Consider the following 224320-nt stretch of genomic DNA (forward strand, 5'->3'; position numbering starts at 1 on the left):
TCGATGACGTGCTCTCGGTCGGCCAGAAGATCCTCGTGAAGATCACGAAGATCGACGACCGCGGCAAGCTCTCGCTCGAGCCCGTCCTCGACGACGCTCCGGCTGCCGAGGCTGCCCATGCAGAGGACGCAGCCGCCGAGTAAGGCGACATTCGAACGGAACCCGGGCCTCTTCGCGAAGAGGGGGCCCGGGTTTCCTCGTCCAGGGGTGTGACCAAATCGTTATCCGGTGTTTCCGCGCCGTTCCCTGGATTGGTCGGGGCGTTCGGGGAATTCGCTTACTCTCGAAGTACGCACCGGGGGGTGCAGATCCAGCAGGTACGCAGGTCGGCACGCACCGATCGACGCGGGGGTGAGAGAGTATGCGGTTGTTCAGCGTAGGCGCAGGAGCGTCTGAGGAAGGCGCCAAGCAGGGCGCTGCCGAGCATCCGTCCGCGCCCATCCCGATCGTCGGACCCGGGATAGGGGAGTCCATCCGCGTCGCCCTCGGTGAAACGGGCTTCGAGACGTTCCCTCTGATGCTCGGCGCCGCGGAGTTCGGCTGGAACGTCGATCTCGAGACCAGCCACGGCATTCTCGACCGCTACGTGGAGTTCGGCGGAAACGCCATCCACACCGCTGATGGCTTCTCCGGCGGACGCAGCGAGCACATCATCGGGCAGTGGTTGCGGTCGCGCGGTCAGCGCGAGCGCAGCGTCCTGAGCGTCCGCATCGGCGCCCATGCCGACAACCCCGGCCTCGGTTCGGTCAACCTCGTCCGTGCCGTCGAGGGATCGCTGACCAGGCTCGGGGTCGACCGCATCGATGTGCTCTATCTCGATGCCACCCTCGACGCGACGACCAACCTCGAAGACACCTTGGCGACCGTCGAGTGGATGACGGATGCCGGCAAGATCGGTTCGGTCGGTGCATTCGGCTTCGCCCCGGAGCGACTCGTGGAAGCACGCATCCTGGCCGCGGCCGGTTACCCGCGCATCCAGGTGATCGACACTCCGTACAACCTCGTCCGCCGTCAGCCGTTCGAGGGTGATCTTCGCCTCGTGGCCGGTGCGCAGAACCTCGCCGTCACGCCGTCGCACGCGCTCGAGCACGGGTTCCTGTCGGGTCGGCATCGCAGCAAAGCGCTCACCTCGCGCGGTGTGCGCGGTGAGCAGCTGCGTGGTCATCTGAACCGCCGGGGGATCAAGATCCTGCGGGCTCTCGACCAGGTCGCCGAGGAAGTGAGTGCTCCTGTCGCGGCGGTCTCCATCGCCTGGTTGCTCGCTCAGCGCACGATCGCCGCGCCCATCGTCAACGCGTTCGCGAGCGATCACGTCGATGAGCTGATGCAGGGAGCGGGCGTCTCGCTCTCGCGCAGTCAGGTGTCCGATCTCACCCGGGCGGGCAACTGAGCTTCCCGCCACCCGTGACATAGGGTGGAAGAGAGGTCCGGCGGATGCTGGCGATGAAGCGAGCGATTTGTGACGCACTACATATATCTGGTCAGGCACGGTGAACATCAGGATGCCGAGTACGGTCTTGCAGACGGACCCCTCTCGCCGAGGGGACAGCGTCAGGCGGAACTGATCGCGGATCGGCTTTCCGGGCTCCCGCTCGACGCTGTCTGGCATTCCCCGTTGTTGCGCGCGAACGAGACGGCGCGGGCGATCGCGGCCCGTCTGCCGTCGGTGGATCCCGAGCCCACCGCGCTGCTGTTCGACTGCGTCCCGACCGGGATGACGGAGGAGACTCCTTCCGTGTTCGAGCCGTTCTTCGGTTCTGTCACCGAGGCCGAGATCGAGGCGGGGCGGGCGCAGATGTCCGATGCCGTCAACGAGTTCCTGGTGCGCAAGACCGGAGACGTGCACGAGGTGCTGATCACGCACAACTTCGTGATCTCCTGGTTCGTGCGGGAGGTCCTCGCCGCACCGGAGTGGCGATGGATGACCCTGAACCAGTCCCATTGCGGGCTGACGGTGATCGCTCAGAAGCAGGGGCGGCCGTGGACGTTGCTGACTCACAACGACACCGGCCACCTTCCAGTGGAACTGCGCACCGGGATCCCCGACGCGCTGCTGGTCTGAGCGCCCTGACCTGAGGCGCCTCCGTAGCGTCGTGGAATCCGAGGCGTTCGCCCGCGCGCCCCCGACCGTGCTCTGTCGGCCGCGAAATAGACTGGATGCATGACCACGCAGGTAGCACTCGTCGGCGGAACCGGGAAGCTCGGCACGATCATCGGTGCGGTGATCGATGAGCTCGACGGGTTCGAGGTGAGCCGTGTGCTGACCTCCTCCAGCGATCTCGCGGAGATCGACGGTGCGGACCTGGTCGTCGATGCTTCGACGCCGCAGGTGAGCATCGAGGTGGTACGCGCAGCCGTCGAACGCGGCATCAACGTGCTGGTCGCGACCTCGGGCTGGTCAGCGGAGCGGATCGCGCTCGTACGTCCTCTCGTCGAGTCCGCCGGCACCGGTGCCGTCTTCATCCCGAACTTCTCTCTCGGATCGGTCCTCGGGTCTGCACTGGCGGCAGCCGCCGCCCCCTTCTTCGGCTCGGCGGAGATCATCGAAGCGCACCGCGAGACCAAGATCGACTCCCCGAGCGGAACGGCCGTGCGGACCGCGGAACTGATCGCGACCGCGCGTGCGGAGCAGGGCCCCGTCAGCGCACCGCATGCGGACCAGCGTGCCAGGGGGCAGCAGGTCGGCAGCGTGCCCATCCACTCGCTGCGGCGCCCCGGGGTCATCGCGAAGCAGGAAGTCATCCTCTCCGGCCCGGGCGAGTCGCTCACCTTCACACACGACACAGTGGACTCGGCGCTCGCCTATGGCCCAGGAATTCGGCTCGCCGTGCCCTTCGCGCTGAATGCCGACGGCGTGTTCGTGGGTCTCGAGCACATGATCGACATCGGCATCCGATCGTGATGTCGCGTATCGGCGTCGCGCTGATGGCTGCGGCGCTGCTCGTCTATCTCGCTGTCGCGATCTGGCTCGCGGTGATGTTCATCTCGGTCGGCTCCGGTGTGTCCATCGGCATGGGGGTCACCCTGCTCGTGCTGGCACCGATCGGAGCATGGGCGCTGGTCCGGGAGATGATGTTCGGCTTCGGCGCCGATCGTCTGGGACGTCTTCTCGATGCAGAGGGCGGGATGCCGCCGGTCGAGACGGAACTGACCCCCAGCGGGAGGATCGCCCGCGCGGACGCCGATCCCCTGATCGCCCGGTATGCCGCGGAAGCGGATGCGGCGGGTGACGACTGGCGGGCGCGCTATCGGCTGGGAGTGGTCCAGGACGCGGCGGGCCGCCGGAAAGACGCCAGGGCCAGCATTCGCGAGGCGATCCGGCTCTCGCGTCGCTGACCCTGGTTCCGGAAGGAACTTCGCCCCGTGATCAGGCGAGTGTCGCCTCCAGAGTGATGTCGATCCCGGAGAGCGCCTGAGACACCGGGCAGCCGGTCTTGGCTCCGTTCGCGATCTCCTGGAACGCCTCCGGCGTGAGGTTCGGAACCGTCGCATTGACGTTGAGGTGGCTGCCGGTGATGCCGACGCCCGGCTTGAACGTGACCGACGCCGTGGTGTTGACGCGCTCCGGTGGCGTGCCGTTCTCGGCGAGGGCGTGGGAGAGGGCCATGCTGAAGCACGACGCATGCGCGGCTGCGATGAGTTCCTCGGGCGTCGTGGTGGTGTCGCTGCCCTCGCTGCGCGCCTTCCAATTGATCGGGAAAGTACCGAGATCGGACGATGAGAATGCGACCGTGCCCGATCCCTCCATGAGCGACCCGGTCCAGGTGGTGGTGGCTTCGCTGGTGACAGGCATGATTCCTCCGGTTCTCGCACTGCGGGCGCAGCGTCGGCTGGTCGCCAGCCTACCGAGCGGCGGACGGGCGGGGAACAGCCTCAGGTGGCCGCAGTTCTGCCGATGAGCCCGGCTCGCTGCAGCACGAGGTAGAGCTGGCAGCCCAGGCAGAAGGCGAATGCCGCGTTGAGGAAGGCCGCCACGAAAGCCGCAGCCGTCGCGATCGGCAGAGCCCAGGGAACGCCGAGGAGATGCAGGACCAGACCGATGCCCACGACGAAGAGCCCGACACCCTGCGAGAAGCGCGGAGGGCGAGGATCTTCGAGTTCGGCGGGCGGAGCGAGACGCGGTCCCACCGCCGCACGGAAGAGCGCGCTCCAGGGAGCCGTCCGCGGTGACACCACACCCCAGAGGAACAGCAGGGCGACGACGAAAGCGAGGAGGAAGCCGGGATCGAGAGCGCGCTGTGCGAGGGAAGCGGAGGAGATCGCCCACCCCGTCGGCACGAATGTGGCGTCGGCAAGGGGCTGATACGCGAACCAGCCGAAGGACGCGGCACCCGCCCGCGCGGTGGATAGCCCCGTCAGTGCCAGGAACGTCGTCACCAGCAGCAGTACGGCGGTGATCGCTGCGGCGAATCGGGGGCCTCGGGGGTCGATGCCGGCGGGATTGCTCATGGATGCTCCGATTCTTCGGCTCAGACGGTCGAGAGGGCGTCGGCGAGGGCGTGCCGGTGGGGGACACCGTGGAATCGCGCGCGCACGGCACCCGACCCGTCCACGACGAAGGTGGTCGGTGTCTGGAGCACCTTGTAGCGGGTCGAGAGGTCGGGACGGTGAGTCAGATCCACCTCCACATGACGGAGGTCCTCGTGCTCGGCGGCATATGCGCCGAGCAGCCTCCGCACCTGCGGGCACCGCGCGCACATCTCGGTGCTGAACTGCACCAGGGTCGCCCGGGACCCGAGTTCGGCGGAGGCGGCATCCGCGGGATCGAAGCGAAGCGTGCCGCCGTCGCGTCGTCGACCGTCGCGGCGTCGCAGCACGACGCCGATGAGGGTCGCGAGCACGAGCAGTGCAGCGGCGACGCCGAGGGCCAGGGCGGGAGACATGGGTCGAGGATATGCCGCTCCAGGGTGCCAGGGGCTGATGTTTCCGACGATGACGGCGATGTCCCGGAGCGCGCTCCTCCGCCCGGCAGGGTGAGGGTGGCGGTATCGTGGCTGTCATGAGCGCAGCCGTCCCGACTCCTTATGAAGATCTCCTCCGAGACGTCCTGGAGAGCGGCACGCACAAGTCCGATCGCACCGGCACCGGCACGACGAGCGTCTTCGGGCGACAGATCCGCTTCGACCTGTCAAAGGGGTTCCCGCTCATCACGACCAAGCGCGTGCACTTCAAGTCCATCGCCTATGAGCTCCTCTGGTTCCTGCAGGGGGATTCGAACGTGGGGTGGCTTCGGGAGAACGGCGTCACGATCTGGGATGAGTGGGCGGACGAATCCGGCGACCTCGGCCCTGTCTACGGTGTGCAATGGCGTTCCTGGCCGACGCCAGACGGCGGCAGCATCGACCAGCTCTCCGAGGTGATCGAGCAGATCCGCCGCTCGCCCGACTCGCGGCGGCTGATCGTCTCAGCATGGAACCCCGCCGACATCCCCGACATGGCGCTCGCACCGTGCCACGCGCTGTTCCAGTTCTACGTCGCCGACGGCAAGCTCTCCTGCCAGCTGTACCAGCGCAGCGCGGACATGTTCCTCGGAGTGCCGTTCAACATCGCTTCCTACGCGCTTCTCACACTGATGATCGCTCAGCAGGTGGGGCTCGAGCCGGGCGACTTCGTCTGGACCGGCGGCGACTGCCACGTGTACGACAACCACGTCGAGCAGGTGCGCGAGCAGCTGAGCCGTGAGCCCTACGCATACCCGACGCTGCGTTTCGCGCGGAAACCCGAGTCGATCCTCGACTATCGCTACGAGGATTTCATCGTGGAGGACTACCAGCACCACGCGCCGATCAGGGCGGCGGTAGCGGTATGACCTGGGTGGGGTTGATCTGGGCCGAAGCGCACGGCGGAGTGATCGGCGCGGAGGGCGGCATGCCGTGGCATGTGCCCGAGGACCTGGCTCACTTCAAGGAGGTCACCCTCGGCGCTCCGGTCGTGATGGGGCGCAAGACCTGGGACTCTCTCCCCGGGCGCTTCCGTCCGCTCGCCGGTCGCGAGAACATCGTGGTGACCCGGCAGCAGGACTGGTCCGAAGAGGGTGCGCGTCGCGCGGCGACCGTCGCCGAGGCGGTCCGCGGACTCGACCGGGCATGGATCATCGGGGGTGCGGAGATCTTCCGACAGGTCATCGGCGATGCGGACCGCCTGGAGGTCACCGAGCTCGACCTCGACGTCGCCGGCGACGCGTACGCCCCGGACAAGAAGGGCTGGCGCCTGGTCGACGAGGGGGAGTGGCACACCTCGCGCACCGGCGTCCGGTATCGCTTCCTGGGATACGAGCGCTGATGCCCACCGCACTGATCACCGGAGCGAGCGCGGGGCTCGGCGCCGAGTTCGCGCGTCAGCTCGCGCGACGGCGGGCTGACCTCATCCTGGTGGCGCGGTCGGAGAGCGCCCTCGAGAAGCTGGCGGCGGAACTGCGGAGCGAGTACGGGGTCGCGGTCGAGATCGTGTCCGCCGACCTGGCGGAAGAGGGGGGAGTCGAGAAGGTCGCGGAGAGGCTGCGCGACACCACGGACCCTGTCGACCTTCTGGTGAACAACGCCGGGTTCGGCCTGCCCCTGCAGTTCGCCGACAACGACATCGACGATGAGGTCCGTCACCTGCGGCTGCATGTGGAGGCACCGATGCGGCTCATGCATGCGGCGCTCCAGTCCATGCGCGGTCGGGGCGGGCGCATCGTCAACGTCGCCTCTGTCGCGGGATTCATCTCGCGCTCGACGTACTCCGCATGCAAGGCATGGCTCATCGGCTTCAGCCGCTGGGCCAACGCCGAGTACGGGAGGGACGGGGTCTCCGTCACGGCGCTGTGCCCGGGTTTCACCCACACGTCGTTCCACGAGCGGATGGGGCTGCCGGTCGGTCAGGAGGGCGTTCCCGACATCATGTGGCTGAATGCGCGCGACGTCGTCAGGGTCGGTCTTCGCGATGCGGCCCTCGGCAGGTCGGTGTCGGTGCCGTCGCTGCGATACAAGGCCATCGTCGCTCTGACGCGCGTGCTGCCGAGCTCGCTCACGTCCGGTGTGGTGCGTCGCGGCCGGGTCTGATACCCGACGCTTCCGGGCCGGTCCGCGAGGTTCAGCGGAACCTTCCGAGCCGGATCCCCGCTTTCGCGATGGCGGAGATCGTCTCGCCATCCGTGATGGTGTCCTCCGCGATCATCGTGAGGACGTCCTCGAACGGCACCCAGGAGACGGCGCGGATGCCTTCTTCCGCCTGAGTCTCGGCAGAGACGCCGCGCGAGGTGCCTTCGCCCGTGATCGGTTGGAGGTCGCGGGCGAGGAAGACGTGCTCCGGGGCCTCGGCGATGCCGTTCAGCGCCAGCATGCCGCCGAGAGGTGTCCAGTCGGCCGCTTCGAACCCGGTCTCCTCGCGAAGCTCGCGCTGGGCCGCGACGAGCGGATCCTCCCCGTCGCTGCCACCGGCCGGGACCTCGATGCTCGTGCCGACGGTGTACCTGTCGATCGTGACCAGGCACACGCGCTCGTCTTCGTCCATCGCGACGATGAACACGGCCGGATGCTGCATGGAGACGACACCGTAGATGCCCTCGTCGCCTGAGGGCCCCGCGATCCGGTCCTCTCGCACACGGATCCACGCGTTCTCGTACTTCGTCTCGGTGCTTCGTGTGAGCCAACCCATCCCTCGAGCGTACGGCGGAGCGCCTCGGGTCCGTACGATCGGTGCATGGGCTGGTTCAGGAGAAAGCGCGATGCGCAGGGTGCCGATGAGATGCTTCGGGAGTACAACGCCGCGGAGGCCGCTCGCCTCGCGGACCTCACTTCGGGGATCTCCGCCGATACCGCTGCACCCATGACGGTCGGCGGTGAGGCCGGCGCCGGAGAGGTCGCCGTCGAGGACGTGTTCAGGATCACCGGCCGCGGTCTCGTGGCCACGGGGAAGGTGAGCCGCGGTGTCGTCCGCGTCGGAGACGCGGTCTCGGTCATCCGTGACGGTGCCACGCTGTCGACGACCGAGATCACCGGCATCGAGATGTTCCGCAAGCGCGCGAACGAGGCGAGGGTCGGCGACATGGTCGGGGTGCTCCTGGCGGGCAAGAACGACGTCGCCCGCGGGGACGTCATCCGCGTCTCCGCGTCCGCATGACCGGCGGCCGAACCGATACGCTGGGTCTATGACGCACTCGGGCAACCCCTTCGGACAGGTTCTCGTCGCGCTCGTCACTCCGATGACGGCCGACGGCGAAGTCGACTGGCCCGCCGTCGAGAAGCACATCGATGACGTGATCACCGCGGGAGCGGACGGCATCGTCGTGACGGGAACGACCGGCGAGACCTCGACTCTGACGGACCCCGAGAAGCTCAAGCTCGTCGAGGTCGGCAAGTCGGTCTCCGCGGGTCGGGCGAAGATCATCACGGGTGGCGGGTCGAACGAGACCGCGCACGCGATCGAGCTCTACAAGGCCAGTGAGAAGGCCGGCGCCGACGGCATCATGATCGTCACGCCGTACTACAACAAGCCGACGCAGGCGGGCATCCTCACACACTTCCGTCTGGTGGCCGATGCCACCGATCTCCCGGTGATCCTGTACGACATCCCTGGCCGGACCGGTGTGCCGATCAAGTACGAGACGATCCTGCGTCTGGCGAAGCACCCGAACATCCTCGCCGTGAAGGATGCCAAGGGCGACTTCTCCGAGGTGAGCCGGGTGCTGAACCAGACCGACCTCATGTACTTCTCGGGCGACGACGCGAACGTGCTGCCGCACCTCGCGATCGGGGCGACCGGGTTGATCGGCGTGACGGCGAACGTCGCCGCGGCGCCGTACCGAACGATCATCGACGCGGTGAACGCGGGAGACCTCGCCACGGCCACGGCGGAGCACAAGCGGCTCGAGCCGCTCGTCCGCGCCGTGATGACGCATGTGCCTGGCACCGTCGCGGCCAAGTACATCCTGCACGGGCTCGGTCGCATCTCGAGTCCGCGCGTCCGACTTCCCCTGGTCGGTCCCGAGGAATGGGAGGCGGCACTCATCGAGGATGAGCTCGACCTCGTCCAAGACGTTCCCGGTGCCGACTTCTCGAACTTCCGTCCCGACCGCAATGCGGCCGCGGGCGGTGCCCTGCCGAAGGTGCACGGCACGACGCGCTGAGTCGCGTCGCCATGAACGAACGGACGCGCGGAGTGTCCGACTGAGGAGACAGCATGTCCATTCCCCTGGTAGAACCGACCGCTCTCGACGAAGGGACGCTGCGGGTCATCCCGATCGGCGGGCTCGGAGAGATCGGTCGCAACATGACCATGTTCGAGTACGACGGGAAGATCCTGATCGTCGACTGCGGTGTGCTCTTCCCGGAGGAGCACCAGCCGGGCGTCGACCTGATCCTCCCGGACTTCGAGCCCATCCGCGATCGCCTCGACGACATCGTCGGCGTCGTGCTCACACACGGCCACGAAGATCACATCGGCGCAGTGCCCTACCTCCTGCGCCTGAAGAGCGACATCCCCCTGATCGGCTCCGGGCTCACTCTCGCGCTGGTCGAGGCGAAGCTCAAGGAGCACCGCATCAAGGCCTTCACCCTCACCGTGAAGGAGGGGCAGGAGGAGCGGGTCGGTCCGTTCGACCTGGAGTTCGTCGCGGTCAACCACTCCATCCCCGACGCGCTGGCCGTGGCCATCCGCACTCCCGCCGGCATGGTCCTGGCGACCGGCGACTTCAAGATGGACCAGCTTCCGCTCGACGGCCGGATCACCGACCTGCGTGCGTTCGCCCGCCTCGGGGAAGAGGGCGTGGATCTGTTCCTCGTCGACTCGACCAACGCCGACGTGCCCGGCTTCACCCCGACGGAACGCTCCATCGGCCCCGTGCTCGATCAGGTGATCGCGAAGGCGCCGCGTCGCGTCATCGTCGCCAGCTTCTCCAGCCATGTCCACCGCGTGCAGCAGGTGATCGATGCCGCACACGCCAACGGGCGCCGCGTCGCATTCCTCGGACGCAGCATGGTGCGGAACATGACGATCGCCGAGCAGCTCGGCTACCTGAAGGTGCCGGACGGCGTCCTGATCGACTTCAAGAAGGCACGGGACCTGCCCGACGAGCAGATCGTCTACATGTCGACGGGCTCGCAGGGCGAGCCGATGGCCGTGCTCAGCCGGATGGCGAACATGGACCACGCGATCGAGATCAGCGAGGGCGACACCGTCATCCTCGCGTCCAGCCTCATCCCCGGCAACGAGAACGCGGTGTACCGCGTGATCGACGGCTTGACCAAACTGGGCGCCAACGTCGTGCACAAGGCGAACGCGAAGGTGCATGTCTCCGGGCACGCCGCCGCCGGCGAGCTCATCTACTGCTACAACATCCTGAAGCCGAAGAACGTCCTCCCGGTCCATGGCGAGTACCGCCATCTCATCGCGAACGCCAAGCTGGCGCAGGACACCGGGGTGCCCGAGGACAACACGATCATCGCCTCGAACGGCACCGTGATCGACCTCAAGGGCGGCGTCGCGAAGGTCGCAGGTCAGCTCGACCTCGGGTTCGTGTACGTCGACGGCTCAACCGTCGGCGAGATCACCGATGCCGACCTCAAGGACCGCCGGATCCTCGGCGAGGAAGGCTTCATCTCGGTCATCGTCGTGGTGGACGCCACGACCGGCCGCATCATCTCGGGTCCGGAGATCCATGCGCGCGGCGTCGCCGAGGACGACTCCGTGTTCGACGACGTCACGCCCAAGATCGTCGCCGCGCTCAAAGAGGCGTCCGGCAATGGTGTCCGTGACACCCATGCGCTGTCGCAGGTCGTGCGACGCACGATCGGTCGCTGGGTGAATCAGCGGCTTCGTCGTCGCCCGATGATCGTGCCGCTCGTCATCGAGGCATGACGGCGGTGCGGTCCTCTCGCACTCACGGGTAGTCGTCACGCCGACGTAACACCGTCGGCCTAGGCTCGCGTCATGCACAGGGGCTTCGAGCTTCGCAGGGCGTCGCAGACGGATGCGATGTTCCTCGGCGACATGCTCGTCGAGGCGGCGAACTGGCGAGCCGGGGGAGTGCGCCCGCGACATGAGGTGCTGACCTCGACGGAGCATCGGCGCTACCTCGCGGGGTGGAAGCGCATGTCCGACGAGGGCCTCGTCGCCGTGGGTGACGATGACGTCGCGGTCGGTGCCGCCTGGTATCGGGTGCTTCCGCAGAATGAGCCCGGATTCGGCTTCATCGGCGTCGCCGTCCCCGAGCTGATCATCGGCGTGCATCCGCTCTGGCGTGCTCGGGGTGTGGGTCGGTCCCTGCTGCGCGGCATCGTGCAGCTCGCCGGGTCTCAAGGCCATGCCAGGGTCAGCCTGAGTGTGGAGCGGGACAACTTCGCGCGCAATCTGTATCGCGCGGAAGGGTTCGCCGTGGTGGGCCAGGGGCCCACTCGCGACACGATGGCTCGCGGCACGGGGTAGGGGAGGCTCTCTCCGATCCGTGGAAAGCCGCGTCATTACGGGGCGGTGTCGCCTGTTGGACGTAACGTGAGAGCATGGCCAGGAGTACCACGAAGACAGAGAGCGCGTCGACGAGCGCACCGTCGCGCCCCAAGCGGCAGACGGCTCCCAAGGCCACGCCCGCTCGCAAGGCCCAGCCCGCTCCCAAGAAGTACATCGACGAGGCCGACAAGCCTCCCGTCGCCGTTCGCGCCTGGGTCGGTCTGGCGCACGGAGTCGGGGGACTCTTCCGTGCGTTCGGTCCTGAGACCCTCGAGAAGGACGACCGTCGCGACGGCTTCCCGTTCTTCCTCGTGCTCCTCGCCGTGCTCGGAGCGGTCAACGAGTGGTTCTTCATCGGCAACGAGGTCGCAGCGAACATCAGCGCCTACTCGGTGGGTCTCTTCGTCGGGCGCGTGGCCTTCATCATGCCTGTGCTGCTCCTGCTGCTCGCCGGGTGGCTGTTCCGGCACCCGTCCTCCGTCCACGACAACGGTCGTATCGGTATCGGCTTCGGCATGTTCGTCCTCGCGCTCGCGGGAATCTTCCATGTGGCAGGGCCCCGCCCGCATCCGAACCAGGGGATGCCTGCGCTCAGCGAGTCGGGAGGCCTGCTGGGTTGGCTTGTCGGGCAGCCGCTGACGTATCTCACCGACATCCCGGCGTACATCGTGCTGTCGCTGCTCGCAGCGCTCAGCATCCTGATCCTCACGAAGACGCCGCCGAATCGCATCGGTTCGCGTCTCGGAGACCTCTACGCGTGGATGTTCGACGCGGAGCGCCCGGAGAAGCCGGCGAAGGACGCCGCGGTGATCGACGACGCGGACAAGACGGATGACCCCGACGTGCTGCCGTGGTGGCGCCGGAACAAGACCGGCCGCGAAGAGGATCCCGATGAGGGCACACTCGATTCCGACGACATCACCGCGCTCCTGACGACCTCCGATCCCACGCCTGCGTACGACCAGGCGGTGGTCGTCGAGAATCCGTACGACGCGGCTACCGAGGTGCTGTCCGAGGTCAGGTCGGTCGCCGACTCGCTCGCCGAGCAGCAGACCACGGCCCTGCTCGATGACGCCTCCGAGACGGGAGAGGTGCCGGAACTCCCCGGTCTCGACGGGTTCGGCACCGACGGTCCGGGCGACCGTGGCCCGCAGGCTCCCGTCACGCCGTACATCCTCCCGTCTCCCGGGCTCCTGGTCGAAGGCCCGCCGCCCGTCATGCGCTCCGAGGCGACCGACAAGGTGATCGAGCAGATCACCAGCGTGCTGTCGCAGTTCAAGGTCGACGCCAAGGTCACCGGGTTCTCCCGTGGTCCGACGGTCACGCAGTACGAGGTCGAGGTGGGCCACGGCGTCAAGGTCGAGAAGATCCTGCAGCTGAGCAACAACTTCGCCTACGCGGTGGCCTCGAACGACGTGCGTATCCTCTCGCCGATCCCGGGCAAGAGCGCGATCGGCATCGAGATCCCGAACGCCGACAAGGAGATGGTGGCTCTCGGCGATGTGCTGCGCTCGCCCGCTGCGCAGAAGAGCACGCACCCGATGACGATCGGCGTCGGCAAAGACGTCGGTGGCAACATCGTCATCGCGAACCTCGCGAAGATGCCGCACCTCCTCGTGGCCGGTTCCACCGGTTCGGGTAAGTCGAGCTTCGTGAACTCCATGATCACGAGTCTGCTGATGCGTGCCCGCCCGGCCGACGTGCGCATGGTGCTGATCGACCCGAAGCGCGTGGAGCTGACCAGCTACGCCGGCGTCCCGCACCTGATCACGCCCATCATCACGAACCCGAAGAAGGCGGCGGAAGCGCTGCAGTGGGTCGTGAAGGAGATGGACATGCGGTACGACGATCTCGCGTCGTTCGGCTTCCGGCACATCGACGACTTCAACCGCGCTGTCCGCGCGGGCGAGGTCGAGCTCCCGGTGGGCAGCGAGCGTGTCCTGAAGCCGTACCCGTACCTCCTGGTGGTCGTCGATGAGCTCGCCGACCTCATGATGGTCGCCCCTCGCGACGTCGAGGACTCGATCGTCCGCATCACACAGCTCGCACGTGCCTCCGGCATCCATCTCGTGCTCGCCACCCAGCGCCCGAGCGTCGACGTCGTGACGGGTCTGATCAAGGCCAACGTCCCGTCGCGACTCGCCTTCGCCGTGACGAGCGTCACGGACAGCCGGGTCATCCTCGACAGCCCCGGTGCCGACAAGCTCATCGGTCAAGGTGACGCCCTGTTCTCGCCGATGGGTTCATCGAAGCCGTTCCGTCTGCAGGGAGCGTGGGTCGACGAGAAGGAGATCGACGCGGTCGTCAAGCACGTCACCCGTCAGGCTCGTCCGGATTACCGTCCGGACGTGCAGGAGGCGATGGAGCCGACCAAGAAGAAGGAAGTCGACGAGGACATCGGAGATGACCTGGAGCTGCTGCTCGCAGCCGCCGAGCTCATCGTCTCCTCGCAGTTCGGATCGACGTCGATGCTCCAGCGCAAGCTCCGCGTCGGGTTCGCGAAGGCAGGTCGTCTCATGGATCTCCTCGAGTCGCGCGAGATCGTCGGACCCTCCGAGGGGTCGAAGGCGCGGGACGTGCTGGCGACCGCAGAGCAGCTCCCGCAGGTGATGGCCAAGCTGCGCGGAGAGGACGTCCCGGCACCGCCTTCGGCGCCGGCGTCTGCTGCGCCTGCGGTTCCGCCCGTCCCCCCACTTCCGCAGACGCATGACCCGATCGCGGCGCAGTACGAGGGCCTTCCCGAGGTGGAAGCTGAGGGCGACGAAGATGCCTGGGGATTGACGGGACGCGACTGATGGCGATCCCACGGCAGCTCCCCAACGCCATCACGGTCGCGCGCATCCCGCTGGCCGTCGTCTTCTTCGTCCTGCTCCTGCTGGGTGGTACCTATGGGTTCTCCGACCCGGGTCTTCGCTGGGCTGCCGGAGTCATCTTCATCGTCGGGATCTCGACGGACTGGGTCGACGGGTACCTCGCACGCAGGTACGACATCGTCAGTGATTTCGGCAAGCTCTGGGATCCCATCGCCGACAAGATGCTCACAGGGGCCGGCTTCATCGGGCTCGCGATCCTGGGCGAGGTCAACTGGTGGATCGTCGCGATCATCCTGGTGCGCGAATGGGGTATCACGATCCATCGGCTCATGGTGGCCAGCGAACACGTCGTGGCCGCGGCCTGGATGGGCAAGATCAAGACCGCGTTCCAAGGCGTGGCGCTCGGGTGGGCACTCCTCCCGCTGCACTACGTCATCGGTCTCGACGCCTGGACGTTGATCACGTTCATCCTCATGCTCATCGTCCTGGTCCTCACGGTGGCGAGCGGCATCGACTACGTCGTGGCGCAGGTACGCGGGTCGCGCCGGAAGTCATGAGTCAGGCGGCTGCCGAGGTCCTCGCTGCGCTGGGTCGTCGCGGATGGACGCTCGGTGTGGCCGAATCTCTGACCGGGGGCGCCCTGTGCGCCGATCTCGTCGCGGTCCCCGGGGCCTCCGCCGCGCTGCTCGGAGGCGTCGTGGCATATGCGACGCCGGTCAAGGCATCCGTGCTGGGTGTGGACGAGGATCTGCTGACGAGATGCGGGCCGGTGCATGCGCAGGTCGCCCTGGAGATGGCAGACGGCGTCAGACGCGTCGTCGGCGTCGACGGCGAGGCTGCGGATGTGGGGGTGTCCACGACCGGGATCGCCGGACCGGAGTCTCCGGACGGGCAGCCCGTCGGCACGGTGCACATCGGCGTCGTGACCCCCGCAGCATCGCGGACCACGGCCTTCCTCTTCGTCGGCGACCGCGAATCGATCCGGGCGCAGACCGTGGCCGCGGCACTCCAGGAGATGCTCGTCCTGCTCTCGGAATAGCGGAGCCCTTCGGCTGGTTGTCTCTGATGTGCTCACACGTAAACCACAGAGTGCAGGAGTAGATTCTGTGCACGCCAGGGGTACTAGACTGGCTGTCTCATCGGGGGAGACCTCGAGCGAACACATGGGGAGGAGGTTCCGATGATTCTTGTACGACAGGAAATCGGCGATGTGCTGAGGGACTTCCGCCTGCAGAAGGGGCGTACGCTCCGGCAGGTCGCCAGTAAGGCGTCGGTCGCGCTCGGTTACCTCAGCGAGGTGGAGCGCGGTCAGAAAGAGGCTTCGAGCGAGATTCTCGCCTCCGTCGCAGACGCTCTCGATGTCCCCATCTCGACGATCATGCGCGAGGTCGGCGACCGCATCTCGGTGCTCGAGGGCATCCAGGTCTTCCCGGACGTCGTTCCCGACGATCTCGTGGCGTCGGTCGAGCCCCAGCTCTCGCTGCACTGACCCCCGAACGGGGTGGTGATGCGCCGCAGCGAATTCCTTCGCGCCGTCGAGACCGAGTTCGGACTGAGAGCTTCCTCTCTGGTCAACGACCTCGGCCTCAGTGCCATAGGTGGGCGTACGGCTCTTGAAGCTCTTGCCGACGGTACGCCGCCGCGAGACATCTGGTTGGCGCTGTGCGCGGAGATGGACGTTCCCGAGGACAGGCGCCACGGCGTCGGACGGCAGGAGCCGCGGCGGCGCTGACCGACGATCCTCGTCCGCTGTCTACGGAAGCCGACACACGATTTGCGGCGTGTCGTCGAAGATCCGTTCGAAGCGGGCGTAGTCTTCTGCACAAGTGGTCCAGAGAGTTTGTTCTGCACCGTATGTGAGATCGTCGCACCGATGTCGGTGGTCCCTCCTACGGTGGAAACAAGCCGAAGAGCCATTACGCCTTGTCGGAGAGTTTCTCCCAACCGGAAGAGCCGCGACAGCCTACAGGCGGCATCACGCGCGCAGAAGGAGCACATCATGCCATCACCCGCCGACCGCGAGAAGTCCCTCGAGACCGCCCTCGCTCAGATCGACCGCCAGTTCGGAAAGGGCTCGGTCATGCGGCTGGGCAGCGATGAGCGCGCCCCCGTGGCCGTCATCCCGACCGGCTCCATCGCCCTCGACGTCGCTCTCGGCGTGGGAGGACTGCCGCGTGGCCGAATCGTAGAGATCTACGGACCGGAGTCCTCGGGTAAGACGACTCTCACCCTGCACGCGATCGCCAACGCTCAGCGCGCCGGGGGAATCGCGGCGTTCATCGACGCCGAGCACGCGCTCGACCCCGACTATGCCGCGAAGCTGGGCGTCGACATCGATGCGCTCCTGGTGTCGCAGCCAGACACCGGTGAGCAGGCGCTCGAGATCGCCGACATGCTGGTGCGCTCCGGAGCCATCGACCTCATCGTCATCGACTCCGTTGCGGCGCTCGTGCCTCGTGCCGAGATCGAGGGCGAGATGGGCGACTCGCACGTGGGTCTGCAGGCGCGACTCATGTCGCAGGCCCTTCGTAAGCTCACCGGTGGTCTGAACCAGACCAACACCACCATGATCTTCATCAACCAGCTGCGTGAGAAGATCGGCGTCTTCTTCGGTTCCCCCGAGACCACCGCCGGCGGTAAGGCGTTGAAGTTCTACGCGTCGGTCCGCATGGACATCCGTCGTATCGAGACGCTGAAGGACGGAACCGATGCCGTCGGAAACCGCACCAGGGTCAAGGTCGTGAAGAACAAGATGGCGCCGCCGTTCAAGCAGGCAGAGTTCGACATCCTTTACGGCGTCGGGATCTCTCGTGAAGGCAGCCTGATCGACTTCGGCGTCGAACACGCCATCGTGAAGAAGTCGGGTTCCTGGTACACCTATGACGGTGATCAGCTGGGTCAGGGCAAGGAGAACGCACGCACGTTCCTGCTCAACAACCCCGACATCGCTCTGGCGATCGAGACGCAGATCAAGCAGAAGCTCGGCATCGGCGGGCCGTCCGCTGCCCCGGCGGCCGCCGATGAGCTCGCAGAGCGTCGTCCGGCCTGATGAATGACTCGCGTGGGGGCGATCCGGACCGGATCGCCCCCATCATCCCCCTCTTCGGCGGAACAGCGAAGAGACCAGGGTCGACGCCTTCCACGCCAGCCTCGGAGGGTGGCGACTCAGCGGCACTGCCATCACCGCGAGGCGACGGTGCTGCGGTCTGGCGTACGACCTGGGACTCTCCTCCAGGCGATCCTGCATCCATCGATGTAGCCGCCGATGCGGGAACTCCGAGTGAGCGTCACCCGGCGCGTGGGCGCCGGGATCCCTCCGGCGCCAGGAGCTCACATCCCTCGCCGTCGGCTCCTCGGCTCCGCGCGCTCGACGCGACGGAAGGAGACGGCGCGACTGATCATGACGCGTCACGCGACGAGATCCGTGTCGCGGCCGAGGAGTCGCTCGTGCGAAAGCTGCGAGCCCGGTCGTTGTCGATATCCGAAGCCCGGCAGGTGCTGCGAGGTGCCGGCCTCGACGGCGGCGCGATCAGCGATGTGATCGAAGACTTCGGCCGTCGCGGTTACCTCGACGATGCCGCACTCGCCGGCGTCCTCGTGAGGTCGGGAGTGGAGCGAAAGGGTCAGGGGAGAGTTGCTCTGTCTCGCGCGCTCGCTCAGCGCGGGATTCCGCGTGAGGTCATCGACAGTGCGCTCGAAGAGCTTCCGGACGACGATGACGAACGCGCGCTGGAGTTCGCCCGAACCAAGGCGCGGTCGATGACTCGACTCGACCCCGACGCGGCGCTCCGTCGTCTGGTGGGGCAGCTTTCTCGTCGTGGCTACAACGGAGCGGTCGCCATGAAGGCGGCGAAGGCCGCGCTGCGCGAGGCCTCGTTCGGCGGAGCGACCTCAGGGGTGCGGTTCGTCGATTCCGACTGAACAGTGGGCGCCGCTTCCGCACGGAAACGGCTCGTACAATGGGGTGATCATGACTATCCCGCGCAGCGAACCGACGATCATCGGCGCGTCGTCGGCAGCCGTCGACGTCGACGGACGACAGCGATCGTATGAAGTGCGCACCTTCGGGTGCCAGATGAACGTGCACGACTCCGAGCGGCTCTCGGGCTCGTTGGAGAGCGCAGGTTACGTCCGGGCGGTCGACGGTGCGGAAGCCGATGTGGTGATCATCAACACCTGCGCGGTCCGCGACAACGCCGCAGGCAAGCTCTACGGCACGCTCGGCCACCTCGCGTCGGTCAAGCGGCGCAAAGACGGAATGCAGATCGCCGTCGGCGGTTGCCTCGCACAGATGGACAAGCAGGCCGTGCTCGACAAGGCGCCGTGGGTCGATGTCGTGTTCGGCACCCACAACATGGGTTCCCTTCCGGGGCTGCTCGAGCGCGCCCGCCACAACGGGGACGCCGAACTCGAGATCCTCGAGTCGCTCGAAGTGTTCCCCTCCACCTTGCCCACGAAGCGAGACTCGGCGCACAGCGGCTGGGTGTCGATCTCGGTCGGGTGCAACAACACCTGCACGTTCTGTATCGTGCCCAGCCTGCGCGGCAAGGAGAAGGACCGTCGGCCCGGCGACATCCTGAACGAGATCAGGCTTCTGGTCGAGGACGGCGCGATCGAGGTCACGCTTCTCGGGCAGAACGTGAATTCGTACGGCGTCGAGTTCGGCGATCGACAGGCGTTCGGCAAGCTCCTGCGCGCGGCCGGTGAGATCGAAGGCCTCGAGCGGGTCCGATTCACCAGCCCGCACCCCGCGGCTTTCACGGACGACGTGATCGATGCCATGGCGGAGACTCCGAACGTCATGCCGCAGCTTCACATGCCGTTGCAGTCGGGGAGCGATCGCATCCTCAAGGCGATGCGACGTTCCTACCGCAGTGAGCGCTTCCTCGGGATCCTCGACCGCGTCCGCGCGCGCATCCCGAACGCCGCCATCACCACCGACATCATCGTCGGATTCCCGGGGGAGACCGAGGAGGACTTCGAGGACACCATGCGTGTCGTCGAGCAGGCTCGTTTCTCCAGCGCCTTCACCTTCCAGTACTCGATCCGCGAAGGCACGCCTGCGGCGACCATGGAGGACCAGGTGCCGAAGGAGATCGTCCAGGCGCGCTACAACCGCCTGATCGCCCTCCAGGAGCGCATCTCGCTGGAGGAGAACCAGAAGCAGGTCGGTCGGCAGATCGAGGTGCTCGTCTCCACCGGCGAGGGCAAGAAGGACACCGAGACCCACCGACTCACGGGGCGCGCGGAGGACAACCGACTCGTGCACTTCGAGGTGACGCCGGGGTCGGACCTTCCTCGTCCAGGAGACGTCGTCACCGTGACGGTGACACATGGAGCCCCGTTCCACCTGCTCGCAGACGACCCGACGGGAGCGCCTCTCAAGATCCGTCGCACGCGCGGTGGAGACGCCTGGGACCGTTCGCAGTCGGAGTCGTGCGCGGTTCCTGCTCCCAGCGGCAGCGGCGAGAAGAAGGCTGTGTCTCTCGGGCTTCCGACACTGCGCGTCGGCGTGTGACCGCACCTCGCCTCTGGGCGATCGTCGGCGCGACGGGCACCGGGAAGAGCGACCTCGCGATAGAGCTGGCTGAGGCGCTGCACGCCCGAGGGAACCCGACCGAGATCGTGAACGCCGATGCCATGCAGCTCTACCGCGGCATGGACATCGGCACAGCGAAGGTGTCGGCGGCCGAGAGGCGAGGGATCCCGCATCATCTCTTCGACGTGCTCGATGTCGATGAGGACGCGGCTGTCGCCTGGTATCAGCCCCGCGCGCGTGCCGCCGTCGAGGACATCCACCGCCGCGGGGGTGATGCGATCCTCGTCGGAGGCTCGGGCCTGTACGTGTCGAGCGTCGTCTACGACTTCCGTTTCCCGCCGCGGGATACCGTGCTGCGGGAGCGCCTCGAGCAGGAGTTCGAGATGCTCGGAGCCGCGGTCATGCTCGAGCGGCTGCGCGCGCTGGATCCCGAAGCGGCCGACCGTGTCGATCCGCGCAACCCCCGCCGCGTCATCCGCGCTCTCGAAGTGCTCGAACAGGGGAGCGCGACCCATGGTGCAGCGCTGCCTGATACGCCCGTGCTGTGGCACCCGCGCACAAGACTGATCGGACTGCGGGTCGATCGCCCCGCGCTGGTGGAGCGCCTCGACGCCAGGGTCGAGCGCATGTGGGCCGACGGCCTGCTGAATGAGGTTGCGGAGCTTCGCTCCCGTGGGCTCGAGCGCGGAGGAACAGCGCCACGCGCCATCGGCTATGCGCAGGCGCTGGCCCAGCTCGACGGCCGTCTCACGCAGGACGAGGCCATCGCGCAGACTCAGGCGCTCACGCGTCGATACGCCCGTCGACAGGTGTCGTGGTTCAAGCGGTATCGCGAGCTCGAGTGGTGGGAGGCACCCGCGGAGGCCGCTGAGCTCCTCCCGTCCTGACCTGCGACGTCATGGGCTGAGTCGTCGGCCCCTGGATGTCGGTGGTTCCTGACACTCTCGACGGATGACGACTCACTTCTACACCGCATCCAGCCTCGACGGATTCATCGCCACCGACGAGCATTCTCTGGACTGGTTGCTCACCCAGGACATCGACCAGGACGGACCGATGGCCTACACGGGGTTCGAGAGGAACATCGGCGCCCTGGCGATGGGGGCCTCGACGTATGAATGGGTGATGCGCCACGAAGAGGGGCGCTGGGGATACTCCCAGCCCACGTGGGTGTTCACTCACCGCGAGCTCGATCTGCCCGCGGGTGCAGACGTGCGGCTGACCCAGGCCGACGTCCGGACGGTGCATTCTCAGATGGAGGAGGCCGCCGGAGGAAAGGATCTCTGGGTCGTCGGTGGGGGAGACCTGGCCGGCCAGTTCGCCGATGCCGGACTGCTCGACGAGGTCTGGGTGCAGTACGCCCCCGTGACGCTCGGTTCTGGCGCCCCGCTGCTTCCGCGCAGGCTCGACCTCGAACTGCTGGAGGTGGCACGCAATCGCAACTTCCTCTGCGGGCGCTATCGGGTTGCTCGCGACGGGCGTCCATGACGGGAGCTGCTCCTCACGTTCCCTAGACTGGTGCCATGGTCGCATTCACCAAGGGGCACGGCACGGGCAACGATTTCATCATCATCGCCGACCCGGCCGCCGAGCTCGACCTCACCGTCGAGCAGGTCGCGGTGCTGTGCGATCGTCATTTCGGCATCGGTGCCGACGGGATTCTCCGTGTCGTGAGGTCCTCGGCCATCCCCGAGGGCGCGGCGACCCTGGAAGAGGAGCCGCAGGCGGAGTGGTTCATGGACTACCGCAATGCGGACGGATCGATCGCCGAGATGTGCGGTAACGGTGTCCGCGTGTTCGCCCACTACCTCGTTCGCTCAGGTCTGGCGACGATCGAGCCCGGCTCCACCCTGCCGATCGGAACGAGGGCGGGCGTGCGCGATGTCACGCGCAGCGCTACCGGATACCAGGTCGACCTCGGGCGCTGGAAGCTCTCCGGCGATGACCCGCTGGTGCGTGTCGACGGCCTGTCCGTGACGCGGCCGGGACTCGGTATCGACGTCGGCAACCCGCACGTCGTGGTCGCCCTCGCCTCGGAGGCCGAGCTCGCGTCACTCGAGTTGCACAGGGCGCCTGATCTCGAACCTCCGCTCCCCGAGGGCGCGAACATCGAGTTCGTGGTTCCGGGTGAGCCACTCGTGCGCGACGGCATCGGGCACGTGAGCATGCGGGTGTTCGAGCGCGGTGTGGGGGAGACCCTCAGCTGTGGCACGGGTGTCGCCGCGACGGCACTCGCGGTCAGGCACTGGGCGGGAGCGAACGCTCCGAGCAACTGGCAGGTCGAGGTGCCTGGAGGTACGCTCGGCGTTCGCATGTTCCCCGCAGAAGACGGCGAGCACGTCGCCCTGTCGGGGCCGGCGCAACTCGTCTTCCAGGGTGAGGTCGACCTCGTCTGACGATTCCGTCGCGCCCTCGAGCGGATCGAGTGAGCCTCGGTCTGCTCAGCTGAGAAGGATCGGCTCCGTCGGCGGGTTTCCGTGCTTTCGCACCTTGAGGATGCGGTAGCCCTTGCCGGTGGCTGTACGGAACACGCTGTAGCCGGGGTGGAACGTGGATCCGATCCAGCGCTGGAGGGAATCGGCTCCGAGGTTGCGCTGCACGACCAGCCAGGCGTCGCTGCGCTCATCGAGGCGCGGGATCCACCGTTCGAGAAGCCCGTGGAGTTCGTTCTTGCCGACGCGGATCGGCGGATTGGAGCGGATCGTGCGGAATGACACGTGTTCGGGAACATCGTCGGGCAGCGAAGCGTTGACATTGGTGAGCCCGAGAGCTGCGGCGTTGCGACGCACGAGATCGAGGGCACGCTCATTGACGTCGACGGCCCAGACCGTCGCGTGGGGAGCAGACAGAGCCATCGACAGCGTCACCGGCCCCCAGCCGCTGCCGAGGTCGAGAAGATCGCCGCCCGGGGGAACCGGGGGCATGTTGGCGAGGAGCACTGCAGTGCCGGCGTCGAGACGGTCTGGGCTGAAGACGCCACCGGCGGTGGTGACCTCCAGCTCTCGACCCGCGAGAGTTACACGGATCTTGCGCAGATTCTCGGGGCTTGCCGGGGCCGCAGTGAAGTAGTGATCTGACCCCATACGGTGAGCGTACCGGACACCGCGGGCTAAGGTTAAGGCTCGCAACGAAACCCAGAGACAAGGAACGGATGACGGAGACCACAACCCCCTCCACCGACGATCAGACAGTCGATCGTGTGCTCGCGAACGCGGAGAAGCGCTCAGACGTCCGAGTGTTCGGCGCCGCTCAGGCGCTGCAGGACGAATCGACCGCATCACACGGGAGCGCAGACGGCGCGCAGTGGGATCTGGAGGACCGTCATGCGCTTCGGCGCGTCGGAGGTCTGTCGACGGAGCTCGAGGATGTCACCGAGGTCGAGTACCGGCAGCTGCGCCTCGAGAACGTCGTCCTCGTGGGCGTCTACCCCCAGGGAGCCCAGGAAGACGCGGAGAACTCGCTCCGAGAACTCGCCGCCCTCGCCGAGACGGCCGGCGCCGTCGTGCTCGACGGTGTGCTGCAGCGTCGCCCGCACCCTGATGCCGCTACCTATCTCGGACGGGGCAAGGCTCAGGAGCTCAAGGACATCGTCGCCGCGGTCGGAGCCGACACGGTCATCGCCGACACCGAACTCGCGCCCAGTCAGCGCCGTGCGCTCGAAGACGTCGTGAAGGTCAAGGTGATCGACCGCACGACGGTGATCCTCGACATCTTCAGCCAGCATGCGAAGAGCCGTGAGGGCAAGGCTCAGGTCGAGCTCGCTCAGCTCGAGTACCTGCTCCCACGCCTTCGTGGATGGGGTGACTCGATGAGCCGCCAGGCCGGCGGCCAAGTGGGTGCGGGTGGTGCCGGTATGGGCTCGCGCGGTCCGGGTGAGACGAAGATCGAGCTCGATCGTCGGCGCATCCGCACCAAGATGGCGCTGCTCAGACGACAGATCCGCGACTTCGGTCCCGCCCGCGATGCCAAGCGTGCCGAACGCAAGCGCAACACCATCCCGTCCGTCGCGATCGCCGGATACACGAACGCCGGCAAGTCCAGTCTCCTCAATGCGCTCACGAGTGCCGGCGTCCTGGTCGAGAACGCGCTGTTCGCGACGCTGGACGCCACCGTCCGTCGGACGGAGACCGAAGACGGTCGCGTGTACACGCTGACCGATACGGTCGGGTTCGTCCGCAATCTCCCCCATCAGCTCGTCGAAGCGTTCCGCTCGACTCTGGAGGAGGTCGGCGAGGCCGACGTCGTGCTCCATGTGCTCGACGGGTCGCACCCCGATCCTGCGGGTCAGCTGCAAACGGTGCGTGACGTCCTCGGCGACGTCGGCGTCAGAGACCTGCCGGAGATCGTCGTCTTCAACAAGGCCGACCTGATCACGGAAGACGAACGTCTCGTCCTCCGTGGCCTCCAGCCTCACGCACACTTCGTGTCGTCGAGGTCGGGCGAGGGGATCGCAGAGTTGCGGGCAGCGGTCGAAGCGGCGCTGCCGAAGCCCGCGGTCGAGGTGGAAGCGGTGATTCCCTACGATCGCGGCGACCTCGTCGCATCGATCCACGAGTCGGGCATGCTGCTCTCCGTGGAACACCGCGAGGACGGCACTGCTGTGCATGCGCGCGTTTCGGAGCGCTTGGCTGCGGAGCTCGCGCCCTTCGTCGCGTAGATCTGATCGGTCAGCGGGCGAGGAATCTGGCCTCGACCGTGGCGGAGATCACGATCTCCTCCGGCTCATACTCCATGGCGGGTGCGGAGTCGGCGGCGAACGCCACGGCTCCTCGGGCCTTGAGCATCGGAGCGCCGGGTGCAGGCGGCCCGCTGGAGATGAGACCGACGTCAGCGATCTCCAGCGGGGTGACCTCATCCAGGCCGAGCGCCCCGGCGTAGGCCTCGGCGCGGGTGACAGCCACGCCGACGGCCGATGCGGCGACGTCACGTTCCACCTGCGTGCGCGTCTCCGAGGTCAGGTGCCAGTCCACCCAGCCGACCTCGACGCCGTCCCAGGCGGAGATGTCGGAGACCCAGAGGGAGAGTTCCGAGGCCTCGGCGAACGTGGCTGTGAAGTCGATGCTCGCGTAGTACACGGGATCGAGTCGTGTGCCCTCGCTGCTCCAGGGACGTTCGGCTCGAACGGAGATGCGCTTGCTCGACCAGTCGACCACCGTGCCGGCATCCGATCGGTCGCTGATGCTGCTGCGCACCGGGTCTGCGAACCGCAGTGCACTCTCGACGACGTCGGTTCGTTCGGAGCCGTCGGTGCGAACGCTCACGTTGACGGTGGCGCGCTCGGGCGCGACTCGCGCTTCGTGCTCGCCGCGGACGGTGACGGTGACTTCGCTGCTCATGGGGCGACTCTACGCCAGCCCTCGGCGCACAGGGGAATGGCGGAGCAGCCGAGAACGTTGTAGTCTGTGATGCTCGGGCGGTCGCCGCTCGAGATGGTAATTCCACAGTGTGACAGCGGCTCCTTCGAGAGAAGGACCACGGGGCTGATCGGTTTCGACAGCGCCTGTGAATCCACGAGAAGCGGGCCGAGGATGCAGAGTTATCTCGTAAACGCTCTCTGCAAAAAAATAGTTGCCGAAACCAAGCGCAACGACTTCGCCCTCGCTGCATAAGCGAGCCCGATAGTCCGTCAGGCCGTATGTGATTCCGATACGGATCCTGGCGTCATCTAGGAATCTTGCTGCGTGATGGCGTCTGGACGTCACGTGGGACTCTTCCCAGGCTGGGCTCGTCGACTTAGGTGTCTGTGACAAAGGTCGGAGCCGAGCAGAACGTCTTCACAGACTGCGCCCGGAGAAGGCGTGGAGACTCAGCGTTGGACGGGGGTTCGATTCCCCCCAGCTCCACCAGGTCGCTGTCACAGGAATGAGGCCCGCCTCCCTTTGGAAACAGGGGGAGGCGGGCCTCTTCGCGTCTATATTGAGGTCTGTGGACACCACTGCTTCTACACGCTCGGTCGGCCTTTCCGAAGCTGAGGTCGCTGAGCGGGTCGCTGCGGGGAAGACGAACGCATTCGTCGCGGACACCAGCCGCAGCGCCTGGAGCATCGTGCGCGCGAACGTCTTCACCCTCTTCAACGGCATCGTGTTCGCCTGCTTCTTCGTGCTGTTCCTGGTCGGAAGGTGGCAGGACGCTCTCTTCGGTCTCGCGGCCTTCGCCAACGCGATCATCGGGTGCGTCCAGGAGTTCCGCGCGAAGTCGGCGCTGGATCGTCTCGCCCTGATGAACGCTCCGCGCGCGCTGGTGCTGCGCGACGGCGAGGAGCGGGAGATCGCACCGGGAGAGGTGGTGCTCGACGACGTGCTCGTGTTCAGAGCGGGCGAGCAGGTCCCGGCTGACGCGCGGGTCTTCACCTCACGCGGCCTGCAGATCGACGAGTCGATGCTCACCGGCGAATCGGAGCCGGTGGAGAAGCAGCCCGGCGACGATGCGCTGTCCGGCGCCGTGGTCGTCGCCGGGGAGGGGACGGCCATCGCCACGCGCGTGGGCGCTGACTCGTATGCGAATCACTTCGCGGGAGAGGCCAAGAGATTCTCCCTGGTCTCCAGCGAGCTTCGCACGTCGGTCAACCGGGTCTTGAAATGGGTGAGCTGGATCATCGGCCCTGTCGGCCTGCTCGTCCTGAACGCCCAGATCCTCGTCCTCGGCGGGTACTCGACGGTGTTCTCGACCGGTGCCTGGGTGCAGGCCGTCGTGAACACGATCGCCTCCCTGACGGCGATGATCCCGCTCGGCCTCGTGCTCATGACGAGCATCGCCTTCGCCGTCGGCGCGTCGAGGCTGGCTCGCAGGCAGGTGCTCGTGAACGAGTTGCCGGCGGTGGAGGGCCTTGCGCGCGTGGATGTCGTCTGCCTCGACAAGACGGGCACGCTCACAGTGGGGGAGATCGGCTTCGACGCGGCGCATGTTCTCGGCGATGTCACGCTGGAGCTGACCGACGACGCGGCGGCGGTGCTGGCCTGGTATGCGGCCTCTCCTGATGCGAACGCGACAGCGCGGTCGATGCGAACGGCCTATCCGGTCGCGTCATCGCTCGCGGTCTCGGGGTACATCCCGTTCTCGTCCGTGCGGAAGTGGAGCGCCGTGTCGTTCGACGGCGTCTCCGGCACCTGGGTGATGGGTGCGCCGGAGATGGTGTTCGGCGACGAGGCCACGTCGCCACGGACGGAGCTCGGGCGCACGGTGACCGGCCTCGCGGAGACAGGGCGCCGCACGCTGGTGCTCGGCCATGCGGATTCTGCGCTGTCGTCGGCCGACATCGAGTCCGAGCAGCTCCCCGGCGGACTCCGGCCCGCCATGGTGCTCACGTTCCGTGAACAGGTTCGCCCTGATGCCGCGCAGACCCTCGAGTACTTCGGGCGCCAGCAGGTCGGCATCCGCATCATCTCGGGCGACAATCCCCGCACCGTCGCCGCCATCGCCCGCGAAGTCGGTCTCGACGTGGCCGACGGGTTCGATGCCAGAGAGCTGCCCGAGGACGACGCGGAGCTCGCCGATGTGCTCGACCGGCACACGGTCTTCGGCCGCGTCACGCCGGAACAGAAGAAGCGGATGGTCGTCGCGCTGCAGAGCCACGGACACACAGTGGCGATGACCGGCGACGGTGTCAACGACGCTCTCGCGATCAAAGCCGCCGACATAGGAATCGCGATGAACTCGGGGTCACCGGCCACGAAGGCCGTGGCGAGGCTGGTGTTGCTCGACGGGCAGTTCTCGCACTTGCCGGATGTCGTCGCCGAAGGACGTCAGGTCATCGCGAACATCGAGCGCGTGTCGATGCTGTTCCTGAACAAGACCGTGTACGCGACGCTGCTCGCGATCATCTTCGGAGTGTTCGTCCTCGAGTTCCCGTTCCTCCCGCGCCAGCTCTCCATCACCGACGGCCTCACGATCGGCATTCCCGCATTCTTCCTCGCGCTCATGCCGAACGCTGCCCGCTACCAGCCGGGTTTCCTCCGACGTTCGCTGAGCTTCGCGATCCCCTCGGGGGTCGTCGTCGCGCTGGGACTGACCTGGTACACCTTCGTCGCCCGCGGACTCGGGGCGCACGGGGAGCAGTTGCGCACCGGAGCCACCGTGATCCTCGCCGTCGTCGGCATCTGGGTGCTGGCCGTTCTCTCCCGTCCGCTCAACCGCTTCAAGGTGGCTGTCGTGGGTGCGATGTTCGTCCTGCTCGTCGCAGTCTTCGCGATCCCGCTCGCCCGACAGTTCTTCGTGCTCGTCGATCCCGGCGCGGAGCTCGCGGTCGCGCTCACCGGGATCACGATCACGATGGTGTTGGCGATCGAAGTGGTCCGGTTGCTGCATCGTCGTCTCGTGCTGTCGCCGGCGTCGAACCCCACCCACGGTGCGGCGATGCGTGCACCCACGCCGTCCGATCCCGTTCCTTCCGGCGTCGCAACCGTGATCACGACGGTGGTCGCCGTCCTCGCCTACGGCTCCGGGCTGCTGGCGACGGCCCTCGGCATCCTCGTGTTTTTGGGGCGCTACGACCCGGAGGCGAGCACCTCCGCCTTCTCGCTCACCGGAGCCGCGATAGCGCTGTTCGGCCTGCTCATCCTGGCCGTCGCCGCCGGGGTGCGCCGAGGAAGCGGACTCTCCCGGCTCATGCTCACGATCTTCCTCGGCCTCGCCGTCACGCTCAGCACGGTGGTGCTCGTGTGGGGAGACCGCTGGGACTGGGGCGCCGCACTCACGGCAGTGGTCGCTACCGGAATCATCGTGCTCCTGTGGACGCCGCCCGTCTCGCGGACGTTCGGCCGTGTTCTCGAGAGCTCGATGGGGTCGCCGGGTCGCTGATGCGCCTTCAGCGCGGCCATTCGATGAGGATGAGTCCCTGACGGGTGTCGGCGAGGCGAACCCAGCCGTCCCCGAACAGGTAGGTCATCCCGTAGCCGTCTTCGTCGGTACCCATCGCGTACTGCGCGTCTTCCGTGAAGTAGACGCCGTCAGGGCCGTCTTCTCGCTTCCACCCCTCGGCGAGCAGGGCGGCCTGGGCCGTCGCGGCGTCCGCGTCATCGATCGCCGACCAGCCGTAGAGCTGTCCGTGGTCCGAACCGACGGAGTAGTCGGCCCAGAAGCAGAGCAGTCCTTCGCTCAATTCGACGCCGCCCGCGACGAACTCCTTCGTCTCGGCGGTCCAGCCGGCATCAGCGAGCGCGGCGACGGTGCCATCGGAGATCATCGACTCACACGTGAGTTCTTCCTCGGCGGCCTGCGGCGTCGGTGAGGAGGCCGGGGCGGGAGACTGCGACGAGCGCGTATCGCCGGCGTCGGGCGTCGAGGAGGGTCCCGGCTCGGGGGCCGCGCACGCGGAGAGCGCCGCGACGAGCAGCAGGACGCCCGCGGCGGCGGACATGGTGCGGGGATTCATCGCGAGGCCTCGTCGTTCCGGTCGGGGCTGCAGCAGGCCGATCAGCTCTGCGTCAAGCTCAGGAACTCCTCGTGCAGAGTCCCGTTGGTTGCGAGTGTCGAGCGCGCGCTGATCGTCTCCGCGCCGTCGATCGCCGTCATCCGGCCACCGGCCTCTCGGACGATCGGGACGGCAGCAGCGATGTCGTACTCTTTGACGCCGAACTCGGCGACCATGTCGATGCGGCCCTCCGCAAGGAGCATGTACGAGTACACGTCGCCGTACGCCCTGTCCCTCCAGACCCGTGCGGCGACCGCCAGGAGTGTGTCGAGGCGCCCGGCATCCGACCACTGCGCGATGCTCTGGAAGCTCACGCTCGCGTCGTCGAGGGAGGAGACCGAGGATGTCTGGATCCGACGCGGTCCGTTCTCGCCGTCCGTCCAGGCGCCACCGCCGGTCGAGGCCCACCAGCGTCGACCGAGCGCCGGCATGCTGACCACGCCGACCTGAGGCACGCCGTCCACCGCGAGGGCGATCATCGTTCCCCACAGCGGGACCCCGCGGAGGAAGTTGGCGGTTCCGTCGATCGGGTCGATGATCCACTGACGCTGAGTGCTGCCCTGGGCGCCGAACTCCTCGCCGAAGATGCCGTCCTCGGGTCGCTCTTCCTCGAGGATGCTGCGGATCGCGCGCTCCGTGGCGAGGTCGGCATCCGTCACATGCGAGTTGTCGGCCTTGGTCGAGATCTCGAGATCCGATGCGTCGAAACGCGGGAGGGACTGGGCGTCCGCGGCGTCAGCCAGGCGGAGCGCGAGTTCGAGGTCGTGACGCAGGGCATCGGCGTGGGGAGAGGTGTTCACGGTCTAAGAATAGTCGTCGGTTCAGCGGCGCTCGAGGGTCGAAAGACCATGTCTGGCGCCTCTCATCGCCGCGGCGCGCCCGGGTGCCGACGCCGATTTCACATGGACCCGGTCGGCTGGTAATGTAATTCCTCGGTCGGGGTTATCCCGGGCCACGCACCTCTAGCTCAATCGGCAGAGCAACTGACTCTTAATCAGTGGGTTCTGGGTTCAAGTCCCAGGGGGTGCACGGAACAGCCTCAGTAGATCTCGCCATCTACCGAGGCTTTTCTGCTTCCTGAGCACCTTCCGACGCCTCGTCGAGCACGACTCCGATCGCGTCCTGCTCAGGAGAGTTCGAGAATCGCGTAATAGATCGCGCACCCCGTCGTCTCTCATATGGGGACACCTGCCTCGCGCCTCCGTACTGCCGTTTCACAGCGTCAGCACCGAGCAGCGGGCTTCATCAAGAACTGGGGAAGATCTTGCACGAAAGAAATGGGGGCGCCGTCGCGCGCCGAAAAATGACCGCGATGATCGTGGCGGCCGCTGCGGCGCTCACTGCCGCGATCACTCTCGCCGGCGCCGGGAGCGCTTCGGCAGCGGAGTACGACTATCCCGCGGCCATCGACCCTGCGTCGATCACCGTGACGACCGTCAACGGTGGCGGAGGCGTCTCGCAGTGGGACCAGGTGCGTGTCGATGCCGACTGGGCCGTGCCGGACGGAGCTACGGGTGGCCAGACGTTCGGGTTCACACTCCCGAAGGAGTTCGCCCGCGCGGGGACGTCCTTCTCCGTGCCATCGGCCGAGGACCCGAGCGTGGCGATCGCGCAGTGCAAGGTGAGCACGGATGCGGCTCCCGTCGTGACCTGCACCCTCACCGACTACGTGAACGGCCGAACGGGCGTCACGGGCTCGCTGTGGTTCGTCGCCTCTGCGGATGAGCAGACGACACAGTCGACCGTCGAGTTCACCGTCGACGGCAAGATCACACCGGTCGAGATCCCCGGCGGGGGGATCGGGCCTTCTGCACCGCTGCCCACCGAACCGCAGAAGTGGTCCTGGCAGACGGACGACGGCAGGATCGCATGGGAACTGGCGCTCCCGGGAGCGAGCTTCGCCGGAGCGGAGTCGATCGTGATCGATGACACCCTCGTCGGCGCCGGTGACGGGCTCGCCGAGCACCACAACGAGGACGGCCAGCTCGCCGTGCGCAGCGCCACCATGCAGGATCAGGACTCGCAGACGATCACGAACTGGACGGGGTCCTGGAACGCCGAGGGCACGGCGTTCCACCTCGAGATCCCGGGTCCGATCGACCCCACGCGGATCTACTTCGTCAAGTACTTCACCGTGCCGAGCACCCAGGTGGACGGGGCGACCTTCGCCAACACCGCCGACGTGAACGGGATCAAGCTCGAGGACAAGGAAGTCTGGAACGTCACGGGTGGGGGAACCGGCGACGGCGACGCCACCGGGGCATTCACCGTGACCAAGGCGGTCTCCGGATCCGGCACGTCGGCTGTGCCCGCCGACTCCGTCTACACGGTGCGGTACAGCTACGGCGACCCTGCCGTCGAGCGCACCGTCGCCGTCACCGCGGGCGCCACCTCGCCGCTGATCCAGCTGCCTGCGGGCACGGTGGTCACTATCGTCGAGCTCACCCCGCCCGCCATCGAGGGAATCGACTGGGGGGCACCCGCGTTCTCGGGCGCGGGTGTGCAGGCACGTCCCGACGGAGGAGCGCAGATCACGGTCGGCGCCGGTGCGACGCTCTCGGTGACCCTCACCAACACCGCGACCACGACGCCACCCGTCGTTCCGCCGACGACTCCGCCGACGACACCGCCGACGACACCGCCGACCGTGGTCACGCCGCCGAAGGAGCTGCCGCTGACGAGCGGATCGTCGCTGGCGACGACGGGCGCCGATGTTCCCGGTGGGCTGCTGTGGGCCGGAGGATCGGCACTCCTGCTCGGAATCGCACTCACCCTGCTCGGAGCCGTTCGTGCTCGGAAGCGGGCAGCACACAACTGATCGTCGAGAGAGCCGGGTTGTGGAGCCTACGCTTCGCGACCCGGCTCTCAGGGCGACCCGCAGCGTGTCCGGATGCGGACCCGGCCCCTGCGGGAGGGTGAGGGGCGGAACTCAAGCGACGGAGATCACGCGATAGAGATCACGCGACGGAGATCACACGACGGAGATGACGGTTCCCCGGGTCAGGGCGGTGAGCTGGTCGAAGGTCAAGGGCATGACCGTGTGAGGATGGCCTGCCGCCGCCCACAGCTCGTCGTGGGCCTGCAACGCCTCGTCGATGTATGTGCGAAGCGGTGCCGGGTGACCGACGGGTGCGACGCCGCCGATGACCTGGCCGGTCGCCGAGCGGACCACGGCGGGCGGAGCCATCGTTACCTCCACTGCGCCGATGCTCGTCTTCAGCGCGTCGAGGTCCACCCGGTGCCCACCGCTGGTCATGACCAGCACCGGCACGTCGTCCGCGACGAAGACCAGGCTGTTGGCGATCGCCGCGACCTCGCAGCCGATCGCGGCGGCTGCTTCTGCTGCGGTGCGTGCCGAGTCGGGGAGCACCCGGATCCGGACGTCGATGCCTGCGTCCACGAGGTGCTGGTGCACGCGCCTACTGCGTTCGGGGAGTGCGGGTGTCTCAGTCATCGATCCACGATATCCAAAGCTCGTGGCCTGGCGTCGGAGCGGTCTCCAGTGACCTCTCCGACGCCAGGAGTCCGGTTCAGCCGGCGTCTCCCACGAGGATCGCCGCCGCATCCTCCGTCACCGCGTCTGCGGGCTCGTCGTCGATGTGGGCGAGTACCCGCCGACCCAGGAAGACGGTGAGCGCGGCCAGCAGGACCGAGACAGCGGCGAACAGGTAGGGAACCGTCGCGTTGAACGCGTGCCACAGGAGAGCGGCGAGCGGGGGAGCCATGGCACCACCGAGGAAACGGACGGCTGAGTACGCCGACGATGCGACGGAGCGCGGGAGATCGGTCGCCTCCATCACCGCTTCGGTGAGCACGGTGTTCATCACTCCGAGCAGAAGCCCACCCACCACGATGCAGGTGACCAGTGCTGCGGCGTTCTCAACCACGAGCCCGGCGGCGATCAGATCGACCGCCAACAGCGGCAGGACGACCAGGATGATGCGTGTCCTGGGCATGCGGCGCATGAGCAGAGGCGCGACCCAGACACTGGTGACCGCGAGCGCGACTCCCCAGCCGAAGAAGGTGAAGCCGATGCCCATCGCGCCGAAGCCGAGCGGGAACGGGGAGAAGGCGAGGAGGACGAAGAAGCCGATGTTGTAGAACAGGGCCGTGATGGCGAGCACCGCGAGTGCCGGCCGACGCAGAGCGGCGAACGGCGCGGAGAACTTCACGGGAACGCGCTTCTCCGCGGGGCCACGCAGCAGGATCAGCACGGCCACGAAGGCGATCGCCATCAAGGCGACCACTCCGAAGAACGGTCCGCGCCAGCTCTGCTCGCCGAGGAGGCCGCCGAGGAGCGGGCCGACGGCGATGCCCAGGCCGAGGGCGGCTTCATAGAGCACGATGGCCGCGCTGCTGCCGCCCGATGCGGCACCGACGATCGTGGCGAGGGCCGTCGAGATGAAGAGGGCGTTACCCAGGCCCCACCCGGCACGGAAGCCGATGACGGCGTCGACGCTGCCGCTCAGTGCGCACAGCAGTGCGAACACCACGATCAGCGCGAGTCCGATGAGCAGGGTCGCCTTGGCCCCGATGCGGCTGGAGATCCAGCTGGTCACCAGCATCGCGAGACCGGTCACCAGGAGATAGCTGGTGAAGAGCAGCTCGGTCTCGACGGGAGAAGCCTGGAGCGACTCGGCGATCGCAGGCAGGATCGGGTCGACGAGTCCGATGCCCATGAAGGCGACGACGCACGCGAATGCGACGGCCCAGACCTGGGCCGGCTGTCTCCACACCGAGGGGGTGGCGGGGGTGTTCACCGAGGTTCTCCTGTTCGATCAGTGGTGGTATGCGCGGCGAGGATCTCCGCCGCACGTGTGAGGGCGGCCCACTCCTCGTCGTCCAGAGCGGCGAAGCGCGGGGCAAGGGTGTCGCGGAACTCGGCTCGCCAGGCGGCGAGAGCCGAGGTTCCCTGCGGAGTGATGTCGACGACGGTCGCCCGGGAATCATCCGGGTCGGGGGAGCGGAGGATGAGCCCTTCTCGCTCCAGGCCGCCGAGGAGACGCGTCATTCCGGGTTGCGTCGTCCGGGCGGCGGCAGCCAGTTCACCGACGCGCCGGGAGCCTGCCTGCTCGAGCAGGCTCAGCACCCGCCATTGCGCCGCGGGCGCGTCGTTTCCGGCGTCCTGCGCGGCGATACGGCCGAGCGCGTACCCCGAGAGCACCAGTGAAGGGATGACGTCCGCGCGATTCATACCAGCAAGTATATACCTGATGGTATGAATAAAGGTCACCGTCGTGCGGTGGCGATGCGCGCGGAGAGCTGATGTGCGTGTGCCAGCAGGGTGCGGCCGAGCTCAGCCATCCGGTCGGGGCCGAAGCGGAACTCCACGCCGGTGAGGCTCAACGCCCATTCCGGGCGCCCCGAGCGATCGAACACAGCGGCGCCGAGGCCCCAGCTGCCTTCGACGATCAGGCCGGGGTTCACCGCGTATCCCCGTTCCTTGGTCTCGGCGAGACGCGTGCGAAGGGGTTGCATGCCGTGGGCTCGTCCCCACGAGCTCTCGAGGTCCGGGTGACGGTCGAGATAGGCATCCACATCGTGGTCCGGGAGGAAGGCGAGAATGGCGAGGCCGGCGCTCGCGACGCCCAAGGGGAACCGGACGCCCTCGCTCAGCACGAAGGAACGGATGGGGAACGAGCCTTCCTCGCGGAGGAGGCAGACCGTCTCGTCCGCTCGACGTACGGAGAGGAACGCGCTCTCCTCGGTCTTGACGGCGAGTGAGCGGACCACGTCGCGGGCGAGAGCAGTCACGTCGTACCGAGCGGCCGCGACGGATCCCATCAGGAAGAGCTCAGGACCGGGCATCCACCGGGTGCTCTCGCCGTCCCGGTCGACCAGGCCCTCGGCGCGGAGAGCGCTCAGCAGGCGGTGCGCTGTCGAGCGTGAGAGATCTGCGCCGCGCGCCAGCTCCTGCAGCGAGGCACCTCCCGCGCCAGCGGCCGTCACCAGACGCAGCAGACGCGCGGCTCTGGCGATGGCCTGAGCGCCGGGCACCGCAGCAAGAGGTTCCATGATGTGGACGCTACCTCGAGGTTCTGCCACATCACAAGATCCTGCTTCTCCGGGCAGGCGCTCTGGACGGATGCTGGAGAGAGCACGCGATCGAAGGAGCCGACGTGATCGACAAGCACTGGGAGTCTGCCGAGGCAGCTGTCGCCGACATCGAGGATGGAGCGTCGCTGGCGGTCGGCGGCTTCGGGCTCTCCGGTAACCCGATCGCACTCATCGAGGCACTCCTCGCACAGGGCACCACGGGCCTGAGCGTCGTGAGCAACAACTGCGGGGTCGACGACTGGGGTCTGGGCGTGCTGTTGGGCGCGCGGCGGATCCGCAAGATGACCTCGTCGTATGTGGGCGAGAACAAGGAGTTCGAGCGTCAGTTCCTCAGCGGGGAACTCGAGCTCGAGCTCACACCGCAGGGAACCCTCGCCGAGAAGCTCCGCGCCGGCGGCTCGGGGATCGCCGCCTTCTACACCCAGTCCGGGGTCGGCACACAGGTCGCGGAGGGAGGACTGCCGCGCCGGTACAACGCCGACGGCACGATCGCCGTCGCCTCGCCCCCCAAGGACGTGCGCGCCTTCGAGGTCGACGGGCAACCGCGGGAGTTCGTCCTCGAGGAGGCGATCACCACCGACTTCGCGCTCGTGCACGCCGCCCGCGGAGATCGACACGGCAACCTCGTGTTCAACAAGGCGGCGCGCAACTTCAACCCGCTCGCCGCCATGGCGGGACGGGTCTGCATCGCTCAGGTCGAACAGCTGGTGGAACCGGGGGACCTCGATCCGGATCTCATCCATCTTCCCGGTGTCTTCGTGCACCGCGTCGTCGAGGTCGGCACCGACATCCCCAAGCGCATCGAACGGCGCACCGTCGCCGTGGAAGGAGCCTGACATGGCACTGACCCGCGAGCAGATGGCCGCCCGCGCTGCGGCCGAGCTGCAGGACGGCGCCTACGTGAACCTCGGCATCGGCCTTCCCACGCTGGTGCCCAATCATGTGCCGCCCGGTGTCACCGTGGTGCTGCAGTCGGAGAACGGCATCCTCGGTGTCGGCCCCTATCCGAGGGAGGACGCGGTCGATCCCGACCTGATCAATGCGGGCAAGGAGACGGTGACCGCTCTTCCCGGGGCGGCGTTCTTCGACTCGGCGACCAGTTTCGGCATGATCCGAGGGGGCAAGATCGATGCCGCGATCCTCGGGGCGATGCAGGTCTCGTCGGCGGGAGACCTCGCGAACTGGATGATCCCAGGCAAGATGGTCAAGGGTCCTGGCGGTGCCATGGATCTGGTTCACGGCGCCGGCCGTGTCATCGTGCTCATGGAGCACGTCGCCAAAGACGGTTCCGCGAAGATCGTCGACGAGTGCTCCCTGCCGTTGACGGGCCGGGGTGTCATCGACCGGATCATCACCGACCTCGCCGTGATCGACGTGACATCGGAGGGACTCGTGCTCGTCGAGACCGCGCCCGACGTCACGGTCGCCGACGTCGTCGCCGCGACGGAGCCACCCCTCATCGTCTCTCGCACACTGCACAACGGAAGGACCACGCACCATGACTGAGAAGGACGTCGTCATCGTCGCCGCTGCTCGCACTCCGCAGGGGCGCCTCAAGGGGCAGCTCTCCGCGTTCACGGCGCCTCAGCTCGGATCGCTTGCGATCCGCGGCGCGCTCGAACAGGCCACGATCGACCCCGCCGATGTCGACGCCGTCATCGTCGGTCAGGTGCTGGCGGCCGGGTCGGGACAGAACGCGGCGCGGCAGGCGGCGATCGGTGCGGGCATCGGATGGGACGTTCCGGCGCACTCGGTGAACAAGGTCTGTCTGTCGGGGCTGACGGCGATCATCGACGCCGCGCGCATGATCCGCACGGGCGATGCCGAGGTGGTCGTCGCCGCGGGCATGGAGTCGATGACGCGCGCCCCGCACCTGCTGATGGGTTCCCGTGACGGCTGGACGTACGGAAGCGTCGAGGTGCTGGACCACATGGCGTACGACGGGCTCACCGACGCGTACGACCAGGAGAGCATGGGTGCATCGACGGAACGGCACAACGCGCGTTTCGGACTCACCAGGGAGGCGCAGGACCAGGTCGCGGCTCTCTCCCACCAGCGTGCGACGGCTGCGCAGGAGTCGGGGGTGTTCGACGCGGAGATCGTCCCAGTGGACGTTCCGCAGCGACGGGGTGAGCCCGTGCGCGTGACGAAGGACGAGGGAGTGCGACCCGACACCACCGTGCAGACGCTCTCGGGGCTCAGGGCGGCGTTCGCGGAGGGCGGCTCGATCACCGCCGGCAACTCATCGCCGATCTCCGACGGCGCCTCCGCGGTCGTCCTGACGACCCGCGACGTCGCGACCGCGAAGAGCTGGCCCGTGCTGGCGACCATCGGTGCGAGCGGACAGACGGCAGGACCCGACAACTCGCTCCAGGCGCAGCCGGCGCGTGCGATCGAGCGTGCGTGCGCCAAACAGGGCATCGCACCGTCCGATCTCGATCTCGTCGAGATCAACGAGGCTTTCGGTGCCGTCGTCGCACGTTCCCAGGACGAGCTCGGACTCGACGAGAGCATCGTGAACATCCACGGCGGCGGCATCGCGATCGGCCACCCCATCGGGGCCTCCGGCAACAGGCTGGTCGTTCACCTCGCGCATGAGCTGGCACGCCGGGGGACGGGGACCGCGGCGGTCGGACTCTGCGGTGGTGGCGGCCAGGGAGAGGCGCTCATCCTCACCAGATGACGACGGTCACTGCCGGGGCCCGTTCAGGGACGCGACTCCTTGGCGTGGTCCTGCGTGTCGGCGAGCGCCTTCTGCGAGCGGAACTGCAGTCGCTGAGCCTTCTTCGCCTTCTTGACCGACTGCGGGGAGTCGGCGTCCACCAGTACCCCGCGGCGCTCGCGGTTCATGTCGATCACGGCGCCGATGGCGAGCGCCATCGTGATGCCCCAGCTCACCCAGGACAACACGGCGCGCCAGGTGATGGGCTGCTCGCGGGTGCCGCGCAGCAGGGAGACTCCGGCGGAGATCGCAGCGACAAGTCCGGTGCTGAAGAGGTAGCGCATTCCCCCACGCTACCTTCCCGGCCCCCTGGTCGCATCGAGCCTTGACAAGCCCCGGTGGATCCGGCAGGGGAGGAGCTGAAGGGCGACACTCGGGCGCACCCGCTATCATGGCCTGGTCGCGGCTCGCCCGCGGCCGCACAACCGTGTATCTACCGGCCGTCGGCATTCCGGCGGACAGCGGCGGCACCCGACATCGCGTCTTCGACGCGCGAGAGCCATGACACGCGCAACAGCATCGCAGCAACTCGCCGAGCCGACCCTTCTCCGTCTCGCCGGCCTTCCCTACTTCCTCATCGCCTTCATCGCCCGATTGCCGTTCGCGATGATGGTCGTCGGGGTGCTCACGGTCGTCGTCTCCGCGCGGGGCTCCCTCTCGCTCGGAGGCCTCACCTCGGCGGCCGTGGGGCTCGGCACCGCATGCTTCGGGCCTCTGCTCGGGGCAGCAGCCGACCGCTTCGGGCAGCGAGTCGTGCTGACGGTGCTCGCTGTCGCGAACGCGGCGATGCTTCTCCTTTTTACCGTGGTCGTCTACGGAACGGCGCCGGACGGATTCGTGCTGCTCGCCGCCGTCGGCATCGGGGCGAGCGCCCCGCAGGTCGCTCCGCTCTCACGCTCGCGACTCGTCACGATCATCAGCGAACGGATGGCGGAGTCCCGCCGTGCGAAGACGGTGTCGGGCACGATGGCGTACGAGTCGGCGGCGGACGAGACGGTGTTCGTGTTCGGGCCGTTCCTGGTCGGGATCCTGGCGTCGGCGATCGCACCGTGGGCTCCGCTGGTCGGTGCAGCCGTCCTCACTGTGGTCTTCGTGGGTGCGTTCGCGCTGCACCCCAGCGGCCGACACGTCTCGCAGGATCGCGACGCCGACGGGAAGGCGCCTTCGGCCGTCTCCGAGCTGTTCCGTCCCCAGCTGCTGATCGTGGTGGTCGGCATCCTCGGCGTCGGTATCTTCTTCGGCACGATGCTCACCTCGCTGACGTCGTTCATGGCCGACCGCGGGGCGCCGGAACAGGCCGGCCTCCTCTACGGGGTCATGGGTGTGGGATCCGCGATCCTCGCACTCGGCGTCGCATGGCTTCCCCCGCGATTCTCTATGCGCGCACGGTGGCTCGTGTTCTCCGGGATCCTGCTGGCTGGCACGCTGCTGCTCGGCTTCGTCGACACCCCTGGCACCATGATGCTGGCGCTCGCGATCATGGGCATCGGCATCGGTCCCACCCTCGTCACGCAGTACAGCTTCGGCGCAGCACGCAGTCCGCGGGGACGTTCTGCCACCGTCATGACGATGCTCGGTTCCGGCGTCGTCGTCGGGCAGTCCATCGGAGCGGCCTTCGCCGGCGAGATCGCCGAGAGCGTCGGCACGCCTGCTGCGCTGCTGCTCCCGATGGTCGCGGCGCTGATCGCCTTCATCGCAGGTGTGGCGAACTGGTTCCTCAGCGGTAGAGGGGACGCGAGGCCTGCGTCAACCCCTGACGCGCGATCCGCGGAGATCGACGTTCCTCGATAGCCTGGAGGAAACCCCGGGAGGAGCCCTCGTGGCCGCAGCAGATTTCGTCGTCGTCGCCAACCGCCTGCCCGTCGATCGGGTGGTGGGTCCCGGAGGTGAGGAGACCTGGCGCACGTCTCCCGGTGGTCTCGTCGCCGCGCTCGAGCCGATGATGCGGAGCGTGCACGGGGCCTGGGTGGGCTGGCCCGGTCAGGCCGACGTCGAGCTGGAGCCGTTCGCGGCCGACGGCATCGACCTGATACCGGTGACTCTCAGCGCTCAGGAGGTCGCCGAGTACTACGAAGGTTTCGCGAACGACACCATCTGGCCGCTCTATCACGATGTGATCGCGCCGCCGCAGTACCACCGGGAATGGTGGGAGGCATATGTGACGGTGAACCGCCGCTTCGCCGAGGCCGCTGCCGCCGCGGTCGCGAAGGACGGCACCGTGTGGGTCCACGACTACCAGCTGCAGCTCGTGCCGCAGATGGTGCGGGAACTGCGGCCCGACGTCACCATCGGCTACTTCCACCACATCCCGTTCCCCGCTCACGGTCTGTATGCGCAGCTGCCCTGGCGCGACCAGGTGCTGCGGGGACTCCTCGGCGCCGACGTCATCGGCTTCCAGCGCGCGCAGGATGCCACGTACTTCTTGACCGCCGTGCGCCGCCGCTTGCGGTACGAGGTCAAGGGCTCGCATGTCGCGGTGCCGGACGGCGAGCAGACGAGGACAGCGGTGGCGAGAGCCTTCCCGATCTCCATCGACACCGAGCCTTACCTCGAACTCGCGGCCAGGGAGGACATCCAGGCCAGAGCCGCCGAGATCAGAGCCAGCCTCGGCAACCCCAAGCGCATCCTGCTCGGCGTCGACAGGCTCGACTACACGAAGGGCATCCGGCACCGGATCAAGGCCTATGGCGAACTGCTCGAGGACGGGCGGCTGAACGTCGAGGACGTGACACTGGTGCAGGTCGCGAGCCCCAGCCGCGAGCGGGTCGATGCCTACGTGCATCTGCGGGACGAGATCGAGCTCGCAGTGAGCCGCATCAACGGCGACAACGACACGATGGGGCACTCCGCCATCCGGTACCTGCACCAGGGCTATCCGCGCGAGGAGATGGTCGCGCTCTACCTGGCGGCAGATGTCATGCTCGTGACAGCGCTCCGCGACGGCATGAACCTCGTGGCCAAGGAGTACGTCGCCACCAGGGCCGACAACCGCGGTGTCCTCGTGCTGAGCGAGTTCACGGGGGCGGCGGACGAGCTGCGCCAGGCCGTCCGCGTCAACCCGCACGACATCGAAGGCCTCAAGGACGCGATCATGACCGCCGTGGACATGCCGGCGGGCGAGCAGTCGCGTCGCATGCGCTCGCTCCGGCGCCGAGTGCTCGACAACGATGTGACCGCATGGTCGTCGTCATTCCTCGCCGCGTTGGCGGAGGTACGTGGTCGCTGAGTCCGTGTGCGGCCGCGATACTGGAGGAGTCCCCTTCGATTGGAGAATCTGTGACGCGCCCCTGGACCCCCGGAACCGCCGATGACGACCTGAGCGCCCTGGCAGGGACTGCACGGCTCGTGGTCGCGCTCGACTTCGACGGCACGGCATCGCCGCTGGTCCCGGATCCGATGGCAGCCAGAGCTCTGCCCGAGGTCGCCATCCAGGTCGACCGCCTCGCCGCTCTTCCGGACACCGTCGTCGCCTACGTCTCCGGACGCAGCATGCACGACCTCCGCGTCATCACGGAGCACACCGACGACTCCGCGATCGCCTTGGCCGGATCGCACGGCGCCCAGTACTGGTTCCCGGGGGAAGGCGACGCTGACGCCCCCGGCGAGTCGACGGACGACAGCGCTCGAGAGGAGCTCTGGGCGGCGGCGAAGCCGATCATCGACCGCTACGAAGGCGCCGAGTTCGAGCCCAAGACCTTCGGTATGGGCGTGCATACCCGTCGTGCCGACCGCGAGACCGAGGAACGCGTCTTCGCCGAGATCGATGCCCTCGTCGCGGAACGCTTCCCGCACTGGAGACGGCGTTCCGGCCACAGGGTGCTCGAGTTCTCCTCTCGAACGGAGGGCAAGGATGCCGCGATGGCCGCTCTCCGCGAGAGGTTCGACGCCACCGGGATCCTCTTCGCAGGCGATGATGTGACGGACGAGGATGCGATGCGTGTGCTGCAGCCCGGTGATCTCGGCGTGCGGGTCGGGCCGGGGGAGAGCGCCGCGACCCTTCGTGTGGACTCTCCACAACAGATCGCCGACCTTCTGGAGGCGTTGGCGGACGAACGTGCCTCTCGGCGGCAATAGACTTCCGTCATGTCCTCGCATGATCCCTCCAGCAGCGCGCCCATCGACATCAAGCCCCGCAGCCGCGTCGTCACCGACGGCATCGAGGCCACGACCTCCCGCGGCATGCTCCGTGCCGTCGGCATGGGCGACGCCGACTGGGACAAGCCGCAGATCGGCATCGCGTCCAGCTGGAACGAGATCACTCCCTGCAACCTGAGCCTCGACCGTCTTGCTCAGGGGGCGAAGGAGGGAGTGCACTCGGGCGGCGGCTACCCGCTGCAGTTCGGAACCATCTCCGTCTCGGACGGCATCTCGATGGGCCACGAGGGGATGCACTTCTCGCTCGTCTCCCGCGAGGTCATCGCCGACTCGGTCGAGACCGTGATGATGGCCGAGCGCCTGGACGGCTCCGTCCTGCTCGCCGGCTGCGACAAGTCGATCCCCGGCATGCTCATGGCCAGCGCGCGCCTCGACCTGTCGAGCGTGTTCCTCTACGCCGGATCGATCGCGCCGGGCTGGGTCAAGCTCTCCGACGGCACCGAGAAGGACGTCACGATCATCGACTCGTTCGAGGCGGTCGGCGCCTGCCGTGCCGGCTTGATGAGCGAGGAAGACCTCAAGCGCATCGAGTGCGCCATCGCTCCCGGTGAGGGCGCGTGCGGCGGCATGTACACCGCCAACACCATGGCCTCCGTCGCTGAGGCACTCGGGCTCAGCCTGCCGGGCTCCGCCGCGCCGCCCGCTGCCGACCGCCGTCGCGACTACTTCGCGCACCGGTCGGGCGAGGCCGTCGTCAACCTGCTCCGTCAGGGCATCACGACGCGCGACATCCTCACCAAGGAGGCGTTCGAGAACGCGATCGCCCTCGCGATGGCTCTCGGCGGCTCGACCAACGTCGTCCTCCACCTCCTCGCCATCGCCCGAGAGGCCGAGGTCGAGCTGAGTCTGCACGACTTCAACCGCATCGGCGACAAGGTCCCGCACGTGGCCGACATGAAGCCGTTCGGCAAGTACGTCATGAACGACGTCGACCGCCAGGGCGGCATCCCCGTGATCATGAAGGCCATGCTCGACGAGGGACTCCTGCACGGCGACGCGCTCACTGTCACAGGCAAGACGCTCGCCGAGAACCTCGCGGACCTCGACCCGCAGCCGATCGACGGCGAGGTCATCCACACCTTCGACAACCCGATCCACGCCACGGGCGGGCTCACGATCCTGCACGGCTCGCTCGCCCCGGAGGGTGCCGTCGTCAAGACGGCGGGCTTCGACGCCGCGGTGTTCGAGGGACCGGCTCGCGTGTTCGAGCGCGAGCGTGCGGCCATGGACGCCGTGGCCGAAGGCGAGATCGAACCCGGCACGGTGATCGTGATCCGATACGAGGGGCCCAAGGGCGGACCGGGCATGCGAGAGATGCTCGCGATCACCGCGGCCATCAAGGGCGCGGGACTCGGAAAAGATGTACTACTCTTGACGGACGGACGATTCTCAGGCGGCACAACCGGCCTGTGCATCGGCCACATAGCACCCGAAGCGGTGGACGCAGGTCCTATCGCCTTCGTGCGCGATGGTGATCTGATACGGGTCGATATCGCAGCTCGCTCTCTCGATCTACTCGTCGACGAGGCAGAGCTCGCCTCCCGCCGCTCTGGCTGGGAGCCGCTTCCCCCGCGCTACACCCGAGGCGTTCTTGCCAAGTACTCGCGCCTCGTGCGGTCCGCCGCCGAGGGAGCGACCACCGGCTGACCCGGACGTTCCGACGTCCGGCGTCCTCCACAGATCATCAGAAGGAAAGTCATGACTGCTGATTCCGCTCCGGCCGTGCCGAGGCCGCCCGCCCGTCAACCCGCCGCACCGGAGATCACGGGTGCGGAGGCCGTGGTCCGTTCGCTCGAGCTGCTCGGTGTCACCGACGTGTTCGGGCTTCCGGGCGGGGCTATCCTCCCCGTCTACGACCCGCTGATGGACGCTTCCGAGCTCCGTCACATCCTGGTGCGTCACGAGCAGGGAGCAGGGCACGCGGCCGAGGGGTACGCCTCCGCATCCGGCAAGGTGGGCGTGTGCATCGCGACCTCCGGTCCCGGCGCGACCAACCTCGTGACCGCGATCGCCGACGCCTACATGGATTCGGTGCCGATGCTCGCGATCACCGGTCAGGTGTTCTCGACCCTCATGGGGACGGATGCGTTCCAGGAGGCCGACATCGTGGGCATCACGATGCCGATCACCAAGCACTCCTTCCTCGTGAAGGACGCGGCGGACATCCCCGGCGCGATCGCTGCGGCGTACGAGATCGCCGGCACCGGTCGCCCCGGTCCGGTGCTGGTCGACATCACCAAGGACGCGCAGCAGGCGACTGCGCCCTTCGTCTGGCCGCCCAAGATCGACCTCCCCGGCTATCGGCCTGTGACGAAGGCGCACGGGAAGCAGATCCAGGCCGCAGCGGCCCTCCTCGCCGAAGCCAAGAAGCCGGTGCTGTACGTGGGCGGTGGCGTGATCCGCGGCAAGGCGTCCGCGGAGCTCCTCGAACTCGCCGAGTCCACCGGGGCCCCGGTCGTCACGACGCTGATGGCCCGTGGCGCCTTCCCCGACTCGCACCCGCAGCACCTCGGCATGCCTGGTATGCACGGCACGGTTCCTGCGGTGCTCGCTCTGCAGGAGGCCGATCTGCTCGTCTCGCTGGGTGCGCGGTTCGACGACCGTGTCACGGGCAAGGCGGCGCTGTTCGCACCGAACGCGAAGGTCGTCCACGTCGACATCGACCCGGCGGAGATCTCCAAGATCCGCACGGCTGACGTGCCGATCGTCGGCGATGTGCGCGACGTGCTCACCGACCTCGACGCCGCGTTCCGTGGCGCGACGGCCGACACGAAGCCCGACATCGAGGAGTGGTGGTCGTACCTGGACGGTCTGCGTACCGAGTTCCCGCTCGGATACGCGCCGACCACCGACGGTCTGCTCGCCCCTCAGCACGTGATCCAGCGCATCGGCGAGCTCACCGGGCCGGAGGGCATCTTCGCCTCCGGCGTAGGCCAGCACCAGATGTGGGCGGCGCAGTTCATCAAGTACGAGCGTCCGAACGCCTGGCTGAACTCCGGTGGTGCCGGCACCATGGGCTACTCGGTGCCGGCCGCCATGGGCGCCAAGGTGGCCGAGCCCGAGCGTCCGGTCTGGGCGATCGACGGCGACGGCTGCTTCCAGATGACCAACCAGGAGCTCGCGACCTGCACGATCAACAACATCCCGATCAAGGTCGCGATCATCAACAACTCCTCGCTGGGCATGGTCCGCCAGTGGCAGACGCTGTTCTACGACGGCCGTCATTCGAACACCGATCTCAACACCGGTCACGGAACGATCCGGATCCCCGACTTCGTGAAGCTCGCCGAAGCCTACGGCTGCCTCGCGATCCGCGTGGAGAAGGAGGAAGAGGTCGACGCCGCCATCAAGCTCGCACTCGAGACGAATGATCGGCCCGTGGTGATCGATTTCGTCGTGAGTGCCGATTCCATGGTGTGGCCGATGGTGCCGCAGGGAGTCAGCAACAGCTACGTCCAGTACGCCCGCGAGCACGCGCCCGCATTCGACGAGGAGGACTGATCCATGTCGACCCATGTGCTGAGCCTGCTGGTGGAGAACACCCCCGGCCTTCTGACCCGTGTGGCGGGCCTCTTCGCCCGTCGCGGCTTCAACATCGATTCCCTCGCCGTGGGCGTGACGGAGGTGCCGGGCATCTCCCGCATCACCGTCGTCGTCGACGTCGATGAGCTCCCGCTCGAGCAGGTCACCAAGCAGCTGAACAAGCTGATCAACGTGATCAAGATCGTCGAGCTCGACTTCGCCACGTCGGTGCAGCGCGAGCACATGCTCGTGAAAGTCCGCACCGACAACGCCACCCGGTCGAACGTGATCGAGGTCGTCAACCTCTTCCGCGCTTCCGTGGTCGACTACGCCTCCGACGCGCTCGTGATCGAGGTCACGGGCGACAAGGGCAAGGTCGATGCCATGCTCCGCGCTCTCGAGCCCTTCGGCATCAAGGAGATCGCGCAGTCCGGCCTTCTCGCCATCGGCCGCGGCGGCAAGAGCATCACGGAACGCGTGCTGCGCGGTTGACGCGCCCCCTCTACCCACACGAACCACAATCAAGGAGAAACACAAAGTGAGCACCGAGATCTTCTACGACGCCGATGCAGACCTGTCCCTGATCCAGGGCAAGAAGGTCGCGATCGTCGGCTACGGCTCGCAGGGCCACGCCCATGCGCAGAACCTTCGCGACTCGGGTGTCGAGGTCGCGATCGCCCTCAAGGAGGGCTCGAAGTCGGCGGCCAAGGCCGAGGAAGCCGGCTTCCCCGTCAAGACCGTCGCCGAGGCGACCGAGTGGGCCGATGTCATCATGATCCTCGCGCCGGACCAGCACCAGCGCACGATCTACAGCGAGTCCATCGCGCCGAACCTCACCGCCGGAAAGACCCTCGCCTTCGCGCACGGCTTCAACATCCGCTTCGGCTACATCGATGCTCCCGAGGGCGTCGACGTGATCCTGGTCGCACCGAAGGCTCCGGGCCACACCGTGCGTCGCGAGTTCGTCGCGGGCCGCGGCATCCCCGACATCATCGCCGTCGAGCGCGACGCATCGGGCAAGGCCTGGGACCTGGCGCTCTCGTACGCGAAGGCCATCGGCGGTACTCGGGCCGGCGTCATCAAGACGACCTTCACCGAAGAGACCGAGACCGACCTGTTCGGCGAGCAGGCCGTGCTCTGCGGTGGCGTGAGCCACCTCGTGCAGGCGGGCTTCGAGACTCTCACCGAGGCGGGATACCAGCCGCAGATCGCGTACTTCGAGGTGCTGCACGAGCTCAAGCTCATCGTCGACCTGATGTGGGAGGGCGGCATCGCCAAGCAGCGCTGGTCGATCTCCGACACCGCCGAGTTCGGCGACTACGTCTCGGGCCCGCGCGTCATCGACGAGCGCGTCAAGGAGAGCATGAAGGGCGTGCTGGCCGACATCCAGTCCGGCGCTTTCGCGAAGCGCTTCATCGATGACCAGGACAACGGGGCCGAGGAGTTCCTGGCGCTGCGCGCCAAGGAGGAGCAGCACCCGATCGAGGTCACCGGCAAGGAGCTGCGCTCGCTCTTCGCGTGGAAGCAGCAGGACGAGGACTACATCGACGGCAGCGCCGCGCGCTGATTCGACGGTCGAACGAACGGGCGCCCCTTCGGGGCGCCCGTTCTGCGTTGAGCAGGTGCATCTACGCTCTAGACATCGGATGTCTGTGCCAGGATGAGAGGTATGCGACAGGAATGGTTTGACCGGGCTCGGTTCGGCATGTTCGTCCACTTCGGCCTCTACAGCACCGCCGCAAGGCACGAGTGGGTGCAGAACTACGAGCGGCTCACGGACGAGGACTACCGGCCGTACTTCGACCACTTCGATCCGGATCTCTTCGATGCCGCAGCACTCGCGCGCACGGCGAAGGCGACGGGCATGGGGTACGTCGTGCTCACGACGAAGCACCACGACGGCTTCTGCCTCTGGGATTCGAAGCTGACCGACTTCACCTCGGTCGCGAACACCGGACGTGATCTGGTTCGCGAGTACGTCGACGCGCTGAGGGCGGAAGGGCTGAAGGTCGGTCTCTACCATTCGGTCATCGACTGGCATCACCCCGACTTCACGATCGACTGGAATCACCCGCGCCGCGATGATGAGAACGCCCGTGAACTCAACGTCGGGCGCGACATGGCGGAGTACCGCACCTACCTCCACGGTCAGGTGAGCGAGCTCCTCACCGAGTACGGCGACATCGACTATCTCTTCTTCGACTTCACCTACCCGGAGGAGAAGGACGGGTGGGCGGGCAAGGGGCCAGAGGACTGGGATGCGGCCGGGCTCCTCGCCCTGTGCCGGGAACTGCAGCCGGACATGCTGGTGAACGACCGTCTCGGGATCCCCGCCGACTTCGTCACGCCAGAGCAGTACCAGCCGACCGCGCCGATCGTGCGTGACGGTGTGCCGCTGATCTGGGAGGCCTGCCAGACCCTGAACGGCTCGTGGGGATATCACCGCGACAACACCGATCAGAAGTCGGCCACGCTGCTCGTGCAGATGCTCGTCGACTCGGTCTCGATGGACGGCAACATGCTGCTGAACATCGGCCCGGACGGGCGTGGCGCGGTCGCTGCGCGGGACGCGAGCACGTTGGCGGAGATCGGCGAGTGGATGCGCCTTCACCGGGACGCGGTGGTCGGCGCGGGGCACGCGGCCTTCACGCCACCGCGTGAGGGCGTCTACACCCGCAGAGGAAACCGGCTCTACCTGAGCCTCTTCAACTGGCCCATGGGCTTCGTCCACCTCCCGGAGCTCGCGGGCAAGGTGTCGTACGTCCGACTGCTCAACGACGGATCCTGGCTCCAGACGAGCGTGTCCGACCCCGATCGCGAGGCGGATCTCATGACACCCGCCGGGGAGGCGGAGGGGACTCTGACCGTTCACCTCCCGGTGCGACGACCCGAGGTGCTCGTCCCCGTTGTCGAGCTGACCCTGATCGAGGGCTGATGCGCACCGTGGCGGTGGCTCAGGCGGCCGCCACGGGGATGTCCATGCCCTCGAGCGCGAGTCGGGCCGCGCCGTGCAGGATGGCGTCAGCGCCCGTCGCGGCGGACTCGATGCGCAGTCGCTGGGTGGCGAGCGGGTGGCAGGCCTCGTAGACCCGGCTGCGGACGGCCGCGATGAACGGTTCGGACGCGCTCATGCTGCCGGTGAGGAACACGGCGTGCGGATTGAAGAAGTTGACGACACCGGAGAGTGCCTGGCCCAGGTGGGTGCCGGCCGTGCGGACCAGAGTCGTGGCGAGGGGGTCGGCGTCGCGCGCCAGGCTCAGCACGTCGGTCGTCGTGCGTACGGCGTCGTTCCCGCGCTCGCGCATCTGTCGGACCAGGCTCGCCCCGCTCGCCACGGTTTCCAGGCATCCGGTGTTTCCGCAGGAGCAAGGAATGTCGCCGCTGCCGTCGATGCGCGTGTGGGTGATGTCGCCCGCGGCCGATGTGGCACCGCGGTGCACGTGCCCGTCCACGATGATCCCGCTGCCGATGGCGGTTCCGGCCTTCACGGTGATGCTGTGGCCGGTGTGCCCGAATCGTTCCCTGTGTTCGCCGAGGGCCGCGAGGTTGGCGTCGTTGTCGACTGCCACCGGCACTCCGTAGCGCGCGGACAGGTGGTCGCCGACCCGGAAGCCGGGCCAACCAGGCATGCGCGAGGGTTGGTCGACGGATCCCGTGGAGATGTCGACCGGACCGGGGAGGCTGATCCCGATCGCATGGATCCTGCCCGTCGACAGGAGACGGTCGAACACGACCGCCAGTCGATCCAGGGTGGCCTCCGGTCCCTCGGTCACGTCGACGGCGATGGATTCGCTGTCCAGGAGGGCGCCGCTGAGGGAGTGCCTGCCGATGCGGGCGTGTCCGCCGCCGAGGTCTGCCGACAGGACGAAGCCGTCGGCCGCGATCTGGAGGACGCGTGGGCGCCGCCCTCCGCGTGACGTGCCGTCCCCGGCTTCTCTGAGCACGCCGGCATCCAGCAGGGACTGCACGCGGAGACCGACCGTCGATGCGGCCACGCCGAGCGAGACGGCGAGCTCCGAGCGCGATCGCGCCTCACCGCGGGCGACGAGGTCGAGGATTCGTCGCGTGTGCGGATCGTCGACGGCGGTGTCAGCGGAGTTCGTCATGAGAGCACTTTCCTGTCGGAGCATCGTCAGCGTAGCGGGGGTTCGTCGTGTTTCCCGGGAGTTACGAATTATCAAGCTCCGATAAACATCGGATGTTCGGCTTGCGGCCACTTGCGAAGTATGAAACGGTAACTTCATACGAAATCCTACTAGGTTACTTCGACCCGCGAATTAACCGGTTCCCTTTCCAGGAGGCATTCAATGAAGAAGTTGCGTGTAGGGGCTGTGGTCGCCGTCGCCGGCGTCGCGGTCGCGATGACCGGCTGCGCGAGTGGCAGCGGCACGGGTGGTTCGGCAGACGGCGACACCATCGTGGTGGACATGTGGGCCGGTAGCGAGTCGGACGTCGACGCCCTCGAGGCGCAGGTCGCGTTCGCGCAGGAGCAGAACCCCGACATCAAGATCAAGCTGCAGACGTCGCCGTGGAGCGACTTCTTCACGAAGCTGACCACCAACATGGCGAGCGGCAACATGGCGTGCGTCACCGGCATGAGCGGTGCGCAGCTGGGCGGCTACACCGGCGGCTTCCGCGAGCTGAGCGATGCCGACCTGAAGACGGCGGGAATCGACTGGGCCGACTTCAACCCGAGCGCCGACGGGATCCTCAGCTTCGAGGGCAAGACGTACGGCGTGCCGTTCGATGTCGCGACCATGCTCGTCTACTACAACCAGGACATGCTGACCGCCGCCGGCGCTGCCACCCCTGAGATCGGGTGGACGTTCGACGACTTCGACACGATCGCCGCCGACGCCACCAAGGACGGCAAGTACGGCTTCGGCATGGGCATGGGCGGTTACCAGTGGATGTCGATGCCGATCGCCTACTCGGCCACGCAGCCGGCCTCCGAGGACGGCACGCTGCACATCGATGAGAAGGCCTTCGTCGACGCGTCGACCTGGTATGCCGAGCTCGTGACCGAGAAGAAGGTCGCCGCGCCCGTGGCTTCCGCTTCCGACACCGGGTGGGGAGAGAACCAGTACACCGGCGCGAACGCGGCCATGGCCGTCGATGGCACCTGGAACGCGGTGAGCTACCTCGACAACGAGTCGGGCTTCGCCGCCGGCATGGTCCCGCTGCCCGCCGGAGTCGACGGCAACCCCGGTCCGATCCTCGGCTCCGGCTACGGCATCTCCGCCAACTGCAAGAACCCCGAGGCCGCGCTCAAGGTCATGGGCTCTCTGCTCGGCGAGGATGCGCAGGACTACATCGCGTCGTCCGGCCGCTCCTACCCGGCGCGCACGTCGTCGCAGCCGCTGTACTTCGAGTCCATCGACGAGAAGTACCGCGACCAGGTGAAGTCCGTCTTCGAGGCCGCGTTCGGTGACACCGTCCCGCTCTACATGACGAAGAACTGGCAGAAGCTCGACAGCTACATCCAGCCCAACCTCGTCAGCGTCTACAACGGCCAGATGACGATGGAAGAGCTGCTGTCGAACGCGCAGGCGCAGTTCGGCGAGTGATCGGGCCTCGGCCACCACAGCAGCAATGCAGTAACAGAGGAAGAAACTGAGATGACGATCACGACGAGACGTCGACGATCGCTCGCCAAGGTGGAGGCCGGTCAGGCGCTGGGATTCGCAAGCCCAGCCCTGATCGGGCTCGCCCTGTTCACGATCGTGCCCGTCGGGCTGTCGATCGTGATGAGCGTCTTCGACTGGCCGACCTTCGGCGAGCGGACCTTCAATGGCGTGGACAACTACGTCAAGCTGTTCACCAGCAGCCCCGACTTCTGGCCGGCGCTGCGCAACTCGGCGGTGTACACCCTGCTGTACGTGCCGCTGAGCGTCGCTCTCTCGCTCGTGCTCGCTCTCGGCCTGAACTCCCGGATCCGCGGTCGTGGCGCACTGCGGGTGCTGTTCTTCATCCCCGTCGTGACGCCGATGGTCGCCAATGTGCTGGTCTGGAAGATGATGCTCCAGCCGCAGGGACTCTTCAACGGCCTCTCGCAGACCTGGTTCGGCATCGAGCTGCCCAACTTCCTCGCCGATCCGTCGTGGGCGATGATCATGGTCGTCGTCATGAGCGTGTGGCAGGGACTCGGCTACAACATGCTGATCTTCTCTGCCGCCCTCGAGCAGCTTCCCGAGAGTGTGCTGGAGGCGGCGAGCATCGACGGCGCTCAGGGGCTCCGGCGGGTGTGGAGCATCATCGTGCCGATGATCTCGCCATCGATCTTCTTCGCCACCATCATGACGATGATCACCTCGCTGCAGGTATTCGTGCAGCCGCAGATGCTCACCGGTGGTGGTCCGGGCAATGCGACGAAGCCGCTCGTCATGTACATCTGGGAGCAGGGGTTCACCTTCGGCGATCTCGGCCTCGCCGCCGCAGCCGCGTGGATCCTGTTCGCGATCATCATCGCGATCACCGGGCTCCAGTTCGCCGCACAGAAGAAGTGGGTGCACTATGAGCACTGAGACCCTCGTCCGGCCCGCGGGACGCACCGGCCGTGCCGACCGCGAACGCGAGCGCGCACGTGGTGCGGCGACGACCCCCGGCGCCCGCGCCCGCCTGATCCTCGCGCACGTCGCGATCTACGTGGCTGCGCTGATCTTCATCTCGCCGTTGATCTACGCGTTCTTCTCGGCTCTCAAGCCGAACGCCGAGATGTTCTCGATGCCGCCGACCTTGGTGGGCTCCGAACTGCGGTGGAGCAACTTCGTCGACGTGTTCGCCTACGGACCGTTCCTGACGTACATCATGAACTCCTTCATCGTCGCGATCGGCGGAACACTCGTCGTGCTGATCGTCTCGACCACGGCCGGATACGCCTTCGGGCGCCTGCGGTGGAAGGGTCGGGACGCGGTGTTCGTGCTGTTCCTCGCCACACTGATGGTTCCCGCCGAGGTGCTCGTCATCCCCATGTTCCAGGTCATGCAGTGGTTCAACTGGGTCGACACCTACCAGGCGCTCATCCTGCCCTTCGCGTTCGGCGCCTTCGGGACGTTCCTGATGCGGCAGTTCTTCCGCGGCATCCCCTACGAGCTGGAGGAGGCGGCCCGTGTCGACGGCGCCGGCCCCGTGCGGTCGTTCCTGCAGATCATCCTTCCGCTGTCGAAGTCGGCGGTGGCGGTGCTCGCGGTGTTCACCTTCCTCTCGTTCTGGAACAGCTACCTGTGGCCGTTGATCGTGACCGTCGACTACAACGCGCACGGCACGCTCCCGGTCGGCCTTGCGAGCTTCGCCGGGCTCACCGGAACGCGATGGGACCTGCAGATGGCCGCCGCCATCATCTCGATGGTGCCCACCACGATCCTGGTGATCGTGCTGCAGAAGCACCTCGTCAAGGGCATCGCGATGGCCGGATTGGGTGGTCGCTGAGCATGATCGGTCAGGAACAGGGGACCAGCACGCTCATCGGCGGCGCAGTCGGTACCGGTGCCGCTCTGGTCGGGATCGACATCGGCGGCACCAAGATCGCCGCCCTGCTGGTGGACGGCGACGGTGGGGTCCTCGCCCGGGGCAGCGTCGCCGCTCCGGCCGCGCTCGGCGGTGCCGCGATGGCGGATGCGGCAGCAGCTCTCGCCATGTCGCTGGCAGCGGAGGTGGGAGTCTCCCTGGCCGCAGCCGGAGTGGGGGCGGCAGGAGTCATCGACCACGAGACGGGGACGATCCGTGCGGCGTCGGCGACCTTCGTCGGCTGGACGGGTTTCCCCCTCGGCGATGAGCTGGAGTCACGCCTGGGCGTGCCCGTACGTGTCGAGAACGACGTGAACGCCTTCCTCCTCGGCGAGGCCGCGGCCGACGGGCGCACGGATCGCGACGTGCTCGGTGTCATGCTCGGCACAGGGGTGGGCGGCGCCCTCCTCATCGACGGCGAGCTGCACCACGGACCGCACGGTGCTGCCGGCGAGATCGGACACACTCCCGGGTACAGCGACCTCGTCTGCACCTGCGGCCAGATCGGCCATCTCGAGACGCTGGCATCCGGCACCTCGATCGCCCTGCGCTACCAGGAGAGCGCCGGCGCTTCGGTGCGTGATGCGCGCGAGGTCGCCGATCGTGCCCGTCGGGGGGACGCGGAGGCGGTCGCGGCATTCGACGCCGCGGGTCGGGCGCTCGCCCTCGCCTGCGCGAGCGCGGCCACGATCCTCGACCTGCCCTGCGCGATCGTCGGGGGCGGAGTCACGGCCGCATGGGATCTCCTCGAACCGGCCATCGTGCGAACCCTTGCCAGCGACTCGCCCGTGTCGGGTATCCCGCTGCGAATCATCCCCGCCGTCCTCGGCTCCGACGCGGTCGCTCTCGGCGCGATCGAGACAGCCCGCCGTGCGCTCGTCCCCGCGGGCGCACGCTGAGGGCGACCCCCTCGCACGAACCCCGCACCACAAGGAGTACCTCACGTGACCGCACGTCCTGAAGCCCACGAGATCTGGATGGGCCCGCTTCCGACCGTCTCCGAAGGCGGCATAGCCCTGCCGCGCATCGGCATCGCCGGGATCTCCATCGAATCGAGCACCTTCTCGCCCCACATCTCCGGTGACGAAGCCTTCACGGTTCGTGCCGGCGAGGCGCTGCGGGGGTATTACCCGTTCCTGGACCACGGACGCGAACTCGCCTCGGCCGCGGACTGGGTGCCGCTGACCCACGGACGCTCTCTTCCCGGCGGGGCCGTCGCGCCGGAGACCTATCGACGGATGAAGGATGCGATCATCGCCGGCATCCGGGAGCTGGGCCCCTTCGACGGATTCTTCTTCGACATCCACGGCGCCATGAGCGTGGTCGGCATGGACGACGCCGAGGGCGATCTCGCGCTCGCGGTGCGCGCCGCCCTCGGCCCCGACACGCTGGTCTCCACCTCGATGGACCTGCACGGCAACGTCTCGGAGGTGCTGCGCGACGCGGTCGACCTGCTGACCTGTTACCGCATGGCGCCGCACGAGGACTGGATGAACACCAAGGAGCGTGCGGTGTGGAACCTGCTCGCCCGGCTGAGGGGACCGGACGGCTCCGACCCGTTGCGCCGGCGTCCCTTCTCCGCCTGGGTTCCCGTCCCGGTGCTGCTGCCGGGGGAGAAGACCAGCACACGGCTGGAGCCAGCGCGCAGCATCTACGCCCAGCTGCCCGAGATCGAAGCCCTCCCCGGGGTGGTCGACGCCTCCGTGTGGATCGGCTACGCATGGGCGGACGAGCCGCGGTGCCAGGCCTATGTGGTGGTCACCGGGGACGACGAGCAGCTGATCGCACGGGAAGCCGAGCATGTCGCGCGGATGTTCTGGGACGCGCGCGAGGACTTCGTCTTTGTGGCCGAGACCGGCTCGCTCGACGAAGCTCTCGACAAGGCCCTCGCTCCGGGAGCGCCGCGGCCGTACCTGATCTCGGACTCGGGGGACAACCCGACGGCCGGCGGTGCCGGAGACGTGACCTGGACGCTCGCGCACCTGCTGGAACGCCCCGAGCTCACCGACGCCGGCCGCACCACTCTGGTGGCCTCGATCTTCGACCGCGAAGCCGTCGCACAGGCCGTCGCCGCCGGCGTCGGAGCCACCGTGTCGCTCGACGCCGGAGCCCGGGTGGATTCCGGTCCGCATGGACCCGTCACGATCACCGGGAGCGTGTTCTCCGTCACCGAAGGCGACCCGGATGCGGGCACGCAGGTCGTCATCGCGGTTGGCGGTCTGCACGCGATCATCACCGAGCGCCGCAAGCCGTTCCACCACCTCTCCGACTTCCGGATGCTGGGCCTCGAGCCCACCACCGCGGACATCGTCGTCGTGAAGATCGGCTATCTCGAACCCGAGCTCTACGAACTCGCCGAGGGATGGACTCTCGCGCTGACCCCAGGGGGCGTCGACCAGGACCTGCTGCGGCTGGGCCACCACCGTCTGCAGCCGGGTGTCTACCCGTTCGACGCAGACGGCGATCCAGACCTGACCGCCGTCGTCGTCCGCCGCGGAACCGCAGAGGAGCAGAACGCATGATGAACTTCGAGAAGCGGACAGGACCGGGCTTCGGCGCGGACGCCCCCGTGTACCCGACTCAGGGCGTGCCCGACTGGTATCGGGACGCGAAGCTCGGATTCTTCGTCCATTGGGGGCTGTACTCGGTGCCGGCCTGGGCGGTGCAGCACGGCGACGGCGTGAACATCCCCACCGAGGACGCGTACGCCTGGCATCAGTACGCCGAGTGGTACGGCAACACCGTGCGGATCGCGGGCAGCCCCACCTGGGAACGCCACCAGCAGCTGTTCGGCCCCGGCACGTCGTACGAGGACCTGGCCGATCGGTGGGACGCCTCGGCGTTCGACGCGGATGCCTTCGTGGGCGAGTTGGTCGGTGCCGGGGCGAAGTACATCGTCCCCACGACCAAGCACCACGAGGGTTTCTGTCTCTGGGACACGGCGACCACCGGTTTCAACGCGGTCGCTCGTGGTCCGCGCCGCGACCTGATCTCCGAGTTCCACGACGCCACCCGTCGCGCGGGGGCGAAGTTCGGGGTGTACTACTCCGGGGCGCTCGACTGGCACGTGAGCGACTTCCCGCCGATCGAGTCCGACACCGATCTGTTCCGCTTCCGTCGCAACGATGCGCACTTCGCCCGCTACTCGGCTGCCCAGCTCGAAGAGCTCGTGTCCCGCTTCTCGCCGGACGTGCTGTGGAACGACATCGAGTGGCCTGACGGTGGCAAGGGGTACGACGAATATGCGGTCGCCGCCCTCCTGGAGCGGTACTTCGATGCGGTGCCCGACGGTGTCGTCAACGACCGCTGGGGCGTCCCGTACCACGGCTTCCTCACCCGCGAATACACGGACATCCCCGAGATCATCCCGGATCCGTGGGAGTCGACGCGTGGACTCGGCTACTCCTTCGGCTTCAATCAGGCAGAAGACGAACGCCACTCCCTGTCCGGCGCGGCGCTGATCCGTCTGCTCGTCGATGTCGTGGCGAAGAACGGCAACCTGCTGATCAACGTCGGCCCCGCAGCGGACGGCTCCATCCCCGAGCTCCAACGTCGTGCGATGCGCGAGCTGGGCGCGTGGCTGCAGACGAACGGAGATGCGGTCTACGGCACGCGCCCGTGGATCCGGATGGGGGAGCGCAACGGTGCCCCGCGTCGCTACACGACCACCGGGTCGACCGTGCACGTGCATGCGCTCGACCCGAGCGTCGGGACGCTCGACCTGCCGGACGAGCTCGTGCAGTCCGACCTGCGCTGGACCGACGGCAGTGAGGTCGAGAACGCCGACGGTGATCGTGCGGTCGTGGTGATCCCCGCGCGTCTGCGTGGAGAGGCCGTCGCGGTGCTGTCCGCAGGCTGAGACGGACGGATCGCGACGAGACGAGGGCCCTCCCGACCCGTGTCGGAAGGGCCCTCGGCGTCTTCGCACCGAGTCAGGGGCGGGTGAGCTCCTCGAGCACCTCGATCACGTGACGATACGGACGGCCGGTGGCGCGGGTCATGCCGATCTCGCAGGTGCGGTTCGCCGAGACGAAGGCGTCGAAGCCGCCCTGTGCGCGTTCGGCAGCTGCGATCTCCGCAGACTCCTGTGCCGTCGCGCTGGCGGTGAGCTCCGGGTGCAGCATGCCGCGGTCGCCCGCGAAGGCGCAGCAGCCCCACCCTTCGGGAACGAACACGTCATCCGCGACGGCGGCGGCGATCGCGGTCAACGCTCCCGTCGCTCCGAGCGCCGTCGTGGAGCACGTCGGATGCACGGCGACGGTGGGCAGCTTCGCGGGCACGCTCAGCTTCGGCAGCACTTCGCGCGCCACGAAGGTGGTCGCGTCTTCGATTCGCAGCCCGGCGTATCGAGAGCTCTTCGCGACGGCCTGTGCGAGCATCACGTCCAAGCCCTCGGTGCACGAGGCCGCGTCGCACACCACGGGAAGCGCGCCCGCACGACTGGCCTCCCACAGCGAATCGAGCACCCGGTCCGACATCAGGGCATAGCCGTCGAGATGCCCCTTCGACTTCCAGGGCGTCCCGCAGCAGAGGCCGCCGTTCTCCTCCGGGATCACGACGGGGATACCCGCGCGGTCCAGGAGTGCTCGCAGCGCATTCCGTGACCCCTCGCCGTCTCCCTCCGCGCCGAACATGGTGCCGATGCACGCGCCGAAGAAGACGGCCTGCGCATCGGTCGGCTCCTCCGGACGCGGCGGCTTCGAGCCGCCGTGGGGGAGTCCTCCGTCGTACAGTGGCACGGTGTCGGCACCCAGAACCGCGCGGCCGAGGCGCGTGACCCCACGGACCAGAGGGGCGGGGAGGGCGTCCGCGATGGTGAGTGCGACACCGCCCGCGCGGGTGACCGTACCCCAGTGCTTGGCTGCGGTGCCCCACACGGCGGCCTCGACCGCGTTCGACTGCTCCGCGCGAAGGCGACGCACCAGGTCGCCCGTGTTGATGTCGACCGGGCAGGCCACACCGCACATGCCGTCGACCGCGCAGGTCTGCACCCCGTCGTAGTCGTAGTCCTTCTGCAGGTCGCGCAGCAGCTCGGTGTCGCCCTGTTCCTCGGCCCACGCCATGTCGCGGCGGATCACGATGCGCTGTCGAGGCGTGAGGGTGATGCTCTTGCTGGGACAGGTCGGCTCGCAGTAGCCGCACTCGACGCAGCGGTCGACTTCCTTCTCCACCGTCGGCACCCGTTTGAGGTCGTGCAGGTAGGAGTCGGGGTCATCGGAGAGCACGACGCCCGGGTTCAGGATGCCGTCCGGGTCGAAGAGGCTCTTGATCTCCCACATCATGTCGGTGAGCTGGTCGCCGTACTGCCGGCGGACGAACGGCGCCATGATCCGACCGGTGCCGTGCTCCGCCTTCAGCGACCCCTGCTGCGAGAGCACGAGTTCGACGAGGTCGTCGGTGAAGCGCCGATAGCGCGCGACGCTGTCCGCATCGTCGAACCGCTCGTTGAGGAGGAAGTGGACGTTGCCGTCCTTGGCGTGCCCGAAGATGACCGAGCCCTCGTAGCCGTGCTCGGAGAACAGCTCGATGAGGCGCTCGCAGGTGTGGAGGAGACGCGGCACGGGGACCACGATGTCTTCCAACAGTGCGGTCGTCCCTGACGGTCGGGCGCCCGCGACCGCCGTGTAGAGCCCCTTGCGCACGTGCCACAGTGCAGCACGCTCTGCCGCATCCGTGGTGAGACGCGGGGCGACGGCGAGCGGGAGGGCCTCGAAGTGCGCCTGGGCGGCGGAGCTCGACGAGGCGAGGGCGTCTGCGTCCGGAGCATGGACCTCGACCAGCAGAGCGGCGTGTCCCTGTACTTCGATCTGGGCGATGGCAGCTGGCACGTCGCTCAACCCCTGCGCGACACGCAGCGAGGCGGCGTCCATCAGCTCGATCGTGGCGAGGCCCAGTCGCGTGAGGTCAGGAAGAGCGGTCATCGCGGCTGACAGCGTGTCGAAGACCAGAAGGCCGGTCGCGATCGACGGGCGCACCTCGATCGTGCGGAAGCGGGCTTCCGCCACGAAGGCGAGCGTGCCCTCGGAGCCGATGACGAGGTGCTCCAGGATGCGCACCGGATCGTCGAAGTCGAGCAGCGCGTTGAGCCCGTAGCCCATCGTGTTCTTCATCGAGAACTGCTGGCGGAGGAAGGCGACATGCTCGGGGGATGCCAGCAGGCGCTCCCGCAGCGAGAGCAGTCCCTCGGCGATGGCGGGTTCCGCCGCGCGGAGCACCTCGTTCGCATCCGGGTGGCCGGTATCGAGGATCGTGCCGCTGGGGAGCACGATCGTCATCGACTCGATCGTCCGGTACGAGTTCTCGGTGATACCGCACGCCATGCCGCTGGAGTTGTTGGCGACGACGCCGCCGATCGTGCACGCGATCTCGCTCGCCGGGTCGGGGCCGAGCTTGCGGCGGTACCTCGCGAGCCTGGTGTTGACCTGGCGCACGGTCGCACCCGGACCCACTCGGACCGCGTCGCCGTCATCCTCGACGCGGATGCCACGGAAGCCGCTGCGCGTGTCGACCAGGATGTCTCCGCTGACGCTCTGACCGGACAGGCTGGTCCCGCCCGAGCGGAACGTCATCGTGCGCCCGGCAGCTCTGACCGCTGCGAAGGCACGAGCGACGCCATCCGCATCAGCGGGGGAGAGGACCGCATCGGGGATCAGCAGGTAGTGGGAGGCGTCGTGCGCGCGGGCGAAACGGTCGATCGAGCGTGCGTGCACCTGCGTCGTCGGCCCCAGCAGGGCGGGGTCCAGCGGCTCGGCGAGGGTGGTCTTCACGGTGCTCCTCTGCTCCGTCATGAGATTGTCAGACAAGTGTACCGACTAGGGAGCCCTTCGATAGGCTGACCGGATGAGCACCATCTCGGAAGCGCCACTCGGAGTCGTCGGCGTCGTCGATGCCGTGACAGCGCAGCTGCGCGGTCGCATCCTGAGCGGTGCGATCCGCTCCGGCTCCCCGATCACCGAGGCCGCGGTGTCGCAGAGCTTCGGAGTCGCACGCCCGAGCGCGAAGGCGGCGATCGAGCAGCTCGTCGCCAGCGGCCTGCTCGTGCGCACCGCGCACCGGAGTGCGCGCGTCGTCGACATCGACTCCGTGACCGTGCGTGACGTGTATCGCACCAGGTCGCGCCTGGAGAGTGCGTCGCTGCGCGAACTCGCCGCGGCGAAGAACGTTCCTGCCGCGGCTCTCGCGGCGAACGCGGAGATCATGGCGATGCCCGGGGGACCCGACGCTGCGACCGTCGCTCCCGACCTGCGCTTCCACACGGCCCTCATCGACGCGCTGGAGAGCGAGCGCACCGGCCGCATGTACCGCAGCGTCCTCGACGAGGTGCGGCTGTGCATGGCGCAGGTGCAGGGCCGCCGTCTGCTCGATGCCGCGGACATCGCCGCGCAGCACGCCGACATCCTCGATGCCGTGGCGTCAGGGGACGGGGAGCGGGCGGCCGCCCTCCTCGAGGCCCATCTGTCGTCCGCGGAGGAGCGGCTCGTGGAAGCGCTCGACGCGGACTAGCGTCGATTCGACGTCACGGCGCCGGTGCCTCCTCGACCACGATGGGGGCCTCTGTGGGGTCGGCCCAGACCGGTGCGGGGAGGACCGTGTCGACCTGGCCCGCCTGGATCGCGCGCAGAGCCTCGGTGATCTCCTCGTCGTTCTCCGGCACCGGGAGACCGCAGGCGCGCAACTCGGAGCCGAACTGCAGGGTGAGGCGGATCTTCCCGGCCTCGACGGCCTGAGCGGTCGTGCCGGTGCGGATCTCGCTCCCGGTCTGGATCGCGGGCACCTCGTCGCAGACGTGGTAGACCTTGCCGCCGTCGACCCAGACGACCTCGTCCTTGCCGAGGAGTTGGATCACGGCCGACTGATCGGCTGTGTACTGCTCGACGGACGGCGGGTTGAAGTCGGCGCCGATGAAGACCGCGAGGGCTGCGAGCACGACGCCGACGATCCCGGCTGTGGCCTTCTGGCCCTTGTCCATGTCCTTGTTGAGGAAGATCAGGATGACGAGGGGGAGGAAGGCGACCACCGCGATGATGGCCCCGAGCTGGTTCTGCACGAAGAACCGCGCCTTGTCCGCCCTGCGAGCCGGGTCGAGGCGATTCGCCTTCTTCCACAGCACGGAACCGGTGATGGACAGAGCGGCGATGACGACGAGCAGCACGAGGAGTGCGATGAACGCCCATTGCGGGAAGGTCGCCGTGACACCCTGCTCCTCCAACAGCCCCGTGTCGGGGTCGCGCACCAGAGTGCCGTCCTCGCCGACGAAGACCCGCTGACGCAGGAGCCAGAAGATGCCGACGCCCTCTCCGATGATCGCGACCGCCCAGAGGATGCCGGCGATCCAACGGAACCGCGTGGCCTTCGTCTTGGCTTCCGGAGTCGGGACCCAGCCGGCGGGCGGCTCGGGATTCGAGGTGGTCGATTGAGAGGTGGCGGGTGCAGAGCCTGCGGGTGTCGATCCGCTGCTGGCATCCGTCTTGTCGTTGTCGGCCACGGTGCTCCCCTATCACGTCCGATGCCCGCCGTTCCGGCTCGAGGCAACCCCGATCCTAGTGGACCGCGTGTCCTACGCTGGGGGACATGACTTCCGATTCCGACGACGCCCTCAGTTGGGACGGCGACGAGGCCTCGAACCCCAAGGAGCGCGCCCTTCCGCGAGGCTGGAACGCCGTAGGCCGGGGGAGCGACGAGGTGGGGACGATCGAGGAGGACGGCACCGTCGAAAAGGCGCCAGCCGAGGAACAGGTGCCAGCCGAGGAACAAGTGCCAGCCGAGGAGCAGGCGGGCCTGAGCACGCCGATGCTGCTGCTCGTCGGCATCGTCGGGGGCATCTATCTCCTCTACACGATCGGCTGGATCGTCGGCGGACTGCGGCTCCAGCCCCTTGCGTCTTTCCTGGTCTCCGATGTGATGTTCCTCCCGTGGTTCTTCCTCGCGATCGCCGCCCCGGCCCTCTGGTTCCTCGCGAGCTGGGTGCTCCCACGGGGAAAGGCGGGCTGGATCCGCGTCGCCGTGCTGCTCGCCGGCGTCGTCCTGCTCGTTCCCTGGCCCTTCGTCACCGTGGGGGTGATCGGATCATGATGGCTTCCTCGGCCGGAGCGCCGGCGACCGCGAACTCTCCCCGCTGGCTCGTCGGGCTCGTCACCGGACTGGCCGGACTGTTCTACGCCTACGCCGTCTGGAACGCCGTGGCGCACCTGATCACGATGGCCCAGACAGGGCTGACCGGGGGAGGTTGGGCGACTCTGCTGTTCGGCGTCGTCTTCCCCGCGATCGTGTTCGCCTTCGCATATGCGATCGGACGGCGTCGCACGGTGGGAGAGCTGGCGCTCGTCTTCCTCGCCGGGCTCGGCGTCGTCGCCGTGTTCTGGATGAGTCTGATCGCGCTGAGCCTCACGATGCCGAGCGCCTGAGCCGCCCCGTCGAGACACGTCACACGGCACAGAGCGCTGTCGGCGCTCCGGTAGAGTTGTGGCGATCGCGCCCCCATGGTGTGCGGCGCATCGGCCCCTGCCGCGCTGCCCCGAAGGATCCACTGTGCCGAAGCCTGTCGTGCTCATCGCCGAAGTACTCTCTCCCGCCACGATCGACGCTCTCGGTCCCGACTTCGATGTCCGCGACGTCGACGGCACCGACCGTGAGGCGCTCTTCGCCGCACTCGCCGACGCCGACGCCGTGCTGGTCCGCTCCGCGACGCGCATCGACGAGGAAGCCCTCGGCCACGCGCCGAAGCTCAAGGTCGTCGCCCGCGCCGGCGTGGGCCTGGACAACGTCGACATCAAGGCGGCGACGGCTGCCGGAGTCATGGTCGTCAACGCCCCGACCTCGAACATCGTCTCGGCCGCCGAGCTCACGGTCGGCCACATCCTGAGCCTCGCCCGCCGTATCCCGGCCGCACATGCCTCCCTCTCCGCCGGCGCGTGGAAGCGCAGCTCCTTCACGGGGGCAGAGCTCTTCGAGAAGACGGTAGGCATCGTCGGCCTCGGTCGCATCGGCGCGCTCGTCGCCGCGCGCCTCGCGGCGTTCGACATGCGTGTCGTCGCCTACGACCCCTACGTCACGTCCGCGCGCGCTCAGCAGCTGGGCGTGCAGTTGCTCTCCCTCGACGAACTCGTCGCCGAGTCGGACTTCCTGACCATCCACATGCCCAAGACCCCGGAGACGACGGGCATGATCGGCGCCGAGCAGTTCGCGGCGATGAAGCCGACCGCGTTCGTGGTGAACGTCGCCCGTGGCGGCCTCATCGACGAGGAGGCCCTGCACGCGGCGCTCGTCGCCGGGGAGATCGCGGGTGCCGGTCTCGACGTCTTCACCTCGGAGCCGCCCGCTGAGGGCGGCACAGCTCGTCCGCTGCTTGACCTCCCGAACGTGGTCGTCACGCCCCACCTCGGCGCGAGCACCGAGGAGGCGCAGGAGAAGGCAGGCGTCTCGGTCGCTCGTTCCGTGCGCCTCGCCCTGGGTGGTGACCTCGTCCCGGACGCGGTGAACGTGGCCGGCGGCGTCATCGACCCGTACGTGCGCCCCGGCATCTCGCTCGTCGAGAAGCTCGGCCAGATCTTCGCCGCGCTCGCGACGTCGCCTCTCACCAGCCTCGACGTCGAGGTGCACGGCGAGCTGAACGACTACGACGTGAGCGTGCTCAAGCTCGCCGCGCTCAAGGGCGTGTTCACCAACATCGTCAGTGAGACGGTGTCCTACGTCAATGCCCCGCTTCTCGCCGACCAGCGCGGGATCGCGGTGCGGCTGCTCAAGGACGATGAGAGCGACGAGTACCGCAACGTCATCACTCTCAGCGGTGCACTGTCCGACGGCACGCAGCTCTCGGTGTCCGGCACGCTCACCGGTCCGAAGCAGACGGAGAAGCTCGTCGGCATCAACGACCACCGGCTCGAGCTGCCGATCGAGAAGCACCACGTCGTGATGCTCTACACGGACCGCCCCGGCATCGTCGCCGTGTACGGCCAGAAGTTCGGCGAGGCCGGCATCAACATCGCCGGAATGCAGATCGCCCGTCAGGCGGCGGGCGCCCAGGCGCTCAGCGTGCTGACGCTCGACTCGCCCGTGTCGGACGAGCTGCTCGACGACGTGCGTGGCGCCATCGACGCCGACCTGTTCCGTCAGATCGAGATCACCGAGATCTGATCGGCAGACACGAGAGAGGGCGGGAGCGTGAAGCTCCCGCCCTCTCTGCTGCCTGCGGTGACCCTCAGGCGGTCGCCTTGAGGACCAGGGTGATCAGTTCCGCGAGTTCATCGCTGCGGGGCACGAGTCGCTCGGGGCCGTGCACGTCGAGTGAGTTGTTGAAGTAGAGGCCGTCGCTCACCAGCATCACCAGATCGAGGCTCGCGTTGTCGCGCACGTGGGGGCGGATGGTCTCCGCCCAGCGGCGCCTCGTGTCGCGGAGCATGTCCGCCGCGGGGACCGACCCGCCCTGGGCGAGGCGCGTCGTCGCGATCAGCACGCGGTCGAGTGCGTCATCCTCCATCACGGAGGTGCGCACGTAGTAGGCGACGGGACCTTCCTCCGCGGCGGCCATCCGTTCGAGGTCCATGGTCGTGAGGCGATCGAGCCGTTCCACGAGGCCGGCCTCGAGCTCGTCCTTGGAGCCGAAGTGGTAGAGCAGACCGCCCTTCGACACACCGGCCGCTTTCGCCGTGGCGTCGAGCGTCGCGGCTCGTTCGCCGTCTTCGATGAGGATGGCTTCGAAGGCGTCGAGCACTTTCTCGCGGGCGAGCGGAGGTCGGGGCATCGTGGATCCTCTGCGGAATCGGGGGCGGGACTTCTGTTACTATACCATCTGGACGGTTCACTAACCGTGCGATCAAGATCCTGAGAGGTGTTCCATGACCCGTACTGCGTCGATCCCGACGACAGAGACGGATGCTCCCCGCGTCGGAGCCCGCGGCTGGGCGGCGCTCGTCGTCCTCATGCTGCCGGTGCTGCTGGTGTCGGTGGACAACACGGTGCTGAGCTTCGCGCTCCCCGAGATCTCCATCGCGCTCGCGCCCACAGGGGCCGAGCAGCTGTGGATCATCGACGTGTACCCTCTGGTGCTCGCAGGCCTGCTCGTCACCATGGGTACCTTGGGCGACCGATTCGGGCGTCGGAAGATGCTGCTGATCGGAGCCACCGGTTTCGCGGCTGTCTCCGCCCTCGCGGCCTTCGCGCCCACGGCCGGCCTGCTGATCGCCGCTCGTGCTCTGCTCGGCTTCTTCGGGGCGATGCTCATGCCGTCGACCCTGTCCCTCCTGCGCTCGATCTTCCAGAACCGCGACCAGCGCCGCATGGCGATCGCGGTGTGGGCCTCGGCCTTCTCCGCAGGATCGGCGCTGGGGCCGATCGTGGGCGGATTCCTCCTCGAGCACTTCTCCTGGGGATCCGTCTTCCTGATCGCGGTACCGGTGCTGATCCCTCTGCTCGTGGCTGCGCCGTTGCTGGTGCCGGAGAGCCGTGACCCGCACCCCGGTCGCATCGACCTGATCAGCATCGTCCTGTCGATGGCCACGATGATCCCGGTGGTCTACGCGATCAAGTCGCTGGCCGTGGACGGTCCGAGCCTGAAGGCCGGCGCGTGGGCACTTCTCGGCCTCGCGATGGGTTTCCTGTTCGTGCGGCGACAGCTGCGTGCCAAGACGCCGATGCTCGACATGGCGCTCTTCAAGCGGGGATCGTTCTCCGGGGCGATCCTGGTCAACCTGCTCAGCGTCGTGGCCCTGGTCGGCTTCCTCTACTTCGTGTCGCAGCATCTGCAGCTCGTCCTAGGGCTGTCGCCGATGACCGCGGGTCTCGCACTCGTGCCGGGAATGGTGGCGATGATCGTGGCCGGGCTGTCGGTCGTGCCGATCTCGCGCCGGATCCCGCCGCACATCGTGATCCCCGCCGGGCTCGCGTTCTCCGTCGCCGGGTACCTGATCGTCGCTCTCACGACGCACGAGCACGGCGTCCTGCCGCTGGTGATCGCGTTCGTGGTGCTGGGCATCGGCATCGGCGCGGCCGAGACGATCTCCAACGAACTCATCCTGTCGAGCGCTCCTGCGGCCAAGGCAGGAGCGGCCAGCGCGGTGTCCGAGACGGCGTACGAGCTCGGAGCGGTGCTCGGGACGGCTGTGCTCGGCGGCATCATCACGGCCTTCTACCGCGGAGCGCTCGTTCTTCCGGCGGGACTTCCCGCCGACGTGGCGCATGCCGCGGAGGAGACTCTCGCGGGCGCCTACACCGCTGCGCAGGCGCTGCCGACGCAGCTCGGCGATGCGCTGTGGCAGGCGGCGTCGGACGCGTTCGGCTCCGGCGTCACCGTCACCTCGCTCATCGGCGCCGGCCTCGTGGTCGTCGCCGGAGTGATCGCGGCCGTCACACTGCGCAAGGCACCCGCGCACTGACCAGTACGCTGGGGGGACCGGCTCGCCTGCTCTCGGGCGGGAACGAGCCGGTCCACCCCCGTGCAGTGCGCAAGGAGTCTCATGTCGCGTGTCGTGAAGCTGGCCGTCATCCCGGGTGACGGCATCGGTCCCGAGGTCATCGCCGAGGCGGAGAAGGTGCTCGACGCCGTCACTGCCGACGGCGACGTGACGTTCGACAAGACCCGCTTCTCGCTCGGTGCCGGCCGATTCCTCGAGACCGGCGACACGCTCACGGATGACGACCTCGCCGCGATCTCCGCTCATGATGCGATCCTCCTCGGTGCCGTCGGGGGGACGCCGGGGGACCCGCGGCTGAAGGATGCGAACATCGAGCGCGGACTGCTGCTCAAGCTGCGGTTCACTCTCGACCACTACGTGAACCTCCGCCCCTCGAAGCTCTTCGCCGGGGCACCCGGCCCGCTGTCGGACCCGGGGGAGGTCGACTTCGTCGTCGTCCGCGAGGGTACGGAGGGGCCCTACGTCGGCAACGGCGGAGCGATCCGGAAGGGGACGCCGCAGGAGGTGGCGAACGAGACCTCCGTGAACACGGCCTTCGGTGTCGAGCGGGTCGTCCGCTATGCGTTCGCCCTCGCGGAGCGTCGTCGCAAGAAGCTGACCCTCGTGCACAAGACCAACGTGCTCGTGCACGCGGGCGCCATCTGGCAGCGCGTCGTGAACGAGGTCGCCTCCGAGCACCCCGACGTCGCCGTCGACTATCTGCACGTCGACGCCGCCACCATCTTCCTGGTCACCGATCCCTCGCGCTTCGACGTGATCGTGACCGACAATCTCTTCGGTGACATCCTCACCGACCTCGCCGGCGCCGTCACGGGCGGCATCGGCCTCGCCGCATCGGGGAACATCAATCCCGATGGCGCCTTCCCGTCGATGTTCGAGCCCGTGCACGGCTCGGCGCCGGACATCGCGGGTCAGCAGAAGGCCGACCCGACCGCCGCGATCCTCTCCATCGCGCTGCTGCTCGACCACCTCGGCCTCGCGGCCGAGTCGGCGCGGGTGAGCGCCGCGGTCGAGGCGGACATCGCCGCCCGGAGCGGTGCCCGCACCACCGCGGAGATCGGCTCCGCGATCACTGCCCGTCTCTGAACAGCGGGCGTAGGCTGACAGGGCGCGAGGATGCGCCCGCCCCACGAGGATTGGATGATGACATGACGACGATCGACGCCGAGACGAGCGTGGCTCCCCTGGAGTTCGCCGTGACGAAGAACCTGACCGCGGCCTCGCCGGCACGCGTCGCCGAGGTGCTGGAGAACCCCGGGTTCGGGGTCGTCTTCACGGACCACATGGTCGACATCTGCTGGTCGGCCAAGGGCGGCTGGCACCGTCCGCGCGTGCAGCCCTACGGTCCGATCCCGCTCGACCCCGCCGCCTCCGTGCTGCACTACGCACAGGAGATCTTCGAGGGCATCAAGGCGTATCGGCACGCCGACGGCTCGATCCACACCTTCCGTCCCGACCGCAACGCCGCTCGTCTGCAGGCCAGTGCCCGCCGCCTCGCGCTGCCCGAGCTGCCGACGGAGTACTTCATCCAGTCGCTCCGGGAGCTCATCGCCGTCGACGGCCGGTGGGTGCCGTCCGGCGCCGACCAGAGCCTGTATCTGCGCCCGTTCATGTTCGCCAAGGAGGCCTTCCTCGGCGTGCGGGCGGCGCAGAAGGTCGCCTACTACGTGATCGCGAGCCCCGCCGGCGCCTACTTCACCGGGGGCGTGAAGCCCGTGCGCATCTGGCTCTCCGAGGACTACGCCCGCGCGGGTCGCGGTGGCACCGGCAAGGCGAAGACGGGTGGCAACTACGCTTCCAGCCTGTTGCCGCAGGCCGAGGCCAGTGCGAAGGGCTGCGACCAGGTCGTGTTCCTCAACGAGAACCGCGACGTGGAGGAGCTCGGCGGCATGAACGTCGTGTTCGTCTTCAAGGACGGCCGGGTCGTCACGCCGGAGTCCGACAGCATCCTCGAGGGCATCACGCGCGACTCGCTGCTGCAGCTGGCCGAGGACCGCGGCTACACGGTCGAGAAGCGTCCGATCTCGATCGACGAGTGGCGCGAGGGCGTGGCCTCCGGCGACATCGTCGAGGTGTTCGCCTGTGGCACGGCCGCGGTCGTGACCCCGATCGGCGCGCTCGTGGGCGAGGGCTTCGACGAGCCGCAGCCGCTGGGCGAGCTCGCACTGTCCCTCCGCGAAGAACTCACCGACATCCAGTACGGCCGCCGCGAGGACAAGCACGGCTGGCTCCTTCGCCTCGACGCCTGAGATTCCCGCTGCCGAGACCCACGTCCCCCGCCGACACCCACGCTGTCGTCCGCCCGGGGCCGTGGGTCTCGTCGCGAGCGGTGGGTCTCGGAGGGTGCTGGGACCGGTGAGGCGCTCGATAGGCTGATCTCATGAAGATCGCCCGGTTCAGCCACGACGAAGCCATCATGTACGGGATCATCGACGAGCGTGAGCTCGTGGTGCTCGCTGGTGACCCGATGTTCACGGGGTATGAGACCACCGGTGCCCGCGTGCCACTCGCGGATGCTGCGCTGCTCGCTCCGGTGATCCCGCGGTCCAAGGTCGTCTGCGTCGGCAAGAACTACCACGATCACGCGGCGGAGATGGGGGGAGAGGCGCCCGAGGAGCCGCTGCTCTTCCTCAAGCCGAACACGTCGGTGATCGGGCCCGGAGACACGATCGTGCGTCCGACGCTCTCCGAGCGCACCGAGTACGAGGGTGAGCTCGTGGTGGTGATCGGCAAGATCGCGAAGAACGTGAAGGCCGAGAACGCACTCGACTACGTGCTCGGCTACACGATCGGCAACGACGTCACCGCGCGTGACCTCCAGCGCAAGGACGGTCAGTGGTCGCGGGCCAAGGGCTTCGACACCTTCTGCCCGCTCGGCCCCGTGATCGAGACGGACTTCGATCCGGCCAAGGCCACGATCGAGACACGGGTGAACGGCGAGGTGCGGCAGCAGGCGCCACTCAGCGACATGATCCACTCGGTGCCGGCGATCATCGAGTACGCCTCGGCGGTGTTCACTCTGCTTCCGGGCGACGTCATCATGACGGGGACTCCGGCGGGCGTGGGCACGTTCGAGGCGGGAGACGTCGTCGAGGTCGAGATCTCCGGACTCGGCATCCTCCGCAACACCGTGCGCGACGCCGTTCCCGTGTCATGACCGATGTCGCCCTGACGGCGACGCAGCAGCAGGCGGTTCAGCGGCGTACCGTCCTGGTGCTGTCGCTGGGGCAGGTGCTCGGCGGGATCGCCTTCGGCGCCACCGTCTCGCTCGGCGCCCTCCTCGCGGCGGACATCTCGGGCAACGACGCGCTCTCCGGACTCGCGACCGCTTCCGTCACTCTGGGAGCGGCCGCGTGCGCGATTCCGCTCGCCCGTCTCGCCGCCCGCGTCGGGCGTCGTCGCGCACTCACGCTCGGGAACCTGTTCGCCCTGGTGGGCATCGCGGTCGTCATCCTCGCCGCGTCTCTGCGGATCTTCCCGCTGCTGCTCGTCGGCATCCTGATGATCGGGGCAGGCAACGCGGGAAACCTGCAGTCGCGGTTCGCGGCGACCGATCTCGCCGCTCCCCGGCATCGCGGCAGAGACCTGTCCATCGTCGTCTGGTCGACCACGATCGGCGGGGTCGCCGGTCCGCTGCTTCTCGGGCCGGGGGAGATCGTCGGCCAGGCGGTGGGGATGCCGCCGCAGACGGGCTCGTATCTCTTCTCCTTCGTCGCGCAGTGCGCGGCGCTCGTGCTGTACGTCGTCGCTCTGCGTCCGGATCCGCTGCTCGCGGCACAGCGCCTCGCGAAGGCCTCGGCTTCGACGGACGGGGTGGTGGCCGGGGATCGGCCGCGCGTGGCCCGGTACGCGATCTTCGCGATCGCCGGATCCCACGTGGTCATGGCCTCGGTCATGGCCATGACGCCGGTGCATCTCTCGCACATGGCGCACGGCGCCGGGGGCATGGCAGCGACCCCGGCGGATGTGTCAGCGCTCGTGGGGATCACGATCGCCTTGCACGTGGGTGGCATGTACGCGCTCTCGCCCGTCTTCGGTGTGCTGGCCGACCGTTGGGGCAGGCTCCAGGTGGTGATGCTCGGGCAGGTGCTGCTCGCCGGTGCTCTGGCGTTCGCGGTGTTCACCGGTACGGAGGCGTGGGGCGTGATGGTCGCGCTCATCCTGCTCGGACTGGGATGGAGCGCGGCGACGGTCGCCGGTGCCGCTCTTCTCACGGAGTCGTCCGCACCCGAGCTCCGTACACGGAGGCAGGGCCGCAGCGATTCTCTGATGAGCTTGTCGGCGGCGGCGGGATCGGTGCTGGCGGGTGTGGTGCTGGCGAACTTCCAGTACGCGGGGCTCGGTGTGGCGGCATTCGTCCTGGTCATCGCGATCGTGGCGCTGTCCCCGCTCGCCCGCGCCGGCTCCCGATGAAGGACTGGGCCGGCGTCGGCGAGGCGTATTCCGCTTCCTACGCCGAGCTCTGCGCAGGGACCCTGCCGGCGATGCAGCGCGCACTCGGGGCACCGACCGGACGCAGTCTGCTCGACGTCGGCGCGGGTGACGGCAGGCTCGCTGCAGCCTGGGCCGATGCGGGATGGCGCGTCCAGGCCTGTGAGCCGGAAGCATCCATGCGCGCGGTGTCGCGCCGCGACCGTCCGCAGATCGACACGATCGACGCGGGGCTGCCGGATCTGCCGTTCGCCGATCGCGCCGTCGATGTGGCCGTCGCGAACTTCGTCTTGAACCATGTCGGCTCCCCACGCAGGTCGGCAGCCGAGCTGCGACGCGTGAGCCGTGGCGCCGTGGTCGCGACGATCTGGACGCTCTCGCCCTCGTGGCTCTGGGCGGAGGTCTCGGAACGCGCGGGAGTGGCGTCATCCGCGGGTGCGAAACTGCCTGTCGACGAGGAATTCGAGCGGAGCGCCGCCGGCTTCGCGCAGATGCTGCGGAGCGCGGGGCTTGAGCACGTGACCGCCACCGAGCACGGCTGGACCTGGAACGCGGACCCGAACGTGCTCTGGCGTTCGGTTGAAGGGGGCGTGGCCGGTGCCGGTGCTCTCTACGCCCGGCTCGGACACGATGATCGTCGGCGATTCCGCGCGGCGTTCGAGCTCGTCGTGGACGAGCGCAGCGTGGAAGGCTTCCTGCCGCTGGAGCATCGCGCGGTAGTAGCCGTGAGCATGTCGCCCTGAGCTTGTCGCCCCGAGTTCCCGCGAATGCGTTGCGCGCTGCGCTACGGTCAGAGCCATGTCCTCTCTCGCCGGACGGGTCGCCGCAGGTGCCGTGCTCGCCGCCACCGTCGGTGTTCTCGCGGGGTGCGCACCGAGCATCGGGACCCTTTTGAGGGACAGCCTCACCGACTCCGTGGAAGGTGCGCAGGACGTGCTGTGGGAGTACCGCGACCAGATGGTCGCGGATCCGGAAGCGACCGTCGCCGGACTCGACTTCCTCGCGGATGCGCGCGGCGGGGCCGAGACCGGCAACCGCCTCTACACCCTGCTGGCCGTCGAGGAGTCCGGTGATGACGTGACCCTGACGCTCGCGGTCGAGGGTGGGGCGGAGACCGGCGGAGGGCTGTGGTACCAGCAGTCGACCGCTGCGACGTGCGTCGACTTCGTCTTCCCTGAGGCTGCCGCCGAGATCCGGGCGGAGGGGGCTGCCTGCGGTGACGCCGTTGATGCGGCCAGCTACGACGAGGTCGTCCCGTTCTCAGACCTTCAGGTGCGGGAGACGGTGACGGTGGCGGATTACCCGCCTCCGATCTGCCAGTGTCACAGCGGGGGCGATTGCGACTGCCCCGGAGGCTGAGCCCTCGCACCCGGCCGACGGGCGAATGCGCGGTCCCCCGTAGAATCGAAGGGCTATGGCTACCCCTCACCCCCTCACCACGACCGTCAGTGGTGCCGACGTCCGCGTCCGCTTCTGCCCCTCGCCGACCGGATTGCCGCACGTCGGCATGGTCCGCACGGCTCTCTACAACTGGGCCTACGCCCGTCACAACGGCGGAAAGATGGTGTTCCGCATCGAGGACACCGATGCCGCCCGTGACAGCGAGGAGAGCTTCCGCCAGCTGGTGGACGCGCTCACCTGGCTCAAGATCGATTGGGACGAGGGCGTAGAGGTCGGTGGACCCCACGCTCCATACCGGCAGTCGGAGCGCCACGACATCTATCGCGAGGTGATCGACAAGCTCATCGCCACGGGGGCCCTCTACGAGAGCTACTCCACCGCCGAGGAGATCGACGCGCGCAACGAGGCCGCCGGTCGCGCCAAGCAGCTCGGTTACGACAACTTCGACCGCGACCTCACAGATGAGCAGAAGGCAGCGTTCCGTGCGGAGGGTCGTCAGCCCGCGCTGCGCCTTCGGGTACCGGACGAAGACGTCACGTACGTGGACCTCATCCGCGGCGAGGTGACCTTCCCCGCAGGATCGTTCCCCGACTTCGTGGTCGTGCGCCCGAACGGCGTGCCGCTGTACACGTTCGTGAACCCGGTCGACGACGCGCTCATGGGCATCACCCACGTGCTGCGTGGTGAAGACCTGATGCCGTCCACCGCCCGGCAGCTCTCGCTGTATGCGGCTCTCATCGACGCGGGCGTGACGACGTTCGTTCCGCGGTTCGCGCATATGCCGTTGGTGCTGGGGGAGACCGGCAACAAGAAGCTCTCCAAGCGCGACCCGCAGGCGGATCTGTTCCTGCACCGCGACCGCGGCTTCATCCCCGAGGGACTGCTGAACTACCTCGCCCTGCTCGGCTGGTCGATCGGACATGACCGCGACGTGTTCTCGCTCGACGAGTTCACTGCTGCGTTCGACATCGTCGACGTGAACCCGAACCCGGCGCGCTTCGACCAGAAGAAGGCGGAGTCGATCAACGGTGACCACATCCGGATGCTGGGCGAGAAGGACTTCGCCGAGCGGACGATCCCGTACCTCGCTGCGGCCGGACTCTTCGACGAGCCGACGCACGAACAGCTGGTGACGGCGTTCCGCGTCGCGCCGCTCGTGCAGGAGCGGGTGCAGCTGCTCGGCGAGGTACCGGGCATGGTGGGCTTCCTGTTCACCGATGAGGTCTCGTACGCGGAGGACGCTCTCAAGGGCCTGCCGGCGAACGCCGCCGAGGTGCTTGACGCGTGCGTCGTGGCTCTCGAACCCCTCGACGACTTCACCCCGGAGAAGATCCAGGAAGCCCTCGCCGCGGAGCTCGTCGAGAGGCTCGAGCTCAAGCCGCGTATCGCCTACGGTCCGCCCCGTGTCGCCATCACCGGCCGCCGGGTCTCGCCGCCGCTGTTCGAGTCGATGGAGCTGCTGGGCAAGGAGGAGTCGCTGCGTCGGCTCCGCTCGCTCTCGGCGTTCCTGGCCGGCTGAGTCGCGACGCGCCCGGGCGGCGGTTCCCGGCCCACCGGTTTTGGTGTTCCGCCGCCGCTCGGGTAGGCTTGACTCTCGGTGCGAGGCCCTGGTTTCGCCCTTGGGGTATGGTGTAATTGGCAACACGACGGTTTCTGGTTCCGTTATTCTTGGTTCGAGTCCAGGTACCCCAGCAAGATGAAAACCCCCGCTCAGGCGGGGGTTTCTTCGTTTTCGAGACCAACGCGTCGCGTCGAGGGACGACGAGGGTGCCGACTATTCTGGAAGGTGTGACAGGCACTCGAGTGGAAGCGGCATTCTCCCGCGCCGTCACCGCCTTCAGCACTCCGACTCTCGACCTGCTGCACGGACGCTTCGCACCTTTCGTCGTGGCGTCGCTGTCTCTTCTGTTCACGGCGGACAGGGCATCCATCCCGATCGCCGACGCCCAGGCCGAGCTCGCAGAGATCCTCGATGAGCTCAGAGATGCGGGCGACGATGACGACGACCGCCGGGTCCCTTCGGGGACCGGCCGCGACGTCGCGAGGAACTGGGTCCGCCTGGGCTGGCTGGTGCAGCAGATCGACGACGACGTCGAGGTGTATCGACTCTCCGCGCACGCTGTCGAGGCTCTGGAGATCGCGGGGCGCACCGGCGGCGGGCGCACGCGCGTCTCCAACTCCCGGGTGCGCACGCTTCTCGAGGCAGTGGAGCATCTGGCCGACAGCGCCGAGGCCGATCCCGTTCGTCGACTCGCCCGCCTCCGGGAGGAGCGCGCCGCACTCGACGCCGAGATCGACCGGATCGAGGAGTCGGGCAGGGCCGATCCGCTCGATGACGAAGAACTCTTCGAGGAGGCGGAGAACGTGCTGCATCTAGCGCGCGAGCTCCCCGCTGACTTCACAAGGGTCGCCGAATCCCTCAAGCTCATGCAGCGCGACGTCGTCGCCCATCTGCGCCGTGATGAGCGGCCTACGGGTGAGGTGCTGCGCGAGTACCTGCAGCGTGCGCAGGATGTCATGAACTCGACACCGGAAGGACGCGCCTTCGCCGGCGCTCTGAAGCTGATCGGCGATCCGGAGCGCATCGATGCCCTCACCGACCAACTGCACGGTCTGCTCCGGCAGCCGTTCGCCCGGATGCTCGACAGCACGCAGCGGGCCGAGCTCGACGCGATCGGACGCCGCGTGGAGCTCGGGGTCGAGGAGGTGCTGGCTGCGCAACGTCGAGCCTCGCACGTCATCACCGGTCAGGTGAAGACGCACGATCCGCTGCGGGACCGCCAGATCGACGACCTGCTGCGGGACGTCATCGCCGCGCTGCACGTGTGGGACGGGGCGGGGGCGAGCGACGCACCGGTGCGCAGCCTTCCGCTCGCCGACCTGGGGCACCTCAGGCAGACCGTGAGCAGTATCCGGCCGCCTGCGGTCCCCGCGCCTCTGGCCGACGCCGGGGATGTCGAGTTCGCCGACGTCGACTCCCGCGCGTGGGGCGGTCCGAGGTATGCGGAGCTCGAGCAGTACGTGGCGGGGCTCGGACCCGAGTTCGATCTCGCCGCCGCATTCGCCGAGAGCGATGACGACACCCGGCGCCCAGTTGACCTCGTCGGACTGCTCGAGATCGCCCACCGTATCGGCATGACCGAGAGCGACACGGTCTCGGTGGTCGAAGCTCTGCGCCCCGACGGCTCGACGCGACGCTTCGCGTTCGGTGCCGTCACGGCGCGCAACCCCAAGGAAGACGCACATGCCTGAAGAGAGCCTCGCGCCGGAAGCAGCGGTCGATGACCCGTTCATTGCGCCCGTCCCCATGGAAGACGACATCGAGGAGCATTTCGCGGGCGACCGCGGCACCCTCGATCCGGAGATCCGTCGTCTGCTCGCCCACATCCTGCAGCGGCGCTTCATCGCCGCGGAGCGCAACCGCAAGGAGTGGACGCTGCTGCTCGATCATCAGCAGGTGATCGAGTCGCGTCTGAACGACCTGTATCTCCGACTGGTCGTCGACCACGCTCGCGGGTTCGCCTACAAGCAGCAGCTGCGCTCCGATGAGATCGATATGCCGGTGCTGCTGAAGGACTCCCCGTACACACGCGCGGAGACGCTCGTGCTCGTGCATCTGCGCACCGTCTACCAGCGGGAGTCCGCGGCCGGCGAGTCGTCGGTGCGCATCGACATCGAGGATCTCGAGCAGACAGTGCTGAGCTACTTCACCGATGTCGATGGCGGAACGGCACGGCAGCAGAAGGCGATCAGGAACGCGATGGACAGACTGGATCGCGAGGGGATCGTGCAGGAGGAGACCAGCGGGCGCTATCGGATCACGGCGCTCGTCGAGGTCGTCCTCAGCGCCGAGACCCTGAAGGAACTCCGCGACTGGCTGCGGTCGCAGGAAGCGGTGCAACGATGACGATGGTCGACACGCTCTTTGGGCTCATCCCTGCCGGTTCTCGGGGACAGCAGTGGATCGCGGACGAGCTGCAGCTGATCAACTGGGGTGGATACGACGGCGGCCCGCACCGGGTGCGTTTCTCGCCGAACGCCACACTCCTGTGCGGCGGCTCCGGCTCCGGCAAGTCGACGCTGATGGACGCATACATCGCGCTGATGATGCCTCACACGACGCCGTTCAACGGTGCGTCGAACGGCGGAGTGACCGGCCGGCCGCGCGGCGAGGAGCAGCGGAACATCCTCTCGTACGGGCGAGGGAAGATCGACGAATCCCGCACGGAGGACGGCACCAAGCTGCGAGTCCTCCGCGGCGACGGCGAAGACACGTGGAGTGCCATCGCGACGACCTGGCTCGACCACGACGGGTCGCGGTTCACCGCCGTGCGGGCCTGGTACATCCCGGCGGATGCCCGCGTGCTGGAGGACACGACCCGGGTGCGAGCGACCGTGAACGGGGCGTTCGACCTGGCACAGCTGGAGAAGGCCGCGACGCAGCGGCTCTCCGACGCATCGGTGCGGGCAGCGGGCCTGGAGACGCTTGCGACCGACCGGGAGTTCTCTGCCCGGCTGCAGGCCGTGCTCGGGATCGGGGCGGCCGGGTCCGGGGCGAAGGCGATCAGCCTGCTGGCCAGGATCCAAGCGGGGCAGCAGATCACCACGGTCGACGATCTGTACAAGAAGCTCGTGCTGGAAGAGCCGGAGACGATGGCCACAGCGGATGCCGTCGTGGCGCACTTCGACGAGTTGGAGAGCACGCGCACCCGGATGCTGACCGCGAAGCAGCAGGTCAGCGCACTCGAACCCATCCGAGGGATCAAGGAACGCATCGCGGCTTCAGCCGAACGGGTGCGGATCATCGACGAAGTCGGAGTCTTCACCGATCCGTCGTCCCTGGCCGCTCTCTGGAACGCTCAGCGCCGCCTGGATCTGCTGCGCGAGGTCGAGGTCGAGCTGGGTGACCGCTCACGCGCCCTCAGCCTCGCCGTGCGGGAGAAGCGCGCCCTCGTCGACGCGGCCGATGCCGAACGCGAGGGTCTGCTCGACGTCCTGAGGCAGTCCGGCGGGGACCGCCTCGAGACAGCGCAACGGGAGCTCCGCGTCGCCGAACGTCGTCTGGACGACGTGCGGCGGGAACGTGCGAAGTTCGACGCCATTGCGCGGGAGCTCGGCGCAGAGATCGAGAACGCCTCCCAGTTCGAGGCCTTCGTGGGCGGCAGCCGGGGTTCATCGCCCAGATCGGGGATCCGCGACGCGCGCGCGGCCTTCGCCGACGCCGAGACGGCGCGCCGGACGACCGAGCTCGAGATCTCACGGTTGCGTCAGGAGCGCGAGCGTACCGGTCGGGTGCGCGGCAGCATCCCCTCCCACCTCGACGAGTCACGCGCCATGCTCGCGGAGGCGGCGGGTCTCGACCCTTCGGAGCTTCCCTTCGTCGGTGAGCTCATCGAGGTGCGGACGGAGTTCGAACCGTGGCGCGAGGCCTTCAACCTCGCCCTCGGAGGCTTCGCCAGGACGCTCCTCGTCGACGCGGACAAGCTTTCGTCGTTCCGGGCGGCGATCAACTCCACGCGCACGCCGGAGCGACTGAACTACGAGGGCGTCCCCACCGGACTCCTCGAGGTGCGCAACGCCGATCCGCAGACCCTCCCCGGGAGGCTCGACTACCTGCCGACCCCCTTCACCGGCTGGCTCCAGCAGCGACTGCAGGATCGGTTCGGATATGTGTGCGTCGACTCATCGTCCCAGCTGGACGCCCATCAGAAGGCGCTCACCATCAACGGCCAGGTGTCGCAGGGCAGCAGGGGAGCCCACGGTGGTCAGGGGCGCGCCAACGTTCTCGGCTTCACCAACGACCGTCGGCTTCGCGAGATCGACGACCAGCTGCGGCTGCTGACCGCGCGTCACGACGGCTACGCGTCGACGGCGCAGGATGCCGAAGCCGCTCTCGACCGGATCGAGGCACGATCGACCGCATTCGCGAAGATCGAGGACCTCACGTGGGAGCAGATCGATGTCGATGCGGTCGAGGCCGAACGGGAACGTTGGCTCTCCGTCGAAGCGGAGGTCACGACCGCCAGCCCCGAGATCGCGCAGCTCAAGCGTCAGGCGGAGGATCTGCGGTCTCGCGCGAGCACGCTCCGGGACGAGGAGGCGCGCCTCAGCAACGAACTCGCCCAGACCCAGGAGCACTGGGGACAGGTCACCGACGATGTCGATGCCTGTCAGAGGGTGATCGATTCCGCGGCGGCCTCGGACCTCTCGCTCGGCGAGACACATGCGTCGTTCCTCGACGGCCGGTTCCTGCACGCCGAGAGCGGGGCGAGCCTGACCGCGTCGGAGCGGCTCACGCACTTGGACACCGCGCTCAGGACCGCCGCTCAGCGCCTGCACGAGGACCGTCGTGAGGCCGCGGAGGCCCACGAGCAGCAGCGCGAGAGCATGCGGCGACTGATGACGGGGTTCCTCGAGCGCTGGGACAACCTCACGATCCTCCCGGACCCCGACGAGTCCGTCGGCGAGTTCGAGAGCATCCTGGAGGCGTTGCAGACCAACGGGCTCCACGAGCTGGAGACCGAATGGCGTGACAGTCTGCTCAAGCTCTCGGGGAACGACCTGACGAGCCTCGACTCGACTCTCAGCCGGTCGCTCCGCGAGATCAAGGATCGCATCGACCCGATCAACCGCATCATGGAAGAGCTGCCGTTCTACGACGACGACCATCGTCTGCAGATCACCCCGCGCGAGAATCAGAGCGAGGCACGCAAGCGGTTCCGCCGCGAGCTCCGCGAGGTGCGAGGACTGATCGACGCTGCCGAGACCGATGCGGAGCGCGAGGCCGTGTACCGCAAGATGAGCCGTCTCATCGGGCGGATGCGCCGCACGGCCCCCGACTTCGCCGAGCTCATCGACGTGCGCAACCACGTTCGCGTGAGTGCCGAGCGGGTCACCGCGACGACGCGGGAGCATGTCGCGCTCTACGACCACATCGGCGAGAAGTCCGGAGGGGAGTCGCAGGAGCTCGTCGCGTTCATCGTGGGCGCAGCGCTGCGTTACCAGCTCGGCGATGCGGGTGCTGCCCGGCCGCGCTACGCCCCCGTCTTCATGGACGAGGCTCTGATCAAGGCGGACGCCCACTTCACGAAGCGCGCGATCGGCGCATGGCGTGGACTCGGCTTCCAGCTCGTGATCGGCGCGCCGAACGACAAGTACAGCGCGATCGAGCCGCATGTCGACGTCGAATACGACATCCTCAAGGACACCCGCGGGCGCTCCTGGGCGAAGGCGAAGGTGGGCCTGCCGGACGCGGCGGTGTGAGCGCGGCGGTGCGGAGCAGGACGGTCCGCCCGCCTACTCGCACTCGCCGAGGAAGCCGAGGTAGCACACGGCTTCGTGGGTGACAGCCGCCTCGTAGTCGTTGTTGGACACCTGCCGCGTCGCGATCTCCGGGGTGCGCGTGAGGTGTCCGAAGTCGCCGAGCGAGGCCACCACCGATCCCTCCGAGTCCTCGCCGCGCATGCGGTCGATCTCGGCACGATGCTGCCCGCAGAGCGTAGCCGCGGCGGGGACCAGCTCGACCCCGGCGCAGGCTCCGGCGTACTGGGCCTCCATCGCGTTGATGCAGTCGGTCCAGTTCTGATCGACGGCGCACGGGCTCACACCGTCGTCGGCCACGAGGTAGAGGCCGGTCTCGTACTCCTCGCTGTGGAAGGTCTCGGGCTTCTCCGGCGAATCGACCTTCGTCCAGTGCCGGGCGGTGGTGAGGGCGACGACCACGACGATGAGGGCGATGAGCAGCAGTGCGCCGATCACCGACAGCGTCACCCAGAGCCCGACCCGGCTCTTCTTCTCCGGCCCGACGCCGGGTGTGACATGCGGTGCAGCTGCAGGCGGAGTGCCGCCATAGGCCGGGGGAGCCGCAGCGAAGGCGGGGGCGTGTCCCAAGTCGTGGTCCCCGAGCAGCGGAGTCTGTGCTGTCCGGTTCTGTGCTGTCCGGTTCTGTGCCGTCACGGCCAGCCAGTACTCGTACCAGCTCCGGGTCGCTTGCGGGTCGGCTGCCACCTGCTGCGCCTCCGCATCCGTGAGGGGGAGGCCAAGGCCCGACCGGGAACCGGGGTCCTGCAGCGAGGTGCGGAATTCGTCGAGAGACAGCGCCATGCTCGCGATGATGGCAGAAACCACGCTCGGCGGACAATCCGCTCGCGGATCGCGATGTCCCCGGCATCCGGAAGAATGTCGAGGTGATCGGTATGAGGAGCTTCTGGAACGCCCTGCCAACGGAGGGGCGCTGGCTGCTGTCGACGGTCGCGATCCAGACGCTCGGACGCGGCATGACGCTCCCGTTCACGATCATCTACTTCCACGAGGTCCGGGGGTTCGACCTCGGGGTCTCCGGCGCTCTCATGAGCCTCATCGCGATCACCGGACTCGTGGTGACCGGTCCGGGAGGAACGCTGATCGATCGGTTCGGTGCGCGTCGGGTGCTGATCGTCGGGCTGCTGTCGATGATCGTCGGGTGCGCGCTTCTGGCATTCGCCACGCACCCTGTCGTCGCCGCGATCGCCGTCATGCTGATCGGCGTGAACTTCGGTGTGTCGTGGCCGGGCTTCAACGCGCTGATCGCGTCGGTGGTGGAGGGTGAGGTGCGCCAGCAGTACTTCGGCGTCAACTTCGCTCTCGTCAACCTCGGCATCGGGGTCGGCGGAGTGATCGGCGGCTTCTTCGTCGACGTCAGCGACCCCGCGACGTTCACGACGATCTTCCTGGTCGATGCCGCGAGCAGCCTGATTCCCCTCGCCCTGCTCCTGGGCCCGCTCCGACGGGTGCGGACTCAGCATGAGGCGGAAGACGACGCCCCGCCTGCCGGCGGATATCGCGAGATCCTGCGTCGCCCCGCCGTGCTCTGGCTGACGCTGCTCACGTTCCTCTCGGTGTTCATCGGCTACGGGCAGATGGAGGCGGGCTTCCCTGCCTTCGCCCGACAGGTGTCGGAGGTCTCGACGCAGGTGGTCGGCATCTCGTTCGCCGTCAACACCGCGGTGATCGTGCTGCTGCAGTTCGCCGTCCTCAGACTCATCTCCGGCAGGCGTCGTACGCGGGTGATGCAGGTGATGGCACTCATCTGGGCGCTGTCATGGGTGCTCCTCGGGGCGACCGGATTCCTGCCGGGCACCCTCGCCGCGGCGATCGGCGTGATCGCCTACATGGGTGTCTTCGCCTTCGGCGAGACGATGCTGCAGCCGACGGTTCCTGCGATCTACAACGACCTGGCCTCCGATCGCACGCGCGGTCGTTACAACGCCATCAACTCGGCCGCGTTCCAGGGAGGGGCGATCCTCGGGCCGCTCGTCGCGGGTGTGATGCTCGGAGGAGGACTCGATGCCGGATTCATCGGTGTCATGATCGCGGGCAGTCTTGCCGTCGGGGTGCTGGCGATCGTCCTCGAGCGGGTCGTCTCCGGGACCGCCAACGGCTTCACCGGCATCCATCGAACGGACGAGGCGGACCAGCTCCCGACCCAATAGGCTCCGAGCATGGCTCTGGAGTCCCTCTTCCTCCGACTGGATCGGATCGCCGGTGGGCGGCAGGCCGGCGTCGCCATCAGCGAGACCGACCGCACGCATCCCAAGACGGTGCGTGCGTTCACCTGGATCATCTGGCTCCTCATCGTCGAGCTGATCATCGGCGTCGGGGCCGTGGTCGTCGCGCTGGTGCTCGCGGTCGACGGCGAGTCGGTCTCGTTCGCCGTCTGGATGCGCACGCTCGTGGTGCTCGCGATGACGGCGACGCTGTTCTACTTCGCCTGGCGTGCACAGCGTGGCTGGCGGTGGGCGTATCAGCGCCTTCGTCTGTTCGCGCAGATCTTCCCCGTCATCACGCTCGTCATGGCGGCGATCCCCGGGCTCTACCCGCTCTGGATGGTGTCGGAGCAGATCGTCTTCAGCCTGATCATGATCGGCATCGCCGACTTCCTCACCAGCGACCACATGCGCAGCGCCTTCGCAGCGCCGCGCACGGAAGCCGAGAGCGAATAGCACGCGGGCACGGTACGGCGCCACTCCCTTCCACGGATCCGTGCCACGGGGCATCCTCGAGCGCAGGCAGTCGAGGAAGGGCTCACGATGGCGAAACTCATCCGGGTTGTCCCGGGGCAGGATCCGGGGTTCCGGCGCGTGCGATCGGGATCGGGGTTCCGGTACGTCGATCCGGCAGGGGACACGGCGCCCGAGGCCGATCGCGAGCGGATCAATGACCTCGTCATCCCACCTGCATGGCGGGATGTGTGGATCGCCGCGGATCCGCTCGCTCACATTCAGGCGGTGGGCGTGGACGGCGCCGACCGCAAGCAGTACCTGTACCACCCCCTGTGGCGGGTGAGCCGAGATCGCAAGAAGTTCGTGCGCGCCCTCGATCTGGCCGCCGCGCTGCCACGCGCGAGAGCGCAGGTGACCCGGGCATTGGCCCAGGAAGGGCAGACGAAGGAGCGCGCCCTCGCCATCGCCTTCCGTCTTCTCGACGACGCAGCCCTCCGTATCGGGTCGGAGCGCTATCTGGTGCGACACGGCAGTCGCGGTCTCACGACGCTTCGGCGACGAGACGTGCGCGTCGCGGGGAGCGAGGTCGCGCTGTCGTTCCCCGCCAAGAGCGGCCGCACGGCGTCGATCGAGATCACGGATGAATCCCTGGCCGACGCCCTGACCGACTTCGCCGCGGGCAAGTCGGGCGCTTTCCTGCTCGCGTACCGCCGAGGACGGCGTCGCGTGCGTCTCACGCCCGCAGAGGTCAACGCCTATCTCCGGGAGGTCACGGGGGAGTCCTTCACGGCGAAGGACTTCCGCACGCTGCACGGCACGATCATCGCCGCTGACGCCCTCGCCCGGATCGGCGAGCTCGACAGCCGGAACCACCGGAGTCAGGCCGAGCGCCTCGCGGTGCAGGCGGCGGCGACGGCGCTCGGCAACACGACCGCGGTGGCACGCGCGAGCTACATCGATCCCCGGGTCTTCAGCCAGTACGGACGCGGACGGACGCTCGACCTCTCCGTGACCCCTGAGACCGGCATCAGGAGGCTTCTCGGTGGTCCGGAGATCTCGAGGAAGGTCAGCCGGCGATCCGGAGCCAGACGACGGCGATGAGCATGGGCACGAGGGGTGTGGCCACGGCTGCGATCACGGGCCACCACCGGGTACGCGTGTCGACGTGGCGTGCACGACCGGCGAGCGTGTCGCCGTCACGCCGGTAGGCCCCCGGATCGAGAGGCGTCGCGGCCTCGTCGCGGTACAGCAGGGTTCGTCGCCCGAAGCGATCGTGAAGTGCCGGGATCACGGTGAGGAAGCGCCGCAGTTCCTCCCCATCGGTCAGATCGACGGCGGGGAAGTACACATGCAACGTGCTGTCCACGATCTCCAGGTCGAGGTCGGCGCTCTCGTCGACGAGGATCGCCATGAGGTCGGGGGTGAGCACATAGAGCGCGTCCGTCTCGTATCCCGACGGGACTGACACGTCGAACACGTCACTGAAGTCCCCCTCGAGCCGGATGCGGGCTCGGCCGGTCGGACGCCGAGGGAGCACGCTGAGCGCCCCGCCACCGCGCCGCGACCGGAGCATGATCCTCGGTGCCTCGGACGGCAGCGGGATGCGGACAGCGCGCACGGTGTGCATCGTCGCGCCCTCGCGATCGCCGACCACGAAGGTGCGTTCGACGCTGTCGAAGGGGACGGCGCTGTGTCGGGCGTCCAGGTGGTCCTGCGCGGTGCGGTCGCCGCGATCGACCTGCTCGTCGATGGAGCCGCCCCACGCGTGGTCGCCGATGTCAGCGCGATACCGCCATCCCAAAGCCGCGGCGATCTCGGCGAGGGCGGTGCGGCGTCGACGATGCCGACTGATGGACATCGACGACCACGCGACGAGTGCGGCGCCGAGCAGCATCGTCGCGACCTGGGCGTACACGAGTGTCGTCCCCGATAGCGCGAATCCGACCGGCAGGAGATAGAAGGCCAGGGCTCCGGCGATGACGAACGTGGCGACCGACGACGCGACCAGCGTCAGGCCGCCCCATCCGCGATCGCTCGCGAGTGGGGCGGCCCGACCGGCCGAGAACGGCGCCACGTCAGGGCTTGTACACGATGGCGATGTTCAGCTGTCCGCCTTCGCGCGCCCAGGCGAGCCACCGCGGCTCACCCAACCCGGCGAGCCGCTGGATCGGTACGACATGGATGCCCTGATCGAGGCGGCTGAGCTCGCGGAACTCGGGCTTCTTCGAGATCCAGATGGTGCCGCCGCCGTCCCACGGCTCAAGGCAGGTGTAAACGTATCCGTGTGCACGCAGATTGACGCGGTCGACGAGCGCCTCGGCTTGCTGCTTCAACTCGTCGAGGACCTCGGTCGGGATGGCCCCTTCGAGCGTGAAGGCGGCGACGTCGTAGACGTTTCCTTCGCCGAAGTCCCTCGTGGCGAGCAGCGCCAGCTCGGTGACGCCCTTGTCTGCGGCGCGGGTCCACAGGGCATGCGAGTTCTTGGCGCGCTTGTTCATCAGGAACCCGCCGAAGTTGAGCTTCTGGTACGAGAAGTCGTCGAGCTTGGCCGCGATCTCTGCACGTGTCGTCATGGGGATTCTCTCCTCTTCCGGGAGGTCGGGCGGCCTCTCCGTCGAGAGAGCCTAGGTGTGCTCTGGGCAGGCCCGTCGGAGTCCGAACGAGCCCGAACGCACGGCGCCGAGCGCGCCGACCCCGTGTCCTAGGCTCGACTCATGCCCGTGCCCCGCACCCTCGACGAGCTCTGCCTGGGCCTCGGACGGATGCGTGTGGAGGCGGGCTCGCCGTCGTATGCCGAGATCGCCCGTCGGATCGGCGGGGTGCGTCACGGTGCCGAGCCGCCGAAGGTGACCGTGTACGACTGCTTCCGTCCGGGACGGCGACGCGTCGACCATCGTCTGGTGGGCGATATCGTCCGCGTGCTCGGGGGCGATGACGAGGAGGCTGCGCAGTGGCGGGAGACCGCGCGGCTTCTCAACGGTGCGCGATCGGGGGTGCACGTCGAAGTGGCGCTCGGAATCCGGGATTCCGCGGGCGCGGAGATCGGACGCGAAGACCTGCTGACCGCTCTTCCCGATGCCGACGTGCTGGTGCTCACTGGTCTGCCGGGGGCGGGGAAGACCACTCTCGCCTCGGCGCTGGCCGGCCGTTCGCCGGTGCTCACCGTGCACCTGCGCGAATCCGACACCGAGCGCCCTCCGGCGGATCCGATCGACGTCCTGCGACGGATGCTGGGTGCTCTCGGTGTCCGCTCCCTTCCCTACGAGCTGCCGCGTCTCCGTGAGCAGCTGCGGATCAGCGCGCGTGAGGTGACGGTCGTCATCGAGGACGCGGGGGACCCGGTGCGGTTGGCTGCGCTGCTGGTCCCTGGTGTGCGGTTCATCGTGACGGCACGCGTCGACCTCGGGGGCCTCGAGGAGCGCCTGTCCCCGACGGCTCTGCGCGTGGAGAGGGTCGTCGTCCCGCCGTTGTCGCACGCAGAGGCCCAGCGCCTGCTCGATCACCTCCTCTCCCTCGACGGGGCTTCCTCGACCGTGATCGGGGGGAGCGATGAGCGTGCGGCGGCGTTGCGGCGCATCGTCACCGTGGCGGGTGGCCTGCCGCTCGATCTGGTGATGCTCGCCGGGATCATCCGTGAGCACGAGGGCTGGTCGTTCGCGGACCTGGCATCGCGGTTCGAGCATGAGCCACGCGACGTGCGCATCCGACCTGTCCTGGAGGCGGCGACACGATCCCTGCCGACGGGCGAAGCCGATCTCCTCGCGAACGCCGCACTGCTCGACCGAGAGGTGGAGGAAGGCGTGCTCATCGCAGCCGGGGGCCCCGCCGCCGCACGCGATCTGCACCGTCTGCATGCCCGACACCTCGTGGAGCTGCGCGAGGGTCGGGTGCGGATGCACGACACGGTGTTCTCCTTCGCCGCAGAGCGGTCGCGCTCCCTCCGCCCGTCATCCGTCCGCAGGGACTTCGTCCGTGACTCCGCGTCCGCCGTGCTGGCCCGGATGGAAGAGGATTCCGACTTCGCCGCGCGTGAGGTGGGGACGGTGCTCGCGGTGGCGTCAGCGGCTCGCGAGCACGGCCTCGACTCCGACGTGGAGAGGCTGGCGATCGCATCGCACCCTGCGCTGTCCCGCTGGTCGCTCTGGAGCGAATCGCTGCAGCTGCACGATCTGGCAGCCCGCGGAGACGGCCTCGACCTGGTGCCCGACATCGCTCTCGGCGTGGCGCACTGCGCGGAGAAGCTCGGGCGGCTGGACGAGGCGCTCATCATCCTGCACCGCGTGCGTCGTATCGCTTCGGGCGCAGCTCTCGCTCGCACCTGGAACCAGATCGGCAACGTGCAGCGCTGGATGAGTCATCTCGAGCAGGCACTGGTGTCCTATGAACGGGCGATCGCACACGCGCGCGACGCGGGGGACAGCGTCGTGGAAGGGCGGGCAACCGGCAACCATGCGGACACCCTTCGCATCCTCGCCCGCTACCCGGAGGCGCTGCAGGGCTACGCCGCTGCGCTGAGCATGGCGAAGGCGGAGGGGGACGAGCTGAACGTGGCTGTCGTGCGCGGCAATCGCCCGCTGCTGTTCCTCGCGACCGGACACCTCGATGCTGCGGACGAGGAACTGCAGGAGCTGATGGACGAATCGAACGGTGAACCGCTGCCGTTCGTCCGCCGGACGCGTGCGCTCATCGCGGAAGCACGGGGTGACGACCTGCGGGCCCGTGAACTGTGCGCCGTCGCGATGGGCGCCCTGCAGTCCGCAGGAGAGTTCGCGACGTCGGCCGATCTCGAACTCCTCGGCGCCCGGATCGACGGGCGGAACGGCCAGTCCGACCGCGCGCGGACGACGGCACAGCGGATCCTCCGGGAGGCGGAGCGCGCGGGGTCGCCCTTGATCGCCACCGAGGCTGCGAATTCGCTCGCCGAGATCCTGGTCCTCGCTGCGGCGAGCGACTCCGCGTCCGCGCATCTCCTCGCCGAGGCGGAGCGGCACGCAGAAGAGGCGCGGAGCGTCGCGGAGGCGACCGGAGACCGCGCCGAAGTCGCACGCAGCGACGCGATCCTGTCGCGCATCGCGTTCGCTCGTCACGACGACGACGACGCAGCGGCACGGTCGCACGCGTCCGCACAGGTGTACTCGGCGATCGGACACCGGCTCCGACCGACGTGAGCGTGAGGACGGTCTGTCGGGCATCCGGGTGACAGGATGGATGCATGGACACCGCCAACCTCACCCGCGAGGAGACGGCCGCGCGATCCGCCGCCGTCACCGTGCATCGCATCCGCGTCGAGCTCGACCTGACCGGTGCGCCGGAGCGCGCCCGTACCGGGTTCCCGACGGTGACGACCCTCGAGTTCGATTCGACAGGGGAGAGCACCTGGCTCGACTTCATCGGCGAAGAGGTCCGGAGTGTCTCGGTGAACGGCATCGATCAGGAGGTCGTCTACGACGGCGCGCGCATCTCGCTCTCCGGTCTCGAGTCCGCCAACGTCGTGCGCGTCGCGGCGGTCGCGGCTTACAGCCGATCCGGTGAGGGACTGCACCGGTTCCATGACCCTGTCGACGATGAGACCTATCTCTACACCCAGTACGAGCCGGCGGACGCGCGTCGGGTGATGGCGTGCTTCGAGCAGCCGGACATGAAGGCCGAGTACACGTTCGTCGTGGACGCTCCCACCGGCTGGCAGGTGCTCTCGAATCAGTCGCCTGCGCACACCGACCTGGGTGTCGGCGTGCAACGTGTGGAGTTCGCCCCGACTCTGCCGATCTCGAGCTACATCACAGCGGTCGCTGCCGGTCCGTACTCGCGCGTCGACGGCGAGTGGCGGCGCGATGAGCAGCACATCGCCCTCGGTGTGCTCGTCCGGCGTTCGCTCGCCTCGCACCTCGACGCGGACGAGATCCTCGAGGTCACCCGGCAAGGGCTGGACTTCTTCACGGACGCGTTCGCCTACCCGTACCCGTGGGGCAAGTACGACCAGATCTTCGTGCCGGAGTACAACCTGGGCGCGATGGAGAATCCGGGTCTCGTGACCTTCACGGAGGCGTACCTCTCCCGCGGGGCGGCCACGGATGCACAGCGCGCTGCGCGGGCGAACACGATCCTGCACGAGATGGCGCACATGTGGTTCGGAGACCTGGTCACCATGACCTGGTGGGACGACCTGTGGCTGAAGGAGTCGTTCGCCGATTACATGGGCGCGCACGCGTCGGCGGTGGCGACGCGCTACCAGGACGCCTGGGTGACGTTCGCCGCACGACGGAAGGCCTGGGCCTATCAGCAGGATCAGCTGCCCACGACCCACCCGATCGTCGCGGACATCACCAATCTCGAGGCGGCGAAGCTGAACTTCGACGGGATCACCTACGCCAAGGGTGCAGCCGTTCTGAAGCAGCTCGTGGCGTTCGTCGGCGATGACGCGTTCTTCGAGGGCGCCCGCCGGTACTTCGCCGCCAACGCGTTCGGCAACACGACGCTGGACGACTTCCTGGTGCAGCTGAGCGCGGTCTCGGGCCGCGAGATGAGCGACTGGTCGGCCGCATGGCTGCAGACTTCCGGCGTGTCGACGCTGTCGACGGAGACGGACGAGGAGGGACGCTCCGTCCTGGTGCAGACCGACCCGAGGCCCCACCGGCTCCGCATCGGCATGTACGAACGTGTCGACGGTCGTGTGGTCCGTCGCGAGCAGCAGGAGCTCGACGTGATCGGCGAGCGTACCGCGATCGAGCTGCCCGACGCCGATCTGGTGCTGCTCAACGACGACGACCTCACGTATGTGAAGGCGCGTCTGGACGCACGCTCCCTCCGCACGGTCGAGGAGTCCCTGTCCGCGATCGACGATCCGCTGGCACGTGCCCTCGTGTGGTCCTCGCTGTGGAACGCGACCCGCGACGGCGAGCTCGATGCGCTGCGCTACCTCCGAATCGTGCGCAGCCACGCGGCGGCCGAGTCCAACATCGGGCTGCTGACGGGGGTGCTGCCGAACGCGATCTACACGATCCGTCACTTCGTGCCCGAGGCGCGTCGCGACGAGGAGCAGCGCCGCTGGACCGAAACGGTATGGAGCGCTCTGAAAGCCGCCGATGCCGGCAGCGACGCGCAGCTCTCCTGGGCTCGAGCGTTCGCGACCGCGTCCGCTTTCGACGATCGGCGACACGAAGAAGTGCGCGCGTTGCTGGAGGGGAATGTCCCGGAGGGGCTCGTGATCGACCCCGACCTGCGCTGGCAGCTTCTCACCGCGCTCGTGACCGTGGGGCAGGCTGATGACGAAGACGTGACGGCGGAGCAGGAGCGGGACGACACCGGTGACGGGCGCACGGCTGCGCGGCGCGCTCGGGCCTCTCGGCCCGACGCGGATGTGCGGCGCGACGCATGGGACTCCGCGTGGAACGACCTCTCGCTCAGCAATGATCATCTCGACGCGGTGATCGGCGGCTTCCGTGCAGGGGGACGCCGTGATCTCATCTCCGAGTTCGACGACGAGTACTTCGTGCGGATCGGCCGAGCCTGGTCAGAGCGCAGCATCGAGATCGCACGGCGCCTGGTCATCGGGCTCTTCCCCGCGTCGGAATCGGTGGAGCCGGTGGATGCGTGGCTGGCCGCGAATCCGGCGGCGCCTGCCGCTCTCCGACGGCTCGTGATCGAGCAGCGGGACCATCTCGCGCGCGATCTCCGTGTGCGTGCAGCTTCGGTCAGCTGATCAGTTCGGCGGCCGTCTGCTGACCGAGCGCGCGCAGATCCGCGCGATCGTCGCTCGAGTGGCAGAGGATCGCGGCCATGGCCGCAGCCCAGGCTCGTGCCCTGACCCAGGTCGCGTCGTCGTACCTTCCGGCGGTGGCTCGGCGGAAGACATGTCGACCTTCGGCGTCGAAGGCGAGCCACCCCGCTGCGAGGTCGTAGGCGGGGTCGCCGGAGGTCACGTCGCCGAAGTCGATCACGGCGGACAGCCTGTCGCCGTCGATCAGGATGTTGCCGGGGTGCAGGTCGCCGTGGATCCAGACGGACTCCGTGGCGGCTTCGGCCTCGAGTCCCGCTGACCAGAGTTCTCCGAGAGGCGTGGCGATCGCTGCGGTCAGGTCGGCGAGTCGATCTCTGATGCTCTGGTCGCGTGCCACCAGCGGGACGCCGCGCACAGGGTTCACGGGTGCGTCGGCGGGCGCTTCGCGGTGGAGCAGGAGGAGGGCTGTCGCGAGTTGGGCGGCCCACGAGGTGTTGTCGCGGCGGGGGAGCCCGAGTGCCTGCCTCCCCGGGAGCCAGGGCACGATCGACCAGGGCCAGGGGAAGTCCGGAGTCGGGGCGCCTGCGAACACCGGCAGAGGCGTGTGGATGTTCGCCGCTGCGAGATGCATCGCGAAGAGGGGGAGTGCGTGCTGCTCGTGACGGATGAGCGGCGCTGCCCTGAGCCGGCGGGGCATGCGCACGGCGAGGTCCGATCCGAGTCGCCAGGTGATGTTGTCCCACCCCTCCGCGAAGCGCGTCAGCGGGAGGTCGCCGAGCTCGGGAGCCACCGTCCGAACGAGCCGTCTCACGCCGTGCTCGTCCAGGGTGAGCTCCGCGACGGGGGAGTCGACCATGTTCAGAGGTCGAGCGAGTCGCCGGGTTCCAGCACGAAGAACTCGCCGCCGCCCTGTTCGGTCGCCCACTGCAGCCGCTGACGATGCATGTTCTTGCCGATCACGGAAAGCGTCATGTCGTGGGTTCCGAACGCCCGGCGCGGCGCGACAGCCAGCACGTAGTCCATGGCTTCGCCGATCTTCAGCCAGGGTGCGCCGAGGGGAGCGGCGAGGGTGCCGACGGAGACGTCCTCAGGGACCGCGTACGAGTCGCCGGGGTAATAGAGCTCGTCGTTGATCAGCACGCCGACGTTCTCGACCGTCGGGAGCGAGGAGTGGATGACCTCGTGAGTGCCGCCGAAGAATCGCAGCGTGAAGCCGCCGACCTCCAACGAGTCCCCGGGGGCGACGACCGTGATGTCGTAGCCCTCGGCGGCGCGGGCGACACCGGCCGGCGCGAAGATCGGCGTCCCCGGTGCGTCGCGCAGGAGGCGGTCGAAGTGCTCGGATGTCCAGTGGTCCGGGTGCTCGTGGGTGATCACGATGGCCACCAGATCGGTGAGGTCGTTCAGCGGAGCCGTGAACGACCCGGGATCGACGAGGAGGGTCTCATCGTTCGCATCGATACGGAGGGCGGCATGTTCGAACTTGGTGACGCGCATGGGAAGAGTCAACTCCTTCGGAACGCGCACGGCAAACGGATCCGGTGCGCCACGCCCGGGATCCGTGACGGGGAGGCGTCGATTTGGCGCAGTGAGAATCGCCGTGGCATACTTGAACGGTTGTCGCGGAACGGAAACATTCCGCCAGACGGCCCCATCGTATAGCGGCCTAGTACGCTGCCCTCTCACGGCGGTAACGCGGGTTCGAATCCCGCTGGGGTCACACAACAGGGAAAGCCTCCGGTTCGCCGGAGGCTTTCTCGTTTCCCAGGGTGGTCGTCGCTCACACACCGGGCCTCAGCGACAGCGCCCGGAATGTGCGGTTGCTCAGGGGCAGGATCATCAGCGCCATCATGGCTCCTCCGAAGAGTGCGAACGGCACCCAGAGCGCCGTAGACGACGCGAGAGCACCGAATCCGGCCATCGCCAGCGGCATCAGACAGTCGTCGCCGAGGCGCGTGAGCGAACTCATCCGGCCGAGGTATGCGGTGTCGACGGTGGCCGAGAACGTCGCGCTCAACAGCACCGATGCGTAACCAGCGGTCGCTCCGATGACGAAGGCCGCCACGGCGACGCTCCACGCCGGCCCGATTCCGAGCGCGATGATCCCGGCGCCCTGAAGCACCAGCGCACGGAACCCGCCGCGAGCCTCGTGGCTCGGACGCCACTTCGCGACGGAGATCGCGCCGAGCGCCGCACCGAGTCCGAGCAGTGCTTCGAAGAGTCCGACGGCCTGCGCGCCCCACCCCTCCGCATGGGCGCGGAGGGCGAGTCCGATCCCGATCGCCGGGCCGACCGCCAGGTTGAGCCCCGAGAGGGCGATCACGAGCGTGCGGGTCGTGGGATTCTCGGCGAGGTGCCCGAACCCGCGTGCGATCCCGCGCAGCGCCGACTCCTTCTCCGCTCTGGCGAGGCGGAAGCGCGGGCGGAGCCAGATCGCGATGAAGGCGACGACCAGTGTGAAGGTCAGGGCGTTCACGGACGCGCTTCCCGCAACGCCGGCATGGGCCACGATGAATCCGCCTATCGCCGCCCCTCCCATGGTCCCCAGCCGCGAGGCCGTCTGAGCCGCTGCGCCGTAGGAGGGAAGGTCCGCGGCTCGCACGAGCTGACGGGCGATCGTCCCGGCGGACGGCTCGTAGAACGCGTCGCACACCCCGAACGCGATCGCCGCGAACAGGAGCACGGCGACGGTGGGTGGGGTGGCGAGCACCCACAGCGCCACGGCGACGAGCACGCCCACGCGCAGCACGTTGAACACGAGCATGATGCGGCGCGGGTCCGCGCGGTCGGCGATCACCCCTCCGAACAGCAGGATCAGGGCACGCGGCACGGTACCGGCAGCGACGATCAGGCCTGCGACAGCGGGGGAGGCCACCTGGACGGCCGTCCACGCGAGCGCGATGGTCCACAGCGCATCGCCGGCATCCGACAGCGCCTTCACTCCGATCCAGGCGTGCACGAGACGATCGCGACGGAAAGGGGGAGGGGCGACGATCTCCTCCGGGTCGCTGACGGCGGACATCAGGGTTCCGTCGGGAACGCGTGCGCGAACACGAAGATGGGAGCACGGCGTCGGCCGTCGTCGAGATCGATGCCCTCCTGCCACTCCCTGATCGTCTCGAGGAGCCGCGCGGAGAGATCCCGCAGCTCGTCGGGTGAGGCCCACGCCGTGGTCTCCGTGTTGGAACCGTCGTACTCGGCGTAGGCGGGGTCGTGGCGATGGCGATGCCAGCGCTGGAGCCGGTCGATCTGCATGCGGATACCCTGACGCTGCGCCTCACGGGCGAGGAGGGCGTCGGCCGGCGAGTCCGCGTAATCGTCTGTCGACCAGGTGAGACCGCGGCGTGCCACTCTCCACCAGCTCGTGCGCTTGTCTCCATCGTGATCAGGGGCCCGTTCCACGACTCCGGCGCGCTCCAGCATGCGAAGGTGATGGCTGATGCTGCCGACCTGACAGTCCAGAGCGCGGGCGATCGCCGTGACCTGTGCCGTTCCGTACAGGAGCAGATAGTCGTAGATGCGGCGGCGCAGCGGATGGTGCACAGCGGTGATAACGGAGATGTCTTCCACGGAAGACGACGCTAAGCTCACGGCGTCAAACACACAAGGGTTCTTGTATACCGCGGAAAATCAGGGAATGAGCCGGTTCCCCACGTCGGGAGAACCGGCCCATCCCACGTTGTCGCCCGATCAGTTGCCGTCGGTGGCCTCGGGATGGGACGGGACCTGCTGGTCGCGGCGACGCTGGCGCCGCCGGGCGCGGCGGATGAGCCAGACGAGCAGCACGACGGCGCCCGCGATCGCGAGCCAGGGGAGGATGAACCCGACGGCGATCACCAGGGCGTTCAGCGACACGACGAGTCCGTTCCATCCCGCCATCAGACCGTCCCCGAAGCCCGCAGGATCGGCAGTCGTCGGTGCGGTCGCCTTCGTCAGCTGCACCTGCAGCGACGACATGGCGACCTGGTCGTCGAGCGCGGCGAGTTGCTGTTCGTACGATTCGAGCTGTGCCTGACGGTCGGTGAGCGCCACCTCGGCCTCGATCAGCTCGGAGACGCTGCCTGACTGCGCCATCAGCTGCGTGAGCCGCTCGACGGACGCCTTGGTGGAGTCGACCCTGGCCTGCAGGTCGATGGCGACTGAGGTCACATCCTGCTTCGAGGTGGACGACGAGAGTACTTCGCCGGTGTCGTCGAGTGCGGCGATCGCTGTCGGGAGGTCGGCGGAGGGCACTCGGATGCTGATCCAGCCGTACGCCGAGTCTGCGGGGTCCGGAACGGGCTCGGATGAGCCGTCGACGGCGACCGACTTCCCGATCTCGGTGCTCTCGACGTAGCCGCCGTGCTCCTCGGCGAGGGCGGCGATCGCCGCTGCCGCCTCGGGGATGTTCTTCACCTGAACGGTCGCCTGCGCCGTGGCGATGATCTCGCGACCGCTGTCGTTCTCCGCAACGCCGGGGAGCGTACCCGCACTCGTGTCCGGGCCCAGAGCGCCATCCGGCGCTGACTCTGCGGTCAGACCCGTGATCCGCTCGGGACCTGACGGTGCGGCGTCGGAGGAGGAGCCCTCGGACATGCTGACACCGTCGGCGGTGACGGAGCTCGCACCGCCGACCGCGCTGAGGATGGGCGGGGTCACGAGAACTCCGACCACGAAGGCAGCCGCGATACCGCCTGCCGTGAGCCAGCCGCGTCGCCGCGACCGCGTCTTCGTCGCGGTGAGCGGTGCCGGCGCCCGCTCTGCGGCGATCTCGGCGAACACGGCATCTTCGATGCGGGCGATGGTCTCGTCCGAGAGCTCTGGCAGGTCGCCGCTGGTGGTCTGGTCGTTCATGCGTCCCTCGCTTCGGTCACGGCGCCTCGCAGCTGCGTGCGCACTCGTGAGAGACGGTTCCGGACGACGGCGTGCGTCACCCCGAGCTCATCCGCAGCGACCTGGTAGGCGTATCCCTCCGTGGCGCACAGACGGAAGACCTCGCGATCCAACTCGCTGAGCGTGCCCACCTCGCGGGCGATCCGCGCCGCGAGCTCCGCGGTGATGACCTGTTCCTCGACGCTCACCGTGTCGGCCAGCAGTGTCTCGTCGACGGCTTCGGCGGTGTGCGCCTGGTCTCGCCGACGCTGCCGGAGCCGATTCGCCGCCTGGAACCGGCAGATCGTGGCGAGCCACGGAAGGATCGACTCGCCCCGGAGTTCGAGGTCGGGCAGCTTCCGCCAGGCGACGACGAACGTCTCCTGTGTCACATCCTCGGCATCTGCCGAGGAGGCGAGGATTCCCTGCGCGATCCAATACACGGGCCGCACGTGAGCGCGGTACAGCTCGCGGAAGGCGCTCTCGTCGCCGTCCGCGGCCTGCGCCGCCCATCTCTGATCATGTGTCTGCAGGGGCATCCTGGTTCCGTTCGGTGTCTCTCACGAGGAGAGTGTCGATCGCCGCCCCATCGTCTCAGATCGGTGGTCCATGCCGATCGGGCGCATGAGATCCGATCGCAATCCGTTCCCGCTCGCCCCGCGCCTCGGGTAGCATTGCCCGGGCGAGAGGGAGTATCCCGCAAACGCGCGTCCGTCATCACGAGCACCGTCATCGTTGCTCCGGGCGCGCGACGCACATCTGTGCGGGGGAGAGACTTTCGACTCATTCCCGACCCCTCCGCGAAAGGTCCAGTGCGCCCTTGGAAATCCCCGTCTGGTTCGAGATCACCTCGATGGTCGTCCTCACGATCATCCTGATCGGCGACCTGCTCCTCATCCGGCTGCGGCCGCACATCCCGTCGACGAAGGAATCCACCCTCTGGGTCGTGTTCTACGTCGGCCTCGCTCTGCTGTTCGCGGTTCTCCTCGGCAACGTCGGCGGCTGGCAGAACGCAGGCGACTTCATCACCGGATGGGCGCTGGAGTACAGCCTCTCGATCGACAACCTGTTCGTGTTCGTGCTGATCATGGCCCAATTCGCCGTGCCGAGGCGCCTGCAGCAGCAGGTGCTCATGATCGGCATCATCATCGCGCTGGTGCTGCGCGGGCTCTTCATCCTTGCCGGTGTCGCGATCGTCGAGAACTTCTCGCCGATCTTCTACATCTTCGGCGCGTTCCTCATCTGGACCGCGATCCGTCAGGCGATGCCGGAGGGCGACCACGAGGGCGAGGTGCAGCGCGAGAACTTCATCGTCCGTCTGCTGCGTCGTCGAGTCGACATCAGCGAGACCTACGACGGCTCGAAGATCCGCACGACGGTCGATGGCAAGCGGATGTGGACGCCCATGGTGATCGTCTTCATCACGATCGGTGTGACCGACCTGATCTTCGCGATCGACTCGATCCCCGCGATCTTCGAGATCACGACCAACGGCTTCCTGGTCTTCTCGGCGAACATCTTCGCGCTCATGGGTCTGCGTCAGCTGTACTTCCTCCTCGGCGATCTGCTCGACCGTCTGCGCTACCTCCACTACGGCATCGCCGTGATCCTCGGCTTCATCGGCGTGAAGCTGATCCTGCACGCTCTGCACGTCAACGAACTGCCGTTCATCAACGGCGGGGAGCACGTGGAATGGGTGCCCGACATCAGCAACATGGTCTCTCTCGGCGTGATCCTGGCCTCGATGACCATCGCCACGGTCGCGAGCCTCATCGCCTCCTCGCGTGAGAAGCGGGCGGCGCGGGCCACGACACCCGTGGAATGACGCGGCACGGTATCGCGCGACACATGGTGAGCAGACGTAGGGTGAGCAGATGCACAGGCCGCGCCCCATCGTCCCGGCCGCCGGGCAGGAATCCGTCTGGGACTACCCGAGGCCACCGCGCGTCGAAGCCGTCGTGGAGCGCATCACCATCCGGCTCGGCGGCCAGCTGATCGCCGACACCGTGGACGCCGTCCGCGTACTGGAGACGAGTCATCCTCCGGTGTACTACCTTCCGATCGCGGACTTCGTCCCCGGTGCTCTCGTCGAAACCACCGGCTCGTCGTTCTGCGAGTTCAAGGGCTCCGCACGATACTTCGATGTGCGTGCCGGCGACACGGTGCGCCCAGGAGCCGCCTGGACCTACCCGCAGCCGACTCGCGGGTTCGAGAGCCTGTCCGATCGGGTCGCCGTGTACGCGGGGCAGATGGACGAGTGCACCGTCGGCGGCGAGGTCGCTTCTCCGCAGCCGGGCGGGTTCTACGGCGGCTGGGTCACCTCGAGGGTCGTCGGCCCCTTCAAGGGCGTTCCCGGGTCGCTGGGTTGGTGACGTTCGGACGCGGATCGATCAGAACTGGTGGAGGTTCGCCTGCAGGCCGCCCTCCGCGTACTCGCGCCGGAGGATACCGCGCCGACGCAGGACGGGGACGAGCTCGTCGAGCGTGCGGTGGAGGGTGACCGGATGGAAGTCGCCCCAGAGCAGCACTCCGTCGTTGCCCCATTCACCGAGCTCCTCGATCAGGTCGGCGAACTCTTCCGCGGTCCCGACGAATCCCGTGCGGTCTGTGATCCTGCCGGTGCGGGCGAGGGCTGTGAGGTGGGCGCGCAGCGGGGCGTCCTCGCCGCGATCGCCGACCAGACGCTGGATGCTCCCGCGGGAGACGTGCGCTCCGAAGATCGAGATGTCGAGCGGCTTGTCGAGGTCGAGCGAGGTCAGATCGGTCTCGAGGTCGCTCGACTGCTTGCGCGCGATCTGGACGAGGGCCGACTCGTCGGGGAGTGCCGACGCCGCGACGATCCGATCGGCCTCCTCGCTCGACGACGTGATCACGGGCTGGATGGCGAAGAGGATCTTGACGTCCTCGGGTCGCCTCCCCTTCGCGAGCGCGGCGTCGTGCACCTTGGCGCGATACTCTCGCACGGACTTCTCGTGCAACGGAGCCAGTGCGAGCTGCACATCGGAGTTCGCACCGGCGAAGCCGAGCCCGCGGCCGGAACCGCCGGGTGAGACGATCGCGGGGTCGCCGTCGGTGAAGGGCACGGCGTTCAGCGGCCCGTCGAAGGCGAAGTACTCGCCGCGGTGCTCGGTGGCCCGCAGACGGCTGCCGTCCGCGAACACATCGGTCTCACGGTCGGCGATCAGTGCGCCGTCATCCCAGCTGCGCCACAGGGCGCGGATCCCGGAGAGCCATTCCTCGGCGCGGTCGTACGCCTCATCGTGGCCGAGCTGCGCCGCGTCGGAGAAATGCCGTGCGCTGCCCGTATCGGTGACGACGTTGAGGCCCAGCCGGTGTCCGCTCAGGTGCTGCAGCGTCGCGAACTGCCGCGCTGCGGTGTAAGGGAGGTAGGCCGCCGGGTTGACGGTGGGCACCACGCCGAGGTGTCTGGTTGCCTGGAAGAGGTACGGCGCGAGGAGAAGAGGGTCGTGCTTGGGGCCGCCGAACGCATGCCGCACGCGCAGGTCGATCGTCGACGGTGATCCCAGTGACGGCGCATCCTCGATGATGACGAGATCGAACCCGGCCTGTTCGAGCGTGCGAGCGGCCTACTGGTAGACCTCGGGGCGCGTCCAGTCGTAGTCCCAGTCGAGCGCGGGGTAGCCCCACCCCTGCGGTCCGAAGCCGCGCGCGAGGAACCAGCCGAAGTGCTGTGGGCGGCTCATGCCACCGTCTCCCGCACGTGCTGCAGCACGTGGGACAGGTCGGAGATGAGATCGTCCACGTCCTCGATACCGATCGAGAGTCGCAGGGTTCCCGGACGGACGCCGAGGACCTCGCGCTCTTCGTCGGTCCGCTGGGCATGACTCGTCGTTCCGGGGTGCAGTACCAGAGAGCGCACGTCCCCGATGTGCGTCATGTGCGTGAAGACCTGCACGTGCTCGACGAATCGTCGAGCCGCCGGAAGCCCTCCTCGCAACGTGAACGTGAAGATCGAGCCGGAACCACCATCGAGATACCGTCTCCCGAGGTCGTGATCCGGGTGCGAGGGGAGCCCCACGTAGTCCACACTCTCGACTTCGGCGTGCTGCTCCAGCCACTGCGCGATCTGCAGCGCGTTCCGTGACTGCCTCTCCACGCGCAGCCCCAGGGTCTCCACGCCCTGCCCGATCAGGAAGGCGTTGAGAGGCGAGGGGGAAGCGCCGAATCGCGGCGCCACGGATTCTCGCGCGTATCCGATCCGTGCGCGTCCGCCGTGGCGGGCGAAGACGCTGGGCGTGTCACCCCGACCTGGGAGGACGAGGTGCGGTGCATTGTGGCCGGCGAGGTCTGCGTCGAAACGCCCGTCGTCGACGATCACGCCGCCGAGGACGGATCCGTGCCCGGCGAGGAACTTCGATGCAGAGTGCACCACGATGGCCGCACCATGCTCGATCGGACGCAGCAGCGCCGGCGTCGCCAGCGTGTTGTCGACGATCAACGGGATCGCGTGCTCGTCGCCGATGTCGCTGACGGCGCGCACGTCGAGAACGTCATTGCGGGCATTCGCGAGAGACTCCGCGAACAGAGCCCGCGTGTTCGGCCGGATCGCGGCGCGCCAGGCCGCCGGGTCGGAGATGTCGTCGATGAACGTGGTCTCGATGTCGAGTCGGGCCAGGTTGTCGAGGAAGAGGCCTCTCGTGCCCTCATAGATGTGCGTGGAGGAGACGATGTGATCGCCGGCACCCGCGACGGTGAGCAGAGCCGTCGCCACGGCGGCCTGCCCGCTCGCGACCAGAACGGCGTCTGCGCCCGACTCGAGGGCGGCGAGCTGGCGCTCCACCGCGCGCACCGTGGGATTCCCCGTCCGGGTGTATCCGAATCCGGTACCGGTGCTGAAGTGATCCGCCGCGTGGTCGAAGTCGTCGAACTCGAAGCCCGCAGTGAGGTAGATCGGCGTGGCCCGAGAGGCAGCCGTCTCTCTGCTTCTCGCCGCATGGACCGCGCGGGTGGCGAAGCGGGCGGTGTCGACGGTCATGCGGTGCCTCTCGGTCGGTCGATGCGCAGGTGGTGCGGGTGTCCTCAGAGTGTCATGACGGGTCAGGGCATGTCGGAGCGGTGGTAATCTGACGTCATGCGGACCGTGCTTCTTCTTCTTAGGCGCCGCGACGAGACCTCGTTCTGAGCCCCTCCTCGTCGCGGAGTCCATCGTGGGCCGAACCGCCAGCCACAGGAGACACGCCATGACCACCACCGCCGGTGCGGATTCCGCACGCCCCAGAACACTCGCCGAGAAGGTCTGGGACGACCACCTCGTCGTGAAGGGCGAGGACGGAGAGCCCGACCTCATCTACATCGACCTCCACCTCGTGCACGAGGTCACCAGCCCGCAGGCATTCGACGGCCTGCGCAGCGAGGGTCGTCCGCTGCGGCGCCTCGATCTGACGATCGCGACCGAAGACCACAACACCCCGACGTGGGAGATCGACAAACCGATCGCGGACCTGACCAGCAGGACGCAGATCGAGACGCTCCGGCGCAACGCGGCTGAGTTCGGTGTGCGTCTGCACTCGCTCGGCGATGCGGAGCAGGGGATCGTGCACGTCGTCGGGCCTCAGCTCGGATTGACGATGCCCGGGATCACCGTGGTCTGCGGTGACTCGCACACGTCCACCCACGGCGCGTTCGGCGCGATGGCGTTCGGCATCGGCACCAGCGAGGTCGAGCACGTCATGGCGACCCAGACGCTTCCCCTCAAGCCCTTCAAGACGATGGCGATCAACGTCGATGGCACTCTGCGATCCGGCGTCACGGCGAAGGACATCATCCTGGCCGTGATCGCCAAGATCGGGACCGGAGGCGGTCAGGGGTACGTGCTCGAGTACCGCGGCAGTGCGATCCGTTCGCTCTCCATGGAGGGGCGCATGACGATCTGCAACATGTCGATCGAGGCCGGCGCACGCGCCGGGATGGTGGCGCCGGACGAGACGACCTTCGCCTACCTCGAGGGCCGCCCGCACGCCCCGAAGGGCCAGGATTGGGACGATGCCGTCGCTTACTGGCGCACGCTCCCGACCGATGACGGGGCCACGTTCGACGCTGAGGTCTTCATAGACGCCGACGAGCTGGAGCCCTTCGTGACGTGGGGCACCAACCCCGGACAGGGGAGCTCGCTCTCCGCCGCGGTTCCCGACCCCGCCGAGATCGTCGACCCGAACGAGCGCGCGGCTGCCGAGCGCGCCCTGGAGTACATGGATCTGACGCCGGGTACGCCTCTCAAGGAGGTGCCGGTCGACGCGGTCTTCATGGGCTCGTGCACCAACAGCCGCATCGAGGATCTGCGCGCGTTCGCGTCGATCATCCAGGGCAAGAAGAAGGCCGACGGCGTGCGCGTCATGGTGGTGCCCGGATCCGCCAGAGTGCGTCTGGAGGCAGAGGCCGAGGGCCTGGACAAGGTGATCAAGGACTTCGGTGCGGAGTGGCGCTTCGCCGGCTGCTCGATGTGCCTGGGCATGAACCCTGATCAGCTGGCTCCGGGGGAGCGCTGCGCATCGACATCGAACCGCAACTTCGAGGGGCGTCAGGGAAAGGGAGGGCGGACTCATCTCGTGTCGCCTCTCGTCGCCGCTGCGACGGCGATCCGCGGCACCCTGTCCAGCCCGAGCGACCTGACGGAAGGGTTCTGACCCATGGAGAAGTTCACCACCCACACCGGTATCGCCGCTCCGCTGAAGCGCTCGAACGTCGACACCGACCAGATCATCCCTGCGGTGTTCCTGAAGCGCGTCACGAAGACCGGCTTCGAAGACGCGCTGTTCCACGGCTGGCGCCAGGACCCCGAGTTCGTGCTCAACCAGCCGTCTTTCCAGGGTGCCTCCGTGCTCGTCGCCGGTCCCGATTTCGGTACCGGCTCCAGCCGTGAGCACGCCGTGTGGGCGTTGCGCGACTTCGGCTTCAAGGTCGTCCTCAGCCCGCGTTTCGCGGACATCTTCCGTGGCAATGCGGGCAAGCAGGGCCTGCTCGCCGCGACGATCTCGGAAGAGGATCTCGAGCGGTTCTGGGCCGAGATCGACCGGAATCCCGGAGCGCAGATGACCGTCGACCTCGAGGCGCGCACCGCGTCGATCGGTGACGTCCAGGCCGAGGTCGGGATCGACGATTACACTAGATGGCGGCTCCTCGAAGGGCTCGATGACATCGGGCTCACGCTGCGCAACGAAGACAAGATCGCGCAGTTCGAGGCCCGTCGCGAGTCGTGGCGGCCCCGAACCCTTCCCGTTCAGTAGACGGTGGGGGCGGGGGAGCCAGGGGCAACCCGCCCCCGAAATCCGTAGATGAAGTGAGGCTCCGAATGACGACACCTGTGCGCGACGCTCTTCCGGACGGAGTCCCTGCACTCACCGGAGACGTCCTCGCCATTCGCGGCGGACGCCCGCTCCGCGGTCGCGTCGACGTCAAGGGCGCGAAGAACCTGGCCACCAAGGCCATGGTCGCCTCGCTCCTCGGCGAGACCGTGAGCACCCTGCGCGATGTGCCGGCGATCAGCGATGTGGCCGTCGTCCGCTCGTTGCTCGAAGTCCACGGCGTCCGTGTCTCTGAGGGCGATGAGCCCGGTTCGCTCGTGTTCGACCCGAGCGATGTGGAGTCCGCGCACTTCGAGGAGATCGACGCGCATGCGGGGGCATCGCGCATCCCGATCCTGTTCTGCGGCCCGCTGCTGCACAGACTCGGTCAGGCGTTCATCCCCGACCTCGGCGGCTGCCGCATCGGAGACCGTCCGATCGACTTCCACCTGGACGCGCTGCGCAAGTTCGGTGCCATCGTCGAGAAGCTCCCCAGCGGCATCCGCCTCTCCACCGGGGGAACCCGCCTGCACGGCGCGAACATCCACCTCCCGTACCCGAGCGTCGGCGCGACCGAGCAGGTGCTGCTGACCGCGGTCCGCGCCGAAGGCGTCACCGAGCTGCGCAACGCGGCCATCGAGCCCGAGATCATGGACCTGATCGCGGTGCTGCAGAAGATGGGCGCGATCATCTCCTACGAGCCGAACCGGGTCATCGTGATCGAAGGCGTGGAGAAGCTCCGCGGCTACGACCACCGCTCGATCTTCGACCGCAACGAAGCCGCCTCGTGGGCCTCCGCAGCGCTGGCCACCGACGGCGAGATCTTCGTCGGCGGCGCCAAGCAGCAGGAGATGCTGACCTTCCTCAACGTCTTCCGCAAGGCCGGAGGCTGGTTCGACATCCACGAGGACGGCATCCAGTTCCGCCGCGACGGCGACATCAAGCCGGTCGTGATCGAGACCGACGTGCACCCCGGCTTCATGACCGACTGGCAGCAGCCGCTCGTCGTCGCACTGACCCAGGCGCACGGCCGCTCCGTCGTGCATGAGACGGTCTACGAGAACCGCATGGGCTTCACCGACGCACTCGTGAAGATGGGCGCCGACATCGTCGTGCACCCCCGGGGTCTGCAGGACGGACCGCGACGCGTTCCGCGTCGCGACCTCGAACAGGCCGCCGTCATCACCGGACCCACACCGCTCCACGGTGCTGACATCGTGGTTCCCGATCTTCGCGGCGGATACAGCCACGTGATCGCAGCCCTGACGGCGACGGGCGAATCGAAGGTGTCGGGTGTCGACATCCTCAGCCGGGGGTATGAGAAGTTCCTCGCCAAGCTCGACGCGCTCGGCGCCGACTTCGACGTCATCCGGTGACCGCCGTGACGTCCCGGTCATCGGAGACGAAGCGTCCGAGCATCTTCTGGCCGCTCGCGGCGCTCGTCATCCCCCCGGTGTCCCTGATCGCGAAGATCCGGATCCGGGGGGCGGAGAAGCTGCCGCAACAGGGTCCCTACATCCTGGCGCCCAACCACTACTCGGAGTTCGACCCGCTGATCGTCGCGGTCGCCATCTGGCGTGCGGGTCGTGCGCCGCGGTTCATGGCCAAGGAGAGCCTGTTCAAGGTCCCCGTGCTCGGCTGGTTCCTGCACCGCACTGGCATGATCCCTGTCGCCCGCACCTCCTCGGCGGCATCCGCGCGTCAGACGATGAAGCAGTCGGAAGAGCTCGTGGAGCACGGCCGTGGCGTGATCGTCTATCCGGAAGGCACACTGACGCGGGATCCCGACCTGTGGCCGATGCGCGGGAAGTCGGGTGCGGTGCGCCTGGCACTCGCCGACGGCATCCCGCTGATCCCGATGGCGCAGTGGGGCACGCAGGAGATCATGGGGCGCTACCAGAAGGGTCTGAGCCTCTGGCCGTTGCGCAAGCCCGTCCACGTCGTCATCGGTGACCCGGTCGACGTGTCCGATCTGCGCGGGCGCGCCGGGGAGCCGGCAGCTCTCAACGAAGCGACCACTCGGCTGATGAACGCGATCACCGCGCTCCTCGAGGAGCTCCGCGGCGAGAAGGCACCGGCCGAACGCTGGAATCCCGCAACCCACGGCCAGAAGGAGACGGGACGCCTTGACTCCTAAGAGAACCGCGCCGGTCGGTCCGCGAGTCGCCGTCATCGGCGCGGGCAGCTGGGGCACGACCTTCGGGAAGATCCTCGCCGACGGCGGCGCTCAGGTGACGATGTGGGCGCGCCGAGCCGAGCTCGCGCAGGAGATCAACGAGGGCAAACGGAACTCCCGCTACCTGCCAGGGATCAACCTTCCGCGCACGATGGCTGCGACGCATGAGCTCGCGACCGCGCTCGACGGCGTCGACCAGGTGTACCTTTCGGTACCGAGCCAGTCGTTGCGGGAGAACCTGAAGGCGCTGCGGCCGCTGATCGCCGACAGCGACACGAAGATCATCAGCCTCATGAAGGGTGTCGAGCGCGGCACCGGGCTGCGGATGAGTCAGGTCATCCAGCAGGAGCTGCGTTGCGACCCCGATCGCGTGGCCGTCGCGTCCGGGCCGAACCTCGCGCTCGAGATCGCGCGTGAGCAGCCGACCGCAGCCGTCATCTCCTCACGGAGCCAGGAGACGGCGGAGATCGTCGCGCGCGCAGCACGGAACAGCTACTTCCGCACCTTCGTCAACACCGACGTGATCGGGACCGAGTTCGGCGGCGTCCTGAAGAACCTGATCGCGGTCGCGATCGGGATCGTCGACGGCGTGGGCTACGGCGAGAACACCAAGGCGTCGATCATCACTCGCGGGCTGGTGGAGATGACCGACTTCGCCGTGGCGAACGGCGCGCACCCGGAGACGCTCCAGGGTCTCGCCGGTCTCGGCGATCTCATCGCCACGTGCCAGTCTCCGCTGAGTCGCAACAACACCGCCGGGCGTCTGCTCGGACAGGGGTACAGCTTCCAGGACGTGGTGAAGCAGATGCAGCAGACCGCTGAGGGGCTCGCATCCGTCGCGCCTATCCTGCAGCTGGCGCGCGAGGCGGAGATCGACATGCCCATCGTCGAGCAGGTGAAGATGGTGCTCGACGGCAAGATGGATCCGCGGGACATCGCACCCCACCTGACGACGGACGACGACACCCCGCAGGGTGAGAGGACCAACCATGGACAAGCAGACGGTGGTGGTGCTCTTCGGCGGGCGCTCCAGCGAGCATTCGATCAGTTCCGCAACGGCGGGGGGCGTGCTGGGGGCGATTGATCGCGACCGATACGACGTGATCCCCGTCGGGATCACCCGCGAAGGCGCTTTCGTGCTCGAGGACGACGACCCGGCGAAGTTCCCGCTGGACGCGGAGCATCTCCCGGAGGTCGCCGACAACGGCACGCGTGTCCTGTGGCCCGAACCGGGAGGCGATCGCACGCTCCGTGTGGTGCAGACCGACGGCTCCGTCGCGGGTCTCGGCGAGATCGATGTCGTGCTCCCGATCCTGCACGGACCGCACGGCGAGGACGGCACGATCCAGGGATACTTCGACACGCTCGAGGTTCCCTATGCCGGTGGTGGTGTGCTCGATTCCGCACTGTGCATGGACAAGCACTTCATGAAGATCGCCCTGGAAGCGGCCGGGATCCCTGTCGCGCCCTGGGTGACGGTGCGGCGAAAGGACTGGGACCGTGACGCCTCCGACGTGCGGGCGCGGGCCGCTGACCTCGGCCTTCCTGTGTTCGTGAAGCCCGCGCGGGCGGGCTCGAGCGTCGGCGTCTCCAAGGTCGAGAATGCCGACGAGCTCGATGCGGCGCTGGCCGTGGCGTTCGCCGAGGACGACAAGGTGCTGATCGAGACCGGCGTGAGCGGCCGCGAGATCGAGGTCGCCGTGCTCGAGGGCGTCGACGGCGTCCGTGCGTCACTCCCCGGGGAGATCGTGCTGACGTCGAGGGGCTTCTACGATTTCGAGGGCAAGTACCTCGGCGGGGACGGTGTGGACGTCGTGTGTCCTGCGGACCTCACTGAGGCGGAGCGCACCGCCATCCAGGAGATCGGTGTTCAGGCCTTCGAGGCGGTGGACGGGCGCGGGCTCGCCCGTGTCGACATGTTCCTGACACCGTCCGGCGAACTCGTGGTGAACGAGCTCAACACGATGCCGGGGTTCACGCCCATCTCGATGTTCCCCAAGTGCTGGGTCGCGTCGGGTCTGAGCTACGGCGATCTCATCACCGAGCTCGTCGAAGCCGGCCTTCGCCGCTGAGGGTCCGGTCCCCGGGGGGATCAGCCTGCAGGGAACTCGACGCGATCCGTGCACTGCCCGGTGGCAGGCTGCAGCCCCGACTGGATGCTGGCCGAGATCTTGTCGACGATGGTCTGGAAGTCGATCTGCTCGCCGCGCTTGATCGTGACCTCCACCGCAGGGGCGCGACCGAACGTGACGAGGCGCTGACGCTCCTCCTCCTGGTCGAGGACCAGCCAGTCGACTCCGCCGATGGTCGTGCACACCAGCGCGGAGGGAGCAGGGGGTTCCACGCCGCAGCGCAGAACGACTGTGGGGTCTCCCCACGCACCTGTCGCCTGCGCATCGGTGAAGACGCGATCGAGTCCGCCGACGCTCTCCGGGAGCAGTACAGACACGTTCGCGCATGCGGGGTTGTTCGCATCCGCTGCGGGCTCGAGATGCACGGTGGTCGCACAGCCGGCGAGCACAGCGCTGAGTGCCGCTGCTCCGGCGAGGGCAGCGAGGCGACGGGAACGGGGCATGCTTCCAGGCTACCTTTGACAGCATGCCCTCCCGACCCGACGCCGACGATCCACGCCTGGGAGATGTGTCCGAAGGGCGCATTCTCCGCGCGATACTGTCACGCACACCGGCAGCCTCGCACGCGCTCATCGGGCCGGGCGATGACGCCGCGGTGATAGCGACCCCGTCGGGCTCCGTGGTGGCGACGACGGACACGCTGGTGCACGGCCCCGACTTCCGCCTCGCCTGGTCCAGCGGATACGACATCGGCTGGAAGTCCGCGGCGGTGAATCTCGCGGACGTCGCGGCCATGGGCGCGCGTCCGACGGCGCTTCTGGTCGCACTCGCGGTGCCGCGCGAACTACGAGTCTCCTTCGTCGAGCGACTCGCCGACGGCTTCCGGGATGCCTGTGCCGCGCTCGCGCCGGGCTGTGCGGTCGTCGGTGGTGATCTCACCGTCTCCGACACGTTGACCGTCGCGGTCACGGCCCTGGGCGACCTGGAAGGACGCGCCGCCGTGACGCGGAGCGGCGCACGTCCCGGTGACGTGGTCGCCGTCGCCGGGGAGCTCGGCCACGCGGCACGTGGTCTCGCCGTTCTGTTCGGGAGGTTCCGGGATGGGGATGTGCCGGTGCCCGTCGACCCTGGCGCTCTCGCAGCAGGCGAGAGCGAAGCGGTGAAGGCGCAGTTGCGCCCGTCGCCCCCGATCGGTCTCGGCGCGGTGGCGGCGACGGCCGGCGCGACCGCCATGATGGACGTCTCCGACGGGCTGGCTCTCGATGCACGACGGATGGCTGCCGCGTCCGGCGTGACGATCGCCCTCGACAGTGCGCTCCTCGGCGCCGATCCGGCGAGAGCTCTCGCCGGGGGAGAGGATCACGCGCTGCTCGCCACCTTCCCCGAGGGCCTCCTGCCGCCGGCGTTCCGGGCCATCGGCAGGGTGCGCGCCGCCGGCGATGAGGACCTGATGTGCGATGAGCAGCCGGTCGACCTCAGCGGTTGGGATCCCTATCGGGACTGGGACTCGGCCGCGGGCTGACCGACGGGGCCCGGGGTCTCGTCCTCCGTCGCCGGCTCGGCCCACCACAGGGTCGTGTCACCGTACGACTTCTCGCGGAACAGCTCCAGGTTCGCCGCGCCGAAGTCCGGAGGCGTGGACCGACGAGCTCGTTCCACCACCACCACGGCGTCCGAGGACAGGAGCGGCGCGAGCGCGACGAGGTCGGCCGTCATGGCAGCGTCGCCGAGGTCGTAGGGCGGATCGCTGAACACGAGGTCGTAGGGTCCGACTGCGCGATGCAGGAAGGCCTGCGCCGTGCTCTCGTGAACGCGCCCGAGCGGGAGGTTCCCTGCTTTCGCGACGACCTCCACGTTGCGTCGGACGATGGCTGCGGCCTGGCGACCGCGCTCCACGAACTCGACGCTCGCTGCTCCACGGCTGAGCGACTCGAGCCCGAGGGCGCCCGAGCCGGCATACAGGTCGAGGACCCGTGCGCCGGCGATGGCGCTCAGGGACTCCAGAGCGCCGAAAAGCGATTCGCGCACACGGTCGCTCGTTGGTCGGGTTCCCGAGCCCGGAACCTCGAGCCGGGCACCTCTGGCGCTGCCTGCGATGATCCTCGTCACCCGTTCACGATACGACAGCTCGTGTGCCTGCCGTGTCCCTCGTGTTCCCTAGACTCGGAGCATGTCGCTCACGCTCGATTCCTCGTTGGAGGACGCCATCGGTGCGGCGTCGTCCAAGACGCTCGGTCGGGCCTTCGGCATGAAGAGCGTCGGCGACCTGCTGTCCCACTACCCTCGCCGCTACGCCGATCCGGGAGAGCTGACGCCCATCCGTGACCTCCCGCTCGGCGAGACCGTCACCATCGTGGCCGAGGTGCTCTCCTCGAGCTTCCGACGGATGCGGAACCGTCCCGGCGCGATGGTCGACGTCGTGATCGGCGACGGCATCGGACGCATGTCCCTCACGTTCTTCGCGAAGAACGTCGGCGCGGCGGAGTGGCGCTCGAAGGACCTCGCAGTCGGTCGTCGCGGTGTGTTCTCCGGCAAGGTCGGGGAGTTCAACGGCGTGACGCAGTTCGCCCACCCGGAGTACGAGCTGTTCGATGACGAGGACTCCGCCCGTCGCAGTGCCGACGCGCGCGCCACCGTGCCGATCCCCATCTACCCCGCCACCTCCGCGATCCAGACGTGGCAGATCGCACGACTGGTCGGTCGCGTTCTCGACGACCTGGCAGACGCACCCGATCCACTGACCGCGGAGATCAGGGAGAGTGAAGAGCTGCTCACCGCTCGCGAGGCTCTGGAGCTCGTGCATCGCCCGCGGACGCGGAACGACATCGATCCGGCGGTGCGGACGCTGCGGATGCATGAGGCCCTCACCTTGCAGACGGCACTCCTGCAGCAGCGCGACGCGATCCGGGCTCTCGCCGCCACGTCTCGCCCCGCGAAGCCCGGCGGGTTGCTCGAACGCTTCGATGCGAGCCTTCCATACACGCTCACCGCCGACCAGGAGACTGTGGGACGGCAGATCGCCGCGGATCTCGTGGGCGCCTGGCCCATGAACCGTCTGGTCCAGGGAGAGGTCGGCTCCGGCAAGACCCTGGTCGCTCTGCGGGCGATGCTGCAGGTGGCGGAGAGTGGCGGACAGGCGGCCTTGATCGCGCCGACGGAGGTGCTCGCGGGGCAGCACCTCCGCTCGATCACCAAGATGCTCGGCCCCGATCTCGCCCCCCTGCTGATGCCGACGCTCCTGACCGGTCAGATGCCGGCGGCCGATCGTCGCAAGGCTGCCCTGCGGGTCGCCTCAGGTCAGGCACTGATCGTCGTCGGGACTCATGCGCTGCTGGGCGAGAAGACCACCTTCGCCGATCTCGGTCTGGTCGTCGTCGACGAACAGCATCGGTTCGGTGTCGAGCAGCGCGAGGCGCTGCGCGCGAAGGGATCGAGTCCGCACGCGCTGGTGCTGACCGCGACTCCGATCCCGCGGACGGTCGCGATGACGGTCTTCGGCGATCTCGACACCTCCGTCATCCGCACCATGCCGGCCGGGCGTGCCGGCATCGAGTCGTTCGTCGCCCCTCTCGCCGAGCACCCAGGATGGTTCAACCGTGTGTGGGAGCGCGCCGCCGAGGAGATCGCCCAGGGACGGCAGGTCTTCGCGGTGTGTGCCGCGATCGACACGGCCAAGAAGACGACAGAGGCAGGGGAGCAGCAGGCGCTCGCTCCGGAGGGAGCGTCAGGACCGCGCTGGGGGGTGGTGCAGCTCGATGAGGCGCTGTCGACCCATCCGACGTTGGGCGGACTGCGGCGTGCCGTGCTCCACGGTCGCATGCCCGCGGATGAGAAGGATGCCGTGATGCAGTCGTTCGCACGCGGTGACATCGATCTGCTCCTGGCCACGACCGTGATCGAGGTGGGCGTCGACGTGCCCAACGCGTCGACGATGATCGTCCTGGACGCGGACCGGTTCGGCGTCTCTCAACTGCACCAGCTCCGCGGCCGGGTCGGTCGAGGCGGCGTACCAGGGCTCTGCCTGCTCGTGACCGAGGCTGAGGCGGGCACGCTGGCGCGTGAGCGCGTCGACGCGGTGGCGGCGACTCTCGACGGGTTCGCCCTGGCGGAGGTCGATCTCGAGCTGCGCGGCGAAGGCGACGTGCTGGGGGCCGCGCAGGCGGGCGTTCGCTCCTCTCTGAAGCTGCTCAGGGTGGTGAAGGACGCAGGGCTGATCACCCGTGCACGCGAGGTCGCGGAGGGGCTCCTCGCCGCCGACCCGCAGTTGGCTGATCACCCTGGTCTCCGCGAGGCCATCGGACGCCGCGTGAGCGACGAGGATCGGGCGGCGCTGGCGAAGAACTGACGCGGAACCGGCGTGCCCTAGGCTGGAACCATGAGCAGCCGGATCGCCGTCGTCCCGGGTTCCTTCGATCCGCCTACCCTGGGTCACCTCGATGTGATCCGGCGTGCCGCAGCCCTCTATGACGAGCTGCACGTGCTGGTCGTGCACAATCCGGGCAAAGAGGCGATGCTCCCCATCGCGCAGCGGCTCTCGCTGCTGGAGAGGTCGATCGCGGACGACGGCATGCAGGGCGAGATCGTGATCGGTTCCTGGAGCATGGGGCTCCTGGTCGACTACGCCCGTGACGTCGACGCGGGAGTGCTCGTAAAGGGCATCCGCTCGCAGATCGATGTCGCGTACGAGTCGCCGATGGCGATCGTCAACAGGCACCTCGCCGGCATCGAGACGGTGTTCCTCCTTCCCGACCCCTCGCACGCCATGGTCTCGAGTTCCCTCGTCCGCCAGGTCGCGTCTCTCGGTGGCGATGTGAGTCCCTTCGTTCCGCCCGCTGTCGCTGCATTCCTGGACACGGGGTCCCGCGGGATCTGAACCCTCGCCTGGACGCGGATTCAGGACGACAACATGCAGCGGCCGGTAGCATGGGAGTGTGCGCTCTCGAATGAACGGCCCTTTCGTGCTCCCTGTCCGTGACATCGTCCGGCGTCCGGGTGAGATGCGGGAACACGAGTTCACCGTGACCCTCGCCGAGTCGTGGGGTGAGGGGATCGTGTCCTACGAAGCCGGCTCCGACCTCGATCTCGATGTCCGGCTCGAGTCCGTCCACGAAGGCATCCTCGTGTCGGGAAGCGCCGACGGCGACTACGCCGGCGTGTGCGGAAGATGCCTGATGGACATCACTCGGCCCGTCGAAGTCGAGTTCCAGGAGCTTTTCGCGTATCCTGGTGAGGAAGAAACTGACTTCGAGGTTCAAGACGACCACGTGGATCTTGAAACTCTCGTCAGGGATGCGGCCGTACTGGCACTTCCTTTTCAGCCGGTGTGTCAGCCGGATTGCCCGGGTCTCGACCCGAAAACGGGTGAACGACTGACCGTGAGCACCGGAACGGAGCAGGCCGCTCCCATCGATCCTCGGTGGAGTGCGCTCCAGAACATCACAGACCAAGACGGCACGGAAGAATCTCGTGCCGCCGAGAAAGAAGAGAGCTAGTCATGGCTGGTAACCCCCCGAAGCGCAAGGTATCCCGTTCGAACACCCGCTCGCGTCGCGCGCAGTGGAAGGCGGCGCCCGTCGCGCTCGTCAAGACCATCGAGAACGGCCAGGTCGTCTACAGCCGTCCCCACCAGGCCAAGGTCGTCACCGACTCGCAGGGCACCGAGCTCTTCCTGGAGTACAAGGGCCGCAAGGTCGCCGACGTCTGAGTCGCGTACCGTGACGGAGGTCCCCGGGGGGACGAGACCTCTCCCAGAAAAGCTCCGCGTCGATATCGACGCGGAGCTTCTGGAGTTGGCCCTCACTCACCGCTCCTACGCGTACGAGCACGGCGGCATCCCGCACAATGAGCGGCTCGAGTTCCTCGGCGACTCGGTGCTCGGGCAGGCGGTGACCGTCATGCTCTTCACCACGCATCCTGATCTCGACGAGGGCGAGCTGGCGAAGCGACGTGCCAGCGTCGTGTCGACCGTCGCCCTCGCCGAGGTGGCTCGGGGCATCGACCTCGGCAGTCATCTGCTGCTCGGCCGCGGTGAGGAGCAGACCGGCGGTCGGGACAAGGACTCCATCCTGGCCGACACGATGGAAGCCGTCATCGGCGCGACCTACCTCTCGGCAGGTCCTGACGCTGCCACGGAACTGGTGCTCCGACTGACGAAGCCCCTGTTGGCGGACCCGGAGCGCTACGGCGCCGCCATGGATCCGAAGACCAGCCTGCAGGAGCTCGCCGCGCGGCTCGGCGCCACCCCTCCTCGCTACTCGGTCGAGGCGAGCGGACCGGATCACGACCGTCGTTTCCTGGCCACTGTCAGCGTGGGCGACGTGAGCATGACAGGCGCTGGCAGCAGCAAGAAGACCGCCGAGATGGCAGCAGCGCTCAGTGCCTGGCGCACGCTCAGCGAGCGTGCCTGAGCTTCCTGAAGTCGAGGTCGTCCGCGCAGGCCTCGCACCGGCCGTGGTCGGATCGACCATCACCGCGGTGAGCGTGTTCGATGAGCGCGCCCTCACTCGTCACCTGGCCGGTGCCGCCGACTTCGTCGCTCGCCTCGAGGGACGCATGTTCACCGACGCATCGCGTCGCGGGAAGTTCCTGTGGCTGCCGCTCGATGACGACGATTCTGCGCTGATCGGGCATCTCGGCATGAGCGGTCAGATGCTGTTGCGCGCTCCCGACGCGGGGGCCGAACGTCACGAGCGGGTGCGCATCGGAATCGAGCATCCCCGGCACGGGGAGCTCGCGATCGTCTTCGCCGATCAGCGGACGTTCGGGTCCCTCGCCGTCGACGCGCTGATCGACGATGGTGGATCCCGGATTCCGACCCAGGTGGCGCACATCGCTCGTGATCCCCTCGATCCGGCGTTCGACGACCGGGTGTTCCGAGCGGCTCTGGGGCGAAGGGGGAGTGCGATCAAGCGGGTTCTCCTCGACCAGGGCGTCGTGAGCGGGATCGGCAACATCTACGCGGACGAGTCGCTGTGGGCAGCGCGGATACATCCCGAGACGCCGGCCGATCGTCTGTCGACGCAGGCCGTCCGCAGGCTCCTCGCCGAGGTCCGGCTCGTGCTCGCGAAAGCCCTCGCCGAGGGCGGCACCAGCTTCGATGCGCAGTACGTCAACGTCAACGGCCAAGCCGGGTATTTCGCACACTCCTTAAATGCCTATGGGCAGCAGGGCAAGCCCTGCCCGCGCTGCGGTGCGCCCATCGTGCGCGAGAGCTTCATGAACCGTGGCTCTCACTTCTGCCCGCGCTGCCAGCGGCTGCCGAGATAGTTGCTCCGGAGGGTTTGCGCTCACGCAACCACGAAGGAGCGCTGCAGGAGCGGACGGGTCGCCCACGTCGTCGCCCAGACGACACCGATCCCGACGGACACCACGAGCGCGATGGTCAGCAGCGACTCTGGTGCCGTGATCAGCGCGATGCCGACCAACGGGAACACGAGGATCGCGGCCACGAGCGCCGAGCCGATCGCGGTCACCAGCAACGGTGACATGATCGCCCGCCGTCGCGCCCTGTCCACGGTCTCGAGCGGCATGCCGAGGTGATGCAGACTGCGGTGCAGCTCGCGCTGGTCGAGGACGTCTGAGGCCTGGTTGACCCCGACCGACGCCGCGACCATCAGGAAGGAGCCGATGAGCGTGATGATGAGACCGGTACGGATGTCGTCGGCGAGCGCGATGTCGGCGGCAGTGGCATCGGAGGTGCTCATCATGCTCAGGAGCGCGACTCCGGTACCGGCGAAGACGGCCATGAAGCTCGCCATGGCGATACCACCGACCTGCCGCCATGCCGCTTTCGGCGAGTCCAGCACGATGCGGGCCGCGAGCAGTCGCTCCGGTCGCTCGGCTCGACGGAGGTGCCCTGAGGCGACCACCTTGAGCACCCACGGCCCGACGAGGTTCAGCACTGCCAGCACGGCGCCGAAGAGGCCGGCGAGCACGACGATCGTGAGGACGAGCCCGCCCACGGAAGGGAAGACCTTGATGAGCACGAACGCGATGGCGATCGCGCAGACGGCGAACACGGCCCGAATCCAGTGCACTCTCGGAACATCGGTGCGTGTGCGTACGCCGAGAGGTGAGATGACGACACGGCGCAAGCCGATGATCGCGCTCGTCGACGCGAGGGCGAGGACGGCTGCCACCACGATGGCCGTCTGCACCGGCGGGAGGACGACGGCACCGAATCCGAGGGCTTCGCCGCGGAACGGGATGAGTCCGATGAGCGGGCTGAGGGCGACGTGCGCGACGACACCGACGAGGGCACCGGCCGCGGCGACGAGCACGGATTCCGCCACGGTGGCGACGGTCACGCCCGCCGGAGACACGCCGAGCAGCCGGAGCGTGGAGAGCCGCTCGTCGCGACGACGTGCGGAGAGTCGAGCTGCCGCTCCGCCGACGGACATCAGCGGGACGACCAGCAGCACGAGGGCGATGGCCGCAAGGGATTGGTACAGCGGAGCGAACTCGTCGGTCCACCCCCAGAACGACTGCGCCCCGCCGATGACGGTGAGAACCAGGGTCGTGACGACGGCGAAGGCGACGACGGGCAGTGCGATCACGCTGCCTTGGCCGGGAGCGGGGCGCAGCAGGAGTCCGAGCACATTGCGGTTCATGCGGTCACCGCCGACGAGATGATCCGTCCGTCGCGCACGGCGATCGTTCGCGTGCACCGAGCTGCGACGTCGGCGTCGTGCGTGACGACGACGAGCGTGCGGCCCTGTCCGGTCGTGGACCACAGGAGCGCGTCCATGACCTCCGAGGACGTGGTGGAGTCCAGCGCTCCGGTGGGCTCGTCAGCGAAGACGACCTCCGCACCGGTGGCTTGGGCGCGTGCGATGGCGACGCGCTGCGCCTGCCCGCCCGAAAGCTCGCCGATCCGGCGGTCCTCCATCCCGGCGAGTCCGAGCGCCGCCAGCCAGGATGCGGCGTGCTGCACGGCGTCCTGACGGCGGATGCCGTTGATCATCGAGGCGAGGGCCACATTCTCCACCGCGGTCAGCTCGGGGATGAGAAGGCCCTGCTGGAAGACGAACCCGAACTTCTCGCGTCGCAGTCGTGAGCGCGCGGACTCTCCGAGCGCGGTGACCTCGATGGCGGATCCCTCGGCGGGGCGGAAGACGACTCCGCCTGCGTCAGGCGCGGTGATCCCCGCTAAGACGTGGAGGAGAGTGGTCTTACCCGAACCGGAGGCGCCCATGATGGCGACGGACTCACCGCGATGGATGGCGAGGTCGACGCCGGCGAGGGCGCGTGTCGACCCGAAGTTCTTGCTGAGGGCGTGGGCTTCGATCACGGGGATGTTCATGATTCCAGCCTCGCCGTCCCGCCCGGCTCGGTCGTCGCCCGGGCGGATGACGGTGCGGGCTCGACGTCATCCCGGAGAATGAGATCGGGCCCGCACCCTCGTCAGAGCTTCTTCTGCCATGCCCCGGCGTAGGAGACCGGCACGAAGCCGATGGCCTCGTTGATGTTAAGCATCGGCCGGTTCTCCTCGGCGTTGAAAGTGGAGACGACGGTCGACTCCGGCATCAACTCCCGCCAGCGAAGCAGGTTGGCGCATTTCACGATCGTTCCCAGACGGTGGCCACGGTGGTCCTTGCTCACGAGCGTTCCGAACTGGTGCGTCACACCCGTGCGATCGGCGGCGATGAGGAGTTCGTTGTACGCGACGATGGCCCCGGACGGGACATGACGCACTGCCGCCACGGAGACGGCCTGCCCGGCGCCGAGCAGCCGCGCCTCACGCCGCACCACCCGCTCGGCGTCCCATACCTCTTCGACGAAGTCCATGTCGCCGCTGGGCGCGTCCGTGGACAGCCGGGCGAGCACAGCGGCGAACCCTGCCCTCAGCTCCGGAGGCGTTGGCATGTCCCACTCGAGCAGCGCGTAGTCTTCGCCAGCCAGAGCGGTAGCGTCGCTCAGAGCCGCGCGAAGCAGTTCCGGGTCGCCTCGGAGGTCGTACTCACTGTTGCGCTCCACCTGCTCGAGGACGAAACCGCGTGCCTCCACGAGGTCGGAGAGCGGCGTCGCCGGTACGCGCCCCCACCCCGTACGGGGAACCAGCATCCGGTCGCTCTCCTCGGGACGGTGCAGGCTCCAGATCTGCAGGACACTCCGGCCCCGCGCGTGCGCTTCCGCCTCCGCTGTGTCGAGGAGCGCCTCTTCGACGCCACGGCCCCAGTGGGCTGACGGAACCAGCAGGTCGATCTCCGCGGCGTGAGCATCGGCTTCCTGTGCGAAGGAGATCGTCACCATACCGACGATCTCGCCATCGATCCGGGCGACGAAGCCCACGTCGAGTGCGTCCGTGTCATCCTGCCAGTTCGGCAGCATCTGAGCGGCGTCAGGCGCGAGGTCGGGGAGACCCACCTGCTCATCGCAGACGAGCCTGTTGAGCTCGCCGAAGGCGAGGAACTCGGCGGCATCCTCGCTCTGGAGGCTGGCCGGGACGACCAGCGGCGTGATCGTCATTTCCATGGTCTTCATGTCTGTTCTTTCGTGCGAGGTGTGCGGAAGGGAGATCGTGGTGCGGACCGCGCCCGCTCGCGGATGGAGCGGGCGGGCGCGGTCCGCGGAGATGCTCGTCACGGTCTCGACGGTCTCAGCGCATGCCGCGCTGCATGTCGTACGTGAGCAGGGCGTACGACTCTGCGGCGGAGCGATGACGCTGCTCGCCGAGGAGGAACACGTCGGCCGGATCGATACGCAGGCCGCGACGGGTGTGCCGCGGACGCTGTGCCCTCTGGAAGAGCCAGAGGCCGATCCTGAGGGAGAGACGATCTGCCACCGAAAGGCGACGCAGTTCATCGGGGCGGGGAATCTGGAGGACCTCGTGGTCCTCGATATCGGGCGGGTGGATGTCGCTGCGGTGCAACGTGGTATTCACGGTGGTTCCTTCGGAAGTGATGGTGATGATGGGTGCGGAAGCACCGCACGTCGGCTGCGGAAGCAGCTGCGAACGGTGCGGGAGTGCTGGCATCGACGGAGGCCGAAGAGTCGGCCAGCGGATGCGGGATGTGCCGAGATCTGCGAAGCAGATCTGCGGAGGGGGCGCGAGAGAAACGGCCGGACGGGACCTACGAGAGGTCCGGAGAGTCGGGTTGCGGTTCTACGAGAGAGCGCTCATGCGGACGCCGGCGGTTACCGAGAACGCAGGGCGCGGCGCAAAGTGCGCGAGCGCGGCGAGGCCAGTGGCCTGTGCGTTGAGCTGAGTCGTAATCATCGGTAACCTCCTTTCGTGTGGCGATCCGGAGCCACCGTAGCGAACCCGCGAGAGCGACGTCAAGCACCTACTGTTCCGCTCGGCGTGTCGCCGGTCTCTCGAGTTCGCCGTCGACCCGCGCGGGATGAGGCTTCAGGCCCGGAATTCCGGTAGCGTAGCCGCGTGATTCTCCCCGGACGAGCGGTGCCCGCATGCATCTGAAGAGCCTGACGCTCAAAGGGTTCAAGTCGTTCGCGCAGCCGACGAGCTTCGTGTTCGAGCCCGGGGTCACCTGCATCGTCGGGCCGAACGGTTCCGGGAAGTCGAACGTCGTCGACGCGCTCGCTTGGGTGATGGGCGAACAGGGCGCGAAGACTCTCCGCGGCGGGAAGATGGAGGACGTCATCTTCGCCGGCACGTCGACACGCGGTCCACTCGGTCGGGCCGAGGTGCAGCTGACGATCGACAACTCCGATGGCGCGCTGCCGATCGAGTTCGCAGAGGTGACGATCAGTCGCACGCTTTTCCGCAACGGTTCGAGCGAGTATGCGATCAATGGCGAGGGCTGTCGTCTCCTCGACGTCCAGGAGCTTCTGAGCGACTCGGGACTCGGACGCGAGATGCATGTCATCGTCGGGCAAGGACGTCTCGACACCGTGCTGCAGGCGTCGCCCGAGGACCGCCGAGGATTCATCGAGGAAGCAGCGGGAATCCTCAAGCATCGACGTCGCAAGGAGAAGACCCTCCGCAAGCTCGATGCGATGGAGACGAATCTCACGCGACTGAGCGATCTCGCGGGCGAGATCCGGCGGCAGCTCAAGCCTCTGGGAAGACAGGCCGAGATCGCGCGCGAGGCGCAGACCATCGCCGCCGTGGTGCGTGATGCCAAGGCGCGCCTCTTCGCGGATGACGTGGTTGCTCTGCGCGCCGCTCTCGCTGATCACACTCGGACCGAGCACGAGCGCCACACCGAGCGTCTCGTTCTGTCCGACCAGGCGGAGACGGTTCGCGCGAGCATCGCGCGGCTCGAACAGGATCAGAATTCCGTCGCCGTGGATCAGGCGCGCAGCGTGGCGTTCGGCCTCGAGCAGGTCCAGGAGCGCATGCGTGGGCTCTATACGCTTGCGAATCAGCGACTCGCGCTGCTCGGCACGGACGATGACGATGCTGCGGTCACTGCGATAACCGTGACACAGGCCACGATCGACGAGGCGAGAGACGAGATCGACACGATCTCTGCGGGACTGGGCGACGCCCAGGATGCGGCTGCCGCCGCGAGCCGAGAGGTCGTGCACGCGCGCGCGGAACTCGACACCCTCGATGTCGACATCGCCGAGCAGAGCGCGCTCGTCTCCGCGTACGACATGCGTCTGTCCACCTTGAGGGGGTCCGCCGATGCTGCGGCGTCCGCCCTCGCCGCGGTCCGAGGGGCTGTTCTCCGGCAGGAGAACGCGCTCGAGGCGGCGGATGCCCGTCGTCGGGAGGCGGCGGAGGCACTGGAGTCCATCGATGACGCCGAGGCTCCGGAAGGCACGGCCGTCGAGCATGCGGCGGCATACGAGAGCGCGCAGCGGGCCGCCACGGCGGCAGAGACGGAGCGTGAGTCACTCCGGGAGCGGCTGCACTCGGCTGAGCGTGAAGTCGACTCCCTGACCGCCAAGACATCCGCCCTGAGCAGCGCCCTGGCGCTCTCCGGCGGTGCGGCGGAGATCGTCAGCGCCGGAGGACGCGGCGTCCGCGGCCTGGTCGGCGATGCCGTGCAGGTACGTGCCGGCTATGAGGCGGCGGTGTCCGCGGTCCTCGGGCCGCTTGCGGAGGGCGTGCTCATCGACTCGGCGTCCGACGCCTTCGCGATGGCCGTCGAATCGGCGCAACAGCGCAGGGGAGTGGTGGACTTCGTCATCGCCGACTCGCCGCGACCGCACGCGGCGTTGCCCTCCCTGGCAGGCGTCGTGCCCGCCGTCGACGTCGTCACCGCTCCCGAGGGAGTGCTGGGCATCCTGTCGCATGTGCTGATCGCTGATGACCTCGACTCGGCCAGAGCGGCGCGGTCCGCACTCGATGCGAACGGGGACATCGGGACCACCATCGTCACCCTCGGCGGAGACGTGATCACGGCTCAGACCCTTCGCACCGGCTCGGGCGGTGAGCGCTCGCGTCTCGAGCTCGCGGCTGAACGCGATGCCGCAGCCGAACGCTTGGCGGAGATCCGGATCGTGGCGGACTCGCTCCGTGAAGCGCGTCGGGATGCCGACGAGGCGGTCGAGACCACGAGGCGGCAGGCCAAGGAGGCTCTTCGAGCACTCCGCGAACACGACGCTGCCCTCGCCACGCACGCGGAGCAGGTCAACCGGATCACCGTGCGACACGAATCCGCCGTCGCGGAGTGCGAGAGGCTGGAGACCGGGCTCGCGCAGGCGCAGTCCGCCGTCTCCGAGGCGGAGGAGAAGGCGGAGGCGGCGAAAGCGGCGTTGGACGAAGCGATCGCGGCGCCGCGACCGGTTCTGGATGCATCCGCACGGGACGGGCTCCTCGAGGCTCTCGAGCTGGCACGGGAGGGCGAGGTGCGGGCTCGGCTCGAGATCGAGACCCTGCGCGAGCGCGTCCGCGCCGCGCAGTCCCGGGTCGCGAGCCTGGAACGGCAGCGCGAGCAGGAACGTGACGCTGCGGCTGAGGCCGCCCGACGTGCGGTCATCCGCCGCGCGCAGCGGGAGTCGGCCTCAGGCGTTGCGGACGAGTTGCCGCGCATCCTCGATTCGCTCGATCGTTCCGTCGCCGAGGCACGTCTCGCGCTCAAAGAGGCCGAGGCCGCCCGGTCGGCCCAGAACCAAGAGCTCGTCGGCCTCAGGGCTCAGGAGGCATCGCTGCGCGAACGCCTGACCGGGCTCACCGAGAGCGTCCACGGACTCGAGCTGCAGATCCACGAGAAGAAGCTGCACCTGAACAGCCTTCTGGAGCGGGTCTCCTCGGAGCTGGCCCTGGACGAAGATATTCTCATCGCGGAATATGGTCCGGATCAGCTCGTCCCGCGCGATCCGATCGCGACCGCCGCGGCCGACCGAGACGCCGCTGACGATGCCGCGGCGATTCCTTTCGATCGCCGCATCCAGCAGCGCCGTCTCGCAGAGGCGGAGCGCAAACTGGCGCAGCTCGGACGCGTCAACCCGCTGGCGCTCGAGGAGTTCGCCGCACTGGAGCAGCGCCACGCCTTCCTCACCGAGCAGCTGGCCGACCTCACTCAGACGCGACAGGACCTGCTGACGATCATCGCCGACCTGGACGAGCGGATGCAGACCATCTTCGCGAGCGCCTTCGAGGACACGAAGGAGGCGTTCGGCCAGGTGTTCCCGCTGCTGTTCCCGGGGGGAACGGGCAGCATCTCGCTCACAGATCCCGACAACATGCTGACGACCGGCATCGAGGTGTCGGTCCGTCCTGTGGGGAAGAAGATCGAGCGCCTGTCGCTGCTGTCGGGCGGCGAGAGATCGCTCGCTGCGGTGGCTCTGCTGGTCGCGATCTTCAAGGCCCGGCCGAGCCCGTTTTACATCCTCGACGAGGTGGAGGCGGCTCTGGACGACGCGAACCTCGGTCGTCTACTGACCGTGTTCGAGCAGCTGCGGCAGAGTTCGCAACTCCTCGTCATCACGCATCAGAAGCGCACGATGGAGATCGCGGATGCGCTGTACGGCGTCTCGATGCGGCAGGACGGCGTCTCGGCGGTCGTAGGACAGCGGGTCGGCGACCGAGCTGCGGCCGCGGTCTGACCGAGTCCATCGGCGCGCACGCCTTTCATCCGCTGAGCACCCCGTAGGCTGGTGGGATGGCGGAGAAGTCCTGGTCTCTTGGTCGTGCACTGCGCGGCATGTTCGTCAAGCCCACCATCGATGAGACGACCTGGGAGGATCTCGAGACAGCGCTCATCACGGCTGATTTCGGCCCTGACATCAGCGAGCGCGTCGTCGACGAGCTTCGCCAGAAGGTGGAGCGTTACCGCACCACCGACCCCAAAGACCTCCAGCGCATGCTCCGGGAGACGCTCGAGGAGCACTTCGCGAAGTTCGACACGACGCTGAAGCTCACCGAGCGTCCCGCCGTGGTCCTCGTCGTCGGAGTCAACGGCGTCGGCAAGACCACGACCATCGGAAAGTTCACGAAGTTCCTCCGGGGCTACCAGCGCAGTGTCGTGGTCGGTGCCGCCGACACGTTCCGCGCAGCAGCCGTCGATCAGCTCGCGACCTGGGCGCAGCGGGGCGGGGCGGCGATCGTCCGTCCGCAACAGGAAGGGCAGGACCCCGCCTCCGTGGCGTTCCAGACGGTCGAGTACGCGAAGCGCGAGGGCATCGAGATCGCGATCATCGACACGGCAGGTCGCCTGCACACGAAGGGCGGTCTCATGGACGAGCTCTCCAAGGTCCGGCGCGTGATCGAGAAGCAGGCGCCCATCAGCGAGGTGCTGCTCGTGCTCGACGCCACCACAGGTCAGAACGGCGTGATGCAGGCGGAGGCATTCCTCGAGCACGCCGGCGTCACCGGACTCGTCCTCACCAAACTGGACGGGTCGGCCAAGGGCGGCTTCGTGCTGGCCGTGCAGGAGCGTACGGGCATCCCCGTGAAGCTGCTCGGACAGGGCGAGGGGATCGATGACCTCACCGGTTTCACCCCTCATGTCTTCGTCCAGTCGCTGGTCGGTTGACGACGGGACTACCGCAGTGAGCACGAGGCTGGTTTCATAGCGTTATGGCGATCGAACACGACTACTTCGGACTCCTGTCCTCGGGCCCGGATGGATCGATCTTCTGGTCGGAGACCGTGGAGCTCGGCGATCAGAGTGTGACCGTGGATCTGACCGCTCCGGACCAGGACGACGTCTCGTCCGATGCGCTCGACATCGCCGCCTCGCTCATCGCGGGCCTGGAGAGCGTCGACGACACGGCGCGTCGAGGCATGCTCGCGGAGGTGGACGACCGCACCAGCGAGGTCACCGAGTACATCCTTCAGCAGCAGGAGGCGTACGGCGATGACTTGCCCGACGTGCTCGTCGACGTGTCGGGAGATGCCGCCGTCGACATCATCCGCTCGCTCCGGCTCATGAGCATGACGATCCTCGCCGACGAGCACGGGGGCTCAGAGCCGTTCGCGGTGCTCGAGTACGCACTCGACGACAGCTCGTCGGATGACGTCCTGCTCGTCAATCTCGGCTCCGACGGCAGCGTGCAGTCGGTGATGAGCGCGGACTAACCGCACGAGCGGCTGCCCCGGGCAGCGACGAGGTCAGACGGCCTGGGCGAATCCGAGATCGGCGCTCTCTGCAATGTGGGAGAGGTGCTCGGGGATCTCGCGGCCCTTGGACGTCATCGACTGCGCCCACAGACGCCCCGCCCGGTAGGAGGAGCGCACGAGCGGACCGGCGAGGACGCCGAGGAAACCGATGCGCTCGGCTTCCTCCTTGAACTCCACGAACTCCGCGGGCTTCACCCATCGCGAGACCGGGTGGTGCCGCGGCGTCGGGCGGAGATACTGCGTGATCGTGATGATGTCGCAACCCGCATCGTGCAGATCGTTGAGCGCCTGCACGACCTCCTCCGGCTCTTCGCCCATGCCCAGGATGAGGTTGGACTTGGTGATGAGCCCGGCGTCGCGGGCTTGAGTGAGCACGTTCAGCGAGCGCTCGTAGCGGAAGGCGGGCCGGATGCGCTTGAAGATGCGGGGAACAGTCTCGACGTTGTGCGCGAAGACCTCGGGTCGGGCGTCGAAGATCTGGCCGAGGAAGGCCGGATCGGCGTTGTGCTCGTTCGCGAGCAGCTCCACCCCGGTGTTCGGGTTGAGTTCGTGGATCTTCCTGACGGTCTCCGCATTGAGCCAGGCTCCCGTGTCGGGGAGGTCGTCACGGGCCACGCTGGTCACGGTCGCGTACCGGAGGTTCATCCGCTGCACACTCTCGGCGACGCGGCGGGGTTCGTCGGTGTCATAGTCAGCCGGCTTGCCGGTGTCGATCTGGCAGAAGTCGCAGCGACGAGTGCATTGCGACCCGCCGATGAGGAACGTCGCCTCGCGATCCTCCCAGCACTCGTAGATGTTCGGACAGCCGGCCTCCTGGCACACCGTGTGCAGATCTTCGCTCTTCACGAGCGAGTGCAACGCCGTGTACTCCGGACCCATCTTCGCCTTGGTCTTGATCCACTCGGGCTTGCGCTCGATCGGTGTCTCGGCGTTGCGGATCTCCAGGCGGAGGAGCTTCCGGCCCTCGGGTGCGGCGGTCATGCGCGGGCTCCTGACAGTTCGGGGGTCGAGTATTCGGCGAGAAAGGCACGGGTCACGGCATCGGCGAGGTCACGGGGCGAGACGGAGGATCCCGTGACCTCGCTCACGGTCGTGACACCTGCATCGGTGATGCCGCAGGGGATGATGCCGCGGAAACCGGTGAGGGAGTTGTCGCAATTGACGGCGAACCCGTGCATCGTGACTCCCTGCTGCACGCGCACTCCGATGGCCGCCACCTTGTCCTCGGAGAGCGGGCGGCGCACCCAGACGCCGCTGCGGCCCTCCACCTGGTAGCCGTCGACTCCGAGCGGGCGCAGCACCTCGATGAGCAGACGCTCCAGCCGGCGCACATGGGCGACGACGTCGATGGGCTCGCCGAGGCGGACGATGGGGTAGCCGACCAGCTGTCCTGGACCGTGCCAGGTGATCTTGCCACCGCGGTCGACGTCGATCACGGGTGTGCCGTCCCGCGGACGCTCATGCGGCTCAGTGCGCTTGCCCGCCGTGTACACCGCCTCGTGCTCGAGCAGGATGAGGGTGTCCTGCCGAGCCCCTGCGACCACGTCGGTGTGGACCCGGCGCTGAAGCTCCCACCCGTCGACGTACGGCACAGGTGTAGGGACGAACCCGGGCGTGAGGATCTCGAGCATCACAGAACCGCCTTCGGTGTAAATGGACTGAGGGCAACAATACTCCTTCGATATAGGGGCGGCATCGTCGACCCGCGCCGCGGGGTAGCGTGAGTGCATGAGTTCGACGGGGAAAGCCGGGCGCCCGAAGGCATCGTCACGCGAGACGCTCGCCGAGGCTGCGTGCGAGCTCTTCTTGGAACGCGGTTACGCTGCCACTTCGGTCGCGGACATCACGCAGCGCGCCGGGGTGAGCCGTTCGAGTTTCTTCAACTACTTCGCCTCGAAGAGCGACGTGCTGTGGTCAGGAGTCGACGAACGGATCGGCGAGGCCGTCGATTCCCTCCGCGGCCTTGACCGGTCGGCGACGGGGGAGTCGGTGCGAGAGATCCTGCTGCGGGTCGTCCACGACTTCGCACCGGATCCGCTTGCTCTCGCCCTGCGCAACGCGGGGGCGATGGGGTTGGAGGACGAGCTCGTGCGCGATACCGGGCTGCGAATGGCACGCTTGTCCGCTGCCGTGTCGCTCGCGGCGTCCGCGGCTGGCGTCGACGTGATCCGGGCCGACATCCTCGGGGCGGCGCACGCAGCTGCGGTGCTGTCATCGCTGCGCGTGTGGGCCGAGCAGGGCGCGGGGCGTGGAACGCCGGAGACCGTGTTGCGGGAAGCGCTCGCGATGATTCACGACCTGCCCTGGTCCTGAGCCCGCACGGCGCTGAGCGACGCCGCTTCGCTCGCGTAGAATCGTAGGCACCATGGCTACCTTTGGCACGCTCTCCGATCGGCTCACCGACACCTTCCGCAATCTGCGCACGAAGGGAAAGCTCACCGCGGCCGATGTCGACGGCACCGTGCGCGAGATCCGTCGCGCTCTGCTCGACGCCGACGTCGCGCTCGTGGTGGTCAAGGACTTCACGGCGAAGGTGCGCGAGCGCGCCCTCGGCGACGAGGTCAACAAGGCGCTGAACCCTGCGCAGCAGGTGGTGCAGATCGTCAACGAGGAGCTCGTGCAGATCCTCGGCGGTGAACAGCGCCGCCTGCAGTTCGCGAAGACGGCACCGACCGTGATCATGCTCGCGGGCCTCCAGGGCTCGGGTAAGACGACCTTCGCCGGCAAGCTGGCCAAGCAGCTCGAGGGCGAGGGGCACACGCCTCTACTCGTGGCCGCAGACCTCCAGCGTCCGAACGCCGTCAACCAGCTGCAGGTGGTCGCGGAGCAGGCGGGCGCGACGGTGTTCGCTCCGGAGCCCGGCAACGGCGTCGGTGATCCGGTGAAGGTGTCGCGCGACGGTGTCGAGTACGCCCGTCGTCAGCAGCACGACGTCGTGATCATCGACACCGCGGGACGCCTCGGCGTCGATGCCGAGCTCATGAAGCAGGCTGCGGACATCCGCAAGGCCGTGAGCCCCGACGAGGTCCTGTTCGTCATCGATGCGATGATCGGTCAGGATGCGGTGAACACCGCCAAGGCCTTCCAGGAGGGCGTCGACTTCACCGGCGTGGTCCTGTCGAAGCTCGATGGTGACGCGCGTGGTGGCGCTGCGCTCTCGGTGGCCTCCGTGACCGGACGACCGATCATCTTCGCCTCGACGGGCGAGCGCCTCGAGGACCTCGAACCGTTCCACCCCGACCGCATGGCGAGCCGCATCCTCGACCTCGGCGACATCCTGACCCTCATCGAGCAGGCCCAGCAGGCCTTCGATGAGGAAGAGGCCATGAAGATGGCCGAGAAGCTCGCGACCGAGGCCTTCACCCTCGAGGACTTCCTCGAGCAGCTTCAGCAGATGAAGAAGATGGGCTCCATGAAGAAGATGCTCGGGATGCTCCCGGGTATGGGGCAGATGAAGCAGCAGCTCGACGACTTCGACGAGCGCGAGATCGACCGCACCGAGGCGATCATCCGCTCGATGACTCCGGGCGAGCGACGCAACCCGAAGGTTCTCAACGGTTCGCGTCGGCTGCGCATCGCCCGCGGTTCCGGTATGACCGTCACGGATGTCAACCAGCTCGTGCAGCGCTTCGAGCAGGCGGCGAAGATGATGAAGACCGTCGCTCGTGGGGGTACCCCCAACATCCCCGGCATGGGGCCCGTCCCAGGTATGGGACGCCCTGGCGCTTCGTCCAAGCGAGGGAAGAAGGGCAAGTCCTCCGGCAAGTCCCGCTCGGGAAACCCTGCGAAGCGCGCAGCGGAGAACGCGGGCATCGCGTCCTCCGCCACCACGGCCACCGGATCGGGATTCGGGCTCGGCGGCGGTGCTGCACAGGCTCCGAGCGAAGCCGACCTCGCCGAGATCCAGAAGCTCTTCGGCAAGAACTGAGCGCGCTCAGCGCGGCGCCGCGAGCGCTTCGCCGAGTGTCTCCTGGGCACGTTGGTCTGAGCGCGGCCTCGGACGCGAGACGACCTGCCCCAGGACGAGTGCGCCGAGCGTGAGCACGAATCCGATCGCCTGAGGCGCGGTGAAACGCTCGCCGGCGACCACCAGCCCCAGAAGTGTCGCGACGATGGGGGACAGGAGCGCGAGGAGCCCCGGCGCGATGACCGGCAGCTGCTGGACACCTCGGAACCAGAGCGTGTACGCGACGATTCCCCCGGCGGTGGCGAGCCACAGGTAGCCGAGAGCGGCGTCGCCGTCGATCTCCCTCGGTACGCCCTCGACCATCAGCGTGACCGGCAGCAGCAGCATGCCGCCCGCGCTGAGCTGCCAGCCCGCATAGGACACGGGACCCACCCCGACGGGACGACCCCAGCGCTTGGTGAGGATCATCCCCACTCCCGTCGCTGTGACACCGCCGAGGGCAGCGAGAACGCCCCAGAGATCGAGCTCGGCGGCCGGGCCGAGCACGACCAGAGCGACGCCTCCCGCGCCCACGACAGCCGCAGCGGCGGTGATCGGTCGGATGCGTTCGTGCAGGACGAGCGCCCCGAGAGCCAGGACGATGAGTGGCTGCGCTCCGGCCACGGCGGCGGCGACGCCGCCGGGAAGCCGCTCCGCGGCCAGGAACAGCAGAGGGAAGAACGCGCCGATGTTGAGCGCGCCGAGGGCGAAGGACTTCCACCACCACGACCCGGATGGAAGCCGTCGGCTGATGGCGACGGCGAGAAGACCCGCAGGGAGTGAGCGGAGCAGACCCGCGAACAGCGGGTGCCCTGCCGGAAGCAGTTCGGTGGTCACGAGGTAGGTGGTGCCCCAGGCGACGGGAGCCAGAGCAGTGGTCAGCACGAGCGTCATGCGATTCATGCCTTCAGCCTGCGACCATGAAACCGATGAGTCCAACGCATAATTGCACCATGATGCATGAAGAGAGATCATGAATCGTGGAACTCCAACAACTGCGGTACGTCGTGGAAGTCGCCGACACCCTGAGCTTCACCCGCGCCGCTGAGCGATGCTTCGTCACGCAGTCCGCGCTGAGCCATCAGGTCGCGTCACTCGAACGCGAGCTCGGGCGGCGCTTGTTCGTCCGGTCCAGTCGCCAAGTGCGCCTGAGCGAGGCGGGCGAGGCATTCATCGGTCATGCGCGCTCTGCCCTCCGTGCCGCTGAACGAGCCAGAGAGGATGCGGCGGCGGTCGACGGTGTCGTCGAGGGGACACTTCGGATCGGTGTCATCCCGACGGTGACCGCCGTCGACGTGCCCGCCGTGCTCGTCGCCTACCGTGCGGCGCACCCGGACGTGCGGGTGGAACTGCAGGTCGGGAACAGTGATGTCCTGATGCGCAGTCTCCGACACGATGAGCTCGATGTCGCCCTGCTGGGCCTGCGCGAAGGCGTTGAACCTCTGGGAGTGGCGTCCCGCGTTCTCTCCCGGGAGCGGCTCGTCGCCGTCTTCCCTCGGGGGCACGAGCTCGCGCACAGAAGCGACATCGACCTGGAGGACCTCGCGGGGATGACGTTCGCGGACTTCCCCGTGGCTACCTCGGGACGCGCTCAGAGCGACGCGGCATTCGCAGCGGCCGATCTCACGCGCGATGTCGCTTTCGAGGCCGACTCCGCCGCCCTCCTCCTCGGCCTGGTGGAGTCGGGATTGGCCGTGACGTTGCTGGCGCCGGGCACCGTCCAGCGCTCCGAGTTCGACGTGGCCACCGCGGCGGTACGCGACGGCCCGGTACGGATCGAGTATCTCGCTTGGGATACGGCGGCACCGCGGAACGTCGCTCGCGCCTTCCTCGCTGTCGTGGAAGCCGTCGCGTCGAGGCGGGCGAACTCGGACAACGCAGGGAAAAGCGGGTCCGGAGAATGAGCTCCGAACCCGCTTCGCCTTCGTGTCAGATCACTTCACGTCGTCGTCGACCCAGTCCATCGACTTCGTGACGGCCTTGCGCCACAGCCGCAGCTGGCGGTCGCGCTCTGCTTCGTCCATCGACGGCTCCCAGCGCTTGTCCTCCTGCCAGTTTGCGGAGAGGTCGTCGAGCCCGTTCCAGAACCCGACCGCGAGGCCGGCCGCATACGCTGCACCGAGGGCGGTGGTTTCCGCGACGACCGGACGCACCACCGGCACGCCGAGGACATCCGCCTGGAACTGCATGAGCGCGTCGTTCGCGACCATTCCGCCGTCGACCTTGAGCTCGGTGAGGTCCACACCGGCGTCCGCGTTCACGGCGTCGAGCACGTCACGCGTCTGGAAAGCGACGGCCTCGAGCGCTGCGCGAGCGATGTGGTTCTTGTTCGCGTAACGGGTGAGCCCGACAATCGCGCCGCGGGCGTCAGGACGCCAGTACGGAGCGAACAGACCGGAGAAGGCCGGCACGATGTACACGCCGCCGTTGTCCTCGACCTTGTCGGCCAGCTCTTCGACCTCAGGGGCCGAGGAGATGATGCCGAGCTGGTCGCGCAGCCACTGGATCAGGGATCCGGTGACGGCGATGGAGCCCTCCAGCGCATAGTGCGTTGGCTGGTCGCCGAGCTTGTAGCCGACGGTCGTGAGCAGCCCGTTCTTCGAGTGGACGATCTCCTCGCCCGTGTTGAAGATGAGGAAGCAGCCGGTGCCGTAGGTGTTCTTGCTCTCGCCCTTCTGGAAGGCCGCCTGCCCGAACGTCGCGGCCTGCTGGTCGCCCAGGATGCCAGCGATCGGTGTCTCGCGAAGCAGCGAAGAGTCCTCCGCCGCACCGTAGACCTCGGAGGACGAGCGGATCTCCGGCATCATCGAGCGCGGTACGCCGAACGCCTCGAGGATGTCGTCGCGCCATTCGAGCGTCTCGAGATCCATGAACATCGTGCGCGACGCGTTCGTCACATCCGTGACGTGCACACCGCCGTCGACACCGCCGGTCAGGTTCCAGAGGACCCAGCTGTCGGTCGTCCCGAAGATCAGGTCTCCGGCATCCGCCTTCTCGCGAGCGCCGTCGACGTTCTCGAGGATCCAGGCGATCTTGGTGCCCGAGAAGTAGGTCGCCAGGGGGAGCCCGACGACGGGCTTGAACCGCTCCACGCCGCCGTCCGCCGCGAGACGGTCGACGATCGCCTGCGTGCGGGTGTCCTGCCACACGATCGCGTTGTAGGCGGGCTTTCCGGTGGTCTTGTCCCAGACCACCGCGGTCTCGCGCTGGTTGGTGATGCCGACCGCCGCGATGTCGTGGCGGGTCAGGTCGGCACGGCTCAGGGCGAGTCCGATGACCTCCTGGACGTTGCGCCAGATCTCCGAGGCGTCGTGCTCGACCCAGCCGGCCTTCGGCAGGATCTGCTCGTGCTCCTTCTGGCCCGTCGCGATGATGCTGCCCTTCTTGTCGAAGATGATCGCGCGGCTCGAAGTCGTTCCCTGGTCGATGGCGAGGATGTAGTCAGCCATGTTGTTCTCCTTTGAAGTCAGGTCGTTCAGGCGAGGTGCAGCAGGACCGGCGCTGCAGCAGCGGCGATCGCGCCACCGATCAGCGGGCCGACCACCGGTACCCAGGAGTAGGACCAGTCACTGGAGCCCTTGCCCTTGATCGGGAGGATCGCGTGCGCAATGCGCGGGCCGAGGTCGCGGGCCGGGTTGATCGCGTAGCCGGTCGGACCACCGAGCGAGGCGCCGATCGCGACGACGAGCAGAGCGACCGGGAGGGCCGTGAGCGGTCCGAGGCCTCCGGGCGTTCCCACCTCGATGTCGCCGTAGTCCGCGAACGCGAGGATCACGAAGACCAGCACGAAGGTGCCGATGATCTCGGTGACCAGGTTCCATCCGTAGGAGCGGATCGCGGGGCCGGTCGAGAAGACGCCCAGCTTGTTGGCGGCCTCCGGCTCCTCGTCGAAGTGCTGCTTGTAGGCGAGCCACACGACGATCGCACCGATGATCGCACCGACGAGCTCGGCCGCGGTGGCGACGAGGAACATCGGGAAGTCGATCGTGCCGGAGATCAGCAGTCCGATGCCGACGGCCGGGTTGAGGATCGCACCGGAGTACGCGGAGACGAGCACACCGGCGAAGACCGCCAGGCCCCAACCCCAGTTGACCATCAGGAAGCCGCCTCCGAAGCCCTTGTTCTTCGCGAGCGCGACGTTGGCGACGACACCACATCCGAGCAGGACCAGCATCGCTGTTCCTACCAGTTCGGAGAGGAAGTAGAGACCGAGATTCACATCAGCCATGTCTTCTTTGACCTTTCTTGTGTGTCGGAGCCCCTCTGCCCCGACACTTTATGGGAGTTGCACCGCGAGGAGGGCGGCAGTCCGAGACCCCGTCAGCCGCGGGCGCGGGACGGGATATCGAGTCCGTGACGTTCGTTCAACAGTTCGCGGGTCTGCTCGACCTCGGCATCGTGGCGCGCTCGGTCCCAGCCGAGCATCGGCGCGAGGGCATCGGCGATCTCGTCCAGCACCTCGGCGGTCGCCCCGCCGGTGAACGCGATGCTGGTGCGACGCAGGATGACATCCTCCAGGCGGGTCACCAGCTCGTTCTGCACCATCCACTCGAGTTCACGCGTGGAGAGGTCACCGCCCGCGAGCGGTGCGTCCGCACCCTGCTCGACGAACTCCCAGACCTGAGCCGCGCGGGTGCCGTATCGGGCCAGGAGCTGATCAGCACGCGCGCCGGCGCCGGGAAGGTTCTCCTGGAACCAGATGCGCTTGGCCTTCTCGGTGCGGGGGAACTCGCGCCCACCGCCGATCGCGCGCCCCGCCGTCGAGACCGTCCTGGTGCGATCGATCAGGCCGAGCACCGTGTCGGAGAGGGATTCGCCGAGCGCGCGGAACGTGGTCCACTTGCCGCCGACGAGGCTCACGAGCGGCACGGCGCCCTTCTGATCGACCTCGACGCGGTAGTCGCGAGAGACGAAACCGGGGGCCGTGTCCTCGTGACGAGGCAGCGGACGGATTCCCGAGAACTTGTAGACGATCTGCTCGCGCGACACCGGGATGGTGGGGAACACGTGGTGGATGAGATCGAAGAAGTAGTCGACCTCCTCCTCGGTGCACACGGCCACTTCGCGAGGATCGGCATCGATGTCGGTGGTGCCGACGAGGACGCGTCCCTTGAGGGGGTAGATGAGGACGATGCGACCGTCGGAGTGCTCGAAGAAGATCTCTCGTCCGCGCGTCGCCTCGAGCAGTTCGGGGTGGTCGAGGACGATGTGCGAGCCCTTGGTTCCGCCCATGAACCTCGTCTCGGTGCCGAGTGCATCGTTCGTGAGGTCGGTCCAGGGGCCTGATGCGTTCACGACGACATCCGCCTGCACGGAGAACTCCGTGCCGCTCTCACGGTCTCGGAGCACGACCTTGTCGCCGTCACGAGCGACGGCTTCGACGTAGTTCAGCGCATGCGCGCCGGGGTGGGCGGATCGTCCGTCCTGGAGCACGTCCAGAGCCAGGCGCTCGGGGTCGTGCATCGAGGCGTCGTAGTAGGTCGCGGTGTACTTGATCTTGGGGTCGAGCGACGGCAGCTCGGCGAGCGACTTCTTGCGGCCGAGGAAACGGTGCCGAGGAACCGTGCCACCATCGCGCGAGAAGGTGTCGTAGATCGTCAGCCCGATCTTGATGAGGAAGGCTCCGCGCTCCTGCGGCTTGCCGCTCTTGTGCGTGAGGAAGCGCAAGGGTGCCGAGAGGATGCCCGAGAAGGTCGAGTAGATCGGGATGGTCGTCTCGAGCGGCTTCACGTAGTGAGGGGCGATCTTGAGAAGACCGTTGCGCTCCTCCACGGATTCGCGGACGAGCCGGAACTCGCCGTTCTCGAGGTAGCGGATGCCGCCGTGGATCATGTGGCTCGACGCGGAGGAGGCGCCGGAGGCGAAGTCCCCTCGTTCGACGAGCACGACGTCTACTCCCTGCAACGCCAGGTCGCGGAACGTGGAGATTCCGTTGATCCCACCGCCGATGACGAGGACGCTCGTGCGTCCGGATTCGCGGACAGCGCGAATCTCCGCGCGCTCCGCCGACGAGTGTGTCGAATCGATCATCGTCGACCCTCTCTTCCTTGCTTGCCACCAGCATCGACCTGTGTGACATCCCGCGCAAGCCCACTGCACATATGTGCAAGGATCGATGCTGAGGAGGACGTCATGGCCGGTGCAAGCGCGGAATCTCGCGACAGCAAGCTGATCGCGGCGCTCACGGCGGCGCAGCTCTACTACATGCAGGACAAGACCATGGAGGTCATCGCGAAGGAACTCGGCACGTCGAGATCGTCGGTCTCACGTCTGCTGAGCTTCGCGCGGGAGAGCGGGCTGGTCGACATCAGGATCAACTCGCCGCTCGAGCGTCTCGGGATGCTCGAACACCGGATCCGGGATCGGCATCGAGTGGCCGCGCACGTCGTGCCGATGCCGGAGATCCTCAGCGAGGTCGAGCGCCTCGAGCGTGTGGCTCTGACGGCAGGGCGTCTGCTGTCGCAGTTCGTCGATTCGAACATGGTCATCGGCGTCGCGTGGGGGTCGACCATCAGTGCTGTGAGTCGCGGACTCACCCAGAAGGAGACCCACAACACGACCTTCGTGCAGCTCAACGGCGCAGGCAACACCCAGACCACGGGCGTCGAGTACTCCAGCGACATCCTGCAGCGATTCGGCAGTGCGTTCGGCGCGCAGGTCCAGCAGTTCCCGGTGCCCGCGTTCTTCGACGATCCTGCGACCCGCGAGGCGATGTGGCGTGAACGCAGCACGCGTCGTGTGCTCGATCTGCAGGCGAAGATGGATGTCGCCGTGTTCAGCCTCGGTTCGCCCGCCGCCGAGGTGCCCAGCCGTGTCTATGTGGGCGGCTACCTCGGACGTGACGACTACCGCAGCCTCCGCGAGGACCATGCGATCGGCGATGTCGCCACCGTCTTCTTCCGCTCCGACGGGTCGTGGCGGGACATCCGCGTGAACGCGCGCGCCACGGGCCCCGGCCTCGATCGACTCCGTCGGGTTCCGCGCCGCGTGTGCGTCGTGTCCGGCATCCCGAAGCTGGTGAGCCTTCGCGCCGCCCTCGCGGCCGGACTCATCACGGATGTGGTCCTGGACGAGGGCCTCGCGCGGCGCCTCGTCGAGGACTGACCAGTGTCGTCCCGGGTGGGGCGTCCCGGGAGCTACGGCTCTTCGGTCGACGACTCGGGTCCGGTACGGAACTCCCTGATCAGATGGTGCACGACCGCCGAGAGGTCGCCGTCCGCAGCATCGGCGACGGCGAGCTGACGCGCGTAGCTGGCGCCCCCGTCCAGGATCGTGGCGATGCCGCCGAACTCCCGACCGCATCCGAGCTCGACTGCGGTGGGCGTCAGCGATTCGAGAGTCTCGGACAGATGCTCGCGGACGGGGCGCTGTGTGCCGGCGGCATCGACGATGACACGTGCGTCGAGCCCGTAGCGTGCAGCCCTCCACTTGTTCTCGCGGTGGAACCAGGCGGGAAGCTCGGGGAGCGTCTTCCCTTCGTCGAGCTGGCGTGAGAAGTCCTCGACCAGGACCTGCACGAGTGCGGCGACCGAGGCGAGCTCGGGCAGTGTCGACAGCCCGTCGCAGGCGCGCACCTCGATGGTCCCCCAGCGCGGAGCGGGACGGATGTCCCAACGCACCTCCGTGGCATCGGCCATCACGCCGGTCCGCACCATGTCGTCGAGATACGACTCGTACTGCGACCAGTCGTGCAGCGGCCAGGGGAGCCCGGCGGTGGGAAGCTGCTGGAACACGAGCGCGCGGTTCGACGCGTAGCCCGTCCGCTCTCCCGCCCAGTAGGGACTGGACGCGGCGAGCGACTGCAGATGAGGGAGGTACCCGGCGAGGGCGTTGATGATGGGGAAGACCTTGCGCTGATCCTCGACGCCGATGTGCACGTGGATGCCCCAGATCATCATGTTGCGCCCCCACCACTGAGTGCGCTCGATCAGCGTGTGGTAGCGCGACTTGTCGGTCACCTGCTGGTCGTACCACTGCGCGAACGGGTGGCTTCCCGCCGAGAGCAGCTCGATGCCTGCGGGATCGGTCGCGGCGCGGACCGCCGTGATCGCGTTCCCGATGTCGTCGACCGCGTGCGCGACGGAGTCGCCGATGCCGCTCGTCACCTCGATGGTGTTGGTGAGCAGCTCGCCTGTGACGGTGTGTCGCTCGTCCGCACTCTCGGCCTCGAGCGCGGCGAGCAGTTCGGGTGCGCGGCCGACGAGGTCACCGCTCACCGGATCGGCGAGCATGATCTCCCATTCGAGACCGACGGTGGACCGGGCCGAAGAGGCGAACTCGAGCTTCACCCGCACAGTCTGGCACGCGGCAGGCGCGACACGGCAACAGGGGTTTCGCCGCGTTTCGCGCCCGGCTCTCGGATCTGGCAGAATAGAGGGTCGGACGACCTGCTCGACCCTCTATCCAGCAGGAGTCCACACTCATCAGAGCTTCCGCCGGGTGTGCACCCCACTCTCCAGGCGACCGGTTCGTTTCCTTCCACACAATTCAGGAGAATCGTGGCTGTCAAGATTCGTCTCAAGCGCCTGGGCAAGATCCGCGCGCCTTACTACCGCATCGTCGTCGCCGACTCGAAGACCAAGCGCGATGGTCGCGTGATCGAGGAGATCGGCAAGTACCACCCCACCGAGGAGCCCTCGTTCATCGAGGTCGACTCCGAGCGTGCGCAGTACTGGCTCTCCGTCGGCGCCCAGCCGACCGAGCAGGTCGCTGCCATCCTCAAGATCACGGGTGACTGGGGCAAGTTCAAGGGCGACAAGGACGCGAAGTCCACGCTCAAGGTCGCCGAGCCGAAGGTCCCCTTCGAGATCGACGCGTCCAAGAAGTCCGTCGTCAAGCCCAAGGTCGAGAAGAAGGCGGAGGCTCCTGCTGAGGAGACTCCCGCCGCGGCCGACGCGGAGGCCGCTGAGGCTCCCGCAGCAGACGCAGAGTAATCCGTCGTGCTCGCCGCCGCGCTCGAACACATCGTCAAGGGGATCGTCGATCACCCGGAAGATGTCCGCATCAACGAATCCACATCGCCGCGAGGCGACCTCCTCGAGGTGCGTGTGCACCCCGACGACCGTGGACGCGTGATCGGGCGCGGCGGCCGCACCGCGAAGGCCCTTCGCACCCTCGTCAGCGCACTCGCTGACGGTCGGCGGGTCCGCGTCGATGTCGCGGACGACTGACGTGGTGGCGAAGGACCGCAACCAGGGCAAGAACCAGCTGCGAGTCGGGCGCCTCGTCAAGGCGCATGGGCTCAAGGGCGGGCTCAAGCTCGAGCTGTACACGGACAATCCCGAGGGACGTTTCGTCCCCGGAGCCGGTTTCACGTTGCAGGTGCCCGAGGCATCTCCGTGGCACGGCAAGGAGATCACGGTGCGCGAGTACCGGGTGATGAACGGCAACCCCGTCGTGTTCTTCGAGGACGTCGAGGACCGCGACGCGGCAGACAGCCTCGTCCGCGCCATCCTCTGGATCGATCAGGATGCCGACGAGGCCGAAGACGATGCGTGGTTCGACCACCAGCTCGTCGGCCTCGAGGTGGTCCGCGACGACAGCGTGATCGGTCGAGTCGTTCGCGTGGAGCATTTCCCCGCACAGGACCTCCTCATCGTCAAGGCAGGGGAGGACGAGGTGATGGTGCCCTTCGTCTCTGCCATCGTGCCCACCGTCGACGTGCAGGCTGGTCGCGTGATCGTGACTCCGCCGCCCGGACTCTTCGAAGAGCTCCCGGAATCCACCGACGCCGAGCCGCAGGCAGGCACGGACGCCGACGCGTCCGAGTGATCGCTGATACGGGTCCCCGTGCGCATCGACGTCCTCTCGATCTTTCCGTCCTACTTCGACGGGCTGACGCTCTCGCTGCTCGGAAAGGCTCAGGCGACCGGGCTCATCGATCTCCGCATCCGAGACCTTCGCGACTGGACCTCGGACCGTCATCGCACCGTTGACGACACCCCCTACGGCGGCGGAGCGGGCATGGTGATGAAGCCGGAGCCCTGGGGACTCGCCCTCGACGACATCAGCGAAGCCGCTGCTGCGACGGGCGCTGAACGCCCCACCATCATCTTCCCGTCGCCCGCCGGAGAAGTGTTCACCCAGAAGACCGCGCGTGATCTGGCGACTCGCGGGCATCTCATCTTCGGCTGCGGCCGCTACGAGGGCATCGACGAGCGCGTGTTCGAATACGCCGCCGAGCGGGGCGAGGTCCGGCTGATCAGTCTCGGCGACTACGTCCTCAACGGGGGAGAGGTCGCCACGATGGCGATGATCGAGGCCATCGGCCGGCTGATCCCGGGTGTCGTCGGCAACCCCGAGAGTCTGGTCGAGGAATCCCACGAGGACGGTCTGCTCGAGTATCCGTCGTACACGAAGCCCGCATCGTGGCGGGGACGAGCCGTGCCCGACGTGTTGCTGAGCGGAAACCATGCGGCGATCTCCGCGTGGCGCCGCGAGCAGCAGATCGAGCGCACCCGGTCGCGGCGTCCCGATCTCCTCGGCGACGACACGTCGCCCTCTTCCTGACCCAGGCCTCGAACCGCGAGCGCATCTCTCAGAGCATGCGCTCGGAGGCGCCGTCGATCTCGAACACGACCCCGTGGGGGTGCCTCAGCCCGAGTGCGGTCGAAGCATCCAACCCTCGCAGCTCCGCGCGCAGCATGCGCCCGATCATCTCGTGGCTGATGAGAAGCGGGATGCCTTGTGACACCCATCCGCAGCTGCTGAGTGCCTTGCGTGCACGTGCTCTGGCCTGCGCGTAGCTCTCCCCGCCGGGGAAAGCCCACCCGTAGCGGTTGGCCGCCCGCTCTTCCCTCGCGGTCGGATACTCCGCGTCGATCTCCTCCCATGTCAGGCCGCTGAGCTCGCCGTGGTCGAGCTCGGCGAGCTCCGGCACCTCGACCACGTCGGCACCGAGGCGTTCTGCGACGATCGTCGACGTGTGCACCGCCCTGCCGAGCGGACTGGAGCATACAGTGCGGACGCCGACGTCCATCAGGCGATCCGCGATCGCATGCGCTTGTTCGACCCCGTCCGGGGTCAGAGGCGAATCGAGCCGCCCCTGCAGGCGACGCTCTCTGTTCCACTGGGTCTGCCCGTGACGCGCGAGGAGCACTCGCTCCGGCACATGACGATCATGCGGAATCATGGACTCAGGATGGCACACCGAGGCGCCGACCGCGCCTGCGTACGGCGTCCGAAACAACCGATACGGCGATCAGCGACGTCGCAGGTCAGTCGACGCCGAGGAACGACCGGTCGGTCAGGATGATCGGCCCCTGCTCGGTGATCGCGATCGTGTGCTCGGAGTGCGCGCCGCGGGAGCCGTCTGCGCTGCGCAGCGTCCATCCGTCGGGGTCCGTGACGAGCTCGTCGGTCGTGGCGAGAAGCCAGGGCTCCAGGGCGAGGACCAGGCCGGCGCGCAACGGGAAGCCGCGACCGGGGCGTCCGTCGTTGGGGACGTGGGGGTCGCCGTGCATCGTCCGGCCGACGCCGTGGCCGCCGAAGTCCGTGTTGATCGAGTAGCCCTCACCGTGTGCGATCGTGGCGACCGCTGCGGAGATGTCGCCGATGCGGTTCCCGACGGAGGCGGCGTCGATCGCCGCGGTCAGGGCCCGCTCGGTCGTGTCGATGAGTCGGAGATCCTCGTCGCTGGCTGTTCCGACGACGAACGAGACAGCGGAATCGGCGACCCAGCCGTCGACCGCGACCGCGAAGTCGAGCGTGACGAGGTCGCCATCGCGGAGCACGTAGTCGTGGGGGAGGCCGTGCAGAACGGCGTCGTTGACGGAGGTGCAGATGACCTTCCCGAACGGGCTCGCTCCGAACGAGGGGTGGTAGTCGATGTAGCACGACTCGGCGCCGGCGCGACGGATCATGTCGTGCGCGCGGCGATCGATCGAGAGCAGGTTGGTTCCGACCTTGGTCTCGTCACGCAACGTCGCCAGGGTTTCGGCGACGAACCGCCCGGCGGCGCGCATCTCTTCGATCTCGGCGGGGGTGCGCAGTTCGATCATCGGTTGTCCTCTCGTCCGTCCTATTCTCCCTGATCGTGAGGCCGCGGAAGGTCGCGCGCTCTCAGCGAACACGGGAGCACGCGGGAGATCGCCGTCGTACCATCTCAGCATGTGGTTGCGACAGGCCTACTTCCGCTGGCTCCTCCCGGCGGCTTTCCTGCTGCCCCTGTGGCTGCTGATCGGGTGGGGGGTCTTCCAGGGCGGCTGGTCGATCCTGTGGGTGCTGCTCGTCGCCATGCCGTCCGTGTTCCTGGGGCAGCTTCTCCTCACGCTTCTGACGCGGTCCCGTCCGTCCGTCCGTATCGAGCGAGCGGTCTCGTGGTGGGACGTGGCCGGGTTCACGGTCTGGAACGGCCTCACGATCGCGGTCGGATTCTTCATCGACGGCGCCTTCCCGTGGTTGCTCACGGGGGCCATCGTCGCCGGGATCGCGCTGATCTGGCTGCAGTTGTGGCAGCTGTGGAACGAAGCGAGGGGAAGCGGAGCGCGGTTGCGCGAGACCATCTCCTGGTCCACGATCCCGACCGTCGATGAGCCGTCAGCGCCGACGCGTGCGCATGAGGTCATCGTGGTGCGGGAGACGGACATCCGGGACTGACACCGCGTTTTGGCCCGTCGCCGCATTCGTGGCAGAATGGTTGTTTGTGCTGTGACCGGCTCTGCCACAGGGGAGCCCGCGGACGCGTCAGCTCCGTACAGCTCAACCCTTTTCTTGTTCCTTTGAATACATGCATGCGACCTGTGGCGGGTGCAGAGAGAGACGATCATGCAGATCCTCGACGCCGTCGACGCGGCTTCCCTCCGTTCGGACATCCCGGACTTCTTCCCCGGTGACACCGTCAAGGTGCACGTCAACATCACCGAGGGCAACCGCTCTCGTATCCAGGTCTTCCAGGGTGTCGTCATCGGCCGCCAGGGTGACAGCGTCCGCGAGACCTTCACCGTCCGCAAGATCAGCTTCCAGGTCGGCGTCGAGCGTACCTTCCCGGTGCACTCCCCGGTGATCGACCACATCGAGGTCGTCACCCGCGGTGACGTGCGTCGCGCGAAGCTCTACTACCTCCGCCAGCTGCGTGGCAAGAAGGCGAAGATCAAGGAGAAGCGCGACCGCTGAGTCGACGCATCTCCGAAGCACCCCGGGACACGATGTCCCGGGGTGCTTTGTTCTCCGCCCGGTGTGCGACCCTAGATATCGTCGCCGCACGCCGGCGCATGATCGTGAAGGAACCAGATGACTGAATCCCCATCCGCGCCCACGTCCAGACGACGCCGCGGGTTCCTGGTCTTCCTTCGAGACGTGCTGGTGATCGTGGTGATCGCCGCGTTGGTGTCCTTCGTCGTGAAGACCTTCGTCGTCCGCTCCTTCTACATCCCCTCCGCGTCGATGGAGCGCACGCTCCTGGTCAACGACCGTATCCTCGTCGACGAGCTCACTCCGCGCTGGACCGACTACGAGCGCGGAGACGTCGTCGTCTTCAAAGATCCGGGTGGGTGGCTGGACGGACAGCCGCAGACACCCGCACAGCCGCCTCTGGTCGAGGCGGTCGACTGGGTGCTGAACTTCGTGGGCATCTCCGCGACCGACTCGCAGGATCATCTCGTCAAGCGGGTGATCGGTCTTCCTGGCGACCACGTGGTCTGCTGCAACGCGCTCGGACAGATCACGATCAACGGCGCGCCGATTGACGAGCTCAGCTACCTGAATCTCCCGCAGGGCGACACTGCCGCGTCGAACGAGCCATTCGACGTCGTCGTCCCGGAGGATTCCGTGTGGCTGCTGGGTGACAACAGGGATCGCTCGCGCGACGCCCGCGCGCACCAGGACCTGCCCAGCGGCGGCTTCGTCCCGATGGAGAACATCGTGGGCAAGGCGTTCCTCACGACGTGGCCGCTGAACCGGCTGGGACCGATCGACGGCCATCACGAGATCTTCAACGGCGTCCCGGACCCGGAATGACCGTCATCGCGCCGAAGCTCACCCTGGAACGTCGGCTCCTCGGCGAGTGCGAACTGATCATCTCGCTGGACGAGGTGGGTCGTGGTGCGCTCGCGGGACCGGTCGCGGTGGGTGCAGCCGTGATGGACGCGACAGGCGCGCGTCGTCGTGTACCCGAAGGGCTGCGTGATTCGAAACTCGTGACGGAGAAGCGCAGGCCGGAGGTTGCCGCCCGCGCCGCCGCGTGGGTGCAGGCCTCGGCGGTCGGTTGGGCGAGCGCGGCGGAGGTCGACGAGGTCGGCATCATGAGGGCGCTCGGACTCGCCGCGTCCCGTGCGGTCTTGGCCGTCGCCGCGCAGGGCGCCGCGCTCGACGGAGCTCTGATCCTGCTCGACGGGAACCACGACTACGTGTCGAAGGTGCATCCGACTCCGCTGAATGTGCGTCCCGTGGTCAAGGCGGACCGTGATTGTGCTTCCGTATCTGCGGCCTCCGTCATCGCGAAGGTCGCGCGGGACGGCTACATGGCGGAACTTCATGAGACGCATCCCGCGTATCAGTGGAACCGCAACAAGGGCTATGCCAGCATCGAGCATCGCGATGCCATCCGGACGATCGGACTGTCGCCGCACCACAGGGCGTCGTGGGCCATAGCGGACGCTCCCACGCTGTTCTGACAGGGGTGCCGAGGACGCGTCCCGGCAGCCGATGACGCGCCCCGGTGCCCGCGACTCTAGGATGGACACATCATGGATGAGGAAGCCTTCGACGACTACGACCGCGAACTCGAGCTGGCACTGTTCCGGGAGTATCGGGATGTGGTGTCGCAGTTCCAGTACGTCGTGGAGACCGAGCGCCGGTTCTACCTGGCCAATGACGTGAGCGTCGTCCGCCGAGACACCGAGCACGACTTCTATTTCGAGATCTCGATGACGGACGTCTGGGTGTGGGACATCTACCGTGCGGATCGCTTCGTGAAGGCCGTGCGGGTGCTCACGTTCAAGGACGTCAACGTCGAGGAGCTGCAGCGCAGGGAGTTCGAACTCCCGCAGGAGCTCTCGCTCGACGGCGAGTGACGAAGCCTCTCGTGCTACCGCGCCCGGGCTCACTCCACACTGCGCTGTAGAGCCGACTTCTCCCCAGATGCCGTGAATCTGCAGCCGTGCCCCGATCCCGGTAGCTGGTCCGCGTGATGCTGGGCAGATGGCAGCGAAGGATGAACTCGGAAGAGCGGGAGAAGACCGCGCCGCGCAGCATCTGAGGAGCAGCGGATACACCGTGCTCGCGAGGAACTGGCGGTGCACGCAGGGGGAGATCGACATCGTCGCCGTCTGCGGCGATCATCTCGCCGTGGTGGAGGTCAAGACGCGGCGGACGGACTCGTTCGGGCACCCGTTCGAGGCGATCGACGCGCGCAAGCGCCGGCGGCTCTGGCAACTGGCGCAGGCGTGGATCGCGGAGCATCCGGGAATAGCGCGGGGGCGAGAAGTGCGCATCGAGGCGATCGGCATCATCGGAGCCGACCCGATCACCGGTGTGCTCGAGCATCTCGTGGACATCGCGTGAGCACCGCGCGTACCTGGGCTGTCGCGCTGACCGGCGTGGACGGACACCTCGTCGAGGTCGAGGCCGACATGTCGAACCAGACGCCCGAGTTCCGGATCATCGGCCTTCCCGACAAGTCATTGGGAGAAGCCGTCCAGCGCGTGCACAACGCCTGCAAGAACGCGGGCTTGGATCTGCCACGTCGACGGCTCACCGTCAACCTGTCGCCCGCAAGCCTTCCGAAGCATGGCGCCGGGTTCGATCTGGGCGTCGCCGTGGCGTGCCTGGCCGCAGGTGGAGCCGTCGAGCCGCGTTCCATCGCCCGGACGGTCCATATCGGCGAACTCGGTCTCGACGGCAGGATCCGACCGGTGCCCGGCGTCCTCCCCGCGGTCTTCGCTGCGGCACGAGCGGGATTCGAGACGGCGATCGTGCCACACGGGAACGAAGCAGAGGCGAGGCTGGTGCCCGGTATCGACGTACGCGCAGCCGGGTCCCTGGCGGAGGTCGCCGTGTGGCACGGCGCCGACGTGGAAGTGCCCGATGTCGACTTCGTGGAGGTGGCGTCCGACACACGGAGCTCGAGCGAGGCCCTCGATCTCGCCGAGGTGATCGGGCAGGAGGAGGCCGTCGAAGCTCTCATCGTCGCCGCAGCCGGTGGGCACCACATGCTCTTGAGCGGTCCGCCTGGCGCCGGTAAGACGATGCTCGCCCGGCGACTGCCCGGCATCATGCCCGCGCTCGATGAAGAGGAGGCGCTCGAGGTCGCATCCGTTCGCTCGCTCAGCGGAGAACCGGTGTCGGCGCTGGACCCTCTCCCTCCGCTGGAGGCCCCGCACCACAGCGCATCGGTCGCGGCGCTGGTCGGTGGCGGCTCCCGTGTCGCAAGACCGGGAGCGATAGCGCGTGCGCACCGCGGCGTACTGTTCCTCGATGAAGCAGCCGAGTTCTCACGCGTCGCGCTGGATGCCCTGCGCCAGCCGCTGGAATCGGGGGTGATCGCTGTGCACCGGGCCGGATTCACCGCGACCTTCCCCGCGAGATTCCAACTCGTGCTCGCGATGAATCCCTGTCCCTGCGGAAATCATGGAGTGCGCGGCGCGGAGTGCGTCTGCCCGCCGATGGCGATCAGACGCTACTCCACCCGTCTGTCCGGACCGCTACGCGATCGCATCGACATCGATCTCCAGGTGACAAGGGTCGCCGCATCGCGGGCGACGGGTGACGCGAGTGCGGAGCTGAGCACTGAGCGGGCGCGGGATCGTGTCGCGGACGCGCGGGCGAGAGCAGCGTCCCGTTGGAGGAGCACCCGATGGCGTCGTAATGCGGATGTGCCGGGTACCTGGTTACGGCAGGGAGCGCTCCGGCTGCCCGCTTCGACGCGATCGCCGCTCGACCGGGCACTGGAGCGTGGCGCGCTGACGCTTCGCGGCTACGACCGCGTTCTCCGGGTCGCATGGACCATGGCGGACCTGGCTGCGCTGGACAGGCCGGGAACCGACGAGATCGGCCGCGCACTGCACCTTCGAAGGGGGCTGCCGCGATGATCGATGAGCTCCTGTCCGATGCCGAAGCTGTGGCCCTCGCGGAGGAGATCCATCCCGGTGAGAGTGTGGACGAGTGCATGGCACGCGTCGCATGGACCGTGATCGCGGAGCCGGGCGATGCCGTCGCCGGTGCTCTGATCGCGGAACTCGGTGCTGCGGAGGCACTCTCCGTGGCCGTGGGGCACTCATCATCGCTGCTGTCCCCGGGAAGCGCGAACGCAGCGGCATCCCGCATGCTCGCCGACGGGCGGGCGCGTTGGATCCCGCGGGCAGCACCACGAGCCGTGCTGACAGCGCTCCACGGTGCCGCTGCCGCTGGTGTCCGGCTGCTGATACCCGGCGACGCGGCTTGGCCCGCCGCCCTCGATGATCTCGGACCGCATGTCCCCGCCGCCCTGTGGGTGCGGGGTCGTGTGGAGCTGCTCGACCATCAACCTCGCGTGTCCATCGTCGGTGCGCGCGCTTCCTCGGGGTACGGCGAGCACGTGGCCGCAGAGATCGCGGGGGATCTGGCAGCCACAGGCGTGGTGATCGTGTCGGGCGGTGCGTACGGGATCGACGGAGCCGCCCATAGAGCTGCCCTCGGAGTCGAGGGCGCGACAGTGGCGTTCCTCGCTGGCGGAGTCGACCGTGCGTACCCGGCGGGGCACCAGGCCCTCCTGACGCAGATCGCCGAGGAGGGGGCGCTGGTGAGCGAGCCACCCTGCGGCACCGCGCCGACGAAGTGGAGGTTCCTGGCGCGTAAACCCTCTCTATGATGACGGTATGGAACTAGTGGACATCTATGTGCGTCTCTCGATCTTCGATGAATCTAAAGATGGCATGGATCGCCAGGAGTCCGACCTGAGGGATTGGGCGTCCACCAAGAACATGGCAGTGCGGAAGGTCTGGCGTGATCCAGGCGTGAGCGCCTACAAGAACACCCGGCGCAAGCACTTCGAGAACGCTGTAAGCGCCGTCGTCACGGGCGAGGTTTCTACCCTGCTCGTGTGGAAGTTGGACAGGCTGAGCCGACGTGGAGCCGGTGCGGTCGGCACTCTCCTCGATGATCTGGAGAAGGCCAAGGGTCGGATTCTGTTCTTCAAAGACGGCCTGGATACGTCGGAGCCGTCCAACCGCCTGCCGATCATCCTCGTCAGCGAACAGGCCCTTGGCGAATCAAAGAACACCAGCCTCCGGATCAACTCTAAGAACGAAGCGCTGATGAAAGCCGGACTTCCGCCACTAGGTAAGCGGCGCTTCGGATACCTGCCAGCCGATCAGACGTTGAAGCGGACAGTGAACACGGTGGAGCATCCTGACGAAGCTTCCATCATCCGCCACCTGTTCGCCAGCTACATTGGCGGGGCGTCGATCCACTCTCTGGCCGACGAACTCGGATGGCGTACGGGCAGGGTTCGCGACACGCTGATGAACGCGGCCTACGCCGGGAGGTTGAAACTCGGTGAGGTCGAGTACGAAGCCGCCGACAGTGTTGATCGGCTGATCAGTGCGGAGGACCACGCGCTTGCCTTAGCTCGGCTTCAGTCCTCCTCCGCCGTCTACCGGGGTTACAACCCACACGGGGGAACGATCAAACATCTGGCGTCCGGGATCGCACGCTGTGGGGTCTGCGACTCCCCGGTGATGTTCCGGAACACGTACGTTTGCAAGGCCGTCCCAACGCGGCACATGAGCATCACCGAGAAGTCTCTCGACAACCTCATCCGCACTCGGACTGTCGAGACGCTCCTTGATGCAGAGTTCCGAGTTGAGCTGGAGCCGGGTTCTCGTAGCGCCGTCCAAATCAATGCCGATCTGACTGGAACGGAGGGCGAGATTCAGGATGTCCTCAGTGGCCTCTCTAACGGCCTGAAGATGAATCAGCTACTTCCGCACCTGAAGCCGCTCCAAGAGCGACAGGAGGCGCTGCAGCGCGAGTTGGAGGCCTACTCAGCGTCGAGCGTGCAGGCGCGCGTTCTGAGCGAGGTCGCCGCATCTATGAGGAGGTCGGCTGAGGTCTGGGCCGCGAAACCTCCCGGAGTGCGCACGCAACGCATGCTTGCGAGTCTCGCCTACGATGATCTGCCGCTGAATCAGAAACGGGAACTGATCGACGGACTGTTCTCCATCGTGATTCATCCGGGGCGCGGAACAGAGCGAGTGAAGATCACGCCTAAGCGCGCTTGACGGCTCCACGCCCGGTGTCGCGCGACACGCCCGGGCATCATCCGAAGCTTCCACAATCGAGCACCTGGCCAGAGTTTACGAAGCGTCACGCATATTTCGCATACCGACCAATAGCGGCATACAGCGACCGTTAGCGCCGACGCTTGGCGTCCCCAATCCACAGAGTTGCACACAGGTTCACCCTCAGACTGTCGGGGGCACGCCGTAACCTGTAGGCACGAGGTTCCCCTTCATCGCAATTAGGTCCGCCAATCAAAGGACGTGGGGATGTTCGGGGAATCTTGTGAAATCGAATCGGAGATAGCGTGCGTGAATGATGAGGAGCATCGCGCAGTGGTCGGAGTCGGGTGCAGCGAATGCGGTACCCGCACGTGGGAATCGTTCGGAGATGGGAGCCTCAGCACGATGCAGTCATAGGTGACTGCCACTTAGACCAAGAGGGCGAGTGCTGGTTTTCCTTCCCAGCACTCGCCCTCAGTCTTGCTTGGGGTTGCACTCCCTGCGCTACCCTGAGCGCATGACGGCAACTGCGCACGAAGGCGTGCGTCAGACGAATGGGGACACTGATGGCGAATGAAGTGTACGTAGGTGGGGTCCAGCTGGAAATTATGTCCGGCGACGTGAGTCACTTCGACATGGCGGTGCGCAAGCATCTTGATAGCGGCGAAGAGTGGTTCGTGTACTCGCAAGAGAAAGTTCACTACCAGCTTCACATCACCAAGGCGACGGACATCATCATCCGTTACGACAACTGACCACAGCCTTTAGGTGGCGCTCAGAGCGCGGTACACGCTCGCACGGCTCATGCCCGCGAGCTTGGCGATTTCAGAGGGTGTGCGGCCCTTGGCCTTCAGCTTATGGACCTCTGCCACCTTCGATGGTGAGAGGGCCGTGCGGGGCCGTCCTGCTACCTGTTCACCGGCTTGAGCGCGGGCCGCCCGCGCCGCTCTGGCCTCTGCTACTCGCTCGGCGTTCATTTCTCGTTCCCACTCCGCCATGAGGGTCATGAGTCCGCGCATGAGTTTCCCGGTAGCGCCAGTCATGTTCTCGCCGTCCTTGAGGCTGAGCACGGTCACCCCGCGTTCCTCAAGCTCTGCAATCGTGCTGAGCACGTGCAGGGCGCTTCGCCCGAGTCGATCCAGGCTCACAACCTGAATCTGGTCCCCGTCGCGTACACGGCTGAGGAGGTCATCGAGACCGGGGCGCGTGGTCTTCACGCCGCTGATCGTGTCGGCGTAGATGTCGGCGGGGTCGATGCCAGCCGCCACGAGTGCATCCGTCTGACGGTCGAGGTTCTGCGCTGCCGTGCTGACTCGGATGTAGCCGAACGTCTTCTGAGTGGTCATGTCCACTACTGTATCCGTTACACACTTCTGAGACAAGTCACAGATACAACTTTCGAGACGGAGAATCGGGTCTATCCGTACAAGAATCCATCGGGTGTAACGGATGACCGAAAGCATGGATTTGAGACAGAGCGATCCCCTCGACTCAGTGAGACGAAGACGAGGGGATCGGGTGCCGCCGTGCTTGCCTCAGGATCGCGGACGGCGTTCCTCACGGTAGAGCTACTAGAAGACCCGTGAGGAAGTTTCAAGAAAGTCAGGTGCGGCGCGTGCGTTCGTTCTGCTCGGCCAGGAGGGTACTCAGGCGTTCCTCGTCAGTCCCGAAGCGGTTGCGCATGAGTTCGGCCTCCATCTCGGGGGGCCACTCCTCGGGCTGATACTGCCGGTCGGCAGCGGCTGCGGGGTTCGTGCGCTGGTTGTGTTGAGATTCCGCGATGATCGCGCTTAGTCGGTCGTCAGTCATTTTCATCTTCTTCCCATGCGATCCATGCGCGTAGATGCGCCATGACGGTTTCGTAGGCGTCTGCTTGATTCCGTGTCAGCCAGAATCGTTGAGGCAGGCCGTCGAGTGCGATTGCCAGATCAGCGGTGAGCCTTACAAGGTCCGCTCGCTGTGCTGCTGTGCTTCGTGCTGTTCGTGTGGGCATCAGTACTCCCGCAACGTCCATTGAGTCGTTCCTCGCTGCTCGGGATACTTCTTCGCAATCTGGCGGAGGGCGCCGATTCTCTCGTCAGGATCTGAAATCTTCTTCGCGTACTCCACCTCCGCCTGGTGACGGTGGTATCGCGCGCCATAGGCATCATCGTCACCGATGCCCATGCCTTCCGGCGCGGGGCCATGACCGAAGCGGACTTCTCCCCACCTCGCTCGCTGGTCTTCCTCACTGAGGTCCAACCAGCTGTTTCCCTCGCGGTCGTATGTCTGCTCAATCTGCTTCGCCGTGAGGGTGACGGTTTGGCCTTGGTAGAGGACGATGCCGCCGTAGGTGTCACGGGGGACCGTCAGGCCGGTCTTCAGTGCGTGAATGGTCACAGTGTCTGTCTTGGGGGTCATGATCGGTTCCTGTTCTTGATCTGCGCGCTGAGAGCATTCGCTAGCCCTCGGGTCTCTGGGTTCTCGGACAGCACTCCAAGAAGGTCGGGGGCGGAGTCTGGATATGTGCGCACGAACAGACGAACGCCCACTGTCAGCGCCTGGACCTCTTCGAGAGCTTCATCGATAGACGTGTCATCGATCCCAAGCTCCGTGATGAGCTTCGCCAGAATCTCCGCCTCACCCTTGATTGCGCGGCTCTGCGCCATTGGTGAAGCTGTGAGCTTGGACTGTCGGCGGACGGTGCGGGCATGATCGGCCGCTTCGACGAGGCGGGATAGAACCAGGGTCACGCCAGGTGCGTCATCGACGATCTTTGCCAGCTCTGATTTTCGAGATAGTGCGTACCTTCCGATGCTTGCAACGCTCGTCCCACCTACCGTGCGTGCGATATCGGCGTAACTAACACCATCATCAAGCATCGTGTCAATGCGTGTTCGTTGTGGGTGTGTTACCACCGTTGAATTTCTACCCATGGGTTTCCCTGTATTTTCAAGGGTAGTGGTGCACGGACCTCGATGAAAAGAAATGCACCACTACCCACTGTGAAGAAGAAAAGGCGTTACCTGATGAGATGGAGTCCAACGCCTTCCCATGTACTACTATCGGTCATAGTGTCTCGAAACTTCACAGAATTCGAGAAGTTTTTGAGATATATTTCTACAGTCCCGCCATCTGGCGGAATTCGTCCACGGTGAGACCAGGCCTTGGGAAAGGATCATCTTCGTCAAGATTCACTTCTAATCCACCCCAGACATCTTGAGGTGTTTTTTCTTTTGCCGCGCCGTCGCGTGCCGGAGGCATAGCGACGATAGGCGCGGGCGAGGATTTATCCGAGCTGTTCTTTTCGATCTTGTGATCTTTTGTTCTTATCATTGGCTCTGGAGCATCAGTCTGTAGCTCTGGAGCATCAGTCTGTAGCTCTGGAGCACCAGTACTGGTGCTCTCAGCCACCACTGCCCGTTCTTGCGTGCGTGACTCTGGAGTCCAGTGCTGGTTGGCGAGCTTCAGCACTTCGCGGACGAATGGTGACTTTCTGAAGCTGTAGTTTTCGGACAGCTTGCCGTTGCGGCGCTGATGATCGACAACGACAATGACCCCTTGGGCCTTAAGGAAGTCAAGGACGACCTTTGTAGTACGTGGAGTGGTTCGCGAGATTGCCGCGATGCCGCGCTGGCTCAACCGGCTCTTCTGGCCCGTCGCATAGTTGATATGCTGGGCAAGGGCCATTCCGACGCCCCAGAATGCCCCGCCTGGAACATTGTGGCGCTTTAGGATGACATCCGGGCAGTATTCAAGGAACTTGCGAAACTCCATGGCGCTGAGCAACTGAGGATCGTTAGGTTGTTTCGGGGTAAGCTTCGTAGCCATATCATCATCAATCTGTTCTTGACCTTCTCAGGTAGGAGGAGAAGGCTGGAATCTCGCCGAGCGCGGATTGATGATGAAGAGACGCAAACCCGGCGAGATTCCAACTGAATGTTGTGCGTTGCTCCTACACTCCGCTTGGGTCTACTATCGCGCTGAGACCCATGGGCTTATACGTCTCATTCGTCCAATTGTGCAATGTCACTAGGCTTTTTCTTGTTTCTCGCGTTCGCGGGATTCACGGGCTGTTCCTCCAGCGGATCAGCGAGAAGCCGGTAAATCGTCGACGGTGCAAGATCCACTTGTTCGGAGATGGCATGCAAGGTCAAACCCGCCTGCCGCAACTCGTGTACGTGTCGGCGGTGTTCCTCGGTGACCTTCGTAGGGGCTTTACGCGGCTTCTGGGCGCTTATCAGTGCCTCCCGCTCCCTCTGCGCCTCATAGGCTCCTTCGATGGCTGCACGGGCTTTGTAGGCGTTCCTCGCAACTTCCTGCCGGGCCTCTGTGACGATGCGTTGGCGGTCAGCGGAGGTTGGTGCGTGGATGAGCACGCGATGCAGGTAGGAGTGCCTAGCGGGTGGCAGGTCGAGAGCACGGAGCGCTCTCAGGGCTTGGATCAGTTCGTCGTCAACGTTCATCACTCCACGGTGATGAACTTTGCCGGGGCGTGGGGCCGGGGCGCGCTAGCGGTTCGTTACGCGGTGGTGAACGTCCCGGTGCGGGTCATGCCAGTCCGCGCAAGTGTCGTTGCTCTGCCAAGAACTCATCATCAGTGAGAGCCCTGACGCGATCTAGTTCGGCCTTCGCTTCGCTTCGGCTCGCGCGCAGGCCGACAGCACGGTGGAGCGCAGCGTTGGCTTCGCCCTTCTCGCGCTCGGCTTCGGCAGGGTATCCACTGCCCGCGGACTCCCTGGCGGCTTCGAGCTTCGAGTTCTTCTCGCCGTCTTGCGTGGCCGCTTGTGAGTCCAGCTCCGCGACGCGAGTGATGAGAGCGGAGATCTCCTCCGAGCGTGTCGGCAACGCCTGCAGTAGGTCCAGCTTCTTCGCGGCCAATGCGACCTCCTCAGCGATACGTCGTGTTCGGTTCTCACCGTGAAAGACGAAAGTCGAGACGAACGCTGCAAGCGTCGCACCGAAGATGAGTCCGATTCCAGCGGCGAACGCGTCTCTCCCCGTCATACCTTGCGTTGCCACAAAGAAGACAAGCGCGAGAATGAAGCTCGCGCCGGTTGCGATGCCGAAAATCCAGGTCCACTTTGCACTCACGCCACCGAACTTATCGTCCTTGGGGGATGATGCGCTTGCCATGCACCCCATCCGCTTGGCGTTCGAGAATTTCAACAGTCATGGTCATGGTTTACTCGCGAGGAATCGTCTGATCGCCGCGCTGGGACACGCGACCGTCGTCGTCGAAGCGGGCTGGCGGAGCGGATCCTTGAACACCGCAGGTCATGCTGCGACGCTCGGGCGTCCACTCGGTGCCGTCCCCGGGGCGGTGACCTCCGCCTCATCGGCGGGGTGCCACCGGTTGCTGCGCGAATACGACGCGCAGTGTGTCACGTCGGCCCAGGAGGTGCGAGAGCTGTTCGGCGCGATGGGTCATCGACCGGAGCCGAGCCTGGGGGAGCGTGATCCTCTTCACAGTCGCATCCTGGAAGTCATGAGTAGCCGGACTCGCCTCTCGATCGACGAGGTCGCCCGCCGGTCGGGGCTCTCGCCTGATCGTGTCCGATCAGTGCTCGGCCTTCTGCACCTGGAAGGAGATGTCGCGCTCGACGGTGCGGGGTGGCACCGGGCGGCGGCTTCCCGACGGTAGCGGATCCGACGGCGAGGCTGCCGATAAGGGAGCTCGATCGCGGCAAGCTGGAGTCATGGAGATCCCGGCGGCCGCAGACGCGTTCGCCGACCACCTGCAGCGGGTGCGTCGGCTGTCGTCGGCGACGGTGAAGGCCTATCGTTCCGACCTTCGCGACCTCGCCGCTTCTGCAGGGGGAGTCGCCGTCGAGGACGTCGACCTGGAAGTCCTCCGGAACTGGCTATGGAACGCCACGCAGCGCGGAGATGCGCGGTCCACGCTCGCACGCCGCGCCGCAACCGCGCGGTCTTTCTTCGGCTGGGCGTCTGAACAGGGGATCGTCGCGCATGACCCGAGCCTGAGATTGGTCGCGCCGAAGAAGGGGAGAACGCTGCCGACGGTCGCCTCGCGCGACGCGATGTCCGAGCTCCTCGACGCGCATCGCGCCGCAGCCTCGGGCGGTGACCCGCTCGCGCTGCGAGATCATGCCATCCTCGAGCTGCTCTACGGGTCCGGTATCCGCGTCTCCGAACTCTGCGGTCTGGATGTCGACGACCTCGACCTCGACCGCGGCACAGCCCGAGTGGTCGGCAAGGGAGACAAGGAACGCGTCGTTCCGTACGGGGCGCCGGCACGGGATGCCGTCTCCGCGTACCTGCGACGAGGAAGGCCGGTTCTCATCGCCAGGTCACGGACCTTCACCCCGGCCATGATCCTCGGAAGCAGAGGGGGGCGAGTGGGTCCGCGCACGGTGTACGAACTCGTCGCACGTGTGCTCGCACCGATCGTCGGCGCGGAGACGATCGGTCCGCACGCGCTCCGTCATACCGCCGCCACCCATCTGCTCGACGGCGGAGCGGATCTGCGAGCGGTACAGGAGATTCTCGGACACGCCAGCCTCGGCACCACGCAGATCTACACCCACGTCTCGACCGAACGCCTGACGGCCACCTACCGGCTCGCCCATCCGCGGGCCTGACCCGAGGGCTCGGAGGCTCGATCACGGGGTCTCGCAGCAGGGGAGGAGCACCGCTCGCGGAACATCTCCGAAGAGCAGCATCGGGTTGATGTAGTCCCCGTCGAGACGCACGCCGAGGTGAAACGCCCCAGACGGAGCGTGCCCGCCCACGTCGACGACTCCGATCTGCTGGCCCTCGGCGACGTGCGCGCCGACCACGAGGTCAGAACGGACCGGTTCGAACGTCGATACCAGCCCGCCGCCGTGCTCGATGGTGAGCAGCGGCCGATCCACGACCGTCCCTCGGAACGCGACCACCCCGTCGGCAGGCGCGGTCACTTCGGCTCCCGGTGGGGCGCTGAGGTCGACGCCACGATGCCCGGCTCCGTATCGGTGCGCCGGCGCACGGTAGGGTGCGACGACGGAGCGCGGGCCCGCGACCGGCCAACTCCAGGTGGGCGTGTCAGCATCATCCGACGTCGGTGCCGAGCGAGCGGGAGACGCCGCGCCGAAGTCGAGCATCATGACGACGAGCAGGATCGTGAAGAGCAGCGATGGCATTCCGGACCTGGGGTGCATGAGTGCATCCTGACTGTGCGCGGGCGACGGGGCGTGCGCTGCGCTGTGAAGGGCCGGATCCAGGGAGTAAGCCAGAAGGGCGTGCGGCCGTGCAGGAGGAGAGACCGCATGATCCTGTATGCTGGAGGAGCACCTCGAGATCGAGGTGACTACGCGTGCCCAGAGCGACTCGTTTCGCGGCATCCACTCCCACAGGTCCTGTCCTCACGACAGGCGGGTGTGAGCCGGGCACCAGGGAGTCCGACCATCCGGTCGGCTTGCAACCTCAACGGCGCAGAATCGCGCCAGAACCAGGAGACGACCATGGCTGTGGTCACCATCCGCCAGCTGCTCGACAGCGGCGTGCACTTCGGACACCAGACCCGTCGGTGGAACCCGAAGGTCAAGCGCTTCATCCTCACCGAGCGCAGCGGCATCCACATCATCGACCTCCAGCAGTCGCTCGGCTACATCGACAAGGCCTACGACTTCGTCAAGGAGACGGTCGCCCACGGCGGCACCATCCTCTTCGTCGGCACCAAGAAGCAGGCGCAGGAGATCCTGGCGGAGCAGGCCACGCGTGTCGGCCAGCCGTTCGTGAACCAGCGCTGGCTCGGCGGTCTCCTCACCAACTTCCAGACGATCTCCAAGCGTCTGGCTCGCATGAAGGAGCTCGAGGAGCTCGACTACGAGACCCCGGCGAACAGCGGCTTCACGAAGAAGGAGCTGCTCCTCAAGAAGCGCGAGCTCGACAAGCTGCACAAGTCGCTCGGTGGTATCCGCAACCTCACGAAGACGCCGTCTGCCATCTGGGTCGTCGACGCCAAGCGCGAGCACCTCGCCATCGACGAGGCCAAGAAGCTCGGCATCCCGGTGATCGGCATCCTCGACACGAACGCCGACCCGGACGACTTCCAGTACCCGATCCCCGGCAACGACGACGCCATCCGCTCGGTGTCGCTGCTCACGCGCATCATCGCGGACGCCGCGGCCGAGGGCCTGCAGCAGAAGCACAACCCGGAGACCGGTGACGCCGAGCCTCTCGCCGACTGGGAGAAGGAGCTTCTCGAAGCCCCCGCGCAGGAGGTCCAGGAGTCCGCTGACGCCGCCGAGGTCACCACCGCGGATGATGCTGCCGCCGTCGTCGAGACCCCCGCTGCCGACGAGACCGCTGCCGACGAGGCCGGTGCCGAGGCACACGACGAGGCGATCGCCGCCGCTTCCGGTGAGGAGACCGCCGAGGTCGCCGCCGCCGAAGCCGCTGACGCCAAGTAATCCCTCGTACACACACCTAACGAAGCAAGGAGCCACCACACATGGCCAACTTCACCATCGCTGACCTGAAGGCGCTGCGCGAGCAGCTCGGCACCGGAATGGTCGACACCAAGAAGGCGCTCGAGGAGGCCGACGGAGACGTTGCGAAGGCCACCGAGATCCTGCGTCTCAAGGGTGCGAAGGGCAACGCGAAGCGCGCTGACCGTTCGACCAGCGAGGGACTCATCGTCGCTCGCGAGCAGGATGGCGCCGTGACGCTCATCGAGCTCGCGTGCGAGACGGACTTCGTCGCGAAGAACGAGCGCTTCATCGCGCTGGCCGACAAGGTCGCCGACGCCGCCGCCGCGGTGAAGGCCGACTCGGTCGACGCCGCCCTGGCTGCATCCGCCGGCGACAAGAGCGTCGAGCAGGTCATCTCCGAAGAGGCCGCGATCATCGGCGAGAAGGTCGAGCTGCGTCGTGTGCGCACGATCTCCGGCGACAAGGTCGAGGTCTACCTGCACCGCACGAGCAAGGATCTGCCCCCGCAGATCGGCGTCGTCGTCGCCTACACGGGTGACGACGCCGAGACCGCTCGCAGCATCGCTCAGCACATCTCGTTCGCCAACCCGTCGTACCTGTCCCGTGAGGACGTCCCGGCGGACGCTGTCGAGAAGGAGCGCGAGATCGTCACCGAGATCTCCCGCAACGAGGGCAAGCCGGAAGCGGCTCTCCCGAAGATCGTCGAAGGCCGTGTCTCCGCGTTCATCAAGCAGGTAGCCCTGCTCGAGCAGGACTACGCCAAGGACAACAAGCTCTCTGTCGCCCAGGTGGCGAAGGACGCCGGTATCACCGTCACGGACTTCGCGCGCTTCAAGGTCGGCGCGTAGCAACGTCGAAGGGGTTCGGATCGTCATGATCCGAACCCCTTCTTCATGCCCACGAGGCACTATCTTGAATCGGGACGAGAGGACACCCACCCATGACTGAACGCACCGGACGCCGACGCGTCCTTCTCAAGCTCTCCGGAGAGGCTTTCGGCGCTGGACAGCTGGGGGTCAACCCGGACGTCGTCAGCCAGATCGCGCGCGACATCGCCGCCGCCGTCGACCGCGTCGAGGTGGCGATCGTCGTCGGGGGTGGGAACTTCTTCCGCGGAGCCGAGCTGAGCCAGCGCGGAATGGACCGGGGACGCGCTGATTACATGGGAATGCTCGGCACGGTGATGAACGCCCTTGCGCTGCAGGACTTCCTCGAGCAGGCCGGTGCCGCGACGCGCGTGCAGTCGGCGATCTCGATGACTCAGGTCGCGGAGCCCTACATCCCGCGTCGGGCCGAGCGCCACCTCGAGAAGGGGCGCGTCGTGATCTTCGGAGCCGGCGCCGGTCTTCCGTACTTCTCGACCGACACGGTCGCGGCTCAGCGCGCGCTGGAGATCGGTGCGGAAGAGGTCCTCGTCGCCAAGAACGGCGTCGATGCCATCTACACCGCGGATCCGAACAAGCACGCCGACGCCGAGCGCATCGAGCAGGTCACGTACAGCGACGCACTGCAGCGGGGCCTGAAGGTCGTCGATTCGACAGCGTTCAGCCTCTGCATGGATAACAACATGAACATGCGCGTCTTCGGCATGGAGCCGGCGGGCAACGTCACCCGCGCTCTGCTCGGCGACCCGATCGGCACGCTGGTCACCACCTGAGTGTGCGGCGGGCGGAGACGACTTCGCCCGATAGAATTTGCAGAACACCCCGACGATAGGAGTCACCGTGATCGCGGACGTCCTCGCTGAAACCACCACTCGCATGAACCGGGCGGTCGAAGCTGCCAAGGAGGACTTCTCCACGGTGCGCACCGGTCGTGCGAACCCGCAGATGTTCCAGAAGGTCCTCGTGGACTACTACGGCACTCCCACGCCGATCGCGCAGCTCGCGTCCCTGGCGAACCAGGAGGCGCGGACGCTCATCATCACCCCGTACGACAAGTCCGCTCTGAAGGCGATCGAGCAGGCGATCCGTGACATGCCGAACCTCGGTGCGAATCCCACGAACGACGGCAATCTCGTGCGGGTGACCATGCCGGAGCTCACCGCCGAGCGGCGCAAGGAGTACGTCAAGCTCGTCAAGACCAAGGCCGAGGACGCGAAGGTCCACGTCCGTGGCATCCGCCGCAAGGCGAAGGATGAGCTCGACGCGCTCAAGAGCGAGCTCGGCGAGGATGAGATCGCTCGTGGTGAGAAGGAACTCGACGTTCTGACGCGCCAGCACGTCGATCTCATCGATGACGCGCTGAAGCGCAAAGAGGCAGAACTCCTCGAGGTGTAGTCGGGATGTCTGACGAAACGCGAGATGCCGACGACGACAAGCCGTTCGCGCGTCGAGACGCGCATCACGGCACGCCGTCCGAAGGCGTCCCGCTCGTCGATGCGGCGTTCCCGTCGTTCGACAGTGCCGAGGTGCCCCCTCGGCCGCCGCTTCCCGCGCCCGCGGACCGCGTCGCCGCCGGGGGCGTCAGCCCTCTGGACACGGCGGACCACAACGCCATCCGTGAGCAGTGGCGCGCGGCGAGGGATGAGCTCGGCAGCCACGTCTCCCACGCACGCGATCAGCTCGACCAGGCGAACGAACGCATCAAGGAGCGCACCGGCCGGGATCTCATCCTCGCCACGGTGATCGGCCTCGCGTTCGGAGCTGCGCTGCTCGGCTCGCTGCTGTTCCTGAAGGTGCTCTTCGTGCCGTTCGCTCTCGCGGCCGCGTTGCTGGGTGTGTACGAGCTCTCGAGGGCCCTGCGGGGTTCCGGGCGGCGAGTCGACGTGGTGCCGCAGCTGATCGCAGCCACTTTCCTGGTGCTTTCGGCGTACTTCGCGGAGCCGTGGCTCTGCTGGGTGATGCTCTTCGTGTCCGTTGCCTTCGTGATCGTCTGGCGACTCATCGCGCAGATGGTGGAGAGGGACGGGCGAACCTACGGCGACGTGCTCGCCGACGCTGTGATCAGTGGTTTCGTCCAGGTGTACGTCCCCTTCCTCGCGGGGATCGCGCTCATCCTGCTCAAGCAGGAGGGCGGTGAGTGGTGGGTGCTCAGCTTCATCGCGATCGCCGTCGCCGCCGACACGGGTGCCTACGCCGCCGGTCTGGCCTTCGGTCGACACCCCATGGCGCCGAAGATCAGTCCGAAGAAGACCTGGGAAGGTTTCGGAGGTGCGGTCGCTGCGTCCATCGCCGCCGGCGTGCTGCTGGCGATCTTCCTCCTGGAGCTGCCGTGGTGGTGCGGCCTGGTGTTCGGTGTCTCGATCCTGCTCTCGGCGACGCTCGGCGACCTGGGTGAATCCATGCTGAAGCGGGACCTCGGCATCAAGGACATGAGTTCCTGGCTGCCGGGTCACGGCGGGCTGCTCGATCGACTCGACAGCATCCTTCCCTCCACCATCCCGGCTCTGTGTCTCTACTTCCTCTTCTCTCCTTGGGTGGCTCTGTGATGACCGAAGATCAGTTGGACGAACATCCCACGCAGGCGCCCGCGGCGTTCGCCCTCACATCCGGACGTGTGCGCGGATACCACCGTGCAGCCGTCGACACGTTCCTCGCCTCGGCCCGGCGCGCGTTCGAAGAGGGCGGCGCGGACCTCAGCGCGGAGGATGTGCGGACGGCCTCGTTCCCTCTGGTCAAGAACGGCTACGTGGTCGCCGATGTCGATGCTGCACTCGGACGCGTCGAAGACGCCTTCGCTGCGCGGGAACGCGAGCGAGTCGTGCGCGCACAGGGTGCCGGAGCCTGGGTCGAGCAGGCGCGGGCGGACGCGCAGGTCATCTTGGATCACCTGGCTCGCCCCCGTCGGCATCGTTTCGCCCGCACCGGGGTACTCACGTTCGGCTATCGTCTCGACGAGGTCGACCACGTGTCGACCCGCATCGTTCGTTATCTGCGTGACGGGGACCCTCTGACGGCCGAGCAGTTGCGGTCCGCAGCGTTCCGGATGCAGCGCGGCGGATACCGCGAGGAGCAGGTGGATGCCCTTCTCGACGCCACGATCGACGTCATTCTCGCGGTTCGCTGAGGTTCCTGATGGTCGATTCAGGCGACCTTGCGTAGACTGTCCTTCATCGTGAACTCCCGAAACGACATCACTCCAGACAGAAACGACCGTTCGCCTGTGCCCGCAGCGAAGGCCGGTTCGGCGCGCACGGGCACCCGTCGCTGGTCTCGGAGCCGCGGCGTCGTCGGCGTCTTCAGCGCCCTCGCGGTCGTCGGCTTCGCCGGTGCGCTCGTCGCTCCGACCGGAGTGGCATTGGCCGCGCCGGCACCGGAGGAGTCGCCGGACTCGGCGTATTCTCTGGCGCTCGCTGACACGCAGAACCTCACCGTCACCGTCGAGGGTGCCGAGATCGCGCCGGTCGTGCGCGGGGGCTTCGAGGTGTACGTGAAGCCGAAACCGGCACCCGTTCCCACCGTGGCGGCAGCACCCAAGACCGGTTCATCCGGCGGATCCTCCCGCGGCGCGCTTCCTCCCTACACGGGTGGTGGGGCTCCTGCGGAGTGGATGGCTGCCGCCGGAATCGCGCAAAGCGACTGGCAGTACGTCGACTACGTCGTATCGCGCGAGAGCGGCTGGAACCCCAACGCCACGAACAAGTCGTCAGGGGCATGCGGACTGGTGCAGGCTCTGCCCTGCAGCAAGGTACCCGGCAACGGCTACAACCCGGTCGACAATCTCCGCTGGGCGACGGGCTACGCCACCGGCCGTTACGGCAGCTGGGCCGGCGCCTACAACTTCTGGGTCAACAACCACTGGTGGTGAGCAGGCACGATGCCCCGCTCCCGCAGACGCCCTTCGGCGCGCCCTGAATCCGAGGACTCATTCGATCGTCTCCTCGCCGGCTGGAAGCGCACCGAGACTCGACGTGGCAGCGAGTGGACCGTTCAACCGGTGTCGGCCGCGCAGGCGCAGAAGGAATACGTGTGTCCCGGCTGCGGCCGTGGCATCGTCGCCGGGACGGCTCATCTCGTGGCCTGGCGCGCGGACGGGGTACTCGGGGACGCCGCTGACCTGGCGGCCCGTCGGCACTGGCATACGCACTGTTGGAGGCTTGCATGACCATCGAGATCCGCGGACCGCTGGAACTGCCCGCACGACGCGAGGACATCGAGCTGACCACGGCGGACGGCCTCACCCTCGTCGGGGAGCTCGCTCAGCCCGAGGACGCGCCACCCGTCGCGACGCTCGTGACGTTGCATCCGCTGCCGACCGCCGGTGGCTTCATGGATTCGCACATCATCCGGAAGGCGGCTGCACGGCTGCCCGCCCTTGCAGACCTGGCCGTCCTCAGGTTCAACACGCGAGGCACCACCTCCCCACGAGGCACCAGCGACGGGAGTTTCGACGGGGGAGCCGCTGAACAGTTCGACGTGGCCGCCGCGATGGACTTCGTCCGCGATCGCGCTCTGCCGCGCCCTTGGCTGCTCGGGTGGTCCTTCGGCACGGAGCTCGCTCTGAAGTACGGCAGGGAGCATGACATCGAGGGCATCATCCTCCTCTCGCCGCCGCTGCACCGCGCGACGCCGGAAGAGGTCGCCGCCTGGGCGTCGACCGACCGCACCGTCGTTGTCCTGGTACCGGAGCTCGACGACTACTTGCGGCCGGCAGAGGCCAGGGAACGCTTCGCCGCGATTCCGCACGCCACGCTGATCGCGGTGGAGGGCGGCAAGCATCTCTGGGTGGGGGAGACGCAGACGCGGCGCGTGCTCACCGAGATCGTCGCGGTGGTCAACCCTTCCGCATTGCCTCTCGCCACCCACTGGCCTGCCGACGACTGAGTGGCCGACGGCCCCGACGTCAGAGCTCGTTCATCCGCGGGATGAGCACCTGGCGGTAGATGATCAGGATGCTCGCGGCCACGGGGATCGCGATCAGAGCGCCGAGGAGACCGAGCAGGCTTCCTCCGGCGAGGGCTGCCACCACGACGACGGCACCGGGCACCGATACGGCGCGGCTCATGATGCGGGGGGAGATGATGTACGCCTCGATCTGCATGTAGATCAGGTAGTAGATCGCCGCGGCGATGGCGGTCGCCGGGGAACCGAGCCCGGGGATGAGACACACCAGGACGATGATCGTCGAGCCGGTGAGCGTGCCGACGAGCGGGATCAGCGAGAAGAAGAAGGCGATCACGGCCAGGACGGCGGGGAATGGTGCCTGGATGATCGAGAGGTAGATCGCGCTGAGCACACCATTGATCACGCCCTGGGTCACCTGGCCCATGACGTAGTAGCCGACCGAGTCGGTGATCTGCTCGGACAGATCGATGAATCGATCGCGCTTCGATGCCGGGGCGAGCTGGTAGACGGCGCGCTTGAGCGACGGCGTGGAAGCCGTCAGATAGATCGTCAGGATCAGGACGATGAAGGCTCCGAACAAGCCGCTGAGAACAGCACCGCTGGCAACGAGCACGCCCTGGCCGATGGAACCGCCGATCTCCGTGAGGTTCGTCGTCAGCCAGTCCTCCACATAGCTGAAGACATCATCGACGCGAAGGTTCGGGAACGCCTCGGTCATCCACTGCTTGAGGTCGTCGATCGCCGTCCCTCGCTGCACGATCGCCGATATCTGGGCTACCAGCTGGGAGATCTGGTCCACCAGGACCGGGAGGACGATGAGCACGATGCTCACGAAGACGCCGAGCACCGCGAGGATCGTCACCGACACGGCCGCCCAGCGAGGGAGGCGCCGGCGTTCGAGGAACGAGACCAGCGGGTCGAGCCCGAGACTCAGGAACAGGGCGGTGCCGAGATAGAGCAGCACGGTGGAGAGATTCTGCACGCTGTTGATCAGCAGGATCCCCAACCCCACGCCGAGCGTCGCCACCAGGGCGGTGCGGAAGGGATTGTGGATCTTCATCGGAGACTCCTCGGGACGGCTCCCGCAAGATTATCCAGACGCGCTTCGTCGGCGCGGACGACGTGCCGATCCAGCGGTCACTGCGTCTGCTCGTGGGCAACACACAGCTGATTTCGCTAGTCTGAAATGTCGAGTGTTGCGTCGCGGGCAGAGGCCCGCGATGCGTGAGGAGACTATTCGTGCGTTTCGTATGGGCCGTGGTGGCCTTCGTGCTGGCTGCCGTACTGATCGGTGCAGGGATTGCTCAGCGCACCATCTTCATGGGCCCCGCCACTCAGAAGACCCAGGTCGAGATCAGTGAACCGGCGCCGTTCGTTCTCATCGACGGCGACGTTCTTCGAGCGAATCCCGGTGCCCAGACACTGATCGTCCGTGGGCAGGGCGAGATCTTCGGCAGCTACGGTCGCACGGCCGACATGGAGGCCTGGCTCGCGGACTCCGACTACAACCAGGTCACGATGAAGAAGGACGGCGATCTGGCCGTCAAGCACATCGCTGCCTCCGACTCCGAGACCGACACATCCACCGACGCTCCGAGCGACGGCCAGGCCGATCCGTCAGAAGGCGCTCCGACGGGCCGCGACCCGCGCGGCTCCGACCTCTGGCTCGACTCCTTCGTCAAGGAGGATCGACTCACCGCGGAGAACATGCAGCTCCCGGAAGGCACGAGTCTGCTCGTCGCCTATGACGGGACCGCCGACGCTCCCGATGACATCGTGGTGTCCTGGCCGCTCGACAACTCGACACCGTGGGCCGGACCGCTCATGGTCGCGGGTGGAGTCATGCTGCTGCTCGGCCTCATCCTCTACGTCCTGGCCATCCGCCATCAGCGTCGGGGGCGCGGTCCGCGACGCAAGGGACCCGGTCCGCTTCCGATCACCGAGCCGATCGACCTCGCCACGCTTCCGCCCGCGGAGCGCGCCGCGATCGAAGACTCCGACTCCGCCACCGCGGCCCCTGCGCAGGCGAGTCCACGGCAGGACGACGAGGTGGAGGACGCCGAGATCGTGGACGAGACCAAAGACCCCGGCTCCAAGACATCGATGCGAGCCGCGAACGTTCGTCGGCGGCGTCGTCTTCTCGTGATCCCCGCGCTCGGACTCACAGCCATCCTCGCGGCCGGTTGCTCGTCGGACTCCTGGCCGCAGCTGGGCGACGCCTCGCCGACCCCCTCGCCGAGCCCCACGGTGGTCGCACCGGAGAACCAGAAGCCGCCGGCGGTCACCGAAGCTCAGGCCAAGCGCATCCTCAAATCGCTCGCCGGCACCGTGAGCGAGGCGGACGCAGCCCTCGATCTCGATCTGCTCGCAACGCGCTTCGAAGGACCCGCGCTGGCGACCAGGACCACGGAGTACGCGTTGCGGACGAAGATTCCGGAGACGGTGCCGCCCGCGGCCATCCCGACCGACGACGTGGAGGTCGTGCTCCCCGAGGCGACCGATCAGTGGCCTCGCACCGTCCTGATGCTGTCGAAGACCGGAGACGACACCGTGCCGCCCGTCGTGCTCACGATGACGCAGGCCGATCCGTGGTCGAACTACAAGGTCTCGCACATGGCGGAGATGTCTGCGGACGCCGCCTTCCCGGAAGTCGCAGCCTCTTGGCTCGGGACGTCTCTCGTTCCGTCCGACTCGGCCTTCCTCACGATCCCTCCTGCCGATCTGGCCACGACCTTCGCCGACGTCGTCGATCAAGGGGAACAGAGCGCGTCGTACGGCAAGTTCGACGATCTCGCCCTCACCTATGCGAAGTCGATCACCGACAGTCGTCAGGCTGTGGTCCAGGCGCTTGCGGACAAGGGGGCCGCCGAAACCTCGAAGGCGGCCTTCGACATGGCTGCGACGCAGGACGCCCCCATCTCGATGACGACTCTCGACAGCGGGGCCATCGTCGCCGTCACCCTCACCGATACGGAAACAGTGACGCCGACCGGCGAGGATGTCTCCATCCGCTTCGGTGACAACGCGCAGGCGAAGGCGCTCACCGACGCGACCGAGTCCGCGAAGGGCGTCGAGACGACCTACGAGTTCCAGCTGTTCTTCTCGGTCCCTGCGAAGGGATCGACGGAGCAGATCCGGCTCCTGGCAGCCCACCAGGACCTCCTGTCCGTGAAGGTGATCAAATGAGTGAGATCTCTCCCGCCGCCCTGCGCGGCGCCGTTGACCTGTCGAGCCTCCGCAAACGGCCGGCAGCTCCGACCGACGCAGCATCCGCACCGCCTGTCGCCGATGTGGTCGTCGACGCGACCGATGAGACGTTCGGACAGATCCTCGAGCTCTCGCGGACCGTCCCCGTGGTCGTCGACCTCTGGGCGGAGTGGTGTGGTCCGTGCAAGCAGCTGAGCCCGATCATCGAGAAGGTGACGCGCGAACTCGGTGGACGAGTGCTGCTCGCCAAGGTCGACGTCGACGCGAACCCTCAGCTCGCCCAGAGCTTCCGTGCGCAGTCGATTCCCATGGTGGTGGCGCTGATCGCCGGGCAGCCCGTGCCCATGTTCACGGGTGCCGTGCCGGAGCAGCAGGTGCGCGATGTGTTCGCCCAGCTGCTTCAGGTGGCGGCCCAGAACGGTGTCACCGGCTCGCTCTCGGTGTCCGAGGAGGGTGCAGAACCAGCGGTCCCCGCAGAGCCGGAGCTTCCACCGCTGCACGCTGAGGCATTCGCAGCGATCGAGCTCGGGGACTACGCGGCGGCCATCAAGGCCTATGAGAAGGCGCTCGCGGAGAACCCCCGTGACGCAGACGCGATCGCGGGGCTCGGCCAGGTGCGCCTCCTCGACCGCGTGCAGGGCCTCGATCTGCAGGCGGCGCGCGCTGCGGCAGCGGATGGCCCGCTCGATGTCCAGGCGCAGTTCGACGTGGCCGACCTCGATCTCGCAGGGGGACACGTGGAAGACGCCTTCGGCAGGTTGCTCGACCTGTTCTCGCAGCTCCCGGCCGATCAGCGCGTTCCGGTGAGGGAGCGTCTGGTCGAGCTCTTCGGCCTCATCGGCGCGGAGGATCCGCGAGTGGTGTCGGCGCGCAACCGGCTGTCGTCGCTCCTCTTCTAGGGCGAGGTTCTCGGGCGACGTCCTCGGTCTGGCGCGCGTGCGCACGCGCGCCAGAGCACCTCAGCCGTTGTTGACTGTCGGCACGTGTGGATCGGACTGGTAGCGCAGCCACAGAGTGGACAGCGCAGGCAGCGTCAGGCTCGCGAGAGCTGCGCCGCCTTCTGCGGGCTTGGCGTACACCAGGCCCAGGTTCCCCGATCCGCGACCCCCGTAGTCGGAGGCATCCGTGTTGAGCACCTCCTGCCACACGCCCTCGCGGGGCAGGTTGAGCTGGTAGCCAGTGCGTTCCACCCCCGCGAAGTTGCTGACGACGACCAGGCGCCCCCCGTGGGCGTCGCGTCGTTCGAAGGCGATCACCGTGGGATCCCAGCTCGGCGCTCCGAGTCGGCTGAACGAGGAGCCGTCGTTGTCGCGTTCCCACAGCGGTGCCTGCGCCCGGTAGGAGCGGTTCATCGCGCCGACGAAGTCCTGCAGCTGCGCGTGTGACGGCTGCTCGAGAAGCCACCAGTCCAACTCCCGACCCTCCGACCACTCGGCGAGCTGACCGAACTCCTGTCCCATGAAGAGCAGCTTCTTGCCGGGATGTCCCCACATGTAGGCGAGATACGCGCGGACGTTCGCGAGCTTGTGCCAGTGATCACCCGGCATCTTGGCGAGCAGACTGCCCTTGCCGTGCACGACCTCGTCGTGACTTATGGGAAGCAGGTAGTTCTCTCCGAAGGCATACACGAAGGAGAAGGTCATCTCGCCTTCATGGTGACCGCGGTACATCGGGTCGCGGGCGATGTACTGGAGCGAGTCGTTCATCCAGCCCATGTTCCATTTGAAGCCGAACCCCAGACCCGCGTGATCGGTCGGAGCAGTGACCCCGGGGAAGCTGGTCGACTCCTCCGCGATCATCAGGATTCCCGGGTGCAGCCGGTACGAGGTGGCATTGACCTCCTGCAGGAAGCGGATCGCCTCGAGGTTCTCGCGTCCGCCGTGGATGTTCGGCTCCCACTGGCCGGGTTCGCGCGAGTAGTCGAGATAGAGCATGGAGGCGACCGCGTCCACGCGGAGACCGTCGACGTGGAACTCCTCGAGCCAATAGAGTGCGTTGGCGACGAGGAATCCCCGTACCTCCGGCCTGCCGTAGTCGAAGATCAGCGTTCCCCAGTCCTGGTGCTCTCCCCGTCGCGGATCAGGGTGCTCGTAGAGCGGCTGTCCGTCGAAGCGCGCGAGGGCGAAGGCGTCTTTGGGGAAGTGCCCCGGCACCCAGTCCATGATGACGCCGATGCCTGCCTGGTGCAGGCGGTCGATGAGGTAGCGGAGGTCGTCGGGGCTGCCGAAACGACTGGTCGGGGCGTAGTACCCGCTCACCTGGTAGCCCCAGGATCCGCCGAAGGGGTGCTCCGCGAGCGGCATGAACTCGACATGGGTGAATCCCGCGTCCGTCACGTGCTGGATGAGCGGACCCGCGATCTCGCGATAGCCCAGTCCGCCTCGCCACGAGCCGACGTGGACCTCGTAGACCGACAGCGGCTGTGCGACGGCATGGGTGGCCGCCCTCCTCGTCATCCAAGCGCCATCGGACCAGGAGTGGGAGGAGGTCGTCACGACGGAGGCGGTGTCCGGCGGCACCTCCGCCGCGAGCGCCATCGGATCGGCCTTGAGGATCCACGCTCCGTCACGGGTACGGATCTGATACTTGTATCTGGTGCCGATCGGGATCCCGGGGACGAAGAGCTCCCAGACGCCGCTGACCCCCATCGAGCGCATGGCGTGGGACTCGCCGTTCCAGCCGTTGTGATCACCGACCACGCGCACGGCTGTGGCATGCGGGGCCCAGACGGCGAATGAGACGCCGATCTCGCCGTCGAAGGTGCGCAGGTGTGCTCCCAGCACCTCCCAGAGGCGCTCATGACGTCCCTCGGCGATGAGGTGGAGGTCGAGATCGCCGAGAGTCGGGGGATGGCGGTAGGGGTCGCCGACGACCGTCTCCTCCTGATCGCCGTACCGCGTCGCGATCCGATACGGGAGTGGGGGGCCGTCGTGCTGAGCTTCCCAGATGCCGTGTGCGACATGGGAGAGTTCGAGCCTGCTCCCGTCGGCGAACACGGCAGCGACCGCACCCGCGAGGGGGCGTCTGGCCCGGATGACCGTGACGGTACGATCAGCGGCATCCTTGTGCGCGTGCGCTCCGAGAACCGCGTGCGGATCGTGATGCGTGGCCGCGGAGATCGCCTCCCACTCGGTGGATGCTGCGACGTCTTCGGTGTAGCTCATGATCGTTCCCTCACCTTCAGGATGTGCACCGGCTCGGCGAACGCGTCGAGTCGTACGTAGTTGTGGTCGCTCCAGGTCCAGATCGCTCCGGTGAGGAGATCCTCGACCTCGAAGGTTTCCCCCAGCGGGATTCCCCATTGCGTCGTGTCGAGATGCACGGTCGTCTCGCGTACCGAGTGCGGATCGACGTTGGCGACCACGATGACGGTGTCCGGGCGTCCGGTACCGGTGAACTCGGCAGCAAGGTGCTTGCTGTAGACGAGGACGGCATCGTCATCGCTCCAGTGCACCCGGAAGTTGCGAAGCTGCTGCAGTGCGGGGTGCGCATCGCGGATCGCGTTGAGTCGGCGCAGCAGAGGAGCGAGCGATTCGCCTCTGGCTTCGGCACCCGCCCAGTCGCGGAACTTGAACTCGTACTTCTCGTTGTCGATGTTCTCTTCCGAACCGGGCCTGGCGACATTCTCGAACAACTCGTATCCGGCGTACACGCCGTAGACGGGACCGGCCGTCGCCGCGATGCAGGCGCGGATGCGGTAGGCCGCTCTGCCGCCGAACTGCAGGTACTCGGTGAGGATGTCGTGCGTGTTCACGAACAGGTTCGGACGCATGTAGTCGGAGGTCTCCTGGGACACCGACGTCAGGAACTCCTCGAGCTCCGCCTTCGTGTTGCGCCACGTGAAATAGCTGTAGCTCTGCTGGAAGCCCACGGCGGCGAGCGCGCGCATGACGGCCGGGCGTGTGAACGCCTCCGCCAGGAAGATGACGTCGGGATCGGCCGCATTCACCTCGGCGATGAGCCACTCCCAGAACTGGAGCGGCTTGGTGTGCGGGTTGTCGACGCGGAAGATCTTCACGCCCTGCTCAACCCAGTGCCGCACGACGCGCAGCATCTCGGCGTAGATGCCCGCGGGATCATTGTCGAAGTTGAGCGGATAGATGTCCTGGTACTTCTTCGGCGGGTTCTCGGCATAGGCGATCGTCCCGTCGGGGAGGGTCGTGAACCACTCCGGATGCTCCTGCACCCAGGGATGGTCGGGAGAGGCCTGCAACGCGAGATCGAGAGCGACCTCGAGGCCTTCCTTACGGGCCGCACGCACGAAGGCACGGAAATCCTGCGGCGAGCCGAGGTCTGGATGGATGGCGTCGTGTCCGCCCTCCGCTGCGCCGATCGCGTACGGGGACCCCGGGTCACCCGGTTCGGCCGTGAGGGTGTTGTTGCGGCCCTTGCGGTTGGTGGTGCCGATCGGATGGATCGGCACCAGGTAGACGACGTCGAACCCCATGGCTGCGACCTCGGGCAGCCGTCGTGTCGCCGTGCGGAGAGTGCCGCTCCTGACTGTGCCGTCCTTGAGGCGTCTGGCGCCCTCGGAGCGGGGGAAGAACTCGTACCAGGCGCCGACACCCGCGGCGCGCCGGTCGACGTTCAGGGTCTGGGGGAGTGTGACGGAGCGCAGCGACGCCACAGGACGCTCTCGGAAGATCTGTGCGAGCTCTGCATCCGTCGACAGGGCGATGGTCGTCGCGGCATCTCCGTTGCGGAGTGAGAGGGCATCGGCGGCCAGCCGCTTCCGCTGCCCTGCAGGACGATCCTTCTCCGCGGCGGCGGTGGTGAGGAGATCGGCGCCGAGTGCCGCCATGACCGGGACGTCGACGCCGGCCGCCACCTTCAGCGCGGCGGCGTGGGCCCAGGTCGCGAAGTCGTCGGAGAAGGCTTCGAACCGGTAGCTCCAGGAGCCCTGCTCGTCGAGCGCGATCTCCGCCACCCACGTGTCGGTGCCGTCGTCGCGCGGCGTGAGGCGATGCAGGCTCTCTTCGCCGGAGGGCGATGTGAGGCGGACATGCACGCCGATGATGTCGTGCCCCTCTCGGAACGCGACCACCCGGAAGGGGACGACCTCGCCGACGAAGGCCTTCGGAGTGAACCCGCCAGGGACGGTGGGCGCCGGTTCGAGGAGCGGGATGCGCGTCGTCCGCAACGAGCCGGGAGCATCTGCTCCGCCCGCGGCGCGCGCCGGGATCTGAACGGGGCTCCGAAGAGCCGAGGACCGAGTACCAGCACGAGCAGCCACCTCCCGAATGTACCGCGCGGACGTGGTGGCGGGTAGCGCGCAGGATGGTGCGTCGGCCGCCGGACTCATTCCACGCGGAAAAGCCTCATCGACGTGCCGGATACCGGAAGGACATCGCCGGGTGCGAAGACCTCGGCGTCGTCGGAGGGACGTTCCTGTGCGCTCGACCACAGCGAGACGAAGCGCGTCGCTCCATCGATCTCCTCGGGGAGACGGACGTCCACGGGGGACTCGGTTCCGTGCACGATGAGCAGGATGCGGTTGTGCGCCTCGGTATCAGGCGTGGAGGCGGCGACGTACTGCAGCGTCCTGTTGCCGGGGTCGGCCCATTGCTGCTGCTCCATCGTCTCGCCGTTCTGGTCGTACCAGTCCATCACCGAGGCATTGGGAATGTGCTCGCCGAGTCGCGCATAGCGGCTGGGGCGCAGTGCGGGATTCTCCTGACGCAGGCGGATCAGGCGGGAGACGTGAGCGCGCAGGTCCTCTTGCCAGGGCTCGAACTCCCAGCCGAGCCAGGTGAGCACGGAGTCCTGGGCGTAGGCGTTGTTGTTGCCTCGTTGGGTGCGACCGACTTCATCGCCGGCAGTGAGCATCGGAATACCTGCCGACAGCAGCAGGGTCCCCAGGAGGTTCCGCATCGCCTTGCGGCGGGCGGCGAGGATCGCCGGGTCGTCGGTCGGGCCCTCGACTCCGTGGTTGAAGGCGCGGTTCATGTCGGCGCCGTCGCGATTGTGCTCGCCGTTCGCCTCGTTGTGCTTCACGTCGTAGGAGACGAGATCATGCAGGGTGAATCCGTCGTGGGCGGTCACGAAGTTCACGCTGGCGAGCGGGCCGCGGTCTTCGCTGAACGTGTTGGAGGATCCGGCGAGGCGGGTCGCGAATCCGCCGATTCCGACCGGGGCGGATGCGCGGCGCGCGTAGTCGATGTCGCTCAACCAGAAGTTGCGCACCCTGTCGCGGTAGCGGTCGTTCCATTCATGCCAGCCGGCGGGGAAGTTCCCCGTCTGCCAGCCACCGAGGCCCACATCCCACGGCTCGGCGATGAGCTTGGTGTCCGCGAGGACGGGATCATCCGCGATGGCCGCGAGGAGCGGGTGGTCCGGCGAGTAGGCGTGCGTCTCGTCTCGCGCGATGGCAGTGGCGAGGTCGAAGCGGAATCCGTCGATCTGCATCTCCTGCGCCCAGTAGCGCAGCGAGTCCAGCACGAGTCTCGCGCCGGCAGCCGTCGACGTGTTGAGGGTGTTGCCGCAGCCCGTCGTGTCGATGTAGATCCCTGACTCGTCCTGACGGTAGTAGCTCGCGTTGTCGATGCCCCGCAGGCTCGATCGCGGTCCGCCGATGCCCTCTTCCGAGGTGTGGTTGTACACGACGTCGAGGATCACCTCGAGCCCCGCCTCATGCAGCAGCCGCACCATGCCCTTGAACTCGGCCAGTACGGCTTCGGGGCCCGCCTTCCGTGCCTCCTCCGTCGCGTAGGCGGTGTGCGGAGTGAAGAAGTTCAGGGTGTTGTAGCCCCAGTAGTTCGTGAGTCCTCGTTCGAGGAGTCGCGGTTCCGGCACGAAGGCGTGCACAGGCAGCAATTCGATCGAGGTGATGCCCAGCTCGTGGAAGTGCTCGATCATCGCAGGGTGCGCGAGACCGGCGTAGGTGCCGTGCAGCGCGGGTGGGACGTCCGGGTGACGTTTGGTGAGCCCCTTGACATGGCCTTCGTAGATCACGGTGCGGTCCAGGGGCACGCGAGGCTTCTGCGAGTCGCCCCAGTCGAACCCGTCGACGATGACGACCGAGCGCCACTCCTCGTACCCGTCTCCTTGCGCGAGGCCGCGAGCGTAGGGATCCAGCAGCAGTGTCTCCGGGTTGAAGGTATTCCCCGGGCCGTGTGGGCCGCTGACGCGGATCGCGTAGCGAACCCCCGGCTGGAGCATCTCCGTCGTGACTTCCCAGATCCCCCCTGGCCGACGTTCGAGCGCCACCTGATCGGTGGCCCAGTCGAGATCGGTCGCGTCGAAGACGACAAGCTCGACGGATGACGCGTTCTGCGACCAGACGCGCAGTGTGCCGACACCGTCGTGCAGACGGACGCCGAGGTTGTCGAGGACGGGGCCGCCGGGCGCGGTGAGGTCTCGGGACGCGGGCATGAGTACACATTAGGCGTGATGTGTTGCCGTCTCATGACAAGGCGGACCCGGTCCCAGGCCGGAAGGCCCTCTCTCGACGGTTTCGCGAGAGAATCGAAGGATGCGGCACTATCTCGACCACGCGGCGACCACGCCCCTGCGCCCCGAAGCGCGTGAGGCGTGGCTGGCAGCGTCCGAGACGGTGGGCAACGCCTCATCGACTCACGGCGCCGGCCAGGACGCACGGCGGCTTCTCGAGGAGTCCCGTGAGCGCGTGGCGGCGGTGCTGGAGGCCGACCCGATCGAGATCGTGTTCACCTCGGGTGGCACCGAGTCGATCAACCTGGCCCTGCAGGGTTTATGGCGTGCCCGGCCCGCGGGGACATCGGCGATCGTGATGCCCGACGCCGAGCACCACGCGACGTTGGACACCGTCGCCGCGCTGCTCGATGAGGGCGCAGAGGTACGACAGGTGCCCGTCTCGTCCACGGCGCGCATCGTCCCGGAGCGCTTCGCCGAGGCACTTCCCGGAGCTGCCCTCGCCACCGCGCTGGTGGCGAACAACGAGGCGGGGACGATCAACGACGCGCGGTCGCTCGCGGCAGCGTCCGCCGGCGCCGGAGTTCCACTCCACCTCGACGCGGTCGCTGCGCTCGGCCACGTGCCGTTGTCGTTCCGGGGCTTTCGAGGAGAGGCGGAGAGCGGGGTCGGGCTCGTCGCGATGAGCCTCGCCGGCCACAAGATCGGCGCACCGGTGGGGGTCGGGGTGCTCGTCACCGCTCGCTCCGCCCGGCTCACGGCGTTGCTGCGCGGGGGAGCCCAGCAACGGGGCCTGCGCGCCGGCACCCAGGATGTCGCCGGAGCGGCCGCCCTCGCCGTGGCTCTCGAACTCGCGGAGCACGAACGACAGAGCGAGGCTGCGCGTCTGAGTGCGCTGCGCGACCGCCTGGTGGCCGGGATCGTTGCCGCGGTGCCGACGGCCGAGCTCCTGGGCGATCCGAACGACCGTCTTCCCGGCAACGCGCACATCCTGTTCCCGGGTGCGGTGGGGGAGAGCCTGCTGTTCCTGCTCGACGTCGCAGGAGTGGCGGCGTCGACCGGGTCAGCCTGTCAGGCGGGCGTGGCCGAACCTTCGCATGTCGTGATGGCGATGGGACGCCCGGAGCGGGACGCCCGCAGCGTGCTGCGCTTCTCGCTCGGACGGACATCGACAGGGAGCGACGTCGATGCCGTGCTCGGTGCGATCGCCGAGGCGTACACGCGCGCATCCGGCGCCGGCACAGCCGCGCGCTCGTAGACTGGTCGTATGCGGATCCTTGCGGCGATGAGCGGTGGAGTCGACTCGGCCGTCGCGGCAGCCAGGGCCGTGGAGGCGGGGCACGACGTGGTCGGCGTGCATCTCGCGCTCTCCCGGGCCGGCGGAACGCTGCGCACCGGCAGTCGAGGATGTTGCACGATCGAGGATGCCCTCGACGCGCGCCGCGCAGCCGATATGCTCGGCATCCCGTTCTACGTCTGGGATTTCTCCGAGCGGTTCCAAGACGACGTGATCGAGGACTTCATCTCGGAGTACCAGGCAGGACGTACCCCGAATCCCTGCATGCGCTGCAACGAGAAGATCAAGTTCGCCGCCCTGCTGGAGCGTGCGATCGAGTTGGGCTTCGACGCGGTGTGCACGGGGCATTACGCCACTCTGGTCGACGGCGAGGGCGGCCTCGAGCTGCACCGGGCGTCGGACAACGCCAAGGACCAGTCCTACGTGCTCGGCGTCCTCACGGCCGAACAGCTCGCGCACACCTACTTCCCGCTCGGCACGACGCCCTCGAAGGCCATCGTCCGCGCAGAGGCCGAAGCACGCGGCCTGAGCGTCGCGCAGAAGCCGGACAGCCACGACATCTGCTTCATCCCCGATGGTGACACGCGTGGCTGGCTCGCCGAGAAGGTCGGCACGGCCACGGGCGAGATCGTCGATCGCGCCGGCGAGGTCGTGGGTTCGCACGAGGGCGCGCATGCCTTCACCGTCGGACAGCGGCGCGGGCTCAAGCTCGGCGTCCCCGCAGCAGACGGCAAGCCGCGCTTCGTCCTCGAGGTGCGACCGGTCTCGAACACGGTGGTCGTCGGCCCCAAGGAGGCGCTCGCGATCGCCGAGATCGCGGGAGAGCGGTTCAGCTGGGCCGGTGCTGCACCGACGGAGTCCTCGTTCGAGTGCCACGTGCAGATCCGCGCGCACGCCGAGCCCGTCCCTGCGAGGGCCGAGATCTTCGAAGGCGGCGTCCGCGTGACGCCCGAGGTCGCGTTGGACGGTGTCGCGCCAGGGCAGACCGCCGTGCTCTACATCGGGACGCGGGTGCTCGGACAGTTCACGATCGACACCACGGTGTCTGCGGTCCCTGTCGGCGCGTAGCCTCCTCCGGTGTCGGTACCCGCTCGTAGACTGACGGGGTGCCGGAGAACATCTCGCTGGAAGACGCCCGAACCGAAGCCGAGAAGCTGACCACACGCATCCTCGATGCGAAGGAGGCCTACTACGGCCGCGACACCTCGATCGTCGATGATTCCACCTACGACGGCTGGATGCGCCGACTCGAAGAGCTCGAACGTCTGCACCCCGAGTTGCAGGGGCAGGACTCGCCGACGCAGATGGTGGGGGCAGCTGAGGCGACGGGCCTCGCGACCATCGAGCACGCGGAGCGCATGCTCAGCCTCGACAACGTCTTCTCCGTCGACGAGCTGCGGGAATGGGCCGCGAAGACGAAGGCCGCCGCCGGACGCGATGTCGCCTGGCTCACCGAGCTGAAGATCGACGGCCTCGCCATCAACCTCCGCTACGAGAACGGCGTGCTCACCTCCGCCGCCACCAGGGGCGACGGACGCGTCGGGGAGATCGTCACGGAGAACGCGCTTCGACTGCCCGAGATCCCGTATCGACTGAGCGGTGAGGGCCACCCGGCCATCGTGGAGGTGCGCGGAGAGGTCTTCATCCCCGTCGCCGCGTTCGAACGGCTCAACGCGGCGCAGGCGGCCTTCCGCGACCGCGCCTTCGCCGATGCGCTCGAGCGCTGGGAGTCGCGGGGCGGAACGAAGAAGCCGTTCGATGAGGAGAAGGCTCGCACCGCCGCCGCGCGCCGATTCCCCGCGTTCGCCAACCCTCGCAACGCAGCGAGTGGTGGCCTGCGTCAGCAGATCGACAAGAAGAACGGCCTCGAACTCGAAGCCGGCCTGCTGCGCATCGAATCCCTCGCGCTCTACGTGCACGGCGTCGGCGCGTGGTCGAACCCTCCCGTCGCGGCGCAGAGCGAGGTGTACGACCTTCTGGCCGAGTGGGGGCTGCCCACGAGCCCGCACACCAGGGTGTGTCACACGATCGATGAGGTGGTGACGTTCGTGGAGTACTACGGCGAGCACCGCCACGACATCGAGCACGAGCTCGACGGCATCGTGGTGAAGGTCGACGAGCTCGAGCTCCATGACGAGCTCGGCGCGACCAGCCGGGCTCCGCGCTGGGCGATCGCGTACAAGTACCCGCCGGAAGAGGTGCAGACGAAACTCCTCGACATCGTGGTGTCGGTCGGCCGCACCGGCCGCGCGACTCCTTTCGCGGTGATGGCCCCTGCGCAGGTCGCCGGGTCCGTCGTCCGGCAGGCGACCCTGCACAACAAGGACGTCGTCAAGGCGAAGGGCGTGCTGATCGGAGACACCGTCGTGCTGCGCAAAGCCGGCGACGTCATCCCCGAGGTCCTCGGCCCGGTCGTCGAGAAGAGAGATGGCACCGAGCGCGAGTTCGTGATGCCCCTGGAGTGCCCGGAATGCGGCACACCGCTTCGGGCGATGAAGGAGGGCGACATCGATCTGCGATGCCCGAACGCGCGTTCGTGTCCGGCACAGGTGCGCGGACGTGTCGAGCACATCGGCTCCCGCGGTGCCCTCGATGTCGAGGCACTCGGCGAGGTCACCGCCGCCGCTCTGACGCAGCCGACATCTCCCGCGGTGCCGCCGCTCGAGACCGAGGCCGGTCTCTTCGCACTCACGCTCGACCAGCTCGTCCCCATCGAGCTGGTGGTCCGCGACGCGGAGACGGGGCTTCCCAAGGAAGATGAGGACGGGATCGTCAAGACGCGCGCCCCGTTCCGACGGAACCCGACTGCGGCCGAGAAGAAGTCTGGCCTCGAGGGTCCGCAGCCCTCGTCCCAGGCGCTCACTCTCCTCGCCGAGCTCGAGAAGGCGAAGAAGAAAGACCTGTGGCGTCTGCTCGTGTCGTTGAACATCCGCCACGTCGGACCTGTCGCTGCCAGGGCGCTGGCACAGTGGTTCGGCTCGCTCGACGCGATCCGCACGGCTACGCGCGACGAGCTGGCCGCGGTGGAGGGTGTGGGCGGCATCATCGCCGACTCGCTCCTGGCCTGGTTCGAGGTCGACTGGCACAAAGAGATCGTGGAGCAATGGGCGGATGCGGGAGTGCAGTGGAAGACACCCGGTCACCCCGGTCCCGGCGCTGCCGTCGCCGCAGGGGGGGTGCTCGAAGGACTGACTGTGGTCGCCACCGGCTCGCTCGACGGTTACACGCGTGAGGGTGCGCAGGAAGCCATCATCAACGCGGGGGGAAAGGCGGCGTCGAGCGTGTCCAAGAAGACGGACTTCGTGGCCGCCGGTCCCGGTGCGGGGTCCAAGCTCGCGAAGGCGGAAGAGCTCGGTCTCCGGATCCTCGATGCGGCGCAGTTCCACATCCTGGTGACGGAGGGTCCGGATGCGCTCCCTCCCGCGGGCGAAGGGGCGTGAGGCGCTACGGTCCGCTGATCGTCGTCCCCGAGGCGTTGGCTGTCGGTGATCCCGGTCGGAACCACCTTCGGCTGATGCCCGAGGCGGTGCTCATCCGCGACGGAGCCGAGAATCGCGGCATCGTGCCGTGGACGGGACTCGCGCAGATGGAACTCGACGTTCCGACGACGCGCTTCCGCCTTCCCGGTCTCACGGGCACTGTGCTGCTCGGGGCGTTGACCGCCCTGGCGCTGAGCGACCTCGGGATCGATCCCGATGACGGTTCCGCGAAGCTCATCGTCGACGGGGAGACGCGCACCGTCCCGCTGAGCCGTCATCACGTCGGAGGCTACTGGGCTCCGACCGTCACGGGAGCGCACCGACTGATCGCTCACCTCATCTCGCATCCGGAACAGCGGGCACTTCTGGCACATCCGGAGCCGCTGATAGCCGTCGCCGCACGGCTCGCGCGCGGAAGCGGCTAGACGCCGCCGCGCGCGACCCGCCTTCAGCTCTTGTGGCGTGGCTTGCGGAAGGGCTTCTCGTCCCGGTTCTCGCGGGCAGGGCGCTCGTCACGGTCACGACGATCGAAACGGTCACCGCGACCGCCGGATGCGCGATCCTCGCGCGGGCCGCTGCGTCGAGCGCCAGGTCCACGATCGGGCTTGATCTCGATGAGACGACCCGAGATGCGGGTGTCGCGGAGCTTGTCGAGCACGGCGGGATCCATGTTCGACGGGAGCTCGACGGTCGAGAAGTCGGGGCGGATGTTGATCGCTCCGAAGTCGTCACGGCCCAGACCGCCCTCGTTGGCGAGGGCGCCGACGATCTGGCGCGGCTCGACACGGTGGCGCCGGCCGACCTCGATGCGATAGGCGGTGTAGTCGCCACGACCGCGGCGTTCGCCCCTAGGCTCGCGCGAGTCACGAGCGGGGCGCTCCCGCTGCGGCCGATTGTCCGCTTCGACCGCCCTGGTGAGCGCATCGTTGGCGGGATCGAGGAGCAGAGGCTTGTCTCCCTGCGCGACCACGGCCAGCGCCGCGGCGACATCGCTCTCCGGCACATCGTGATGACGGACGTAGTGCGCGATGATGTCGCGGAACGCGTCGATGCGTCCGGTCTCCGAGAGCGCGGTGGTGATGGCATCGTCGAAGCGGGCCAACCGGGTGGTGTTCACGTCCTCGGTGCTCGGCAACTGCATCTGAGTGGGCTGCTGACGGGTCGCCTTCTCGATGTGCTTCAGCAGGTAGCGCTCGCGCGGGGTGATGAAGCTGATCGCGTCGCCCGTTCGTCCCGCGCGCCCGGTGCGTCCGATGCGGTGCACGTAGGACTCGGTGTCGGTGGGGATGTCGAAGTTCACGACGTGGCTGATGCGCTCGACGTCGAGTCCGCGCGCGGCCACGTCGGTTGCGACGAGGATGTCGAGCTTGCCGTCCTTGAGCTGGTTGACGCTGCGCTCGCGCTGCACCTGGGGCACGTCTCCGTTGATGGCTGCAGCGGAGTAGCCGCGGGCGCGGAGCTTCTCGGCGAGTGTCTCGGTCTCGTTCTTGGTGCGGACGAAGACGATCATGCCGTCGAAGTTCTCGACTTCGAGGATGCGGGTCAGCGCATCGACCTTCTGCGCGTACGAGACCACGAGGTACCGCTGAGTGATGTTCGTGCCCGTCGCGGTCTTCGACTTGATGCTGATCTCTTCCGGCTCGCGCAGGTACTTCTGCGCGAGGCGGCGGATCTGCGGCGGCATCGTGGCGGAGAACAGCGCGACCTGCTTCTCCTCGGGGGTCTGCGCGAGGATCTGCTCCACATCCTCCGCGAAGCCCATCTTCAGCATCTCGTCGGCTTCGTCGAGCACGAGGTACTGCAGCTGCGACAGGTCGAGTGTGCCCTTGGCGAGGTGGTCCATGATGCGGCCTGGTGTGCCGACGATCACATGCACCCCGCGGCGCAGGGCCGAGAGCTGCACGCCGTAGCCCTGTCCGCCGTAGACGGGGAGGACATGCACGCCCTTCATCTTGGACGCGTAGGACTCGAAAGCCTCGCACACCTGGAGCGCGAGCTCTCGGGTCGGAGCCAGCACGAGGGCCTGCGGCGTCTTCTGCGCGACGTCGAGACGCTCGAGCACAGGCAGCGCGAATGCCGCGGTCTTGCCGGTTCCGGTCTGCGCCATGCCGACGACGTCACGCCCGGCGAGGAGGGTGGGGATGGTGGCCGCCTGGATGGGCGACGGGGTCTCGTAGCCGAGGTCCTTGATGGCTTTGAGGACGGGCCCGGTGATTCCGAGTTCCTCGAATCCGGGGGTCGCGGGGGAGTCCTCGGGGGCGTCGGTCAGCACTGCATCTTCAGGGGTCACTTCCCAAGGGTAGCGCGCCGCGCGTCCCGCCGCCTGTGAGGGCGTCCTCAGGAGCCGGTGTTCAGGGCGACCAGCCTCTCCTTCACCTGCCGACGGAGCACCTTGCCGATGAGCGACTTCGGGAGTTCGTCCACCACGAAGATCCTCCGGGGGACCTTGTACGGCGTCAGGATGCTTCGCGCGAACTCGCGGATGGCCTCCACATCGACCTCGGTTTCCGGATCGACGACGATCGCCGCCACGACCTCTTCGCCCGAGTGCTCGCTTGGAAGCCCGATGACCGCGGCGTCCACCACCTGAGGGTGCTGGCGCAGCGCATTCTCGACCTCGGTCGGGGCGACGTTGAAGCCGCCGGTGATGATGAGCTCTTTGATGCGGTCGACGATGCGCACGAAGCCGGCTTCGTCGATCGTGACGATGTCGCCCGTGCGGTACCACCCGTCGACGAACACCGCCTCCGTCTCCTCCGGCTTGCCGTAGTACCCGGAGAACACCTGAGGTCCGCGCACCACGAGTTCTCCCGCTGATCCTGCGGGCACGTCGTCCGAGGGGTTCTCCGGGTCGACCACCCGGCATTCGGTGCCGGGCAGCGGAAGCCCCACGGTGCCGGGCACGCGGTTGTCGGCGACGGGGTTGGCCATGAGCACGGGCGAGCACTCGCTCAGCCCGTAGCCCTCGACGAGGTAGCCGTTGGTCGCCTCCTCGAAGGGCACCACCAGCTCGTGGGGCAGTGCCATGGCCCCGGAGATCGCGACCTCGATGCCGTCGAGCGACACGCCCTTGGCCTTGGCGGCGCTCAGCAGACGGTCGGCGATCGGTGGCACGAGCGGCAGGAACGTCGCCGGATGCTTCTTCACGACGTCGAGGACCAGGTCGGGATCGAACTTCGGGAAGAGCACGAGTCGCGCACCCATGGACATCGCGAACGTGAGGCAGAGCGTGAGGCCGTATGCGTGGAACATCGGCAGCACCGCGTACACGACGCATCCCTTGCCGCGCTGGATCGACGGCACCCAGGCCTGCGACTGCGCGGCGTTGGCGAGCAGGTTGCGGTGTGTGAGCGCAGCCCCCTTCGGCGTCCCGGTCGTGCCTGAGGTGTACTGGATGATCGCGAGGTCATCTGCTGCGGGCATCGGGTGCGACGACGGGATCGGGTCTGCGGTGATCAGCGCGTCCCAGAGCACCGTGCCGCGGACCTTCTCGGTGAGCGCTGCGCGGGACTCCCGGGCCTTGGCGACGGGCAGGCGCAGGGCGAAGCGGGTGAGGAAGGGCATCGCGCGGGTCACGTCGACGGAGACGAGATTCGTCACCGACAGGTCGGCGGGGAACTCCTGCACCGTGGAGACGACCTTGTTCCACACGATCGCATGCTTCGCGCCGTGATCCTCGAACTGCTTGCGGAGCTCGCGCGGCGTGTAGAGCGGGTTGTGTTCGACGACCACCGCGCCGAGTCGGAGCACGGCATAGAACGCCACGATGTGCTGCGGACAGTTGGGGAGCACGATGGCCACCGGGTCGCCGGCGCGGACGCCCAGGTCTCGCAGGCCCGTCGCCGCCCGGTCGATGGCGGCCTGGAGCTCGGCGTACGTCGTCTCGCGGCCGAAGAACTGCAGCGCGGGGGCGTCCGGATAGTCGCGTGCCGAGGCGGCGACGATGTCGACGAGCGATCCGTCGACGGGAAGCAGGTCTTCCGGGACGCCTGCGGCGTAGCTGGCGGTCCACGGGCGCGGGGGCTGGAACGTGCTCACCCGCCCAGCATATGTCGGGGACCGTCCAGGGAAGAGGAGTGACGGGTGCTCCAACTAGACTGGGGGAGTGTCTGAAATCACCCCTGAACTCGTGCGCCACCTCGGTGTGCTCGCACGCATCCAGCTGAACGACGACGAGGTGTCGCGGCTCACGGGCCAGCTCGACGCGATCGTCGACAACATCGCGAAGGTGTCGGAGGTCGCTACCGCCGACGTGGCAGCGACGAGTCACCCCATCCCGTTGAGCAACGTCTTCCGCCCCGACGTGGTCGGGCAGACGCTCACGCACGAGCAGGTGCTTCAGAACGCCCCAGACGCCGCCGACGGCCGTTTCCGTGTGACCGCGATCCTGGGAGAAGAGCAGTGACCGACATCATCCGTCTGGACGCGGCGGATCTCGCCGCGAAGCTCGCTTCCGGCGAGGTCTCCAGTGTCGAGGCCACCCGCGCTCATCTCGACCGCATCGCCGCGGTGGATGGTGACGTCCACGCGTTCCTGCATGTCAACGAAGGAGCGATCGAGGCGGCTGCAGCCATCGATGCCCGTCGCGCGGCGGGTGAAGAGCTGGGCCCGCTCGCGGGAGTCCCTCTCGCGATCAAGGACGTCCTCGTCACGACGGACCAGCCCACCACGAGCGGCTCGCGCATCCTCGAAAGCTACCGTTCGCCCTATGACGCGACCGTGGTCGCCCGCTCGCGCGCCGCGGGGCTGATCCCGCTCGGCAAGACCAACATGGACGAGTTCGCGATGGGGTCGTCCACCGAGCACTCGGCATACGGTCCCACACACAACCCCTGGGACCTCGATCGCATCCCCGGCGGTTCCGGCGGCGGCTCGGCTGCCGCGGTCGCAGCTTTCGAGGCGCCCCTCGCACTCGGCTCGGACACGGGCGGCTCCATCCGTCAGCCTGCGCACGTGACCGGCACGGTCGGGGTCAAGCCGACCTACGGCGGAGTGAGCCGATACGGCGCGATCGCCCTCGCCTCGAGCCTCGATCAGGTCGGCCCGGTCTCCCGCACCGTGCTCGACTCCGGACTGCTGCACGACGCGATCGGTGGTCATGACCCGAAGGATTCGACCTCCCTGCGCGACGCGTGGCCCTCGTTCGCCGAGGCCGCAAGGGAGGGCGCGCGCGGAGAGGTGCTCAAGGGTCTCAAGGTCGGCGTGATCCGCGAGCTTCCCGACAGCGGCTTCCAGCCCGGCGTCGCCGCGTCGTTCCGCAGCGCTCTCGCGCTCATGGAGTCCCAGGGAGCCGAGATCGTCGAGATCGGTGCGCCGCACTTCGAGTACGGCGTCGCCGCCTACTACCTGATCCTCCCGGCGGAGGCATCGAGCAACCTCGCGAAGTTCGACTCGGTGCGCTTCGGTTTGCGGGTGACCCCCGACGGGAACCCGACGGTCGAGGATGTCATGTCCGCGACGCGCGACGCCGGCTTCGGCGACGAGGTCAAGCGCCGCATCATCCTCGGTACCTACGCACTCTCGGCGGGTTACTACGATGCCTACTACGGCAGCGCGCAGAAGGTCCGCACGCTCATCCAGCAGGACTTCGCGAACGCGTTCGCCGAGGTCGACGTGATCGCGACGCCCTCCGCGCCGACGACGGCGTTCAAGCTCGGCGAGAAGATCGACGACCCGCTGCAGATGTACCTCAACGACATCACCACCATCCCGGTGAACCTGGCCGGTGTACCGGGCATCTCCATCCCCAGCGGTCTGGCGGACGAGGACGGGCTGCCGGTGGGCATCCAGTTCATCGCGCCGGCACGTGAGGATGCTCGTCTCTACAAGGTCGGCGCGGCGCTCGAGACGCTCCTCGTCGATTCATGGGGTGCACCGCTGCTCACCCGTGCACCGCAGCTCGCAGGAGGGAAGCGCTGATGGCCGCCGCCAAGCTCATGGACTTCGACAAGGCGCTCGAGCTGTTCGAGCCGGTCCTCGGATTCGAGGTCCACGTCGAGCTGAACACCAACACCAAGATGTTCTCGGATGCACCGAACCCGGCGAACGAGGCGTTCCACGCCGCCGAGCCGAACACGCTCATCGCGCCGGTCGACCTCGGGCTCCCGGGCTCGCTTCCCGTCGTGAACGAGACGGCTATCCGCTCCTCGATCAGTCTCGGTCTGGCTCTCGGGTGCTCGATCGCCGAATCGAGCCGGTTCGCGCGGAAGAACTACTTCTATCCCGACCTGGGCAAGAACTACCAGATCTCGCAGTACGACGAGCCGATCGCGTACGAGGGTTCGGTGGAGGTCGAGCTCGAGGACGGGACGCTCATCACGATCCCCATCGAGCGCGCGCACATGGAGGAGGATGCCGGCAAGCTGACCCACATGGGCGGTGCGACCGGGCGCATCCAGGGCGCAGAGTACTCGCTCGTCGACTACAACCGCGCCGGCGTGCCGCTGGTCGAGATCGTGACGAAGACGATCTTCGGCACCGACCACCGTGCGCCGGAGGTCGCGAAGGCCTATGTGCAGGCGATCCGCGACATCGTGCGGGGCCTCGGCATCTCCGAAGCACGTCTGGAGCGCGGCAACCTGCGCTGCGACGCCAACGTCTCCCTGCGTCCGCGCGGACAGGAGAAGCTCGGTACCCGCACCGAGACGAAGAACGTCAACTCGATGCGCTCGGTCGAGCGGGCCGTGCGATACGAGATCCAGCGTCAGGCGCAGATCCTCGCGGACGGCGGCACCATCACGCAGGAGACCCGGCACTGGCACGAGGACACCGGCACGACCTCGCCGGGACGACCCAAGTCGGATGCCGACGACTACCGCTACTTCCCGGAGCCGGATCTGCTGCCTGTGGAGCCGGCCGCCGAGCTGATCGCGGAGCTGCGCGAGGCGCTTCCGGAGCAGCCGGTGGCACGTCGTCGTCGCCTCATGACCGAGTGGGGATTCACCGACCTGGAGTTCCAGGACGTGCGCAACGGCGGTCTGCTCGAGGTCGTCGAGGCGACGATCGCCGCCGGGGCGACACCGGCGACCGCGCGCAAGTGGTGGACCGGTGAGATCACGCGTATCGCGAACACCCAGGAGAAGGACGCGACTGCGCTGATCAGCCCGGAGAACGTGGCTGCTCTGCAGCAGCTCGTCGACGCGGGAACTCTGACCGACAAGCTCGCGCGTCAAGTGCTCGAGGGCGTCATCGCGGGGGAGGGGTCGCCGCAGGAAGTGGTCGACTCGCGCGGGCTCGCGGTCGTCTCCGACGACGGAGCGCTGATCGCCGCCATCGATGAGGCCCTCGCAGCGCAGCCCGACGTGATGGCGAAGATCAAGGACGGCAAGGTGCAGGCAGCCGGCGCTGTGATCGGGGCCGTCATGAAGGCGATGAAGGGCCAGGCGGACGCCGCCCGTGTCCGTGAGCTCATTCTCGAGCGCGCTGCGCAGTAGCACCCCACCCCGGGCCTCGTGTCGGAGGCCCGGGGGAGAATGGTCGTATGGGACACGGTGACGGGCGCGGGCGGATCGTGTCCGCCGCCGACGCCGACGACTCCGGCACGCGGATCCTCCATGTCGACATGGACGCGTTCTACGCCGCGGTGGAGGTGCTCGACGATCCGTCGCTCCGTGGACTGCCTCTGATCATCGGATCTCCCGATGGGCGCTCCGTGGTGTCGAGCGCATCGTATGAGGCGAGACGATACGGCGTTCGGGCGGCGATGCCCGTGTCGCAGGCGCTTCGACTGTGCCCGACGGCGCGTATCGTCCCGCCGCACTTCCACCGCTACCAGGAGGTCTCCCGGCAGGTCATGGCGATCTTCGAGTCGTTCACGCCGCTGGTCGAGCCGCTGTCAGTCGATGAGGCGTTCCTCGACGTGCAGGGTGTTCGTCGACTCTGGGGGAGCCCTGCACGCATCGCCGAACTCGTCCGGGAGCGTGTTCTGGACGAGGTGGGAATCACCTGCAGCGTGGGAGTGGCGGCGACCAAGCACGTCGCGAAGATGGCCTCGACGATCTCCAAGCCCGATGGGATGCTCGTGGTCGCTGCGAAGGACACCCTCGACTTCCTGGCACCGCGACCGGTCCGGGCGATGTGGGGCGTCGGTCCGAAGGCCGCGGAGGCGCTGGAGGCCCGCGGTATCCGCACGGTGCAGGACGTCCGCGATGCGCGGCCCGGAATGGTCGAGCGTGCCGTCGGCACGGCGCTCAGCATGCGTCTCGCAGAACTCGCCAGGGGGGACGACCCGCGAGCGGTGCACACGGAGCGGGTGGAGAAGAGCATCGGCCACGAGGAGACGTTCGACCACGACATCCTCGACCGTCCGTTCCTGCGAGCCGAGCTGCTGCGGCTGGCCGACCGGGTCGCGGCTCGGCTCCGGCGCGCGGAGTGGGAGACCTCGACCGTCTCCGTCAAGATCCGCTTCGACGACTTCCGCACGGTGAACCGCTCCCAGACCTTGAGCGAGCCCACCGCGGTGGGGCAACGCATCGGCGAGGCCGCGCAGTCGCTGTTCGAGCTGATCGATCGACGCGACCCCGTCCGGCTCGTGGGTGTTCGCGCCGAGAACCTGCGTCCTGCCGGAGGCGGCGGTCTGGCCCTCTGGGACGAAGACGAGGACTGGCGCAGAGTCGAGGGCGCGGTCGACGAGGCCGTCGCCCGGTTCGGCACGGCGACGATCAGTCGCGCTCGGCACATCGGTCGTGGCGACGGTCGGGGAGCCGCCCAGCATCCCAAGGCCCACGGCGTGGATTGATCCCACACCCGCGCGGTTCCTGGACTAGCGTGGGGGTATGCCGAACATTGCACTGGAACTCGGAAAGCAAGCTGCGTCCTTCGGCGTGAAGAGCGCGTACGGAGAACCGCAGGACGTCGGTGGAGTGAGTATCACCCCGGTGGCGTTCACGTACTCCGGATTCGGTGGCGGCAGCGGAGACGGCGGCGAGGGTGGCGGCGGCGGTGGCGTCTCCGTCCCGGTCGGCGTGTATGTGCGTCGCGAGGAAGGTCTGCGCTTCGAGCCCAACATCGTCACGCTGCTCGTGGTCGCTGTCCCGTTCGTCTGGGTCGCCGGACGGGCGCTCACTCGCATCATCCGTGCCCTCAAGAAGTGACGATCCGGTCGCGGCTGCGCTGGCGCACGCCGCGGCGCTGATCGAGCAGGATGTCCGTGCCGTGGCCGCGGCGAACCCGGTCGTCCTCATCGACGGCGGCAGCGGGGCCGGCAAGTCCTCTCTCGCCGCATTGCTGGTGAGACGCTGGCCGGTGGTCGGGCACGTGCAGCTCATCGCGTTGGATTCCCTCTATCCGGGGTGGGACGGACTCGACGGCGGCGCGGAGCGCGCCCGCGAGTGGATCCTCGGTCCGCACGGACGCGGCTACATCGGCATCTGGCGTCGCTGGGACTGGGAAGAGCAGTCCGAGGCGGAGAGTCATGCGGTCGACCCCTCCCTCGGAGTGATCGTCGAGGGCAGCGGCATTCTTCGCCCCTCCACGGCGGGTCTCGCGGATGTCAGAGTCTGGGTGGAGTCGGCCGAAGCCTCGCGGAAGGCGCGTGCCCTCGCTCGCGACGGCGACACCTATCGCCCCCACTGGGACCGCTGGGCCGCGCAGGAACGCCGTCACGTCGAGCGGGATGATCCTCGCTCCCTGGCGACGCGCATCGTCGAGGTTCCCTGACTACGCGCCCGACTCGGCTTCGTCTGCCGCCTGGATGAGAAGCTCCAGACGATAGCCCAGCCAGTCGTACACGTCATGACGGCTGTCATAGACCGTGTGCTCGTCCGTCGTGATCCCCAGACGATCGGCGATCACGAGCCGGAGGGTCGTCACGGTGCGCAGCCACGACTCCAGATCGTCCAGGGTGATGGAGAGCTCACGGGTGCGGGCCGCTTCTGCATCCGTGAGGCCTGCAGCAGGGACAGAGACGTCTTCGAGCGCCCCACGCATCCGCCGCGCATCCGCGAGGCGCCGATCGAGCAGATCCTTCCGAGTGCTCCCGGCGAAGTCGGCAGCGGCCTCGGGATCATCGGGATACGGGTTGGGCGTCAGGCGGTCGACGGCTGGGTCTTCGCCGTTCCGTGATTCACCGATGAGCTCGAGGAGATCGTCGAGGAGCATCGCGAGGTGACGCTCCTCGATGGCACTGATCGTGACGATGATGCGGTCTGAGGTCACGGTGAGGCCCTCCTGACCGTCGCCCAGAGGCCATAGTCGTGCATCGCCTGCGCGTGGACCTCCATGGTCTCTCGGGGGCCCGTGGCGACGATCGCGTGCCCGTCGTTGTGCACCGCGAGCATGAGCGCTGTCGCGTGGTCGAGCGAGTAGCCGAAGTATGTCCGGAAGACGCGGACGACGTAGCTCATGAGGTTCACCGGATCATCCCAGACGACGACCTGCCACGGTTCCAGAGGGGCGGCACCGAGTTCGATCGTCTCCTCGAGATCCGGAACGGCTGTGGGTATCGTCATGCCCAGCCCAACTCGTGCAGCTGCGCATCGTCGATCCCGTAGAAGTGCGCGATCTCGTGGACCAAGGTCGTGTGCACCTCGTCCCGAAGCTCCTCATCCGTCTCGCACTGCGCCAGATGCGACTCACGGTAGATGACGATGCGGTCGGGGAGCTCGCCCATCCCGTACTGCGTCCGCTCCGTCAGAGCCAAACCGTCGTAGAGCCCGAGGAGATCGAGGCTGCCGTCTTCTGGCCTGTCCTCCACGACGAACACCACGTTGTCGAGCCCTTCGACCATGTCGTCGGGGAGCAGATCGAGCTCGGCGATCACGAGCTCTTCGAAGCCGGCTGCATCCATGTCCATCCCCTCCAGCCTAGGGGCGACAGCGCTCAATGGAGGAGAACGAGGAGAGCGGCGACCGCTATGAAGAGCGTGCCGAAGACCGTGTTGAGCACTCGCTGTCCTCGCGCGGTCCGCGTGAGGCGACGGAACGGACGCGCGGCCGCGGCGAAGAACCCCCACATCACGATCACGTCCACCACGATCACGGTCGTGATGAGCGTGAGGTACTGGGGGAGCGGGGGCTGGTCCAGCCTGACGAATTGGGGGATGAAGGCCAGGAAGAACACGATCGCCTTGGGATTGAGCAGGTTGACCCAGAACCCGCGGCGGATCATCGACCAAGGACTCTCACGGGAGTCGACCGGAACGGGCGCGTCCTCGATCGCTACGGTCGGCTTCGTCAGGATCAGACGGAGGCCGAGAAACACGAGGTAGGCCGCGCCGGCATAGCGGATGCCGTTGAAGAGGAGCTCCGAGCGGGACACGAGGAGCCCGACCCCAGCGGCGACGACCGCCACATGGACGATGAGGGCGATCTGCTGGCCGACGATGCCCCAGATGGAACGACGCCATCCCTGATTCATCGCATTCGACATCGTGTTGATCGCGCCGGCCCCCGGCGTGAAGCTGATGACGACGGAAGCGGTCAGCAACGAGAACCAGACCGCGAGCGACACGTCGTCAGTCTAGGGCTTCGCGGAGGGTGCTTCATTCGAGGCGCAGATGCGAAGAAGGCCCGAACCTTGCGATTCGGGCCTTCTTCTGGAGGGTGAGTAACGGGACTCGAACCCGCGACATCCGGCACCACAAGCCAGCGCTCTACCAGCTGAGCTATACCCACCATGTGCCCACCGGAGCGGGCAACCATACGAGTCTATTACATGTTCGGAGTGAACTCTGACACCGTACGCGAAGCGATCTCACGAGCCTCGTCGCTGGACGGACCCGGCTCATCGACGAAGACGGCCTCGCGGTAGTAACGGAGCTCCCTGATCGACTCCAGGATGTCAGCGAGGGCGCGGTGACCGCCGTCCTTCGACGGAGCCTGGAAGAAGACCCGCGGGTACCAGCGGCGCGACAGCTCCTTGATGCTCGACACGTCGACGTTGCGGTAATGCAGCCACTGGTCGACCTGGGGCATGTACTTCGCCAGGAACATCCTGTCCGTGCCGATCGTGTTGCCGGCCAGAGGAGCCTTCCGCTCGAGCGGAACGAAGCGCTTGATGTAGGCGAGGGTCTGCGCCTCCGCCTCTTCCAGTGAGAGACCGCCTGCGATCTCGTCGATGAGTCCCGAGGTCTCGTGCATGTTCGTGACGAACTCGTTCATGTGATCGAGGGCCGCTTCGCTGGCTCGGATCACCACCTGGAACCCCGCATCGACAGGGTTGAGTTCGAAGTCGGTGATCACGACCGCGATCTCCACGAGTTCGTCGACTGCGAGATCGAGGCCCGTCATCTCACAGTCGATCCATACGAGACGGTCATTCTCGGACGCAGATACCATGTCGCCATCCTATCGACGGTGCCGACATCCCCGGCCGGACCCGGCGTCGTGATCGTTCGGCGGGAGCGCGATACTCTAGACGCGTGCGCCTCCGTAGCTCAGGGGATAGAGCAGGAGCCTTCTAATCTCTTGGTCGCAGGTTCGAATCCTGCCGGGGGCACCACGCAGCATCGAATCCCGGTGAGTGACGCGGGAGGGGACAGGCCTGCTGGTCGCCGTCAGGAAGCGCGCAGAGCCGCAACCGCGTCGTCCACACGCCAGAACTCTCCGACGACGCGGAACACGCCTGTCGCGAGGTGCAGCCGTTCGGCACGGTAGCGCAGCCCCAGCGGATCGGCGACGATTCGGAGATGACCGAGGATGTGCTCCCGGCGATCCTGCACCCTCCAGAGGTGATCGGCAGCGCGGACCAGATGCTCGCGCGCGGAGGAGAGTCGAGGCGTCGCGAACGGGACGTCGGGCAGCGAAGTGGTCAGGTGGTCGGACATCGGTACTCCTTTCATGATTCGAAGATATGACCGACCACCGACATTCGCCGCCGCTGGTTCCGCAGCTGTCATCGGGCTTTCTCTCCACCGACTGCCCCTTCTGCAATCTGTCCACCGGTTGCGTCCTTCTGGCGTCCGCAGCCCGATGCTCCCGCGCAGGCTGGAGACAGCCGGAAGAGACCCGGCGATCGAGAGGACACGAACATGATCGACACCCTGACCATCGTGGGACGAGTCGCCACCGACCCGACACAGTCACAGACAGGGGGAGGGGTCCCAGTCACCAACTTCCGCCTCGCCAGCACCCACCGTCGCTTCGACGCCGCGACGCAGACGTGGACGGACTCGGGCACCAACTGGTACTCGGTGGCGGCGTTCCGCCACCTCGGAGAGAACGCCAAGGCGTCGCTGCGCACCGGAGACAGCGTCATCGTGACGGGGCGTCTCAGGATCCGCGACTGGGAGAGCAATGGGAAGCACGGCACCAGTGTCGACATCGAGGCAGATGCGATCGGCCATGATCTGCGGTGGGGAACCACCGCGTATCGCCCGCAGTCGCGTCCGCAGACGAGTGCTCCCGACGCGTCGACCGGATCACCCGACACGCGTGTCGAAGAGGAAGACGTCGATGCGCTGGGCTCGGGGACCGACTCATCCGCGTTCGCACTCTCCTGGTCGGCACCGGACGTGGAGGTGGCCGGGAGCGCGTGACGCGACGCTGTCTCGGCGACTCCGCGCAGCTGCGCGCGTGAACGGGGGGCACGACGACAGCGCGAGCACGATGAGAAGGCGACGTAGACTCGGCACGTGCTTCGTCGATCGGTCCTTCCTCCGCCGCGCGCAGCCGGTGCCCTAGCCGCCGCTGCTGTGGTCGCCGTGCTCCTCTCCGGCTGCACGCCGACCGCCGCGCCGTCTCCCTCCGCCACGGCTTCCGCCTCACCGGATGCAGAATCGACGGCACCCGTCGGGCCTGTTCTCGTGCCGGACGGCAGCGCCGACGACAACCTGCCACTGTTCACCGCTACTGCGGACGGCGTCTGGGCCACCGATCAGCGTGGCGAGGGCCGGGCGTACATCGACGCGCTGATCGGCGCAGGATTCGATCGCGACTCGATGCAAGTGACCCAGGACCAGACCACGGTGGGCAATCCGGTGGAGAGCCTGCAGTTCTCGGTCCGCTGGGGCAATGACGAGTGCCTCGTCGGCCAGGTCGGTCCTTCCACCGGTCAGGTCGTCACGGCGGTTCTCCCGCAGCTCGCGGAGGGGCGCTGTCTCGTCGGCACCACACGTCCGATCGACTGGTGAGATGCCAGGGGGCCGGTAGGCTGGAGTGTCGATCTTCGACGCCAACAGAAGGAGCGGTTTTCGGTGGCTGAGTACATCTACTCGATGGTTCGTGCGCGCAAGGCGGTGGGCGAGAAGCTCATCCTCGACGACGTGACCATGGCGTTCCTCCCCGGGGCCAAGATCGGCATGGTCGGTCCGAACGGCGCGGGCAAGTCGACCATCCTCAAGATCATGGCAGGACTCGACACCCCGTCGAACGGCGAGGCGAAGCTCTCCCCGGGCTTCACGGTCGGCATCCTGATGCAGGAACCTGAACTCGACGAGACCAAGACCGTGCTGGAGAACATCCAGGACGGGATCGCGATCAAGGCCAAGCTCGACCGGTTCAACGAGATCTCCGCTCTGATGGCGGATCCCGATGCTGACTTCGACGCTCTCCTCGCCGAGATGGGCTCGCTTCAGGAGGAGATCGACGCCGCCGACGGTTGGGACCTCGACTCGCAGCTCGACCAGGCGATGGACGCTCTCCGCACCCCTCCCGGCGACGCGGCGATCGCACCGCTGTCAGGTGGCGAGAAGCGTCGCGTGGCGCTGGCGAAGCTGCTCCTCCAGAAGCCCGATCTGCTGCTGCTGGATGAACCGACCAACCACCTCGACGCCGAGAGCGTGCTCTGGCTCGAGCAGCACCTCCAGGCATACAAGGGTGCCGTCATCGCGATCACCCACGACCGGTACTTCCTCGACCACGTGGCCGAGTGGATCGCCGAGGTCGACCGCGGCCGTCTGATCGGCTACGAGGGCAACTACTCGACGTACCTGGAGAAGAAGGGCGAACGCCTCGAGATCCAGGGCAAGAAGGACGCCAAGCTCGCCAAGCGCCTCAAGGAGGAGCTGGAGTGGGTGCGTTCCAGCGCGAAGGGCCGCCAGACCAAGTCGAAGGCGCGTCTCGCCCGATACGAGGAGATGGCGTCCGAGGCGGAGCGGACCAGGAAGCTCGACTTCGAGGAGATCCAGATTCCGGCGGGCCCGCGCCTCGGAAGCGTGGTCATCGAGGCCAAGAACCTGAAGAAGGGCTTCGACGGGCGCTCGCTCATCGATGGACTCAGCTTCAGCCTCCCGCCGAACGGCATCGTCGGCGTCATCGGACCGAACGGTGTGGGAAAGACCACGCTGTTCAAGACCATCGTCGGGCTCGAGCCGCTCGACGGCGGAGACCTGAAGATCGGTGAGACGGTCAAGATCAGCTACGTCGACCAGTCCCGCTCCAACATCGACCCGAACAAGACGCTGTGGGAGGTCGTCTCCGACGGCCTCGACTACATCACGGTCGGCAAGACCGAGATCCCGTCCCGCGCCTACGTGTCCAAGTTCGGCTTCAAGGGCCCCGATCAGCAGAAGAAGGCCGGAGTGCTCTCCGGTGGTGAGCGCAACCGCCTCAACCTGGCGCTGACCCTCAAGGAGGGTGGCAACCTGCTTCTTCTCGACGAGCCCACGAACGACCTCGACGTCGAGACCCTGAGCTCGCTGGAGAACGCGCTGCTCGAGTTCCCCGGCTGCGCCGTGGTGATCACCCACGACCGGTGGTTCCTCGACCGCATCGCCACGCACATCCTCGCCTACGAGGGAACCGATGAGAAGCCGGACCAGTGGTACTGGTTCGAGGGCAACTTCGAGGCGTACGAGGAGAACAAGATCGAGCGACTCGGAGCCGATGCAGCCAAGCCGCACCGCTCGACCCACCGCAAGCTCACGCGCGACTGACTCCGTCATGACCGCGACGCCGGGGCCCCGCCTGCACATCCCGATCCAGCTCCGCTGGGGCGATCTGGATGCCTTCAACCACGTCAACAACACCTCGATGCTGAAACTGCTCGAGGAGGCTCGCGTGCGAGCATTCTGGCGTGCGGGCCCCGGCGAGGAGGCTCCATCGACGGCGGTGCTCGATTCGGGCATCGAAGAGGGGATCCTCACGCTGATCGCCCGCCAGGAGATCGAGTACCTCGCGCCGGTGCCGTATCAGCGGCGACCGCTCGAGGTGCAGATGTGGTTCGGCAAGCTCGGCGGATCCAGCGTCGAGGTCTGCTACGAGGTGCACAACGATCCGACGGCGGAACCTCGTCAGATTTACGCGCGCTCGACGGCGATCATCGTCCTGGTCGACGCGCAGACCGGTCGCCCGACCCGCCTCACCCAGGAGATGCGCGACGTCTGGGAGCCGTACGTCGGCGAATCGATCGAGTACACCCACCGCTGAGTCCGGCCGCGGTCCCGGTCGCAGCGCGCCTCGACCGAAGCTGCCAGCTCTTCAAGCCAGTCGAACCGGCAGACGCTTCAGTGCTGCTCGTCAGTGCTGCTCGTCAGTGCTGCTGGTCAGTCCTGGCCGTCGGGGACGCGGATCATGATCTCCTGAGCGACGCTCGCTACCAGCGCGCCGTCGCGGGTGAAGATGCGTCCGGTGGCGAGCCCTCGTCCGCCGCGCGCATTCGGCGACTCCTGCACGTACAGCAGCCAATCGTCCACCCGCGCTGGTCGATGCCACCACATCGCGTGATCGAGGCTCGCGACCTTGAGACCGGGAAGCGCCCAGTACACGCCGTGCGCCCGCAGGATCGACTCCTGGATCGTCATGTCGCTGAGGTAGGCGAGAGCAGCGCGGTGCAGACGCGGGTCGTCGGGGAGCGGAGCCCGCAGGCGCATCCACACGGCCTGCTGCGGTGCACGCGCGTCGTCACTGGGTAGATACAGCGGCGAGTCGACGTGACGGATGTCCGCCGCCCGCTCGCTCAGCATCCGGGCCGTCCCCCCAGGGAGCCCCTGTACCCGGTCCTCGTCCGGAGCCAGGTCTTCCGGTGCAGGAATGCCTTCCGGCATCGATGCCGCATGCTCGACACCGGGGTCCGCATCCTGGAAGGAGGCGATCATCGAGAAGATCGGCACACCGTTCTGGTACGCCTGGGCACGGCGCGTCGAGAAGGAACGTCCGTCGTGGATGCGGTCGACGGAGATCGTGATGCCCTGGCTCGCGTCGCCGGGGCGCAGGAAGTAGCCGTGCATCGAGTGCGCGGCCCGATCCTCGGGGAGCGTGCGCTCGGCAGCCAGGAGTGCCTGCGCGAGTACCTGGCCACCGTAGATCCGTCCGCTCGGCATCGGGTGCGAAGAACCCGTGAAGATGTCCTCCGTGGTCCGTGCCTGCGTCGAATCGAGATCGAGCACCTCGAGCAGTCGCTCGACGGTCCGGATGGCGTGCTCGTCCGTGCTCATCTGTTCCTCTCCGCGCCCCGAGGCGCCGCTCCGTTGGTAGTTTAGAACGCGTGCCGCATCACCTCCTCCTCGCCGACCCGGACACAGCGAAGGACGTCCTCACGTTCGTGGGACGCGCGTCACGGATCACGGACGAGGGAGTGCGGTTGCAGGCCGGGAGCGGTGTGCTCGCCCTCACGACCGCGGCGCTCGCTCCCCATGGACTCTTCGACCAGACACCGACGATTCTCGCGATGCGGATCGTGCACGCCGACCCCGAGCTCGAGTGCGACATCGTGGTCGACCAGCTCTCGCAGACCGATGAGCCGCAACGGCTCGGTCTCCCGGAGACCGGGATGTCGCCCGCCTGGGCGGGGGTCGCTCCACCCCGCGGCCCCTGGGAGCCCGTAGGGGTGCTCGACGCATCCGTCATCGCGCAGCGCGCGCAGTGGGGGATCTCCGCCGTCGCCCGCGGCGCAGCCCCAGGATCCGGCGAGGAGGCCGTGCGCGCCCTGCGTGCAGCGATCTGGGGCGAACCCGACGAGGACCTCGACGGCCTGCCTCGGGGAATCGCCTTCGCGGCCGACGCGATGGGGTTCATCTCCGGCGAGGAGCAGATCCGCGTGTCGAAGTCGGGGCGGTGGACACGCCTCGCCTTCCGACGTGGTCACGTGCTCTCGCGCGGTCCCGTCGCATCGGGTCTCACGAGCGTCCGGGACACCGGCTCCGCGGGCTGAGATCCTCCGGGTGCCCTCGAGGCCACCCGCAGCGCCACGATCCTGCTCACCAACGCGCTCGTGCCACCCAGCACGAGCACGAGCCCCAGGGCATCCAGGAGCGGGAACAGCCAGAGGTCGATCACCCAGTACTGCCAATTGACGGATCCCCCGAGCAGCGCTGGCACCAGGGGGACGAAGAACCCCACCACGATGACGAGCGCGAGCGGAACGAGCCGGACACCGACGCGCGAGATCCCCTCTCCGCACATTCGCCTCGCCCAACGCGGCGCTCTCAGCGTCGTGACCAGCAGAACGATCGACGCGAACGCCGCGACGCCCAGGAGGATCCCGTTCGCGATATCCAGCGGATTCTCGTACGTCGCCGCGGACGCGTCGCCTTCGATCAGGTGACGCACCAGCTCGCCGGGGGAGCCCACTCCGTTCGTCAGCACGACGGCTGCGGTCCCCGTGGCGGTGTCGAAGGCCATCGACCCGCCGAACGTCGCAAGAGTGCCGCCGTGCGACAGGACGTCGGGCGCTGGTTCTCCGTCCGGACCGAGGTTCTGCCATCCCAGGGCATACGACACGGCGCCCGGCTGCACGGAGTGCAGCTCGTCGCGCAGCACCGGATCCAGGATGTCCGCACCGACGTCACCCTGGTTGAAACCCAGCCATTGCACCATGTCGGAAAGCGTCGAGACCACACCGCCGTTGCCGCCGCACCGGCCCGGCATCTCCGGCATGACATAGGCGACCCCGAGCACCACGGAGTAGCCGGGTGTGAGCCCGTCGAGGCTCTGATCACAGGCGTCGACGCTTCGGGAGTCGAGCATCCCAAGCGGGACGAAAAGCCGCTGACGGAGGAACGCGTCGAGGCTCTGCCCTGAGACGACCTCGACGATGCGGGCCGCCAGCGAGTAGTTCGTGTTGTGATACTCGAAACGAGCGCCCGGTTCAGCGGTGAGTCGTCGTCCTGTGAGTTCAGCGACCACCGACCGCGTGTTCCGCGGCGCGGGCAGCGAGAACTCGTCGTTCGTCTGCTGCGAGAGCCCAGACGTATGGGACAAGAGCTGTCTGATCGTGATGTCCTGATGCCTCGGGTCGGCCATCGTGAACTCGGGGAGTCGCTCGACGACGCGGTCGTCGAGTGCCAGCGCTCCATCCTGCACGAGGAGCATGATCGCCGTCGCCGTGATCGACTTGCTCATCGACGCGATCCGGAAAGGCGTCTGCGGAGTGATCGGGTCGCCCGCTCCGTCTCGGCCGTGCACGATCAGGTCGACGTCGCCGTTCGAGACGACCGCTGCCGCGACTCCGGGCGTCGCGAACGCCTCGGCGTAGCTTCCGATCGCGCCTTCGTGATCTGTCGACGCATCGGAGGCGGCAGCGGAGAGCGTGCCGCCGAAAATCCATGCCGAGACGAGACCGAGGATGCAGAGGATGGGCACGAGTCCACGGTAGGGAGCAGGACGCGACGATTCGAGGGCCGCCGACGCCGCTTCGGGCTACCCCGAACAAGCAGGATGGATGTCCCGAAGAGTTTCACCCGGAAAGCCCGGGGCTGAGATCATCCGGCCAGAGCCGCAGCCCGTCCGGCGATGCGGCCGGAGAACAGACACCCGCCGAGGAACGTCCCCTCGAGCGCACGGTAGCCGTGCACACCGCCACCGCCGAACCCGCTCGCCTCGCCGGCGGCGTACAACCCGGGGATCGGCTCGCCGGCCGCGTTCAGCGCGCGCCCGTGGAGATCGGTGTTGATGCCGCCGAGAGATTTGCGTGTGAGCACGTGCAGCTTCACCGCGACGAGCGGCCCCGCGGCCGGATCCTGAAGGCGGTGCGGAGCCGCCGTCCGGATGAGCTTGTCGCCGCGATAGCTGCGCATGGAACGGAGCATGCCGATCTGCGCGTCCTTCGTGAAGTCGTTCTCCATCTCCCGGTCGCGGGCTATCACCTCGCGTCGCACGTTGTCGATGTCCAGCACCTCGCCGCCGGCGTGCCTCTGCATCTGCTCCAGCAGCGAATCGAGGTCGTTCTCGACGATGAAGTCCTCACCCTCGTCGAGGAACGCCTGCACCGGTCCTGTGGGCCCCTTCGCCAGGCGGGACTTCAGGAGGAGGCCCACGTCCTTCCCGGTGAGGTCGGGGTTCTGCTCGCTTCCGGAGAGGGCGAACTCCTTCTCGACGATCTGGCGCGAGGTGACGAACCAGGAGTGGTCGTGCCCGGTCGTGCGCAGATGAGCGAGAGTTCCGAGAGTGTCGAATCCGGGGAACAGCGGCACGGGCAGGCGGGTGCCGGTGGCGTCGAACCACAGCGAGGACGGCCCGGGGAGGATGCGGATCCCGTGCGATGGCCACACCGGGTCCCAGTTGGCGATGCCTTCGACGTAGTGCCACATGCGATCACCGTTGACCAGCCTGGCACCTGCGGCCTCGCTGACTCCGTGCATCGAGCCGTCGACGTACGCGGGCACCCCGGTGAGCATGTGCTCTGGCGCAGTGCCGAGGCGCGCGGGCCAGGCGGCGCGCACGAGGTCGTGGTTTCCGCCGATGCCGCCCGATGAGACGATGGTCGCGGTCGCCGCGATCTCGAACTCGTCGACGACGTCGCGCGACGAAGGCTCACCGCGCTTCGACCCGCTCGTGGCGAGGATCTGTCCGCGTGCTCCGGTGACGGTTCCGTCGATCACGACCAGCTCGGAGACGCGGTGTCGGGGGAGGACCGTCAGACGCCCCTCACGCTCGCCTTGCTCGACAGAGGCGGCGAAGGGCGCGACGATTCCCGGGCCGGTGCCCCAGGTGATGTGGAAGCGGGGCACGGAGTTACCCGGCCCGATGGAGCCGTAGCCGCCACGCTCCGCCCAGCCGACGACGGGGAAGAAGCCGACCCCGCGTTCACGGAGCCACGCGCGCTTCTCGCCGGCGGCGAACTGCAGATATGCCTCGGCCCATCGCCGGGGCCACTCGTCTTCCGGTCGATCGAATCCGGCGTTGCCGAACCAGTCCTGGGTCGCGAGGTCCAACGAGTCCTTGATGCCCAGGCGCCGCTGCTCGGGGGAGTCGATGAAGAACAGCCCTCCGAACGACCACCAGGCCTGCCCGCCGAGGTTCGTGCGCGGTTCCTGATCCACCAGGATGACGCGCCGCCCGGCATCGAGCGCCTCGGCGGCGGCGACCAGGCCGGCCAACCCCCATCCGATCACCAGGACGTCTGCGGACAGGGGCGTTGTCGTCATGGGGTCTCCGTTGATTCCTGACGTGAGCGGGTCTCGAGCGTGGGCCGGCCGCCGGGTCCGGCGCCGATCCCGGAAGGTTCGCGTGTGTTCACCATGGCATAGGCCGCGCGCTCCAGGTAGTCCCACAGCGTGGATTCGTGCAGCGGAGACAACTGCGCCTCGTCGAGCGCGGTGCGCATGTGACGAAGCCAACGATCCCGCGCATCCGCATCGATGTGGAAGGGCATGTGCCGCATGCGCAGACGAGGATGTCCGCGGGTCTCACCGTACGTCGTCGGGCCGCCCCAGTACTGCTCGAGGAACATGCGCAGACGGTCTTCGGCAGGGCCGAGGTCTTCCTCCGGGTACATCGGCTTCATGACGGGGTCCAGCGCGACCTCGCGGTAGAACACGGAGACGATCTTCCGGAAGGTCTCGTGCCCGCCGATCTCGTCGTAGAAAGTCACTTCTGGGTGCTCCCGTCGTCGTTCGGCTTCTTCCTCCGCCAGATACCTCGGTCGGGGACGACCGGTACCCCGGTCACCGCGTTCGGGCGCGTTCTGGGCGGGTTCGCACCGCGGACCCGCCGCGCACCATCGAGTCCCGTCGGCACCACGTCGACCATGCGGGGCACGCCGATCTCCTTCTCGAGGAGGGCAGCACGCAGGCGGCGACGCAGCTCCTGTGCCACGTCGTCCTTGGCATTGGCCCGCGCCTTGATGACGATGCGCACCACGAGCGCGTCTCCATCGATGGACTCAAGCCCCCACAGCTCGGGCTTCTCGATGATGCGCGTACGCCACTTCGGGTCCTTCGACAGTCCCTGTGCGGTCTCGAGCATGATGTGCTCGACCTGTTCGAGGTCGGAGTCGGCCGGCACGCCGATGTCGATGATCGAGCGCGCCCACCCCTGCGACATGTTGCCGATCCTGGTCACTTCACCGTTGCGCACGTACCAGAGCGTGCCGTTGACGTCGCGCACCTGGGTGATCCGCACACTCACGTATTCGACCACGCCGCTCGCGAGACCGAGATCCACCACATCGCCGATGCCGATCTGGTCTTCCGCGACGAGGAACATGCCGTTGAGCACGTCCTTGACGATGTTCTGGGCGCCGAAACCGAGACCGGCGCCGACCGCAGCGGTAAGCAGTGTCAGGGAACCGAGCAGACTCGAATCGAGCGCGTTCACGATCAGCACGATCGCGATGACGACCAGCATCACGTTCACGATGTTCTGCAGGATGGTGCCGAGCGTGCGGGTGCGCTGCACCAAGCGCATATCCGCGAGCGGAGAGCGTTCGAGTGCTTGAGTGTCGTCGACCGACGCCTTGTTCTTCGCGCTGTCGACGATCCGGTGCACCACACGACGGATGACGAGCCGCAGGACGAGCCCGATCACGATGCAGCTGACGATGATGATGGCGACCGCGAGTGCCTTCATACCGACCTCGCCGAGCCAGGCGAGCAGCGCCGTCACCCAGTCGGGGAGCGGAGTCTCGGCGGGCGGTTCGGTGACAGTGGAGGGAAGGATCATCACCTCCGATCCTAGCGAGCGGGCCTCTGTGCGGGCTGGGTGGAGCCCCACGTCAAAACGGAGACCATCCGGCCCGACCGCGGCGTGTCCTGAGTGGACACGCGGGGATCAGCGCGGATGGTCTCCGTTTTCGCTGTTGCTCGGGGATCAGTCCTCGGCGTCGCGTGCCTGCGCGGCAAGGGCGCGCTCGACATCGGCGAGGTTCTCCAGCACGAGGCGTCGCAGGGCAGGGGCGACATCCTGGTGCTCGGAGAGCCAACCGCGGGTCGCGTCGCGCAGAGCGATGTCCGCGAGTGCGGTCGGGAACAGCCCCACGATCAGGTACTGCGCGATCTGGTAGGTCCGCGACTCCCAGATCGGCAGGAGCATGTCGAAGTACGCCGGGACGAACTCCTCGAGCACTGCAGCCCCCGCCGGGTGGGTGAACCCGAGCGCTGCGGAGCGAACGATCGTGTTCGGGGCGTCGTCACGCTCGATCAGTGACGCCCACGCGGCCTTCTTGGACGCGGAGTCCGGCAGGGATGCGCGTGCCTGAGCTGCGAACTCCCCACCCTTGGCGGTGTTGTCCGCGGCGAGAGCGGCGTCGATCGTGGCGGCGTCCGTCGCGCCGATCGTGGCGAGCCCGGCGAGCAGCTGCCAGTTCAGGTCGGCGTCGATCTCCAGCCCGGGGAGCGCTTCCTCACCGGAGCGGAGACGACCGACGATGCCCGCGTGCTCAGGAGTGACCAGCGCATTGGCGAAGGCTGTGACGAACTGCAGCTGGCTGTCGCTGCCGGGGTCGGCCGACTCCGCGAGGCTCCACAGACCATCCGCCACCTTGAGGCGCGCAGCCTCGCGGTCGGCCGGCGCCACGTAGAGGTTCGCCGCGGTGCGCAGCTGCGCGAGCGTGGTGCGCACCGTCGTCGACTCGGTCTCGCGCCCGATGTTGCCGAGCACGAGGTCGATGTACTCGGAAGCGCCGGTCTCGGCATCGCGGGTCTGGTCCCATGCCGCGCCCCAGACGAGCGAGCGGGCGAGCGGGTCGTGGATGTCGGCGAGGTGTGCGATCGCGGTGGCCAGCGACTTCTCGTCGAGGCGGATCTTCGCGTAGGCGAGGTCATTGTCGTTGAGGAGCACGAGGTCGGGGCGGGTGAGGCCCTGCAGCTCGGGGATCTCGGTGCGGTCGCCGTCGACGTCCACTTCGAGGTAGTGCGTGCGGGTGAGCGAGCCGTCCGTGAGCGTGTAGAAGCCGATGCCGAGACGGTGCGGGCGGATGGTCGGGTAGTCCGCCGGAGCGGTCTGCGTGATCGCGAAGCGCGAGATGGTGCCGTCGTGGCCCTCGGCGATGACCGGCTCGAGCGTGTTCACCCCGGCGGTTTCCAGCCACTTCTTGGACCACGTGCCGAGGTCGCGACCGCTGGTGGCCTCGAGCTCGGTGAGCAGGTCGCTGAGCTCGGTGTTGCCCCAGGAGTGCTTCTGGAAGTACTGCGAGACGCCCGAGAAGAACGCCTCGATGCCGACCCAAGCGGCCAGCTGCTTCAGGACGGAGCCGCCCTTGGCGTAGGTGATCCCATCGAAGTTCACCTGCACGTCTTCGAGGTCGTTGATCTCGGCGACGATCGGATGGGTCGAGGGGAGCTGGTCCTGGCGGTAGGCCCAGGTCTTCTCCATGGCGTTGAACGTGGTCCAGGCCTCGGTCCACTCGGTCGCCTCGGCGGTCGCGATGGTCGAGGCCCACTCGGCGAACGACTCGTTCAGCCAGAGGTCGTTCCACCACTTCATGGTGACGAGGTCGCCGAACCACATGTGCGCGAGCTCGTGCAGGATCGTGACGACGCGACGCTCCTTGACGGCGTCCGTGACCTTGCTGCGGAAGACGTACGTCTCGGTGAACGTCACGGCGCCCGCGTTCTCCATGGCGCCGGCGTTGAACTCCGGCACGAAGAGCTGGTCGTACTTGGCGAACGGGTACGGCACGCCGAACTTCGACTCGAAGTAGGCGAAGCCCTCTCGGGTCTTGTCGAAGATGTAGTCGGCGTCGAGGTGCTGCCACAGGCTCTTGCGGCCGTACACGCCGAGGGGGACGACGCGGCCGGAGGCGCTCGTCAGCTCCGAGAAGGTCGACTCGTAGGGACCGGCGACCAACGCCGTGATGTACGAGGAGATGCGCGGCGTCGGCTCGAAGCCCCACGTGGCGGTGACGTCGTCGTCGTGCACGATGGGCTCGGGCGTGGGCGAGTTCGAGACGACCTTCCATGCGGCCGGCGCGGTCACGGTGAACTGGAACGTCGCTTTGAGGTCGGGCTGCTCGAAGACCGCGAACACCCGGCGCGAGTCGGGCACCTCGAACTGCGAGTAGAGGTAGACCTCGCCATCGACGGGATCGACGAAACGGTGCAGACCCTCGCCGGTGTTCGTGTACTCGCAGTCGGCGTCCACGACGAGGACGTTCTCCGCCTGGAGTCCCTCGAGCGTGATGCGCGAGTCGGCGAACACCTCGTTGGGGTCGAGCTGCTCGCCGTTCAGCGAGATCTCACGGACCTCGCGCGCGATCAGATCGATGAAGGTGAAGCTCTCGGGCGTGGCGGTGAAGCGGACGACGCTCCGAGAGCCGAAGACCTCGGCGCCCTTGGTCAGATCGAGAGCGACTTCGTAGGACTGCGTGTCGACGACGTCGCGGCGCTCCTGCGCTTCGATACGGGTGAGGTTCTCTCCAGGCACAGCTGTACTCCCAGGGGTGAGGGGATGTCACCGGGGCTGGGCGCAGTTGGCGCCGACGGCAACCCTGACAGCCTACGCCAGTGCGGGGAATGCCCGATCTCCATCGCGGTGCAGGGGAATCCGATAGAAACGGTGCTCGCGCGCGCTCCGGTACTCCGCAGAAGTGGGAGGATGGACGGGTGACTGCGATCGAGCCGAATGTCGTCCCCTTTGCCTCGCCTGCTGCCTCCGGTGGTGCACCTTTCGTGACCACCCCGGTCGCCTACGACGCGATCCTGCTCGCCGGATTCGGTGGGCCCGAGGGCCAGGAGGATGTGATCCCGTTCCTCAGGAACGTGACGCGCGGCCGCGGCATCCCCGACGAGCGACTCGAGGAAGTCGCGCACCACTACCGCCACTTCGGCGGAGTGAGTCCGATCAACGGTCAGAACCGCGTGCTCAAGGAGGCGCTGCAGAACGCTCTCGCCGAGCGAGGCATCACGCTCCCGGTCTACTGGGGCAACCGCAACTGGGCGCCGTACCTGGAAGAGGTCGTGACCGAGGCGTCGGGCAACGGGCACAACACCCTGCTCGCCTTCGCCACGAGTGCGTACAGCTCGTTCTCCAGCTGCCGCCAGTACCGGGAGGACTTCGCCCGCATCCTGGAGGAGACCGGCCTGGGCGAGACCGTCACGATCGACAAGATCCGCCCGTTCTACGATCACCCCGGCTTCGTCGAGGCGTTCGAGACCGGTGTCCGCGAGGCCATCGAGAACTTCCTCGCCGAAGGCATCGCGGCCGCGGACATCCAGATCCTCTTCTCGACGCACAGCATCCCCACCGCCGACGCCGAGCGCTCGGGTGCCCGCGACATCGAGTGGGGTGAGGGCGGCGCCTACGCCGCGCAGCATCTGGCCGTAGCCGAGTGGGTCATGGATCGCGTCCGCCAGACCGTCCCGGAGGCCGCGGATGTGTCGTGGGAGCTCGTCTACCAGTCCCGCTCCGGCCCCGCCTCGCAGCCGTGGCTCGAGCCCGACGTCTGCGACGTGATCGGCGAGCTGCCTGAGCGTGGACGGAAGGCCGTCGCCGTCGTGCCGGTGGGATTCATGAGCGACCACATGGAGGTTCTGTGGGACCTCGACACCGAGGCGGCTGAAGCCGCGGAGGAAGCGGGACTCTCCTTCACACGAACCCCGACGCCCGGTGTATCGCCGGCGTTCGTCGCGGGCATCGTCGATCTGATCGAGGAGCGACTCCAGGGGCGTCCCAACGAGGAACGCGCTCACGTGACCTCCCTTCCCGGTGGGTTCGACGTGTGCCGCCCCGGCTGTTGCGAGAACATCCGGGCGGGCTTCAAGCCGGCCGCCGCAGGCGTCGCGCCGTGACCTCTCGGTGACCGGCGCGCGCTTCTAGGATGGGACACATGCGCATCCATATCGCCACCGACCACGCGGGCCTCGACTTCTCCACGCAGCTGCAGGACCATCTGCGCGCCGCAGGGCACGAGGTGGTCGATCACGGCCCCGTCGAGTACGACGCGGTCGATGACTACCCGGCGTTCTGCATCCGCGCGGCGCAGGCGGTCATCGCCGACCAGCGTGCGGGCGTCGAGGCGCTCGGCGTCGTCTTCGGCGGCTCCGGAAACGGCGAGCAGATCGCCGCGAACAAGGTCGAGGGCGTGCGTGCGGCGCTCGTCTGGAACCTCTCGACGGCGGAACTGGCCCGCGAGCACAACGATGCGAACGTGATCTCCATCGGCGCGCGCCAGCACACGTACGAAGAGGTCACCTCGTTCATCGACCGCTTCATCACGACCCCGTTCTCCGGTGACGAGCGCCACGTGCGGCGCATCGGGCAGATCGCCGACTTCGAACGCGACGGCTCGCTGCTCCCGGACCCGCGGGCCTGACATGCCCGAGGGTCATTCCGTCCACCGGATCGCTCGGCAGTTCGACCGCAACTTCGTCGGCAAGACGCTGAGCGCTTCCAGCCCGCAGGGGCGGTTCGCCGAGGGAGCATCCCTGCTCGATGGCCGTGCCGCGGTGAGCGTGCAGGCTGTCGGCAAGCAGATGTTCCTGGAGACGGAAGGCGACCTGTGGCTCCGGGTGCATCTCGGCCTGTACGGAGCGTGGGACTTCGCCGGTGAGATCGTCGTCGACCCGACCATCGCCTCCGCCAACGGCCGCATAGGCCACACCAATCAGCGGGGCACGATCCTCGAGGACCCGATCCTCGATGACGCAGGGGAGAACTCGCTGTCCTCGATCGGTGCGCCCCGACGTACTCGGGTGCACGTGCGCATGTCCGAGCAGACGAAGGGGCTCGCCGATGAGGACATGGAGTGGCCACCGCCCGTGGTCGGTCAGGTCCGATTGCGCCTGATGACCGACATCACCGCAGCCGACCTCCGAGGACCGACCGCCTGCGTCCTGCAGACGCCTGAGGAGATGCTCGCCACCGTCGCAAAGCTGGGCCCTGACCCCCTGGTCGGCGATCCGGTCGAGAACGAGGAGCGTTTCGTCCGCGCTGTCAGGAAGAAGCCGACGGTCATCGCGCTCCTGCTCATGGACCAGTCGGTCGTGAGCGGCATCGGGAACGTCTACCGCGCTGAGATGCTGTTCCGGCAGAGGCTGAACCCGCACACGCCGGGTCGCGACGTTCCCGAAGACATCGTGCGCGCGCTCTGGCACGACTGGGTGCGTCTGCTCGCCATAGGTGTGGAGACGGGCCAGATGATGACGATGGACGGTCTGACCGGGGCGGACTACCGCGCCGCCATGGCCAACAGGGACGATCGTCACTGGGTCTATCACCGCGCTGGCCTGCCCTGCCGCATCTGCGGGACCGAGATCGCGCTGGAGGAGATCGGCGCTCGGAAGCTCTACTGGTGCCCGCGTTGCCAGGCGTGATCCGCCCGCGCCACGACCACCGGATCTAGGCTGATCGAATGCGACAGAATCCCAGCTTCACGCTGGCCGATGTACCCGAGATCCGCCGCGTGATCCAGGCGAACCCCTGGGCGACGATCATGAGCTCAGGCGGGGAAGGGCTCGTGGCCTCGCACTACGCCGTCCTGCTCGACGACGCCCACGACGACCTCACCGTCGTGGGCCACGTGGGCCGTCCTGACGACCTCATCCACAGGCTGGGGGAGCACCGGGAGATCCTGGTGGCCTTCCAGGGACCGCACGGCTACATCTCGCCCGGTTGGTACGGCGATGTGCCCGCGGTGCCGACGTGGAACTACACCGCTGTGCATCTGTCCGGCGTTCCCGAGATCCTGACCGCCGAGGAGAACCTCGTCGTGCTCGACCGTCTTGTCGCACACTTCGAATCCCGGATGCCGGAACCGCGACACATGTGGGAGCGCCCCAACGACGCGGCCTACGTGGAGCGCCTGGCCACGGGGACGGTGGGTTTCCGGTTGACACCGACGCGAGTCGTCGCGAAGAGGAAGCTCAGCCAGAACAAGCCGCCGGAGACGATCGAGACGGTGATCGCCGAGCTCTCCGCCGACGGGCCGTATGCGAACCCGGCCCTCGCCGCCGAGATGCGGCGCGCACAGGACGCACGCCGAGGAGGAGCACAGCAGTGACCGAACGCGGCGCCGCCATCGACACCATCACAGCCGTGCGGATCGCCGGACCCGGACGCGAGTTCCTGATGGACGACGAACCGGTGGACATCTTCATCGCCGAAGGACGCATAGTCGACATCGCCCCGACGGGCGCTCTGTCTGCCCGTGGCCGCATCCTCGCCGCCGACGGCGCCTGGGCGGTTCCCGGTCTCTGGGACAACCACGTCCACACCGTCCAATGGGCGCTGACATCGGAGCGCGCGCCGCTCGGAGACGCGGAATCCGCAGCGGCCGCCGCGGGGGCGATGAGCGGTGTTCCGCCGCTGGCGGACGGTCGACGCGTCGGCGCCGGCTTCCGAGACGCGCTGTGGCCGGATCGCCCGTCACTCGATCTTCTGGACGCAGCCACCGGCGGCGTTCCCACCTACCTCATCAACGCCGACGTCCACAGCGTCTGGCTGAACAGCGCGGCACTCGCTCGGGAGGGTTTCCGCAGCGACGACGGTGTGCTGCGCGAGACCGATGCTTTCGAGATCTCGCGGCGCCTCAATGCCGTCGACGCCGCTCATGGCGACCGCGCGATGGTGCGCGCAGGGGAGCAGGCCGCGGCACGAGGTGTCACCGGCCTCGTCGACTTCGACATGGCGTGGAGTGCGGAAGCGTGGCCGCGACGGGTGCAGGCGGGCTTCGCTTCTCATCGCGTCGAGTTCGCGGTGTATCCGTTCGACCTCGAACGCGCCATCGACGCCGGGCTCCGCACGGGTGAACTCCATGAACAGACCGAGACTCCCGTCCGCGGGCAGGGGCTCGTGCATGTCGGGCCTCTGAAGATCATCACCGACGGTTCACTCGGCACGCGGACCGCCGCCTGCTCGCACGCCTACCCAGGAGATCCCGGCAACTTCGGCATGCTCACTGTGCCCTCCGACGAGCTGGTCGGCCTCCTCACCCGCGCGACCGGTGCGGGACTGGGGGTGGCGGTGCACGCGATCGGTGACAGGGCCATCACCTCGGCGCTCGATGCCTTCACCACCACGGGCGCGGCCGGATCGATAGAGCATGTCCAGCTCGTGCGACACACCGACCTGGCGCGGTTCGCTCGCCTCGGCGTGATCGCCAGCGTTCAGCCGCAGCATGCCGTCGATGATCGCGATCTGGTTGACCGGCACTGGTCGGAGCAGACCTCGATCGGGTATCCCCTCGCGTCGCTGCGCGCAGCAGGGGCACACCTGCGCTTCGGATCCGACGCACCGGTGGCCCCGCTCGATCCGTGGCAGGCCATCTCCGCGGCGGTGTCGCGGACGGCCGACGAGCGAGCAGCATGGCATCCGGAGGAGCGGATCACGGTCGGCCAGGCCCTGGAGGCGAGCGTGCGTACTTCGCTGCGGCCGGGTGAACCTGCCGACATCGTCCTGTGCGCGGCAGACCCGCTGACGTCGACGGGGCCGGCTCTACGGTCCATGAGCGTGCTCTCCACCCTCCTGGGAGGATGCGTCACACACGCGCTCTGACTGGTCGCGCACAAAAAGGGCGGCCCTCGGAGAACCGAGGACCGCCCTTGCTGCGTTCAGACGATGTCTGCGATCAGGCTGCGATGTGCGAGACGAGGAACCAACGGTCCTTCTCGAGGCCGCGCTGGATCTCGATCGCGACGTCCTGGCTGGTGAGGTCGACCTCGTCGAGGCCTTCCACAGCGGCCTTGACGTCGACGAGGATGGCGTCGATGTCGGAGATCACTGCGCGGATCAGCTCGTCGGACTGTGCGAAGCCGGCGGCGACCGACGTCGAGCCCGCCTTCTCCGCGACGGCGCTCACGCGTGCATCGATCGGCAGACCGAGGGCGACGATGCGCTCCGCGGCCGTGTCGGCGAAGTCGCCGGCGTGGGCGACGATCGTGTCGAGCAGCTCGTGCACGCCGACGAAGTTCGCGCCGCGGACGTGCCAGTGGGCCTGCTTGCCGTTGATGGTCAGTGCCTGGAGACCGAGGACGACAGGGGAGAGGAACTGGGCCGCCCCTGCAGCCACGGTCGGGTCGATGGCGGTGGTGGAAACGGTCTGTGCCTTGCTCATCTTGTGCTCCTCCGGAACGGTTTCTCGTATCTGATGAAGACAACGCTACTCAGCGTCAGACATTCCGCAAGCAAGCTGAGGCTCGGCTCACTTCCGCGTGATTCCGCGGAAGTGAGGGTAGTCTCGCCTCATGAGCATCGCCTCCGGAGCCTCTGTCCTCGCCCTCCCGAACAGTACGCCGTCGATCGACGCGACCGCATTCGTCGCCGAGGGCGCGCGCATCGTCGGCGACGTGATCCTCGCTGCGGGCTCCAGCGTCTGGTACAACGCCGTCCTTCGCGGGGATTCGGCGCAGATCGTCATCGGTCCGGGCTCGAATCTGCAGGACAACGTCTCCGTCCACGTCGACGCAGGGCACCCTGTCGTGATCGGCGCCAAGGTCTCGGTCGGACACAACGCGGTCGTGCACGGCTGCACGATCGGCGACGGAAGCCTGGTGGGAATGGGATCGGTTGTCCTCAGCGGCGCCGTCATCGGCGAAGGGTGCCTCATCGCCGGAGGAGCGGTCGTCCTCGGGGGAACGGAGATTCCCGCAGGTTCTCTCGTCGCGGGCGTGCCGGCGAAGGTGCGTCGAGCTCTCAGCGAAGAGGAGCGGGCGGATCTCCTGGGCAACGCCGACATCTATCTCGGACACTCGCAGACGCACTCGGCGGCGACGCGGGTGTGAGCGCCCCGGCCGCTAGGCTGGGACCCGTACGGGGCGGTGGCCAAGCTGGTTAAGGCAGTGGGCTCATAACCCAACGATCGTCGGTTCAAGTCCGACCCGCCCTACTCACGTTCCTCAGTGGGTCCCTGCTCGCTCGACGACAGCAGCAGCCTGCAGCGATGCGGCGTCACGAACGGTTCTAGTCGCCGCATCTCCAGAGGACCATCGCCGAGTCGCAGCACGTCGCGCACGAGTTGCGCGTGCACGGCGCACACGAGCGCCTGGTCCTCCGCGAGCACGCCCCGGTAGCGGCAGGGAGCGAGATCGAACCGGAGCGCTTCCTCGTCGACGACGGGATTCAGACCGGCGTCGTCGAGGTGCTCGTACAGGACGTCCACCTGCCTCAGTGCCTCCGCGCCGAGACGCGGACGCTCCGACGTCACAGCACGGAGCATGCGGCCCCTCACATCAGCGCCTTCGACCCGCGACCGTGCGCGCGGGCTTGACGATGTCTCACGCACAGGGTGGAAGACGAGGGGTGGACGACCCCGATGGCCGGTGCTGACGGGCTCGCTGCGGATGAGTCCTTCCTCTTCGAGCACCCGCAGATGGTCACGTGCGGTGTTCAGCGGGATCCCGCTCTCCTCCGCCAGCGCGCCGGCGTCCCGGCCGGGACTCTCCTGGATGGCGCGGAGCAGGCGCAGGCGCCGCGGTTGGGTCAGACCTCGGAAGTCATGGGCTCGACGGGGCATGGGGCGAGGATAAGCACGCCTGCAGGAAGGAGGGCGCGTTTCGGCCGGAAATAACCCGGTGAAAGGGCGCGCGCACCCGGTCTGCACCGGTGATGGTGGAAGGACCATGGCGCTGAAGAGAAGGGAAGTCATGAAGCTCTCAACGGAGTCCGAGGCGGTCGTACGTGCGACGGCAGGAGTCGTCGCCGCGCACGCGGACGAGATCACGACGCTGTTCTACCGGGAGATGTTCTCCGCGCACCCTGAACTGCTTCGGGTGTTCAACCGTGCGAACCAGGCGATCGGTGAACAGCCGAAAGCTCTGGCCGCCTCGGTCGTCGCATTCGCCGTGCACCTGATCGATCCGGACGCCCCCGACTTCACGCCGATCATGAGTCGCATCGCCCACAAGCACGTCTCTCTGGGTGTCCAGGCACGCCAGTACACGATCGTCGGCCGCTACCTCCTCGACGCGGTGCAGACGGTGCTCGGCGATGCGGTGACCGCAGAGGTCAGGGCCGCCTGGGACGAGGTCTACTGGCTCTTCGGGTGCTCCCTCATCGCCGAAGAGGCGAAGCTGTACGCGATGGGCGGCACCGATCCCGCCCATCCGTGGCGCAAGCATCGGGTGGTGGAGCGCGTCGTCGAGTCGGACGACGTCATCTCACTCCTCCTCGCGCCTGTCGACGGTGTCCTCGCATCCCATCGGACGGGTCAGTACGTCGCCATCGCGGTAGACCTGCCGGACGGGTCCAGACAGCCTCGCCAGTACACGATCTCCTCCGGCCCGCGAGGCGATGCGATGCGCGTGACCGTCAAGCGCGTCCGCGGCGGTGCCGGCGTGCCCGACGGTCAGGTCTCGACCTGGCTCCACGAGCACGCCCACCCCGGCACCGTGCTCGATGTGTCCCAGCCGGCAGGTGACGTCGTGCTCGATGACACCGAGCATCCTCTCGTCCTCGTCTCCGCCGGCATCGGCATCACACCGATCACAGCGATCGTCGAGGATCTGTCCCGTCGTGCCCCGGACCGCACCATCCGTCTCTTCCATGCCGACCGGAACCACGACGCTCATGTGCTGTATCCGTCCCTGCGGCGCCAAGTGCTCGCGATGAAGGATGCCAAGGCGCAGAACTGGTACGCGGACGGGGCGGATGCGGCCCCGACCATCCACCCCGCGCTCCCCGGGCGGATGGACCTCTCGGCTGTCGAGATCCCGGACGACGCGGTCGTCTTCATGTGCGGCCCGCTCGAGTTCATGCGCTCCGTGAGGGCGACCCTGATCGGCCGAGGGGTACCTGCGGAGCGGATCGCCTACGAGGTCTTCGGCCCGGACCTCTGGCTGCAGCGGCCGACCGTCGACGCCGCCTGACGCACGGAGCGCCGGGGGCAGGAGAAGGGGGAGGAGAAGCGTTTGTGCCCATGTCAAGCCCCTCCTCGGCGTGACGACCGCACGCCATGCTTCCGGAGTGCGGCACCGCGCCGCAGAGACAGGAGGAACAATGAGCATCGGCAGCGGAATCGCGCTCTTCGTGATCGGGGCGATCCTCGTCTTCGCGATCAACGTCGACGTTCCCTGGGTCGACCTCGACATGGTCGGCTACATCCTCATGGGAGCGGGAGTCATCATCTTCCTCATCGGCATCGTGCTGCTCGCGCGTCGCCGGCGCACGGAGACGGTGTCTCGCACATACGTCGACCCCGCCACCGGAGAGCCGACCACTCGGCGCTCTGTGAGCTCCAGCGGCGACGAGGCCCTATGAGCGACACCGCCTTCTGAGTGGCCGCGCTGACGGCGTCGGTCACCGCAGTGGTCCGACGCCGTCAGTGTGAAGCGGTGATCAATCCGGCGCGATGGTCTCGAGGTGCTCCTCGATCAGGGTGATGCCGCCGCTCGAACTCGCCGAGTGCGCGAGCTCTTCGATCCACTTACGGCTCAGATCCGGAGTCTCCAACTCCTGGAAGACGAACCTCAGAGGAATGGACGGGTGCAGCCAGAGGGTCGAACGGCCCGGAGCCTCGCCCTCGGGGTGGCGCCAGGAGAGGGTGAAGCTCTCGTTCCGGCGGAGTTTGGTGGCGATGACCACCTTGAGGTGCGCCAATGCGCGATCCTCGATGAAGATGGGCGTCGAAGTGTCGCCGTAGTACAGGCTGCCCATCAGCAGTGGCGGGGGGACACGACGGTCAGGGGACGGGCCATTGTTCTCCTCGATGGCGTGCTCGACGGACCGGAAAGTGGTCCGGGAATTCGAACTCTAGCCAACAAATGGCCGCGGACCCTGCGCCTGCGTCCCGACGTTGCACCGAGCGAACAATCTTTTCGCTCAGTGTCACGATCAGGCGGCGAGGACGGGCGCTGCGCCGTAGGCGTCACGATACGCCGCCGCGAAGCGAGACGAGTTGCTGAAGCCCCAGCGGCGCGCGATCTCGGCGACTGATCGGCCGTCGCCATTGCGGAGATCCCGGTGCGCCCCGTCGAGACGCGCCCGCCGCAGAGCGTCGGCGGGCGTCATGTCCAACGCCCGTCGAAAGGCGTATTGCAGTCCTCGTGTGGAGATGTACGACGCGGCGGCGATGTCGTCGACCGTGATCGCCAGGTGCGCATTCGCGTCGATGTAGGCGAGCGCACGACGGACCGAGGCGGGCGCTCCAGCTCGCTGCGCCGGACGCCGGAGGGAGTCGGTGAATGTGGTCGGGAACGCCGAAAGCGTCATCGCCAGCGCATGCCTTTCGAGTTCGGCGAGGAGTAGAAGATCGCTCGGCCCCGCGCTCAAGGACTGATCCACGTACTCGAACATCCGCTCCCAGCGCTGGGCGTCCGCGGGGGAGTGCGGCACGAACCCCGTCGTGCGCAGCTCCCGTCGGTCATCACCCGTGATCTGCCTGGCGCGCGCCTGGGCGGCACGATGATCGAACACGAACGCCCGCACGCGCGCTGTCCTGTCCCATCTGGCTTCGACCTCGGTACCGTCGGACATCCAGGCCGAGCGTGCATCCAGGGAGTCGCGCCCCGACCAGACACGCGCATCGGGCGCGTCGACCCGACAGACGAGGAGCTGCTCCTGAGGTTCTGCCCGAGAGTGCACTTTGGCGGTGAGCCGATAGTCGATCAGGGACGCGGTGTCGAGTTCCTCGGATCGCCAGTCGAAACGGAAGCTGCGCGGATCCGCATCCTGCAGCGACGACGAAGGAACGTACTGCTGCCATGTGGACTCCACCTGGGCCAGATCGGTGGACGTGAACTGCATGGGCTACTCCTCGTGCTACGCGCGTCGATCCCACTCGAAAGCGCACGATCAGGAGCGTATCCCACGACGCCTGAGCCGCCGCCGTGCAGGTCTCCGGGATGCAGCAGAACCGGCGATGCCACTCGTAGACTCGGGAATATGAGCGTGCCTTCCCCGTATGCGGACCGTCTTCGTCGCCTTCCCGTGCAGCGTCGCGAGGTCGTGGTGCATGGGGGGACCACGGCCTACTGGGTGTACGGCCCCGAAGACGCCGACACCACCGTCGTCGCGGTGCACGGTTTCCGGGGAGAGCACCACGGCCTCGAACCGGTGCTCGCGTTCCTGCCCGAGGTGCGGGTGATCGCGCCGGATCTCCCCGGTTTCGGCGAGTCCGTACCGATTCCAGGACGCACGCATGATCTCGACGAGTACGCGGGGTGGCTCACCGACTTCGTCGCCGAGGTCGCCCCCGGCGCCGTGATCCTCGGCCACTCCTTCGGTTCGATCGTGGCGTCAGCCGCCGTGGCACGCGGGCTGCGGACCCCGCGCCTGATCCTGCTGAATCCCATCGGTGCGCCGGCGCTCGAAGGGCCGAAGGGCCTGATGACACGACTTGCGGTCCTCTACTACGCTCTCGGCGCCAGGCTTCCCGAGAAGGTCGGGACGGCCCTGCTGCGCAACCGGATCATCGTCCGGGTGATGAGCATCACGATGGCCAAGACGAGGGATCCGGAACTCCGCCGGTTCATCCACGACCAGCACGACACCTATTTCTCCCGATTCTCGGATCGCGATGTGCTCCGGGATGCCTTCGTCACCAGCGTTTCGCATGACGTACGCGAGTTCGCCTCCGAGATCGACGTCCCCACACTGCTCGTCGTAGCCGAACGGGACGACATCACGCCCATCGAGGCGGAGCGGAAGCTGGCGACGATGTTCCCGGACGCCAGCCTTGTCGAGATCGCGCATGTCGGCCACCTGATCCACTACGAGACCCCCGCCGAAGCTGCGGGAGCCGTTCGCCGCTTCCTCAGGATTCCCGTCGCGCGAGGCCGATGAGGCCGGCCACACGGAACGGGATGACCTCGCCCATCGCCAACGACGTCTCGGTCCGTTCGACGCCCTCGATGGACAGGATGCGCGCGTCCGTGTCGAAGAGGTGCCGCGCATCACGGCAGGCCACCCGCGCGAGCAGATCGATCGATCCGCTGAGGCCGTGCGCCTGCACGACCTCGGGGATACGGGACAGCTCGTTGATGATGCGGGGGAGTTCCGTCTGACGGACCCCGATGCTCACGAAAGCCTGTAAGGGGAATCCGAGCACGTCGGGCGAGAAGGACCGCTCGTAGGACAGGAAGATGCCGCTCTGCTCCAACCGCGCCATCCGTGCCTGGATCGTGTTGCGCGAGAGCCCGAGGTTCTCCGCGAGCGCGACGATCGTCGTGCGCGGGTCGTCGGCGAGTGCGGCGAGAAGCTCGAGATCTATGCGGTCCAGTCCTGGCATAGTGCCAAACCCTAGCAGCACGCGCTCCTGCGAAATTGAGCAACATGCTCAAGCGCTCTTCGAATGCTTGAGCGAGGTGTTGACCAGACGTAGTCTCAGACCATGCCGGTGATGACGCTGGCATCAGTGCGCGGAGCCTCACGAGGGCCGCCGAGGACGAGGAGGACGACGATGTCACCGCAGGCCACGCCCATCGCAGACACGGCACAGGATCTGGAGCTCTCGGAGCGCATCCTGAACCCCGACGGAAGCCGCATCGCGAACCCCCGGCTGGACCCGTTCGTCGCCGACGTCGACTCCGAGCAGCTGCGTTCCCTGCTCCGGGACATGGTCATCCTCCGCCGCATCGATGCCGAGGGCGTCGCGCTTCAGCGGCAGGGGCAGCTCGGACTCTGGGCGCCATGCCAGGGACAGGAAGCGACGCAGATCGGCACTGCACGTGCCCTCACTCCCGAGGACTTCGTGTTCCCCAGCTACCGGGAGACCGGAGTCATCTACGCGCGGGGTGCGAAGCCCGGAGACTACGTGCGCATGTGGCGCGGTGAGGAAGGTGCGGCATACGACCCCGCCGACCTCGGCGTCGCTCCGCTGCAGATCATCATCGGAGCGCAGACGCTGCACGCGGTCGGCTACGCCCTCGGCATCCAGCACGACGGCGCGGACGAGGTCGCGGTGACCTACTTCGGCGATGGAGCCACCAGCCAGGGCGACGTGAACGAGGCGATGATCTTCGCCGCGTCGTACCAGGCGCCGGTCGTCTTCGTCTGCCAGAACAACCACTGGGCGATCTCCGAGCCGGTCGCCGTGCAGTCGCAGTATCCGATCGCGGGAAGGGCGCCTGGCTTCGGCATCCCCAGCGTGCGAGTGGACGGCAACGACGTGCTCGCCTGCATGGCGGCCATGCGCTGGGCTCTCGACCACGCACGTTCCGGCAAGGGCCCCGCCTACATCGAAGCGGTCACGTATCGCATGGGTCCGCACACCACGGCCGACGATCCGACCCGCTACCGCGACCAGGAGGAACTCGACTCCTGGCGCCGCCGCGATCCGATCGCGCGGTTGGAAGCACACCTGCGCGCAGGCGGGAACCTCACCGAGGAGCACATCGCCGAGACCCAGGCTGCGGCCGATCTCGTCGCCAAGGAGATGCGCGCAGCATGCCTCGGCATGGTCACACGTCCGGCACTCGCGGTGTTCGACGGCGTCTACGCGGAGCCGCACACCGGACTCGAGCGGCAGCGCGATGAGTACGCCGCGTACCTCGCCACCTTCGAGAGCGAGGTGTGAGCATGACCGAACTGACCCTCGGAAAGGCTCTCGGAGCCGGTCTCCGCCAGGCGATGCGCGATGACGACAAGGTCGTGCTGCTCGGGGAGGACATCGGCAAACTGGGAGGCGTGTTCCGCATCACCGACGGACTCCTCGACGAGTTCGGCGCGGCACGCGTGATCGACACGCCGCTGGCCGAGTCCGGAATCGTCGGCACGGCCGTTGGCCTCGCATTCCGCGGCTACCGCCCCGTCGTCGAGATCCAGTTCGACGGCTTCGTGTATCCCGCGTTCGATCAGATTGTCGCCCAGGTCGCGAAGTTGCACTACCGCACGCAGGGCCGCGTGAAGATGCCCATCACCATCCGGATCCCGTGGGCGGGCGGCATCGGCGCCGCCGAGCATCATTCGGAGTCGCCGGAGGCCTACTTCGTGCACACGGCGGGACTGCGCGTGATCGCGGTCTCGAACCCGGAGGACGCGTATCGCAGCCTGCGACAGGCCATCGCCTCCGACGACCCCGTGATCTTCTTCGAGCCGAAGCGGCTGTACCACCACAAGGGCGAGGTCGACCTCGAAGCCCCGCTGGCCGACGCGCCGCCGATGGGTCTGGCGCGCGTCGTGCGGACCGGGACGGATGCGACCCTGATCACGTACGGCGCCATGGTGTCCACCGCGCTGCAGGCTGCCGACGCCGCGGCGGATGAGGGAACGTCGCTCGAGGTCATCGATCTCCGTTCCCTCTCGCCCGTCGACTACGACTCGGTGGCTGCTTCGGTGCGGAAGACGGGTCGCGTCGTGGTCGCTCACGAGGCGTCACGGGAAGCGGGAGTGGCCGCAGAAGTGATCGCGAGCATCACGGAGCGTTGTTTCGAGTATCTCGAGTCGGCTCCGCTGCGGGTCACGGGTCACGACATCCCTTACCCGCCCGCGAAGCTGGAGAAGTACCACCTTCCGGACCTGGATCGGCTGCTCGACGCCGTCGACCGGGTGTTGGACCGGCCGAACAGCCTGACGGGAGCAGAGGCATGATCGCGGAGTTCCGCCTTCCCGACCTCGGAGAAGGACTGACAGAGGCCGAGGTCGTGACCTGGCTCGTCGCTCCCGGCGACAGCGTCACCCTCAACCAGACGCTCGCAGAGGTCGAGACCGCGAAAGCGGTCGTCGAGCTGCCGTCCCCCTACGAGGGCACCGTCTCGACGCTGCACGCGGAAGCAGGACAGACCGTCGCCGTCGGTGCTCCTCTGATCGCCTTCGATGTCCTGGGGGAGGAGCCTGCCGCGCCGTCGCCCTCCTCTGAGCCGGGGGAGAAGGCCGAGCCGAACCTGGTGGGATACGGCGCTGCGCCCACGGCTTCAGGGCGACCAGCGCGGCGGGCGCGGAGGATCGGCGCGTCCACTCCGGCTCCCATCGACACGGCCGTTCTCGAGGCGGCCCCACACGACGCTGCGCCGTCAGCAGCCGTCGACGCCGTGATCGAGCGCCCGCGCTCGACGCCCCCGGTGCGCGCCCACGCGAAGAGGCTCGGCATCGATCTCGTGCTGGTCGCCGCAGAGGTGGGCGACCGCCTCATCACCCGCAACGATGTCGACGCCTACGCGGAGCGCGTCGGCGCTCACGGTCGCACCGTCAGCGCGGCGGACTCCACGTCGTCCGCAGCACTTCCGGCAAGCCGTGCAGCACTCGGCGGCGAGGAGCGCGAGACCCGGATCCCCATCCGCGGAGTGCGCAAGCACACGGCAGCGGCGATGGTCCAGAGCGCCTTCACGGCACCGCATGTCACCGTCTTCCACACCGTCGACGTGACCGCGACCATGGATCTGCTGTCGAGCCTCCGCGAGGATCGGTCGCTGAGCGCGCATCGGATCGGACCTCTCGCCGTGGTGGCGAAGGCCGTCTGCCTCGCTCTCGGGCGGACTCCTGGTCTCAACTCGCGCTGGGATGAAGCCGCCGGCGAGATCGTTCAGCACAACTACGTCGATCTCGGGATCGCGGCAGCGACGGAGCGTGGACTCATCGTCCCGATGATCAGAGACGCGGAGCGGCTGACGCTCACCGAACTCGCGGACGCCGTGAAGTCCCTCGCCGAGGTCGCCCGTTCCGGGAAGACCTCGCCGGCGGAGCTCGCGGGCGGCACCTTCTCGATCTCCAACATCGGCGTGTTCGGTGTCGATGCCGGTACTCCGATCCTTCCCCCCGGTCAGTCCGGGATCCTGGCCGTGGGTGCGGTACGTCGTCAGCCCTGGGAGCATCGGGGCGAGATCGCGCTGCGGCAGCTGATGACGCTCAGCCTCTCCTTCGACCACCGGATGGTCGACGGTGCGGAGGGCGCCCGGTTCCTGAAGGATGTGGCCGACATCCTCGAGGAGCCAGGGCGGGCGATGCTCCTCACGTAGTCGCACGCATTGCGGCATCCGCCATCGCGATCAACACGGTCGCGGTGGCGGAGTGCCGTCTGGCCGCTGCACGCGTGCTGTGCGGCGTGGAGTTGATGAGTCCGAAGCAGGCCTGCACGCGCAGACGCAGCTCGTCCTGATCGGCGCCGTCCGCGCCGCCTCGATGCAACGGAGCGAGGGCCGCCATCCACAGTTCGATGTAAGCGCGTTGGAGGCGGCGCACCTCGGCGCGGTCGGCATCGGACAGGAACGCGACATCGCGGTCCTGCACCTGGATCACCTCGGCGTTACCCAGGGCGAAGTCCACATGGAACTCGATCAGCGCACGCATCCGCTCGTCGGGCGTCGGAGCCTCGTCGGCGACACGGCGTCCGCCGTGGATGAGGTCCTGACTGACCTTGACGAGGACCGCTCCCAGCAGAGCCTGCTTACCGGCGAAATGACGATAGACGGCCGGGCCCGACACGCCGACGGCAGCGCCGATGTCCTCCAGGCTCACGCCGCTGTACCCGCGCGCGGCGAACAGTCGCGCTGCGGCGTGCAGGATCGCATCGGACCGTTCGGCCTTGGCGCGGTCTCGGGCGGTGACCGGGCTTGTCATCTCAGTTAATCCTCGCTAACCTGAATCAACGGGTTAGTGAACACTAACCGAAAGTGCATGCACCGCGCCAGGGTCCGGCCCAGGGCGGACGTGGGTCGAGGAGGACATCACGATGCCGACATCCCAGGAGTCGCTCGCGCGCCAGCTGCGAGACCGCCTCGCCACCGCCGCGCGCGGAGGACCGGATGCTTCTCGCGAGCGTCACCTGGCGCGAGGGAAGCTGCTTCCTCGCGATCGCGTCGCCAGGGTGCTCGACGAGGGCAGTCCCTTCCTCGAGGTCGCGCCTCTCGCGGCCGACGGCCTGTACGGGGGAGAGGCGCCCGGCGCGGGCGTGATCGCCGGTATCGGTCTCGTTCACGGGCGGCACGTCATGGTGGTCTGCAACGATGCGACGGTGAAGGGCGGCACGTACTTCCCCCTCACGGTCAAGAAGCATCTGCGCGCGCAGGAGATCGCCTTCGAGAACCGCCTGCCCTGCCTCTACCTCGTCGACTCGGGGGGCGCGTTCCTCCCCAAGCAGGACGAGGTCTTCCCCGACCGTGAGCACTTCGGGCGGATCTTCTTCAATCAGGCTCGCATGTCCGCAGAGGGCATCCCTCAACTCGCCGCCGTTCTCGGCTCGTGCACCGCCGGCGGCGCCTACGTCCCGGCGATGAGCGACGAGACCGTCATCGTGCGCGGACAGGGAACCATCTTCCTCGGTGGCCCCCCGCTCGTGAAGGCGGCCATCGGCGAGATCGTGACGGCGGAGGAACTCGGCGGCGGAGAGCTGCACGCACGACGCAGCGGTGTGGTCGACCATCTCGCGGAAGACGACGAGCACGCCCTGGAGATCCTCCGCGACATCGTGGCCACGCTCCCTCCTCCTGCCACCCCGGCCTGGGAGGTGATCGGCAGCCGCGCTCCCTCCGAGCTGTCCAGCCTCTACGACGCCGTCCCCGTCGACGTCAATGCCGCGTACGACGTGCACGAGGTCATCTCTCGGTTGGTCGACGGCGACTCGTTCCTCGAGTTCAAGCCCGAGTACGGCACGACTCTGGTCACCGGTTTCGCCCGCCTCCACGGTCACCCCGTCGGCATCGTCGCGAACAACGGCGTGCTCTTCAGCGAGTCAGCCCTCAAAGGCGCGCATTTCATCGAGCTCTGCGACCAGAGGGGGATCCCTCTGCTCTTCCTGCAGAACATCACCGGGTTCATGGTCGGCTCCGACGCGGAGGCCGGCGGAATCGCCAAGGACGGCGCCAAGATGGTCACGGCCGTCGCCAGCACCCGTGTACCGAAGCTCACCGTCATCATCGGGGGATCCTTCGGAGCCGGGAACTATTCGATGTGCGGGCGCGCGTACTCGCCACGGTTCCTGTGGACCTGGCCCGCCAGCCGCATCTCCGTGATGGGGGGTGCGCAGGCCGCGTCGGTGCTCGCCACCGTAAAGGAGGACCAGCTCTCCGCACGCGGGGGCTCCTGGACAGCGGACGAGCGAGCCGCCTTCGAGGCCCCGGTCCGGGAACAGTACGAGCATCAGGGGGAGCCGTACTACGCGACCGCGCGACTCTGGGACGACGGCATCGTCGATCCCGCTCAGACCCGCGACCTCCTGGGCCTCGCCCTCGACGTCGTCTCCCGCAGCCCGCTGCCCGAACCGCGCTTCGGCGTCTTCCGGATGTGAGTGCCTTGTCCATGAACCCGACATCGACGTCGTCCGGCGTCCCGTTCCACACCGTCCTCGTCGCCAACCGCGGCGAGATCGCCCGCAGGGTGATCCGCACGCTGCGCTCGCTCGGCATCCGCAGCGTCGCCGTCTACAGTGACGCCGATGCGACTAGTCCTCATGTCCGCGAGGCCGATCTCGCCGTGCGGATCGGCCCAGCGCCCGCTGCCGAGTCGTACCTCGACATCGACGCCGTCATCGCGGCGGCTCGCACCGCCGGTGCGCAGGCCATCCACCCCGGCTACGGGTTCCTCTCGGAGAGCGTCGGACTCGCCGAAGCCTGCGAGGAGAGCGGGATCGTCTTCATCGGGCCCTCCGTCGAAGCGCTGCAGATCATGGGAGACAAGGCCCGCGCCCGCGATCACGTGCTGCGGTACGGCGTCCCCGTCGTCCCCGGCTTCGATGCCAAGGGACTGTCCGACACCGAGATCGCCGAAGAGGCCGAGATCGTCGGATATCCGCTGCTGGTCAAGCCCAGCGCAGGGGGAGGGGGAAAGGGCATGGAGGTCGTCGCCGACGCGGCGGGGCTCCGCGGTGCTCTCGCCTCCGCCCGCCGGGTCGCGTCCGCAGCCTTCGGCGACGACGCGCTCATCCTCGAGCGGCTGATCAGACGACCACGGCACATCGAGGTGCAGGTCTTCGGCGACGTGCACGGCACCGTCATCGCCCTCGGCGAACGCGAGTGCACATTGCAGCGACGGCACCAGAAGGTCATCGAAGAGGCCCCGTCAGCGGGGATCCCGGCCGACACGCGCGAGCGCCTGCTCCCCGCCGCGGTGCTCGCCGCCGAGAGCGTCTCCTACGTGGGGGCCGGCACGGTCGAGTTCCTCGTGGATGCCGATGCGCCGGACGAGGTCTTCTTCATCGAGATGAACACGCGGCTCCAGGTGGAGCACCCGGTGACCGAGGAGGTCACCGGACTCGACCTCGTCGCGCTTCAGGTCCGCGCGGCAGCGGGGCTTCCCCTGGATGTCACGCCTCGCCTGCACGGCCACGCGGTCGAGGCTCGGGTGTACGCGGAGGCCCCTGAGCGCGGGTTCCTTCCGTCTACGGGGACGGTGCTCCTCTTCGACCCGCCGCCGGGCGTCCGCGTGGATGCGGCCATCGAGAGCGGCAGCGAGGTCACCGGGTTCTACGACCCGATGATCGCGAAGGTGATCGCTTTCGGCGACGACCGCGCCACGGCGCTGTCACGACTGGACCGGGCACTCGCGAGCACCGTCGTGCTGGGCGTCGAGACCAACATCGCGTTCCTGCGGATGCTGTGCCAGGACGCGCGGGTCATCGAAGGCGATATCGACACCGGCCTCATCGAGAGCCTGCTTCCTCTCGAGACGGTGAAGCCTTCGTCCGCGCAGCTGGCTGCGGCGAGGGACGCCGTTTCGGATCCCACCGCTTCCGTTGGCACCAGCCCGCTGTGGCGTGAGCTGCCCGGGTGGCGCCTGGGGGCCCAGGATGCGCCTCATGCCCCGTTCGTCGCGCTCACGGACGACGGCGACGAGGTCGAGCTCGATGAAGCGTCCCCTTCCACCTCCAGAATGGGTGTGCTCGCCGCTGTCGATGCCGAGGGTGCGGTCTGGGTCGCGGAGGAAGGTCGCACGATACGCCTGCGCCCCCTCGACAGGCGACAGCGGATGCAGCGCCGGTTGTCCGCACGCGATGCGGGATCTGCGGCGACTGAGCCGGAGGGGCGTGCCCCCATGCCGGGCAGCGTCGTGGCGGTGCATGTGGCCGACGGTGACACGGTGTCCGCGGGAGAGGCGCTCGTCTCGATCGAGGCGATGAAGATGGAGCACCCGGTACTGGCACCGCACGATGGTGTGGTGCATCTGCTGGTCGCGGTCGGCGATCAGGTGCGGCGTGACCAGCCGGTCGCCCGTGTGACGACGGAGGAGAGCTGAACATGGAAGACCTGACCGACGAGGAGCGCGAGCTCGGCGCCATGGTGCGCGAGTTCGCCGACACGGTCGTCGCACCGCAGGCCTACGAGGCCGATCGCACGCACACGCTGTCGATGGATGTCGTGCGCCAGATGGGCGATCTCGGGTTGTTCGGTCTGCCGTTCCCCGAGGAGTACGGCGGACAGGGCGGCGACTACATGGCGCTCGGCATCGCGATCGAGGCGCTCGCGCGCGTCGACCAGTCCATCGCGATCACGCTCGAAGCGGGGGTCAGCCTCGGCGCGATGCCGGTGTTCCGCTTCGGCTCGGAGGAGCAGCGCCAGGAGCTGTTGCCCGACCTGCTCGCCGGGCGAGCCCTGGCGGGCTTCGGCCTCACGGAGCCGGAGGCCGGAAGCGATGCCGGTGCGACCAGGACCACGGCGCGCCTCGACGGCGACGAGTGGGTGATCGACGGCTCGAAGCAGTTCATCACGAACTCCGGGACCCCCATCACACGGTTCGTCACGGTGACGGCGGTGACCGGCAACGCGGATGGGCGCAAGGAGATCTCCACCATCATCGTGCCGAACGGGACGCCGGGGTTCACGGTCGAGGCACCCTACGACAAGGTCGGGTGGAACGCGTCGGACACGCATCCCCTCACCTTCGATGGCGCACGGGTTCCCGCCGCCAACCTGTTGGGCACGCGGGGGAGCGGCTTCCGCAGCTTCCTCAGCATCCTCGACGAAGGGCGCATCGCGATCGCGGCCCTCTCGACCGGCGCCGCCGAGGGATGCCTGGAGGCCGCTGTCGAATACGCCAAGAGCCGCACGATCTTCGGGGCTGCACTGAGCACGCGGCAGAACGCGCAGTTCACTCTGGCCCGCATGCGCGCACGGGTGCACACGGCGCGACTCGCCTGGCATCACGCGGCACGACTCCGAGACGCGGGCAAGCCGTTCGCCGAAGCCGCGGCCATCGCGAAGCTGGTGGCAGGCGAGGCGGCCATGGACAACGCGAGAGACGCGACGCAGATCTTCGGCGGCAACGGCTTCATGAACGAATTCCCCGTGGCCCGGCACTACCGCGACTCCAAGATCCTCGAGATCGGAGAGGGCACGACCGAAGTGCAGCTGCTGGTCATCGCCCGCGGTCTCGGACTCGCCGGGTAGCGTGACGGTATGAGCACGCACGACGTCGTCCAGAGGGGCCTGTACTACGAGGAGTTCGAGACCGACGCCCGCTACCTGCACCGCCCAGGACGAACCGCGACCGAAGCCGACAACGTGCTGTTCACCACCCTCACCATGAACACGCAGGCACTGCACCTCGATGCGGCTTTCGCCGACGGTCAGGAGCCGTTCCGCGCGCGACTGATGAACTCGATGTGGACGCTGTCCACGATGGTGGGTTCGTCCGTCGCGCAGCTGACGCAGGGGACCCTCGTCGCACAGCTCGGCTTCGGCGATGTCGCGTTTCCGCATCCGCTGTTCGCGGGCGACACCCTCTACACCGAGAGCACGGTCGTCGAGAAGCGGCTCTCCTCCTCCCGACCGGGGCAGGGGATCGTGAAGATCGCCCACACCGGCCGGAACCAGGACGGCACCGTCGTCGCCACGGCCGTCCGCTCGGTGCTCGTCCACTGCCGACCGGAAGGATCCCCCGCATGACGTTCGACCTCGGTCCGGCGCTGTTGTTCTGCCCTGCCGATCGGCCGGAGCGCTTCCGAAAAGCCGCGGAGCGGGCTGATGCGATCATCCTCGATCTCGAGGACGCGGTGCTCCCGGAGTCGAAGGACGACGCGCGCAGGAACGTGATCGCCGCCGATGTCGACCCCTCTCGAGTGGTCGTGCGGGTCAACGCCCCCGACACCGAGGCCTTCGCCGCAGACCTCGCGGCGCTGGCTCAGACCGACTTCCGCACCGTGATGGTGGCGAAGACCGAGCGTGCGGACAGCTTGTCGGCGTTCGACGAGAGGTACTCGCTGATCGCCCTGTGCGAGACCGCCCGCGGAGTCCAGGCAGCCGACCACATCGCCGCACATCCGCAGGTGTCCGCGTTGATGTGGGGGGCCGAGGATCTTGTTGCGTCCCTTGGAGGCACGTCCTCGCGGAACGCGGACGGGGCGTATCGGGACATCGCCCGGTACGCCAGAGCACGCGTCCTCCTCGAAGCCGGCGCGCACGGCAAAGCAGCCATCGACGCCGTGCACATCGACCTCGACGACCTCGCTGGACTCGAGGAGGAGGCGATCGACGCCGCCGCTTCGGGATTCCGCGCGACGGCCTGCATCCACCCGAACCAGGTGGCGACGATCCGTGCGGCGTACCGTCCGGACGACGCGCTCCTCACGTGGGCGCGCGCCGTGCTCGCTGCGGCCGAGACGCAGCGCGGCGTGTTCCGGTTCGACGGGCGGATGATCGACGAGCCGGTGCTCCGTCATGCGCGTTCCGTCGTCTCCCGCGCCGGCTGATCAGAGGACCGGCGACTCCTCCAGCAGACGGAGATAGCCCGGCGCCGCGACGAACCGGTGCGCCGAGCCGTTCTGCAGCACCTCGCCGTCGCGCGGGAGAGTGCCGCCGGAGACGTGGTCGATCACGGCGCGGATCACGCCACCATGAGCGACGACGATGACCGACTCCGCGCGCGGGGAGGACCGACGCCGCGCTTCGCGGGCGATCGTGTTCAGTGCCTCGATCGCGCGATCGCCCACCTCGCGCAGCGACTCCGCACCCGGGACCTCCGCATGCCAGTCGCCATACGTCGCGATGTAGTCGGGGACGAGCATGCCCTCGCCATCGCCGAACTCGCGTTCGCGGATGTCGGGGACGACGCCGGCGACTTCCAGTCCCAGGCGCTCGGCGATGATCTCCGCGGTCTCCTTCGCGCGCAGCAACGGGCTCGTGTAGACAGCGTGATGGGTTCCTGCCGCGAGCTTCTCCGCGGCCCATCGTGCGTCTTCGCGTCCCTTCTCATTCAGGGGGATGTCTGTGGAGCCCTGGATACGTCGAGCGAGGTTCCAGTCGGTCTGACCGTGGCGGACGAGGGTGAGGTGGGTCACGAGAGGAGTTCCTGGAGGGCGGGGAGCACGTCGCTGGTGCCCGCGGCGATGGTCACATGCGCCCAGGCATCCGCGCGCGTCGGCTCACGGTTGACGATGATCAGGGGGATGTTGCGCCGTCGGGCGCGCTCGACGAGGCGGACACCGGAGTTCACCACCAGCGAGGAGCCCGCGACGATCAGCGCCGAGCTCGAGCGCAACAGCGACTCCGCTGCGCGGAAGCGATCCTGTGGCACATACTCGCCGAAGAACACGACGTCGGGCTTGAGCATGCCTTCGCAGACGGTGCACACGGGGATGACGAAGCCTTCCGTGCTCTCCGGGAGCACGTCGCCGTCGGGGGCGAGAGCGACGTTCTCCGGCACGGTGATCCAGGGGTTGAGTTCCTCGATCTGTACGGCGATGTCGCGGCGATCGAAGACCTGACCGCACTGCAGACACAGCACACGACGCATGGTTCCGTGGACCTCGATGACGTGCGAGCTTCCGGCCCGCAGATGCAGTCCGTCGACGTTCTGGGTGATCACGCCGGACAC

Annotated in this window: 220 protein-coding genes, 6 tRNA genes, 1 other RNA gene and 1 pseudogene (2 of these 228 cut by a window edge); 150 read left to right on the plus strand and 78 right to left on the minus strand. The window is 67.5% G+C overall.

Translation table 11 applies throughout. The features are described from left to right. The 5 genes from AB4070_RS00530 to AB4070_RS00550 form a co-directional block, all read left to right on the plus strand. Positions 1 to 143: the final stretch of a polyribonucleotide nucleotidyltransferase gene (locus AB4070_RS00530; protein WP_441978462.1), read on the plus strand. 2134 nt of this gene lie to the left of the window's left edge; the window shows 143 of its 2277 coding nt (coding positions 2135-2277); its start codon lies off the left edge, out of view; its stop codon occupies positions 141 to 143. 218 nt (positions 144 to 361) lie between these two features. Next, positions 362 to 1390, plus strand: a complete 1029-nt coding sequence (locus AB4070_RS00535) for an aldo/keto reductase (RefSeq protein ID WP_378874817.1) — start codon at positions 362 to 364, stop codon at positions 1388 to 1390. A 69-nt stretch (positions 1391 to 1459) separates the two neighbouring features. After that, positions 1460 to 2062: a histidine phosphatase family protein gene (locus AB4070_RS00540; RefSeq protein ID WP_046748311.1), complete on the plus strand. Its 603-nt coding sequence runs from the start codon at positions 1460 to 1462 to the stop codon at positions 2060 to 2062. Between the two features lie 99 nt (positions 2063 to 2161). Beyond that, positions 2162 to 2902: a 4-hydroxy-tetrahydrodipicolinate reductase gene (gene dapB / locus AB4070_RS00545; protein ID WP_441978463.1), complete on the plus strand. Its 741-nt coding sequence runs from the start codon at positions 2162 to 2164 to the stop codon at positions 2900 to 2902. After that, positions 2902 to 3336: a hypothetical protein gene (locus AB4070_RS00550; RefSeq protein ID WP_441979018.1), complete on the plus strand. Its 435-nt coding sequence runs from the start codon at positions 2902 to 2904 to the stop codon at positions 3334 to 3336. The genes dapB and AB4070_RS00550 overlap by 1 nt, the downstream gene beginning before the upstream one ends. A 31-nt stretch (positions 3337 to 3367) precedes the next feature. Here AB4070_RS00550 and AB4070_RS00555 read toward each other — a convergent pair whose 3' ends face one another. From AB4070_RS00555 to AB4070_RS00565, 3 genes are all read right to left on the minus strand, one after another. Beyond that, positions 3368 to 3793, minus strand: coding sequence for an OsmC family peroxiredoxin (locus AB4070_RS00555; RefSeq protein ID WP_441978464.1), 426 nt, complete (start codon positions 3791 to 3793; stop codon positions 3368 to 3370). A gap of 80 nt (positions 3794 to 3873) precedes the next feature. Continuing rightward, on the minus strand, positions 3874 to 4449 hold the full coding sequence (locus AB4070_RS00560) for a DUF4395 family protein (protein ID WP_441978465.1): 576 nt from the start codon (positions 4447 to 4449) through the stop codon (positions 3874 to 3876). 20 nt (positions 4450 to 4469) lie between these two features. Next, complete coding sequence (locus AB4070_RS00565; RefSeq protein WP_441978466.1) at positions 4470 to 4883, minus strand: thioredoxin family protein; 414 nt, start codon at positions 4881 to 4883, stop codon at positions 4470 to 4472. Positions 4884 to 4999: 116 nt separating this feature from the next. On the opposite strand from AB4070_RS00565, the gene AB4070_RS00570 reads away from it, so the two are divergent. From AB4070_RS00570 to AB4070_RS00580, 3 genes are read left to right on the plus strand one after another with little or no spacing between them, the layout of a single operon-like run. Next, positions 5000 to 5809 (plus strand): thymidylate synthase, encoded by an 810-nt coding sequence (locus AB4070_RS00570; RefSeq protein ID WP_282846874.1) that lies wholly within the window; start codon positions 5000 to 5002, stop codon positions 5807 to 5809. Then, on the plus strand, positions 5806 to 6282 hold the full coding sequence (locus tag AB4070_RS00575) for a dihydrofolate reductase (protein WP_441978467.1): 477 nt from the start codon (positions 5806 to 5808) through the stop codon (positions 6280 to 6282). The genes AB4070_RS00570 and AB4070_RS00575 overlap by 4 nt, the downstream gene beginning before the upstream one ends. Then, a complete protein-coding gene (locus AB4070_RS00580; RefSeq protein WP_441978468.1) occupies positions 6282 to 7043 on the plus strand; it encodes an SDR family NAD(P)-dependent oxidoreductase in 762 nt (253 codons plus the stop codon). The genes AB4070_RS00575 and AB4070_RS00580 overlap by 1 nt, the downstream gene beginning before the upstream one ends. Positions 7044 to 7074: 31 nt before the next feature. Here the strand turns inward: AB4070_RS00580 and AB4070_RS00585 are convergent, their stop codons facing one another. Then, positions 7075 to 7638 carry an NUDIX domain-containing protein gene (locus AB4070_RS00585; protein WP_441978469.1) on the minus strand — a complete coding sequence of 188 codons (564 nt, stop codon included), beginning with the start codon at positions 7636 to 7638 and terminating at the stop codon, positions 7075 to 7077. 45 nt (positions 7639 to 7683) lie between these two features. On the opposite strand from AB4070_RS00585, the gene AB4070_RS00590 reads away from it, so the two are divergent. From AB4070_RS00590 to dapF, 15 genes are all read left to right on the plus strand, one after another. Beyond that, positions 7684 to 8103 (plus strand): EF-Tu/IF-2/RF-3 family GTPase, encoded by a 420-nt coding sequence (locus AB4070_RS00590; protein ID WP_441978470.1) that lies wholly within the window; start codon positions 7684 to 7686, stop codon positions 8101 to 8103. A 28-nt stretch (positions 8104 to 8131) separates the two neighbouring features. After that, positions 8132 to 9109, plus strand: coding sequence for a 4-hydroxy-tetrahydrodipicolinate synthase (dapA, locus tag AB4070_RS00595; protein WP_046748321.1), 978 nt, complete (start codon positions 8132 to 8134; stop codon positions 9107 to 9109). 53 nt (positions 9110 to 9162) lie between these two features. Continuing rightward, positions 9163 to 10839 (plus strand): ribonuclease J, encoded by a 1677-nt coding sequence (locus AB4070_RS00600; protein ID WP_058630532.1) that lies wholly within the window; start codon positions 9163 to 9165, stop codon positions 10837 to 10839. 72 nt (positions 10840 to 10911) lie between these two features. Then, positions 10912 to 11406 carry a GNAT family N-acetyltransferase gene (locus AB4070_RS00605; RefSeq protein WP_441978471.1) on the plus strand — a complete coding sequence of 165 codons (495 nt, stop codon included), beginning with the start codon at positions 10912 to 10914 and terminating at the stop codon, positions 11404 to 11406. 74 nt (positions 11407 to 11480) lie between these two features. Then, positions 11481 to 14222 (plus strand): DNA translocase FtsK 4TM domain-containing protein, encoded by a 2742-nt coding sequence (locus AB4070_RS00610; protein ID WP_441978472.1) that lies wholly within the window; start codon positions 11481 to 11483, stop codon positions 14220 to 14222. Continuing rightward, a complete protein-coding gene (pgsA, locus tag AB4070_RS00615) occupies positions 14222 to 14797 on the plus strand; it encodes a CDP-diacylglycerol--glycerol-3-phosphate 3-phosphatidyltransferase (protein WP_441978473.1) in 576 nt (191 codons plus the stop codon). Before AB4070_RS00610 ends, pgsA begins: the two co-directional genes overlap by 1 nt. After that, on the plus strand, positions 14794 to 15279 hold the full coding sequence (locus tag AB4070_RS00620) for a CinA family protein (protein WP_441978474.1): 486 nt from the start codon (positions 14794 to 14796) through the stop codon (positions 15277 to 15279). Before pgsA ends, AB4070_RS00620 begins: the two co-directional genes overlap by 4 nt. Before the next feature lie 141 nt (positions 15280 to 15420). Next, positions 15421 to 15729 (plus strand): helix-turn-helix domain-containing protein, encoded by a 309-nt coding sequence (locus AB4070_RS00625; RefSeq protein WP_026049981.1) that lies wholly within the window; start codon positions 15421 to 15423, stop codon positions 15727 to 15729. An 18-nt stretch (positions 15730 to 15747) separates the two neighbouring features. Next, positions 15748 to 15972 carry a DUF3046 domain-containing protein gene (locus tag AB4070_RS00630; protein WP_441978475.1) on the plus strand — a complete coding sequence of 75 codons (225 nt, stop codon included), beginning with the start codon at positions 15748 to 15750 and terminating at the stop codon, positions 15970 to 15972. Positions 15973 to 16239: 267 nt separating this feature from the next. Beyond that, positions 16240 to 17289, plus strand: a complete 1050-nt coding sequence (gene recA, locus AB4070_RS00635) for a recombinase RecA (RefSeq protein ID WP_061017554.1) — start codon at positions 16240 to 16242, stop codon at positions 17287 to 17289. 398 nt (positions 17290 to 17687) lie between these two features. Next, positions 17688 to 18161 (plus strand): regulatory protein RecX, encoded by a 474-nt coding sequence (locus tag AB4070_RS00640; RefSeq protein WP_441978476.1) that lies wholly within the window; start codon positions 17688 to 17690, stop codon positions 18159 to 18161. 49 nt (positions 18162 to 18210) lie between these two features. Continuing rightward, on the plus strand, positions 18211 to 19758 hold the full coding sequence (gene miaB, locus AB4070_RS00645; RefSeq protein ID WP_441978477.1) for a tRNA (N6-isopentenyl adenosine(37)-C2)-methylthiotransferase MiaB: 1548 nt from the start codon (positions 18211 to 18213) through the stop codon (positions 19756 to 19758). Next, entirely contained in the window at positions 19755 to 20666 is a 912-nt protein-coding gene (gene miaA / locus AB4070_RS00650) for a tRNA (adenosine(37)-N6)-dimethylallyltransferase MiaA (protein WP_441978478.1), read from the plus strand. Before miaB ends, miaA begins: the two co-directional genes overlap by 4 nt. Before the next feature lie 64 nt (positions 20667 to 20730). Beyond that, positions 20731 to 21267 (plus strand): dihydrofolate reductase family protein, encoded by a 537-nt coding sequence (locus AB4070_RS00655; protein WP_441978479.1) that lies wholly within the window; start codon positions 20731 to 20733, stop codon positions 21265 to 21267. A 35-nt stretch (positions 21268 to 21302) separates the two neighbouring features. Continuing rightward, complete coding sequence (gene dapF / locus AB4070_RS00660; protein ID WP_441978480.1) at positions 21303 to 22175, plus strand: diaminopimelate epimerase; 873 nt, start codon at positions 21303 to 21305, stop codon at positions 22173 to 22175. Positions 22176 to 22220: 45 nt separating this feature from the next. Here the strand turns inward: dapF and AB4070_RS00665 are convergent, their stop codons facing one another. Then, positions 22221 to 22862 (minus strand): class I SAM-dependent methyltransferase, encoded by a 642-nt coding sequence (locus AB4070_RS00665; protein WP_378874836.1) that lies wholly within the window; start codon positions 22860 to 22862, stop codon positions 22221 to 22223. Between the two features lie 68 nt (positions 22863 to 22930). Here AB4070_RS00665 and hflX point away from each other — a divergent pair, with 68 nt between their 5' ends. Next, positions 22931 to 24436 (plus strand): GTPase HflX, encoded by a 1506-nt coding sequence (gene hflX / locus AB4070_RS00670; protein WP_441978481.1) that lies wholly within the window; start codon positions 22931 to 22933, stop codon positions 24434 to 24436. 10 nt (positions 24437 to 24446) lie between these two features. Here hflX and AB4070_RS00675 read toward each other — a convergent pair whose 3' ends face one another. Beyond that, complete coding sequence (locus AB4070_RS00675) at positions 24447 to 25115, minus strand: SIMPL domain-containing protein (protein ID WP_441978482.1); 669 nt, start codon at positions 25113 to 25115, stop codon at positions 24447 to 24449. Positions 25116 to 25255: 140 nt separating this feature from the next. On the opposite strand from AB4070_RS00675, the gene ssrA reads away from it, so the two are divergent. Next, positions 25256 to 25625, plus strand: a transfer-messenger RNA (tmRNA) gene (gene ssrA, locus AB4070_RS00680). Positions 25626 to 25641: 16 nt separating this feature from the next. Further along, positions 25642 to 28575 (plus strand): HAD-IC family P-type ATPase, encoded by a 2934-nt coding sequence (locus AB4070_RS00685; RefSeq protein WP_441978483.1) that lies wholly within the window; start codon positions 25642 to 25644, stop codon positions 28573 to 28575. 7 nt (positions 28576 to 28582) lie between these two features. Here AB4070_RS00685 and AB4070_RS00690 read toward each other — a convergent pair whose 3' ends face one another. Both AB4070_RS00690 and hisN read right to left on the minus strand, forming a co-directional pair. Next, positions 28583 to 29149, minus strand: a complete 567-nt coding sequence (locus AB4070_RS00690; protein WP_441978484.1) for a hypothetical protein — start codon at positions 29147 to 29149, stop codon at positions 28583 to 28585. 41 nt (positions 29150 to 29190) lie between these two features. Continuing rightward, positions 29191 to 29988 carry a histidinol-phosphatase gene (hisN, locus tag AB4070_RS00695; RefSeq protein WP_441978485.1) on the minus strand — a complete coding sequence of 266 codons (798 nt, stop codon included), beginning with the start codon at positions 29986 to 29988 and terminating at the stop codon, positions 29191 to 29193. A gap of 156 nt (positions 29989 to 30144) precedes the next feature. On the opposite strand from hisN, the gene AB4070_RS00700 reads away from it, so the two are divergent. Beyond that, positions 30145 to 30217: transfer RNA gene (locus AB4070_RS00700), tRNA-Lys, on the plus strand. 283 nt (positions 30218 to 30500) lie between these two features. Beyond that, positions 30501 to 32006 carry an Ig-like domain-containing protein gene (locus tag AB4070_RS00705; RefSeq protein WP_441978486.1) on the plus strand — a complete coding sequence of 502 codons (1506 nt, stop codon included), beginning with the start codon at positions 30501 to 30503 and terminating at the stop codon, positions 32004 to 32006. Between the two features lie 153 nt (positions 32007 to 32159). On the opposite strand, the gene AB4070_RS00710 is transcribed toward AB4070_RS00705, so the two are convergent. From AB4070_RS00710 to AB4070_RS00725, 4 genes are all read right to left on the minus strand, one after another. Next, a complete protein-coding gene (locus AB4070_RS00710) occupies positions 32160 to 32642 on the minus strand; it encodes a YbaK/EbsC family protein (RefSeq protein ID WP_441978487.1) in 483 nt (160 codons plus the stop codon). A gap of 76 nt (positions 32643 to 32718) precedes the next feature. After that, entirely contained in the window at positions 32719 to 33948 is a 1230-nt protein-coding gene (locus AB4070_RS00715; RefSeq protein WP_441978488.1) for an MFS transporter, read from the minus strand. After that, the gene (locus AB4070_RS00720; protein ID WP_441978489.1) at positions 33945 to 34382 is read right to left on the minus strand and encodes a MarR family winged helix-turn-helix transcriptional regulator; all 438 of its coding nucleotides are present in this window, start codon (positions 34380 to 34382) and stop codon (positions 33945 to 33947) included. The genes AB4070_RS00715 and AB4070_RS00720 overlap by 4 nt, the downstream gene beginning before the upstream one ends. Before the next feature lie 35 nt (positions 34383 to 34417). Beyond that, a complete protein-coding gene (locus tag AB4070_RS00725; RefSeq protein WP_441978490.1) occupies positions 34418 to 35203 on the minus strand; it encodes an IclR family transcriptional regulator in 786 nt (261 codons plus the stop codon). Positions 35204 to 35307: 104 nt separating this feature from the next. Here AB4070_RS00725 and AB4070_RS00730 point away from each other — a divergent pair, with 104 nt between their 5' ends. Genes AB4070_RS00730 through AB4070_RS00740 form a run of 3 tightly spaced genes read left to right on the plus strand, consistent with a single transcriptional unit; the run spans position 35308 to position 37928 of the window. Beyond that, a complete protein-coding gene (locus AB4070_RS00730; protein ID WP_441978491.1) occupies positions 35308 to 36081 on the plus strand; it encodes a CoA transferase subunit A in 774 nt (257 codons plus the stop codon). A gap of 1 nt (position 36082) precedes the next feature. After that, positions 36083 to 36751 carry a CoA transferase subunit B gene (locus tag AB4070_RS00735; protein ID WP_441978492.1) on the plus strand — a complete coding sequence of 223 codons (669 nt, stop codon included), beginning with the start codon at positions 36083 to 36085 and terminating at the stop codon, positions 36749 to 36751. Beyond that, entirely contained in the window at positions 36744 to 37928 is a 1185-nt protein-coding gene (locus tag AB4070_RS00740; RefSeq protein WP_441978493.1) for an acetyl-CoA C-acetyltransferase, read from the plus strand. The genes AB4070_RS00735 and AB4070_RS00740 overlap by 8 nt, the downstream gene beginning before the upstream one ends. 23 nt (positions 37929 to 37951) lie before the next feature. Here AB4070_RS00740 and AB4070_RS00745 read toward each other — a convergent pair whose 3' ends face one another. Beyond that, entirely contained in the window at positions 37952 to 38251 is a 300-nt protein-coding gene (locus tag AB4070_RS00745) for a hypothetical protein (RefSeq protein WP_441978494.1), read from the minus strand. 217 nt (positions 38252 to 38468) lie between these two features. On the opposite strand from AB4070_RS00745, the gene AB4070_RS00750 reads away from it, so the two are divergent. The 8 genes from AB4070_RS00750 (at position 38469) to AB4070_RS00785 (ending at position 48579) form a co-directional block, all read left to right on the plus strand. After that, positions 38469 to 39758: an MFS transporter gene (locus AB4070_RS00750; protein ID WP_441978495.1), complete on the plus strand. Its 1290-nt coding sequence runs from the start codon at positions 38469 to 38471 to the stop codon at positions 39756 to 39758. Between the two features lie 28 nt (positions 39759 to 39786). Continuing rightward, entirely contained in the window at positions 39787 to 41193 is a 1407-nt protein-coding gene (locus AB4070_RS00755) for an alpha,alpha-trehalose-phosphate synthase (UDP-forming) (RefSeq protein WP_441978496.1), read from the plus strand. Positions 41194 to 41243: 50 nt separating this feature from the next. Beyond that, positions 41244 to 42041, plus strand: coding sequence for a trehalose-phosphatase (gene otsB / locus AB4070_RS00760; protein WP_441978497.1), 798 nt, complete (start codon positions 41244 to 41246; stop codon positions 42039 to 42041). 9 nt (positions 42042 to 42050) lie between these two features. Further along, positions 42051 to 43769 (plus strand): dihydroxy-acid dehydratase, encoded by a 1719-nt coding sequence (gene ilvD, locus AB4070_RS00765; RefSeq protein ID WP_441978498.1) that lies wholly within the window; start codon positions 42051 to 42053, stop codon positions 43767 to 43769. Positions 43770 to 43820: 51 nt separating this feature from the next. After that, positions 43821 to 45623: an acetolactate synthase large subunit gene (locus AB4070_RS00770; RefSeq protein ID WP_441978499.1), complete on the plus strand. Its 1803-nt coding sequence runs from the start codon at positions 43821 to 43823 to the stop codon at positions 45621 to 45623. Positions 45624 to 45626: 3 nt separating this feature from the next. Continuing rightward, the gene (gene ilvN, locus AB4070_RS00775) at positions 45627 to 46136 is read left to right on the plus strand and encodes an acetolactate synthase small subunit (protein WP_017830816.1); all 510 of its coding nucleotides are present in this window, start codon (positions 45627 to 45629) and stop codon (positions 46134 to 46136) included. A 46-nt stretch (positions 46137 to 46182) separates the two neighbouring features. Beyond that, positions 46183 to 47211, plus strand: coding sequence for a ketol-acid reductoisomerase (ilvC, locus tag AB4070_RS00780; RefSeq protein ID WP_058630555.1), 1029 nt, complete (start codon positions 46183 to 46185; stop codon positions 47209 to 47211). A gap of 93 nt (positions 47212 to 47304) precedes the next feature. Beyond that, positions 47305 to 48579 (plus strand): alpha-L-fucosidase, encoded by a 1275-nt coding sequence (locus AB4070_RS00785; protein ID WP_441978500.1) that lies wholly within the window; start codon positions 47305 to 47307, stop codon positions 48577 to 48579. Positions 48580 to 48598: 19 nt separating this feature from the next. On the opposite strand, the gene AB4070_RS00790 is transcribed toward AB4070_RS00785, so the two are convergent. Next, positions 48599 to 49750 (minus strand): ROK family protein, encoded by a 1152-nt coding sequence (locus AB4070_RS00790; RefSeq protein WP_441978501.1) that lies wholly within the window; start codon positions 49748 to 49750, stop codon positions 48599 to 48601. 201 nt (positions 49751 to 49951) lie between these two features. Between AB4070_RS00790 and AB4070_RS00795 the strand changes: the two genes are divergently transcribed. From AB4070_RS00795 to AB4070_RS00820, 6 genes are all read left to right on the plus strand, one after another. Next, entirely contained in the window at positions 49952 to 51211 is a 1260-nt protein-coding gene (locus tag AB4070_RS00795; RefSeq protein ID WP_441978502.1) for an ABC transporter substrate-binding protein, read from the plus strand. Positions 51212 to 51262: 51 nt separating this feature from the next. Further along, positions 51263 to 52168, plus strand: coding sequence for a carbohydrate ABC transporter permease (locus AB4070_RS00800; RefSeq protein WP_441978503.1), 906 nt, complete (start codon positions 51263 to 51265; stop codon positions 52166 to 52168). Continuing rightward, positions 52158 to 53072 (plus strand): carbohydrate ABC transporter permease, encoded by a 915-nt coding sequence (locus AB4070_RS00805; protein WP_046748404.1) that lies wholly within the window; start codon positions 52158 to 52160, stop codon positions 53070 to 53072. Before AB4070_RS00800 ends, AB4070_RS00805 begins: the two co-directional genes overlap by 11 nt. Positions 53073 to 53074: 2 nt before the next feature. After that, entirely contained in the window at positions 53075 to 54049 is a 975-nt protein-coding gene (locus tag AB4070_RS00810) for an ROK family protein (RefSeq protein WP_441978504.1), read from the plus strand. A gap of 78 nt (positions 54050 to 54127) precedes the next feature. After that, positions 54128 to 55672: a M81 family metallopeptidase gene (locus tag AB4070_RS00815; protein WP_441979019.1), complete on the plus strand. Its 1545-nt coding sequence runs from the start codon at positions 54128 to 54130 to the stop codon at positions 55670 to 55672. After that, on the plus strand, positions 55669 to 57009 hold the full coding sequence (locus AB4070_RS00820; RefSeq protein WP_441978505.1) for an alpha-L-fucosidase: 1341 nt from the start codon (positions 55669 to 55671) through the stop codon (positions 57007 to 57009). The genes AB4070_RS00815 and AB4070_RS00820 overlap by 4 nt, the downstream gene beginning before the upstream one ends. A 73-nt stretch (positions 57010 to 57082) precedes the next feature. Here AB4070_RS00820 and AB4070_RS00825 read toward each other — a convergent pair whose 3' ends face one another. After that, on the minus strand, positions 57083 to 59938 hold the full coding sequence (locus AB4070_RS00825; RefSeq protein ID WP_441978506.1) for an FAD-binding and (Fe-S)-binding domain-containing protein: 2856 nt from the start codon (positions 59936 to 59938) through the stop codon (positions 57083 to 57085). Positions 59939 to 59990: 52 nt separating this feature from the next. Here AB4070_RS00825 and AB4070_RS00830 point away from each other — a divergent pair, with 52 nt between their 5' ends. Then, positions 59991 to 60653, plus strand: coding sequence for a GntR family transcriptional regulator (locus AB4070_RS00830; RefSeq protein ID WP_441978507.1), 663 nt, complete (start codon positions 59991 to 59993; stop codon positions 60651 to 60653). A gap of 13 nt (positions 60654 to 60666) precedes the next feature. Here the strand turns inward: AB4070_RS00830 and AB4070_RS00835 are convergent, their stop codons facing one another. Continuing rightward, complete coding sequence (locus AB4070_RS00835) at positions 60667 to 61635, minus strand: hypothetical protein (RefSeq protein ID WP_441978508.1); 969 nt, start codon at positions 61633 to 61635, stop codon at positions 60667 to 60669. A gap of 86 nt (positions 61636 to 61721) precedes the next feature. On the opposite strand from AB4070_RS00835, the gene AB4070_RS00840 reads away from it, so the two are divergent. The 3 genes from AB4070_RS00840 to serA all read left to right on the plus strand — a co-directional run bounded on the left by AB4070_RS00840 (position 61722) and on the right by serA (position 64283). After that, a complete protein-coding gene (locus AB4070_RS00840; RefSeq protein WP_441978509.1) occupies positions 61722 to 62222 on the plus strand; it encodes a hypothetical protein in 501 nt (166 codons plus the stop codon). Next, positions 62219 to 62554, plus strand: a complete 336-nt coding sequence (locus tag AB4070_RS00845) for a hypothetical protein (RefSeq protein WP_441978510.1) — start codon at positions 62219 to 62221, stop codon at positions 62552 to 62554. The genes AB4070_RS00840 and AB4070_RS00845 overlap by 4 nt, the downstream gene beginning before the upstream one ends. Positions 62555 to 62678: 124 nt before the next feature. Beyond that, on the plus strand, positions 62679 to 64283 hold the full coding sequence (gene serA / locus AB4070_RS00850) for a phosphoglycerate dehydrogenase (RefSeq protein ID WP_441978511.1): 1605 nt from the start codon (positions 62679 to 62681) through the stop codon (positions 64281 to 64283). Between the two features lie 64 nt (positions 64284 to 64347). Here serA and AB4070_RS00855 read toward each other — a convergent pair whose 3' ends face one another. After that, positions 64348 to 64890 carry a TetR/AcrR family transcriptional regulator gene (locus AB4070_RS00855; protein ID WP_441978512.1) on the minus strand — a complete coding sequence of 181 codons (543 nt, stop codon included), beginning with the start codon at positions 64888 to 64890 and terminating at the stop codon, positions 64348 to 64350. 94 nt (positions 64891 to 64984) lie between these two features. On the opposite strand from AB4070_RS00855, the gene AB4070_RS00860 reads away from it, so the two are divergent. From AB4070_RS00860 to AB4070_RS00915, 12 genes are all read left to right on the plus strand, one after another. Next, positions 64985 to 66520: an MFS transporter gene (locus AB4070_RS00860; RefSeq protein ID WP_441978513.1), complete on the plus strand. Its 1536-nt coding sequence runs from the start codon at positions 64985 to 64987 to the stop codon at positions 66518 to 66520. Positions 66521 to 66601: 81 nt separating this feature from the next. Then, positions 66602 to 67645, plus strand: coding sequence for a 3-isopropylmalate dehydrogenase (locus tag AB4070_RS00865; protein ID WP_441978514.1), 1044 nt, complete (start codon positions 66602 to 66604; stop codon positions 67643 to 67645). Positions 67646 to 67707: 62 nt separating this feature from the next. Then, positions 67708 to 68808, plus strand: coding sequence for a branched-chain amino acid aminotransferase (locus AB4070_RS00870; RefSeq protein ID WP_441978515.1), 1101 nt, complete (start codon positions 67708 to 67710; stop codon positions 68806 to 68808). Positions 68809 to 68939: 131 nt separating this feature from the next. Next, complete coding sequence (locus AB4070_RS00875; protein WP_441978516.1) at positions 68940 to 69716, plus strand: fumarylacetoacetate hydrolase family protein; 777 nt, start codon at positions 68940 to 68942, stop codon at positions 69714 to 69716. After that, positions 69713 to 70972, plus strand: a complete 1260-nt coding sequence (locus AB4070_RS00880) for an MFS transporter (protein ID WP_441978517.1) — start codon at positions 69713 to 69715, stop codon at positions 70970 to 70972. The genes AB4070_RS00875 and AB4070_RS00880 overlap by 4 nt, the downstream gene beginning before the upstream one ends. Continuing rightward, positions 70969 to 71733 (plus strand): class I SAM-dependent methyltransferase, encoded by a 765-nt coding sequence (locus tag AB4070_RS00885; RefSeq protein WP_441978518.1) that lies wholly within the window; start codon positions 70969 to 70971, stop codon positions 71731 to 71733. Before AB4070_RS00880 ends, AB4070_RS00885 begins: the two co-directional genes overlap by 4 nt. Before the next feature lie 55 nt (positions 71734 to 71788). Next, complete coding sequence (locus AB4070_RS00890; RefSeq protein ID WP_441978519.1) at positions 71789 to 72349, plus strand: hypothetical protein; 561 nt, start codon at positions 71789 to 71791, stop codon at positions 72347 to 72349. Positions 72350 to 72404: 55 nt separating this feature from the next. Continuing rightward, positions 72405 to 73910, plus strand: coding sequence for a glutamate--tRNA ligase (gltX, locus tag AB4070_RS00895; protein ID WP_441978520.1), 1506 nt, complete (start codon positions 72405 to 72407; stop codon positions 73908 to 73910). 101 nt (positions 73911 to 74011) lie between these two features. Beyond that, positions 74012 to 74083: transfer RNA gene (locus tag AB4070_RS00900), tRNA-Gln, on the plus strand. Between the two features lie 96 nt (positions 74084 to 74179). Continuing rightward, entirely contained in the window at positions 74180 to 75643 is a 1464-nt protein-coding gene (locus tag AB4070_RS00905) for a DUF3375 domain-containing protein (protein ID WP_441978521.1), read from the plus strand. After that, positions 75636 to 76298, plus strand: a complete 663-nt coding sequence (locus AB4070_RS00910; protein ID WP_441978522.1) for a DUF4194 domain-containing protein — start codon at positions 75636 to 75638, stop codon at positions 76296 to 76298. Before AB4070_RS00905 ends, AB4070_RS00910 begins: the two co-directional genes overlap by 8 nt. After that, the gene (locus AB4070_RS00915) at positions 76295 to 79654 is read left to right on the plus strand and encodes an ATP-binding protein (RefSeq protein ID WP_441978523.1); all 3360 of its coding nucleotides are present in this window, start codon (positions 76295 to 76297) and stop codon (positions 79652 to 79654) included. Before AB4070_RS00910 ends, AB4070_RS00915 begins: the two co-directional genes overlap by 4 nt. A 33-nt stretch (positions 79655 to 79687) precedes the next feature. Here AB4070_RS00915 and AB4070_RS00920 read toward each other — a convergent pair whose 3' ends face one another. After that, positions 79688 to 80494, minus strand: coding sequence for a hypothetical protein (locus AB4070_RS00920; protein WP_441978524.1), 807 nt, complete (start codon positions 80492 to 80494; stop codon positions 79688 to 79690). A gap of 92 nt (positions 80495 to 80586) precedes the next feature. Here AB4070_RS00920 and AB4070_RS00925 point away from each other — a divergent pair, with 92 nt between their 5' ends. The 3 genes from AB4070_RS00925 (at position 80587) to AB4070_RS00935 (ending at position 83472) form a co-directional block, all read left to right on the plus strand. Beyond that, positions 80587 to 81861, plus strand: coding sequence for an MFS transporter (locus tag AB4070_RS00925; protein WP_441978525.1), 1275 nt, complete (start codon positions 80587 to 80589; stop codon positions 81859 to 81861). A 9-nt stretch (positions 81862 to 81870) separates the two neighbouring features. After that, the gene (locus AB4070_RS00930; protein ID WP_441978526.1) at positions 81871 to 82371 is read left to right on the plus strand and encodes a hypothetical protein; all 501 of its coding nucleotides are present in this window, start codon (positions 81871 to 81873) and stop codon (positions 82369 to 82371) included. Positions 82372 to 82458: 87 nt separating this feature from the next. After that, positions 82459 to 83472, plus strand: coding sequence for a DNA topoisomerase IB (locus AB4070_RS00935; protein WP_441978527.1), 1014 nt, complete (start codon positions 82459 to 82461; stop codon positions 83470 to 83472). Here AB4070_RS00935 and AB4070_RS00940 read toward each other — a convergent pair. Beyond that, on the minus strand, positions 83438 to 84445 hold the full coding sequence (locus AB4070_RS00940; protein WP_441978528.1) for a hypothetical protein: 1008 nt from the start codon (positions 84443 to 84445) through the stop codon (positions 83438 to 83440). The two genes, AB4070_RS00935 and AB4070_RS00940, sit on opposite strands and share 35 nt — an antisense overlap. Position 84446: 1 nt before the next feature. Further along, positions 84447 to 84944, minus strand: coding sequence for a hypothetical protein (locus AB4070_RS00945; protein WP_378874885.1), 498 nt, complete (start codon positions 84942 to 84944; stop codon positions 84447 to 84449). A gap of 141 nt (positions 84945 to 85085) precedes the next feature. On the opposite strand from AB4070_RS00945, the gene AB4070_RS00950 reads away from it, so the two are divergent. Together AB4070_RS00950 and pepN (AB4070_RS00955) are read left to right on the plus strand one after the other, a co-directional pair. After that, positions 85086 to 87539 (plus strand): hypothetical protein, encoded by a 2454-nt coding sequence (locus tag AB4070_RS00950; protein ID WP_441978529.1) that lies wholly within the window; start codon positions 85086 to 85088, stop codon positions 87537 to 87539. Between the two features lie 44 nt (positions 87540 to 87583). Further along, positions 87584 to 90070: an aminopeptidase N gene (pepN, locus tag AB4070_RS00955; protein WP_441978530.1), complete on the plus strand. Its 2487-nt coding sequence runs from the start codon at positions 87584 to 87586 to the stop codon at positions 90068 to 90070. Here the strand turns inward: pepN (AB4070_RS00955) and AB4070_RS00960 are convergent. Together AB4070_RS00960 and AB4070_RS00965 are read right to left on the minus strand one after the other, a co-directional pair. Next, positions 90063 to 90944: an aminoglycoside phosphotransferase family protein gene (locus tag AB4070_RS00960; protein ID WP_441978531.1), complete on the minus strand. Its 882-nt coding sequence runs from the start codon at positions 90942 to 90944 to the stop codon at positions 90063 to 90065. The genes pepN (AB4070_RS00955) and AB4070_RS00960 overlap by 8 nt on opposite strands. 2 nt (positions 90945 to 90946) lie before the next feature. Beyond that, complete coding sequence (locus AB4070_RS00965; protein ID WP_441978532.1) at positions 90947 to 91585, minus strand: MBL fold metallo-hydrolase; 639 nt, start codon at positions 91583 to 91585, stop codon at positions 90947 to 90949. A gap of 150 nt (positions 91586 to 91735) precedes the next feature. On the opposite strand from AB4070_RS00965, the gene AB4070_RS00970 reads away from it, so the two are divergent. Further along, positions 91736 to 91808, plus strand: a tRNA-Glu gene (locus AB4070_RS00970). Positions 91809 to 91868: 60 nt separating this feature from the next. On the opposite strand, the gene AB4070_RS00975 is transcribed toward AB4070_RS00970, so the two are convergent. From AB4070_RS00975 to AB4070_RS00990, 4 genes are all read right to left on the minus strand, one after another. Further along, on the minus strand, positions 91869 to 93110 hold the full coding sequence (locus AB4070_RS00975; protein ID WP_441978533.1) for an MFS transporter: 1242 nt from the start codon (positions 93108 to 93110) through the stop codon (positions 91869 to 91871). Continuing rightward, positions 93110 to 93658, minus strand: a complete 549-nt coding sequence (locus AB4070_RS00980) for a helix-turn-helix domain-containing protein (protein WP_441978534.1) — start codon at positions 93656 to 93658, stop codon at positions 93110 to 93112. Before AB4070_RS00980 ends, AB4070_RS00975 begins: the two co-directional genes overlap by 1 nt. Before the next feature lie 120 nt (positions 93659 to 93778). Then, positions 93779 to 94921 carry a DUF4349 domain-containing protein gene (locus tag AB4070_RS00985; RefSeq protein WP_441978535.1) on the minus strand — a complete coding sequence of 381 codons (1143 nt, stop codon included), beginning with the start codon at positions 94919 to 94921 and terminating at the stop codon, positions 93779 to 93781. Beyond that, positions 94918 to 95478 (minus strand): RNA polymerase sigma factor, encoded by a 561-nt coding sequence (locus AB4070_RS00990; RefSeq protein WP_441978536.1) that lies wholly within the window; start codon positions 95476 to 95478, stop codon positions 94918 to 94920. The genes AB4070_RS00985 and AB4070_RS00990 overlap by 4 nt, the downstream gene beginning before the upstream one ends. 281 nt (positions 95479 to 95759) lie before the next feature. On the opposite strand from AB4070_RS00990, the gene AB4070_RS00995 reads away from it, so the two are divergent. Both AB4070_RS00995 and AB4070_RS01000 read left to right on the plus strand, forming a co-directional pair. Further along, positions 95760 to 96764, plus strand: a complete 1005-nt coding sequence (locus tag AB4070_RS00995) for a TerC/Alx family metal homeostasis membrane protein (protein ID WP_378874895.1) — start codon at positions 95760 to 95762, stop codon at positions 96762 to 96764. Positions 96765 to 96813: 49 nt separating this feature from the next. Next, a complete protein-coding gene (locus AB4070_RS01000) occupies positions 96814 to 97311 on the plus strand; it encodes a DUF427 domain-containing protein (protein WP_441978537.1) in 498 nt (165 codons plus the stop codon). 18 nt (positions 97312 to 97329) lie between these two features. Here the strand turns inward: AB4070_RS01000 and AB4070_RS01005 are convergent. Both AB4070_RS01005 and AB4070_RS01010 read right to left on the minus strand, forming a co-directional pair. Next, positions 97330 to 98643, minus strand: a pseudogene (locus AB4070_RS01005) (LLM class flavin-dependent oxidoreductase). Next, positions 98640 to 99935: an O-acetylhomoserine aminocarboxypropyltransferase/cysteine synthase family protein gene (locus tag AB4070_RS01010; RefSeq protein ID WP_441978538.1), complete on the minus strand. Its 1296-nt coding sequence runs from the start codon at positions 99933 to 99935 to the stop codon at positions 98640 to 98642. The pseudogene AB4070_RS01005 and the gene AB4070_RS01010 overlap by 4 nt, the downstream one beginning before the upstream one ends. A gap of 205 nt (positions 99936 to 100140) precedes the next feature. Here AB4070_RS01010 and leuC point away from each other — a divergent pair, with 205 nt between their 5' ends. From leuC to AB4070_RS01040, 6 genes are all read left to right on the plus strand, one after another. Beyond that, positions 100141 to 101583 carry a 3-isopropylmalate dehydratase large subunit gene (leuC, locus tag AB4070_RS01015; protein ID WP_441978539.1) on the plus strand — a complete coding sequence of 481 codons (1443 nt, stop codon included), beginning with the start codon at positions 100141 to 100143 and terminating at the stop codon, positions 101581 to 101583. A gap of 3 nt (positions 101584 to 101586) precedes the next feature. Next, positions 101587 to 102183: a 3-isopropylmalate dehydratase small subunit gene (leuD, locus tag AB4070_RS01020; RefSeq protein ID WP_058630588.1), complete on the plus strand. Its 597-nt coding sequence runs from the start codon at positions 101587 to 101589 to the stop codon at positions 102181 to 102183. A gap of 65 nt (positions 102184 to 102248) precedes the next feature. Further along, positions 102249 to 103616: a UDP-N-acetylglucosamine 1-carboxyvinyltransferase gene (gene murA, locus AB4070_RS01025; RefSeq protein WP_441978540.1), complete on the plus strand. Its 1368-nt coding sequence runs from the start codon at positions 102249 to 102251 to the stop codon at positions 103614 to 103616. Continuing rightward, complete coding sequence (locus tag AB4070_RS01030; protein ID WP_441978541.1) at positions 103613 to 104377, plus strand: lysophospholipid acyltransferase family protein; 765 nt, start codon at positions 103613 to 103615, stop codon at positions 104375 to 104377. Before murA ends, AB4070_RS01030 begins: the two co-directional genes overlap by 4 nt. After that, on the plus strand, positions 104367 to 105500 hold the full coding sequence (locus AB4070_RS01035; RefSeq protein WP_282847017.1) for an NAD(P)H-dependent glycerol-3-phosphate dehydrogenase: 1134 nt from the start codon (positions 104367 to 104369) through the stop codon (positions 105498 to 105500). The genes AB4070_RS01030 and AB4070_RS01035 overlap by 11 nt, the downstream gene beginning before the upstream one ends. Next, positions 105406 to 106488: a D-alanine--D-alanine ligase family protein gene (locus tag AB4070_RS01040; protein WP_441978542.1), complete on the plus strand. Its 1083-nt coding sequence runs from the start codon at positions 105406 to 105408 to the stop codon at positions 106486 to 106488. Before AB4070_RS01035 ends, AB4070_RS01040 begins: the two co-directional genes overlap by 95 nt. Positions 106489 to 106508: 20 nt before the next feature. Here AB4070_RS01040 and AB4070_RS01045 read toward each other — a convergent pair whose 3' ends face one another. Then, on the minus strand, positions 106509 to 106991 hold the full coding sequence (locus AB4070_RS01045; RefSeq protein WP_441978543.1) for a DUF3515 domain-containing protein: 483 nt from the start codon (positions 106989 to 106991) through the stop codon (positions 106509 to 106511). Positions 106992 to 107014: 23 nt separating this feature from the next. On the opposite strand from AB4070_RS01045, the gene thiL reads away from it, so the two are divergent. Then, the gene (gene thiL / locus AB4070_RS01050) at positions 107015 to 108010 is read left to right on the plus strand and encodes a thiamine-phosphate kinase (RefSeq protein WP_441978544.1); all 996 of its coding nucleotides are present in this window, start codon (positions 107015 to 107017) and stop codon (positions 108008 to 108010) included. On the opposite strand, the gene rsmD is transcribed toward thiL, so the two are convergent. Next, the gene (gene rsmD, locus AB4070_RS01055) at positions 107980 to 108597 is read right to left on the minus strand and encodes a 16S rRNA (guanine(966)-N(2))-methyltransferase RsmD (protein WP_441978545.1); all 618 of its coding nucleotides are present in this window, start codon (positions 108595 to 108597) and stop codon (positions 107980 to 107982) included. The two genes, thiL and rsmD, sit on opposite strands and share 31 nt — an antisense overlap. Positions 108598 to 108658: 61 nt before the next feature. On the opposite strand from rsmD, the gene AB4070_RS01060 reads away from it, so the two are divergent. The 6 genes from AB4070_RS01060 (at position 108659) to mutM (ending at position 113754) form a co-directional block, all read left to right on the plus strand. Next, positions 108659 to 110833: an ATP-dependent DNA helicase RecG gene (locus AB4070_RS01060; protein WP_441978546.1), complete on the plus strand. Its 2175-nt coding sequence runs from the start codon at positions 108659 to 108661 to the stop codon at positions 110831 to 110833. Positions 110834 to 110863: 30 nt separating this feature from the next. After that, positions 110864 to 111361 (plus strand): pantetheine-phosphate adenylyltransferase, encoded by a 498-nt coding sequence (gene coaD, locus AB4070_RS01065; RefSeq protein ID WP_441978547.1) that lies wholly within the window; start codon positions 110864 to 110866, stop codon positions 111359 to 111361. A 70-nt stretch (positions 111362 to 111431) separates the two neighbouring features. Beyond that, complete coding sequence (locus tag AB4070_RS01070; RefSeq protein WP_441979020.1) at positions 111432 to 111980, plus strand: YceD family protein; 549 nt, start codon at positions 111432 to 111434, stop codon at positions 111978 to 111980. Positions 111981 to 111982: 2 nt separating this feature from the next. Continuing rightward, on the plus strand, positions 111983 to 112192 hold the full coding sequence (rpmF, locus tag AB4070_RS01075) for a 50S ribosomal protein L32 (protein ID WP_017830754.1): 210 nt from the start codon (positions 111983 to 111985) through the stop codon (positions 112190 to 112192). Between the two features lie 10 nt (positions 112193 to 112202). Then, positions 112203 to 112895 (plus strand): ribonuclease III, encoded by a 693-nt coding sequence (rnc, locus tag AB4070_RS01080; RefSeq protein ID WP_441978548.1) that lies wholly within the window; start codon positions 112203 to 112205, stop codon positions 112893 to 112895. Continuing rightward, positions 112888 to 113754, plus strand: coding sequence for a bifunctional DNA-formamidopyrimidine glycosylase/DNA-(apurinic or apyrimidinic site) lyase (gene mutM, locus AB4070_RS01085; RefSeq protein WP_441978549.1), 867 nt, complete (start codon positions 112888 to 112890; stop codon positions 113752 to 113754). Before rnc ends, mutM begins: the two co-directional genes overlap by 8 nt. Positions 113755 to 113774: 20 nt before the next feature. Here mutM and AB4070_RS01090 read toward each other — a convergent pair whose 3' ends face one another. The 4 genes from AB4070_RS01090 to AB4070_RS01105 all read right to left on the minus strand — a co-directional run bounded on the left by AB4070_RS01090 (position 113775) and on the right by AB4070_RS01105 (position 117370). Then, positions 113775 to 115097: a permease gene (locus tag AB4070_RS01090; protein WP_441978550.1), complete on the minus strand. Its 1323-nt coding sequence runs from the start codon at positions 115095 to 115097 to the stop codon at positions 113775 to 113777. Then, the gene (locus AB4070_RS01095; protein WP_441978551.1) at positions 115094 to 115789 is read right to left on the minus strand and encodes an ABC transporter ATP-binding protein; all 696 of its coding nucleotides are present in this window, start codon (positions 115787 to 115789) and stop codon (positions 115094 to 115096) included. The genes AB4070_RS01090 and AB4070_RS01095 overlap by 4 nt, the downstream gene beginning before the upstream one ends. Before the next feature lie 101 nt (positions 115790 to 115890). Continuing rightward, complete coding sequence (locus AB4070_RS01100; protein WP_441978552.1) at positions 115891 to 116970, minus strand: GNAT family N-acetyltransferase; 1080 nt, start codon at positions 116968 to 116970, stop codon at positions 115891 to 115893. Between the two features lie 115 nt (positions 116971 to 117085). Further along, positions 117086 to 117370, minus strand: coding sequence for a hypothetical protein (locus tag AB4070_RS01105; protein WP_441978553.1), 285 nt, complete (start codon positions 117368 to 117370; stop codon positions 117086 to 117088). Positions 117371 to 117897: 527 nt separating this feature from the next. Here AB4070_RS01105 and smc point away from each other — a divergent pair. Genes smc through AB4070_RS01120 form a run of 3 tightly spaced genes read left to right on the plus strand, consistent with a single transcriptional unit; the run spans position 117898 to position 122923 of the window. Continuing rightward, the gene (gene smc / locus AB4070_RS01110) at positions 117898 to 121449 is read left to right on the plus strand and encodes a chromosome segregation protein SMC (RefSeq protein WP_441978554.1); all 3552 of its coding nucleotides are present in this window, start codon (positions 117898 to 117900) and stop codon (positions 121447 to 121449) included. Positions 121450 to 121505: 56 nt separating this feature from the next. Next, entirely contained in the window at positions 121506 to 122378 is an 873-nt protein-coding gene (ftsY, locus tag AB4070_RS01115) for a signal recognition particle-docking protein FtsY (RefSeq protein ID WP_441978555.1), read from the plus strand. Positions 122379 to 122422: 44 nt separating this feature from the next. Next, complete coding sequence (locus AB4070_RS01120; RefSeq protein WP_046748457.1) at positions 122423 to 122923, plus strand: DUF2004 domain-containing protein; 501 nt, start codon at positions 122423 to 122425, stop codon at positions 122921 to 122923. A 33-nt stretch (positions 122924 to 122956) separates the two neighbouring features. On the opposite strand, the gene lipA is transcribed toward AB4070_RS01120, so the two are convergent. Both lipA and lipB read right to left on the minus strand, forming a co-directional pair. Continuing rightward, positions 122957 to 123946 (minus strand): lipoyl synthase, encoded by a 990-nt coding sequence (gene lipA / locus AB4070_RS01125; RefSeq protein WP_441978556.1) that lies wholly within the window; start codon positions 123944 to 123946, stop codon positions 122957 to 122959. After that, complete coding sequence (gene lipB, locus AB4070_RS01130) at positions 123943 to 124596, minus strand: lipoyl(octanoyl) transferase LipB (protein ID WP_441978557.1); 654 nt, start codon at positions 124594 to 124596, stop codon at positions 123943 to 123945. The genes lipA and lipB overlap by 4 nt, the downstream gene beginning before the upstream one ends. Before the next feature lie 97 nt (positions 124597 to 124693). On the opposite strand from lipB, the gene AB4070_RS01135 reads away from it, so the two are divergent. Together AB4070_RS01135 and ffh are read left to right on the plus strand one after the other, a co-directional pair. Continuing rightward, positions 124694 to 125278, plus strand: coding sequence for a TetR/AcrR family transcriptional regulator (locus AB4070_RS01135; protein ID WP_441978558.1), 585 nt, complete (start codon positions 124694 to 124696; stop codon positions 125276 to 125278). Positions 125279 to 125330: 52 nt separating this feature from the next. Further along, entirely contained in the window at positions 125331 to 126893 is a 1563-nt protein-coding gene (ffh, locus tag AB4070_RS01140) for a signal recognition particle protein (RefSeq protein WP_282847000.1), read from the plus strand. Between the two features lie 6 nt (positions 126894 to 126899). Here the strand turns inward: ffh and AB4070_RS01145 are convergent, their stop codons facing one another. Then, positions 126900 to 127814 carry an EamA family transporter gene (locus AB4070_RS01145; RefSeq protein ID WP_441978559.1) on the minus strand — a complete coding sequence of 305 codons (915 nt, stop codon included), beginning with the start codon at positions 127812 to 127814 and terminating at the stop codon, positions 126900 to 126902. Positions 127815 to 127891: 77 nt separating this feature from the next. Between AB4070_RS01145 and AB4070_RS01150 the strand changes: the two genes are divergently transcribed. Further along, the gene (locus AB4070_RS01150) at positions 127892 to 128815 is read left to right on the plus strand and encodes a LysR family transcriptional regulator (RefSeq protein WP_441978560.1); all 924 of its coding nucleotides are present in this window, start codon (positions 127892 to 127894) and stop codon (positions 128813 to 128815) included. Between the two features lie 30 nt (positions 128816 to 128845). On the opposite strand, the gene glpK is transcribed toward AB4070_RS01150, so the two are convergent. From glpK to AB4070_RS01165, 3 genes are all read right to left on the minus strand, one after another. Beyond that, complete coding sequence (gene glpK, locus AB4070_RS01155; protein ID WP_441978561.1) at positions 128846 to 130360, minus strand: glycerol kinase GlpK; 1515 nt, start codon at positions 130358 to 130360, stop codon at positions 128846 to 128848. 26 nt (positions 130361 to 130386) lie between these two features. Then, positions 130387 to 131139 (minus strand): MIP/aquaporin family protein, encoded by a 753-nt coding sequence (locus tag AB4070_RS01160; protein ID WP_028501983.1) that lies wholly within the window; start codon positions 131137 to 131139, stop codon positions 130387 to 130389. Between the two features lie 92 nt (positions 131140 to 131231). Further along, on the minus strand, positions 131232 to 132941 hold the full coding sequence (locus tag AB4070_RS01165) for an FAD-dependent oxidoreductase (protein ID WP_441978562.1): 1710 nt from the start codon (positions 132939 to 132941) through the stop codon (positions 131232 to 131234). Between the two features lie 102 nt (positions 132942 to 133043). Between AB4070_RS01165 and AB4070_RS01170 the strand changes: the two genes are divergently transcribed. Further along, positions 133044 to 134015, plus strand: a complete 972-nt coding sequence (locus tag AB4070_RS01170; protein WP_021200458.1) for a sugar-binding transcriptional regulator — start codon at positions 133044 to 133046, stop codon at positions 134013 to 134015. Positions 134016 to 134047: 32 nt separating this feature from the next. Here AB4070_RS01170 and AB4070_RS01175 read toward each other — a convergent pair whose 3' ends face one another. Then, the gene (locus tag AB4070_RS01175; RefSeq protein ID WP_441978563.1) at positions 134048 to 135199 is read right to left on the minus strand and encodes a glutamate--cysteine ligase; all 1152 of its coding nucleotides are present in this window, start codon (positions 135197 to 135199) and stop codon (positions 134048 to 134050) included. Between the two features lie 210 nt (positions 135200 to 135409). Between AB4070_RS01175 and rpsP the strand changes: the two genes are divergently transcribed. Genes rpsP through trmD form a run of 4 tightly spaced genes read left to right on the plus strand, consistent with a single transcriptional unit; the run spans position 135410 to position 137420 of the window. Beyond that, complete coding sequence (rpsP, locus tag AB4070_RS01180; protein ID WP_441978564.1) at positions 135410 to 135844, plus strand: 30S ribosomal protein S16; 435 nt, start codon at positions 135410 to 135412, stop codon at positions 135842 to 135844. 6 nt (positions 135845 to 135850) lie between these two features. After that, positions 135851 to 136081: an RNA-binding protein gene (locus tag AB4070_RS01185; RefSeq protein ID WP_017830729.1), complete on the plus strand. Its 231-nt coding sequence runs from the start codon at positions 135851 to 135853 to the stop codon at positions 136079 to 136081. After that, positions 136065 to 136682: a ribosome maturation factor RimM gene (gene rimM / locus AB4070_RS01190; RefSeq protein ID WP_441978565.1), complete on the plus strand. Its 618-nt coding sequence runs from the start codon at positions 136065 to 136067 to the stop codon at positions 136680 to 136682. Before AB4070_RS01185 ends, rimM begins: the two co-directional genes overlap by 17 nt. An 18-nt stretch (positions 136683 to 136700) precedes the next feature. After that, on the plus strand, positions 136701 to 137420 hold the full coding sequence (trmD, locus tag AB4070_RS01195; protein ID WP_441978566.1) for a tRNA (guanosine(37)-N1)-methyltransferase TrmD: 720 nt from the start codon (positions 136701 to 136703) through the stop codon (positions 137418 to 137420). Positions 137421 to 137448: 28 nt separating this feature from the next. Here trmD and AB4070_RS01200 read toward each other — a convergent pair whose 3' ends face one another. After that, a complete protein-coding gene (locus tag AB4070_RS01200) occupies positions 137449 to 138042 on the minus strand; it encodes a histidine phosphatase family protein (RefSeq protein WP_441978567.1) in 594 nt (197 codons plus the stop codon). A gap of 85 nt (positions 138043 to 138127) precedes the next feature. After that, a complete protein-coding gene (map, locus tag AB4070_RS01205) occupies positions 138128 to 138910 on the minus strand; it encodes a type I methionyl aminopeptidase (RefSeq protein WP_046747071.1) in 783 nt (260 codons plus the stop codon). A gap of 109 nt (positions 138911 to 139019) precedes the next feature. Between map and AB4070_RS01210 the strand changes: the two genes are divergently transcribed. The 10 genes from AB4070_RS01210 (at position 139020) to AB4070_RS01255 (ending at position 146862) form a co-directional block, all read left to right on the plus strand. Then, entirely contained in the window at positions 139020 to 139508 is a 489-nt protein-coding gene (locus AB4070_RS01210) for an MFS transporter permease (protein ID WP_441978568.1), read from the plus strand. Between the two features lie 168 nt (positions 139509 to 139676). Then, complete coding sequence (gene rplS, locus AB4070_RS01215) at positions 139677 to 140024, plus strand: 50S ribosomal protein L19 (RefSeq protein ID WP_045265383.1); 348 nt, start codon at positions 139677 to 139679, stop codon at positions 140022 to 140024. A 117-nt stretch (positions 140025 to 140141) separates the two neighbouring features. Then, positions 140142 to 140867, plus strand: a complete 726-nt coding sequence (gene lepB, locus AB4070_RS01220; RefSeq protein WP_058630610.1) for a signal peptidase I — start codon at positions 140142 to 140144, stop codon at positions 140865 to 140867. Next, positions 140864 to 141523 carry a ribonuclease HII gene (locus AB4070_RS01225; RefSeq protein ID WP_441978569.1) on the plus strand — a complete coding sequence of 220 codons (660 nt, stop codon included), beginning with the start codon at positions 140864 to 140866 and terminating at the stop codon, positions 141521 to 141523. The genes lepB and AB4070_RS01225 overlap by 4 nt, the downstream gene beginning before the upstream one ends. A 72-nt stretch (positions 141524 to 141595) precedes the next feature. Beyond that, complete coding sequence (locus AB4070_RS01230; protein ID WP_441978570.1) at positions 141596 to 141922, plus strand: DUF2469 family protein; 327 nt, start codon at positions 141596 to 141598, stop codon at positions 141920 to 141922. Between the two features lie 127 nt (positions 141923 to 142049). Next, positions 142050 to 142412, plus strand: a complete 363-nt coding sequence (locus AB4070_RS01235) for a YraN family protein (RefSeq protein WP_441978571.1) — start codon at positions 142050 to 142052, stop codon at positions 142410 to 142412. Then, on the plus strand, positions 142409 to 143938 hold the full coding sequence (locus AB4070_RS01240; RefSeq protein WP_441978572.1) for a YifB family Mg chelatase-like AAA ATPase: 1530 nt from the start codon (positions 142409 to 142411) through the stop codon (positions 143936 to 143938). Before AB4070_RS01235 ends, AB4070_RS01240 begins: the two co-directional genes overlap by 4 nt. Next, a complete protein-coding gene (locus AB4070_RS01245) occupies positions 143935 to 144696 on the plus strand; it encodes a DNA-processing protein DprA (RefSeq protein WP_441978573.1) in 762 nt (253 codons plus the stop codon). Before AB4070_RS01240 ends, AB4070_RS01245 begins: the two co-directional genes overlap by 4 nt. A 7-nt stretch (positions 144697 to 144703) precedes the next feature. After that, positions 144704 to 146107, plus strand: a complete 1404-nt coding sequence (locus AB4070_RS01250; RefSeq protein ID WP_441978574.1) for a recombinase family protein — start codon at positions 144704 to 144706, stop codon at positions 146105 to 146107. A 566-nt stretch (positions 146108 to 146673) separates the two neighbouring features. Continuing rightward, entirely contained in the window at positions 146674 to 146862 is a 189-nt protein-coding gene (locus AB4070_RS01255) for a hypothetical protein (RefSeq protein WP_441978575.1), read from the plus strand. 9 nt (positions 146863 to 146871) lie between these two features. On the opposite strand, the gene AB4070_RS01260 is transcribed toward AB4070_RS01255, so the two are convergent. From AB4070_RS01260 to AB4070_RS01290, 7 genes are all read right to left on the minus strand, one after another. Next, on the minus strand, positions 146872 to 147453 hold the full coding sequence (locus tag AB4070_RS01260; protein WP_441978576.1) for a recombinase family protein: 582 nt from the start codon (positions 147451 to 147453) through the stop codon (positions 146872 to 146874). Positions 147454 to 147709: 256 nt separating this feature from the next. Then, positions 147710 to 147916, minus strand: coding sequence for a hypothetical protein (locus tag AB4070_RS01265; RefSeq protein ID WP_441978577.1), 207 nt, complete (start codon positions 147914 to 147916; stop codon positions 147710 to 147712). Positions 147917 to 148099: 183 nt separating this feature from the next. Further along, complete coding sequence (locus tag AB4070_RS01270; protein WP_441978578.1) at positions 148100 to 148507, minus strand: hypothetical protein; 408 nt, start codon at positions 148505 to 148507, stop codon at positions 148100 to 148102. After that, positions 148504 to 148968 (minus strand): hypothetical protein, encoded by a 465-nt coding sequence (locus AB4070_RS01275; protein WP_441978579.1) that lies wholly within the window; start codon positions 148966 to 148968, stop codon positions 148504 to 148506. The genes AB4070_RS01270 and AB4070_RS01275 overlap by 4 nt, the downstream gene beginning before the upstream one ends. A 238-nt stretch (positions 148969 to 149206) precedes the next feature. After that, positions 149207 to 149917, minus strand: a complete 711-nt coding sequence (locus tag AB4070_RS01280) for a hypothetical protein (RefSeq protein WP_441978580.1) — start codon at positions 149915 to 149917, stop codon at positions 149207 to 149209. Positions 149918 to 150093: 176 nt separating this feature from the next. After that, positions 150094 to 150552 carry a hypothetical protein gene (locus tag AB4070_RS01285; RefSeq protein ID WP_441978581.1) on the minus strand — a complete coding sequence of 153 codons (459 nt, stop codon included), beginning with the start codon at positions 150550 to 150552 and terminating at the stop codon, positions 150094 to 150096. A gap of 85 nt (positions 150553 to 150637) precedes the next feature. Then, complete coding sequence (locus AB4070_RS01290) at positions 150638 to 151222, minus strand: hypothetical protein (protein WP_441978582.1); 585 nt, start codon at positions 151220 to 151222, stop codon at positions 150638 to 150640. Between AB4070_RS01290 and AB4070_RS01295 the strand changes: the two genes are divergently transcribed. Together AB4070_RS01295 and AB4070_RS01300 are read left to right on the plus strand one after the other, a co-directional pair. Then, positions 151221 to 151730 (plus strand): DNA-processing protein DprA, encoded by a 510-nt coding sequence (locus tag AB4070_RS01295; RefSeq protein ID WP_441978583.1) that lies wholly within the window; start codon positions 151221 to 151223, stop codon positions 151728 to 151730. The genes AB4070_RS01290 and AB4070_RS01295 overlap by 2 nt on opposite strands. 55 nt (positions 151731 to 151785) lie before the next feature. Then, positions 151786 to 152688, plus strand: coding sequence for a tyrosine recombinase XerC (locus tag AB4070_RS01300; RefSeq protein WP_441978584.1), 903 nt, complete (start codon positions 151786 to 151788; stop codon positions 152686 to 152688). Positions 152689 to 152709: 21 nt separating this feature from the next. On the opposite strand, the gene AB4070_RS01305 is transcribed toward AB4070_RS01300, so the two are convergent. Next, complete coding sequence (locus AB4070_RS01305; protein ID WP_441978585.1) at positions 152710 to 153246, minus strand: murein hydrolase activator EnvC family protein; 537 nt, start codon at positions 153244 to 153246, stop codon at positions 152710 to 152712. Positions 153247 to 153549: 303 nt separating this feature from the next. Here AB4070_RS01305 and rpsB point away from each other — a divergent pair, with 303 nt between their 5' ends. The 9 genes from rpsB to AB4070_RS01350 all read left to right on the plus strand — a co-directional run bounded on the left by rpsB (position 153550) and on the right by AB4070_RS01350 (position 160286). After that, positions 153550 to 154500: a 30S ribosomal protein S2 gene (rpsB, locus tag AB4070_RS01310; RefSeq protein ID WP_046747065.1), complete on the plus strand. Its 951-nt coding sequence runs from the start codon at positions 153550 to 153552 to the stop codon at positions 154498 to 154500. A gap of 41 nt (positions 154501 to 154541) precedes the next feature. Next, on the plus strand, positions 154542 to 155369 hold the full coding sequence (gene tsf / locus AB4070_RS01315) for a translation elongation factor Ts (RefSeq protein WP_045265219.1): 828 nt from the start codon (positions 154542 to 154544) through the stop codon (positions 155367 to 155369). A gap of 92 nt (positions 155370 to 155461) precedes the next feature. Continuing rightward, positions 155462 to 156178 (plus strand): UMP kinase, encoded by a 717-nt coding sequence (gene pyrH / locus AB4070_RS01320; RefSeq protein ID WP_282846985.1) that lies wholly within the window; start codon positions 155462 to 155464, stop codon positions 156176 to 156178. Positions 156179 to 156245: 67 nt separating this feature from the next. After that, on the plus strand, positions 156246 to 156800 hold the full coding sequence (gene frr, locus AB4070_RS01325) for a ribosome recycling factor (protein ID WP_017830710.1): 555 nt from the start codon (positions 156246 to 156248) through the stop codon (positions 156798 to 156800). 5 nt (positions 156801 to 156805) lie between these two features. After that, positions 156806 to 157951, plus strand: a complete 1146-nt coding sequence (locus AB4070_RS01330; protein ID WP_441978586.1) for a phosphatidate cytidylyltransferase — start codon at positions 156806 to 156808, stop codon at positions 157949 to 157951. After that, entirely contained in the window at positions 157951 to 158529 is a 579-nt protein-coding gene (locus AB4070_RS01335) for a DivIVA domain-containing protein (RefSeq protein WP_441978587.1), read from the plus strand. The genes AB4070_RS01330 and AB4070_RS01335 overlap by 1 nt, the downstream gene beginning before the upstream one ends. A gap of 96 nt (positions 158530 to 158625) precedes the next feature. Beyond that, positions 158626 to 159270, plus strand: a complete 645-nt coding sequence (locus AB4070_RS01340; protein ID WP_046747097.1) for a transglycosylase SLT domain-containing protein — start codon at positions 158626 to 158628, stop codon at positions 159268 to 159270. A 9-nt stretch (positions 159271 to 159279) separates the two neighbouring features. Further along, the gene (locus AB4070_RS01345) at positions 159280 to 159567 is read left to right on the plus strand and encodes a hypothetical protein (RefSeq protein ID WP_082108564.1); all 288 of its coding nucleotides are present in this window, start codon (positions 159280 to 159282) and stop codon (positions 159565 to 159567) included. Next, positions 159564 to 160286, plus strand: coding sequence for an alpha/beta hydrolase (locus AB4070_RS01350; RefSeq protein ID WP_441978588.1), 723 nt, complete (start codon positions 159564 to 159566; stop codon positions 160284 to 160286). The genes AB4070_RS01345 and AB4070_RS01350 overlap by 4 nt, the downstream gene beginning before the upstream one ends. 19 nt (positions 160287 to 160305) lie before the next feature. On the opposite strand, the gene AB4070_RS01355 is transcribed toward AB4070_RS01350, so the two are convergent. Next, positions 160306 to 161367 (minus strand): AI-2E family transporter, encoded by a 1062-nt coding sequence (locus AB4070_RS01355; RefSeq protein WP_441978589.1) that lies wholly within the window; start codon positions 161365 to 161367, stop codon positions 160306 to 160308. A 179-nt stretch (positions 161368 to 161546) separates the two neighbouring features. Here AB4070_RS01355 and AB4070_RS01360 point away from each other — a divergent pair, with 179 nt between their 5' ends. Further along, positions 161547 to 163493, plus strand: coding sequence for a glycosyl transferase (locus AB4070_RS01360; protein ID WP_441978590.1), 1947 nt, complete (start codon positions 161547 to 161549; stop codon positions 163491 to 163493). Next, on the plus strand, positions 163490 to 164413 hold the full coding sequence (locus tag AB4070_RS01365; protein WP_441978591.1) for a tetratricopeptide repeat protein: 924 nt from the start codon (positions 163490 to 163492) through the stop codon (positions 164411 to 164413). The genes AB4070_RS01360 and AB4070_RS01365 overlap by 4 nt, the downstream gene beginning before the upstream one ends. A gap of 60 nt (positions 164414 to 164473) precedes the next feature. On the opposite strand, the gene glgB is transcribed toward AB4070_RS01365, so the two are convergent. The 3 genes from glgB to glgX form a co-directional block, all read right to left on the minus strand. Beyond that, positions 164474 to 166678 (minus strand): 1,4-alpha-glucan branching protein GlgB, encoded by a 2205-nt coding sequence (gene glgB / locus AB4070_RS01370; RefSeq protein WP_441978592.1) that lies wholly within the window; start codon positions 166676 to 166678, stop codon positions 164474 to 164476. Then, complete coding sequence (locus AB4070_RS01375) at positions 166675 to 168747, minus strand: maltotransferase domain-containing protein (RefSeq protein ID WP_441978593.1); 2073 nt, start codon at positions 168745 to 168747, stop codon at positions 166675 to 166677. Before AB4070_RS01375 ends, glgB begins: the two co-directional genes overlap by 4 nt. 65 nt (positions 168748 to 168812) lie before the next feature. Further along, on the minus strand, positions 168813 to 170885 hold the full coding sequence (gene glgX, locus AB4070_RS01380) for a glycogen debranching protein GlgX (RefSeq protein WP_441978594.1): 2073 nt from the start codon (positions 170883 to 170885) through the stop codon (positions 168813 to 168815). Positions 170886 to 170985: 100 nt separating this feature from the next. Here glgX and AB4070_RS01385 point away from each other — a divergent pair, with 100 nt between their 5' ends. Genes AB4070_RS01385 through AB4070_RS01400 form a run of 4 tightly spaced genes read left to right on the plus strand, consistent with a single transcriptional unit; the run spans position 170986 to position 176104 of the window. Further along, complete coding sequence (locus tag AB4070_RS01385) at positions 170986 to 172161, plus strand: cysteine desulfurase family protein (RefSeq protein WP_441978595.1); 1176 nt, start codon at positions 170986 to 170988, stop codon at positions 172159 to 172161. Between the two features lie 9 nt (positions 172162 to 172170). Beyond that, a complete protein-coding gene (gene mnmA / locus AB4070_RS01390) occupies positions 172171 to 173268 on the plus strand; it encodes a tRNA 2-thiouridine(34) synthase MnmA (RefSeq protein WP_441978596.1) in 1098 nt (365 codons plus the stop codon). A gap of 38 nt (positions 173269 to 173306) precedes the next feature. Further along, positions 173307 to 175640, plus strand: coding sequence for an NAD-dependent DNA ligase LigA (gene ligA, locus AB4070_RS01395; RefSeq protein WP_441978597.1), 2334 nt, complete (start codon positions 173307 to 173309; stop codon positions 175638 to 175640). Continuing rightward, positions 175637 to 176104, plus strand: coding sequence for a hypothetical protein (locus AB4070_RS01400; protein ID WP_441978598.1), 468 nt, complete (start codon positions 175637 to 175639; stop codon positions 176102 to 176104). The genes ligA and AB4070_RS01400 overlap by 4 nt, the downstream gene beginning before the upstream one ends. 23 nt (positions 176105 to 176127) lie before the next feature. Here the strand turns inward: AB4070_RS01400 and AB4070_RS01405 are convergent, their stop codons facing one another. Next, positions 176128 to 177969: a DEAD/DEAH box helicase gene (locus AB4070_RS01405; protein ID WP_441978599.1), complete on the minus strand. Its 1842-nt coding sequence runs from the start codon at positions 177967 to 177969 to the stop codon at positions 176128 to 176130. Between the two features lie 47 nt (positions 177970 to 178016). Beyond that, positions 178017 to 179717, minus strand: a complete 1701-nt coding sequence (locus tag AB4070_RS01410) for a long-chain-fatty-acid--CoA ligase (protein WP_441978600.1) — start codon at positions 179715 to 179717, stop codon at positions 178017 to 178019. Between the two features lie 67 nt (positions 179718 to 179784). Here AB4070_RS01410 and gatC point away from each other — a divergent pair, with 67 nt between their 5' ends. Genes gatC through AB4070_RS01440 form a run of 6 tightly spaced genes read left to right on the plus strand, consistent with a single transcriptional unit; the run spans position 179785 to position 185336 of the window. Beyond that, positions 179785 to 180084 carry an Asp-tRNA(Asn)/Glu-tRNA(Gln) amidotransferase subunit GatC gene (gene gatC, locus AB4070_RS01415; RefSeq protein ID WP_026049703.1) on the plus strand — a complete coding sequence of 100 codons (300 nt, stop codon included), beginning with the start codon at positions 179785 to 179787 and terminating at the stop codon, positions 180082 to 180084. Then, positions 180081 to 181598 carry an Asp-tRNA(Asn)/Glu-tRNA(Gln) amidotransferase subunit GatA gene (gatA, locus tag AB4070_RS01420; RefSeq protein ID WP_441978601.1) on the plus strand — a complete coding sequence of 506 codons (1518 nt, stop codon included), beginning with the start codon at positions 180081 to 180083 and terminating at the stop codon, positions 181596 to 181598. Before gatC ends, gatA begins: the two co-directional genes overlap by 4 nt. Next, the gene (gatB, locus tag AB4070_RS01425; protein WP_441978602.1) at positions 181598 to 183112 is read left to right on the plus strand and encodes an Asp-tRNA(Asn)/Glu-tRNA(Gln) amidotransferase subunit GatB; all 1515 of its coding nucleotides are present in this window, start codon (positions 181598 to 181600) and stop codon (positions 183110 to 183112) included. Before gatA ends, gatB begins: the two co-directional genes overlap by 1 nt. 47 nt (positions 183113 to 183159) lie before the next feature. Then, positions 183160 to 184416 carry a DNA polymerase IV gene (dinB, locus tag AB4070_RS01430; protein ID WP_441978603.1) on the plus strand — a complete coding sequence of 419 codons (1257 nt, stop codon included), beginning with the start codon at positions 183160 to 183162 and terminating at the stop codon, positions 184414 to 184416. Between the two features lie 37 nt (positions 184417 to 184453). Continuing rightward, the gene (locus AB4070_RS01435; protein WP_441978604.1) at positions 184454 to 184771 is read left to right on the plus strand and encodes a hypothetical protein; all 318 of its coding nucleotides are present in this window, start codon (positions 184454 to 184456) and stop codon (positions 184769 to 184771) included. Beyond that, a complete protein-coding gene (locus AB4070_RS01440) occupies positions 184755 to 185336 on the plus strand; it encodes a hypothetical protein (protein WP_441978605.1) in 582 nt (193 codons plus the stop codon). Before AB4070_RS01435 ends, AB4070_RS01440 begins: the two co-directional genes overlap by 17 nt. Here the strand turns inward: AB4070_RS01440 and AB4070_RS01445 are convergent, their stop codons facing one another. The 6 genes from AB4070_RS01445 to orn form a co-directional block, all read right to left on the minus strand. After that, positions 185337 to 185834 (minus strand): DUF2017 family protein, encoded by a 498-nt coding sequence (locus AB4070_RS01445; RefSeq protein WP_441978606.1) that lies wholly within the window; start codon positions 185832 to 185834, stop codon positions 185337 to 185339. Beyond that, complete coding sequence (gene clpS, locus AB4070_RS01450) at positions 185831 to 186127, minus strand: ATP-dependent Clp protease adapter ClpS (RefSeq protein ID WP_441978607.1); 297 nt, start codon at positions 186125 to 186127, stop codon at positions 185831 to 185833. Before clpS ends, AB4070_RS01445 begins: the two co-directional genes overlap by 4 nt. Continuing rightward, positions 186124 to 186471, minus strand: coding sequence for a metallopeptidase family protein (locus AB4070_RS01455; RefSeq protein ID WP_441978608.1), 348 nt, complete (start codon positions 186469 to 186471; stop codon positions 186124 to 186126). Before AB4070_RS01455 ends, clpS begins: the two co-directional genes overlap by 4 nt. 26 nt (positions 186472 to 186497) lie before the next feature. Continuing rightward, positions 186498 to 187127: a LysE family translocator gene (locus AB4070_RS01460; RefSeq protein WP_441978609.1), complete on the minus strand. Its 630-nt coding sequence runs from the start codon at positions 187125 to 187127 to the stop codon at positions 186498 to 186500. A gap of 90 nt (positions 187128 to 187217) precedes the next feature. Beyond that, positions 187218 to 187292: transfer RNA gene (locus AB4070_RS01465), tRNA-His, on the minus strand. Between the two features lie 35 nt (positions 187293 to 187327). After that, positions 187328 to 187954 carry an oligoribonuclease gene (gene orn / locus AB4070_RS01470; protein WP_441978610.1) on the minus strand — a complete coding sequence of 209 codons (627 nt, stop codon included), beginning with the start codon at positions 187952 to 187954 and terminating at the stop codon, positions 187328 to 187330. An 87-nt stretch (positions 187955 to 188041) separates the two neighbouring features. Between orn and AB4070_RS01475 the strand changes: the two genes are divergently transcribed. Beyond that, positions 188042 to 188117, plus strand: a tRNA-Arg gene (locus AB4070_RS01475). A 55-nt stretch (positions 188118 to 188172) separates the two neighbouring features. Here AB4070_RS01475 and AB4070_RS01480 read toward each other — a convergent pair. Next, complete coding sequence (locus AB4070_RS01480; protein WP_052748636.1) at positions 188173 to 188442, minus strand: hypothetical protein; 270 nt, start codon at positions 188440 to 188442, stop codon at positions 188173 to 188175. 204 nt (positions 188443 to 188646) lie between these two features. On the opposite strand from AB4070_RS01480, the gene AB4070_RS01485 reads away from it, so the two are divergent. The 4 genes from AB4070_RS01485 (at position 188647) to AB4070_RS01500 (ending at position 191983) form a co-directional block, all read left to right on the plus strand. Then, a complete protein-coding gene (locus AB4070_RS01485; RefSeq protein WP_441978611.1) occupies positions 188647 to 189153 on the plus strand; it encodes a single-stranded DNA-binding protein in 507 nt (168 codons plus the stop codon). Positions 189154 to 189249: 96 nt separating this feature from the next. Further along, positions 189250 to 189747 carry a DUF6993 domain-containing protein gene (locus AB4070_RS01490; protein ID WP_441978612.1) on the plus strand — a complete coding sequence of 166 codons (498 nt, stop codon included), beginning with the start codon at positions 189250 to 189252 and terminating at the stop codon, positions 189745 to 189747. Between the two features lie 63 nt (positions 189748 to 189810). Beyond that, positions 189811 to 191490, plus strand: coding sequence for an energy-dependent translational throttle protein EttA (gene ettA, locus AB4070_RS01495; protein WP_017830677.1), 1680 nt, complete (start codon positions 189811 to 189813; stop codon positions 191488 to 191490). 7 nt (positions 191491 to 191497) lie between these two features. Next, a complete protein-coding gene (locus AB4070_RS01500) occupies positions 191498 to 191983 on the plus strand; it encodes an acyl-CoA thioesterase (RefSeq protein ID WP_046747037.1) in 486 nt (161 codons plus the stop codon). 116 nt (positions 191984 to 192099) lie between these two features. On the opposite strand, the gene AB4070_RS01505 is transcribed toward AB4070_RS01500, so the two are convergent. Continuing rightward, positions 192100 to 192990 carry an acyl-CoA thioesterase gene (locus tag AB4070_RS01505; protein WP_441978613.1) on the minus strand — a complete coding sequence of 297 codons (891 nt, stop codon included), beginning with the start codon at positions 192988 to 192990 and terminating at the stop codon, positions 192100 to 192102. 50 nt (positions 192991 to 193040) lie between these two features. On the opposite strand from AB4070_RS01505, the gene AB4070_RS01510 reads away from it, so the two are divergent. Next, complete coding sequence (locus AB4070_RS01510) at positions 193041 to 193706, plus strand: hypothetical protein (RefSeq protein ID WP_441978614.1); 666 nt, start codon at positions 193041 to 193043, stop codon at positions 193704 to 193706. Here AB4070_RS01510 and AB4070_RS01515 read toward each other — a convergent pair. From AB4070_RS01515 to pepN (AB4070_RS01535), 5 genes are all read right to left on the minus strand, one after another. Next, a complete protein-coding gene (locus AB4070_RS01515) occupies positions 193637 to 195136 on the minus strand; it encodes a serine hydrolase domain-containing protein (protein ID WP_441978615.1) in 1500 nt (499 codons plus the stop codon). The two genes, AB4070_RS01510 and AB4070_RS01515, sit on opposite strands and share 70 nt — an antisense overlap. 119 nt (positions 195137 to 195255) lie before the next feature. Beyond that, positions 195256 to 196920, minus strand: a complete 1665-nt coding sequence (locus AB4070_RS01520) for an FAD-binding dehydrogenase (protein WP_441978616.1) — start codon at positions 196918 to 196920, stop codon at positions 195256 to 195258. Continuing rightward, positions 196917 to 197366, minus strand: coding sequence for a globin (locus tag AB4070_RS01525; protein WP_441978617.1), 450 nt, complete (start codon positions 197364 to 197366; stop codon positions 196917 to 196919). Before AB4070_RS01525 ends, AB4070_RS01520 begins: the two co-directional genes overlap by 4 nt. Then, entirely contained in the window at positions 197363 to 198436 is a 1074-nt protein-coding gene (locus AB4070_RS01530) for a mechanosensitive ion channel family protein (protein WP_441978618.1), read from the minus strand. The genes AB4070_RS01525 and AB4070_RS01530 overlap by 4 nt, the downstream gene beginning before the upstream one ends. Before the next feature lie 147 nt (positions 198437 to 198583). Next, positions 198584 to 201136 (minus strand): aminopeptidase N, encoded by a 2553-nt coding sequence (gene pepN, locus AB4070_RS01535; protein WP_441978619.1) that lies wholly within the window; start codon positions 201134 to 201136, stop codon positions 198584 to 198586. A gap of 179 nt (positions 201137 to 201315) precedes the next feature. Between pepN (AB4070_RS01535) and AB4070_RS01540 the strand changes: the two genes are divergently transcribed. The 5 genes from AB4070_RS01540 to AB4070_RS01560 are packed head-to-tail and all read left to right on the plus strand — an operon-like array spanning position 201316 to position 206203. Further along, positions 201316 to 202500, plus strand: a complete 1185-nt coding sequence (locus AB4070_RS01540) for a ferrochelatase (protein WP_441978620.1) — start codon at positions 201316 to 201318, stop codon at positions 202498 to 202500. A 38-nt stretch (positions 202501 to 202538) separates the two neighbouring features. Then, the gene (locus tag AB4070_RS01545; RefSeq protein ID WP_441978621.1) at positions 202539 to 203024 is read left to right on the plus strand and encodes a ribose-5-phosphate isomerase; all 486 of its coding nucleotides are present in this window, start codon (positions 202539 to 202541) and stop codon (positions 203022 to 203024) included. A gap of 1 nt (position 203025) precedes the next feature. Continuing rightward, positions 203026 to 204024, plus strand: a complete 999-nt coding sequence (locus tag AB4070_RS01550; protein WP_441978622.1) for an Fpg/Nei family DNA glycosylase — start codon at positions 203026 to 203028, stop codon at positions 204022 to 204024. Between the two features lie 38 nt (positions 204025 to 204062). Continuing rightward, positions 204063 to 204710 (plus strand): FMN-binding negative transcriptional regulator, encoded by a 648-nt coding sequence (locus tag AB4070_RS01555; protein WP_441978623.1) that lies wholly within the window; start codon positions 204063 to 204065, stop codon positions 204708 to 204710. After that, complete coding sequence (locus tag AB4070_RS01560) at positions 204707 to 206203, plus strand: amidohydrolase (RefSeq protein WP_441978624.1); 1497 nt, start codon at positions 204707 to 204709, stop codon at positions 206201 to 206203. The genes AB4070_RS01555 and AB4070_RS01560 overlap by 4 nt, the downstream gene beginning before the upstream one ends. Before the next feature lie 73 nt (positions 206204 to 206276). Here the strand turns inward: AB4070_RS01560 and AB4070_RS01565 are convergent, their stop codons facing one another. Then, positions 206277 to 206762: a Dps family protein gene (locus tag AB4070_RS01565; protein WP_046747026.1), complete on the minus strand. Its 486-nt coding sequence runs from the start codon at positions 206760 to 206762 to the stop codon at positions 206277 to 206279. Between the two features lie 130 nt (positions 206763 to 206892). Here AB4070_RS01565 and AB4070_RS01570 point away from each other — a divergent pair, with 130 nt between their 5' ends. Then, positions 206893 to 207429, plus strand: coding sequence for a gamma carbonic anhydrase family protein (locus AB4070_RS01570; protein ID WP_441978625.1), 537 nt, complete (start codon positions 206893 to 206895; stop codon positions 207427 to 207429). A gap of 30 nt (positions 207430 to 207459) precedes the next feature. Next, positions 207460 to 207533: transfer RNA gene (locus AB4070_RS01575), tRNA-Ile, on the plus strand. Here the strand turns inward: AB4070_RS01575 and AB4070_RS01580 are convergent. After that, positions 207531 to 208160 carry a helix-turn-helix domain-containing protein gene (locus AB4070_RS01580; protein WP_441978626.1) on the minus strand — a complete coding sequence of 210 codons (630 nt, stop codon included), beginning with the start codon at positions 208158 to 208160 and terminating at the stop codon, positions 207531 to 207533. The genes AB4070_RS01575 and AB4070_RS01580 overlap by 3 nt on opposite strands. A 106-nt stretch (positions 208161 to 208266) precedes the next feature. Between AB4070_RS01580 and AB4070_RS01585 the strand changes: the two genes are divergently transcribed. Continuing rightward, positions 208267 to 209511 (plus strand): globin domain-containing protein, encoded by a 1245-nt coding sequence (locus tag AB4070_RS01585; RefSeq protein ID WP_441978627.1) that lies wholly within the window; start codon positions 208267 to 208269, stop codon positions 209509 to 209511. A 130-nt stretch (positions 209512 to 209641) separates the two neighbouring features. Beyond that, positions 209642 to 209902: a DUF6458 family protein gene (locus AB4070_RS01590; protein WP_046747022.1), complete on the plus strand. Its 261-nt coding sequence runs from the start codon at positions 209642 to 209644 to the stop codon at positions 209900 to 209902. Between the two features lie 78 nt (positions 209903 to 209980). Here the strand turns inward: AB4070_RS01590 and AB4070_RS01595 are convergent, their stop codons facing one another. Both AB4070_RS01595 and AB4070_RS01600 read right to left on the minus strand, forming a co-directional pair. Next, the gene (locus AB4070_RS01595) at positions 209981 to 210298 is read right to left on the minus strand and encodes a DUF7882 family protein (RefSeq protein ID WP_441978628.1); all 318 of its coding nucleotides are present in this window, start codon (positions 210296 to 210298) and stop codon (positions 209981 to 209983) included. A 177-nt stretch (positions 210299 to 210475) separates the two neighbouring features. Then, a complete protein-coding gene (locus tag AB4070_RS01600) occupies positions 210476 to 211387 on the minus strand; it encodes a helix-turn-helix transcriptional regulator (RefSeq protein WP_441978629.1) in 912 nt (303 codons plus the stop codon). A 138-nt stretch (positions 211388 to 211525) separates the two neighbouring features. Here AB4070_RS01600 and AB4070_RS01605 point away from each other — a divergent pair, with 138 nt between their 5' ends. Next, on the plus strand, positions 211526 to 212425 hold the full coding sequence (locus AB4070_RS01605) for an alpha/beta fold hydrolase (protein ID WP_441978630.1): 900 nt from the start codon (positions 211526 to 211528) through the stop codon (positions 212423 to 212425). On the opposite strand, the gene AB4070_RS01610 is transcribed toward AB4070_RS01605, so the two are convergent. Next, the gene (locus tag AB4070_RS01610; RefSeq protein ID WP_045265266.1) at positions 212397 to 212870 is read right to left on the minus strand and encodes an Lrp/AsnC family transcriptional regulator; all 474 of its coding nucleotides are present in this window, start codon (positions 212868 to 212870) and stop codon (positions 212397 to 212399) included. The genes AB4070_RS01605 and AB4070_RS01610 overlap by 29 nt on opposite strands. A gap of 171 nt (positions 212871 to 213041) precedes the next feature. Here AB4070_RS01610 and pdhA point away from each other — a divergent pair, with 171 nt between their 5' ends. Genes pdhA through AB4070_RS01625 form a run of 3 tightly spaced genes read left to right on the plus strand, consistent with a single transcriptional unit; the run spans position 213042 to position 216534 of the window. Further along, entirely contained in the window at positions 213042 to 214157 is a 1116-nt protein-coding gene (pdhA, locus tag AB4070_RS01615; RefSeq protein WP_441978631.1) for a pyruvate dehydrogenase (acetyl-transferring) E1 component subunit alpha, read from the plus strand. Between the two features lie 2 nt (positions 214158 to 214159). Continuing rightward, positions 214160 to 215170, plus strand: a complete 1011-nt coding sequence (locus tag AB4070_RS01620) for an alpha-ketoacid dehydrogenase subunit beta (RefSeq protein WP_045265268.1) — start codon at positions 214160 to 214162, stop codon at positions 215168 to 215170. Next, positions 215167 to 216534, plus strand: coding sequence for a dihydrolipoamide acetyltransferase family protein (locus tag AB4070_RS01625; RefSeq protein ID WP_441978632.1), 1368 nt, complete (start codon positions 215167 to 215169; stop codon positions 216532 to 216534). Before AB4070_RS01620 ends, AB4070_RS01625 begins: the two co-directional genes overlap by 4 nt. Here AB4070_RS01625 and AB4070_RS01630 read toward each other — a convergent pair. After that, positions 216527 to 217135, minus strand: coding sequence for a TetR/AcrR family transcriptional regulator (locus AB4070_RS01630; protein WP_441978633.1), 609 nt, complete (start codon positions 217133 to 217135; stop codon positions 216527 to 216529). The two genes, AB4070_RS01625 and AB4070_RS01630, sit on opposite strands and share 8 nt — an antisense overlap. A 112-nt stretch (positions 217136 to 217247) precedes the next feature. Between AB4070_RS01630 and AB4070_RS01635 the strand changes: the two genes are divergently transcribed. From AB4070_RS01635 to AB4070_RS01655, 5 genes are read left to right on the plus strand one after another with little or no spacing between them, the layout of a single operon-like run. Continuing rightward, positions 217248 to 218801 (plus strand): carboxyl transferase domain-containing protein, encoded by a 1554-nt coding sequence (locus AB4070_RS01635; protein ID WP_441978634.1) that lies wholly within the window; start codon positions 217248 to 217250, stop codon positions 218799 to 218801. A gap of 11 nt (positions 218802 to 218812) precedes the next feature. Continuing rightward, positions 218813 to 220744, plus strand: coding sequence for an acetyl/propionyl/methylcrotonyl-CoA carboxylase subunit alpha (locus AB4070_RS01640; protein WP_441978635.1), 1932 nt, complete (start codon positions 218813 to 218815; stop codon positions 220742 to 220744). A 2-nt stretch (positions 220745 to 220746) separates the two neighbouring features. Beyond that, positions 220747 to 221895, plus strand: a complete 1149-nt coding sequence (locus AB4070_RS01645; RefSeq protein WP_441978636.1) for an acyl-CoA dehydrogenase family protein — start codon at positions 220747 to 220749, stop codon at positions 221893 to 221895. A gap of 9 nt (positions 221896 to 221904) precedes the next feature. After that, positions 221905 to 222393, plus strand: a complete 489-nt coding sequence (locus AB4070_RS01650) for a MaoC family dehydratase (protein WP_061015221.1) — start codon at positions 221905 to 221907, stop codon at positions 222391 to 222393. Continuing rightward, entirely contained in the window at positions 222390 to 223196 is an 807-nt protein-coding gene (locus AB4070_RS01655; protein WP_441978637.1) for an HpcH/HpaI aldolase/citrate lyase family protein, read from the plus strand. Before AB4070_RS01650 ends, AB4070_RS01655 begins: the two co-directional genes overlap by 4 nt. Here AB4070_RS01655 and AB4070_RS01660 read toward each other — a convergent pair whose 3' ends face one another. Beyond that, on the minus strand, positions 223197 to 223784 hold the full coding sequence (locus tag AB4070_RS01660; protein ID WP_441978638.1) for a histidine phosphatase family protein: 588 nt from the start codon (positions 223782 to 223784) through the stop codon (positions 223197 to 223199). Further along, positions 223781 to 224320: the 3' portion of a Sir2 family NAD-dependent protein deacetylase gene (locus tag AB4070_RS01665; protein WP_441978639.1), read on the minus strand. Its footprint extends 300 nt past the window's final position; only the last 540 of its 840 coding nucleotides appear in the window; the start codon falls outside the window, past its right edge; the stop codon is at positions 223781 to 223783. The genes AB4070_RS01660 and AB4070_RS01665 overlap by 4 nt, the downstream gene beginning before the upstream one ends.

It is taken from the genome of Microbacterium sp. 2RAF4, from assembly GCF_052115285.1.
GTDB classification, from domain to species: domain Bacteria; phylum Actinomycetota; class Actinomycetes; order Actinomycetales; family Microbacteriaceae; genus Microbacterium; species Microbacterium oxydans.

What these genes read in the sequence shown, in the direction of transcription:
- AB4070_RS00535 (WP_378874817.1), top strand. Translation starts at nt 362, where the DNA reads ATGCGGTTGTTCAGCGTAGGCGCAGGAGCGTCTGAGGAAGGCGCCAAG.
- dapB (WP_441978463.1), top strand. Translation starts at nt 2,162, where the DNA reads ATGACCACGCAGGTAGCACTCGTCGGCGGAACCGGGAAGCTCGGCACG.
- AB4070_RS00550 (WP_441979018.1), top strand. Translation starts at nt 2,902, where the DNA reads ATGTCGCGTATCGGCGTCGCGCTGATGGCTGCGGCGCTGCTCGTCTAT.
- AB4070_RS00555 (WP_441978464.1), bottom strand. Translation starts at nt 3,793, where the DNA reads ATGCCTGTCACCAGCGAAGCCACCACCACCTGGACCGGGTCGCTCATG.
- AB4070_RS00560 (WP_441978465.1), bottom strand. Translation starts at nt 4,449, where the DNA reads ATGAGCAATCCCGCCGGCATCGACCCCCGAGGCCCCCGATTCGCCGCA.
- AB4070_RS00565 (WP_441978466.1), bottom strand. Translation starts at nt 4,883, where the DNA reads ATGTCTCCCGCCCTGGCCCTCGGCGTCGCCGCTGCACTGCTCGTGCTC.
- AB4070_RS00570 (WP_282846874.1), top strand. Translation starts at nt 5,000, where the DNA reads ATGAGCGCAGCCGTCCCGACTCCTTATGAAGATCTCCTCCGAGACGTC.
- AB4070_RS00575 (WP_441978467.1), top strand. Translation starts at nt 5,806, where the DNA reads ATGACCTGGGTGGGGTTGATCTGGGCCGAAGCGCACGGCGGAGTGATC.
- AB4070_RS00580 (WP_441978468.1), top strand. Translation starts at nt 6,282, where the DNA reads ATGCCCACCGCACTGATCACCGGAGCGAGCGCGGGGCTCGGCGCCGAG.
- AB4070_RS00585 (WP_441978469.1), bottom strand. Translation starts at nt 7,638, where the DNA reads ATGGGTTGGCTCACACGAAGCACCGAGACGAAGTACGAGAACGCGTGG.
- AB4070_RS00590 (WP_441978470.1), top strand. Translation starts at nt 7,684, where the DNA reads ATGGGCTGGTTCAGGAGAAAGCGCGATGCGCAGGGTGCCGATGAGATG.
- dapA (WP_046748321.1), top strand. Translation starts at nt 8,132, where the DNA reads ATGACGCACTCGGGCAACCCCTTCGGACAGGTTCTCGTCGCGCTCGTC.
- AB4070_RS00600 (WP_058630532.1), top strand. Translation starts at nt 9,163, where the DNA reads ATGTCCATTCCCCTGGTAGAACCGACCGCTCTCGACGAAGGGACGCTG.
- AB4070_RS00605 (WP_441978471.1), top strand. Translation starts at nt 10,912, where the DNA reads ATGCACAGGGGCTTCGAGCTTCGCAGGGCGTCGCAGACGGATGCGATG.
- AB4070_RS00610 (WP_441978472.1), top strand. Translation starts at nt 11,481, where the DNA reads ATGGCCAGGAGTACCACGAAGACAGAGAGCGCGTCGACGAGCGCACCG.
- pgsA (WP_441978473.1), top strand. Translation starts at nt 14,222, where the DNA reads ATGGCGATCCCACGGCAGCTCCCCAACGCCATCACGGTCGCGCGCATC.
- AB4070_RS00620 (WP_441978474.1), top strand. Translation starts at nt 14,794, where the DNA reads ATGAGTCAGGCGGCTGCCGAGGTCCTCGCTGCGCTGGGTCGTCGCGGA.
- AB4070_RS00625 (WP_026049981.1), top strand. Translation starts at nt 15,421, where the DNA reads ATGATTCTTGTACGACAGGAAATCGGCGATGTGCTGAGGGACTTCCGC.
- AB4070_RS00630 (WP_441978475.1), top strand. Translation starts at nt 15,748, where the DNA reads ATGCGCCGCAGCGAATTCCTTCGCGCCGTCGAGACCGAGTTCGGACTG.
- recA (WP_061017554.1), top strand. Translation starts at nt 16,240, where the DNA reads ATGCCATCACCCGCCGACCGCGAGAAGTCCCTCGAGACCGCCCTCGCT.
- miaB (WP_441978477.1), top strand. Translation starts at nt 18,211, where the DNA reads ATGACTATCCCGCGCAGCGAACCGACGATCATCGGCGCGTCGTCGGCA.
- AB4070_RS00655 (WP_441978479.1), top strand. Translation starts at nt 20,731, where the DNA reads ATGACGACTCACTTCTACACCGCATCCAGCCTCGACGGATTCATCGCC.
- dapF (WP_441978480.1), top strand. Translation starts at nt 21,303, where the DNA reads ATGGTCGCATTCACCAAGGGGCACGGCACGGGCAACGATTTCATCATC.
- AB4070_RS00665 (WP_378874836.1), bottom strand. Translation starts at nt 22,862, where the DNA reads ATGGGGTCAGATCACTACTTCACTGCGGCCCCGGCAAGCCCCGAGAAT.
- hflX (WP_441978481.1), top strand. Translation starts at nt 22,931, where the DNA reads ATGACGGAGACCACAACCCCCTCCACCGACGATCAGACAGTCGATCGT.
- AB4070_RS00675 (WP_441978482.1), bottom strand. Translation starts at nt 25,115, where the DNA reads ATGAGCAGCGAAGTCACCGTCACCGTCCGCGGCGAGCACGAAGCGCGA.
- AB4070_RS00685 (WP_441978483.1), top strand. Translation starts at nt 25,642, where the DNA reads ATGAGGCCCGCCTCCCTTTGGAAACAGGGGGAGGCGGGCCTCTTCGCG.
- AB4070_RS00690 (WP_441978484.1), bottom strand. Translation starts at nt 29,149, where the DNA reads ATGAATCCCCGCACCATGTCCGCCGCCGCGGGCGTCCTGCTGCTCGTC.
- AB4070_RS00705 (WP_441978486.1), top strand. Translation starts at nt 30,501, where the DNA reads ATGATCGTGGCGGCCGCTGCGGCGCTCACTGCCGCGATCACTCTCGCC.
- AB4070_RS00710 (WP_441978487.1), bottom strand. Translation starts at nt 32,642, where the DNA reads ATGACTGAGACACCCGCACTCCCCGAACGCAGTAGGCGCGTGCACCAG.
- AB4070_RS00720 (WP_441978489.1), bottom strand. Translation starts at nt 34,382, where the DNA reads ATGAATCGCGCGGACGTCATCCCTTCACTGGTGCTCTCGGGGTACGCG.
- AB4070_RS00725 (WP_441978490.1), bottom strand. Translation starts at nt 35,203, where the DNA reads ATGGAACCTCTTGCTGCGGTGCCCGGCGCTCAGGCCATCGCCAGAGCC.
- AB4070_RS00735 (WP_441978492.1), top strand. Translation starts at nt 36,083, where the DNA reads ATGGCACTGACCCGCGAGCAGATGGCCGCCCGCGCTGCGGCCGAGCTG.
- AB4070_RS00740 (WP_441978493.1), top strand. Translation starts at nt 36,744, where the DNA reads ATGACTGAGAAGGACGTCGTCATCGTCGCCGCTGCTCGCACTCCGCAG.
- AB4070_RS00745 (WP_441978494.1), bottom strand. Translation starts at nt 38,251, where the DNA reads ATGCGCTACCTCTTCAGCACCGGACTTGTCGCTGCGATCTCCGCCGGA.
- AB4070_RS00750 (WP_441978495.1), top strand. Translation starts at nt 38,469, where the DNA reads ATGACACGCGCAACAGCATCGCAGCAACTCGCCGAGCCGACCCTTCTC.
- ilvD (WP_441978498.1), top strand. Translation starts at nt 42,051, where the DNA reads ATGTCCTCGCATGATCCCTCCAGCAGCGCGCCCATCGACATCAAGCCC.
- AB4070_RS00770 (WP_441978499.1), top strand. Translation starts at nt 43,821, where the DNA reads ATGACTGCTGATTCCGCTCCGGCCGTGCCGAGGCCGCCCGCCCGTCAA.
- ilvN (WP_017830816.1), top strand. Translation starts at nt 45,627, where the DNA reads ATGTCGACCCATGTGCTGAGCCTGCTGGTGGAGAACACCCCCGGCCTT.
- AB4070_RS00785 (WP_441978500.1), top strand. Translation starts at nt 47,305, where the DNA reads ATGAGAGGTATGCGACAGGAATGGTTTGACCGGGCTCGGTTCGGCATG.
- AB4070_RS00790 (WP_441978501.1), bottom strand. Translation starts at nt 49,750, where the DNA reads ATGACGAACTCCGCTGACACCGCCGTCGACGATCCGCACACGCGACGA.
- AB4070_RS00795 (WP_441978502.1), top strand. Translation starts at nt 49,952, where the DNA reads ATGAAGAAGTTGCGTGTAGGGGCTGTGGTCGCCGTCGCCGGCGTCGCG.
- AB4070_RS00800 (WP_441978503.1), top strand. Translation starts at nt 51,263, where the DNA reads ATGACGATCACGACGAGACGTCGACGATCGCTCGCCAAGGTGGAGGCC.
- AB4070_RS00805 (WP_046748404.1), top strand. Translation starts at nt 52,158, where the DNA reads ATGAGCACTGAGACCCTCGTCCGGCCCGCGGGACGCACCGGCCGTGCC.
- AB4070_RS00810 (WP_441978504.1), top strand. Translation starts at nt 53,075, where the DNA reads ATGATCGGTCAGGAACAGGGGACCAGCACGCTCATCGGCGGCGCAGTC.
- AB4070_RS00815 (WP_441979019.1), top strand. Translation starts at nt 54,128, where the DNA reads ATGGGCCCGCTTCCGACCGTCTCCGAAGGCGGCATAGCCCTGCCGCGC.
- AB4070_RS00820 (WP_441978505.1), top strand. Translation starts at nt 55,669, where the DNA reads ATGATGAACTTCGAGAAGCGGACAGGACCGGGCTTCGGCGCGGACGCC.
- AB4070_RS00825 (WP_441978506.1), bottom strand. Translation starts at nt 59,938, where the DNA reads ATGACGGAGCAGAGGAGCACCGTGAAGACCACCCTCGCCGAGCCGCTG.
- AB4070_RS00830 (WP_441978507.1), top strand. Translation starts at nt 59,991, where the DNA reads ATGAGCACCATCTCGGAAGCGCCACTCGGAGTCGTCGGCGTCGTCGAT.
- AB4070_RS00840 (WP_441978509.1), top strand. Translation starts at nt 61,722, where the DNA reads ATGACTTCCGATTCCGACGACGCCCTCAGTTGGGACGGCGACGAGGCC.
- AB4070_RS00845 (WP_441978510.1), top strand. Translation starts at nt 62,219, where the DNA reads ATGATGGCTTCCTCGGCCGGAGCGCCGGCGACCGCGAACTCTCCCCGC.
- AB4070_RS00855 (WP_441978512.1), bottom strand. Translation starts at nt 64,890, where the DNA reads ATGCCCCGACCTCCGCTCGCCCGCGAGAAAGTGCTCGACGCCTTCGAA.
- AB4070_RS00860 (WP_441978513.1), top strand. Translation starts at nt 64,985, where the DNA reads ATGACCCGTACTGCGTCGATCCCGACGACAGAGACGGATGCTCCCCGC.
- AB4070_RS00865 (WP_441978514.1), top strand. Translation starts at nt 66,602, where the DNA reads ATGTCGCGTGTCGTGAAGCTGGCCGTCATCCCGGGTGACGGCATCGGT.
- AB4070_RS00870 (WP_441978515.1), top strand. Translation starts at nt 67,708, where the DNA reads ATGACGACGATCGACGCCGAGACGAGCGTGGCTCCCCTGGAGTTCGCC.
- AB4070_RS00875 (WP_441978516.1), top strand. Translation starts at nt 68,940, where the DNA reads ATGAAGATCGCCCGGTTCAGCCACGACGAAGCCATCATGTACGGGATC.
- AB4070_RS00880 (WP_441978517.1), top strand. Translation starts at nt 69,713, where the DNA reads ATGACCGATGTCGCCCTGACGGCGACGCAGCAGCAGGCGGTTCAGCGG.
- AB4070_RS00885 (WP_441978518.1), top strand. Translation starts at nt 70,969, where the DNA reads ATGAAGGACTGGGCCGGCGTCGGCGAGGCGTATTCCGCTTCCTACGCC.
- AB4070_RS00890 (WP_441978519.1), top strand. Translation starts at nt 71,789, where the DNA reads ATGTCCTCTCTCGCCGGACGGGTCGCCGCAGGTGCCGTGCTCGCCGCC.
- gltX (WP_441978520.1), top strand. Translation starts at nt 72,405, where the DNA reads ATGGCTACCCCTCACCCCCTCACCACGACCGTCAGTGGTGCCGACGTC.
- AB4070_RS00910 (WP_441978522.1), top strand. Translation starts at nt 75,636, where the DNA reads ATGCCTGAAGAGAGCCTCGCGCCGGAAGCAGCGGTCGATGACCCGTTC.
- AB4070_RS00915 (WP_441978523.1), top strand. Translation starts at nt 76,295, where the DNA reads ATGACGATGGTCGACACGCTCTTTGGGCTCATCCCTGCCGGTTCTCGG.
- AB4070_RS00920 (WP_441978524.1), bottom strand. Translation starts at nt 80,494, where the DNA reads ATGGCGCTGTCTCTCGACGAATTCCGCACCTCGCTGCAGGACCCCGGT.
- AB4070_RS00925 (WP_441978525.1), top strand. Translation starts at nt 80,587, where the DNA reads ATGAGGAGCTTCTGGAACGCCCTGCCAACGGAGGGGCGCTGGCTGCTG.
- AB4070_RS00930 (WP_441978526.1), top strand. Translation starts at nt 81,871, where the DNA reads ATGGCTCTGGAGTCCCTCTTCCTCCGACTGGATCGGATCGCCGGTGGG.
- AB4070_RS00935 (WP_441978527.1), top strand. Translation starts at nt 82,459, where the DNA reads ATGGCGAAACTCATCCGGGTTGTCCCGGGGCAGGATCCGGGGTTCCGG.
- AB4070_RS00945 (WP_378874885.1), bottom strand. Translation starts at nt 84,944, where the DNA reads ATGACGACACGTGCAGAGATCGCGGCCAAGCTCGACGACTTCTCGTAC.
- AB4070_RS00950 (WP_441978529.1), top strand. Translation starts at nt 85,086, where the DNA reads ATGCCCGTGCCCCGCACCCTCGACGAGCTCTGCCTGGGCCTCGGACGG.
- pepN (WP_441978530.1), top strand. Translation starts at nt 87,584, where the DNA reads ATGGACACCGCCAACCTCACCCGCGAGGAGACGGCCGCGCGATCCGCC.
- AB4070_RS00960 (WP_441978531.1), bottom strand. Translation starts at nt 90,944, where the DNA reads ATGGTCGACTCCCCCGTCGCGGAGCTCACCCTGGACGAGCACGGCGTG.
- AB4070_RS00965 (WP_441978532.1), bottom strand. Translation starts at nt 91,585, where the DNA reads ATGCGCGTCACCAAGTTCGAACATGCCGCCCTCCGTATCGATGCGAAC.
- AB4070_RS00975 (WP_441978533.1), bottom strand. Translation starts at nt 93,110, where the DNA reads ATGTCCGCCGTCAGCGACCCGGAGGAGATCGTCGCCCCTCCCCCTTTC.
- AB4070_RS00985 (WP_441978535.1), bottom strand. Translation starts at nt 94,921, where the DNA reads ATGAACGACCAGACCACCAGCGGCGACCTGCCAGAGCTCTCGGACGAG.
- AB4070_RS00990 (WP_441978536.1), bottom strand. Translation starts at nt 95,478, where the DNA reads ATGCCCCTGCAGACACATGATCAGAGATGGGCGGCGCAGGCCGCGGAC.
- AB4070_RS01000 (WP_441978537.1), top strand. Translation starts at nt 96,814, where the DNA reads ATGCACAGGCCGCGCCCCATCGTCCCGGCCGCCGGGCAGGAATCCGTC.
- AB4070_RS01010 (WP_441978538.1), bottom strand. Translation starts at nt 99,935, where the DNA reads ATGACCGTCGACACCGCCCGCTTCGCCACCCGCGCGGTCCATGCGGCG.
- leuC (WP_441978539.1), top strand. Translation starts at nt 100,141, where the DNA reads ATGACCACCACCGCCGGTGCGGATTCCGCACGCCCCAGAACACTCGCC.
- leuD (WP_058630588.1), top strand. Translation starts at nt 101,587, where the DNA reads ATGGAGAAGTTCACCACCCACACCGGTATCGCCGCTCCGCTGAAGCGC.
- murA (WP_441978540.1), top strand. Translation starts at nt 102,249, where the DNA reads ATGACGACACCTGTGCGCGACGCTCTTCCGGACGGAGTCCCTGCACTC.
- AB4070_RS01040 (WP_441978542.1), top strand. Translation starts at nt 105,406, where the DNA reads ATGGACAAGCAGACGGTGGTGGTGCTCTTCGGCGGGCGCTCCAGCGAG.
- AB4070_RS01045 (WP_441978543.1), bottom strand. Translation starts at nt 106,991, where the DNA reads ATGCCCCGTTCCCGTCGCCTCGCTGCCCTCGCCGGAGCAGCGGCACTC.
- thiL (WP_441978544.1), top strand. Translation starts at nt 107,015, where the DNA reads ATGCCCTCCCGACCCGACGCCGACGATCCACGCCTGGGAGATGTGTCC.
- AB4070_RS01060 (WP_441978546.1), top strand. Translation starts at nt 108,659, where the DNA reads ATGTCGCTCACGCTCGATTCCTCGTTGGAGGACGCCATCGGTGCGGCG.
- coaD (WP_441978547.1), top strand. Translation starts at nt 110,864, where the DNA reads ATGAGCAGCCGGATCGCCGTCGTCCCGGGTTCCTTCGATCCGCCTACC.
- AB4070_RS01070 (WP_441979020.1), top strand. Translation starts at nt 111,432, where the DNA reads ATGAACGGCCCTTTCGTGCTCCCTGTCCGTGACATCGTCCGGCGTCCG.
- rpmF (WP_017830754.1), top strand. Translation starts at nt 111,983, where the DNA reads ATGGCTGGTAACCCCCCGAAGCGCAAGGTATCCCGTTCGAACACCCGC.
- AB4070_RS01090 (WP_441978550.1), bottom strand. Translation starts at nt 115,097, where the DNA reads ATGAACCGCAATGTGCTCGGACTCCTGCTGCGCCCCGCTCCCGGCCAA.
- AB4070_RS01095 (WP_441978551.1), bottom strand. Translation starts at nt 115,789, where the DNA reads ATGAACATCCCCGTGATCGAAGCCCACGCCCTCAGCAAGAACTTCGGG.
- AB4070_RS01100 (WP_441978552.1), bottom strand. Translation starts at nt 116,970, where the DNA reads ATGAAGACCATGGAAATGACGATCACGCCGCTGGTCGTCCCGGCCAGC.
- smc (WP_441978554.1), top strand. Translation starts at nt 117,898, where the DNA reads ATGCATCTGAAGAGCCTGACGCTCAAAGGGTTCAAGTCGTTCGCGCAG.
- ftsY (WP_441978555.1), top strand. Translation starts at nt 121,506, where the DNA reads ATGGCGGAGAAGTCCTGGTCTCTTGGTCGTGCACTGCGCGGCATGTTC.
- AB4070_RS01120 (WP_046748457.1), top strand. Translation starts at nt 122,423, where the DNA reads ATGGCGATCGAACACGACTACTTCGGACTCCTGTCCTCGGGCCCGGAT.
- lipA (WP_441978556.1), bottom strand. Translation starts at nt 123,946, where the DNA reads ATGACCGCCGCACCCGAGGGCCGGAAGCTCCTCCGCCTGGAGATCCGC.
- lipB (WP_441978557.1), bottom strand. Translation starts at nt 124,596, where the DNA reads ATGCTCGAGATCCTCACGCCCGGGTTCGTCCCTACACCTGTGCCGTAC.
- AB4070_RS01135 (WP_441978558.1), top strand. Translation starts at nt 124,694, where the DNA reads ATGAGTTCGACGGGGAAAGCCGGGCGCCCGAAGGCATCGTCACGCGAG.
- ffh (WP_282847000.1), top strand. Translation starts at nt 125,331, where the DNA reads ATGGCTACCTTTGGCACGCTCTCCGATCGGCTCACCGACACCTTCCGC.
- AB4070_RS01145 (WP_441978559.1), bottom strand. Translation starts at nt 127,814, where the DNA reads ATGAATCGCATGACGCTCGTGCTGACCACTGCTCTGGCTCCCGTCGCC.
- glpK (WP_441978561.1), bottom strand. Translation starts at nt 130,360, where the DNA reads ATGGCTGACTACATCCTCGCCATCGACCAGGGAACGACTTCGAGCCGC.
- AB4070_RS01160 (WP_028501983.1), bottom strand. Translation starts at nt 131,139, where the DNA reads ATGGCTGATGTGAATCTCGGTCTCTACTTCCTCTCCGAACTGGTAGGA.
- AB4070_RS01165 (WP_441978562.1), bottom strand. Translation starts at nt 132,941, where the DNA reads ATGATCGATTCGACACACTCGTCGGCGGAGCGCGCGGAGATTCGCGCT.
- AB4070_RS01170 (WP_021200458.1), top strand. Translation starts at nt 133,044, where the DNA reads ATGGCCGGTGCAAGCGCGGAATCTCGCGACAGCAAGCTGATCGCGGCG.
- rimM (WP_441978565.1), top strand. Translation starts at nt 136,065, where the DNA reads ATGTCGCGGACGACTGACGTGGTGGCGAAGGACCGCAACCAGGGCAAG.
- AB4070_RS01200 (WP_441978567.1), bottom strand. Translation starts at nt 138,042, where the DNA reads ATGATTCCGCATGATCGTCATGTGCCGGAGCGAGTGCTCCTCGCGCGT.
- map (WP_046747071.1), bottom strand. Translation starts at nt 138,910, where the DNA reads ATGATCGAACTGCGCACCCCCGCCGAGATCGAAGAGATGCGCGCCGCC.
- AB4070_RS01210 (WP_441978568.1), top strand. Translation starts at nt 139,020, where the DNA reads ATGTGGTTGCGACAGGCCTACTTCCGCTGGCTCCTCCCGGCGGCTTTC.
- rplS (WP_045265383.1), top strand. Translation starts at nt 139,677, where the DNA reads ATGCAGATCCTCGACGCCGTCGACGCGGCTTCCCTCCGTTCGGACATC.
- lepB (WP_058630610.1), top strand. Translation starts at nt 140,142, where the DNA reads ATGACTGAATCCCCATCCGCGCCCACGTCCAGACGACGCCGCGGGTTC.
- AB4070_RS01225 (WP_441978569.1), top strand. Translation starts at nt 140,864, where the DNA reads ATGACCGTCATCGCGCCGAAGCTCACCCTGGAACGTCGGCTCCTCGGC.
- AB4070_RS01230 (WP_441978570.1), top strand. Translation starts at nt 141,596, where the DNA reads ATGGATGAGGAAGCCTTCGACGACTACGACCGCGAACTCGAGCTGGCA.
- AB4070_RS01235 (WP_441978571.1), top strand. Translation starts at nt 142,050, where the DNA reads ATGGCAGCGAAGGATGAACTCGGAAGAGCGGGAGAAGACCGCGCCGCG.
- AB4070_RS01245 (WP_441978573.1), top strand. Translation starts at nt 143,935, where the DNA reads ATGATCGATGAGCTCCTGTCCGATGCCGAAGCTGTGGCCCTCGCGGAG.
- AB4070_RS01250 (WP_441978574.1), top strand. Translation starts at nt 144,704, where the DNA reads ATGGAACTAGTGGACATCTATGTGCGTCTCTCGATCTTCGATGAATCT.
- AB4070_RS01255 (WP_441978575.1), top strand. Translation starts at nt 146,674, where the DNA reads ATGGCGAATGAAGTGTACGTAGGTGGGGTCCAGCTGGAAATTATGTCC.
- AB4070_RS01260 (WP_441978576.1), bottom strand. Translation starts at nt 147,453, where the DNA reads ATGACCACTCAGAAGACGTTCGGCTACATCCGAGTCAGCACGGCAGCG.
- AB4070_RS01265 (WP_441978577.1), bottom strand. Translation starts at nt 147,916, where the DNA reads ATGACTGACGACCGACTAAGCGCGATCATCGCGGAATCTCAACACAAC.
- AB4070_RS01270 (WP_441978578.1), bottom strand. Translation starts at nt 148,507, where the DNA reads ATGACCCCCAAGACAGACACTGTGACCATTCACGCACTGAAGACCGGC.
- AB4070_RS01275 (WP_441978579.1), bottom strand. Translation starts at nt 148,968, where the DNA reads ATGCTTGATGATGGTGTTAGTTACGCCGATATCGCACGCACGGTAGGT.
- AB4070_RS01280 (WP_441978580.1), bottom strand. Translation starts at nt 149,917, where the DNA reads ATGGCTACGAAGCTTACCCCGAAACAACCTAACGATCCTCAGTTGCTC.
- AB4070_RS01285 (WP_441978581.1), bottom strand. Translation starts at nt 150,552, where the DNA reads ATGAACGTTGACGACGAACTGATCCAAGCCCTGAGAGCGCTCCGTGCT.
- AB4070_RS01295 (WP_441978583.1), top strand. Translation starts at nt 151,221, where the DNA reads ATGCACCCCATCCGCTTGGCGTTCGAGAATTTCAACAGTCATGGTCAT.
- AB4070_RS01290 (WP_441978582.1), bottom strand. Translation starts at nt 151,222, where the DNA reads ATGGCAAGCGCATCATCCCCCAAGGACGATAAGTTCGGTGGCGTGAGT.
- AB4070_RS01300 (WP_441978584.1), top strand. Translation starts at nt 151,786, where the DNA reads ATGGAGATCCCGGCGGCCGCAGACGCGTTCGCCGACCACCTGCAGCGG.
- AB4070_RS01305 (WP_441978585.1), bottom strand. Translation starts at nt 153,246, where the DNA reads ATGCACCCCAGGTCCGGAATGCCATCGCTGCTCTTCACGATCCTGCTC.
- rpsB (WP_046747065.1), top strand. Translation starts at nt 153,550, where the DNA reads ATGGCTGTGGTCACCATCCGCCAGCTGCTCGACAGCGGCGTGCACTTC.
- tsf (WP_045265219.1), top strand. Translation starts at nt 154,542, where the DNA reads ATGGCCAACTTCACCATCGCTGACCTGAAGGCGCTGCGCGAGCAGCTC.
- pyrH (WP_282846985.1), top strand. Translation starts at nt 155,462, where the DNA reads ATGACTGAACGCACCGGACGCCGACGCGTCCTTCTCAAGCTCTCCGGA.
- AB4070_RS01330 (WP_441978586.1), top strand. Translation starts at nt 156,806, where the DNA reads ATGTCTGACGAAACGCGAGATGCCGACGACGACAAGCCGTTCGCGCGT.
- AB4070_RS01335 (WP_441978587.1), top strand. Translation starts at nt 157,951, where the DNA reads ATGACCGAAGATCAGTTGGACGAACATCCCACGCAGGCGCCCGCGGCG.
- AB4070_RS01345 (WP_082108564.1), top strand. Translation starts at nt 159,280, where the DNA reads ATGCCCCGCTCCCGCAGACGCCCTTCGGCGCGCCCTGAATCCGAGGAC.
- AB4070_RS01350 (WP_441978588.1), top strand. Translation starts at nt 159,564, where the DNA reads ATGACCATCGAGATCCGCGGACCGCTGGAACTGCCCGCACGACGCGAG.
- AB4070_RS01355 (WP_441978589.1), bottom strand. Translation starts at nt 161,367, where the DNA reads ATGAAGATCCACAATCCCTTCCGCACCGCCCTGGTGGCGACGCTCGGC.
- AB4070_RS01365 (WP_441978591.1), top strand. Translation starts at nt 163,490, where the DNA reads ATGAGTGAGATCTCTCCCGCCGCCCTGCGCGGCGCCGTTGACCTGTCG.
- glgB (WP_441978592.1), bottom strand. Translation starts at nt 166,678, where the DNA reads ATGAGCTACACCGAAGACGTCGCAGCATCCACCGAGTGGGAGGCGATC.
- glgX (WP_441978594.1), bottom strand. Translation starts at nt 170,885, where the DNA reads ATGCCCGCGTCCCGAGACCTCACCGCGCCCGGCGGCCCCGTCCTCGAC.
- AB4070_RS01385 (WP_441978595.1), top strand. Translation starts at nt 170,986, where the DNA reads ATGCGGCACTATCTCGACCACGCGGCGACCACGCCCCTGCGCCCCGAA.
- mnmA (WP_441978596.1), top strand. Translation starts at nt 172,171, where the DNA reads ATGCGGATCCTTGCGGCGATGAGCGGTGGAGTCGACTCGGCCGTCGCG.
- gatB (WP_441978602.1), top strand. Translation starts at nt 181,598, where the DNA reads ATGGCCGCCGCCAAGCTCATGGACTTCGACAAGGCGCTCGAGCTGTTC.
- dinB (WP_441978603.1), top strand. Translation starts at nt 183,160, where the DNA reads ATGGGACACGGTGACGGGCGCGGGCGGATCGTGTCCGCCGCCGACGCC.
- AB4070_RS01435 (WP_441978604.1), top strand. Translation starts at nt 184,454, where the DNA reads ATGCCGAACATTGCACTGGAACTCGGAAAGCAAGCTGCGTCCTTCGGC.
- clpS (WP_441978607.1), bottom strand. Translation starts at nt 186,127, where the DNA reads ATGACGATACCCACAGCCGTTCCGGATCTCGAGGAGACGATCGAACTC.
- AB4070_RS01455 (WP_441978608.1), bottom strand. Translation starts at nt 186,471, where the DNA reads ATGGACATGGATGCAGCCGGCTTCGAAGAGCTCGTGATCGCCGAGCTC.
- orn (WP_441978610.1), bottom strand. Translation starts at nt 187,954, where the DNA reads ATGGTATCTGCGTCCGAGAATGACCGTCTCGTATGGATCGACTGTGAG.
- AB4070_RS01480 (WP_052748636.1), bottom strand. Translation starts at nt 188,442, where the DNA reads ATGTCCGACCACCTGACCACTTCGCTGCCCGACGTCCCGTTCGCGACG.
- AB4070_RS01485 (WP_441978611.1), top strand. Translation starts at nt 188,647, where the DNA reads ATGATCGACACCCTGACCATCGTGGGACGAGTCGCCACCGACCCGACA.
- AB4070_RS01500 (WP_046747037.1), top strand. Translation starts at nt 191,498, where the DNA reads ATGACCGCGACGCCGGGGCCCCGCCTGCACATCCCGATCCAGCTCCGC.
- AB4070_RS01505 (WP_441978613.1), bottom strand. Translation starts at nt 192,990, where the DNA reads ATGAGCACGGACGAGCACGCCATCCGGACCGTCGAGCGACTGCTCGAG.
- AB4070_RS01520 (WP_441978616.1), bottom strand. Translation starts at nt 196,920, where the DNA reads ATGACGACAACGCCCCTGTCCGCAGACGTCCTGGTGATCGGATGGGGG.
- AB4070_RS01530 (WP_441978618.1), bottom strand. Translation starts at nt 198,436, where the DNA reads ATGATCCTTCCCTCCACTGTCACCGAACCGCCCGCCGAGACTCCGCTC.
- AB4070_RS01545 (WP_441978621.1), top strand. Translation starts at nt 202,539, where the DNA reads ATGCGCATCCATATCGCCACCGACCACGCGGGCCTCGACTTCTCCACG.
- AB4070_RS01550 (WP_441978622.1), top strand. Translation starts at nt 203,026, where the DNA reads ATGCCCGAGGGTCATTCCGTCCACCGGATCGCTCGGCAGTTCGACCGC.
- AB4070_RS01555 (WP_441978623.1), top strand. Translation starts at nt 204,063, where the DNA reads ATGCGACAGAATCCCAGCTTCACGCTGGCCGATGTACCCGAGATCCGC.
- AB4070_RS01565 (WP_046747026.1), bottom strand. Translation starts at nt 206,762, where the DNA reads ATGAGCAAGGCACAGACCGTTTCCACCACCGCCATCGACCCGACCGTG.
- AB4070_RS01570 (WP_441978625.1), top strand. Translation starts at nt 206,893, where the DNA reads ATGAGCATCGCCTCCGGAGCCTCTGTCCTCGCCCTCCCGAACAGTACG.
- AB4070_RS01580 (WP_441978626.1), bottom strand. Translation starts at nt 208,160, where the DNA reads ATGCCCCGTCGAGCCCATGACTTCCGAGGTCTGACCCAACCGCGGCGC.
- AB4070_RS01585 (WP_441978627.1), top strand. Translation starts at nt 208,267, where the DNA reads ATGGCGCTGAAGAGAAGGGAAGTCATGAAGCTCTCAACGGAGTCCGAG.
- AB4070_RS01590 (WP_046747022.1), top strand. Translation starts at nt 209,642, where the DNA reads ATGAGCATCGGCAGCGGAATCGCGCTCTTCGTGATCGGGGCGATCCTC.
- AB4070_RS01595 (WP_441978628.1), bottom strand. Translation starts at nt 210,298, where the DNA reads ATGGGCAGCCTGTACTACGGCGACACTTCGACGCCCATCTTCATCGAG.
- AB4070_RS01600 (WP_441978629.1), bottom strand. Translation starts at nt 211,387, where the DNA reads ATGCAGTTCACGTCCACCGATCTGGCCCAGGTGGAGTCCACATGGCAG.
- AB4070_RS01605 (WP_441978630.1), top strand. Translation starts at nt 211,526, where the DNA reads ATGAGCGTGCCTTCCCCGTATGCGGACCGTCTTCGTCGCCTTCCCGTG.
- AB4070_RS01610 (WP_045265266.1), bottom strand. Translation starts at nt 212,870, where the DNA reads ATGCCAGGACTGGACCGCATAGATCTCGAGCTTCTCGCCGCACTCGCC.
- pdhA (WP_441978631.1), top strand. Translation starts at nt 213,042, where the DNA reads ATGTCACCGCAGGCCACGCCCATCGCAGACACGGCACAGGATCTGGAG.
- AB4070_RS01620 (WP_045265268.1), top strand. Translation starts at nt 214,160, where the DNA reads ATGACCGAACTGACCCTCGGAAAGGCTCTCGGAGCCGGTCTCCGCCAG.
- AB4070_RS01625 (WP_441978632.1), top strand. Translation starts at nt 215,167, where the DNA reads ATGATCGCGGAGTTCCGCCTTCCCGACCTCGGAGAAGGACTGACAGAG.
- AB4070_RS01630 (WP_441978633.1), bottom strand. Translation starts at nt 217,135, where the DNA reads ATGACAAGCCCGGTCACCGCCCGAGACCGCGCCAAGGCCGAACGGTCC.
- AB4070_RS01635 (WP_441978634.1), top strand. Translation starts at nt 217,248, where the DNA reads ATGCCGACATCCCAGGAGTCGCTCGCGCGCCAGCTGCGAGACCGCCTC.
- AB4070_RS01640 (WP_441978635.1), top strand. Translation starts at nt 218,813, where the DNA reads ATGAACCCGACATCGACGTCGTCCGGCGTCCCGTTCCACACCGTCCTC.
- AB4070_RS01645 (WP_441978636.1), top strand. Translation starts at nt 220,747, where the DNA reads ATGGAAGACCTGACCGACGAGGAGCGCGAGCTCGGCGCCATGGTGCGC.
- AB4070_RS01650 (WP_061015221.1), top strand. Translation starts at nt 221,905, where the DNA reads ATGAGCACGCACGACGTCGTCCAGAGGGGCCTGTACTACGAGGAGTTC.
- AB4070_RS01655 (WP_441978637.1), top strand. Translation starts at nt 222,390, where the DNA reads ATGACGTTCGACCTCGGTCCGGCGCTGTTGTTCTGCCCTGCCGATCGG.